The sequence below is a fragment of the Lederbergia lenta NBRC 16444 genome (assembly GCF_001591545.1).
GTDB classification, from domain to species: Bacteria; Bacillota; Bacilli; order Bacillales; family Bacillaceae_C; genus Lederbergia; species Lederbergia lenta.
Genome location: NZ_BCVC01000001.1, coordinates 1902512 through 2133197, shown reverse-complemented (window position 1 = coordinate 2133197; position 230686 = coordinate 1902512). Strand labels below are relative to the sequence as shown.

Here is a 230686-nt window from a genome sequence, read left to right as displayed (position 1 = left end):
CCATTACAAATTCAAAAGACAATTTGCAATTGGGGATCAAGTAGAAGTGTAAAAAAGAAAAGAAACAGAAGGAACATTAGATACTAAAAAACATGCAGGATTTGGAATTTAATCCAACCTGCATGTTTTTTAGTGTGAAAATCCTTAGTTATTATAGATTATATTATCTTTGCTATAATCGCTATTCTCTATTTTACAGCTGATTTAATGTCTTTCAATATTTGTTTAAATGGAACATCCTCGTAAGCGGGATAATTACCAATGATTTCGCCTTGTTTATTCATTAGATAGAAATCTAGACCATGAATGACTGTATCATCATCTCTTGGTTTTTTCACAATCGTTTTAAAGTTTTTTGGTGCATAATCCTCAATCTCTTCTTGAGAATAGCCAGTTAAAAAGTGCCATGTGGAAAAATCAGCATCGAATCCCTCGCCATATGCTTTTAAAACCTCTGGTGAATCGATTTCGGGATCTATGCTAAAAGAAACAAATTGAACATCTTCAAGCCCAGCATCAATAACATCTTGCTGTATCTGGCTCATATGTAGAGTCATCAATGGGCATTCCTTTGGGCAGTATGTGTATACAAAATCTGCTAGCCACACCTTTCCTTCTAGATCTTTAAGTCCGAAGGGTTCCCCATCTTGATTAGTATAATTAAAATCCTCAATTGGAGTACCTCTTTTTTCAGAAGAACAGGCACTTAAGATAAGTACAATAGATAGAAGAATGAATAACGATAGCTTCTTCAACAAACAAACCTCCTAATAAATACAATTGCCCCTATTATAGCCGACGTCTAGCTATTTTAGGGCTTTAACAATGATTGTTCGGAAAATATCCAAATATGAATCCGAGAATGTAATAAAGTTTTCACAATTAAAAAACATAGACATAATTATAAATGTTTGTTAGAGTAATCTAAAAGGTCGTTCTCTTTTGAGAACCACTTTATCATTGACATAACGTATATAAGCTAATTAAATTGTGGTGATATGGGTTTTCTGTTCTTTATATAGTTGATTTGATCTAGTCTACTCCCAAACTAACTTTTTCATACAATAACGAGGTCTATTAGGAGGGAATATAATATGATAGGAAGTAGGATCCGTCACATTCGGTTAGAAAAGGGAATTAGCCTAGCTGACCTTTCAAGGAAGACAGGAATTGTCCAAACATATTTAAGTATTATAGAAAAAAACCTTCAAAGCAACCCAACTCATGAATATACGGTGAAAATTGCCAATGCTTTAGAAGTAGATCATGAATATTTACTTAAGGGCTTAGATAGTAGTTACAATGAGAAGGGAGATATAGTTGAATATCTCATTTATTTTAGAAAATGTATCGTGCAGATGAGCGATAGTCAATTAGAAGAAATGAAGGATTTTCTCGAATTTACAATATGGAAAAGAAATCAGTTAAAACGGGGACTCTAACGGATGTTATAGATAACTTTGTAGGCACTGGTTCTCAAAGTTGTAATAACGCGTATGCCGGATGTGTTATGATCTAATATACGTACCATTGATATCTGTGAGGAGGCTAAATATGTTTGTGCATAAAATTGATAAGGATTTAAATTTGAAATTGATTCAATTAGAAGACTGTGACAGGGTTTTTGAATTAACAAATCAATCTAGAGAATACTTGAGAGAATGGTTGCCTTGGCTTGACACTACAACGAAAGTGGAGGATACAAAGAAGTTTATTCAATTTTGCATGAACAGTTATGCTGAAAATAAGAGCATGAACACGGTAATTTTATTGAAAGGTGATATTGTCGGTGTTGCGGGCTTCAACGAAATTGATTGGTCTAACCGAATCGCCTATATTGGTTATTGGCTAGGTAAGGAATATCAAGGAAACGGGATTATGACCAGGGTAGCAAAGGGGCTTACCGATTTTGCTTTTAATGAATTAAAATTAAATCGTGTGGATATTCGAGCAGCAGTAGAAAACAGGAAAAGTAGGTCGATCCCTGAGAGATTAGGTTTTGTAAATGAAGGTTGTATTAGAGAAGCAGAATGGCTATATGACCATCATGTTAACCATATCGTTTATGGAATGTTGGCTGAAGAATGGAAACGAACTAACGAAGATCTCACTAATTAACTTATAGAACGTTAATTAGTGAGATCTATTTTTAAACCGGAATTTGCTTATAAGTGAGCTCCATCTTTCCTTTAGTTTTATTATCTCCTTTTCTCTCTTAACTCCTATGATACTTCGGTTAACATAAAAGTAAATTAATTCTTCAAGAATAGCTGAAAAAATGAAAATAAAGGTAATGATAAGTGTCCATTTCCACATGTTAAATCCCCTTTCTTCAACAGTTTCCCTCATTTATATGTATTCAAACGAATATAGAATCTTTCATATTTTTTGTTGGAAGAGAAAAGGGGGTAAAACAGACAGTTATAAAATAATACTGGATTGATTGAGATATATAAATAACCAATTAATAGGTAACTACAAGAGGATAGATAGAAAAGTTTATACGAAAAGACAAGGTTTATATTAATAATGTCATTGCTTGTATAGTAGCTAACAGGAGTTTGTAGTATGTGAAAGAAAACGAATTTTAATATTAAAAAGGGGAGCCGTTATCATTAAGCTTAATTAAAAAGTCTTGCCAGCGATTGATCGGGAATAATCAATTACCGGTAAGACGTTTTATAATAATTATCCAAAAAGCTTTTTCGTATTATGCGTTCGTTGTATTTCCGAATTTATCTACTAAACTTTCAGCAATACCACTCGCAATAGGTAATTTAAACCATTCATTATTATATGCTTTGACCATTAGTACTATCCATAAAATAAATCCTAATAATGAAATGAGAGAACTAAGGAGCCAGCCGAAAAACGGGACATAATCTACTACGTAGCCAGCGATTCCGAGCCCCACGAATGTAACTGTCGATTGCATTGCATGAAATTTAACGAAAGGGCTTTTCTTTTCCAATATAGCGAAAATAATGCCGGTAACAAATGTTCCTAAGTAACATAAAAGACCTGCAACATTATTTTCTAAACCCGTTGACGATTTAGTTTGTTGTGGACTTTCTTGTGTATGAATATTATTTTGATCTTCCATATGTTAAAACCTACCTTTCTTTAAATATATAATTTAGACACTTGTTGTTTCCGAGTGTATCAAAATAAACCGTTATTTACCATCTCAATTTATAGAAATAACACTAAATACCTATATGATTTATTGAAAAAAGGTATGAATACCTGGTTCGAAATTCCTGTTTTGTCCAAAGTAATTATTGTTGGAATCAGAGTTTACTGTAATTTTTCTTGGCAAGCTTTATCCGTTTACTGAAATAGAATCATCAATTAACTATCTCTAATCATGGAGAAGAACAACAAAGAATATAGTAGTTTTATCATGACAGAATGTTAGGGGAGAGGCTGATGAAAATATCTAAGCTAAAGCCAGAAGACTTAACAGATAAAGTTAGAACAAATCTCTTATATAACAATATAGACGATGATTTGAAGAAAGGGGACTGTATTTTTGTCTTTGGCAGTAGCAAGGCCGTACAATATCGGTTGCCTAAAGCGCTCCAATTATATAGTGAAGGGAGAGCTAATAAAATATTATTTTCAGGGGGGGTAGCTTGGAACGGGAATTCCTTGCCTGAAGCAATACTATTAAAAAATAAGGCTATGGCGTTCGGCATTCCGGAAAAGGATATATTAGTTGAGACGATTTCCACTAATACGAAGGAAAATATTCTTTCCTCACTCATAATTTTAGATCGACATTTCGAGCTACATAAGGTGAGGAGACTTTTAATCGTAACAGCTAGTTATCATATGCGTAGAACACATCTCACTTTAAAAACTTATATGCCCAGTTGGATAGAATGTACCCTATGCCCAGCGAACGATGAAAACACCAAAAAGGATAATTGGTTTAAAAATCCGTATGGCAGACATAGGGTTATTGACGAATCTAACAAATTGATTAAGTATATTAAGCAAGGTGCAATAGTTGATGATGAAATCTAGTTGTAAGGGAGAGAAACTTTAATGGAAATAGAGGCAGTTTATCGTGATTTGCCTGTATTGGAAACAGAGCGTCTTTTACTTAGAAAAATCACGAGGGAAGATACTGAAGATATCTATAGTTATGGATCGAATGAAGCAGTTTCCAAATATGTAACTTGGAATACGCATGGCTCGATTTCAGATACAAAAATGTATGTTGAATTTGTTTTAAGTTGCTATGAAAATAAAAAAATAGCTCCATGGGGAATAGAGTACAAGGAAACTGGAAGATTAATTGGAACGATCGATTTTGTTTCGTGGCAACCAGATCAACATTGCGCCGAAATAGGATATGCTCTATCAGAAGCATATTGGGGGAATGGATTAGTCACGGAAGCGGCGAAGGAAGTTATTTCATTTGGCTTTCATAACATGGACTTAATTCGTATCCAGGCAAAATGCCTTGTCGGGAATGTTGGCTCACAGCGAGTAATGGAAAAGATAGGAATGTCATTTGAAGGTATTTTAAGAAAGGGAATGTTTGTAAAAGGAATGCATCGAGATATAAAAATATTTTCCATATTAAAAGAAGAGTTTACGGATTCACACTAGAAAAGGAAAATCTCTCATGATATTGCCTTTCTAAGCCTGTTTCATTGGAGGAATAAATATTGTTGTTTGAAATAGAAAGACTTAGCGTCCGCGTATTGGAACGAAACGATGCTGCTTTATTAGCAAAGTGGCTTTCGAATCCAACAGTTTTGCAATATTATGAAGGGCGCGACCATCCATTTGATATAGATAAGGTCAAGAAAGTGTTTTTTGACAAGGAAACAGATGTGAACCGGTGTATCATTGAATTTAAAGGGGTTGCAATTGGCTATATCCAATATTATCAGTTAGATAAAGAAACGCAGCTATTATACGGTTATCCGATTGTAGCCCCCGTAACTATTTACGGAATCGATCAATTTATCGGGGAAGAGAATTATTGGGATCAAGGTATAGGTCAATTGCTCATTCGCTCCATGGTTAAATTTTTAATGAAACATAAACAAGCAAATAAGATTGTGATGGATCCGCAAACATGGAATCTGAGGGCACTTCGCTGCTATGAAAAATGCGGTTTTCGGAAAATTAAACTCTTGTCAAACCATGAGCTGCATGAAGGGAAATATCGCGATTGTTGGTTAATAGAATTTACAAAAGACGCATCGATATCATAGCGGTAAAGTGTTATACATTAGTGAAAAGCATTCTATTTACTTAACTGTGTCATAACAGAATAACAACAGCCTTCTATTGCAATAGAGGGCTGTTGTTATTTTTTATAGTTCAGTACATTTATCGCATTTGGTGCCATAGCATTCATGCTGCTCGGCAATTTTCTCTCCACATTTAGTGCACGTCTTCGGTGGCAAGTTCTTAAAAAATTCAACTACGTTTTGGATCATTATATTCACTCTCCTGTTTTTTGTAGTAGTACTGTTTTTTGTTATTTACATTGTATTATAACAGATGGAAAGGTGTCAACAGTTTATTTGTAAATATCAGAAAAGTGTTTAAGCGTTCGATTCTAAAAAAATGCTAGTTAGTTTAGCTATATATATTTTTTTACTTTAACTAGCGTCTAGCTTAAAATATGAAAAAATAGAGGAAATAAAGTATAGTAAAAGGTGGATAAATGAAGTTGCTGGAGGAGGATTATACATGGAGCTCACAGTAATTGGACATTGGGGTGGCTATCCCAAATCAGGAGAAGCAAGTTCTGGTTATCTTATGGAGCATGATGGATTCAAACTTTTAATGGACTGTGGAAGTGCCGTGTTATCGCAGTTGCAATCGTATATTAAACCAGAAGAGTTAAAGGCAGTTGTGCTATCGCATTATCATCCAGATCATGTCGCTGATATTGGAGTACTTCAGCACGCACTTTTAATTGGGAAATATATAAACAGTACAAACTTTAATTTACCTATATATGGTCATCAGCAGGACGGCCTTGCTTTTGATGCTTTAACTTATAAGAATATAACAACAGGAATTGCTTATGAACAAGGGAAAAACCTACATATTGGTCCTTATACGATTGAATTTCTAAAGACAAAGCATTCAGTCGCATGTTTTGCGATGAGAATTTCAGCAGGTGGGAAAACCCTCGTATATACAGCGGACTCTGCTTATTTTGAAGAATTAACTGATTTTGCGAAGGATGCGAATATTCTTTTGTGCGAATCCAATTTTTACAAAGGAATGGATGCTGCTGTTGCTGGACATATGACAAGTGAAGAAGCGGGTATACTTGCTAGTAAAGCAAATGTAGACAAACTTATTCTTACTCATTTACCACATTTTGGTGATTTGAAGCAACTTGTAATCGAAGCGAAGGAAAATTTCACAGGTAATGTTAGCCTTGCATCACAAGGTTTTAAAATCTCAGTTTGAAAAAGGAGAAGATAATATATGTTATTTATTGATAACCAGGGTATCACGGATCCGCGAATTAATTTAGCTATTGAAGAGTATGCTTTAAAGTATTTAGATATTAATCAGTCTTATTTACTGTTCTATATTAATGAGCCTTCGATTATTATAGGAAAGAATCAAAACACTATTGAAGAAATTAGTACAGATTATGTGGAAAGAAATAAGTTGCATGTAGTGCGTAGACTCTCTGGTGGTGGAGCTGTATATCACGATCTCGGAAATCTTAATTTCAGTTTTATCACAAAAGATGACGGAGAAAGCTTTCTAAACTTCAAAAAGTTTACGGAACCAGTTGTACAGGCATTAGAAAATCTTGGCGTCCATGCAGAAATGAAGGGACGTAATGATATTCTTGTTGGTGAGCGTAAAATTTCAGGGAACGCTCAATTTTCAACTAGAGGAAGAATGTTTAGTCATGGCACACTCATGTTTGATTCCGAAATCGAAAATGTTGTATCTGCTTTAAAAGTGCGAAAAGATAAAATTGAATCTAAAGGGATTAAATCGATAAGGAGTCGCGTAGCGAATATTTCTGAATTTCTAGAAGAAAAAATAACGATAGAAAAATTTAGAGAAATGCTACTACGCAATATATTTGATGGAATAGATCCGATCCCTGAATATAAGCTTACAGATGAAGACTGGAAAAAAATCCATGAACTATCAAAGGAACGATATCAAAACTGGGATTGGAACTACGGTAAATCGCCGAACTTTAATATCCAACATTCACATCGCTTTCCAGTGGGCCATATTGAATTCCGTCTCGATATTCATAAAGGTCAAATTACAAACTGTAAAATATTTGGTGACTTTTTTGGTGTCGGTGATGTAAGTGAGATTGAAGATAAGTTAACAGGAATTCGTTATGAAAGATCTAACATTGCAAAAGCATTAGATGCTGTCAACATTCCACATTACTTTGGAAATGTAACAAAGGATGAAATTGTTGAATTGATTTACTGATCATCAAGAAGGATAGAATAGCTAACCTTAAAAGGGCGCATTCTATCTTTTTTTTTTAAGTCTTAAGCGTTGTTAATGCGAATGAAGATGGGAAATTAAAAATGTTTGGTGAATGTGAATATGATTCTGGAGAAGATATCCCAAAAGAAACGATGACGAAGGAACAAATGAAAGAATTGACAGATCGTTTTCTTACGGACATCTTTCCTGAAACAGTATCTAAGCTTTTTTTATCTTCGATTATTGATTTTGATGTCTTTTTTATGCTGGAGTATTGCCAGAAAGACGAGCTTTTCGGTTTGGATTTACCAAACTCGGGTGTGACTTTCAACGTTTATAATAATGGAATGATTATGGATGTAACAAAAGAAGAAGAAAGTTTTTCTGTAGAATATCCAAAAGAAGTGGTCCCATCAGAAAAAGCGAAACAACGATATCTATCAGGGATAAATGCAGGAAAACTTATCTTACAATATGACGAAGAACTGTTCGTCAATGGTGATGGAAAGTTTAGACTTGTCTATGATTTTAATTCTGTTGCGATAGACGTTAAAATGGATGGGCTAATCACAAATACGGGCGACTTGGATATAGAGCCGCAGTACCATAAAGATATTCCAAGCTTTTTTGCTAAAGCTGTATCTTCCCTTGTATTAGCGGGGGTGGAGGGTATGAAGAAAATTGCAGAAGTAGAAACTGAAGCAGGGTTCGTTGAAGTTTGGAGTCACTTCTCTCTTGAGAAGTTTCGAGAAGATTATGATATGGAAGATTTGATAGATCTTGATTTTGGGATGGATGATATAGTCAAATTCATCATCGATCCTAGTAATGGGAAGTTGAAAAGACTAGTAAAAGGAGGTGAACAGCTGCTTGATCGAATGTATACAGCAGAAGAGGCATATTTGTTCGCTTTGAAAATTCTCTCAAGCCAGTTTAAGGACGCTCACCAGATGTTTAAACTCCACATCTTAGATCCAGAGATAGTAGATTATAATGATGAAGGTGAAGAGCTACCACCATACGCTTATTGTTTCACTTTTGATCGCTTTGAAAATGGTGTGCGAATTGAAAATGCTTATATAGCGATAACCGTAAATGCATCCACGGGAGAGTTACAAGATATCAACACCTCTGATCATACATATATTGATTTTACTGGATTGACTGATGTTATCCCCGACAATTTTGCTTTAGCGAAAAATTTATATGAACAATCATTCACAATGAAATTACAGTGGGTAAAAGAAGTGGATGAAAACGGTAAATCACGATACGATCTCGTTTATATGCCAACATTTAAAGGAGCTGGCGGTCATATACTTTATTACGACGTATATACTCTTGAACCTTGGACGATTGATGTAACGGGACTAGAAGAATATTAAAGGGTATAGCCCACATTTTTACTAACTTGAATAAAATATAATATGAGAAATGGCAAAGTATTTATTTCATAATAATAAGTTATTATATCTTCATGATAGAAGAAAGGGGAGTAATAATGGGTTTTATTAATCTGGAAGTCAAAAATTATATTGCTTTTGTTACTTTAAACCGACCGGAAGTCTTAAATGCATTCAATTATGAAATGCTATCCGATCTTTCTCAAACAGTAGAATCAATAAAAATGGACCCGCAGGTTCGGATTGTTATTTTTCAAGGGGCTGGTGATAAAGCATTCAGTGTTGGTGCCGATTTAAAGGAGCGTCAAACGCTTAATGAAAAAGAAGTGCGGCGTAATGTTTATAAAATTTCTGATGTATTTAATGCTGTTGAACAGTTACCACAGCCTACGATTGCTTTGATGAATGGACATGCTTTTTGCGGAGGGCTGGAGTTGGCATTAGCCTGTGATTTTCGTATAGCATCTAAAGAAGCATTGATAGGGTTGACGGAAACGAGCCTTGCAATAATTCCTGGCGCTGGCGGAACCCAAAGGCTTCCCCGATTAATTGGAGAAACGAAAGCATTGGAATTAATTTTAACAGCGAAAAGGTTGTCAGCAGATGAAGCCGTCACCTATGGAGTTATTGGGAAAGCAGTAGAACATAAACATTTAAAGGAAATGGTACTAGACTTTGCACAAGCGATTCTTGCCAATGCTCCAATCGCCGTCCAACAGGCAAAGTATGCTATCAAAATGGGAATGAACACCGATTTGCAAACAGGTCTAAAAATAGAGCGAAAGGCATATGAGATTACGATTCCTTCAGAAGATAGAGCGGAAGCATTAGCTGCTTTTATAGAAAAAAGAACACCATATTTTAAAGGGAAATAATAAATCAATGCATTCAAATTTGGTATGCTCTAGGGGAAATTCTCTTGCTGAAAAGTTAGGCGAAGCTCATCTTGGAAACTATGTAACATAGCAGACTAGAGGGATTTAGAAATGGAAGCTTTGTTGTTCAACATGAAACATATAGAATTTCGCCAGGGGCTTCAAGAGAGCGTAACTATAGCGATTTGATTATACGCCCGTTACACTGACTTTTGAATTACTCGCAAAAAGTACTGGTTTGATAGTATTTGAAGCAGTATTAATGAGTTTGATTTTATATGCAGGGGTGGCAGAGAATATATGAACCATTTATATATTGAACATTAGCAAATATCATTGTAGCCGTTCTTGGGGTGATTACTATTTTAAGTGTTTATACATGGTTAGTATAAAAGTCTTTCGAGCATTCTACAGATAGAGTGCTTTTGCTTATTTATTTGCTAATTCGGATATAATAGTTCTATTTAGAGCTGTTTTTTTCTACATATAATAAGAGATGGACAGGGGGGATGAGCATTGATTAGAAAATGGGCGCTCAGAGCAATCGTGACTTACGTTTTATTTGGAATCGCTATGTATGCCTATTTATTTTATTTGGCGGATACTTCAATCCCAGAGATGCTGCAAGGAACTAAGGCAGATCCGACAACTTTCCTTAACAGCAGGGAACTAATGTTAAGTGAAGAATATTCACGTATTAGAAATTTAATTTTTTTTCTAGCTACCCCGTATGAATGGCTTTTTTATTATTTAATTTTGATTTTTGGAATATCCTCGGCATTTGAACGTTGGGCAGATAAAACATCGAAACTTTTTGTTGTTAAAATTGCGATTTACTTATTTTGGCTCTCACTAGTATCGTTTATTGTTATGTATCCGCTTAGCTATTTATCTTATATGATTTCGAAGTCATACAATATTTCTACTCAGATTTTTTCGTCGTGGATGAAGGATAAATGGATAGATTTTTGGGTGGACTATGGAATGATGTTCGTTATTATCACTGTATTGTACGCATTGATGAGAAAGTTTAAGAAGCGTTGGTGGCTGGCTGCTTGGTTGTTATCCATCCCATTTTCGATTTTTATGATGTTTATCCAACCAGTGCTCATTGATCCTCTGTACAATGATTTTTATCCATTGAAAGATAAAGAGTTGGAAGCGAAAATATTGGAGATTGCGGATGAGGCGAATATTCCTGCCGAACATGTATATGAAGTGGATATGTCGAGTAAAACAAATTCATTGAATGCTTATGTGACAGGTGTCGGTTCAAATTCGCGGATCGTTTTATGGGATACGACGCTTGAGCGGCTAAGTGATGAGGAAATTCTGTTTATCATGGCACATGAAATGGGGCATTACGTAGAAAAACATATTTACATCGGGATCGCAGGTTATTTGCTGTTAACGCTAGTAGGTCTTTGGATAACAGCTAAAATCATGGAAAGATGGGTTAACAAAAGAGGGAAATTGTGGAAAGTGGAAAAAATGACGAATATAGGCACTTTACCAGTCTTTCTTTTAATTACATCCATCCTTTTATTTGCAGCAAGTCCTCTATCGAATTGGGTGTCTCGCTACCAAGAAACAAGAGCTGATACGTATGCGATAGAAATGACCGGGGATAAAGAAGCTGGTATCCAAACATTTCAAAGTCTAACAAAAGCAGGTTTGAGCCAAGTGAACCCACCCTATTTAGTGAAAATCTTTCGCTATGGACATCCAACAATGCTAGAACGGATTACGTTGATTGAGGAATTTCGGATAGAAGAAAAGTAAAGTTTATAAAAAGAGATAGTGCTAAATTAACTCAATAAAAAACATCCCCCTTCCTATGAAGTGGGATGTGTCATTTTCTAGCTATTTTTAAGAATACTTGATAATTTCTGGGCAAGCTTGTGAAATGATTTTTCATCTTTTTGGTCCAGCGCTTGATCAATCTCTGTGCGAAGTTGCTCTACATGCCTTTTTTGTAGTAGGCCATTTAGAAATTGGTCTATCTTCGATTCAATCTCTCGTGTTTCTTTTTGAATCTGGGTCATCGTATACTCTTTCAGCAACTCTTGATAGGATTTCTTCTTCTCCATCGATGATCACCCCTGACACCTTTTTTTAATTATACATGCCACGAAAGAAAAAATCAATGGAAGAGTGGGGATTTTCATATGAAACATTTTTTGGTGAAAGTTCAGATAATTATAAAAATAAAGGTGACAATCAATGGGTACTATGATATAGTTCTTTGTGAGTGGTTAAATTTACATAAAAGGAGAATGGAAAATGAAAACAGAAAAATTGATTCAAGAATATGAAATCAACGCTCACACTATGATTATTGTACCGAAAGGGCTCACTCATTCAAATGTGTATGAATTAGACGAAGAATATTTAACTCCGTCTGTCCCACTAGAAATTGTTAAAAAGGGATGCCAATACTTCGGTTGTTCATTTGAAGGCAGAAGAAGTGGTACTAAAGAACTAATTAATATATCTATAAAGGCGCCTATTATTGTTGATCCCCATACACCGATTTATTTATTGCCAACTTCATCACCGCTAAAACCTCAATGTATTTGGATAAATCCTGTCCACGTTATTTCTCATGAGAAAAATGATTCTCAATCTATATTTATTACATTCCGTAACAACAAAACCTATGAAGTTCCTATTTCTTTTGCCTCGTTTGACAATCAATTAAGCAGAGCTGCCAGACTTCGTATTAAATACAGTGATAATATTAAAAGAATGGAAAACCAAATAAAGTCAACGACCAAAACATTCTACTTCAAGGCTGCTGAACAACAAAGAAAATATGATTCGAAAGGATGAAAGGAAGCGTCTTCACGCTTCCTTTTCTTTCTGTTCTAACTTGAATTGTTTCAGCAAATAATATTGCATCAGCTCCTCCACTCCGTTCCGCAGTTTTGGATTAAAATAATTATGGTGTTCTTCGTGGCCTTTATATAAAAATATATACATAGTAAAAGCTTCATCTGATTTTAAGCGCTCAACCTGGATGTTGTTTTTATATAAGTAACGTTTTATTTTTGCTAAATCATTTTGAATAACTGCCATCGTTTCCTGTATTAACTCTGAATAAGGTCTTTTAAATTTAAAAGACCCTTTCTCAACAGCAAATAAATCGCGTTTTAAAACGGTAAGGAGCATGGGTAAGTAAATGGCTTGCTCCATCAAATCATAATCATATGTAGGAATTCTTGACATTAATATTTCCTCCTAAACATAAACAGGAACATGAGTTCGTTAAATTATTTTACTAATAAAATATTGGAAAAGCAAGCAGTAAAATGTTGGCATTATCTTAGAATCCAACAATAGTGGTAAAGATATTCCTGTTTCGTGGAATCATTAATGAGAAAGTTGCTTTGATCATACAAGAGGCAGGAGATTTATTGTGAGTGTCGAAGTTTGTAGAGGGTGAAGAAAAGCTATGAGAAGGGGTAGGTAAGATGGAAAAGAAACAAGGGATGAAACCGGAAGATTTGTACCAGTTAAAATCTGTGTCGGAGCCGCAATTGTCTCCATGTGGTATGGGAGCTATTTATACTCAAACCCATATTGATAAAAAGAAAAATGATTATATCTCTAATTTATTTTATATAAGCTTTGATGATAAGAAACCTATACAGTGGACATATGGGGAAGATAGAACTAACTCTCCGGTATGGTCCCCAGATGGAAGTAAGGTCGCATTTGTTTCAACACGTAACGGAAGTCCACAAATTTTTATTCTAACGAAAGTTGGTGGAGAAGCAAAACAAATCACGAACTGTAAAAATGGTGCAACGACCCCAGTATGGTCGCCTTGCGGAAAGAAACTCGCTTTCTCTACAAAAATAGGAAAAGCAGAATCCATTCATGATCAATTTCAAAAAGATAAAGACAAAGAATTAAAGCCGCTAGAAGTTAATAAGATGAAATATAAATCAGATGCAAGTGGTTTTATAAATCCTGAGGAATTTTCACAAATTGCTATTGTTAATCTTGATACAGAAGAAGTAGAGCAAGTTACACAAGGGCAGCTTCATTTTCAACTTGGAACCTGGTCGCCCAACGGCAAATACATTGCCTATATAGCCGATACGTCAGAAGACACGGATTTCTCGTTCGTAAGTGATGTTTATTTGCTTGAAGTAAAAACAAAAGAGACGTATAAGCTTACTGAAAGTACTGGGATGTTTTATCATACTTCTTGGTCACCTAATAGCCGTTATCTCACTTTTGTTGGTAGTGAAAGGGAATATGAGAATGCCACACATGCAAAGCTTTTTATTTACGATTTAGAAAAAAGTATAACAATATGTATGACAAGTGAATTTGATGCACCTGTAGGTGATTTTGTTGTAGGTGATTTTCTTCAAGGGGTTACAGCTCCGAAGGTACAATGGCTAGAAGATAATCATAGTTTTTACTTCCAAGTGACAGATCAAGGGAACACGTCAATTTATTTCGGTAATCTTTCAGGTGAACTGTATCCAGCCATCAATGATAACCAGTACGTATATGGATTTTCTCTCGATCCGAAGAATGATAAAGCAGTTGTTGGAATTAGTAATTCAACAGAGCCAGGTGATCTGTATTTCATACATTTATCGACGGGTGAAAAGGAACGACTAACTAAAGTAAACGAGGAATTTTTGAAAACTAGGGAGTTATCTATTCCAGAAGTAATTGAATTTGAAGGTACGGAAGGTTGGAAAGTACATGGGTGGATGATGAAACCAACCGGATATACAGAAAGAAAAAAATATCCGCTTATTCTGGAGATTCATGGTGGGCCGCATGCCATGTATGCTAATACTTATTTTCATGAATTTCAGATGCTTGCAGCTGAAGGTTTTGCAGTTCTTTATGTGAACCCGCGAGGCAGTCACGGGTATGGCCAACGACACGTGGATGCAGTACGAGGTGATTACGGAGGCGGTGATTATCGGGATTTAATGACCGCAGTTGATTATGTACTTGATGAATTTGAATTTATCGATCATACTCGCCTTGGAGTAACCGGTGGAAGCTACGGTGGATTTATGACCAATTGGATCGTTGGGCATACAAATCGTTTTAAGGCTGCAGTCACACAGCGGTCCATATCCAATTGGATTAGCTTCTATGGGGTAAGTGATATAGGCTATTACTTCACTGACTGGCAAATACTCGCTGATTTGAACAAGATGGAAAAGCTATGGGAACATTCACCACTTAAATATGTGGACCATGTCGAAACACCACTATTGATTTTACACGGTGAAAAAGATTATCGTTGTCCAATTGAGCAGGCAGAGCAATTATTTATTGCTTTGAAACAACGCAAGAAAGAAACAAAATTCGTGCGTTTTCCAGAGTCCAATCATGAATTGTCAAGAAGCGGGAAACCAACACTAAGAATTAACCGACTTGAATATATAAGAGATTGGTTTATGACATATGTTTAACACAAGGGGCGGCCATATGCTGTCCTTTTTTAGATAGCCATAAGATGCAGAAAGAAATAACCTTTCTCAGCTTTATGTGAACGCTAAATAGAAAATGGACCGCTTATGATTGTATCACTCGAAAAAAGGGTAGTATGAATGGTAAGAAGCAACTGAATATTATATAATTAATATATTTTGATATGGTGAATTGAGGAATGTTCATGGATTTTTTTTCAATGAAAGAATGGTTTACAATTGAAAATATGATGGATTTAATTGAGAAATATCGTTCATTTGGTCCGTTACCAAGCATATTATTGCCGATGATAGAAGCTTTCTTACCATTTTTGCCATTGTTTTTAATTGTCATGGCTAGTGCGAATGCGTTCGGTCTTGGGTGGGGTTTCTTATTTTCCTGGATTGGCGCTTCTGTAGGTGCTCTGCTTGTTTTTCTACTTGTTCGTAGATATGGTGAGGCTCGCTTTTTTCGATTTTTACAACGAAAAGAAAAAGTGCAAAGTTTAACGAATTGGGTTGAAAGGCATGGATTTGGTCCGCTATTTCTTTTACTATGTTTTCCTTTTACCCCGTCAGCAATTGTTAATATTGTAGCTGGAATTTCAAGGATTAATATTTATCAATATATGCTTGCTGTCTTGGCGGGAAAAGCAGTGATGATTTTTATTATGAGCTTTATCGGGTATGATATTATATCGTTGATTAAGCAGCCGATCAGGACTGCTATTGCTCTAGGCATTATAGGGATACTGTGGTATGTTGGTAAGCGTATTGAAGGAAAACTGAAGGTGAAAATGGAAAAGCAAGAGAACGATGGATGAAAGTTACCGGTTAACATAATTGGTAGCTTTTTTATATTTTACTCAAGAATGTATGTTCGTATATTATGTGCTATATGTTATAATAAAATAATTAGTATTCTTCTAAAGAAGGAGTTGAAAAGATGTCGTTACGCTTTGTGATCGGTCGATCTGGATCTGGAAAAACAACGATGTTTTTAAATGAAATAAAAGATAGATTAATTGAAGAGCCACAAGGACCACCAGTTCTCTATATTGTGCCTGAACAAATGACATTTTTATCTGAATATCGCTTGATCAATACATCAGGCATGAGTGGAATGATTCGCACACAAGTATTTAGCTTTACTCGTCTTGCTTGGAGGATTTTGCAAGAAACAGGTGGGGCAAGTCGTGCACACTTGTCCAGCACTGGACTGAATATGCTTATTAGGAAAATTATTGAAGATAATAAAGAAGATCTTAAGCTCTTTAAACAGGCAGCAGATAAAGTGGGCTTTATTCAACAAGTGGAAGCCATGTTAACGGAATTTAAGCATTATTGTGTGGAGCCGGAGCAACTTAATTTAAAGCAAAAGGAACTTGCTTTCGGAGTTTCAACTAGGGCGTTAGCTGATAAAATACATGATTTAGAATTAATTTATAGTAAATTTGAAGAAGCGCTATTCGGTAAATATGTTGACTCGAATGATTATTTAAATCTGCTTGCAGAATCAATTGATAAATCTGATTATCTAAAGAACGCTGAAATTTATATCGATGGGTTTCACAGTTTTGCACCTCAGGAATATATGGTAATTGAGCAGTTGATGAAAAAGTGTAGTCGAGTCTCAATCGGACTCGTGCTTGATCGACCATTTAAAAATGGTGTAATGCCAGATGAATTACATTTATTTCGTATGACAGGTGAAACGTATTCTACTTTATATGAGATGGCTCGACAAAACGCGATAACCCTTGAGGATGATCAATTTTTAGCATCATCACTGCGGTTTAAGGATGAAAGTCTATTGCATCTCGAAAGGTATTTTGATAAGCGACCAATTAAGGTATTTCAAGGGAAACCAGCGATGGAAATTCGGATGGCGGCGAATCGCCGAGCTGAAATGGAAGGAACTGCACGAGAAATACGTAGGCTCGTAATGGAAGAGGGGTACAGATATCAAGATATTGCAGTATTGATGCGGAATGGAAGTGACTACAAAGAAACACTGGAAACAGTTTTCCATGATTCTGATATTCCTTATTTCGTGGATCAAAAACGATCGATGCTTAACCACCCGCTAATTGAACTAATTCGTTCTTCACTTGAAGCGATCAGCAGTAATTGGCGATATGAACCAGTTTTCCGCGCTGTGAAAACAGATTTACTTTTCCCTTTTAAAATGAATCCAGAACAGCTGAGAGAGCAAATGGACAGACTTGAAAACTATGTTTTATCCCACGGAATAAAAGGAAGTAAATGGACGGATAAACAGCCATGGCGTTACAGAAGATATCAGGGATTAGAATTAGCTGCTACTGTGCAGACGGACGCGGAGCGCGAAATAGAAGAGGATATAAATGAAGCTAGAAATATCATTGCCCTACCCTTGATGCGTTTATCGAAACGTTTGAGAAAAGCGCAAACTGGCCGAGAACTCTGCGAAGCTGTATATTCCTTACTCGAGGAACTTGATATCCCGAGTAAACTGGAAGAGCGGAGCAATATTGCTGAAGAACGAGGACAATTAGTTGTATCAAGAGAACATGACCAAGCATGGGGCACGGTTATTGAACTATTAGATCAATTTGTTGAAATTCTTGGAGACGAAAGGATTCCTGTGCAAAAATTTATCTCCATTCTCGATTCGGGCTTCGAGGCAATGAAATTTTCTTTGATCCCCCCGGCTATTGACCAAGTCTTCGTTGCTGATCTGGAACTATCGCGTCTTTCTCATATTAAAGCATCTTTTGTTATAGGGTTGAACGATGGTGTAATTCCTGCGAAACAAGCAAATGATGGAGTTTTATCTGATGAGGATCGTGCCGAACTGATCACGGGTGGTCTGGGACTTGCTCCGGGAAGTAAAAAACGTTTACTGGATGAGGATTTTGTCGCCTATAGGGCGATGACTATATCAGCTGAGAAACTATATCTTTCCTGGCCAATCGCTAATGACGAAGGAAAAGCACTACTCGCTTCCCCTTATATAAAGAGAATAAAAGAGATGTTCCCGGAAGTAAGGGAATTTTCAATAGAAAATGAACCTGGAGAGCTAGCACAGGAACAACAACTTGCTTATATTTCACATCCGGATACGGCAATTGCCTATCTGACAACTCAAATGCAGTTAAAAAAGCGAAGTTACCCTATGGCTGATTTTTGGTGGGATGTGTATAACTTTTATATGGAATCTCCTAAGTGGAGAATTAAAACACAGAGGGTCCTTTCCAGTTTGTTCTTTCAAAATGAAACAAAGCACTTAACGGAACGAACGAGTAAAGAGTTATACGGTAATGAAATTTTGGCAAGCGTATCGAGAATGGAACTTTTCCAAAGTTGCGCTTTTTCCCATTTTATTTCGCATGGATTAAAGCTTCGTGAACGTGATATATTCCGATTAGAAGCACCACATATTGGAGATTTATTTCATGGTGCATTGAAATGGATAGCGGAAGAAATTAATAACAGAAACTTAACCTGGGCTAATTTGACAAAGAAAGAGTGTGAATGGTTGGCACAAGAAGCAGTGGCATATCTTGCACCAAGGCTACAAAATCAAATTTTATTAAGCTCCAATCGATACTACTATATTAAAAGAAAGCTAGAACAAGTAATTGGGAGAGCTTCACATGTATTAAGCAGCCATGCTAAATCAAGCGGTTTTTCTCCTATCGGTATTGAACTTGCCTTTGGTCCGCATAAAGAATTGCCACCTTTTGCTTTCACTTTAGAAAATGGTACGAAAATGCAACTACAAGGTAGGATAGACAGAGTAGATAAGGCAGAAGATGAAAACGGAGTATATTTACGGGTGATTGACTATAAATCAAGCGCTAGAGGGCTGGATTTAAACGAAGTATACAATGGACTAGCTTTGCAAATGCTCACATATTTAGACATTATTATTACACATTCTAAAGAATTGGTTGGTGTGGAAGCTTCGCCTGCAGGTGTGCTTTATTTTCATTTGCATAATCCAATGGTAGATAGTAATAAAATAATGACGCTTGATGACATTGAAAAGGAAATTTTAAAGAAATTTAAAATGAAGGGACTGTTAGCTGGTAATCCGGAAATAGTTAAACTAATGGACACCTCCCTAGAGACAGGAAGTTCCCATATTGTAACAGCTAGCATCAATAAAGATGGTAGCCTATCATCTAGATCAAAAGAAAATGCAGCAAGTGAAGAAGATTTTAATGTATTAAAGCGATATGTAAGAAATTTGTACCAAAAATCTGGTAATAGAATTGTTTCAGGGGACGTGAGTATTGATCCGTATAAATTACAAGACCGAACGCCATGCCAGTTTTGTGCGTATCGTTCTGTTTGTCAATTTGATCAGTCATTAGAAGAAAATAATTACCGAAATATTCAACCGCAAAAATCATCTGAGGCATTAGCGAGAATGAGGGAGGAGGTAGGACGATGAAAACAGCTATTCCGAATAAACCTGATCATGTAAGTTGGACAGACGATCAATGGAAAGCGATTATAGCGAAAGATCAAGATATTTTAGTTGCCGCTGCCGCTGGTTCAGGTAAGACTGCGGTTCTCGTGGAACGTATTATTAAAAAGATCTTGTCTGAAGAGGATCCAATGGATGTTGATCAACTACTTGTCGTAACTTTTACAAATGCTTCTGCTGCGGAAATGAGACATCGAATTGGTGAGGCATTGCAAAAAGCAATTGATGTTGAACCGAATTCTACTCATTTAAGGAGGCAGCTTAGTCTACTAAATAGTGCTTCTATTTCGACCCTACATTCATATTGTCTTGAAGTTGTAAGAAAGCATTATTATATGGTTAGTATTGACCCTGGTTTTCGTATAGCTGATCAAACAGAAGCAGATCTTCTACGCGATGAAGTGCTTGATCATCTATTTGAAGAAGAGTATGGCAAAGAAAATAATGAAGCATTTTTCCATTTAGTAGACACTTTTACAAATGATCGAAATGATGAGGCATTACAGGGGCTTATTTTAAAATTATATGATTTCTCACGCTCCCATCCTGATCCTAATTTATGGCTTGAACAGCTTGTTGATATGTACGATGTAACAGAAACAACTGATCTAGAAAGCTTACCATTCATAGGAGCATTGATGTTTGATGTGAACCTTCAATTATCTGGGGCAAAGAAACTTTTGGAAGAAGCGTTAGCTATTGCAAAACAGCCAGCAGGCCCTGCACCAAGAGCAGAGAATTATATAGAAGATCTCCAAGTAATTGAATCGATGGAAAAAGCGGCTGGAAAAGGCTGGGACGAGCTTTATAAAGTGATGAATAGCGGATGGAGTTTTGGTAGGGCGAAAACATGTAGGGGCGAAGAATATGATAAAGAACTGATAAAAGAAGCAGATGAATATCGTAAAGCAGCCAAAAGTATGCTTGAAAAATTGTCTAAAGAGCTTTTTTCTCGATCATCTAGAAGCTTTTTAAAAGATATGCAGGAGATGAAGCCGATTTTTTCAAGCTTAATAGACATAGTAAAATTGTTTGCAAACAATTTTGCTTTAAAAAAGTCGGAAAAAGGTCTTGTCGATTTTTCGGACTTAGAGCATCTATGTCTAGAAATACTTACTGATGAACATTCTAATCAGCAGGAACTAATACCTTCAGAAATAGCACTTAATTACCGAAATCAGTTTAAAGAAGTACTTGTTGATGAATATCAAGATACGAATATGGTACAAGAAACAATACTGCGGCTTGTGTCTAAAGATGGAGAATATGATGGGAATCTATTCATGGTGGGAGACGTCAAGCAGTCGATTTATCGGTTTCGCCTTGCTGAACCAAATTTGTTTCTAAGTAAATATTTGAGGTTTTCTTCAAGTGGCGAAGAAACAGGACTGAGGATTGATTTATCGCGTAACTTTCGGAGTCGAAGTGAAGTATTAAATGCTGTAAATTATATTTTTAAGCAAATAATGGGTACAACTGTTGGGGAAATAGAATACAATCAAGACGCCGAACTTATGAAAGGATCGGGATACCCGGATACGGAGCAATTCCCTGTCGAGGTAGCAATTATTGATCAATGCGATGAATCTAGTGATGTTCAAGGTGGAACGGAAGAAGAAGCTAATAGTGGATTTGACCGAGCTGAACTTGAACAGTCGAAGCTCGAAGCACGTTTTATGGCAAAGAAAATTAGAGATATGATTAATCAACAAAAGCCGATCCTAGATATAAAAACAGGAACAGAGCGACCTATTCGCTATCAAGATATTGTTATTCTAGTACGTTCAATGACTTGGACACCGGATATTATGGAAGAATTTAAGCATGCTGGCATTCCAGTATACGCAAATTTATCTACAGGCTATTTCGAGGCGACAGAGATAGCTATAATGATGTCATTATTAAAAATGATTGATAATCCTGATCAAGATATACCTCTAGCAGCCGTCCTTAGATCTCCGATTGTTGGTTTGACGGAAGAGGAACTTGCACACATTCGCTTACAATCCCATAAAGGCGGATTTTATAAAGCAGTGAAGAGTTTTATTGGATCAACAGAAGCACCAAAATATGAAAGTGCCAGGGAACGTGTAAGTATTTTATTTACCCATCTGCGCGAATGGAGGAATAAAGCGCGGAGTGGAGCATTGTCAGAGTTAATTTGGCAGTTATATAGAGATACAGGTTTCTATGAATTTGTAGGGGGGCTTCCAGGAGGAAAGCAGAGACAGGCGAATTTAAGGGCACTTTATGACCGAGCACAGCAATACGAAGAAACTTCATTTAGAGGGTTATTTCGCTTTCTTAGATTTATAGAGAGAATGAGAGAACGAGGTAATGACCTTGGTTCAGCTCGTGCTCTTGGAGAACAAGAGGATGTAGTCAAAATTATGACCATTCACTCCAGCAAGGGATTAGAATTTCCAGTTGTTTTTGTTGCGGGGATCGCTCGGAAGTTTAATATGATGGACATTAACAGCAGTTATCTATTTGATAAAGATTTTGGTTTTGCTAGTAAATATATCAATGCGCAAAAGCGTATTTCCTATCCATCTCTGCCACAGCTCGCATTAAAGCGTAAGAAGAAAATGGAATTGTTAGCGGAAGAAATGCGGGTACTATATGTTGCTATGACAAGAGCGAAAGAGAAGTTAATCTTGGTAGCTAGTGTGAAAAATGTGGAGAAAGAAAAGAAAAAATGGGCGAAAGCGGCGAAACAGACAAATTGGTTATTAACTGACTATGACCGTGCTAAAGCTGGATCCTATTTAGATTGGCTGGGCATGTCGCTTGCTCGACACCAAGATGCAGAGGAAATGATTGGCGGGATGTTAATGCCATCACCATCGACAATTGCGGAACACCCAGCGCATTGGAATATACAAATTTATCCTCGTAGTGCTTTTGAAAATGAAACGACGCAAGCAGAGTATGTTGATGATGGTTGGCTAGCTGCTGTAAAATCAGGACAGCCTCTATCACATGAATCCATTTACAAAGAAGTTGTATATTCTCGATTAGGTTGGACGTACAGCCACCCCTTGGCCACGCAAAGACTGTCTAAGCAATCTGTTTCCGAATTAAAAAGAATAGCTGAAACGCGAGATGATACAAGTGGTATTCAACTCATTAAGCAGTCAGGACAGCCGCTTTTTGATAGACCGAAATTTATGAGAGAGAACAGAGCGTTGTCACCGGCAGAACGAGGAACTGCAATGCATACAGTTATGCAACATATCCCACTGAATGAGAAACCAACAATAATTGGTGTAGAGCAACTATTGGAGGAACTTACAAGGAAAGAAATCATGACAGCAGAGCAAGCAGAGTCTGTATCGAGTGAACAGATAGTAGGGTTTTTCTTAAATGAGCTCGGGCAAAAAATGCTCGCTGCAAAAAATGTTTCGCGTGAGGTTCCGTTTACATTGGGAGTGCCCGCGCGTGAAGTATACTCAGATTGGGATGGTTTGAATGAAAATGTACTTGTTCAAGGAATCATTGATTGTGTGATAGAAGATAAGGATGGGATTACTCTGGTTGATTTTAAAACAGATGTTATCCAAGGGAAATATCCTCAAGGTTTTTCACAAGCGAAAGATATCCTCGCAGCTCGGTATCACATACAGCTCGGTTTTTATAAACGCGCAATAGAAGAAATATGGCAAAAACCTGTAGTTCATATGTATCTCTACTTTTTTGATGGTGGCGAATATCTGGAAATATAACTAAAATAAATTCAACTACAAGAGGGTTACTGTACATTAGTGTACAGTACCCTCTATTTTTTAATAAAATATATTAAAATTCTCCAAGTATAATAGCAAAGGCCAGAGGTCGAGGTAGTAATTTAAAGTGTTTTTTTTACTTTTAATTATTTCCGATTGTTGGTTGATCGACAAGATTAGAGTCAATGGTAGTGTTTGCGCTAATCCCTCCGATTGCTAATACGAAACCACCAGTGCTGTTAGAGCCGGATCCTGAGGTAGCTTTTGTATTATCTTTTGGAGAAATTACAGCTGTATCACCAAATTGAACTACACCCCCGGCAACATTGAAAATTTGAACCGGACCAATAATAGCAGGCATATAGTGTCATTCCTTTCGTATTGGATGATGATTAGTATGTTGTTCAAGCTGGCGTTGATGCCATACTCTGGATTCCATCACAACATTCTTTGTATTGCCAACTTGGAGGATAGCAGATGCTGAGATACCTTTGACAGCAATTTTCCGTACCTTAATATCCGCTAGCTCATTGTGTTTTTTTATAATTGGTTTAACATAGGGCAAATCTGGTGTAGGAATGATTTCAGAGAAAAGTGGGATTGCATTAAAATCGCCCTCATTCCCATAAAATATTTCCGTTTCTCTGTTGACTGCAACGACATTACTTAAGGAAGATAATTGTACAGAATCACCTACTTCCACTACTGATCCAGATATAAGACTGATAACTTCCATTTTTTCTATGAAAGAGTTTCGTTTGCTCATCCCTTTGGTGAAAGAGGGACAAATGGGCCGATAATTAATGATTCCGGTGGAGTATCAAAAGTAGATGCGAGCTGAATGGAGTCGGCATCTCCGATTAAAAATAAGGAAGAAGTTGTAACTCCGGTGATTTGAACTTCATCTACTGAAAGCTCACGGTTCACGACATTAAGTTCTATCATTTGTCGCTCCTTTCTCATGACTATGGCTTTGAATAATGAATGTTCGAACAGCTTGGTTCATATCCAATGTCATGGTTTGATATAACTTTTCTAATAATTTCTCTTCAGGCAATTGTTTCTCAGCTCGATTATTGAAAAATTGAATATAGTGGTTTGTTCGGGCAGGAAGCTGTTTGCGTATGTCCTCTTGTATCATAACGATATGTTGTGGAGAGAGTTTTGCGCCTATCTGTTCTTCCGTTTCATAGATGAACTTTTTTAAATCTTCTTCAATATACTGATCCAGTCTATTCGCAAGTGTTTCTCTAAAATCTGTGATGGTTTCCTTAGGCGTTGGAGGTGATGAAGGTGGAATAGCTAAATCTTCAATTTGTTTTAAATCGGTAGGATTTAGTCCAATATTAAGTGTGCCTTCTAATGTTTCAACTTTTAGTTGATCAAATTTGTACTCGAGTCTCTCCACAGTAATCCCTGGACTTTCTTTAAGTTGTTTCACTTCTTTCGCTAAATGAGCAAATTCGGATTGTAACTTTATAATTTCTTCTTGTTGTTTGTTTATGCAATCATATAATTGCTGAATATAGTATTGTTGCTCCAATTCATCACCGCCCTTAGGAAATAATTTAAATTAGCTTTTTATTTGTTGTGAGAAGGATACAATCTAGGATATTGTCTAAATTAATAGATTGTTATAAGGGTACAAAACTTGCTTCTCCTAATTCTTCTTCTGTTATTTCATTGCTTAATTGCGTTGTTGTTGGAGCGGGTTCTGTAAATCCTCCAGTATTGTATAAATAAGAAGCAGGTGTGATGATTCCTGATGTCCCGATTTGGAATACTGAAGAGTTAGTAATACCACCAATTTTCACCATGTGAATTTGAATGGTTTGATGTACATTAATAATCAAGGTTTACATCTCCCCTTGTGAACTATTTTCATTTCCTATAGGTTGAAAAGCATAGGTTGATCAACACCATCACTATCATACGTATTTGTTGCCGAGTATTCATTTGTCACTCTAATTTGATCACCGGTATTAAAGGAACCTGCTCCTGCAAAAGTTTTTGAGTTAGATATCGGATTGATTTGAAAAACATCGCCAATATGAAAAACTGCTGAAGACCCCATGGTGATTATCTGAACGGCACCGACAAAACCAGGCAAGGCCGTTCACATCCTTTCGCTGTTAATATAAAGTATTTTAAAATTTTACATGTATTTTCTTTGGTGGATTTTCTATTTTCAATTTTGAAGTACTTCATGTACCCGGCCCTAATCAGCTACTCCCACTTTTCTATTGTATTTTATGAGTATAGTAAGAATTTGTGATAAAAAGGCCTAGAAGTTACAATGAAAGTAAAAGTAAATAAAGGTTATGGCTGTTCGGAGCTAAGTTAAGGGGGAAATAGAGGATGCACAGAACGATGAAGCCGCCCGGCTTTGGAGAAAGAATTCATACGCTTGATGTATTAAGAGGATTTTCACTATTCGGGATTATACTCGTTAATATGATTAGTTTTCATTCGCCGTTTAGTTATTATAATCCTTATGAATGGTTTAAATATGATGATTTAACCGTTTATACATGGATTGATATTTTGGTTCAAGGAAGCTTTTATCCTATTTTTGCTATGATGTTTGGGTATGGAATGGTCATCATGCAAGAAAGATCAGCAATAAAATCTGTATCATTTTGGAAGATAAGTATAAGAAGACTAATTGTTTTATTGTTTTTTGGTATTATTCATGCTTATTTTATTTGGTACGGAGATATTTTAATTACATATGCAATCATGGGCCTATTACTTTTACTTTTTCTGAGACTTTCGGGGCCCATTTTACTAGGTTTAGGCTTTGCCATATATTTACTACCACAAATATTTTTAAGTGCATTATTATTATTGGCATCCTTATTTGACGATGGGACGCTAGCTGACTTTACTGATGTTGTTAGTTTACAACTTTCTGCAGAAGTATATGCAACAGGCACGTTTTGGGAAATTACTGTTCAACGTTTCACGGATTGGTCTACAAATAATGGCTTCGGGGCAATTTTCCTATTTATTTTAATAATATTACCTTTGATGATGATCGGGGCTGGTGCCGCAAAGCTTCATTGGCTACAGCGTGCCAATAAACAAAAAAGAAAATGGTTGATCACATTATTGATTGCTGTACCAATAGGCTTAGCGATTAAAATGTTGCCATTTTATACGATGCCAACAATTAGTATTCAATATGTTCAAGATATGATTGGTGGCCCTATTCTAGGTATTGGTTATATCGCATTCATTATATTAATAATGAACAGCAAAATAGTAGCTAAATTATTAAAGCCAATTGCTTCTGCTGGAAGAATGTCGATTACATTGTATTTAATGCAATCACTAATTGGAACGCTTATTTTCTATAGCTATGGGCTTGGCCTATATGGGCAGGTGTCGATGTCAGCTGCTACATGGCTTGCGGTGGCTATCTATATTACTCAAGTGATCCTGGCAGAAATGTGGTTATCAAAGTTCCGTCAAGGCCCAGTAGAAAAATTATGGCGATTGTTAACTTATGGAAAGGCTACTAAATAATTAGGAGGCGAATGAATTGAAATGGATGAGCTTTATACAAAATGAAGAAGAGAAATATGGAGTTGTTGATGAAACACAAACAAAAGTATGGGATATGATTCAAATTGCGAAGGATAAGCAAGTGAACTGTCCTACGAATATTCAAGAACTAATAGAAGGAGGGGAGGAGTCTTTACAGCTGATTAAAGATTTACTTAATTGGGGAGAATCAAAGGATGCTGAAAAATATTTAATCCCTTTTGAAAAAGTGAATTGGCTATCACCACTTCCAAAGCCGAGAAAAAATATTATGTGTGTAGGTAAAAATTATCGAGATCATGCGATTGAAATGGGGAGTGAGGCAGACATTCCCAAGCATTTGATGGTATTTACGAAAGCACCTACAACTGTTACTAGCCATGATCATGTGATTAACGCTCATGCTGAAATTACTTCGGAACTTGATTATGAAGGTGAGTTAGCGATCATTATCGGAAAAAAAGGGTTGAAAATTTCTAGGGATGAAGCCTTTGATTTTATTTTTGGCTATACTATTTTAAATGACGTTACGGCGAGAGACTTACAAGCTCGCCACAAACAATTTTTTATTGGGAAGAGCTTGGACACATCATGTCCGATAGGTCCTTGGATTGTTCATAAAGACGAACTGAAAAATCCACACAACTTAAACATCAGAACAAAGGTAAACGGAGAAATCAGACAAGAATCTAATACGGAACATTTCATTTTTCCAATCGATGAAATGATCTCCATTTTATCTTCAGGGATGACTTTGGAGCCAGGTGATATTATCGCAACTGGAACACCAGCGGGAGTGGGTAAAGGTTTTAAGCCACCTCGATATCTAAAGAGTGGAGATGACATCGAAATTGAAATCGAAGGAATCGGTAAATTGAACAATATTGTGAAATAAAGGGTTAACGCTCTTGTCAAAAAAAAAATTATGGTAAGATAGATTCATATGAAGAGACAATATTGATTTTACGTCGACTTTTGGAGGAGTGAAAAGATGTTTGAAACTACACACGCTCATATAGCTACATGGGTAATTGGATTATTATTATTTGTTGTAGCGCTTTTCTTACATAAGAGCGGTAATAAAAAAGCAACAAAAATTGTTCACATGGTATTAAGACTATTCTACTTATTAATTATTGCTACAGGCGCTATCTTATTTGCGAAGCATAGTAGTACGGATGCTATGTTATATGGTATGAAGTTTTTAGGTGGCCTTGTAGTTATCGCAATGATGGAAATGATCCTTGTAAAAGTAACAAAAGGAAAAAAGGCTGGAGTTTTTTGGGTGATATTTATTATAGCCCTTATAGCAACATTCTTATTGGGTGTGAAACTACCGATCGGTTGGTCTTGGTTTTAAGTAGAGGCTACTTTCTAAAAGATTGTTGTGTACAAAATAAGTTTTGCAAAAGCAAGCCTTCGGTATAGAAGTTGATTTAGCGAGCTTCCGGAATCGGAAATCAACCTCATTTTGTTAATGGCATTAAATTTTACAAAAACTGCCTAAGTAAAAGATGATAATAATTATAAAGGAAAACCGCCACTGTGCGGTTTTTCTTTTGAAAGTGTTCTAGATTGTATAAGATGTTGGGAGGTAAATGTAAGTGTATAAGAAAGTAGTAAGCCTGACCTTTATCATGACTCTGCTTTTTTCTTCATTTTCGGTAAGTGCTGAAAAAAAAGAAGAGAAGTCATGGGAAGAAAGAGTAATTTATTCACTGATGGTAGACAGGTTCAATAATGGGGACAATGAAAACAATATGGATGTGAACCTTTTAGAACCACTTTCGTATCATGGTGGTGATTTCCAAGGAATCATTGATAAACTTGATTATTTGCAGGATATGGGATTCAATGCGATTCAATTATCTCCTATATTTGATAATGAAGAAGATGGTTATCATGGAGAATGGATTATCGATTATCATAAACCGGAAGAACATTTCGGTACGATAGAGAAATTCCAGGAGTTAGTGGAAGAGGCAGCTAACCGAGGTATGAAGATATTAGTGGAATTTCCAGTACATCAACTTGGGAAAAGTCACCCATGGGTAGCGGATAAGAATAAACAGGAATGGGTGCGGACAAATAATGACGGATTCCCAACACCTGCCCTTGATCGCCCAGAAGTACAAGAATATTTTATTGATGTAGCGAACTGGTGGATAGAGGAAACTGGTTTGGATGGTTTCGTTATGACCAATGTCAATGAAGCTCCTATTGAATTTTTGCAAGCTTTTTCTTCCGATGTTAAATCTGCACATCCTGATACTTTTTTAATGGGTACTACCTCGGAAGCAACCCAGGATGTGAACAAAGCATATTTAGATGCAGGTTTTGATAGCATGACGGATGTGTCGCTCAATCAGCCTTTTAGAAATGCTTTTGCGAAACCAGGTCGATCCTTGCAACCATTATTTGATGTATGGGAACAAAATGAATCTGTTTATGAGCAGCCTGGGCTAATGGCAGCATTTTTAGATAATGCCAATATGGATCGCTACACGAGAGATATGGTAAATGAAAATGAATATCCAGGTGCGCGTTGGAAATTAGCATTTACATATTTGTTCACGCAACCCGAAATCCCGGTCGTTTACTATGCTTCTGAAATCGCAGTAGATGGTGGGGAAGCTCCGGAAAATCAGCAAACGATGAATTTCAGAACAGACCCAGAGTTGATTGAATATATAACGAAAGTTGGCGACATTAGAAAAAGCCAACCCGCATTAACAAAGGGAACTTTCGAAATGTTATATGAAAGAAATGGTATGGCTGTCTTTAAACGTGAATATAAAGACGACACATTAGTCATCGCCATTAATAACACAACGAAAGATCAAAGCGCAGTGATTAAAGCAGAACAGCTGGAGGATGACAAAGAATTAAGAGGGCTATTAAATTCAGATATGGTTCGCAGTGATAATGGAGAATACAAAATAATACTTGAACGTGAATCTACAGAAGTTTATAAAATGGCGGAAAAAAGTAGTTATAATATTCCGTTTATTATTGCGATGATAGGTGTTTTTGTAGTATTCATTATATTTATGTATATTGCATGGAAACGCGGGAAAAAACGTCCAATAAAATAATAAATGAGGGTGACTCTAATTTTTCTGGAGTCACCCTCATTTATTAGTTATATTTAGCCGTTTACTACTTCGCCACCATTAACATGGATTGTTTGTCCTGTAACATAGCTGGAATCTTCGCTGGCGAGATATACATATGCGGATGCAAGTTCTGACGGTTGACCCGGTCGTCCCAACGGAGTATCCGCTCCAAATTTACCTACTTCTTCAGCAGTAAAAGTGGAAGGGATAAGTGGAGTCCATATTGGACCAGGTGCTACAGCATTTACACGGATCCCTTTATTGGCGATAGATTGGGATAGGGATCGTGTAAAGGAAACTATAGCGCCTTTTGTTGATGAATAATCAATTAAATTTGGGCTACCCTTATATGCTGTAATGGAAGCAGTATTAACGATAGAACTTCCTTTTTGTAAATGAGGAAGCACTGCTTTTGTTAAAAAGAAGAAGGAGTAAATATTGGTTCGAAAAGTTTTTTCTAGCTGAGCAGCTGTGATATCTAATAAGCTTTGTTGTGGATGTTGCTCACCAGCATTATTTACAAGGATATCAATTTTACCAAATTCTTTCTTCACTTGTTCTACGGAGTTAATACAATGAGACTCTTGTCCGACATCTCCGCGGATGAGAAGGCATTTTCTTCCTTCTTGTTCCACGAGTTCTTTTGTTGTTTCTGCATCTTTATCTTCTTCTAAATAGAAGATTGCAATATCAGCACCTTCTTTGGCAAAGTAAACAGCAACTGACTTACCGATTCCGCTGTCACCGCCCGTTATAATAGCTACCTTACCAGCTAGTTTGCCACTCCCTTTATAGGAAGCATTTACTGACTCCGGTTCGGGATTCATTTTAGTTTCGACACCTGGTTGATGATCTTGTTCTTGTTTTGGTAATGTTTGTTTTTCCTGCTTACTCATAAAATGCTCACTCCTTCATAATTTCGAAAATGGATACATGTATGATATACCCATTTAAACTACTTTTATGCTAGGGAGATCAATGACCGTTAATCTTACGTTGCGTGTAGATGATTTCTGCTCTAGGCCGGGCGCTATCTTGCCTGTAGTCAAGCGGTTACCTTTAATAATCAATATTTTTTAAATGAATGTGGGTAAATCATCTACACAATGGGAAGTGAATCACCGTTGATTTTCGCTTCAGTATGTCGCTTTCCGGGGGGAGGGGCGTGCAGTGAACTAATCCCTCGCTTCAATTAACTTGGTTTTCTTTTTCACAAAGATTTTTCTCCCCTTCATAAACGTACTTAAATTTTTATTACCTTCTGGGAAATCTGCATAACAAATGAATCACACGAATATTCATTTTTGGCGAAGTCATCATTTGTGATAAATTTAGTTATCTTCTTACGCATTGATTTTAGCTTAATTGTAATCACAGAGAACATCGGGTTGTGAAAGGCGATTACTGCAATTTAAAGGAAAACAAGCAAAGTATATTAATTCCTATAAATAAACGAATGAGGGCAAGAGCAAAAGAAAAAGGCCTAAGCTCGGGGTAATACCCGAGTTTAGACCTTAGAGCTTGTCTAATAAAATGTGTCTAACTTTTGAGGTTCACTACACTTTTTAGCATTTAGAGTGATATCTGCGATCCAGTAATTTTATAACTTATAGATGATCAGTTTTTTTAGAGTATTGATCTTTACCAGCTTTGCGGTTTTTTTCATGAAGAATATTCTTTTCTTCACTTTTTGCCTGGTTGTCTCTTGCTTTCTTATCATTATCAGATGAATTGTATCTCATGAGATATTACCCCTTTCCAATTCGGATAAATGTTAGTATATCCAAATTGGAAAAAAATCATCTTTTTTCATTCAAGAAGAAAAGAGCGATCGTGCCTGGTCCTGCATGGGAGGCAATGACAGAGCCAATTAAATTGATGTAAAATTTGTGCGTACCAAAACGCTCTTCTATCATTTTTTTTACTTCAAGGGCGGTTGTCTCATCATCTCCATGGCTAATGCCGATGGTTTGGTTGTTAAGATCTACCCCACGCTCCTCGATTACATCGAGCATTCTCTTTATTAACTTTTTCTTTCCGCGGATCTTTTCAATGGGAACGAGTTTTCCGCCTTCAACGTGCAGAAGTGGTTTAATATTTAATAATCCACCAAGAAAAGCAGAAGCTTTGGATAGTCGTCCACCCCTAGCTAGGAAGTCAAGGTCTTCCACTGTAAATAAATGTTCCATATGATTACATCTGAAAATAGCATCCTCAATTATCGTTTCTTTGGATGCCCCAGTTTTAATTTGTTCTGCAACTGCTAATACTACTAATCCTACTCCAAGCGATGCACATTTCGAATCGATAATGGTCAAGTCTAAGTTTGGATAAGATTCTTTTACCTGTTCGCGCACCATTACTGCTGTTTGATATGTACCGGACAGTTCTGAAGAAAAGGCGATATATATACCGGAATCACCCGACTTTGCGAGATTTGTAAAGACCTCCTCAAAATGCTGTGGAGAAGTTTGAGAAGTTTTCGGCATTTTACCGGCTCTAATTTTTTCATATATTTCTTTTGGTTGTATCGTTTGCAGATCCTTGTAATTTTTATCATCTACATGTACTTGTAGTGGTAGTAGTTCGACATTATTTTCTTCGAAAAAAGAAATAGGTAAGTCTGATGCACTGTCAGCAAATAGTTTTATTTTCATAAATATCACCTTTCATGATAAGATAGTTTAGGTTCTTTTAGGGTCTCCTCAACAATTCAGAAAATTTATCTATCTATAAGTTTAGCGGCTTTAGTAAAAAAGCACAATGAATCATTTGTTTAATCCTTTTCAAGTTGGGTTATCCAGTGTATATAAGTTTGTAATCGAATGATAAAAAAATACCTCGAAATGGGGGGAGTAATATGGCAAACAAGCAATTCTCTGTATGGGAACATACAAAAATCACGATAGCTGTAATATTTGGAGCTCTATTGAATGCACTTGCACTTAACTACTTTTTAATACCTGCGAATGTTTACGCGAGCGGGCTCACGGGGGCAGCCCAGCTTATATCAAATATATTAGGTGATTTTATATCTATTCATATTTCGATGGGAATTTTATTATTAGTGTTAAATATTCCTGTAGTTATTTTAGGTTGGTTAAAAGTGGGGAGAGCATTTACATTATACAGTTTCATATCTGTAGTATGTATTACAATATTTCTTGAAATAATTCCGATTCAAACTCAAGCAGCAGATATTATGTTGTATGCTGTGTTTGGTGGGGTTATATCTGCGGTTGGAATAGGGATTACTTTGAAAATGGGAGCCTCAACTGGTGGTTTAGATATTATTGCGATGGTCTTATCTCGTATGAATGATAAACCTGTAGGTACTTATTTTTTCATAATAAACGCTATTATAATTGTTTCAGCAGGTGCCATTTATGGATGGGATAAAGCATTGTATACATTGGTTTCTCTTTATGCTTCTACAAGAGTTATTGATGCGATCCATACACGACATCAAAAATTAACGGTAATGATCGTTACGAAGAAAACTTCGGAATTGAAGGAAGCTATTCATGCTAGGATGGTACGAGGTATTACTGTTGTACCAGCAAAAGGTGCTTTTTCTAATGAGCAAAAAGAAATGATGATGATTGTGATTACGCGCTATGAATTATATGAAATAGAGCATATTATTAAAGAAATTGACCCAGGTGCGTTTACAAATATTGTGCAAACTACTGGAGTTTTTGGTGTTTTTCGAAAAGAATAGATGAACCAGACACTTAATTGAATGAATAAGGAAAACGGCGTTGTCACCTATTGTGACAACGCCGTTTTATGACCCAATTGTTTGGGGTTTAAGAAAGTCGGTCAAGTGTGTGCTGAAATTCTTGAAGCTGTCGCTGTTGTGCAAAAGTCGAATTCGCGAATGCCGATGAAACAGCATTTTTCGCTATATCCAATGCTTTTGCTTGATCATGGGGATCACTATTTTCAGAAGCTATTAATTGAGCCTGTTCTACAAAACGCCTTGCTTCCTCAAAAAGTCTATCCCTCATTATTTAAACCTCCAAGCGACGTTTCTTCCATGAAATTCATTTCTTTCTCTTCCTCATCTGCTAAAGTGGAACGGTATGGAAAACGTTCTGCATGCTGTTCTACAGAGTTTTTGCCTTGCTGGATGAAACGTTTTGATTTGCTGCGTTTACCCAAGCTTAACACCGCCTTTATTGGAATTAGAGAGAAACACTTGCTACTTTCAATATGTATTGTTTACAGAATTCGTTTGTTTAATCAGAAAGTCAAAGAGATACATTTTTTGGACTAGAAAATATAGATGAGGTCCTTTTGGTAATTCCAAAATCCTTTCTTTGGAAAAATGCACATGCTAATGCTAAACTTAATAGGTATAATTGGATAGAAAAAGGGAGAGAGCATCGTGATTGAAATACATAAAGAAAATATAAGCGACATTCCACTTTTACATGTAGTTGAAACAGGAAAATACAATGAGATGCTTCCACTCGTTTTTTTTGTACATGGTTTTACTTCAGCTAAAGAGCATAATTTACATTTTGCTTATTTACTAGCTGAAAGAGGTTTTCGTGTAATCTTACCTGAAACGAAATTACATGGTGAAAGAAATACAGGAATTCCGTTTGAAAAGGTAAGCTATAAATTTTGGGATATTGTTATTCAAACGATAGGTGAATTAGCTACAATAAAAGAAGAATATGCAACAAGAAGAATGGTCGATGAAGAAAGAATCGGTCTCGTCGGTACATCGATGGGAGGAATTATAACATTAGGTGCTTTAACACAATATAAATGGATTAAGGCTGCGGTTAGCCTAATGGGAAGCCCAAATTATGAACAATTATCAAGGTCGCAAATTGCGCAACTTAAAGAAGCGAACATCAACATACCTTTTTCAGATGAACAACTCGAGGAAAAGTTTTCCATGTTAAAACCTTTTGATCTAAGTAAACAAGCGGAACTCATTGATGGCAGGCCGATTTTATTCTGGCATGGCATGAAAGACCCAGTAGTTCCATTCAAGCCTACATATGAGTTTTACGAAAGAATAAAAAAAGGAAATGCCGATACATTTAAATTTATTGTAGATGAGAAGGCTGGGCATAAGGTAAGTAGAGAGGCACTTCTTGAAACTGTTGCGTGGTTTGTAGAGCATCTATGAGGGCTACGAAATGTTTTTATTGAAAAGAAAGTCTTTTCAGTGTGAAATCTATGTACGTTTGGTATGATATATATAGAATCGTTATTGAAAGGAGTGCTGATTAATGGATGAAGCGTTAAAAGAAAATTTACTCGGTGCTTTGGAGCAAGTAATTGACCCTGAGCTAGGTGTTGATATAGTAAATCTTGGGCTCGTTTATGACGTAGACCTTAATGAAGCAGGTCAAGCTACGGTAACAATGACTCTGACTTCGATGGGTTGTCCACTTGCAGGAGTTATCGTTGATCAGGTTCAAGCTGCATTGTCTGATATTCCTGAAGTAAAAGAAACGGAAGTAGATATCGTATGGAGTCCAGCATGGTCTAAAGATAAAATGTCACGTTATGCGAAAATAGCTTTAGGCATATCATAATAAGAATTACCTGTTTCATCTTCAATGATTACGGGAAAAATAATAGCGGGATGCTCCTTATGGATGCTTCCGCTATTTTTAATTTTTATGTCTATTTTGGTATTCCTAGGGAGGCACGAAATAATGGATTTAAGTAAAATGACTTCAACCATGCAAGAAGCTTTTGCAGAAGCACAGCAGCTAGCGGTGCGAATGAATCATCCAGAAATCGATATTTCTCATCTCTGGAAAGCCTTAGCGGCAAAAAATGATAGCTTACTAACAAATTTATACGAGCGTTTAGGCATTGCAAGAAGCAGCCTTCAACTAGAAATTGATCAATTATTAGAAAAGAAGCCACAAGTTACCGGAGAAGGAATAAAGGGAGGACAGTATTTAGAGGCAAATTTACAAAGGCTATTAGATTCCGCTGAGAAACAAAAAAAATCGTTTGAAGATGATTATTTATCTGTTGAACACTTTGCATTGGCTTTAATGGAACAAAGAAATCATCCATTAACTTTATTTTTATCAAGGCAAGGGTTAACAAAAGTGCGATTAAAAGAAGAAATTGAAAAGATAAGAGGTGGACAAAGAATCGTGTCACAAAATCCTGAAACAACATATGAAGCATTAAAAAAGTATGGAAGGGATTTAGTAGCTGAAGTAAAATCGGGAAAACTAGATCCGGTTATTGGTCGAGATAATGAAATCAGAAATGTCATTCGAATCTTATCGCGTAAAACTAAAAACAACCCTGTTTTAATTGGAGAGCCAGGAGTCGGTAAAACAGCGATTGTAGAAGGGCTGGCACAGCGTATTTTGAGACGTGATGTACCAGAAGGTCTGAAAGATAAGACTATTTATTCACTGGATATGGGAGCACTTATTGCAGGCGCAAAATTTCGCGGTGAATTTGAAGAGCGTCTTAAAGCTGTTCTTCAAGAAATTAAAAATAGTGAAGGGAAAATATTACTATTTATTGATGAAATACACACAATTGTTGGAGCGGGGAAAACAGAAGGGTCGATGGATGCTGGAAATATGTTGAAGCCGATGCTTGCGCGAGGTGAGTTGCATTGTATTGGTGCGACGACTTTGGATGAGTATAGGCTTAATATTGAAAAGGATCCAGCATTGGAACGTCGTTTTCAAAAGGTACTCGTTCCAGAGCCAACAGTAGAAGATACTGTATCTATTTTGAGAGGCTTAAAAGAACGTTTTGAAATACATCACGGAGTCAATATTCATGACAGAGCAATCGTTGCTGCTGCTACTCTTTCTGACCGTTATATTACTGATCGTTTCTTGCCTGATAAGGCGATTGACCTAATTGATGAGGCATGTGCGAATATACGAGTAGAAATTGATTCGATGCCAAGCGAACTCGATGAAGTAACAAGACGGGTCATGCAGTTGGAAATAGAAGAGGCAGCGTTGCAAAAAGAGGAAGACGAAGCGAGTAAAGAACGTCTTGAAATTCTTCAAAGAGATTTAGCGGATTTAAAAGAAAAATCAAATGAGATGAAAGCAAAATGGCAAGCAGAAAAAGATGAAATCATGCATATTCAAGAAAAACGTGAACAATTAGATAAACTTCGCAGAGAATTAGAAGATGCGGAGAGTGAGTATGATTTAAATAAAGCGGCGGAGCTTCGCCATGGACGCATCCCTGCGGTTGAGAAGGAGTTACAGCTTCTCGATGAAAAACTGGCTACAAAACATGGGGATGAAAATCGATTAGTCAAAGAAGAAGTAACAGAAGATGAGATTGCGGATATTGTATCACGATGGACAGGAATACCAGTCATGAAATTAGTGGAAGGGGAACGTGAAAAGCTATTAAGGCTTGAGAGTATCTTACAAGAGCGGGTAATCGGGCAAGACGAAGCTGTCGAGCTAGTGAGTAATGCTGTTCTTCGAGCTAGAGCAGGAATTAAAGATCCTAATCGCCCAATTGGTTCTTTTATTTTTCTCGGGCCAACTGGTGTCGGGAAAACAGAATTGGCTAAGGCGCTTGCAGAAACTCTCTTTGACAGTGAAGAACATATGATTCGAATTGATATGTCCGAATATATGGAAAAGCATGCTGTCTCCCGGTTGATAGGTGCACCTCCCGGCTATGTCGGCTATGAAGAGGGTGGTCAATTAACAGAAGCAGTGAGACGCAAACCATATTCTGTTATTCTGCTTGATGAAATTGAAAAAGCGCATCCAGAAGTATTTAATATTTTGTTGCAAGTGCTAGATGATGGAAGAATTACAGATTCGCAAGGTAGACGAATTGACTTTAAAAATACAGTGATTATTATGACCTCTAACATTGGTTCTGCACATTTATTAGAACGTGAAAAAGAGGAAGAAATGATTGATGAACAAACGAAAGAACTAGTCCTTGGACAACTACGGGCTTCATTCCGCCCTGAATTTTTGAACAGGATTGATGATATCATTTTATTTAAGCCATTAAGCTTGGCAAATATTACTGGAATTGTTTCGAAATTGGCTGAAGAATTACAAGAAAGACTTAGTTCACAGTATATACAATTAGAAATGACAGACAATGCATTGCAATTTGTCGCAGATGCAGCATATGACCCGGTTTATGGTGCCCGTCCATTGAAAAGATATTTACAGAGCAGGGTTGAAACAGCATTAGCTAAAGAAATTATTGCTGGAAATGTTCATCCTTATAATACAGTTATAGTGGATGCAGTGGGCAATGGATTAAAAATAAGCATAAGAAAATAAATAAACTCGCCGGTAACGGCGAGTTTATGAGTGTTGTTTTTTAGAAGGGTCTACATATAAAGCTGCGGCTGCGAAATAAAGTAAGATGATCACACCGATGGCCAAAATACTAGCTGATTTAAATTCGTAGGGAAGGCCGAGCATTGAATTGGCTACATATGCTAATACATGCGTGAGGATGAATCCCCATACAAGAGTCCAGAAATATTTCATCGAAAAACACCTCGTTTCAAATAAAATATATATAATATGTATAAAATCACATCTTGAATTCAGACTCATTGATCATACCATAATTAGATATATTGTTAAAGAGAAAATTCAAATAGCTATTAGTATAGTGTTAAAGTCCACCTATTCCTGAAAAGTGTAGTTCAGTGTTACCGTTTCATACATAAGATAAATATAGGTGAAATCATAAAGGGGGATAATGGGATGAGATCAGCTGTCGTATTTGGGGCAAGGCAGCAGTATGGATTCGAAGTATGTGCAAAGCTACTTGATTTAGGATGTTATGTTTATGCAGTTGATCATGCAAATTGGCAAACTGAGGAGTGTGAAGATCGTTGGATGCAAATAGGTAGAAATGCACATGTAGAATTAATGCTAATAAATCAACAGCAATCGGTTAAGGATCAACCCAGAGTCATGGAGCAAGCAGAATGCTACATAATACCAATATTAGATTATACGAACCACAAATATGATAGGAGTCATGAGCAACTCCTTCGAATGCTTGATATGTATGTTCCATGGGAAAGTAGTAAAAAATTTATTTTCTTACATGGCTTTAAATCTAATATGAATCATCATACACTTTATAAAAAAGTAGAATCGTTCGTGAGGAATGTGGGGAAGAATAATCACCAAGTAAAAGAGTATTATTTACCTCCTGCAGAAATGCAAGGTTATATCTATTTGCAAACGAATAATAAGCAAGATGTGGAAAAAATAATCTGTGATTCCATAACTGATTTTCCAGATGTTATACTAGAAGACGTAGGAATGTAAGAGATCAGTATACATTATATTTACGCTAATAAACAGGAATTTTTAGTGACATTAATTTATAAGAATGCTATAATTAGTACCAAGTCCTAATATATGATGATAAAAAATGGAATTTAGATAAGGAAGCGGGGATCAGCTACATGAAAGCTGGAATAATTGGCGTAGGAAAATATGCACCAGAAAAGGTGCTCACAAATAAAGATTTAGAAAAAATGGTAGATACTTCTGATGAATGGATTAAAACACGTACAGGTATAGAAGAAAGAAGGATTGCTGCAGATGATATGAATACATCTGATATGGCTTATGCTGCGGCGAAGGAAGCAATTGCAAACGCTGGAATATCGCCAGAAGAAATAGATATGATTCTTGTAGCGACCGTAACACCAGATCAACCATTCCCGACAGTTTCTTGTATGCTACAAGAACGCTTAGGATGTGTGAAAGCATCTGCTATGGATATTAGCGCAGCGTGTGCTGGCTTCATGTATGGCCTTGCTACTGCAAAGCAGTTTATCGAAAGTGGCGCCAATAAGCATGTTTTAATCGTAGGAGTTGAGAAATTATCAACGATTACGGATTGGAATGATCGAAATACAGCTGTATTGTTTGGCGATGGTGCAGGTGCAGTGGTAGTAAGTTCTGTATCAGAGGATCGGGGCATACTATCATTTGAACTTGGTGCAGATGGAACTGGAGGTAAACATCTATATCAAGACGAACATATCATGATGAATGGTCGTGAGGTGTTTAAATTCGCTGTGAGACAAATGGGGGAATCCTCTATTAATGTAATTGAAAAAGCGGGTCTTACTAAAGATGATGTGGACTTCCTGATACCTCACCAAGCAAATATTCGAATTATGGAAGCGGCAAGACAAAGATTAGATTTACCTGAGGAAAAGATGGCGAAAACAGTTAATAAATATGGAAATACTTCGTCTGCCTCTATCCCAATGGCATTATGTGATGAATTAGAATCAGGGAAAATTAAAGACGATGATATAATTGTAATGGTTGGATTTGGTGGTGGTCTTACTTGGGGTGCAATAGCACTAAAGTGGGGCCGTTAATAAAAAAATAGAAGGAACAATGGCTGAGCTTAGGTAAAGAAATTCAGATTACACGAGTTCTTGTAAGCCTTAATCTTCTTGAAGGAAAAAAGGAGATGGATGAGATGAAGAAAAGAGTAGTAGTAACAGGTATAGGTGCTATTTCACCAGTTGGAAATAATGCGGCAACTACTTGGGAAAATGTGTTAGCTGGAAAATCTGGTATAGGACCACTTACAAGATTAGATCCTGAACAATATTCGGCGAAAGTTGCTGCTGAGATAAAAGACTTCGATGTAGAAAAGTATATAGAGAAAAAAGAAGCTAGAAAAATGGACAGGTTTACCCACTATGCAGTGGGAGCAGCACTCATGGCAGTAGAAGATGCTAACTTAAAAATTGATGAGAACAATGCAAACCGGATTGGCGTTTGGATTGGGTCTGGTATCGGCGGAATGGAAACATTTGAGAAGCAATTTGAAACTTTTCAAAAGAGGGGATATCGCCGGGTAAGTCCATTCTTTGTTCCGATGATGATTCCAGATATGGCTGCAGGTCAAGTATCGATTTATTTAGGGGCTAAGGGTGTGAACTCCTGTACTGTTACCGCTTGTGCAACTGGAACAAACTCGATTGGTGATGCATTTAAAGTGATTCAGCGAGGTGATGCGGAAGCGATGATTGCTGGTGGGGCTGAAGCGCCAATCACACAAATGGCAGTTGCTGGTTTCTGCGCTAACACGGCATTGACAACTAATCCAGATCCTCATACAGCGAGTAGACCGTTTGATTTAAATCGTGACGGCTTCGTTATCGGTGAAGGTGCCGGTATTGTCGTGTTAGAAGAGCTAGAACATGCCTTACAACGCGGAGCTAAGATTTATGCAGAAATAGTGGGCTATGGTTCAACTGGGGATGCTCATCATATAACTGCTCCGGCTCCTGGTGGTGAAGGTGGGGCTCGTGCGATGACAATCGCGATTGAGGACGGTGGGCTTAAGCCTGAGGATATTGATTATATTAACGCTCATGGTACAAGCACGCCATATAATGATAAATACGAAACAATGGCAATTAAAGAAGTGTTTGGCAGTCATGCTTACAAACTTGCAGTAAGCTCAACTAAATCTATGACAGGGCATCTTCTAGGTGCTGCTGGCGGTGTTGAAGCGATCTTCTCGGTTCTGGCTATCAAGGACAGCATAATGCCTCCTACAATGAATTATGAAACAGCTGATCCTGACTGTGACTTAGATTATGTTGTGAATGGAGCAAGAAAAGCAGATGTCAAAGCAGTGCTAAGTAACTCACTTGGTTTCGGAGGGCATAATGCCACTATTGCTTTCAAAAAATATGAGTAATGTGTGTGTGACACGGTCTATATAATATAGGCCGTGTTTTTTTATGTTGTATTTGAAACAAAAAAAACTATTATAACCTCACAATCAGAATAATGAATTCTCTTGATACGCAGTGAGGACGGAGGTTCTGAAAAAATTCACTTTGAGATGGTTGCTAATAAGCACTAGTATATACAAAAAGTCGATGCTAAAAAGGAACAATAATGGAACCGCACCATCTAGATTGAGAACAATATGATAAAGGCATGGGAGGTGGGATAATGGCAGTGATTGCTACTAACGAGTGGCTTGAAGCTGAAATAGCAGATCCAGTGAAAATGTGTCAAAGGGCTATGCCAGATGTGTCTGATAGTGAAGACTTTTATCATTATTTAAAACAATTTGGTATATATCAATCTGAAAACAAAGCCAAGGAAACGTTTGAAAAGTTACAAAAGCAAAATGTTTGGGAGAAAGTAGATAAATATTATCAATTGTATCGGAAAAAATGGCAAGGTCCAAAAGTGGATATTTATATTTTTCCATTGAATGAAGCTAATTCCTTTTTCAAACATGGATTAAAAGGGCGGGCAGGAATTTCAATGCCTCATAAAATTTTTTTGTTTTTAACAGAGGCACTAGATGAAAAGTATTGGGAATCACTTTTCATTCATGAATATCATCATGCTGCGAGAATGATCCGAAATAATAAAAGTACGGAAGATTACACACTACTTGATTCCCTTGTATTTGAAGGGTTGGCAGAACAAACTGCATTATTGTATTGTGGTGAAGAATATTCGATGAGTTGGCAAAAGAAATTTACGGAAAGAGAATTGCGATATTATTGGCAGCGATATTATAAGCCAAATTTAACGCTCAAGAAAAAAGATCGAATGCATGATGATCTTTTATTTGGTCGAAAAAGAATTCCACAAATGATGGGTTATGCACAAGGGGTCAATCTCGTGAATGGATACCTTGATAATAACAAGCTTACTGTCACTGAATCACTCCGTATTTCATCGGATCAATTGCTGATTGAAAACAGTTTTATAGATGGAAAGGAATTTAAATGAATGCCCTCAAAGATAGAGGGTATTTTTGGTCTTATAACTTTAATTAATCATATATTTATTAGTAAAGGACAAGCAAACAGGATGTGCAATGAAATGCTGTTTACTTCAATCATATTTTTAATTGGTTTTGGTCTTACTGTTTCTGGGGGAGTAAGTATTATTGCATATTTAAATTTATTAACGACTGGCCATAGTTTTTATGATTTTGCGAGTTTTATTTTTTATCGACCAGAGTGCTATCTTCTGCCAATTGGGATAATTTTAATGGCTGTGGCAATATACAATTCGGACCCAAAATGATAGCTATTAAAAATGAAAGGAATAATTTAACTGTCCTATGCCTATACTGATTGACAAATAGTTATGAAGTGAGGGGTTCAATATGCTATATCTTCATGATGTATGGGTGAATTGGTTTGAAGGAGAAGAAAATGGTTATAATGTTTGCCAATTTCATGAATGGCGCAGGGGTGAGGATGTAATTGAGCTTCTTGATCAAGTGCCGCTTTTATTGATTGAGCCGATTCTTTTTCATTACATCGAAAATAATTTAGCCGAACTGCCGCGTGATTTATTGAATGATGTATTTAAAAAAGCTTATTTAAGAAAAAATCATGAGAGAATACAACTAGAATATTGTTTTGTTATTACAGATGGAAGAGGAATTCTTGCTGTCGATACAATTGGATATTCCATTCCCATCAGAAAAAGCAGACTTATACCTCGGCAGGAGCAGGTCGTTTACGAAATGACAGATAAAAATGAACCAAGTGTCTATAAATTTAAAGAGGAGAATACGGAAAAGGACTATCATATCCTATCACCAGAACCTATGTTAATGTACGGTTTAACTAGGAAAGAGCGTCAACTAAAAAACCTCTTGTTTATGGCGTTGGATCAGTTGTATATCTCGAAAAATACACCGGCAGTTAGGTATTGGTACACGGAATGGAATCCGAATAAGTATGCGGAAATACAGACGATGGAATTTGAAGATGTATGGAATGCCTTGTATGAGGAAACAAAAACTGGTTGGACTGAAAAACATGATACATTGTGTGAGCGCCTTGTAAAAGGTCAGCCCTTTTTTGAAAAATTATGGGATACGGAATGTGATCCAAAAGTAAATTAGTTGTATGCAATATTTTGATAAGCAATAAAAAAAGACGCGGATCCAGACCTATAAGTTTGGATCCGTGTCTCTTTTTTAACGTTTTTTACGACCAAGTCCCATAGCATTCTCCATTTTTTTAAGCATCTTATTCGCTTTGAAAGCGGCCTTTTCCGCTCCTGCATCAAGAATATCATCAAGCTCCTTGGACTCAAGTAAGTTATTGCAACGCTCTTGAATAGGTGCCAAGGCATTTACTACTACTTCAGCCAAGTCTGTTTTAAATTCACCGTATCCTTTACCGTCATAGTAAACTTCAATTTCTTCTATCGTTTTATTATCGAGAATTGAATAAATAGATAGTAAGTTCGAAACACCTGGCTTATTTTCACGATCGTATTTTACAATGCCTTCTGAATCAGTAACAGCGCTTTTAATTTTCTTTTCAATTTGTTTTGGATCATCAAGTAAAGTAATAAAAGCACGTTGATTTGCATCGGATTTACTCATTTTCTTAGTAGGCTCTTGCAATGACATAACCCTTGCACCGATTTTTGGAATTCTTACTTCTGGGATGGTGAAAATATCGTTATATTTATTATTGAATCTTTCAGCCAAATCTCTTGTTAGCTCAAGATGTTGCTTCTGATCTTCGCCAACAGGGACAAGATCAGCACCGTATAGTAAAATGTCAGCTGCCATCAATGGTGGATACGTTAATAATCCAGCTGAAACAGCATCTTTACCGGTAGACTTATCTTTAAATTGAGTCATTCTTTCTAACTCACCAATATATGCAATGCACTGTAACATCCAGCCAGCCTGAGCATGTGCTGGTACTTCTGATTGAATGAACAATGTTGATTTCTCGTGATCGAGTCCGGCAGCAATATATAGTGCCGCCAATGTTCGAATGTTTTTCCTGAGAACAAGCCGATCCTGTGGTACTGTAATCGCATGTTGGTCCACTACACAGAAATAACAATCAAAATCATTCTGTAATTCAACAAATTGTTTAATAGCTCCTACATAATTCCCTAATGTAATAACACCACTAGGCTGAATGCCAGAAAAAATCGTCTTCATCTAAGTTAAAGCCCCCTTAAAATGTAAAAAAGCATCCATCCCCGAATCTAGGGAGGAATGAATTCATTCTAAACACCAATATAAGTGCCTGATAAGGCCGGCTTACATTTACTTTCATCATGGTGCTTCAGTAACCGAATAAATCGTTACAAATATTATACCCGCTACGATTATGACACGCAAGTTAAGGTCATTAGATGGTTTCTATTAGTAAAATTAAATGAAGTAGACGGTAAAATAATTTCAATCTGCTCTATTCCTTGTTAGAATAGAAAAAGACAAGAAGCGCGGAATATGCTGAAAATAAGACAAAAAATGCAAAAGGGAGAGATGATTTTTGAATTTGAAAAAATTGATCGCAACTGCGGGAATCGCGGTGGCGTTAATATGGCAATTACCAACTGGAGCGGCAGCTGAAAAAGAAGATAATAAAAGTAACTTACCTGGAATGAGGAAAATTGCAGTGAAAGTAAATGAGAGTCCAATACAATCCCCACGATTTGTATATGATTCGGGTTTGAATTTTAAATACCCTGATGCGGTGCGCGGAATCTATGTAACAGGTCACTCAGCTGGGGGGAACCGATTCGATGAATTAGTAAAATTAATGGATACAACTGATTTAAATGCAATGGTCATAGATATTAAAGATGATTGGGGAAATATTACATATAAGCTTCCAAAGGATTCTCCATATGCCAATATTGGACAAAACTTTATTAAAGATCCTAAAGCAATGTTAAAAGTGATGGAAGAAAAAGAGATTTATCCGATTGGTAGAATAGTAGTGTTCAAGGATTCCACCTTGCCAAAAGAACGACCAGACTTATCGTTTCTTGATGGCGAAAAGGTATGGGTAAATGGACGAGGAGAATCGTTTGTAAACCCCTTTCTAAAAGAAGTGTGGGATTATAATGTGGATCTCGCAATTGAAGCTGCAAAACTCGGTTTTCAAGAGATCCAATTTGACTATGTGCGGTTTCCAGAAGGTTTTGAGAATCGAGATGATCAATTAGTTTATGATATGGGAGAATATAAAGATATGGACGAAGATAATGTTCAGAAGCGAGTGCATGCTGTTACAGACTTTGTCGAATATGCACGTGAAAAGCTGAAACCATATGGCGTTAAAGTATCTGTAGATATATTTGGTTATACAGCTACACTTCCAGAGGCACCTGGTATTGGACAAAACTTCTCTAAAATTTCCGAAAATGTTGATGTAATTTCTTCGATGATTTATCCTAGCCATTGGACTTCATATTTCGGGATTGCCAAACCAGATTTAGAGCCTTATAAACTAGTTAGAGAATATGCTAAAGTGGAGAACGCGAAACTTGCTGAACTTAAGGATGCACCAATTTCACGTCCTTGGTTGCAAGATTTCACGGCATCCTATCTTGGCAGTGGTAATTATTTAGTCTACGGAAAAGCGGAAGTAGAAGCACAAATTCGGGCTTTATACGACGAAGGGATTACAGAATATTTACTTTGGAATGCAGGTAATAAATATTCACCAAATGTTGATTATACACCGGGGAAAGATTAATTATTATAGCATAAGGGAAAAAGGGAAACATCTGATGTTTCCCTTTTTTGAATGAAAATCTAAAATAAGGACAAAATATCAAAATCAACAAAAGAAATATAAATGGGGGGTTTATCTTATATGCAATAGTGGTAAAATAAGAACATACACTTACTATAACAGTATCCTACTACAAGATGGTAACAGTTCGTGAACATCGCAAAATAACCTATTCATTACGCAGTATTTAGTGTATAATACATAGTATAGATTGTTTCATTTAATTTGTTTAAAAGTGACTAATTCAGTATTACAGCTTAAAACATCGGATCTTTAAAAATAAATTTACTGATGTTCCATCGATTTTAATAAAATAAATAATTAAAATATGAGGAGTGTGAATAGCATTATGGTAACATTGTACACTTCACCTAGTTGCACATCATGCCGGAAAGCCAGAACATGGCTTGAGGAACAAAATATCCCTTACAAGGAAAGAAATATTTTTTCAGAGCCACTCAGTTTAGAAGAAATAAAGGAAATCTTACGGATGACAGAAGATGGAACAGATGAAATTATATCTACTCGTTCTAAAATCTTTCAAAAGCTAAATATTGATTTGGAGTCATTACCACTTCAACAACTGTTCGATCTCATTCAAAAGAATCCAGGATTGCTCAGAAGACCAATTATTATGGACGAGAAGCGCCTGCAAGTCGGTTATAATGAGGATGAAATCAGACGATTCTTACCACGAAAAGTAAGAACGTATCAATTAAGAGAAGCTCAAAAAATGGTAAATTAAACAGAAATGCCTTCATACTTTTATTAATTGTATGAAGGCATTTTACGTAAAAGATAAATTATTAGAAAATTGCCTTGATTTTCAACTAATTATTCGATAAAATGATCGCATCATTAGAAAAGCATAAGCTCCTTGGTTATCGATGTACAAAATAGACCCTATGATGTTGGTCACTCCAAGATAATGGGAACTTGGTAAGTCTGCTGCAAGGCGAACCGATGTGGCTTATCCTAGGGAGAAGTCCTGAAGTCTGCTAGTCGATAGACGTTGCAGCTAGTGATCAGACTCGTTTAGCGATGTAAATAGATGTATCAATATTTGATAATAAAACCTATAAACTGATAGGCAATAGAGGATTTTAAAAATGGTAGTATGTTTTGTTTCCATTTTGGGGTAGCTTATCATAATATAATAGTACAAGGGAAGTCTAGGCATCACATATACTTTTGTCTTGTACGGGATGATGATCCCTTCACCACCCTAATATAGAAGGGAGAGTTGCTTTATGGAAATTGAAAGAATTAATGAAAATACAATAAAGTTTTATATATCCTATATAGATATTGAAGAACGGGGCTTTGACCGAGAAGAAATTTGGTACAACCGGGAGCGTGGCGAAGAGCTATTCTGGGAAATGTTAGATGAGGTTCACCAAGAGGACGAATTTGTTCCAGAAGGTCCGTTGTGGATACAAATTCAGGCGTTGGACAAAGGATTAGAAATTCTCGTAACAAAAGCCCAAATTTCTAAAGACGGTAATAAATTAGAACTTCCAATACCTGAGGATAAGTTAAAGGATTTACCTATAGACGCGAAAATGGAAGAATTCCTTGATCAACAATTTCAAATCAAGAGCTATGATACAACTGTAGACCAGTTTGAATTTATACTTGCATTTAAAGAGTTTGAAGATATTCTTGAACTTGCCAAAACGCAACAGTTAGAAAATGTAGAAACGAAGCTTTATCATTATGAAAGTAAATATTATGTGTATCTACATTTTCCTGAGGAATTATATGATGAAGATAAAATCGAGGATGCTTTAAGCCTTCCGTTGGAATATGGCTTTGAAAGTAATTTTACTATTCATCGTCTTAAGGAATATGGAAAAGAAATTATAGATGAAAATGTTTTTTCTACCATTGAACAATATTTTAATTGAAAACCGATTTCTTCTTTGAAATCGGTTTTTTTTCTTACAGATAATTATAAAAACTTGCTGAAGGAGTGCATAAATTGTTAACGGCTTTAAATGAACTCGGTGATATAATATCACTTGCTGAGTCTTATGAAGAAAAAGCGCTAATGAGAATGCGTAGTAATAAATCCTTTTATTGTCCTCAGTGTATGGAACCCCTAATTATTAAAGCTGGAAACATTCGAGTCACGCATTTTTCTCACAAAAAGAACTCCATGTGTACTACTTCCTTTTCTGATCCTGAAAGTGAGCAACATTTAAAAGGTAAGAAAGATCTCCAGTACTTCTTCTCAAATAAAGGTTTGGAAACGCATCTCGAATATTATCTAAAGGATCTTCGACAAAGGCCAGACTTACTTGTGGCCTACAAAACAAATAAGTATGCAATTGAATTTCAATGCTCTGTCATTTCCCGAAAAATATTAACAAATAGGACAAGCGGCTATATTTCTAAAGGTATTAAGACAATATGGATTTACGGTGGACTACCATATCATAAAAGGTATGGTTCTATATATGAATTGACCGACTTCCATTTTTCTTTAGCGATGGTAAGAAATAATATTGGACTATCCATATTAAGTTATTACCCCAAAAATAAAACATTGTATATACTCGGTGGAATTATCCCGATTACAACGAGAAAAGTTTATGCCACTTTGTATTCCCTCAAGTTAAAGAACCTCACCCTACCTTTCAACATACGTTCTAAGCCCAATAACATAAGTAGTGCAATCTGGTTAAAAGAAAAATATCAATGGATTGCTAATAAAGTTAGGTTTGGAACATTACAAAATGATCTTTTTTTAAAAGCCGTTTATACTGCGGGGGAGAATCCTTTTTTACTACCGACTATATGCGGAATCCCTACAAAGCATATGGAAAATTTCTATTCACATCCGTGCGAATGGCAATTTTATATTTATCAAGATTGCATATTAAAATTAAAAGTAGGGCAAAAGATTTCTTTGAAATATGTAAATCAAAGAGTTAGAAATAGAATTAATCATGGAAATATTTTAATCAGAACATTTCCAATGCAAACCAATACTAATTGGGAAACAACTGTAGAACACTTCTTTATATCTTTAACCGAATTAGAATATTTTTTGAAAATAGGAGAAGACTTATTTGAGTTACTTAAACAAATACCTGTACCAAAAACACAGGAGAAAATTGCTGAATTAGAAGAGTCCATGTACGAGAAGTGGGGGTATAATACGATGGATAATTCGGAATATAACCAAGTTGATTGTTTATTATTTGGAAAGCAGGATTTGTGAAAGAAAAGGAGAATTAGTTATAATATACGAATAAAGTCTCGTCAGCCGAATGAATATATGGAATTACTTGAATGGAGGATGGATATGACAAATAATACAAATGTAAAAACATTACCAGCTAGATCGGAGATCGCAGAGGAATTAACTTGGAAATTAGAGGATATCTTCGCAACAGATGAATTATGGGAAAAAGAATATGAAGGTATAAAAGATAGTTTAAATCAAGCAACCCAATATAGGGGGCAATTACATGAAAGTTCAGATAAATTATTTGAAGTATTGCAATATCAATCTCATGTGTCTGAACGAATGGGTAAGTTATATACATACGCACATATGCGCTATGACCAAGATACAGGGAACGCTCATTATCAGGGGTTAAATGCGCGTGCCGAAAGTTTATATTCGCAAGTTGCAAGTGCATTTTCTTATGTAGTGCCCGAGATATTAGCAATGGATGAAAGGGAAATAGCTCAATTTTTAACAGAGAATAAAGAACTTCAGCTTTATCGTCAAGTGTTAGAGGAAATCAATCTTCAACGTGGTCATGTTTTATCAGCTGAACAAGAAGCGATGCTTGCGGAAGCCTCAGAGGTGCTAAGCTCGTCTAGTACAACATTTGGTATGCTTAATAACGCGGATATGGAGTTTCCAGTAATGAAAGATGAGAATGGCGAAGAAGTTCAAATTTCTCACGGTAATTATATTCGCTTTCTTGAAAGCCAAGATCGCAGAGTACGGAAAGAGGCATTTGAAAAAGTATATGAAACTTATGGGAAATATAAAAATACACTTTCTAGCACATTAGGTGGTGCAGTAAAAAAAGATAACTTTTATGCGAAAACAAGAAATTATTCTTCAGCCAGAGCAGCTGCACTTGCAGCTAACAATATACCAGAGACAGTTTATGATACACTTGTGGAAACAATTAATAAAAACTTACATTTATTGCAGCGTTACGTAAAGTTACGTAAAAAATTACTGGGCGTTGATAAACTTCATATGTATGACCTTTATACGCCATTAATTCAAGATGTAGAAATGGAAATATCATATGATGAAGCGAAGGAATTAATGGTTAATGGATTAGCTCCTTTAGGAGAAGATTATATTCATACGATTAAGGAAGGCTTAGATAATCGTTGGGTAGATGTTGTTGAAAACAAAGGGAAACGAAGCGGTGCATATTCTTCAGGTACATATGGAACAAATCCATATATATTAATGAACTGGCAGGATAATGTAAATAATCTATTTACACTGGCACATGAATTTGGCCATAGTGCTCATAGTTATTACACTAGAAAATCTCAGCCATATCCGTATGGCAACTATTCTATTTTCGTGGCTGAAGTAGCTTCGACATGTAATGAGGCATTATTAGGTGATTATCTGTTGAATGAAACGGAAGACAAGCAAAAGAGATTATATTTAATCAATAATTATTTAGAAGGCTTTAGGGGAACTGTATTTAGACAGACGATGTTTGCTGAGTTTGAACATTTAATCCATCAAAAGGCCCAGCAAGGAGAAGCATTGACTGCCGATCTACTAACGAAAGAATACTATGCATTAAATAAAAAATATTTTGGAGAAGAAGATATTCATATTGATGAAGAAATTGGTCTTGAATGGTCGAGGATTCCCCATTTTTATTATAATTATTATGTGTATCAGTATGCTACGGGCTTTAGTGCAGCAGCGGCACTTTCTAAGCAAATACTTGAAGAAGGGGAGCCTGCTGTAGAACGTTACTTGGACTTCCTAAAAGCTGGAAGCTCTGATTACCCTATTGAAGTGCTGAAAAAAGCTGGAGTCGATATGACTACGGCAGAGCCAATTGAGGCAGCTTGTAAAGTATTTGAAGCAAAGCTAGATGAAATGGAACAATTATTATCAGAGTAAATATTTGTAAGTTATAAAGTAAACGGAAAAAGCCGTCTCCAAATATATGGGAGGCGGCTTTTTAAGATAGAATATATTTTTTGTAGATTAACTTTTAAAAATAGCCATGTCTAGTCCTGACAAACAGATTGGACTAAGGCCATCGGCACTATAAGATGTGCGATTTTAAGGTGGCCGAACAAGATAAAGACTGATTTAAATATCTTTCCATATGCTTGACCCTCTAGATAGAGCATTCTACTGTACTAACGAAACCCTCTAAATTTATTTCTATTATTCATGGTGAATAAGAATCCGAAAAAAGTTAAAAAGAGAAGAGGGGAAGATAAATAGAGGGGGAATAGATTCATTAAACCTAAAATATTTAAACAAAATGAAAAGAAAATAGTAATAATAAAAAACAGAGCAGCAAATCTTTTCAAAATTAACATCCTTTCTTAAATAATCAGTTGTAGAAATTAATTCAGTGTTTGGAATTGATTATTACGTTAATCTTATTATTATGTTTAATAGGTATTAAATATGAAAGGGTGGATAGTTAAAAAAGCTAAAGACGTATGATTAACTGAGGATGTTAATCATACGTCTTTCTATTTACATTGAATTTGCAATATACTTCCAAAATATACCATTTTTAGCGCGAATTTTTTTTACTTTTTGTTGTAGCTGTAATTTTTTCATTTGCCGTTCCATTTGTTTTACAGGCTGATCGTATATAAGTGCAAGATCATTTACTGCGATGATTGGATTTTTTGTTAAAAATAACTCTAATGAAGGCATTTCAGATGGGCTTGGGTATCCTTCCAACATCTCGGTTAGAATTTGCACATATATACTGTAAGAATAAAGGCCAGTTACTTTTAATCCTTCATCTTCAATATTCTCATTGAAAAAAACCAATGAAGGCATTTCAGTAACTTCCATTTCTAAAGAGATTTTTAAATCACATTGAAAAGCCTTTGCTGCGCTTACTGAATAAATATCTCGAATAAATTCTTCCATATCAAGATCCACATACTTAGCACATTGCTGAATGATATTGATATCACTAATATCTGCATTTTCCATGAAGAAAAGCTCTTGTAGTCTATGGATAAATTTTGTTCCTGCTCGTTTTCCTTGCAATTCAGCAGCTTTGATACTAAGTGCTGCTAAATGAGGTGTGAATGTTTCTTGGTCAAAACCTGATGAAACTTGAAGCGGAATTCTTCTATTTCCTGCTTGTTGTTTCAACCGAGGAAAATTAGCAAAATCGAGAGGTCTCTTACTATTTAATGCAGCAAGTTGACCACATAAAACATATTTAAGTGTAAAATAATCTCCGTATTCAAGTTGTAACTTTTTTATCAAAGGTGCAAGTGACCAACAATCAGTACAAAATGGATCGATGAATAAATAAATTTCTAATGGTCTGTTGTTCTCTTGAAATGAATTTTGCATATTAGAAGTATGTTGCTCCATCACTGTTCTTCACCTTTTATTTCGTTAGGTGTATTCACCATATGTTTAGCTGTTAAAGCCAGTCGAGCAAAAAACTGTTCTCTAAACATGTCTTCAAGACCAACTTCATCCATTGCTTGACTCATACATGTAAGCCAAGCTTTTGCACGCTGTGGTGTAATTATATGAGGCAAATGTCGTGCACGCATCATTGGATGACCGTGTTCCTCAGTATAAAGTGGGGGGCCACCCAAATATTGTGTTAAAAATTGTTTTTGCTTTCTAGCAACATCTGATAAATCATCAGGGAAAATAGGTATTAAGTCAGGATGTTTTCCAACCCGGGAATAAAAAGCATCCACGAGCATAGAAAGTGTTTCTGCCCCAATTGCGTCATACGGCGTGGCACGTTTCTCTACCATATGAATCGCTCCTTTATCATGAAATAATAAATTCATTGTAACAAGCGGTTCAATATAACTCAAATAAATCGAACTACATAACTAGCTTATGCAATAGGTGAAAAAAATACCCTGTACATTCTACAGGGTAGGTTAACTATAAAAAGTGCTAGTTACTTTTTGGACATAGGCTTGTGTTTCTTTAAAGGGCGGGATACCACCATATTTGTTTACATTACCCGGCCCTGCATTGTAAGCAGCTAAAGCGAGTTTTAAATCGCCATTATATTGGTCGAGCATATTACGAAGGTATTTACTTCCTCCCATGACATTTTGCTCGGGATCCAATATATTTGTAACACCTAGGCCTTGAGCAGTTCTAGGCATAAGCTGCATTAATCCGGTAGCTCCAGCGTGACTTACGACAGAGGGATTAAAGTTGGATTCGTGTTTAATAATTGATTTAATCAATTTAGCAGGAAGATTATATTTATCTGCCGCTTTATTAATGATTGCTTCAATATTAGAAGCTAATGGTTTCGTTTGACCAGAAATTTCTTTGTTAATTGGAATGTCTATTTTTTCAGCTATTCCTGTGTGATTGACAGGTGGAATTTGAGATTGTAATAAATGGGACATATTGTAAACTGCTCCCAATGAGTTAGCTGTAAAAGCTGAAATTTCTCCAGCTTTATCCGATTCGATCAAGGACTTTTGGAGTAGCTCTTCAAAAGATGATGTTCCGGTATTCTGGGCTGGATTTAAAGAGTGATCAGTAAAACCTCTCAAAGCCTGGATATCAAGCAATGTTTTTAATTGCCCTAATGTATTCATATAAAACCATCCTTTAAGGAAAAATAAATATCTAATCAATGACTTTTGTTGTGCTCATCTTTTTTGCAGAATAAAATCTTTCAATTTTATTATCGGCAGATAGTATAGGAATGTTTAATTCGCTCATCAATTGTTCAAAATTTATTTTTCCTTTAGACCAATCTGCAACTTCATATTCAATTTCAAAATCTTCTTTGTTTAGATAGAAGCTGTGATCAAAAACCAATAATCCATCTTTATATTTTATTTCGGCACGATTAGTTGTTAGAGAACCAAAATACTGAATATCTTCCATGTTGATATTCATTTTAATTAATTCAATCATCACTTCACCATTAGGAATTTGGGAGCTCGTTCTTAATAAACTTGCTTCTTCATTAGATAGATTTTGATTCACTTCTAGAAGACCAATTTTAGCTGGCATTTTTAAAGTAAATTCAAAACTGAGCGGAAGCTCTCTTACTCGCAAAGCAGCACCAGCTTGTTTTAATGAAAAATCCGATGTATCAAAATAATGATTTGTTTGAGTGAAAAATTGATCATTTTTAATTTGAAAGGTTTGTGTGATCAAATGAAAGTCAGTTTCTGAGACAATATTTTTAAATTCAATTTCTATGTTTTTGGTCATTTAAATTATCCTTTCTATATATAGTTTCTTTCTCCTAGTATTACCTTAATATATCAAGAGTTCAACAATATCTTTACATGTTTAGGACGCTAAACTGTATGAACTGCCGCTTTATGCTAAAATAAGGAGGATGAAAAAATTACACCCTCACTAAATAAATAAGAGGTGACCAAAAGTTGAAAAATTGGGACCAATTTCTAACTCCATATAAACAAGCTATTGAAGAATTGAAAATTAAGTTAAAAGGCATGAGAGGCCAATTTGAACAAGAACATGTTCATTCACCGATTGAATTCGTAACTGGTCGGGTAAAACCAATATCGAGTATCTTGGAAAAGGCTTATATAAAAAAGATTCCAATAGAAAATATTGCATCAGAGATTCAAGATATAGCCGGTCTAAGAATGATGTGTCAATTTGTTGATGATATTGATACTGTTGTACAAATGTTAAGAAAAAGAAATGACTTTCAAATTGTTGAGGAAAGAAATTATATTTTTCACAGAAAACCTAGTGGTTATCGCTCGTACCATGTTGTCATCGAATATCCTGTTCAAACTATCCATGGGGAGAAAAAAGTTCTAGCTGAAATTCAAATCCGCACATTAGCGATGAATTTTTGGGCTACGGTAGAACATTCCCTCAACTATAAATACCAAGGTCAATTTCCGGAAGAAATTCAAGCGAGGTTACTAGGCGCTGCAGAGGCAGCCTTTCAATTAGACGAGGAAATGTCGCAGATCAGGGAAGAAATTCAAGAAGCACAAGCGTATTTTTCAAAAAGTAAAAAATCTGATAATAAAAGAGATGAAAAAAATAATTGAATTAGATCTAAATTAGATCAATGAGAAAGGGTGAGAAAATTGAAGTTTGCAATTACATCAAAGGGTGATCCAACTTCTAATGCTCTCAAGCAAAAAATGAGCACTTACTTACAAGATTTTGAACTTGTATATGATGAGGAACAACCGGATATTGTAATTTCAGTTGGTGGAGATGGAACTTTATTATATGCATTTCACCGTTATAGTTCTAGGTTGGATAAAACAGCGTTTGTTGGGGTACATACAGGACATCTTGGATTTTATGCCGATTGGTTGCCTAACGAAATTGAAAAATTAGTTATCGCTATTGCCAAAATGCCATATCAAGTTATAGAATATCCGCTCTTAGATATCATTATCCGCTATCGCCATGGTGGAAAGGAAACAAGATATCTAGGTCTCAATGAATCAACGGTAAAAAGTCTAGTAGGCACACTTGTGATGGATGTGGAAATACGCGATGAACATTTTGAGAGGTTTCGTGGTGATGGTCTATGTGTTTCTACTCCTTCTGGAAGCACAGCCTATAATAAAGCTTTAGGTGGTGCAATTATTCATCCATCTATTCATGCAATCCAGCTCGCTGAAATGGCATCTATAAATAATCGAGTGTTTCGGACAGTCGGTTCACCTTTAATTTTACCTGAGCATCACACATTAACCTTGAAGCCTGTAAAAGCATATGACTTTCACGTGACGATAGATCATTTGACTGTTATGCATCGAGATGTGAAGTCGATTCAATATCGTGTGGCGAAAGAAAAGGTAAGATTTGCGAGATTTAGACCTTTTCCTTTCTGGAAACGAGTAAGCGACTCGTTCATCTCAGATGGTAAATAAAAATGAGAAGATTTTCACTTAAGTGGCAGATAGAAAATGCGGTGATGAAAAAGGATATTAAAAACTTCTTAGCAGAAGAAGGGATTTCAAGAAGAGCTTTAGCAGATATTAAATTCGCTGGAGGAATGATTAAAGTGAATGGTGAGGAGCAAACCGTACGCTATGAGCTCAAGGCATCAGATGTCCTAGAAGTTTCTTTTCCTCCAGAAGAATCGAGTGTTCATCTTAAGGGGGAGCCAATAGAGCTTGCTATCGTTTATGAAGATCGAGACATGGTGGTAGTTAATAAGCCGGCTAATATGAACTCAATCCCATCTAAACAGCATCCGACGGGAAGTATAGCAAATGCGCTCGTTTATTATTATGAACAAACAGGAGTAGAATCGGCAGTCCATATCGTTACAAGACTTGATCGTAATACCTCGGGGTTAATGTTAATAGCCAAACACCGACATGCCCATCATTTATTTAGTTTAATGCAACGTGTTCATACTATTAACAGAACGTATGAATCGTTTGTGGTAGGACAGATGCAAAAGACAGCAGGAACGATAAATGCGCCAATAGGTAGAAAGCCTGGAAGTATTATTGAAAGGGAAGTGAGGCAGGATGGAAAAAAGGCTATTACTCACTTCGAGCTCATCCACCAATATAGTGACTTTGCGCATCTGAAATTACAGTTGGAAACTGGTCGAACACATCAAATTAGAGTACATATGAATGATTTAGGGCATCCATTGCTTGGAGATGACCTATATGGCGGTGATCTAACAACGATAGAGCGACAAGCCCTTCATTGCAGTCAATTACAATTTAAACATCCTTTTACAAAAAAAGAATGCGTGTTTAAATCAACTCTTCCATCCGATATGAAAAGGATGATCTAAATGGAGCGTCCGAGAAGTCACGATAGTTGGCTTTTTGGATGCTCTTTTTTATTTATAAGTCATGTTAACCCCTGCTGTGGATTTCTACTATAATCACATTGCTCTTTTGATACATTTTTGAGTTTATTTAGATAGCTCCAACCCAACCTAAATCAGTTACTGAGGTACACGGTATATAAGAGGTGTCCTTCCTAGTGTTAAATAGCCGTTAATCAAAGTTACTGAATTTACCTTCTATGTAAGGCATCGTGGAGGGAATAGATATGGTCTCCATTTCTGGATATTTGAAACCAGTAAGTTTGCCTCCGAAGACGGCACCAGTATCGATATTGATTGTATTGCCAATTAAACGGGGTTCTTGAACAGGTGTATGGCCATAAACGATAAATGGCTTACCATGATACTTTTGTGCCCAATCTTTACGAACAGGCATCCCGTTTGCATGGGTTTCACCTGAAATATCTCCGTAAAGGACAAAGGTCTTAACTTGTTTATTATATTTGCCTATATAATCTGCTCGGATGCCAGCATGCGCAATGACAAGCTTCCCATCATCAAGTATTTGATAAAGTAGTGAGCCCTCAAATAGCTCAATGAACATTTTTTTATAAAGATTGGCTTTTTTAACAGGAAGTTCTTTTAACTCTGCAACAGTAGTCTCAAGTCCATGTGAAATTTGGACATTTCTACCAATTAAATATCTGTATAATTTATCACAATGATTTCCAGGAACATAATAGGCACAACCTTTTTTCCAAAGCTTCCAAACAATCTCTATCATTCCCAGCGAGTCTGGTCCTCTGTCTGTAACATCACCGACAAAACAGAGGGATCTTTTCGCATCATGAAGAGGTATTCCACTCTCCCATGAATAACCAAGTTTTTGTGTTAGAATTTTAAATTCGCCCAAGCAACCATGCACATCACCAATAATATCTAATTTCATTTTTGATCACCTATTTTAAAGTTTTATATTATAATTATCATGGATATTTCATACATGCATTATGTACGATTAAGCCATTGTTTCATTATGCCCTAATTATGCGACAAATGAATAGAGATTTGATAGGATGTATAAATACAGTAGGTAAGGAGGGACTTCGATGGAATACAAACTTGATGATAACGAAAACTTAGATGATGAAATATTGCTTGAATGTATGGCAGAGAATAAACTGCAAGCTTTTCGCAAAGAATTTATGAAATTACATCCATATGACCAAGCACAATTTTTCTCTAAATTGGAATTAGAAAATCGAATAAAAATATATCATTATCTATCTCCGACTGAATTGGCTACTTTTTTTGAAGTACTTGACATTGATGATGCAGAATACGAGGAAATATTGGCAGCAATGGAGCCGAAATATGCAGCTGACACACTAGCTAATATGTATACTGATAACGCTGTAGACGTCTTAAATACTTTAGGAAAAGATCAAGCTGCAAGTTATTTAACGATAATGGAAAAAGAATCTGCCCATGAAATCAAAGGGTTGCTACATTATGAGGAATCTACCGCAGGAAGTATTATGACAACTGACTTTGTTGCAATTTCGCAAAATCAAACGGTCCGATCTGCGATGTATATTCTAAAATATGAAGCGCAAAAAGCAGAGACTATTTATTATGTTTATGTGCTGGATGATGAAAGTCGGCTTGTTGGGGTTTTATCATTGAGGGATCTAATCATTAATAGCGATGATACGATGATATCAGAAATTATGTACAATAGAATTATTTCGATTTCAGTTGGAGCAGATCAAGAAGACGCAGCAAGACAAATGCGTGATTATGACCTTTTGGCTCTTCCAGTAGTAGATTTTCAAAATCACTTACTAGGTATCATTACCTTTGATGATATTATCGATGTTATTGACGAAGAAGCTTCCGATGACTATTCCAAGTTAGCGGGTGTATCTGATATGGATACGATGGACAAGAGTCCTTTTACTGCCGCGAAAAAACGTCTACCATGGTTGATTATTTTACTGTTCTTAGGAATGTTTACGGCTAGTCTAATTGGTCGTTTTGAAGATACATTAAGTAAAGTATCAATACTAGCTGTGTTTATCCCGCTTATCGCAGGCATGGCTGGTAATTCAGGAACTCAATCTTTGGCTGTCGCAGTTCGTGGGCTGGCGACTGGTGAGCTACAAGAAATGAGCAAGATGAAGCTAATTATGAGAGAAGCAGGAACTGGACTAATTACAGGATCTATTTGTGGCGTACTTGTTTCTGTTGTAGTCTATGTGTGGAAAGGAGAACTATTTCTTGGCTTTCTTGTAGGGATTTCTATTTTGGCTTCCTTATTTGTGGCAACATTAGCGGGCTCACTCGTGCCACTACTAATGGAAAAATTAAAAATTGATCCAGCTGTCGCATCTGGACCATTTATTACAACAATGAATGATATTACATCTATTTTAATTTATTTTGGATTAGCAACGATGTTTATGAGCTATTTAGTACATTAAAGGAAGCGAGGTGAAATCCTCCATGGAATATGAATCATCATTAGTCTCACTGGTTATCGTTTTATTAGTGGCATTTATTACACCACTTTTACTTCATCGTTTTCGGCTCGCATTTATGCCAGTTGTCATTGCTGAAATAATTATGGGATTAATTATTGGAAAGAGTGGTTTAAATATAATTGAGGACGGTATGTGGCTTAACACATTATCAACACTCGGCTTTATCTTCCTCATGTTTTTAAGTGGTGTAGAAATTGATTTTTCTGCCTTTAGAGGGAATAAGAAAAAGATAGTCATGGCGAATGGGAAAAATGAGCCTCATCGTCTGGCAATATCCACGATAATTTTTGCTGCGATATTTGTTTTATCTATTATTCTTTCATTTGGTTTTGTGAAAATAGGCTTAATTGATGATGTTTTTCTTATGACATTAATAATTTCCACTATTTCTCTAGGGGTAGTTGTACCAACATTAAAAGAAGCAAATATTATGAAGACGGGGATAGGACAAATCATTTTATTAATTGCTGTTATAGCTGATTTAGTAACAATGATTTTACTTGCTGTTTTCGTATCAGTTTCTGGAGATGGTGAAGGCAATATGTGGTTGCTTTTAATATTATTCGGTGCAGGTGTACTATTATACTTTGTGGCAAGACGATTTAAAGGCGGCACCTTTTTCGAGATATTATCAGCTGGAACTGTGCAAATTGGTACAAGAGCTATTTTTACATTGATCATTGTATTAGTCGTTTTATCGGAATCAGTTGGAGCAGAGAATATCCTTGGTGCTTTTTTGGCGGGGACCCTCGTTTCGCTGCTAAAGCCTAAACAGGAGATGATCCAACAGCTTGATTCATTCGGATATGGCTTCTTAATTCCAATTTTCTTCGTCATGGTTGGAGTTGATCTAGATTTATGGTCACTTTTAAGTGATAAGAAATTGCTCTTATTAATTCCTTTATTATTAATTGCTTTATTAATATCTAAAGTATTTCCAATCCTGCTTCTAAGGCGTTGGTATGATATGAAAACGGTAATGGCATCAGCATTTCTGCTTACATCTACATTATCACTTGTCATTGCAGCGGCGAAAATTGCAGAAAGAATTGGAGTTATCACACCAGAAATGAGTGGTACCTTTATCCTTGTTGCAATCATTTCCTGTATTATTACACCAATTCTGTTTAAAAAATGGTTTCCGCAAGAACATACACAAGAAAGAAAACAAGAAGTTGCTTTTATCGGTGCAAACCAAATGACCATGCTCGTATATAAAGAACTAAATGCAGCTTTATTTGACCCAACCCTATATCATAAGAAATTAGAAAAGGCTGATTCTCAAATTGTTGATTCAGCTTTTGATATTGTTGAACTCGAGGATTATCAAGAAAGTGAATTAGAAAAAGCGGGAGTATTTGATACTGATATTCTATTCCTATCTACAGGTGATGAGGAACTAAATACAATGCTTGCGATTGCTGGAAAAGAACGGGGCGTTGATCGTGTTATTGCCAGAACAGAAAGCCATGATCTTGGGGAAGCGTTAAAAGAACAGGGAATAGAAGTATTTTCAATGATCTTGTCAACAACATCGTTGATGACTGCTTTAATTGAATCCCCAAGTATTGCCGACATTATGACAAATCAGGAAACAGCTTTATATGAAATTGAAATGTTAAATCCTAGATACAATCATATGACACTTAGGGAATTCCCATTTACAGGTGATGTGATCTTTGTTCGTATTTTTAGAGGCACTGATTCTATTGTTCCACATGGTGATACAGAGTTGCAAATGGATGACCGATTAATTGTTACAGGTACGAAAGAGTATGTAGATGAGCTAATGCGGGAAATGCAGTTTCATATATAGGATGTTTGTGTTGCCTGGAGGAGTTTGTACGTCGCAAAACGGGCGCTTCCGCTTTTCGCTTTACAATTAAGAAAGTTTTCGTGTATGATTAAGACTAGGTACTAATAACAGTTAATAAATAGGGGGATAAGTCATGAATCTTTCTTTAGAAGGAAAGACATTTGTCATAATGGGAGTAGCGAATAAACGAAGCATTGCGTGGGGAATTGCTCGCTCTCTTCATAATGCCGGAGCAAAACTTGTATTTACATATGCAGGTGAGCGTCTGGAGAAAAACGTACGTCAACTAGCTGATAGTTTAGAAGGGGAGAAGTCTTTGGTCCTACCTTGTGATGTGACAGTTGATGAAGATATTGAGAAATGTTTTTCTTTAATTAAAGAAGAAGTAGGCTCTGTTCACGGGATTGCTCATTGTATTGCATTTGCTAATAAGGAAGAGCTTGATGGTGATTATCTTAATGTCACTCGTGATGGTTTTTTGCTTGCGCATAATATTAGTTCGTATTCACTAACAGCTGTGGCAAAGGCAGTACAAAAATTAGAAAGCATGCCTGAAGGTGGTAGTATTGTTACACTGACGTATCTTGGTGGCGAGCGTGTTATCACTAATTATAATGTTATGGGTGTTGCAAAGGCATCTCTAGACGCCAGTGTCATGTATTTGGCAAGTGATCTTGGTAAAGAAGGAATTCGCGTGAATTCTATTTCAGCTGGACCAATTAGAACACTTTCTGCTAAAGGGATTAGCGACTTTAATAGTGTATTAAAAGAAATTGAAGACAAAGCACCTTTACGCAGAACAACGACACCTGAAGAGGTTGGGGATACAGCCCTATTTCTTTTCAGTGATCTTGCCCGTGGGATTACTGGTGAAAACATACATGTTGATTCTGGATATCATATCATTGGAAATTAATATATCGAAGATAAAGAAAACTGTCATTATTAGTGACAGTTTTTTTATTTTCTAGAAGAATTCAGTCAAAGTGTGAAGGTATTGTGCATATGAATAATATGAAAGTCAAAATGACGGGGGTGCTCCTTCATGGAGGATAAAAAGGAAATGAAAAAAGGGGAACCTTTATTATATATCCACCAGCCAGATTTTGTGAAACCAGATTTGAATATGCAGGACATGTACAAAACAGAAGAGAAAGAAGAAGAGGATGAATCAACAAAAAAAGAAAAAGTGAACAGTAATCTAAATGAATCTAACTCTAATCAGCACATTAAACCAGACGATGTAGAATCGCATCAAGAGGAAAAAAATCTTGAAAAAGAAAAAAATGAACAACTAGAGGCTCCTAAATTTCCAATAAAACAAATGCACAAAAAAAATGTTGGTGGTATGAAAAAGGTTAAATCTTTTAGAGAAATGGATATTGAAGAAAAACTACGTTATTTATCTAGTTTTCCAGAGAATCAACCGCCATACCCGTGTGAATTTGTTACTAATAATCAAAGATATCAAGGGATTGTCATTAGTTTAAATAATGAGCAAGCAAGTATAAAAACTTTTTCAGATGCAGTTATAGACATAATGGTTAGTGATGTAAAAGCCATTCGGATTATTAGATGAATATGGGGATGAATCGTTTCATATCTTGTTGTGGCCGTTTTACAATCGAATGATGAGGAATAGGATTTTCACCTATTCCTCGATAATAAAGCATAGACTATTCGCAAATATCCAAATCGCAATCGGCAATACATTGAATAGCACAGAAGCAATGTAGATCTACTGTAATACAGCTATTGCTTGCTGCCCAGCGACGTACAGAACAAAGTGCATCATAGTCAAGTCTGCCATGCTCAAATAATTTAACCACTTCTTTATCTTTGTTTAGTGGGATAAGCACACGTAAAGTGGCACAGCAATTGTCAAAGACATCTTCAACACGGAAAAATACAGAAACACATTTTCCATGGTGACCTTTGAATAAAGCTTTAAACAGTTCTCCATCTTTATTAGTAAGGGTAAATACCCTTGTGTCGGCCCGTTCACGAGAAGGACTGGAAAGATCCCCCAGCGGTTCCGTAAAGCAATTTGTTGTGCAAGTTAAACATTCATCCTCGACAGCTTCATCCTGGATATCTTTAATGGCACGCACTACATTACAAACGCAGCTTAGATTACAGCCGCAATTATTATCATGGTTATGGCTACTTGATTCTTTATTGTGATCAAAATTTTCGATATCTTCATAACCCATAAATTATTCCTCCTTATCTTTTTATCATACATTTACACTAATAACATATTAATGGGAGGGCAAATGAGTTACGGACAGATGCCTCATTTATGGAAAATAGGCGGGTGTGAGGTGAGGGATAATAAAAATAGAGTGGATTGATTTCATTATATTCGGCTTAGCTGTATTTCGTTTAACAAGACTCGTTGTTTATGATCGTATTACGTCTTTTGTTAGAGCACCCTTTATGAAGGAGTATAAAGAAACCTCAGAACAAGGGGAACAGGAGATATATCTTATCCCGAGAGAGCATGGATTACGCGGGTTTATTGGAGAATTACTGAGTTGTTATTGGTGTACAGGAATATGGGCAGCAATGGGTATTTGGTTTCTTTATGATTTCATGCCTAAAGTTGCCGAACCAGTAATTATCATATTGGCAATTGCGGGGATTGCTGCCATTGTTGAAACGATTATTCAATCGAAATATATTGATTGATGATAAAGCGATGTAAAAACACTTTTGTGATAAATAACATAAACTAAGACAGGAGAGTATTAATCAAATAAACAGGAAGTGAAAAGGATGAATAAACCTCCACTAAATCCAAAAACAGCAGGAAAAAAAAGACCAAAGAAAAAAGGATGTGGCTGCGGAAAACCATTAAAAAAGAAATGAAATTTATAATTATTTCAAAAGCAAACTCAGTAGAGTTTGCTTTTTTTATTTTATTTTTCATAAATTCCCCTGTATTAGAGAAAAGTAAGATAAAGGCTAAGTACGAGAGTAGGAGGTATTTATGATTAACAAAATAGTCATAGCATTGTTCACCATGTGTTTACTATTTATTGCTACTGGGTGCACGAATCAAAAAAATAATGAACAGAGTGAGTTATCACTTGTAAAAATAACAAAGCCAGCACCGATTGAATTAAACAAGCGACCTGCGAATAAATCGATCGGCTATCAAGTTAGAAAAGAAATAAATAATATCCCTGAAATTTACGACACTGCGGTAATTGAAGGTGAAAAAGAAGTAATTGTTGTTTACAAAGTTAAGCACCTACACAGATTTAAAATGAGGAAAATTGAAAAAGAGTTAAAAAATACATTGAATGAAAAATATCCTAAAGACTCATTCATTGTGTCAAGTGATTATAAAATATTTTTGGAGGCAATTAGACTGAAAGAAGATTTGGACGATAATAATTTATCCAATAAAGAAGCGGAAAAACGCTATAAAAAAATTATTAAATTAAAAAAGGAACTGAATTAACATGGCTAATAAAAATAAATCAAAAACACCTGAACAAATTCAGTATGAAAAAGTGCAAAAAAAACACGAGTTAAAAAGACCAATCTTAAAAAACTGTATTCGTGCTTTTTTTGTTGGCGGTACCATTTGTCTGATTGGTCAGGCACTCAGTTATTTTTACATTTATTATTTTGACTTTACAGAACAGACAGCTGGTAACCCGACAGTTGCTACTTTGGTGTTTATTGCGATGCTATTAACAGGATTTGGTGTTTATGATAGACTGGGGCAATTCGCTGGAGCGGGAAGTGCTGTGCCAATTACTGGCTTTGGAAACTCCGTCATATCAGCTGCGATAGAACATCGAACAGAAGGGTTTGTAATCGGTGTTGGTGGAAATATGTTTAAACTGGCTGGATCCGTTATCTTATTCGGTGTTTTTTCAGCTTTCGTAGTAGCTTTAATTAAAACAATTTACCTACAATGGGGTGGATTTTAATGTTGCAAGGATGCCAAACATGGACCTTTGAAAATGAGCCAGTAATTTTATCAACGGGCGTTGTTGGTGGCCCATTTGAAAAAAATAGTCGTCTTGCAATGGATTTTGATAAATTTCATGATGATCTTTGGATGGGACAAGATTCGTATGAAAAAGCTCAGAGGGTAATAATGGAAGATGCAGTACAAATTGCTTTGAGAAAAAAAGCATTAACTGAGGATGCAGTTCAATTTTTTCTTGCAGGGGATTTGATTAATCAAATAACCCCGACAACTTTTGCGGCTAGAACGAATCAAATACCGCATATTGGCCTATTTAGCGCATGTGCAGTGTCCGCTCAAGGTTTAGCATTGGCAGCATTGATTATTAATCAAGGATCTGCAAACCATATTTTAACGGGAGCAGCGAGTCATAATGCCTCGGCAGAAAAACAATTTCGCTATCCAACAGAATATGGGGGTCAAAAGCCCCCAACTGCTCAGTGGACTGTTACGGGGGCGGGAGTAGGTCTGGTGGGAACTGGAAAGAGTATAACTGGACCTTACCCAAGAATTACATCGGCAACAATTGGTAAAGTAGTGGATATGGGTTTAAGTGACCCTTTTAATATGGGAGGGGCCATGGCACCAGCGGCGGTAGATACGATACAGCGACATTTCTTTGACTTGAAACGTGATCCGGATTATTACGACTTAATTATTACTGGTGATCTTGCTGAAATTGGGAGGAATACAGCGCTTGAGTTACTAGAGTCAAAAGGATTGAATGTGGAGAAAGAGAAATTTCAGGACTGTGGCCTTCTGCTCTATAAGAAAGATCAAGAGGTATTTGCAGGTGGAAGTGGTCCAGGGTGTTCAGCTACTGTTCTATATGGACATTTATTGAATCAAATGAAAGCTGGAACTTATAAACGAATTTTGATCGTAGCGACAGGCTCTTTATTATCGCCGCTAACATTTCAACAAAAAGAGACGATCCCGTGTATCGCACATGCGGTAGCAATTGAATATAAAGAATAGGAGTTGAGGCAATGCTCCCTATGTTTTTTTGGGCGTTTATTATTGGTGGGCTTATTTGTGTGATCGGTCAGCTAATGTTTGATGTAGCTAAATTAACTCCTGCTCACACATTATGCATTTTGGTAACAGCAGGAGCAGTATTGGCAGGATTTGGGTTATATGAACCATTAATCGATTTTGCCGGTGCTGGAGCAACCGTGCCGATTACAAGTTTTGGAAATTCCTTAGTGGAAGGGGCGATGAATGAAGCCGATAAACATGGACTTGTTGGTGTAATGACAGGTATGTTTGAAGTTACTTCCTCAGGAATTTCAGCAGCTATTGTGTTTGGATTTATTGGAGCTTTATTATTTAAGCCGAAAGGTTAAATGACATATATGTATGTTAATTTCATAATTGCTTAAACCGAGAAGAAAATTCGAATGTTTACACGAAAGTGCACCCAATAATTTGATATTAGAAGGGTGCACTTTATTGATTTGAGCAGAAGGCGGTGCTTCCTGCGGGTTTGTCCCGCTAGGAGCAAAGCGACTGAGGAGGAAGACCGGAAGTTGCCCATTTTTCATCTATCCAAAAATAATGAATGGTACAATTTATTTGCCTAACGGTACCAATAGCCCAGACAGAATTACATCACTTTACATATTTTATGAATATCATGAAAGAAGTGAGGTGAGTATACATGTATGGATTTGGTGGCTGTGGCGGTTATGGAGGTTGCGGATACGGTGGCAACGAAGGAGGCTATGGCGGCGGTAGCACATTTGTGTTAATTGTCGTTTTGTTTATATTATTAATAATTGTTGGTGCTAGTTTTTGCTAATTTAAATTTTTTGAGAGAAAATGGAAAGAGTGAATCCTTTTACTCTTTCCATTTTGGTTACAAAAACATAATGGAAGCTGATGCAAAGCCCAATTCAATTGGGAATCTACAGTCTATTATATAGTGTTGGAAGAGTTCAAAACCAATTAAAGATTAGATATAATATCAGCTTTACATTGTTTCACCAACTGAATAATTTTATTTCTAAAGCTGTCGGTAATTCTATATTCCGGCACACTCACACTGAAAGCTCCTAAAATTTTTCTATTTAATGTAATGCTTGCCCCTACGCAAAATATCTCATCTTGATGTTCACAATTATCGATCGCATAACAAAGTTTTCTTTTTTCGGTAATCTCTTGTTTTCCATTATTACTCTCCCTAATTATTTATATTATAGTTAAATAAGCAATAATTAAGAGTATTCTATAAATTAAAGCAGTTACTATTGTAATCTCTTATACTATTATATATAATAATGGTATTAGTTTCCATTTAATAAACGCAATTTCCAAATAGGAAATTCTTACGGGGGAGAACTTGAAATTGTCAAAATGACAAACTGCGGGGTATTACATTGGTAGAGTAGATTTAAAGGAAGAAGGATTAGTAGGCTAATCATAATAGTGAGCTTAGCAAGAGTGTATCTATGAAGAAATTCCGTGGAACTGAAGTTAATGGATAATTCATTCCAAAAAATAAATCTCCATAGATAGCACAGAAAATAATGATAGCGCTTTATTAAGGGTGTCAATAGGCAAAGGGAGTGATAGAAAGACTTAGTGACTAGGGAAATCTACAGTATTATCGTAGTGAATGAATCCTTTCTTGAACGCCGTGAATTAGGTGTTATTAATATAGGTGCAGCTGGAATCTATCATACTTGTTTGATGAAAAAGAGTACAACATGCAGCTTCAAGATGTTCTATATGTTGGTCGAGGGACGAAGGAGGTATTATTCCGTTCAAAAGATCCAAATAATCCAGCTGAATTTTATTTTAATTCATCTCCAGCTCATCACACATATCCAACGGTTAAACTTGATTTTAAGGAGAGCAAGGGACGCTAAACGAAAGAAAAATCCATCATTATATTCATCCGAATGTTTGTGAGAGCTGTCAACTTCAAATGGGATTAACCATATTGAACCTTGGAAGCGTTTGGAATACAATGCCGGCTCATGAGCATAAACGCCGTAGTGAAGTTTATTTATACTTTGATATGGAGGAAGACACACGTGCATTCCATTTTATGGGGGAGCCAGATAAAACAAGACATCTAGTGCTGAAAAATGAGCAAGCGGTTATTTCGCCAAGCTGGTCTATTCATACCGGTACAGCTACAAGTAACTATACATTTATTTGGGGAATGTGTGGATGATGATATGGATCATGTGAGAATGGAAGATTTAAGATAGTAGTTTTAAAAATGAGTAGAATTACAGGAGGCATATTTGGGAGCAATATTAACTGATCTTTCACTAGATTATTTCTCGTTAGATGGAAAGGTTGCTATTGTTACTGGTGGTAATACAGGATTAGGACAAGCCTACTCTATAGCACTTGCGAAGGCTGGTGCTGATCTTTTTTTTGTTACACATGGTGATAATTGGCGTGAAACAAAAGAATTAATTGCAAAAGAAGGGCGCCGAGTAGAATGATTTCAAAGTGGCTTAGAAAATAGAGAAATGATTAAAGAAATCGTTTTGAACTGTAAAAATGCATATGGAAAAATAGATATTTTAGTTAATATTGCTGGTGCTATTTGGCGTGCTCCGTTGCTTGAATATCGAGATGCAGATTGGGATGCAGTCATAGATATCAATCTAAATGCTGTTTATTTTCTAAGTCAAGAAGTTGCTAAGGTGATGGCTGAGCAAAAAAGTGGGAAAATTATTAACGTTGCCTCTATGTTGTCTTTCCAGGGAGGAAAATTTATACCTCCATATACAGCAAGTAAACATGAAGTAGCAGGAATTACAAAAGCTTTTGCGAATGAATTTCGGAATATGTGGTTCAAATTAACGCAATTGCACCCGGGTATGTGGAGACGAAAAATACAGCACCAATTCGTGCAGATGTAAAATGGAATGCTGACATTATATCACGCATTCCAGCAGGCCATTGGGCTACTCTTACAGATTTGATGGGTGCCGTTGTCTTTTTATCCAGTAAGGCATCTGATTATATGAATGGTCATGTCCTTGCAATTGATGGTGGATGGCTAGCAAGAGGTAATTTGTATCATAATAATAAGATATGGCTCATTTTCTAAATTACATCCCAATAAGCTCAAAACCACCTGGAAATTAAAGCGGTGATCGAATGTTTGAATACAAATAATATAATCTTTATGAGTGAGAAATAATTAGAGGGAGGAAGAAATGAAACACCACCCAGTGTTTCGACAGTTATATATCTTTTATTTTTTTGTTTTTACGATTCATATTGTTAATGTTTTTATTGAGAGTACGCGTTTAAATTATCTTTTGGGCCTGCTGGCAATTTTGATGCTGGTAATATCTATTATTCAGGCATCTAAGTTATTTATCATACTAAGCAGTTCATTTATTTTGATAGGAAGTTTCCTATTTTATACAAGTGGACAATCCATCATTCATCTACCTAGTTTATTAACATCGAATATGTCACTACTTACTCTCTTAGCGATGCTACCATGGATGAGTAGTGTTGTTAGAAGTGGCCGATTCGATCGAAGCTTGAATGTTTTGATGAAAGTGAATGTATCTGATCTTGGTAAGTTATATATAAGGAGCTCGGTAACAACCTTTACATTAGCAACATTTTTAAATTTATCAGCTGCATCTATTTCCCAAGAAGTATTAAAAGAAAATCTGTCACATGTTAATAAAAAACTGCGAGATTCATTCATTAGTATATCAACACTTAGAGGTTTTTCTTTAGCTTTATTATGGAGTCCTTTAGAAATATTGCTAGCAGTATCCATTTTTGCAACTGGAGTTACTTATGTATCCATTTTACCTTGGTTACTTTTGATAGGAGCTATAACATTTATACTTGATACATTGTGGGGCTATTTTCATTTTAAGAAATATACATATAATAAACCTAAAATCCACCACTCGGACAAAGTAAACATAAAAGCATTGACAAGTAAAATTACTCAATTATCCATCGCACTGGTGATATTTCTTACCTTGGTTATTTTATGTGGTAATTTGTTTGCGATTGATTTCATATTAACTGTTACACTTCTTATTTTTCCATTTACCTTCGCTTGGTCACTAATAATGAAGAGAGTACATAGTTATTGGACCATCGGTTGGAATACATGGAGAATGAAAACAAATACTATGCAGAATTTTATTGTATTATTTATATCACTGTCGTTTTTTTCCAATAGTTTAAGCAATGCAACATTTTTAGAACTGATTCAGAAACCAATTTTATATGTTTCCGAATATCCGTTAATTATTTTTTTTGTTATCCAATTAAGCTTTATTTGTATGAGTATGTTTGGTATTCATCCAATTGCAACAATCGGTATCTTAGGAGGCTTAATTACAACATTATTAGATGTGCTTAATCCACTTAGCCTCGCCATTGTGTTAATAACCAGTTCTGTGGCTACATTAACGGTAGGCACATATGGTTTAGTTGTAACGTTGACAGCTATAAATACGGAGCAAAGCCCGTATCGAATCACATTAAATAATTTGCCTTACTCTTTCATTTTCGGTGGCATTGGATCTATTATTGCTTATGTACTTTTATAATGAAAAGGGTGGAATACAATATTAAGCGCTTACAGTAACGGTGTGTACTTAATATAGTATAAGCTACAAAAATTGAGCAACTCTAATTGACAGATTCATATAGTTGAAAAATAAAAAGTTGAGGTGGAATGTAAAAATGAAGCATTTACTAGCGGCTATTGAGTTACTCGAACAAAGTAAAATAGATTTTGATATTACTAATATGAAAGTATACAAAAAATCTTATATCTATCATGATAATGTACATTTAATAATGATAAAAGACAAAGCAAAGAAAGGAATACTAGCCGTTGGAAACGGTCAGCTTTTTGATGATTTAGAAGGAACAGATATTGAAGGTAAAGGGAAGTTTTGTTCATTATCACATGCCAACCGTCTAGTATTGAATCGTTATTTCGATTACACTGTACCTCGAGCTTTCGGTACTAAAATAGCTACAATGGGCCTAGGAGATCGTTTAGGTTTAGCTTCACCGGGACATATAGAGACGGTAAAAGGAAAAAGCGTCAAACCAATTTTAGCCCAACAAAGCATCCGTGAATTAACGCTTACAAATAGAACGATGAATGATATGTTAGACGCAGCTTGTTTTGCTGTTTTCCAAGAAGGGTATAAGGACGGATTTGGCGCAGACGGTGATCATATAAAAGAAGAAAAAGACATTCAATATGCATTATCATTAGGTATTTCGATGTTAACATTGGACTGCTCCGATCAGATACCTAAGGGAATTGAAAAAAAATCAGCAGAACAATTAAGTGTAGACTATGAGAAGTTGCCACGAGCAATAAAAGATCATTATAATGAACAATATTTAAACAAAACATTTGATGTGGATGGTCTGTATATCTCATTTGATGAAAAATTATTAATGGAAAATGTACTCCAATATAATGAAGCACTTAATTACATGGTACATGTATATAACGAATATATTATTACGGAAAAGCGGGAAATAGACTTTGAAATTTCGATAGATGAAACGGAAACAATCACTTCTCCAACTGCACATTTTTTTGTTGCCAATGAATTAAGATTAAAAGGTGTGGAGGTAACGAGCTTAGCGCCTAGATTCTGTGGGGAGTTCCAAAAAGGGATTGATTATATTGGCGATATTGAACAATTTGAATATGAACTAAGCGAACATGCATTGATTGCTGAGCATTTTGGATATAAATTAAGTATCCATTCGGGAAGTGATAAGTTTAAAGTTTTCCCGATCATTGCAAAATATACAAAAGGTATTTTACATGTGAAAACTGCTGGTACAAACTGGCTTGAAGCAATCCGCGTAATCGCTCAAATGAACCCAAATCTATATAGACGGATGCATGTTTTTGCTTTAGAGCACTTTGAAGAGGCTCTAGCATATTATCATGTGACACCAGATTTAGCGGGTATTGCTCCACTTGAAAATGTGCCCGATAGTGAACTAGAAAGCTATATGGATGACGATGCAGCACGTCAGTTATTTCACGTCACATACGGTCTCTTATTAACAGCCAAAGACGAGAGTGATAAAAATATATTTAAGGAAGAGTTCTTCTATACACTCGATAAGCAAGAAGAGGAGTACCGAGCAGCGCTTGTTAAGCATATAGGGAAACATGTAGAGCTTTTAGAATTATAAAGAATAAATGAGAAAAACATCCTTGGTTTTGTATTTAAAGAACTGAGGTTGTTTTAATTTGATTGATGATGAGAAGGAAAAGCAATGTAAATTCTTATCAAAAGATATTCAATTTTTATATAAATTATAATACATTTGCCTTTTCCGAGGGAATGATCATTCTCATTGGACTTTCTTATTCACCATTCAGTTTCCTCTTCATAATATATAAAGATTAAAAGGAGGGACGGCGAGAATGGATAATCAATTTTTTAAAAATATCGAGAAAAAGTCAGGTGTGAATATGAATGATGTTTTTGCACTGGCAAATTCATTACAAAATGCAAACTTCAAAGATGAAAAAACAGTGCGTGGAATTATTAGGAAAGTAGCGCAAATTGCTAATAAACCAGTCTCTAAAGAAATGGAAGATAAAATGGTTAAATCCATCACTAAGGATGGAAGTCAATTAGATATGAATGCAATTACGAAAATGATGAATAAAAATAAATGATTAAAGGCTTGCAGTTACTTTTGCAAGCTTTTTTCTTTGTTTTTTTTAAAAAACTTTAAGAGCAGTAACTATGCATGCTAAAAATGTTGGGCGAAAGCTTACTGTTTAGATTTTAACAGCATATAAACATGATTAATAATCACTTCGATTTTAATGCTATTACAATATTTTCTATATATAAATGATATATCGGGTTTAGTTGGTATGTTTAACAATATCTGTACAAGGGAAATAAGTTGTTAATTGTATTAAGATAGAGAGGGTTTTTCCAAAGATGAAAAATCGTCATTAAGTACAACCAAAATGTGACTTTCAAGGGTGGCTACTAATGCGAAAAACTAATTTAGTTAATAATTTGGATATTTATCGTTCGCATATGTCCTTTATTCTACCTTTAGGGTATGACATTAGTAAAAAAAATGAACTGGTAGAAATATTAAATAAAAATAGTTATAGCTTTTTCCAAATTGATGATTCTTCACGAAATATGGATATTTACGGTGAAAAAATTACTGTAGAGGGAAAAGAATTAGAACAATATTTTCTTCCATATATTGAAGGGAAACTTTTCCCATCCACATTGAAAGAGAATGGATTTCATAGATATACAAAGCCAATCTTGAAGTCCTTTAATTTAAAACTAAGAGATAAGAGCATGTCGTTCCGTATTCAGAGCATAGATGTTATTTTAGCTCCATTCGGTATTGCTTTTATGACCATCAGGGTTCAATTGGAAAGTCAGGAAAATGAATTGTCAAATATTTTAGATTTCATGCATCATTTCAGAGTAGTCGAATCAAAATTGAAGGAGGAACAAGGGGCAATAATCGTTTGTCCTGAAAGTGGGAGTCGCTTAACTGTTAGTGAACTTCTATTTGAACGACTATCCCCTTTTTTAAGAAAGTTTATTTTACATGACGATAAACTGAATGGATATTTTGGTTCACTTCCTTATTTTGAAGACGAAAGGATGTATGCCTCTGCATTTCTATTTAGCAAAGAAGGGTCCCCATTTACTGAGGATCAATTGTATCGTATGGGGACGCTAGATGGGATTTCACCAGATGGAGAAAAATTTATTTCAGCGAACAATCCGGATTATATTCGGCGTTACTTAAATGGAACTTTGCATGATCGATGGGCACCCAATACCTATACTGTAGTAACCGAACATGCCTTTATAACAGCAACAAATATCTCTCCAGAAGATATGTCAAGAGAAGTTAGCCAATTCATGGGAACTCATTATTATAACTTTCTACTTCATTATTTTTACAAAATGATGTTATTGCGATTTGCTTATGAATACAGTGAAATCAATTGGGAAAAAGATGATGAGTATGTAAAATCACTTATCAAGTTGATTACTCTATTTTCATCTTGGTATTTTTTCCAGGAAGTAAGTACACGGTCAGAAGGTAAAGAACTTACGAAGATGTTCAGGGATTCATTCAATATCGACAATCTATTCGATGATGTGAATAATACCCTGCACGAACTATATAAAAGTCAGGAAAATGAAGCGTCAAATAGAATGAACATGCTCCTTTTCTTTCTAACTGTTTTCACAGTGGTATCTGGAATTTATGGTATGAATCTTGTCGTTGAAGACTGGGAATCCCCTTTTACTTTGAATAAAATATTTACATATACATTTCTAGAATGGGTGTCTCTAATTACAGCGGTGGGTGGAATCGGACTTTCTGCTTATTTGATTGTAACGACTTTCGGGAAAATTGCGATAAGTAAATTACGCAAAAATAAAATGAAGTATCCTATGTAATGGGAAGATGAAAAGGCATCTTAAGGTGATAAAATATGGTTGCCCTAAACGAATGCGTGCCAATAAAAGCTACTAATGATCGACTATATAATTCTATTAAATAGTCGACTCTTATCGAAAACCTTATTAAGTTTAAATAAGACCTTTTAGGATACTAAATACCTAATCAATAGAATATAAAAAAGTATTAGTATTGAATCAACAAATTTGAAAATTTATATCAAAAACCTCCTTAATATTGGGAGGTTTTTGAATGTAAACATACTTGAATAAAACGTTCGGCTGTAGTATTTTTATATATACATTGGATAGAGCAGCTTCTCCAAACCAATAAACTAATTACGTAATCATATTATAATAAAAGCAAAATGAATTGTTAAGAAATGACATGAAACCCTAAATATGACCCCGACCAATTAGGGATGATTATCAGAGATCGCTTGTACGAGTTTTTTAAAGTAAAAGATAAAAAGTTTCGTAGCATAGACTTTGTATTTATACATTTGGGAAGAGTATGAAAGTAATAGTATTATATACGGAGACTGAGAGAAATGGTTTAAATCTTTTAGCCGATGTGAAGTAGGAGCGTGGTATGCATGAGGGCAACCCTAAGGGGGAAAATTGTCCATGCTAACGATGCTTATTTTGCATCCTTACATTTGATATAAGGATTTGGCAAGGGGTGACCATGTTCACTTGAGCACATTTCACCCTACGAAATAAATTTTGAAGAGATAGATTATTAACTAATTAGCAGAGTTAGTATGGACATAATCATTTCATTAGATGGAAGGTGATAAGGCGCTTTCTAACTGTTTTTTTTGACTAAAGCTAAGGAAATGATTATTTACGGAACAGCATATAAGTACTACTTTTAAGTGGCAATAATAAAAAATAGGGGGTCGGGAAATTGTGTAAATCAAAGAAGAAAGTGTTTGGTATGGGACTTGCTCTTATACTTGGAATTGGTGTTTTAACTGCTTGCTCAAATGAAAGCGCTTCAAATGGTTCAGCTGACAGTGAGAAGAAAGCGGAGGAGAACTCTAATGAACCAGTTAAGTTTACTATTATGGCTAATTTACACACACCTGAAGTTCCGTCGGATAAAATTGAAAAGCTTTTGGAAGAAAAAACCGGCGCTGATATTACATTTCAATGGACTCCAGATGGAAATTATGAAGAGAAGCTCAGCACTGCTTTTGCCACAAGCACTTTTCCGGAAGCAGTATTTATGAAAAACACCACAACCTTTCTTCAATTTAAAGAAGCAATCCGTGATGGCCAATTCTGGGAAGTAGGGCCTTATTTAGATGAGTTTCCAAATTTGAAAAATTTAAATGAAACGGTATTAAAAAATACAGCTGTTGATGGAAAAATATATACCCTTTATCAAGGGAGACCATTGTCTAGACAGGGGTTGATTTACCGTAAGGACTGGGCGGAAAAGCTAGGAATCTCAGAGCCTACTAATATTGAAGAATTTTATGAAATGGCAAGAGCGTTCACAGAAGATGATCCGGATGGAAATGGCAAAAAAGATACTTTTGGGATTACAGATCGTAGTGATTTAATTTATGGTGCATTTAAAACTGTTTCATCATGGCATGGGGCACCAAACGGTTGGGGAGAAAAGGATGGTCAGTTATTGCCAGAATTTATGTTTGAGGAGTATGTGAATACAATGGATTTCTTTAAAGATTTACGTGATGAGGGTTATATCAACCAAGATTTCCCTGTTACAAGCAAGGAAGATCAACAATCCTTCTTTAAAAACGGTACAGCTGGGATGTATGTTGGATCCATGCCAGATGTCCTAAGTATTTACCGTGATGCAGAAAAAATTAATCCAGATGTTGTTTATGATGTCCAGAATCAAATTAAGGGTCCAGATGGTAAATATGGAATTTGGTCATTACCTGGGTATGGAACAGTGGTCATGTTTCCAAAATCTGCAGTAAAGGATGAAGAACAATTAAAAGGAATCCTTGGGGTCTTCGATCAATTGATGTCACCGGAAATATCGAACTTAGCCTTTTGGGGTATTGAAGGGGAACATTATACTGTCGAGGATGGCAAGGCCTTAGCTAGTGAAAATGCAGAATTAACGGACCGCGAAGTAAAGCCATATCAATCAATAGAAATTGGTGAACCAGCAACTAATGGCAGATATGAAGGACTGTCTTCCTACGATGTCAAAGAAAAAGCGGAAGAATTAATACTAGATAATGAAAACTATTTAATTCATGATCCAACGGTCCCACTCGATTCACCTACTAACATTGAGAGAGGAGAAAGACTTAACCAATCGATAACTGATGCAACATATCAATATATCCTTGGCCAAATTGATAAATCTGGTTTTGAAAAGGTTATTAACGAGTGGAAAAAATCTGGTGGGGACGACATCATTAGGGAATTTAACGAATCTTATAGTGAAACGAAGTAATCTATTAGGATTATTCCTTATGAATGTGTTACCAAAAGCAATTGAATTTAGGGAAAGTGAATTATCATATTTATTAATTATAGCGTTAACCCATATGTGAAAAAATAGTGAGTTAAAGCTGTGTATACTTTTAACTACCTTGTGAACAGCGTACTAAACTTAAACAGGAAAAAGGATAACAGAAGCGAACCTATTAATGAGGTTTGCTTCTGTTATTAAAATGATGTAATCATTTTCTTAGATAAATCATCGTTAATCCCTACAATAAATGGGTTTCGAGCTAATATGGCAAAGTGATTATTTACGAAATAACCGAATATAGGATATGTTGGAGTCAACAAAAAGGTTAAATAAGATATAGGAGATGACAGCTTTGTTTAAAACTAGAAAGAGAATACTTTGTGCTAGTTTAGCGACTTTAATGGGAGTAAGTACCTTAGCATCCTGTTCTTCAGGTGTTAGCAGTTCGGAGAAAAAAAGTAGTGCAAAAGAGTTTACAATTATGACAACGCTACATACACCAGAAGTTCCCTCCGATAAAATTGAAAAACTCATCGAAGAAAAGACGGAAACAGATATTAATATCCAATGGGTGCCAGATGGTAATTATAACGAAAAACTTAATTCAGCATTTGCTACTGGTACATTACCTGAAGCAACTTTTTTAGGGAACACAACAACTTTTCTTCAGTTTAAAGAAGCAATCCGAGATGATCAGTTCTGGGAAATAGGTCCGTTTCTCGATGAATTTCCAAACTTAAAAAATTTAAATGAACAATCATTTAAAAATACTTCTGTTGATGGGAAAATCTATGCGCTATATCAAGGTAGACCAGCTGCGCGATCTGGTTTAATTTTTCGCAAAGACTGGGCAGATCATTTGGGTTTGTCAGCTCCGACAAATATTGATGAATTTTATGAAATGGCAAGAGCTTTTACAGAAGAGGATCCAGATGGCAATGGGAAGAATGACACGTTTGGAATTACGGACAGAAATGATTTAATTTATGGGGCATTTAAAACAGTAGCTTCTTGGCATGGTACGCCAAACAACTGGGGAGAGAAAGATGGTAAAGTAATTCCTGAATTTATGTTTTCAGAGTATATTGATACAATGAAATTTTTTAAAGAATTACGTGATAGAGGCTATATCAATCAAGATTTCCCTGTGACAAGTAAGGATGATCAGCAAGCATTCTTCAAAAATGGAGATGCTGGGATGTATGTTGGTTCCATGGGAGACGTATTTGCTATGAATAATGATGCAATAAATATAAATCCAGATGTAAAGTTTGACGTGCAAAATCAAATTAAAGGTAAAGATGGAAAATATCGAATTTGGTCATTGCCTGGTTATGGATCTGTTCTACTATTCTCTAAATCTGCAGTGAAAACAGAAGAAGAATTAAAGCATATTTTACATTTTTTTGATCAGTTAGCATCTAAGGAAATAGCAAATTTGCTCTTTTGGGGAATTGAAGGCGAACATTATACTATGCAGGATGGGGCTGCATTACAAGATTCAGATGCTAAATTAATTGATCGTGAAGTAAAGCCCTATCAATCGATGGAAATTGGAGAGCCAGCGACGAACGGAAGATACGAAGGAGTAGCAACTTATGATGCAAGAGTAAAAGCAGAAGAATTAATTCGAGATAATGATAATTATCTTATTCAGGATATGAGCATCCCACTAGAATCACCTACTTATATTGAAATTGGTGAGAGGCTGAATCAAATGATTACAGATGCAACATATAAATTTATTCTTGGCCAAATTGACGAAAAGGGATTCGAAAAAATAATCGAAGATTGGGAGGAATCTGGCGGAGATGAAATTATCAAGGAATTTACTGAAGACTTTATAAAGCAAAACGAAAAATAGAAAGATAATGTGCTGTGTAGTAAGAATCTGGAGCTGAATAACCTCCCCGCTACACATACAGCTTTACAAAATATTTCTTATAGAAAGGAAATCAGCTATGAAAATAGAGACTGCAATGGAGCCTGTAGAAGAAATGGTAGATAAATCTGCTATGCGTTCGGAACTCATAAGACGGGTGAAGAAAAACAAGTTACTGTATATTATGATTTTCCCGGGATTATTATATTTCTTCATTTACAAGTATATTCCAATGTACGGACTTGTCATTTCATTTCAAGACTATAAACCATACAAAGGTATTCTGGGAAGTGATTGGGTAGGGTTCGAACATTTTCACCGTTTATTTACTGAACCTGCTTTTTGGATGATCTTCAAAAATACCATTATATTATTTGGGTTGAATATCTTAATATTCTTCCCCATTCCGATCGTTTTAGCATTAATGTTAAACGAGGTAAGGCTTCGTGCATTTCAACGTACAGTACAAACACTTATTTATATACCTCACTTTATGAGTTGGGTCATTATCGTTTCGATTAGTTATGTGTTGCTGACGATGGATGGCGGACTTGTGAATGGAATGTTGGAAACATTCGGACTTCAGAAGATCAATTTTCTATTAAATGAAAGCTGGTTTAGACCGATGTACATTACTCAAGTTATCTGGCGTGAGGCTGGTTGGGGAACTATCATATATTTAGCAGCGATTGCAGCAGTTGATCCTTCTATGTATGAAGCAGCTCGCATGGACGGAGCCAATCGTCTTCAACAAATTTGGCATATTACGATTCCAGCTATTAAAAGTGTTATTGTCGTACTTCTAATCTTGAAAATCGGTGATGTACTAGAACTTGGGTTTGAACATGTATACTTACTCCTAAATGCATCAAACCGCGAAGTTGGAGAAATCTTCGATACCTATGTGTATACAACAGGGTTGAAGCAAGGACAGTATAGTTATAGTACTGCGATAGGTCTCTTTAAAGGACTGATTGGCTTAGTGCTCGTAATAGGCGCGAACAAATTCGCGAAAAAAATAGGCGAAGAGGGAATATATTAATCGGGTTACTATAAGAAGTATATTAAGTAAATGTGAACGGGACTAACATCTTTGGATCTGCATATTACCGCGACGTTATCTAATTTGTAATAAGGGATCTATTTATAGAAAGCGCTTATACATCTAAGGAGGTTGAAAAACAATGGTTGAAGATAAGACACTAGGTAGCCGGATATTTAATTGGACGAATACGATTCTGCTTGTAATTATCGCACTCGTTACTGTGCTTCCGTTCATACATGTTGTAGCAAGTTCTTTTACAACAAGTGCAGAGCTTGCACAAAAGCGCTTTGTCTTATTTCCGACAGAGTTTAGCTTGGCTGCCTATAAATATATTTTCTCAACAGATACCATATTCAAGGCACTGCTCGTATCGATTGGTGTGACATTATTTGGAACGATTTGGAGTATGTTTTTATCTATTTTGACAGCGTACGGGCTTTCACGAAGGGATTTAGTCGGTAGAAAACAAATCATGTTTTTCGTCATCTTTACAATGTTATTTAATGGAGGGATGATTCCCACGTTCCTTATAGTTAAAAATACAGGTTTACTAGATTCACTGGCAGCTTTGGTTATTCCTGTATCAATTAATGTGTTTAATATGATTATTTTACGGAGTTTTTTCCAAGGCCTTCCAGAAGGATTGGTAGAGTCTGCCAAAATAGATGGGTGTAATGATTTTGGTGTTTTATTCCGAATTGTCATTCCTTGTTCGATGCCAGCAATCGCGACGATATCTCTGTTTTATGCCGTCACCTATTGGAACACCTATATGCACGCCATTTTATATATTAATGATGCAGCAAAATGGCCAATTCAGGTATTACTTCGGCAAATCGTCGTACTTGCAAGTGGTTTAAGCTATGACAGTGCCGAATTTACGGATATTCTGCCGCCAGAAATTACAGTGAAGATGGCAGTTATTGTTGTCGCAACAGTCCCAGTACTTATGGTATATCCTTTCTTACAGAAACATTTTACAAAAGGTGCTCTTCTAGGATCTCTTAAAGAATAAGTTTCTTAAAGGAGAGACGTTCATATCGGAGAGATCTCCTGTGTTAGTTATAGAAAGGGTAGGGCTTGATAAGACATCCATTTTACTAAAACAATAAAATGGGTGTCTATCTTGAGGAGCAATGCAATAAGTTCGTTATTACTAGTAAATTACCCCCTTTACCTTTTAATTAGATCATTATTTAAAATGCGGAGAAGTCAGAGCTTTACAGAAAATTGGAGGGCGCATAATGTGGGCAGAACACTCTTTTATAGAAGATTTATATGAAGAAGCAATGAAAACACATGCTAAAACCTATAATGCTGATTGGAAACAAAGATTGAAATTACAATTTCAAGAATCACTTGGACAATTTTCAAGTGTGGAACCTCTACAGACAAAGATACTTGAAGAAATTAAAAAAGATGGTTATACGAGATACAGTATCGAAATAACTACTTTGCCTAATTTAAGAATGCAAATGTATGTATTAATCCCAAATGATAAAGTAAGACAGCCATATCCAGCTGTTCTAGCTTTACATGGTCATGGTTATGGCAACAAAGATATTGTTGGAATCAATGTAGATGGAACTGAACGAGATGGAGAGCCAGGTTATCATCAAGATTTTGCAGTTGAACTAGTTAAAAGAGGCATGGTTGTCGTTGCTCCAGAATTGATTGGCTTTGGTGGAAGACGCTATACACCGAGTTATACTCCCGGAAAAGTGGAGGATAACTCGTGCTATTCCATTGCAAGTCAGCTCCTGTTACTTGGAAAAACAATTGCTGGTCTAAGAATTTTCGAATGTAGAAGAGTGTTAGATTATTTGGAAACACGCGAAGAAGTGGATAGTGGGAAAATTGGTTGTATGGGCATATCTGGTGGTGGTCTAATCGCCGCTTTTACCTCAATACTCGACAATCGGATTTCTGCAATAGTTGTTTCCGGATATACGAATACATTTCAAGGGAGCATCATGGCAAGAAGGCACTGTTTAGATAATTACATACCTAGAATTTTAGAATATGCTGAAATGCCAGAATTAATTGCTTTGCTCGTTCCAAGACCATTGTTTATTGAAGCGGGAAATGAGGATCCACTTTTTCCTAAAAAGCATGTAAAGATTGCTTCAGAAAAGATCATAGATATATATAAAAGTTTTGGAGCGGGAGAATTAGTTACCACTCATTATTTCGAAGGCGGTCATGAAATAAGTGGAGAAAAATCATATGAGTGGTTACTAGAGCAGATATCATAATGATGTTCGAACGCTAGATATGAAATTGGAGGAAAACAATGTTTTGATAGCAGATTTTTTAGTGTTTATCAAGGCATCTGATGAAGGTATTTTTATGAGTACTAAAAGTAATAACTGTGCACGTTAATATAAGGGGGAAAGCTATTGTGCTAATAGGAGCTAAGGGTATGACAACTTTTAAAAATCCAATTATACCGGGATGCTACGCAGATCCTTCGATATGCAGGGTGGATAATGATTACTATTTAATTGCTTCAACATTTGAATATTTCCCAGGCGTTCCTATCTTTCATAGTAAAGATCTCGTTAATTGGCGTCAAATTGGTCATGTACTGGATCGTCCGAGCCAGTTAAATCTTGATGGAACACCAAACTCAAAAGGTATCTATGCTGCAACCATTCGCTACCATAAAGGTATTTTCTATATGATTACGACGTTTGTTGAAAGTGCATCAGGAGAGAGAAGAAACTTTTTTGTTACTACCGAAAATCCAGAAGGTCCATGGTCTGATCCAAATTGGCTAGAAGACTGTCCTGGCATTGATTCCTCTTTGTTTTTTGATGATGATGGCAAGGCTTATGTAACAGCGAATCGAAGGCCACCAAGTGGGCAAGATTATCCGAAGCTATGGAAATTTGGATGCAAGAGCTAGATTTGGGAACAAATCAGCTTATGGGGAAGAAGTTTAGTCTCTGGGATGGGGCATTAAAACAAATACATGCGCAAGAAGCGCCACATATTTATAAGGTAGAAGGGATGTATTATTTAATTATTGCTGAAGGGGGAACGGGATTTACCCACTCTGTGACAATTGCTCGCAGTGAATCAATAACAGGTCCATATGAAGGGTCTAAGACAAATCCAATTTTAACACATAGACATTTAGGTAAAGACTATCCAATCGTCAATGTGGGCCATGCTGATATTGTGGAAACACAAAACGGTGAATGGTGGATGGTATGTCTTGGTTCACGGCCATATGGTGGAGAATATCGTAATTTGGGAAGAGAGTCATTTTTAGTTCCTGTTATTTGGGAAAATGGTTGGCCAGTTGTCAATCCTGGAAAAGGGATTGTAGAAATGGAAGGTGTACGTCCACTTTTGGAGGAAAAAAGATGGCAGGCTGGATCAGCATGTGATCATTTTGATACTGATACTCTAGGGATGCAGTGGAACTTTATTCGAACACCACGAGAGGAATTTTGGTCATTAAAAGAAAGACAGGGACATCTCCGATTATATTTAAAACCTGAAACGATGACAGAAGAAGTAAACCCTAGTTTTATTGGTAGAAGACAGCAACATATTAATTTTGCAGTGAGAACAAAAATGGAATTTCATCCAGATAATGAACAAGAGGTAGTGGGACTTGTTTTATTACAAAATCAAGATTTTCAATACAGAATGGAAATTGTAAAAACGGAAATCAAATTGATTAAAAGAGAATCAGGAAAAGAACATTTGCTTGCTGCGCATGCTTTTAATAATTCTGAAGTCTATTTAAAAGTTGAGACATATGAGCAAAACTATCAATTTTATTACGCGGAAAATGCTGAGCAATGGAAAATGCTATATGAGAATGCAGATGGCCGAATTTTAAGCACAGATGTTGCTGGTGGATTTGTTGGTACATATATAGGAATATTTGCAAGTAGTAATGGTATGCATAGCAAAAATTATGTTGATATTGATTATTTTGAATATAGCGGACTTCCATAAGAGAGAGGCTATCTAATAAGGATTTAGCCTTGAGGATTATGTGATTGTTAGCAGAAGGCGTGCGAGACTCTTATGTGGTTAGCGAGTCAACACGAGGTCTCCTGCAACGAGGATGCTAACAGAATCCCAGGAAACGTCGCCTCCAGCAAAATCAATAGTCAAAGTTAACATAACCTTTAAATAAAAGAATAGGATCACCCAAAAAGTCAGTCGTTACGGCTTTTTGGATGCTCCCATCTTAATTAAAATCCTTGTTTTCTTAGCCAGGTTTCACATGTCATCGTCCATGAGGCAACATCTGGCTCATCCATTGCTAATCCAAGTCCATGGCGTCCGCTTTGAAAGATATGTAATTCAAACGGAATCTTTTTTTCACTTAGTGCATCTGCAAAAACTAAGGCATTTCCAACTGGAACAGACGCGTCATCGGCTGTATGCCACATAAAAACGGGGGGTGTACTTTCTGATATATTATTTTCGCTAGATAAGTATTCTCTTAATGTTTGTTCCGCATGATCTCCGATAAGATTATTCATTGATCCTTCATGAATAAATCTACTAAAAGATATAACTGGATAGCATAGAATCGCTATATTCGGGCGACTACTTTCTTTGTCTATTTTATCTTTAGATCTTCCATTATGGAAATCATAAAGTGTCGCAGCAGTGGAAGCTAAATGTCCGCCAGCAGAGAATCCGAGAATACCAATTCTATTCTTGTTAATATTCCACTCATCTGCACGATAACGTACTAGACTTATCGCTCGCTGTGCATCTATTAGTGGCACTGGGTGTTTATATGGTGCTACGCGATAATGTAGGATAAAAGCTGAAATACCTAAACTATTTAACCATTTAGCTATAGGTTCACCTTCATGATCAGCGCGTCGAACATATCCACCACCGGGGCAAATGACAACCGCAGCATGATTTTCATTTTCGTTCACGATGTAAGGAATAAGGTGAGGCCGATCCTCAGCAGTTTCACCTTTAGCATGTGGAGCTTCTTTTTCCCATAATAATATAGTCATATTTTCCTCCGGAAAGTAATTTTTATCATGTTTTTCGTAAACTGCCATTATATTAAAAGGTCTTTTTTATTTCTCGGTATTTGCCGGGAGTCGTCCCTTCGATTTTTCGGAACGATCGAATAAAGTTTTGTGGATTATTATAATTGAGTCTTTCAGAGATCTCTTTCACAGACATATCTGTTTCTAATAACCATTTCTTTGCACTATTTAATCGATATAGAGATAAATATTCACTGAAAGAAATATTCATTTCTTTACGGAAAACACTGCTTAAATAATTTGGATTGTAATGAAGTCTTGCCGCGATAATGTCAAGTGTGATATCAGTATCAAACTCTTCCTGAATAATGTGAATGATATTGTCGGAAATATTTTTGTATTGAGACTCCGATCGTTTTTCAATCTTATTTATTAGCGGGTTAATAATCATATCTACAAGCCAACCTCGTACCTCTGCAAATGATTTAAGTTCATGGATTTTTTCGAACATGGATCGATTATCTTCTAATTCTAATACGTCAATTCCTAATGTTTGCATTAATTCAATTAAATCATTTAAAAAACGGACAATTGCTATTTGATATTGTAAGTGATTTAAATCTTTTTCGAAAATAGCTGTAAGTAGTTGATCGAGTAAGTCATCAACCTTATCTTTATCACTAATTTTAATCGCATCAAATAATTCATTTTCAATTTGTTTTGGAAAGTAAGTATGGAATGCCTGTCCCCTTTCTAAATTCTCGAAGAAGATCACAGATTCAGTTCCAAATTTCAATGTATACTTAAGTGCTTCTAAACTTTCCTTATATGCATGTTTTGATTTAGAAATATCATTAAAAGGTTCACTAATCCCAATACTGACAGGGATATTCAAATCTTCTTTCACTATTCTCTTAATGGTTTCGGCAATATTATTTAAATAGTAAATATGCTGTTCTTTTGTATCGTGTCTACTCGTAAGTATAGTGATTTGTGCGTTATTTTTAACGATAGGAGTCATGCGATATTGACTAGGGATAAGTTCTTCTATCATTGTATTTATAACAAATAATAAAACGTCTTCTTCTTTACTAGCGAATCCAGTGTTTTCAAGTGTGTCGATTTGTAAAGCGAGTATACTAATCTGTTTAAAATCTTGGTTATAGCCAAATGATTTTAGTTTGCCTGGCAATTCCCCCTTATCTACTTTTCCATCTAATAATCTAAGTATGAAAAATTGCTTTAATTGACTCACTTGGCTTTGAAGTGTTTCTTCGAGATGATCATTTTGTTTAAGCATGTACTGTACTTTGCTCTCAATAATATCAAACTCATTACGTGGTTTCTTGTCTTCTTTCATGGTGAAAGACGGTAGAACCACATCTTGAAGACGTTTGATAGGACGATATATTCTTTTAGAACCAACGAGTACGATGATTAACGATATACTAGCTAAAATAAAGCAAGTGAAAAACGTAAACCAGCCAATCGAACTGGACTGTTTGCTTAAATCACTTAATTTCACGAGAGATAAGTAGGTCCAATTATTATAAATAGATTTTCGGTAAGTAATTTTGTAATCGGTTTCATTTAATTTGGAGTTAAACTGCCCGATATCGGAAGTGGACTCTTCCAATAACTTCAAAATATTAGTGTCATTATATCTTTTACCTATTTCCTTTTTATCAGTGTGACCAATAACAATAGAGTTACTGTCCAATATAATAATTCTTTCTGAATCGCTACTTTGACTTAATATATTTTGAAATGAACATGTTGGAATATTAGCAAATGCAATTCCTGTTTTGTTTGAACTTGTTAATGGGATATTTTTAACAAGGGTTACATCATACTCACAATAGCCACCTGGTAGTTGTTTATACAAAGGTTGTTTGCTCTTTTCAAACATCCATGTAGATTCTATAGCTATCGATGCATATGTACTTTGAATTCCAGTAGCTTGCTCCTCGGATAATCGTTGCAATCCATAATTATTAATGAGCCATCTATGGGGATAGCTTACTAAAACAACATCGGAGATTCGTGTATCAAACGTTTGCTGATGACTTAGTTCTTCCTTGAGTTGGTTATAAAGTTGAAATTGTTCTGTTGTTAACGGTTCTCTGAGCGCTTGTTTTATATGGGAAGAAGTAGCGAAGTGTGTCAAAGAATGATCGACTGTTTTTAAAATTTGTTCTATATTCGTTTGTATTTGATACACGCTTTGTTGTTTTTCATTAGCAACATGTTCTTCTATGAGGTCGGAGGATCTTATGAAAGAAAAAATGCCGACAATTATGACGGGCACAATACTTAAAATACTTATAAAAGTAATCATTTTATAAAAAAAATTAGCTGATTTATGCGCCTTCATTTTTACCTCCACACAACATATTCACGAGAATGATAGACTCGGATTTAGAACAATATGCTCTTAATTATAGCTTTGATTATGATCAATAACAATGTAATCATGATAATCATTTTATGATATCATGTTCAATTTATTAGCAAAAAAACTGATTTTATAAGCTTTTCTTACTAAAAAAATGTTAGATGAAGATGATTATAGATTTAATGAAATAATAAGCTTATATTAATAACGCATTCAATAAAGGCGTTTTCTGGATAAGGCATTTCATTATTTTCGAAAGGATGTTGCATCAATTGAGTAAAATATCTGAAAAATGGTCGCCGTTGTATTGGGCAGAGAAAATAATTGGCTGGAAACTTCTGCGACAGGTTTATTTGTATATGTCATTGCAAAAGCTGTTTCCAAATAAATATGTTGGAGAGGAATACGCAGACAAAGCAAACGAGGCTTTGATGGCTTGATTAAATATAAGATAGTGGAATCTGATACTGGTGAAGTGACTATTAAGGGTATTGTGATTGGTACTTCGAATGATGTGAATGATTATTATATTACACGTAAACGTAGTGAAAATGACCTGCATGGTGCAGGTATTTTCATTATGGCTTGTATGAAAGTAGAAAAATTAACATCAATCTGTGTAGGAGTGAATCAATAATGAATAGAAGATTTGCAGTATGTGGTATAAGTAACCGGGCAATGAGCATGTTTATTCAACCACTTTTAACTGATTTTGCAGCAACAAATCAAGTGGTAAGTTTATTGGATAGTGACTTGCATAGAGTGGATTTATGTTTAGAGAAATTTCCAGAATTAGTAGATGTTCAAAGCTATAAAGACGATCAATTTGATCAAATGATTAATGAAACAAAGCCAGATGTGATCATTGTTGTGAGTAGGGATGATACACATATTGATTATATTTTAAAAGCTTTAGCTAATGATATTGATGTTATTACGGAGAAGCCGATGGTTACTACATCGGAAGATGCTGTCAAAGTTCTTGAAGCAGAAAAGAGTAGCAAAGGAACGGTAACCGTTGCATTCAATTATCGCTATAGCCCTTTTCATCGGAAAATTAAGGAAATGGTCTTAGAAGGAAAAATTGGACGTGTGACTTCAGTTGATTTGAACTGGTATATAGATACTTATCACGGCGCGAGTTATTTTAAACGTTGGAACCGTAATCGTGACCTTTCGGGAGGACTATCTATCCATAAATCTACACATCATTTTGATCTCGTCAATTGGTGGGTAGATCAATATCCTGAGGAAGTATTTGCCTATGGAGCATTGAATTACTACGGGCCGAATGGGGAGTTAAATCCTGATCCTACTACTGATAATCGACATTGCGGAACATGCCAGGTTCAGAACGGTTGCGATTATTATATGAGATGGAACCCACGTACGTTACAGTCATCCGTGAAAGATGACCATTTGAAAATGGGTGAAGACAATGATAAGCAATATACTGGATATCGACCAGATGCATGTATTTTTGACTCTGAGATTGAAATCGAGGATACATATACGGCAACAGTAAAATATAATAAAGGTGCTCTTTTAAGCTATTCTATTAATTTTTCATTACCATTTGAAGGTTATAGATTAGCAATCAATGGAACGAAGGGCAGAATTGAAACTCAGGAATGGCATGCGCCAAGTCGGGTTCCATTCGAAGTACCTGAACAGACAATTGATTATTATCCGCTGTTTGGTTCAAGAGAAGTGATTCATGTAGTACAAACACCCGGAGGTCATGGTGGGGGAGATCCCATCTTACTTAATGATATTTTCTTAGGTGTAGATCCGCGCAGAGATTACGAAATCTTAGCCGGTGCTAAAGCTGGAGCTTACTCCATTGCTGTTGGTGAAGCGGTATGGAAATCAGCAAAAGAGAATCACCCTGTTTCTATAAAAGAGTTATTAAAAATAAAGCAAAAGATATAATACAGCAAAAGTTTTGACAAGGAGGTTCAGTGTGATGAAATTAGGTGGATTTGATGGATTATTCTTTCGAAGTTGTGAAGTTATCTCGAAACTTGCCTATGTTAATGCCCTTTGGTTTTTATTTACTGTCATAGGACTCGGTGTATTTGGGATCGCGCCTGCAACGGTTGCTCTTTTCACTATTAATAGAAAATGGATGTTGGGAGAAACAGATGTACCAATATTCAACACCTATTGGAAAGTATACCGAAAAGAATTTTTAAAATCGAATCTCCTTGGCTTAGCATTAATGATAGTAGGCTTCATTTTATACGTAGATTTAGCTTATCTACCAACAGAAGGGTTTGTATATACCATCATTCGGTATGCAATTATTGCAGTTAGTTTTGTTTTCTTAATTGTTTTGCTATATATTTTCCCTGTTTATGTTCATTTTAATGGAAACTTGAGAAAGTATTTTAAATACGCATTAGTATGCGGACTTTCGTATCCGCACTTTACATTTATGATGATTATCGCGGCCATGCTTTTATATACAGGTTTGAGCTTATTTCCAGGTATCATCCCGTTCTTTAGTTTTTGTATGCTTGCATATATGGTTATGTGGATTGCGCTTCAAGTCTTTAAAAGAGTCGAAAATGCTGTAATTGAAAAGCAACAGAAGGTAGAAGTGGTTAAAGAGAAAATGTAAATATATCAATATTTCCTAGTAAGTGCTACGGACCTTAACGGACAAAAACAGTTTGGCACCGAGCCTTATAGTAGGTATCAGTCAGTTTTAGCTAAATATATTGTTGGTGCACGTGAAAAAGGTAATATGAATGTGTCTCACGGAATAATTGCAATAGCTGTGAAAGGGTAAATTCCAGAGCTAACTTTTTTAAAAATAAGGAAAGGTCACGAAGCTTGGGAGCTTGTCCCCTGGTCTTGCCCATCATTTTGGCAGTACATTCAAAACAGGTAATATCAATGCAAAAATGGGGTTTACGGTAGATAATTTTCATGAAAAGCCTTTTCTGGATGTGGTAGAGAGTGTGAAAGAGTTAGTAGAGGAGGCAGAAAAATTTTAGTGTAATTGTTGGAGTTAAAGCTGGAGTGAATCATCCCATCTATACACCGAAATTAATGAAGCGACTATTGGAACTCGTCGGTTCAAACAATCTGCAAGTGATATTCGCTCCTGTCAATTTATTGACTGGGGAAACCTACAATAGATAGGAAGAAATATTCCAAGAAGCAATGGATCTATTTGGAGATCGGATCGTCATTGTTCATGCAAAAGATTTCATTATTAAAAATGGCAAACTAGTATTTACCGCTGTAGGAAAAGGAATGTTGAATTACGATATTGTAATGAAATTGATTAAAACTAAAAAACCACATATTAATTTCTTAAAGTACAACCGAGCCATACATTGACGATAGCATCGCCTTTCTACGTAAAAAATATGAAAATGCTTGAAAAAAATTGCTTGTAATAAACAAGATTGTTTATGTAGACGGTATCTCCCTGTGGAAAAAATATCACCAGTGAGACTATTATTATATGACATTATAAGCCAATATAGATGACTGGTAGTCATGTAAAGGCTTAGGGAAGTAGTGATATGATGAAAATAGGATTAAAAGAAGTTTTGGCACCAATGACGAGAACAGAACAAGTAAAGTATATATGGCATTATTATCGCTTTCATATTTTGGGTTTGATCGTGGTAATTATCTTTTCTACATTCACCATAAATGGTATTACAAACAAAAAAAATACAGAATTGAATTTTATGATTGTAGCGGAGAAGATTGATCACACAAAAGTGGAAGGATTACTGGAGCAGTTTAATAAAGAGTTGATCATGGAGGAGGATAGAAGTCTCACCGAAATAGGTATGCAGGCTGTCACTTATTCAAAAACGGAAATCGATCCACAAATGCAAGTCGGATTGCAGAAATTGGCTGCCGAACTTGCAGCAGGGGCTGTTGATATTTTGATGGTCGACAAAGGATACTATGAGGAGATGAATGTTGATGGTCAATTATTAGACATCAAGGAATTAAGTGGTATAGAAAATCTTCCCTATGCTAATGATCGAGTGTATGTTTCAGAAGAAGGTAAGGTGACTGGTATAGATTTATCTGCACTCTCATTGTTTCTAGGAGCTACTTTTGATGAAAATATAGTGCTGTGCCTCCCCGCCAATTCGAAAAATGATGAATATATTACTAAATTTTTAAAATATATGATAAACTCTAATTAATAATTCCTGGATGTAATTATTGTAAAATTGAAATAATAGGTTATATGAATAAGCTTTGAATGTAATCTGATTTAATTATGAAACAATCATTAGCCCTCTTCGTCCAGTGTTTTGAGATGTAGTAGCAAATTTGTTACATATTGGTTTTAAATATTTGATAGACGGAGCCTAAACTAAAATTTGAATACGTATATTTTCGATAAATGAGATATTCGGTTTAAATTTTAGAGAAGAGGGTATAGAAACTAAAAGAAGAAATCGGAGGTGAGGGTGTGGGTTATATTTCTATGGTCCCTTTATATCAATATCAGCAATATAATGAGCGTATTGAATCATCGCAAAAAACTCAATACCCAATCTCGGGAGTTGATCAAGTTCAAAAGATCGATATTAGATCTAAGTTTCATAAAACACTTGAGGAAAGAATTCATGAGCAATACAGTGCTCCTGAATTTAATGAAAAGGAAAAGAAACATAGCATTCAAAAAACAGATACACATGCATACTTAATGGCTAAATTAACTGGAAAGGGTAGAGAGTTTAGTGAGTACGCATGATCCTGCTTAATTATTTGATTTTAATTAACGGAATATTTAAATAGTTAAAAAGACTCATGTGTAAAGGCCTACGAAAATAACAAGCAGCCCTTCATTTCGAAGCTAAGGGCTGTTTGTTATTTTTCTTTTTGTATAGCTTTTTAAAAATCCAATTATTTCATTAGAACTATTATATATGCTTTTCCATTGTTTTATGTGGAATGCCTGCATCTAAAAATTCACTTGACACTACAGTGTATCCTAGCTTTTCATAGAATGGGATAGCAGAGATTTGTGCGTTCAGTTTCAGTAAATTCAAAGGGAAACTTTTAGCGTAGCCTTCGATGGCATTCATTATAAGAACACCTGCACCAGACTTTCTTTGGTCTTTAAGAACACAAATACGTTCAATCTTCCCATAATTGTCTACCACCCGAAATCTACCTGCTCCTATAGGAAGACCTTCGTTATATAAAACAAAATGAGCGGCTTCTGCTTCAAGTTCGTCAATTTCTAATTCAGAGGGCACATTTTGTTCCTCCACAAAAACCTTTGTTCTTACGTTGAATGCATCTTGAATCTGTTCATCTGTAACTACTTTTAAAACTTTTAACATTTATTGTGGATCCTTCCCAAGACGAAAAGTTTCATGAACTGTCCATGATTCATTATCTAGCTGGTAAACGAGGTGGAAACGATCCACCAATTCCTCATGGGCGACACCAAGCATTTTCAATGAACCGAACACGTCAGAATGTTCATCGTTTGATAATTTTTGTGCAATAGTGATATGCGGAACAAAAGGATGTTCAGGCGCTCCACCGGGAAGCTCCTTATAAAAGTCTTCGTTCAGCCCCTCAAGCTCAGCGTTTTTTTCAGCTTTAAAATGAATGGTATGGCTGATAGGTTCAAAAGAACTAACTTTTCTAATCTTTAAAATAAAAGGTTCATATTTTTCCGCAATATTATTCAGCTTTTCCGTAAATTGATTTAAGTCGTAATCTGTATCAAAAGCAGCTTTTAATGTTAAATGTGGAGGAATCAATGCATAGTGTGGATCATACCGTTTTCGATAAGAATTAGCTAAATCTTGTAATTTTTTTGATGGGAATATAACGATACCGCATTTCATTTTATTTACCTCCCTATTCTATTGCTTATCTTTTACATATTATAACATGTACTGTCACTATAACAAATATTTGAAAAACTTCATACAGGACTAGATGATTCTCATGAGAACATCTGTTGTAGAGCTCTTTTTACATCAGGTTGCCAATATTTCCAAGAATGTCCTCCAGAAAATTCTTCGTAAAAATGATGAAATCCTTTTTTCTCAAATAAATGATGTAACTCTCGATTTGGTGTTAAAAAGTCTTTCATATCTGAGATTTCCACATTTGATTCTTTGTCACCAATTACGTGATATACATCCAATAAATGAGGAAACTCATGGATATTTACCGCATCTAAAACACTTTTATTCACATATGGAGAATGTAAAATAACTTTTCCAAATACATTTGGATATTTTAAAGCGGCTAATAGTGAAACAGTAGCTGCAAGGCTATCACCCATTAATGCTCGGCTTTTCCCGACTTCATAAGTGGGATATTCCCGATCGATCCAAGGTACAAGCTCATGGGCTAAGAAACGTATATACGCCTGATGTTCCTTGCTTTGAGGATGATACTTATTACGTCTGTCTTTTACACTTTTATAAGGAACGCCAACAGCTATAATATTTTCAATTTCTCCATCATCTATTAACTCGTCCGCATATCTCGCCAGTCTTCCCATTTGAAAATAATCCTTTCCATCTTGGGCAATCACTAATGAATAGTTGAATAAAGGAGAAAATGATGCGGGTAGATACAATAATAGAGTTAAAGTTTCGTTTAACTCTGAACTTTCAAATTCTATCTCTTTTATCGTTCCTTGTGGGATCGACATTAACATTCCTCCTTATTAGTTTAGAAACACATAATACGACATATTATTACAGCAAAACATAAAAGATGCAAAAAAAAGTTATTAAGCCCTTCATTTAGGGTAATATAACTAAAACTCTATCTGAATAAATTATAAGGTATTCTTGTGATTTGTATCACAGAAGCCAGTATTTCTTAAAAATATAAATAATGGAGGGGCAATATGCTTACATTTAAAAATGTTTCCAAGGTTTATCCGGGCGGGAATAAGGCTGTTGACGGAATAAATCTTGAAATTAAACAAGGTGAATTTGTTATGTTCATCGGGCCGAGTGGCTGTGGAAAAACGACGACAATGAAAATGATTAACAGACTAGTGAAACCGACAGAAGGAGCAATATATTTAAATGGGAAAAATATTTTGGAGCAAAATACAGTCCAGCTTCGCCGATCTATTGGTTATGTTATTCAGCAAATTGGATTATTTCCCCATATGACAATTAGAGAAAATATTGCATTAGTGCCAAGGCTCTTGAAATGGCCAGGTACGAAAAGAACCGCTAGGGCCGAAGAATTATTAGAATTAGTAAATATGGACCCGGAGTATCTAGATCGTTATCCATTTGAATTAAGTGGTGGACAGCAACAAAGAATCGGAGTCCTTCGAGCGCTTGCTGCTGACCCACCGCTGATCTTAATGGATGAGCCGTTTGGAGCGGTGGATCCTATTACACGAGATTCATTACAAGCAGAATTTAAACATTTACAAAAGACATTAGGAAAAACAATTGTTTTTGTTACGCATGATATGGATGAAGCAATCAAATTAGCGGATAAAATAGTTATTATGCGAGCCGGAAAAATTGTACAAGTTGGTACACCAGATGATATTTTACATAATCCCGCTGATCAATTTGTTGAAGATTTTATTGGTAAGGAAAGACTGATTCAAGCGAAACAAAATATGCAAACAGTGGGACAAATAATGAATCCTGATCCTGTTACTATTGCAATTAATGCAACGTTATCTGAAGCGCTACAATGGATGAAAAAAAAGAGAGTGGATACATTGCTGGCTGTAAATAATCGCGGAATTTTAAAAGGATTTATAACGGTAGAGATGATTGACCGAATTCGTGACATGAGTAAAATTGTTGTTGAAATTATGGAAAAAGATTTATTTGTTGTCGAACAAGATGCACTTTTACGTGACACAATCCGGAAAATTTTAGTAAGAGGCCTAAAATATATTCCCGTTGTGAACGAGGAACATAAACTAATCGGTTTGATCACAAGAGCAAGTCTTGTTGATGTAGTATATGACTCTATTTGGGGTGCGGAAGAAGAACAACTCATTACTGAGAATCAATAGGGGGGTGAGTATATGGAAAGTCTAATGAATTTTTTCAACTCCAATGGTAACGATCTTCTAATGAAAACATGGGAACATTTATATATCTCTATTGCGGCATTAATATTAGGTATTATCGTCGCAATACCATTGGGTATTTTATTAGCCCGCTTGCCTAAAATCGCGGGATTTGTAATGGGCGTGGCAGGCGTTATTCAAACGTTTCCGAGTTTAGCTATTTTAGCATTTTTTATTCCACTTTTAGGAATTGGAAAAATTCCTGCTATTTTCGCATTGTTCTTATATTCTGTTTTGCCGATTTTAAGAAATACATATACAGGTGTTAAAGGGGTGGACGAGAAATTATTAGAAGCGGGACGGGGAATGGGTATGACTTCACTAGAAAGGATTTTTAATGTAGAGATTCCTTTAGCCATTCCGGTTATTATGGCAGGTGTTAGATTATCCTCAGTCTATTTGATTGGCTGGGCCACGCTAGCTTCTTTTATTGGTGGCGGAGGATTAGGCGATTTTATCTTTGATGGTCTTAATTTATTCCAAACGGATCTAGTTATCGCGGGAGCAGTACCAGTAACGATACTTGCGCTCATAACCGACTTCTTGCTTGGTAGATTAGAGTATAGATCAACTCCGAAAGGCATTAGAAAGCAAAATGAGATGGCGTAGAGGAGAGGAGGAACAATGATGAAAACAGCATTGAAAAATAGTTTACTGTTATTGCTGTCTACATTCCTTTTACTAGGTTGCTCATTACCAGGCTTAAGTGGAAATGCAGACAATACAGTTAGAATTGGGACATTAACAATCTCTGAGTCACATGTTCTTGGTCATATTATTCGCTTGATGATCGAGCATAACACAGATTTAAAAGTGGAAATGATTGAGAATTTAGGTTCATCGATTGTTCAGCATAAAGCTTTAACAGATAATCAAGTAGATATAACGGCAGTGAGATATACTGGGACAGATTTGTCGGGAGTGCTTAAAATGGATCCAGTAAGCGATCCAAATAAAGCGATGGAGATTGTACAGAGAGAATTTGAAGAAAGATTTGATCAAACTTGGTTTGATTCTTACGGATTTTCAAATACGTATGCATTTACTGTTACAAAAGAATTAGCTGATGCAAATCAGTTGAAAACAGTATCGGACGTAAAAAGCATTGCGGATGAAATTAGCTTAGGTGTAGATAATTCATGGCTGAAACGCAAAGGAGACGGCTATCAGGGATTTATTGAAACATATGGATATGAATTTGGCGAAGCTTTTCCAATGCAAACTGGACTCGTTTATCAGGCAGTTAGTAGCGGTAAAATGGATGTCGTACTTGCCTATAGTACGGATGGACGATTAAAAGCATTTGATTTAATCGCTCTTGAAGATGATAAGCATTTTTTTCCTCCATATGAGGGTTCTCCAGTCGCACGAAACGACTTTCTTGCTAAGCATCCAGAGGTTAGGGAAATTTTACAAAAGTTATCTGGAAAAATATCGACTGATTTAATGACTGAATTAAATTATGAAGCAGATGTACAAAAAAAAGAGCCTGCGATCGTTGCTAAAGATTTTTTGGAGAAAAACAATTATTTTGAATGAAGAAATGAGGTGATCCCTTGAATATATTACAAGAATTATCACAGTATTATATCCAAAATTCGTCCTATGTGTGGGCACAGTTTTTTCGACACTTTTTAATGTCTGCGTACGGCGTTGTTTTTGCAGCAATAATCGGAATTCCGTTAGGCATACTAATAGCTCGTTATCATAGACTTAGCAAATTGGTTTTATCGATTACAAATATTATCCAAACTATTCCAGCACTTGCAATGCTTGCAATTCTCATGTTAGCCATGGGGCTTGGTGCAAATACAGTTGTAGCGAGTTTATTTTTATATTCCCTTTTACCAATCATCAAAAATACATATACCGGTATAAGAGGTATTGAGAAACCTATGCTTGAATCGGGATTTGCAATGGGGATGACTAAATTTCAATTAATGTGGATGGTTGAGCTACCATTAGCTATGTCCGTAATTTTAGCGGGATTGAGGACGGCACTTGTTATTTCGATTGGAGTTGCGACTATTGGAGCCTTCATCGGTGGGGGTGGTCTAGGGTCCATTATAATCAGAGGTACAAATGTAACGGACGGCGCGGCGATTATACTAGCAGGAGCAATACCTACAGCAATAATGGCAGTCGCCGCTGATTTAGTAATGGGTTGGCTTGAGAGGCTGCTATCACCGGATCGCAGGGCTAAAAGTAGGAAACAATCCGCTCCAATGAAACGTGATGAGAATTTAGCTTAATACAGATGGGAAGACTATTTTATGTATCTAAAGTAGTCTTTTCTTTAAAATTCAATTGTGTTAAAATTGTGAATGAATTTCTAGCTGATTAAATATGAGGGGGAGAACGAACGAATGAAGAACAAAAGTCTTTTACTAAGTGCGGTGCTCATGCTCGTATTATCTATTGTACTAGCTGCCTGCGGCGGTGATAAGAAAGCCGGAGATAGTGGTAATAAGAATGATAAAAATGGAAGCGATTACGGAATCAAATTTTTAAGTATTGCTACAGGAGGGACAGGTGGGACATACTACCCGCTTGGTGGAAACTTTGCAAATATGATTAAAGATGCAACAGGTGTTGAAGCAAACGCAACTACTTCTGGTGCTTCTGCCGAGAATATGACACTTATTCAAAAAGGTGAAGCAGAAGTGGCTTTTACACAAACGGATATTGCCACATATGCTAATGAAGGCACAATGATGTTTAATGGTAAAAAGGTGGACAATATTAATGGTCTTGGGACGCTTTATCCTGAGACAATTCAAATTGTAACTACAGCAAAGTCTGGTATTAAATCAGTTGCTGATTTGAAAGGAAAAACAGTTTCCGTTGGAGAAGCTGGTTCCGGAACACTTGCAAATGCCGAACAAATTCTTGAAATGTATGATTTAACAGTAGATGATTTGAAAGCGCGTAATCTTTCTTTTGATGATTCTACAACAGGGATTCAAGACGGTACCATTCATGCAGCATTTATTACCGCTGGAACACCAACAGGAGCAGTGGAAGGGTTGGCTGCGACAGAAGATGTCGTCATCGTTCCCCTTGAAAGTGATAAAATTGATGCATTGATCGAAAAGTATCCTTATTATGCAAAGGAAACAATTCCGTCAGGCACTTACGGAGCTGATGCGGATCTTGAAACAGTGGCAGTGCAAGCGATGCTTGTGGTTAGTTCTGAGTTAACAGATGACCTGGTCTATGAAATGACGAAAGCCATTTTCGAGAATACAGATAAAATTGGCCATGCAAAAGGAAAACTAATCAAAGCTGAAAATGCATTGGATGGTATGGCAATTGAGTTACACCCAGGTGCCAAAAAGTATTTTGACGAAAAAGGAATATCCGCAGAATAGAAGATTTATCACATGTATAGCGGGCAGTAATCCTCTACCATCATGCTTGAAATAAAGGAGAATTGGTGGAGGAGAAACTGTCTGTAAATATTTAATTGGTTCTAGGCTGAATAATGCTGGTCATAAAAGCGAAATAAAGGATAAAGTGATTTTATAGCCATTGTTATATTTATCAGTGGGAAGAGTTGGGAAACAATGCTGAAATATAAATATGTAATAATTTTTTCTATTTCATTCATTTTATTATTATGTATAATGTTTATACCTTTTCGTAGTTCTATTGTAATCGAAGATGGAAATACGGGAAAAGTTCTTGCCTATTTTCCTTTACAACAAACAGATAGAATCTTTCACATTAAATATACCCACTCTATTCACCTGACTGATGTGAAAGAAACATATCAAGTTTTAGAAGACGGAACAATCCAACAAAATGAATTAATGTATGAAGATACGGCTATTGGCATGCCATCCAATGCTGAATATGGTGAGACCTTCGAAATAAAGAACGGAAAGTATTATATACGAAATATGGCGCGCGATTTTTCGAATATACATATGAGGACTGCGCAAGTAGTAGGAGAACATCATTTGGAAGTAAATAATAATGATTTTTTGTTTTCCTCCATCGTGGACCCCGGGTCACTGGTTACTATTCGCGAGAGGAAGTTGGCACTGTGGCAGATATGGAAAGGAGTGAATATCATTGGCGGACAAGTATAAACACGAATCATTATCTGTCGAAGAACAACAAAAGTTATTAGAAAAATATGATCCAGAATCAGCCACTAGAAAACTGAGAGGTCCAATTAGTATAGTTGTTTTCTTTGGTTTATTGGCTTTTTCCATTTTTCAATTATACGCATCGATCACACAATCAATTCCACGCCAAATCTTACTATCTATTCATCTAGGTTTTGCTCTATCTCTAATTTTTTTATTGTTCCCAGTGAGCAGGAAATCTAAGAAGAAAAATTCAGTGGCTTGGTATGATTATATTTTTGCATTATTATCAGTCGGAGTTGGTGCCTACTGGCCATTGATGATAGATACAATTGTAAATAGAGTAGGTATATTAACGCCCCTAGACTTAACAGTAGGAACGATTGCTATATTATTAACACTTGAGGCCACTAGGAGAGCTGTAGGTTTACCGATCACAATCATTGCGGCATTGTTTATGGCTTATGCTTATTTCGGTCAGTCGATGCCAGGATTTTTAGGACATCGGGGACTGAATTTTGAAGGCCTCGTGAATACAATGTTCTTTACTTCCCAAGGGATATTAGGAACACCTTTGTACGTTTCAGCAACTTTTATATTTCTATTCTTATTATTTGGTGCCTTTTTAGTGAAAACCGGAGTTGGCCAATATTTTAATGATCTTGCTTTATCATTAGCTGGACGTCGAGTTGGGGGCCCAGCTAAAGTAGCGATCTTTTCAAGCGCTTTGCAAGGGACAATTAGTGGAAGCTCCGTTGCGAATGTTGTAACATCTGGGTCATTTACAATCCCAATGATGAAAAAGTTAGGGTATAGGAAAGAATTTGCTGGTGCTGTAGAAGCAGCTGCTTCTACAGGTGGGCAAATCATGCCACCCGTTATGGGGGCAGCAGCGTTTTTGATGGTTGAATTTATTGGTGGGATTAGTTATTGGGAAATTGCAAAAGCAGCAGCCATTCCAGCTATGCTTTATTTCTCAGGCATTTGGATTATGACTCACTTTGAAGCAAAAAGGATGGGTTTAGAAGGATTGCCGAAAGAACAGCTTCCAAATCGTAAAGAAGTATTATCGAAAATCTATTTATTAATTCCTATTCTATTAGTTATCGTTTTACTAATGAGTGGTGTTAGTGTGATGCGCGCAGCACTATGGTCAATCATCGGCACAATTGTAGTCAGCGCCATACGTAAAGATACTCGTATTGGTTTCAGACAAATGGTTGAAGGCCTCGTTGATGGGGCACGGACAGCTTTATCCGTAGCAGCTGCAACAGCCGCCGCTGGTATCATTGTTGGTGTTGTAACGAAAACAGGGTTAGGCTTAAAACTTGCTAATGGACTTGTTGGTCTTGCGAACGAACAGCTATTACTTACATTATTCTTTACGATGATAACATCGATTGTGTTAGGTATGGGTTCACCGACAACAGCAAATTATGTTATTACGTCGACGATTGCAGCACCTGCGATTATCTTGCTAGGTGTACCTGCATTATCTGCCCACCTTTTCGTTTTTTACTTTGGGATCGTGGCAGATATTACACCACCTGTTGCCTTGGCAGCATTTGCCGCCGCAGGAGTCGCGGGGGGAGAGCCTATTCGAACCGGTGTGAATGCGTCGAAATTGGCTATCGCCGCATTCGTTATTCCATACATGTTTGTTTTGTCTCCAGAGCTCTTGATGATAGATACAACAATACCATATCTGATTTGGGTCGTATTCACCGCATTTACCGGCATGATTGGAATCGGAGCAGGTATTATCGGATTTTGGTATAGGAAATTATATTGGTTTGAACGTATCATCGCTATTATTGCGGGATTACTGCTCATGTATCCTGAAGGAATGTCAGATACAATCGGCATTATTCTATTCACAGTAATGTTAGCTATCCAAATTTTCACGAAAAATAAAGGGAAATTTAAATTAGCTGAAAGTTAAAAAGAAAAGCGAAAGCTCCTGCTCATCGGCGTATAAGCTGTGTCTTAAGAAATTGCGGGTTTAGTGAAGGAGCCCTTTGAGATAAAAGAGACACGGTAAGTCTGTAAGGCGAGCCGATGTTGACTTAGAACAAATCGTGAAGTTGCTAGACGTTGAGCACTATAGCGAGATAAAAAGAATAGCGAAATATAATCCAAAGTTTGACAAAAGGATCTCTTGGTAATTACTAAGAGGTCCTTTTTATAATTCTACTACAAGCTGTATTAAATCCTAACAGATAATTCTACAAATATTTTGAATATAATATGTTAATCTAATAGAAAATTATAACTTATATTTGGAGGAATGATATTGGCGAAATTAATTTATATTATCATCTCCATATTAGGAGGAATGTTGGCGGGAATACAAGCACCGGTTAATGGGGAATTGGGAAAGAAAATTGGAACATTTGAAGGTGCCCTTTTTTCGTTTTTCATTGGCACTCTCTTTTTAACTTTTATTGTCTTATTTTTTGGAAAGGGGCAAATGAGTGGTATTTCTGCTGTTCCAAAATGGCAATTAGTTGGAGGGTTCATAGGTGCTATTTTTGTTATGACAATCATCATAGCTGTTCCACATCTTGGAGTTGCTTTAACCATTTTATCTGCTATTATAGGACAAGTTTTAATAAGTATGGTAATCGACCATTTTGGATTCTTTGGTGTGGAAGTAATTCCTATTAATTGGAATAGGGTCATAGGATTGATATTAATGTTTACTGCACTATTTTTTATTTATCGAGATCGTCTAACAATTTGAGATGTTACACAATGAAAAGCAAACAGAGGGCTTTATTTAACATTGTGTATAATGCAAAAGTTATTATGTAAAAGTAAAATTAATGTAAACTCCAAATGTTTCGTATGAATTGAAAAAGGAGGAATTTTTTCACCCATTTGTTGAAAGCGTTATCTCGGTGTGGAATGTAGAAGTATAATACCCCTAAATGGGAGTAGTAATTGCCCATTTATCCAGCGCAAAAAAGTAAAATTCCTAGCTTTGTAGTCATTTAAAGGGAATTTTTTTAATATCATTCCTAAAGGAGGTTGTCTATTGTGAGTCACGCAAATCAATCTAGAATTTGGTTTGAGGATTTAAGTAAGAACTTTGAGGAAGTAGATCTTGGATTAACAAATCAGGAAGCGATAGAAGAATCAAATCGCTGTCTATATTGCTATGATGCTCCGTGTATTACAGCTTGTCCAACTGGAATTGATATCCCCACCTTTATCAAAAAAATTGCCTCAGGGAATATAAAAGGATCGGCTAAGACAATTATGACGGCTAATCCAGTAGGTGCAAGTTGTGCCCGTGTTTGTCCAACGGAAGAATTATGTGAAGGAGCTTGTGTGCTTAACCACTCCACGAAACCAATTATGATTGGAGATTTACAGCGTTATGCGACAGACTGGGCAATTAAAAATGAACAAGTATTATTCAAACCTGGAAAGAAAAACGGTAAAAAAGTAGCAATTATTGGAGGAGGACCAGCAGGATTATCTGCTGCGCGTGAACTGGGACTATTAGGTTATCATGTTACCATTTTTGAAGCGGAAGAAAAGGCTGGGGGATTAAACACATATGGAATTGTCTCTTTTAGACTGCCGCAAGAAATATCTTATTGGGAAGTAGAACAGGTAGAGAGTTTGGACGTTGAAATCCGCACAAATACTCGGGTTGGAGAAGATATCTTAGTAGATGAAATCATTGAAAACTATGATGTTACCATATTAGCAATTGGCATGTCTAATGTTCCAGATTTAGGTATCTCTGGTGAGGAATTAGAAGGAGTATATGACGCAATCGAGTTTGTGAAGGATACAAAAACAAAGCCAATTACAGACGAGTTTCTTGGAAAGAGGGCGGTTGTAATCGGAGCTGGAAATACTGCAATTGATGGGGCGACTTGCTCGGTTCGCCTTGGGACGGAAAATGTAAAGATACTCTATAGAAGAACGATCGAAGAAATGACAGCTTATGATTTTGAATACGAGTTTGCTAAGCAAGATGGGGTAGAGTTTAGATGGCTTACTGCACCAAAACGGATTATTGGCGATGAAAATGGACACGTCAAGGAAATTGAATGTTTCAAAATGGAATTAGGTGAGGCGGATGAAGATGGGCGACGCCGTCCAGTTCCTGTTGCAGGTTCGGAATTTACGCTAGAAGTAGACGCTGTGATTAAGGCAATTGGTCAATCAAGATATGTAGAGCTCATTGAGCAGTTTGGAATAGTCCATCATGGTGGTGTTGTGAAGGTTGATCAAACAACATATCAAACATCAAATGATAAGGTGTTCGCATGTGGAGATGCAATTTTTGGAAAAGGTCAGGGAGAAGCGATGGTAGTATCAGCTGCACAGCAAGGCAAAGATACTGCGTATGCCATTCATAAGTTATTATTTGGAACGATTTCGGAAATTGCTTAAGAAAAGTATATAAAGGGGGTATAAATAAATGGCAGATTTACGTATTAATTTAGCAGGCATTAAATCACCTAATCCATTTTGGCTAGCTTCTGCTCCTCCAACAAATTCTGGATATCAAGTTCAAAGAGCGTTCGAAGCTGGATGGGGAGGAGCAGTGTGGAAAACTTTAGGAGACCCTATCTTAAATGTATCATCACGTTTTGCTGCAGTTAGCTTTAATGGACAAAAAGTAGCTGGGTTTAACAATATAGAATTGATCACTGACAGACCTCTTGAAGTAAATCTAAAGGAAATTTATGAAACGAAAAAGCGATTTCCAGATCATGCGATTATTGCTTCGCTCATGGTAGAACCAAAGCAAGAGAAATGGCATGAAATTGTAAAAAGAGTGGAAGATGTAGGAGTAGATGGTTTAGAGCTTAATTTCGGTTGTCCTCATGGGATGGCGGAAAGAGGAATGGGTTCTGCATCCGGTCAAGTGCCTGAATTGGTGGAAAAACAAACTTACTGGGCAAAAGAAGCAGCTAAAACGCCAGTAATTGTTAAGCTTACTCCGAATATTACAGATATTACTGTAACGGCAGAATCTGCTGTAAAAGGTGGAGCAGATGCAATTAGCATGATCAATACCATTAATAGTTTAGCAGGTGTCGATATTAATTCATGGGATACAATTCCACATGTTGCTGGAAAGGGTGCTCATGGTGGTTATTGCGGGCCTGCTGTTAAACCAATTGCGTTACACATGGTTGGGGACTGTGCGAGAAATCCAAAAATTAATATCCCTATTTCGGGAATAGGCGGAGTGTCTGATTGGCAATCTGCAGTAGAATTTATGTTAATGGGAGCGACTGGAGTACAAGTGTGTACAGCGGCGATGCATCATGGTTTTAGAATTGTCGAAGATATGATTGATGGGTTAAATAATTATTTAGACGAAAAAGGGATTGCTTCAGCGATGGACATCGTTGGAAAATCGGTCAATAAATATTCTGACTGGGGTGAATTGGATCTCAATTATAACATCGTTGCTCAAATTAATAATGATATTTGTATTAATTGTAATAAATGCCATATTGCATGTGAAGATACGGCACACCAATGTATTGATATGTTTAAAGATGAAAATGGAAACGATATTTTAAAAGTAAGAGAAGAGGATTGTGTTGGTTGTAATTTATGCTCGATTGTCTGTCCGGTGGATGGGGCGATCGACATGATTGAAATACCAAGCGGACTCCCGCCAATGACATGGAATCAACGTCAAACAGCTATCGGTGCTGTTGGTTGCAGTGTAGACGCAGTTAGTAAATAATTCAGATTATCTTCAAAAATAAAAGGAGGAGAAGTATGAAAAAAGTAATAAAAAACGGAATAATTGTTACAGCAGCGGATACGTACAGTGCGGATGTACTCATTGAAAATGGTGTAATCAGTATGATAGGAGAAAATATTTCTACTCAAGACTCCGAAGTTATCGATGCGAACGGATGTTATTTGTTTCCTGGTGGGATAGATCCCCATACCCATTTAGAAATGCCGTTCGGAGGAACAGTCACTAAGGATGATTTCGAAACGGGTACAATCGCAGCAGCCTTTGGCGGTACGACAACAGTCATCGATTTTTGTTTAACAAATAAGGGAGAGCCACTAAAAGATGCCATTGCAACTTGGCATGCAAAAGCGAAAAATAAAGCTGTGATCGATTACGGTTTCCATCTTATGATTGGGGAGGTAAACGATGCAGTATTAGAAGAACTGCCATCTGTCATTGATGATGAAGGTATTACATCATTTAAAGTATTTATGGCGTATAAAAATGTGCTTCAAGCTGATGATGAAACACTCTTCCAGACGCTTATTGCTGCAAAAGAACTTGGTGCACTCGTTATGGTTCATGCTGAAAACGGGGATGTGATCGATTACTTAACTAAGGAAGCTTTAGAACATGGAAATACTGATCCGATCTACCATGCCCTAACAAGACCACCGGAAATAGAAGGCGAGGCAACGGAAAGGGCCGCAATATTTACAGGTCTTGCAAACTCACAGCTTTATGTCGTTCATGTATCATGTGCAGAGGCTGCTAAGAAAATTGCGGAAGCTAGAAGTAAGGGAATTGATATATGGGGAGAAACTTGTCCGCAATATTTATTATTGGATCAATCCTATTTAGAAAGACCTGATTTTCAAGGTGCTAAATATGTCTGGTCTCCACCACTTCGTGAAAAATGGAATCAAAATGTTTTATGGACTGCTCTTAAAACGGGTCAACTTCAAACATTAGGATCTGATCAATGCTCATTCGATTTTAATGGACAAAAAGATCTTGGAAAAGGCGATTTTTCAAAAATCCCAAATGGAGGACCATTTATAGAGGATAGGTTAAGTGTATTTTTCTCAGAAGGAGTAAGAAAAGGAAGAATCACATTAAATCAGTTTGTTGACATTACATCAACAAGAGTTGCTAAATTATTTGGATTATATCCTAAGAAAGGAACAATAGCGGTTGGTGCAGATGCAGACATCGTCGTCTTTGATCCAACAGTGGAAAGAACTATTTCTGCTGAAACACATCATATGGCAGTTGATTATAACGCCTTCGAAGGAATGAAAATCACTGGAGAACCTGTTACTGTTCTGTCACGAGGAGAATTTGTTATCCGCGACAAAAATTTCGTTGGTAATATAGGAATGGGGCGCTATTTGAAACGTGCTAAATACGAGACTAATGCTAAAGAGAAAGAAAAGAAGACATTCACTCATTAAGAATTTCATAAAACATTTTCGTTCATAGGTGGAGGTATAATAAAGAAAATCCTCCCCCTTTATTGCATCTTGATTATTCGGAATGTTTTGCCAATTGGAGAGGGGGAGCAGAAATGAGTAACGAAAAATCGGAAGTTGTTTTAGGGATACATGAATCTCCGCCACCCGGAAAGTTTTTAGTCCTAAGTATACAACATTTATTTGCGATGTTTGGTGCAACGATTCTAGTTCCATACTTAGTGGGGTTAAGTCCTGGGGTTGCTCTTATTTCCAGTGGATTAGGAACACTTGCCTTTCTTTTGATCACAAAAGGTCAAGTTCCAGCGTATGTTGGTTCGTCCTTCGCTTTCATCGTACCAATCATTGCTGCTACAGCAGCAGGAGGACCAGGTGCGGCAATGGTAGGAAGCTTTTTAGCTGGTCTAGTATATGGGGTTGTAGCAATAGTCATTAAAGCTACTGGTCATAAGTGGCTTGTGAGAATTTTGCCACCAGTTGTTGTTGGACCGGTTATTGTCGTTATTGGCTTAAGTTTAGCACCTACTGCTATTGGAATGGCAATGAATAATCCTGAGGGAAATTATAGTTTACTATACTTTTCTGTAGCATTAGTCACGCTTGCGATTGTTGTTCTTAGTTCGATCTTCTTAAAAGGGTTCCTTAACCTAATACCTGTGTTAATAGGTATATTTGGAGGATATCTGTACGCTTCAGCGATCGGGTTAGTGGATTTAACAGGAGTTAAAGCAGCAGGTATTTTGGAAATGCCAGACTTTCTCATTCCTTTTGTAAATTATACGCCTAGTCTATCTTGGAGTATCATCACTTTAATGATACCTGTCTCAATCGTCACATTATCTGAGCATATTGGTCATCAAATGGTCTTAAGTAAAGTTGTTCAAAAAGATTTAATTCAAAGACCAGGTTTGCACCGATCAATTATGGGTGATGGTGTTGCTACAATGCTTGCATCTTTAATAGGCGGTCCACCGAATACCACGTATGGTGAAAACATTGGGGTTTTAGCAATTACTCGAGTATTTAGTGTATTCGTGATAGGTGGCGCAGCTGTTTTAGCGATTGTCTTTGGATTTATCGGTAAAATCACTGCACTTATTAGCTCTATTCCGACTCCAGTTATGGGAGGGATTTCTATCCTTCTATTTGGAATAATCGCGGCATCTGGATTAAGGATGCTAGTTGATAGTAAGGTAGACCTTGGTGATAAAAGAAATCTGATCATTTCCTCAGTAATTCTAGTAATTGGTATTGGAGGAGCAACCTTAAAGTTTACTGAGAACTTCGAAATACATGCCATGGCGCTATCCGCCATATTAGGTGTCTTATTGAATGTTTTTCTTCCAGGTGGAGAGGTTCCGGAGGATGTAGATATTTATGAGACGCAGAAGGAAGATAGTAATAATACCGTTGCTTAATTCATTTTATTTCGCAAAATGAATGAACCCAGATGGAGAATGATCCTCCATTTTAATGCCATAGAGCCCTTCGTGTAAAAACCATTTAGCGGAAAAAGAGGTGTATTCATGAAGCAGAGTGGAAATTATCTAAAGTCTTCAGATTTACTTCCAATTGCACATGGTGATAGAAATATAGGCGCTAAAGGGTTTGCGGTAATTTGGGTAGGAATGGCAGTAGTTTTGGCAGCATTTGCAATTGGCGGTTCGGGAGTACAAAGTTTATCTTTAGGTTGGGTTGTAGTTGCAACGATTATTGGATCTGTTGCGATCGGAATCTTTATGACTATCATCGGCGATATCGGAATAGAGCATGGTCTTTCTTTCCCGGTCTATATGCGAGCTCCATTTGGAACAATAGGTACACATATTCCGTCTTTGGTACGTGGTATTACAGCGGCATGTTGGTTTGGGCTCAACACGTATTTTGGAGCAACTGCAATGAATGGGATATTAAATATACTTTTTGGATTTAATAATTGGTTTATTTGTTTCTTATTATTTGCAGCAGCACAACTAATAAATACAGCCTTAGGAATTAAGGCGATTGAAAGATTTGCAGATTTGGCCGCACCAATTATTATTATCATTTCTTCATGGATGTATGTTTCACTTTCCGATCAAGCCATGGAACAAGGAAGAGAAGTCTGGGGATGGGTGGAAAGCCCTGTTACAGGTGGTGCTGCAATAACCGCTTTTATGGTCGTCATCATGAGTAATATGGGATTTTGGGCAACGTTGGCTGCTGATATGCCTTCTTTATCTAGATTCTTTAAAGCCCCCAAAAATGAACGAAACTGGTTTAAACGAAATAAATCACAAATAGTGGGTAGTATTATCGTCATGCCCATCGTAAATACATTTATGATTATTATCGGGGCAGTTTCATATATTGCTGTATCAAATTTTGATCCTGTTGTTGCACTGCAAGAAGCGGCAAGTGGCTTTGTTCTCGGCATTCTTTTATTAATGATCGTGTTCGCACAATGGTCCACAAATACTTCTGCCAACGTTATCCCTGCCGCCACAATCTTTTCGAATGTAGGAGGGCCAAAAGTGCCATTTTGGGCAGCAGTATTGGTAGCAGGCATTATTGGAATAGTCGTTCAGCCGTGGAGTCTATTTGATATTATTATTCCGGCATTGCTTATTATAGGGGGAATCTTATCTGCGATTGTTGGCATTCTATTTACAGACTATTATGTGCTTCGCAAGAGACGAGTAAATGTACATGAACTGTATGAAAATAATGGCCAATATAAATATATGAATGGATTTAATATGGCAGGAATCATTGCATGGGTGATTGGAGGATTCGCCGCCTATTATTTATCAGCATATTCCTTTATTGTCGGTTTTGTGGCAGGCGCTGTTATCTATTATGTGTTAGCAAAATATTGGTGGTTTAAGAAATATAGGCAGTCTGAAATCGAAGATCCAAATGATGAAAAGTATTTAGGGATTACCGTTGGACGTGATTGGGAGATTAATATAGACCCAAAAGTATCTGCAGGCCCTGAGAATGTAAACACACACTTGTAAAAAGTAAAGGAGAGTGTAATCAATATGTCTGATTATCAAGCATTCTTACAAGAGAGGGATCGAATAGACCTATTAGTACATGAAGGGTATAAAATTAAAAGTATTATTGAAAATTTAAGTGGAGCTTTTGTTGAATTTGAAAAGTATATAGGTGAAAATAACAAAAATGTAAGTGAAACGCTTCATATATCTACCGCGGATGGACGCAAATATTTTTCGTCTCTGTTAATAAAGTAATAAGTAGAAAAGTAAAATTCTATTGTATATAAAAACTGAGTTAATTTCCTAATTTCTTAATTTCTTAATCTGGGCGATATACTAAAATATTACATGAAAGTGCACTCAGGAGGCTTTAACTTCATTGATTGGAGCGGAAATCAACTTTATTAGATTTCCATATGAATGTATCTATTATGAAATTGATTCAAACTGATAAATAAAAAGTATTTATCAGTTTTTTTGTCGATTATCCAGATATATTAGAATAGTATGAAAGGATTTGCGATTACCCTCATAAGCATACGTATTTAGCTTATAATAATAATAACAATTCAAAAATGAATATAAGAGGGTGCATGTAAAGTGAAATCTTATATTACAGTAAAAGATATACTAGGAAGAAAGCATTTTGAAAATGTTGAAGTAATAGCGGGTGTCGATGGGCTAAGCCGTTTGGTAAAATGGGTTCATGTAGTGGAAGTAACTAATATACGCGATCTATTAAATGGAAATGAATTAATTCTATCTACAGGGATTGCTTGGAAGGAAAAAGAAGGGAATTTCGTATATCTACTAGAACAATTAATTGACTCGCAAGCGGCCGGTCTTTGCATTGAAATAGGTACATACACCTCATTGATCCCACAAGAAATGATCGATATTGCAAATGAAGCTCAGTTTCCTATCATTCTATTTCATAAGGAAGTTCCTTTTGTGAAAATAACGCAAGATATTCATGCACTCCTCATCAACCATCAATATGAAATGATTTCAAACCTAGAAAGATACTCTCAAGCATTGAATAAAGAGCTACTGACGTTTGAACATCATCATGAAATCCTCAAATGTATTCAACAGTATTTACAAGTCCAGGTAATTATCGTATTTAGCAATGAAGAAACACAATTTATACCAGAAATAATCGGACATAGGCGAAAGACGCTCTTAAATTTAATAGCAAGAAATAATGATACAATGCCCAACTCTTTAACCCACACATCCCGCTCTATAGCTAAAATACCAATTCATTTACTAGGTGAAAACTATGCTGAACTTATCATAATGTCTGATGAAAGAACTTTAACAGAGTATGACCAACTTATTTTAGATAGAACAGCAACAGCTTTAGCTCAATTTTTATTACGAAACCTTTATGTGGAAGAGAAACGCAGGGTTGAAGAGACTGAATGGCTAAATGGTTGGTTAGAAAACGAAAAAAGTGAAGAGTCTATTAATGAATACCTTGCCTATCATACACCCCATATAAAGCCAAAAGGGGCGCTTGTATGCATATATAAGCTGGACACACTTGCAAAGATGACAAATGTAGATTTAACATATTTCAAATTGTATTTTAGATCGATCTTTGAGCAACAAGGTTTTTCCCTTTTTGCTATTGAAAAAAGAAATACACTTGTTTTTATCCTCATAAATGAAAGGATGGCAGTTCCATGGAAAGAAAGAATAGAAGAAGGCATTCATAGATTAAAAAGCTCTGAATCACCTATGGTAAATCATACATTTAATCAATTAATAGGAATAGGAAAATACGAGAAAAATTTAACAAGTCTTTATAAAAGCTATGAAACGGCTTTAGAAACTATCCGCATTCAGGAGAAACTACCTAATCGATCAGACAGTCACTTTTATGATGATCTCCATATCTTTCGTTTCATATATTTATTAAATCAACAATTAAATTTAAATGAAATTGTCTACGAGTATTTAGAATCAATCATTCACTATGACAAAAAATATAACGGTAAGCTCATGGAAACATTAAAAACATATTTATCCTGTAATGGTTCAAAACAAGAAACAGCAAAAAGATTATTTATTGTTAGACAAACACTGTATCATCGCATTCAAAAGTTAGAAAAATTACTTGGCGAGGATTTTATGCAACCTGAAAAAAGATTAGTAATTGAAATGATGATTTTGTCTCATGAATTTTTAACTTCGTCCAAACAAACGGAAGAATTGGATCTGGAAGCATTTTAAATCAAAGTTAGACAGGGCCAGAATGGCGACGGAGGTACTAGCATTTCTCTCGTTATCATACTTTGTGTTTTTCTAACCATTATGGAAAAGAATAAGAGGTTACCATGCAATATGTGGAACAAATCCATTAAGTTATTTTACAAACTGTCTAATGAAAGTATGATTCACATAAGCGATAATTTATATAAAGCATTTATTAGGAAAGAGGAGGTTGCATATACATGACAGTAATCAATAAAGATACAGCAGTATTAAAAAACTATATTAATGGTGAGTGGGTTGCTGCAATAAGTACGGAAACACTGGACGTACCTAATCCTGCAACTGGTGAAGTATTGGCAAACGTACCAATTTCCACGAAAGAAGATGTAGATCAAGCGGTAAGTGCTGCGAATGAAGCTTTTAAGACTTGGAAAAATGTTCCCGTTCCTAAACGAGCAAGAATATTATATAAATATCATTATCTCTTAACAGAAAATCACGAAAAATTAGCCAAACTAGTAGTACAAGAAAATGGAAAGGCATATAAAGAAGCGTATGGTGAAGTACAAAGAGGAATTGAATGTGTTGAGTTTGCTGCGGGTACCCCTACTTTAATGATGGGTGAGACATTATCGAATATTGCGGAAAATATAGATTCAGAGATGTTCCGTTATCCTCTAGGTGTTATTGGTGGGATTACTCCATTTAACTTTCCAATGATGGTTCCATTGTGGATGTTCCCTTTGGCAATTGCATGCGGGAATACATTCGTGTTAAAGCCTTCCGAACGTACCCCTATGCTTGCTAGTGAGCTTGTTGAGCTATTTTCACAAGCAGGCGCCCCAAAAGGAGTCTTAAATATTGTTCACGGTGCACATGATGTTGTAAATGGACTACTTGATCATGAAGATGTAAAGGCGATTTCTTTTGTTGGCTCCCAACCAGTTGCTAAGTATGTATATGAACGGGCGGCTGCAAAAGGAAAGCGTGTTCAAGCTCTGTCAGGCGCAAAAAACCATCACATCGTTATGCCAGATGCCGATATAGATAAGGCTGTTTCGCATGTAATCAGTTCGGCATATGGAAGTGCGGGGCAACGTTGTATGGCATGTAGTGCAGTAGTTGTCGTAGGTGATAATGACAAATTCGTTAAAGTGCTTAAACAGAAGGCGGATGAATTAATCATTGGAAGTGGACTAGATGATGAAGTTTTATTAACTCCTATAATAAGAGATTCTCATCGCGTGAAAGTATTGAATTATATCAAGACAGGATTGGAAGAAGGCGCGTCTCTTATTCGAGATGGTCGTAAGGAAATGGATGAAATACAAGAAGGGACTTTTTTAGGCTCAACGATATTTGATTATGTGACTCCTGAAATGACGATTGCGAAGGATGAAATTTTTGCACCGGTCCTAAGCTTGTTACGTGCAAATGATTTAGATGAAGGACTTGAATTTATTAGGAAATCACGCTATGGAAATGGCGCAACAATTTATACAAAAGATGCAAAAGCAGTAAGACAATTTAGAGAAGAAGCAGATGCAGGAATGCTGGGAATAAATGTAGGGGTGCCTGCAACGATGGCTTTTTTCCCGTTTTCAGGCTGGAAAGACTCGTTTTATGGGGATCTTCATGTGAATGGAAAAGATGGTGTTAATTTCTTTACTCGTAAGAAGATGATTACATCAAGATTTGACTATTAAATGTGTGAAGGGGTGAAAGGAATGTCCAAAATGAAGCAGGAAGATTATATAACAAAGGACAAAGATTATATTTGGCATTCAATGAAACCGTATAGCCCTGAATCAACAATGATTGCCGAAAAAGCCATGGGGTCTTGGGTAACAGATCATAACGGAAAAAGATATTTAGACGCCATGTCTGGTTTATGGTGTGTCAATGTTGGTTACGGAAGAACAGAACTTGCTGAAGCTGCTTTTGAGCAACTAAAAGAAATGGCTTATTTTCCGCTTAGCCAAAGTCATAAACCAGCGATTAAACTTGGTGAAAAATTGAACGAAATGTTAGAAGATGAATATGTCATCTTCTTTTCTAATAGCGGTTCTGAAGCAAATGAAACTGCGTTTAAGATTGCGAGGCAATATCATCAACAAAAAGGGGAATATGGTCGTTACAAGTTTATATCGAGATATCGGGCTTATCATGGTAATTCAATGGGGGCTCTAGCAGCCACTGGTCAAGCACAACGAAAATATAAATACGAACCATTAGCTCCAGGATTTATACATGTGGCTCCTCCAGATTTATATCGTTCTTCTGATGAACCTGATTGTAAACCTGCAGAATTACAATCCGTACAAGACATAGATCGTGTGATGACATGGGAATTAAGTGAAACGATTGCAGGTGTTATTATGGAACCTATCATTACGGGCGGGGGTGTGATCGTTCCACCTGACGGGTATATGGTTGGTGTGAAAGAGGTATGTGAAAAACATGGCGCATTACTTATTGTTGATGAGGTTATATGTGGATTTGGGCGAACAGGAAAACCTTTTGGTTTCATGAATTATGGAATTAAACCAGACATTATTACGATGGCTAAAGGAATTACAAGTGCCTATTTACCATTGTCTGCAACAGCAGTAAAAAAAGAAATCTATGAAGCATTTAAAGGATCAGAAGAATATGATTATTTGCGTCATGTGAATACATTCGGCGGTAACCCGGCAGCATGTGCCCTTGCATTAAAAAATATAGAGATTATGGAACGTGAGAATCTTTATAATAGATCCAAAGAATTAGGTGATTATTTGAAACACAGCTTATCAACAGCCCTTGAAGAGCATCCATTTGTCGGGAATATTAGAGGGAGAGGGTTGCTGTTAGGAATAGAACTTGTGAAAGACAAAACTTCAAAAGAACCACTTGAAGCAAGTCTAGTAAATAAAGTTATCTCAGCCTGTAAACAAAAAGGATTAATTATCGGGAAGAATGGGGCAACTGTTGCTGGCTTTAATAATGTGTTAACACTCGCTCCTCCCTTAAATATTGAGGAAGAAGATCTAGAATTTATTATCCAAACTTTAACAATGGAATTACATGCTTTATAGAATAATGAAACACTTGTAATCTATACATTTTTAGTAGTAGATTATAAGTGTTTTTCATACATGCAGATATACCCCTTGCATACTCGATTATTCTAGGAGGTTGGTGTTTCATGAGAATTGGTGTTCCAAAAGAAATCAAAAACAACGAAAATCGTGTGGCGATCACGCCTTCTGGGGTGATGGAACTAGTTCAACAAGGTCACCAGGTTTTTATAGAAAAAGGTGCAGGAGAGAGTTCAGGTTTTTTTGATAAGCAATATTTAGATGTAGGGGCAAAAATCTTAGGAGCGCCAGCCGATGTATGGACGTGTGATATGGTAATAAAGGTTAAGGAGCCACTACTGGAAGAATATCAATACTTTTATGATGGATTAATTTTATTTGCCTATTTGCACTTGGCAGCAGATCAACAACTAACGAAAGCTTTGATGAAAAATAATGTAGTTGCGATCGCATATGAAACGGTACAGTTAGCTGACAAATCATTGCCATTACTTACTCCAATGAGCGAGGTGGCAGGAAGAATGGCCACCCAAATTGGTGCTTCCTTCTTAGAAAAGACAAGAGGTGGAAAAGGGATATTATTAGGAGGTGTACCTGGAGTCGGAAGAGGAAAAGTAACGATTATTGGCGGTGGAGTTGTTGGTATGAATGCAGCCAAAATAGCAATAGGGCTAGGGGCGCAAGTATCAATCATTGATGTCAGTCCTACGAGGTTGCGAGAATTAGACGATATATTTGGTAATAGAATCTCTACCCTAATGTCCAACCCATATATGATTAGCCAAGCAATAACAGAATCAGATCTTGTGATTGGAGCTGTGTTAATCCCCGGTGCAAAGGCACCGAAATTAGTAACAGAAGAAATGGTTAGTTTAATGGAGGAGGGTTCAGTTATAGTAGATGTAGCAATTGACCAAGGAGGCATCTTTGAAACAGCTACACATGTAACAACACATGCTGATCCAACATATATCAAACATGGTGTTGTTCACTATGCGGTTGGTAACATGCCTGGGGCAGTTCCGAGAACATCAACGATAGCTCTTACCAATACAACCGTCCCATATATTTTACAAATTGCTAATAAAGGTTATAAAAAAGCTATCAATGAAAATAAATCCCTTTCTAAAGGCCTAAACGTGGTGAATGGAGAAATTGTTTTTGAAGGCGTTGCAAAAGCACATGATTTACCCTATGCCACGGTGGTAAATATATAACATATATATAAGGTTACAATTGTAAATGGATGGAACCGGGTTAAGGGTATTGCAGAGGGTGGTTCATACATCCATCCAAAAGTTAGTGCTAACTCGTGAATGAGCATGGCTGTTAGTCAATAAGATAAGAATGAAAGAAAAACGCTCTAAGCGATAATGCTTAGGGCGTTTCGTGACAAAATACTCTTTATTCATCTACACCGTCTCGGAAATTTCTATTCCAATTTTTATCACCTGTGTGTTCGAAGTCTTGAATCGTACGCTCTAAAACATCAAGCACCCATCGTTTCGTTTCATTGATGGTATCATAGAAAGCCTTTTCTTCAGTTCCGGAAGTCTTTATTCCAGCCAAAGCATTTGACGCCATCAAAAGGCGGTGTTCTTCTGCTTTTTTGTCGTATTCATCAAAAACATGTTTTACAAACTTCGTAAGGTCTTTATGTTCCTTAGTCACTCTTTGTTCAATATCATATAATCTTTTATTCATTCTTATTATCTCCTTTGCTTTCGCCATGATTATACATTGTCTCCAAAATAAAAAGGTTAATTATAATCATACTTCCCTAAATAGCGAATACCATAACTCGTTTTCTCTATAAAAATGTCATTCTTGGAAGTCTATTTATAAGTAAAGACATTGTACCAAATGAAGTTGTACACCAGTTAACGTTGGATCACATTCTTCGTTTGTTTACATATTTTACAAAAAAGAATTATAACCCCCTTCACTATTTTATTGGAAATAACGCAATTTAATTCTTATTTTATTATGGTTAATGGGATATAGCATATAAAGATGAAGAAAAACATTGAACAAGAAAAATATGTGCAAAGCTTCTCAACATAAAAATCTTATATTTATCAAAGAGCATAAATAGGACAGTTATTATTTTTTGGAAAATTATATGTATTTATTGTGCAGATATACTATTTGTTACACAATTACTAAAAAACTTGAATATAGGGGACTTAATGAAAAAGAACATGATTGGAAACCCAATTATATGTAGTAGAGGGGATCACTTATTATTTTAATAGCCACGACAATTGGTTTTTAAAAGACTATCATTTTAAAAATTGAAATGAGCAAGGAAGAGTCAGAATTTATATTCGATCAGGCTAGCTAAGGAGTTCAATAAAAAAACAAAGCACTTCCTTCTGTTTTAAGAAACGGTAGGAAATGCTTTCTTATTTAAAATAAATAACTGATTAATAATCCAGCAGATAGCAAGAATCCAAAAAACGTATTGGTTAGAGCGGTTGCTTTCATCGCTACTCGCAAATATTGCGGTTCGGTATTCCCTTTTAGGAATCCTTGAATTGCTAAGATTGGTTTTTTCACGGTTAGGAAAACAACTAGTGTCCATGGACTTATATAGCCTGTCAAAGCAAGAAATACAATCCATAAATAAGAAATGGCAAATGCAATTGCTAAAACAATAATGCCTTCCCGTTGACCAAGAAGAATCGCCAATGTTTTTCTTCCACCTTTAATATCTTCTTCAATATCACGGATGTTATTAGACATGTTGATGGCACCAACAAGGATCCCAATTGGAATAGAGAGTAACAGGCTTTGAATTGTAATCGTATTTGTTTGAATAAAGAAGGCTATCAATACAAACCCTATCCCCATTAATAAACCAGAGAATAATTCCCCAAAAGGGGTATACGCAATTGGTAGGGGTCCACCAGTATAAAAGTAGCCAACAGCCATTCCAAATAAGCCAATTAGGACTAACCACCAACTACTATTTATACAAATATACACGCCAATAACGGCAGCTAAAATATACAATAAAAATGCTACTGTTAACACACTTTTCGGTTTTAAACCATGCCGTACAATACCTCCACCAATTCCAGTAGAGTCAGCCGTATCCAATCCACGTTTAAAATCATAGTATTCATTAAATAAATTTGTCGCGATTTGCAAAGCTAAACATGCCAACATCATAGCGATAAATAAAAGCCAATCGATCTTTGATTCGTACATTGCCATCACTGTTCCTAAAATTACTGGAGCAAATGTAGCCGTTAGAGTGTGCGGGCGCGTCATTTGCCACATCAATTTTGCAGGACTTAGTTCTTTTTCGGATACCATAAATATTCAATTCCCTTACCTTTATTATAATTTAACAACAAGAGTTGCAATTCAAAAATAAGTTTCTCTAATCCACTTTTTTTATGTTGCCTGTTTCAGTATGAACTATTTTAGTTACTTGATCCATAAAGTCAAAAATAAAATTTAATTCTTCATCGCTGTACTTATCACATAGCTCAGCTATCGATTCCGCCAGTGGTATATGAATGTCTTTAATCTTTTGTTGTTCTTTTTTATTGGAACTAATTAAAATTTTTCTTCGATCGGTGGGGTCATTTTCCCGTCTTACATATCCAGCATCTACTAACCGGTCTATCAGCGTTGTAATTGTTCCAGTTGTTAATCCTTTTTCTTTTGCTAATAAGCTGGGGTGCATTGGGCCATTTTCATTTATAATATCTGCGCATTTTAAATCAGTATGAAAGACTCCAAGAGAATGGGCAACATTTTTCTGGTAAAAAGCCATTCTAGTACCGAATTTTCTTAATAACTCTACAAGCGTTTTGGCTCTTTCATCAGAAAAGGTAGTGAACAATAAATTTCACTCCTAACAGTTTATCACGTTCACGTTCTTCAACCATTATATCATGTTAGAAAAATATTTCATGATTTATCTTGATGATAGAGTTACTTGGTTAGCAAGGTAAATAAGTTTATTGTGTAGAAAGTTACATAATTAGATTGATTGAGGTGTTTTTATAGAGTAATGAAGTTAAATCAATAAATGAGATTCTCATGTGATGATCTTACTAATTGGTTCATTTTTCGATGTATTAAACCAAACGTTGTTAGCTACTGCGCTTGCTTTAAATTTTAATGTTCTATTAATTGCTCATTTGGATTTGGTGGATTTTTATATGTATTTATTATTGCGCTACTGAGGGATAGGGAAGGCTACAGATTATTATTTCTTTAGCAATCGAGTTATATCATTACTATGGTTTTTTTTAGACAGTTTAAATTAAAACAACCAATCAGTTTCGAGTGTTTAAGGATCTAATCTTCGCAATTACTACAATCCTTTGTGTTATCATTTATACTTCTATGACTGGTGCAGAGGAACTCATCCCCGTTTTTATTCAGACAATGTTAGGATATAGTGTACTTGATTCTAGTCTTGCTTTATTACGAGGTGCCATTATGATGGGGACGCCCTATGCCAATTACAAGAGGAATAATTGATAAATATGGAGCACAGCGGTTAGCTATATGGATTTCACTGCTTTTAAATGCGAAGGAACATTTTTAAGTTATTTTATTTTGATTTTCACACATCTTCATTGTCCGAGTTTTAAACTTTTTAAATTTATTTCACCTAAATGAGGAGGACAGTCATTTTTATATAGTAGTTGACAAATATGGTACAACATTGTATATTTATTATTGTCCAGATAGTACATAACTTGATTCCGTAGCTCAGCTGGGAGAGCGCCACCTTGACAGGGTGGAGGTCGTGGGTTCGAGCCCCTCCGGAATCATACCAAGAAGCTTAGAGCCATAATGGTTCTAAGCTTCTTCTATTCTTGTCAGTAATACCTAAATCTCTAATTGTTGACGGTTTGAAAAAAGAAGAATATACGATCCTGTTTTATTGTGTATTTCTTGATGCGAAAATATGATCAATTTTATCAGCGGCAGCCTTATCAGCTGGTTGTAATACTTTACCGTAAGTATCCATTGTGATCCGAATATCTGCATGCCCTAAACGTTCAGATATTATTTTTGCATGGACACCTTGATTGATTAATAGAGTTGCGGAAGTATGTCTACGATCATGTAATCGGATATAACGTATTTTCTTTCTTGTCGTGAAACGTCTCCACCAGGTCGTAGGAGTAGTGGGGTAGTAATGTGTTCCATCGACATTACAAAACAACCAATTATGTTTTTCTTCAACCCAACGATCTTTAGCTAGGTCTCTTTCTTTAGCCAATTCCATATATAGTTGCTTGGTTAATAACATAATAGATTCTGGAACAGTAACGATTCGCTCAGATGCGAACGATTTTGGATCTTTTATAACAGGCTTACCACCTTCGCCACGTACAATTGACTGATCAATTTTAATTTGGTTTTCTTTCCAAAAAATATGATCTAACTCCAGTCCAAGGTTTTCACCTCGTCTAAATCCGCACGCTAATGCTAACGATATAAATACTTGCCAACGTAAAGGTTCAGATTTCATTTCCTTAAAAATATGTTCCACTTCATCTTAATTATATACATTGTCTTTAATTTTCACTTTTTCAACTTTTGGTCTTTTGACAGCAGCGACCGGATTTTCCTTTATTTCTAATAAGATATACCTAGAATTTTTAGATCAACAAATGAGCGATAAGGATCAGTTCCTCATTGATTTACAAAACTCAATAAGTGTAAGTCAAAGTAGTTTGCAATTTCTCGAAACAATAGATCCCCCAATATTCATTATAAAAGAGCATCAGTTGTTACCTAGGTTTTATTTTAGCGTTCATAGGTTCAACGATTATTACAATTGCAGATGCTATATCTGTGACCGGGGTCGCAATTGACATAGAATAGGGCTCAGCGTTAGATAAAAAAGCTGAGCAAGAAAAATGGAACAAGATAAGACAATAAAAGAGATGCAAGATCAAATCAATACATTACAGAAAGATATGAATTCATTAATGAGAATAACCGATTCATTAAGAAAAGAAGTGTTTTTTTTTAGAAAGGAGCTAATTCTAGATATATCCAATAGGAGAGGTCCTTTTTAATTAGGTCTATGAAATAGCCAAAAGAGGTTTAAGAAAAACGTTATGAACAATACTGTTACCAACCCCTCCTTTATATATTTTTGTGTGCAATTAATTAAATGGAAAACTCTTCATTGTGACGAATAGATAAGTAGGAGGGGTTTAACATGAAAGTTAGAATAATAGAGGGCGTAATTGTAACATGGTTGTTATGATTATCTGTACAGGATAATAAGAAAATCGAATGAAAAATAGCATAGCACTGACCTAGATTAAAAACTAAAAGCGACCTATCCATCATGTGGACGGATCGCTATTTTTGCTTGTAATTGGCGGTCTTTTCTTATTCTAATAATCTAACTGCTTTAAGCTCAATAATAAACCATCATCTGTAATCTTTTTAATCTTGAATGAATTTAACTTTCTGTCAATCTTTTTATCCATTTTATCTGCATTACTGAATGAATTTCTTACTGCATCTATTGCATAATTAAGAATTGATAACACACCTGCACTTCCTAATGCCACTCCTATACTTTCGTTCTCTGGAAGATGAGTATCCATAATCTTTCTTACTTCTTTATAATAGTCTCCTTTAATAAGGATATATTCAGATTTCGCCTCTAAACCTGCTAATAACTCAGTTCGATTATGTGCTTCGTAAGCTTCTATACCATTCACTTTGTACATGAAAAATCCACCTTTCAAGTGTCATAATAATCAACTCATAATAATTATACGAATATAAACAAACTAAAGATTCGCTTTTTTCTAATTTTATTTATTCGACTAAACTGCCCCGTTAGTTGAAAAAGATATTTTCTGCTTTTTTATCTCATAAAAATATCCAGATAGGTTTAGGAAAATATATTGCGATAGCCTCCTCTAAATTGAGGAGCTTTTTTTATTTGATAAATAATGCACAGTTTTACCAGTTAGATTGTCCAATCATCACATACCATTTAACAATATATTATTTAATAAGGTCGGCCGACTTTAAAAATATTAAGGGGCGATGAGAATATGTATTTTGAAGATGATTATGTTGGTGGGGAAAGAGAAGACCGACGGAGACGACGAGTAAGGTTGATTTGTGAATGTAGAGAAGTAAGAGGAGAACGTGACGATCATTGTGACCATGATCGTGACCGCAGACGTGATCGTGACTTTGAATGCCGATGTAGAGAACGTAGAGACGATCGCTACTAAGGCATGAGTAAGAAAAAGCCCAGCGCTGACCTAGATTAAAAACTAATAGCGACCTATCCATTTATTTGGACGGGTCGCTTTTTTGGGGTTAAACTTAAAAATACTTCAAATACCTATATACATATGTTTGCAGGTATGTTATATATTTATAAGGAGGTGAAGGAAAGTGGGTGTGAAAGATGCAGATGTCAAAGAGCTAATCGCCCTTATCGGTGTAACAGCCGCGGCTTTCAAAGCGGTAACATCGGGTTTGAAGGATCTACTTGACATTAGAAAAGATAAGAGCAAGCAACAGACACAAAAAGAAAAGCGACGCCCTCGGCAAAAGAAGCGTCGCAAGTAACCAACAGGGAGGGTAAAACCTCCCCTTATTAAAACTATATCACATCCACTAAAAATAATGCTAAAAAAATTCGGTTATACTAATGCAACAATGCTGGTTGTGCTTGCGGCAATGACCTTTACTTGGATTGATTTCAATGAATTAACGACTGCGAACAAGGTATTTTTAGCTGTTTTCGGTTTAATAATTATTACCCACTTAGTACGTATCATCATGATTATCTACAAGAGAAAGGTGGGGGAAAAGTGACTAAAATCGTATTAGAAACTAGGGAAGATGTTGAAAATTTCATAAAAAATGATGTATTAACTACAACTGAGGCTATGGAAGTGTTAGGTGTAAGCAGGGGACGCATGAGCCAATTGATTGAGGCGGGGAAAATAACACCAATTAAAAAACTTTCACGTGTAAGCCTATTTCTTCGATCTGATCTGGAAGAGAAGAAAGAAGAGCTTGAAGAACTTAGAAAGAAATATCGCCCTTATGATGTATAAAATAAAAAGCGCTCTATCCTTATGTGGATGGGGCGCTTTTTTACTTTCTAATCAACTCAAACATATCAATCGTAGTGCGTTGAACTTACCATTAATACTAGGTTTACGCAAACCAAATTTAATCTTCATTTTTGAGCGCTTCCTCACGATCCATTAATAGTTGGCGAAATTCCTCTATATCTTCTAATTCCGCTCTATTACGAATAAAACTTCTTGCCCTGGAGCGATCACTTAAATATTTAGCGCGTTCTTTATTTTTTTCTTGCCACTTTTTATTTGCTTCTGTTTGATTGTTCTTTTTCAAGTCTTTCGCACTCCTTTAACAACCTTCTATTTTTACACTTCAAATAATACCCTTGAACATACAGTCCAAGCAATACAACGAGAGAGACAACCAATAAGATATTTAAAGTTTTCATAATTTCGTGGTATACTTAGGGAAAGGAGAGAGGAGTTAACCTCCTCTTCTCCTTCTTCTGTTTTCTAGCTCTAGCTTCTTGTTTTCCAACTTCTTCTTCCGGTTGTCGAGCCACTTAGAATGAAGTTGCAAGGCAATGAACGCTAGGGCTATTATTTTTCCTAAGCATTCCACTTTTTCACCTCCTTTGTTTCTATATCCCCATCATACTATGCGTAGTATTATAATGCAAGATTTTATTACACAAAATTAAATTTGAAATGATTTACTTATCTAATGATGGAACTGTTTCACAACCTATCATTAAGGTGCTAAAGTATCAGATGATGGAGTACAAGCTTATTGCTACTATAGGAAGAAGTTTCGCACATTTAAGCTCGCTAATGTCCTTTCAGTCGGACCTCTGCGACAAAAGAAGGGTGCATGATGGTTAACAAGCTTACACCTGGCTATAACTTAAGATGGGAGTCCAGCTGCATGATGCTACCCGAGCATGTCTCTGCAATACATCAAATGAAACATGAAAATAAAAAAGCTGCCCGAGAATGACGAGCAGCAATGGCAAGAATTTGCACAGATTATTTCAGATGCGCAAATAAATAATCAGAAGCTTAAAATCACAATCTGGAAAGACGGATTCTTTGAAGATGTAATAGGATGGTTAAACAATGTTAACATGCAATTAAAGAGGAGCCGTCTAGATATCGATGAGTTTGATGTGGAGTATGTTGGTTTTGATGATATAACAAATATAGCGATTGTTGATTAAAGCCCATCTCAATTGAGTTGGGCTTTATTTGTATTTTCGAATCGATAGTTTTAATAAAAGTTCCAACTACAATTACTATAGGGAAAAGAAAAAACAACGTTCTTATTCTATAATTCTATTGTCATCCAAAATTTCTGGTTTATGTATCATGCTTTCTCGTTCAGTGATTTCTCGGATTACTCTGCAAGGGTTGCCAGCCGCAAAGCTATTGCTTGGAATGTCCTTTACAACCACACTACCTGCCCCAATCACGCAATTATCTCCGATTGTTACTCCTGGACAAACAACGACATTTGCTCCAAACCAGCAATCATTACCAATTTTGACAGGTTTTGCATAGCACATATGCTTAGGCACACCGTCTTTATCCATAATTGCGCGGCGTTCATCTGGAAGCATTGGGTGTACAGGTGTAACGATAGTCACATTTGGGCCGAAATTACAATGATCACCAATAACGACCCGTGCATCATCTTGAATGGTTAAATTAAAGTTTGCAAAGAAGTAATCGCCAATTTCTGTATGTTTTCCGTAGTGGACATAAATGGGTCCTTGTAGACGGCCATTCTCTCCAATCCTATGGAAAATATTTGAAATGATCGCTTGTCTTTTTTCAGTTTCATCTTCGAAAGTGCGGTTATATTCTGAACACAGGTTGTGGGATCGGAGCTTTATTGTTTTTAACTCCGGCTCTCCAGGCGAAAAAAGGATTCCATTAAATATTTTTTCTTCTTCTCTCATTTATTCCCTCCTAAGTGGAAATAGCGTAGACGTAACAAGATTTTTCCATTCGCTATTTCCTGTAGTTTCGTTACAAAAGTTTATTCTATAAATTAGTTTAGCTGATGAAGTGATGTTATTCAAGGCAGATTACAGCGGATGCCGCAAACGGAATGACTATGGAAGTTTTTACTTTTTTATGAAATAAGATAATTTTATATTGTGATAATACTAGGTACATTGTTCATTTTTATATTATACTTATAACTGTTGACGTATTGTTGACGCAATTTGCCAATAAGTACTTTTTTCGTTCGGCATTAATCATAAAGCCAATTCAAAAACCCTTATGTAATAAGGATTAAAGCATGTTGTTCGGTCCTGTTCGGTATAGGTTGTCCACCTTGACAGGGTGGAGGAGCCACTCAGGAATCATATCGAAAAACATTGTGGATACGCTGTTTCTAAGAGATTAGAAGCAGCGTATTTTATATGAATTTAATAGATCGTGACCAATTTAGTATTGGTAATAAATAACCCCCTCTCAATCGAGAAGGGGTTTTGAGTATTTAAGTATTAACTATATATTACCAGTTGGGACAGTGTACAATGCAACGATTTCATTACTGATAATTAATCTTTATCTGAAATGAAAATTTTGGATTGCCATGTATGATAAAAATAGATGACAAATGAAAGTGAAAAAATAACTAAAAAGTATTGCCAAGCAGCAATATTTTTATATTCCGAAATACCTGCAACTCTTAGAAGAGGAAGAACGATAAAGCTCATTAATGCATCCATAACGAAATTGGTTACGATAAAAGTCGAAAATTTATGGAAGGTGAGGACGAAAATCCAAAAGGTTCCTACTGAAAATAATCCATATGTGAAACTTACATCATTCATATAACCCCAAGGAACAATATATTCATGAATGGTCCACCATTTATATGTATAGGCGATTTGAAAAATGATAGTCATTAAAAACGCGGTGAATATCGTAACAGGCATATATTTTTTAATTGTTTCCTTTGAAGCAAAAAATAAAGATAACCAAGGTAAAAGAAAAACAATGAATAAAATTATTTTAAGGGTCATGTATAAACACTCCATTACTTTTAATATGATTATCATTATTGTTCGCTTAAAATATGTTTTGATACAAATTAGATAATGAACAAATCAATAATTAAAAAATATAGGAAAAATATCTACTAACCATTCATTTATACCGGAAATACTAATAATAGAACGCTATTATAAAAGTAGCGCCCTTACTGGAAAGATTTATTGTTCATCGTTAAACAAATTATAAGCCATATGTGTTTGAGGGGAAAATGTTCCATGAATTTTGTTATACGTAAAAAAGACCCCATAAATAATGAGGTCTCAAAGATTAAATACTCATACCTTTATCGTTTTGGTGCCCTATATCCGGCTTTTTCAGCTTCTTCTGGAGAGCAGAACCATTGAGCTACATTTGTTGTTCTACTGTAATACGTACTTCCTGGTGTGTGATAGATACCGTTATTACTTCCTTTGATTTGACCTTCACAGTTAGTAGCTACTTCAACTGGAGGATCTGAAGTCGGTTTTGGAGCTGGCGCTGGCTTAGGCGTTGAGGGAGGCGCCGTTTTTGTTTCAGATTTGGATTTTTCGATGGATTTTGTCGCTGGCTCAGTTGATTGTTTTGGCGCGACTATATTTTCCGACTTTTTTTGATTTGATGATGTAGAAGCAGCTGATTTGTTATTTTCGTCTTTTTCTTTATAGCCTTTATCTGTTACATAGTTTTCAATTGACCAAATACCAATAGCTTTTTCCTTTGCTTTATCTTGAGTACTATTAAATTGATCAAGATACTTTGTGTTAGGGGGGAAGACGGCAACCCGAGCTAGTCCTTTTTCTAGCAGCATATTATTAAATAGTTTGTCCCCAATCCATACATAGGCTAGTAGTCTTCCGTATCGATCACGTTCCTCAATACCAACCTCCAATGTTACTTCTTGACCATCTAAAGTTTTCGTTGTAAAGTCAGAGGCTTCAGGACCGAACGGCTGAATTCCCATTTGCGGGTGTTTCGTTTCAGGGGTATCAACTAAAATAAGACGGACTGTTTCCTCTTTACCATCCATAGTAACTTTTATCGTATCTCCATCAACAACTCTTTTGACTTTTGTTTTAATTCCGTTTATGGAATCATCTTTCAATTCAGGTACGTCTATGCTTACTGTTAGTAGAAATTTCTGATCTTCATTAATGAGAGAACCAGTAAGCCATTTTCCATTTTCACCAATTATATTTATGACAGGATCAGGCTGTTCGTCGACTAAAGAAGCCTTAATCAATTGTTTACCTGATTTTAATTCTTCAACAGGGATGGAGTCGGTTGAAAACTTTCCACTCTTAACAGTGACAACTATCTCTGTTCTTTCATTATTTGAACTTTCTAATGCTAACAATAAAATTGTTTCATCAGGAAGATTGGTTTCTCCAATGATTTTTAAATTATCATCATTTATAGAGCTATTTATTTTCATTTTAGGAGTAAATAGCTGTTCACCTTCTGTTTGCTTCTTATCTTGATCAATTTGTTTACCATTGGTTTCAATATCTCCTGCACAAGCAGCCAATAAAAGGCCCATCATTAAAATAAAAGTTAAATAAATGGACCTAGCATATAAAAATCCCTTATTAGTACTGTATTTTCCAAACATTATTCTGTCCCCTTACCATTAATTAAAGTAAATATCCTTATTAAAAAATCCGTACTTTCGATAAAAACACCACCTGGAAATATCGATATCATGGTGAAATTGGTTCGAACTTCCTAGGGGAGATGCAAAAAAATAGCGATCAGCAGATCGCATCATTGTGAAGGTGGATATATTGGATTGCCAAGTTAAAAGTAATTTAACAGTTGCGTACCTTATGTTAGCTAGCCGATTATATCACACATAGTATATGTTTTATTGTACAGCCACCTTAAATTTAATCACATAAAACCTCAGTATTACTCCCATCCTTTCACCTATATTGTTATCGTCAACATAACAAAAATGTTTAATATGAAAAATATAAAAAAGCATTAGCTTGTTAAGAGTGAAACAAAAAGCTCGTCGTTTGATAAATAAAATATTATTAATTCAAAGTATATAATGAATATTTTTAATCAATAATATTTATTAAATTTTTATATTAACTGAATTTGTCATGACAACATCCGATAAGATAAGTATAGAGAATGAAGCGTTTAGACAAATTAGCAACATCCATAAAGGAAATTTTATATAATATGAGTATATTTGTTATGACAACTTATATTGTTGAAGATGATTATGTTAAGGGGGAATATAAAAATGAGGAAATTAAAGTTTACAGTTGCAAAGAAATTATGGCTCGGATTTTCAGCTGTCCTTTTTATGTTGGTAGTTGTAGGCATATTATTATTAATGACTATGTTCCGTATTGATGAAGAATATAAGCATTTACTAAATGATCGTGTTCATAAGGTAAACTTGGTGAATGAATTAATTAGTATTCAAAAAGATGAAGTAAAGACCGTGCAAGACCTTATTATCAATTTAAATAAAAAAGAATTTGATTCGCTAAAAAATATAGATGAAGCTTATTTTATTGTCCATAAAAAGTTGGATGATATTACCCATGATCCTGATACAAAACAGTTAGTTAAGGAAGTCGGCTTAGCTAAAACAATGTATACAACACATATAGAAGAGGCTTTAGCGAAAATGAAAAGTCAGGATAATACAGAGATTAGGAGAGTAGCTAACGAAGCGGAGATATTCAATGATATACTCATGGAAAAGGCATCAAAATTAAAAGATGTACAAGAGAGAAATATGAGAAATGCTCGAGAGAATCTTGATACTGTTGTGTTTGGAGCAACGATATTTACGGTTAGTCTTATCATAGTTGCTACAATAATCAGCCTAGTGATTGCAGCAGCGATTATTAGTCGGAGTATATCTCGACCGGTGCGAAAGATGACGGAAGGGTTAACGCTGATTGCAAATGGAAATTTACATATTGAGGAAATGAATGTGAGAAATAAAGATGAAATTGGTGATATGGCTTTCGCATTTAACAAAATGACGGTAGATTTGCGTTCAGTTATTCAGAGTATGAATGATTCAGCTGTGCAACTTGCTGCTCAATCAGAGCAATTATCGGCTAGTTCGGAAGAAAGCACGGCTTCATCCGAATTAGTTGCTGAGTCGGCAGCTATGCATATGAAAGGTAGTGAACAGCAAATACAAATAGTAGCTCATAACGTTTTGTCTATGACCGAGCTGGCAAAGGGGATTTATCAGATTGGTAAAAGTAATGAAGAAATGCTTCAATCTACTGAGAAGATGAATCTTTTTGTAGATGAAGGAGCAGCTATTGTACGTGTTGTCTCTGATCAAATGAATGATATTCATTCAACAATAACCGAAACAGCCGTTTCTATTAAGGTCATGGCGAACCATTCTACTGATATTCAGCATGTTACATCTATCATTACTGATATTTCAGAGCAAACAAATTTACTTGCTTTAAACGCAGCAATTGAAGCGGCAAGAGCAGGGGAATATGGTAAAGGTTTCGCTGTTGTGGCTAAAGAAGTTCGTAAACTTGCTGAACAGTCGAAACAATCCGCATCAGAAATTGCAAGTATGGTAAAGGTTATTCAGGCAGATGCCAATCGTGCAGTCCATTCAATTAGTAGCGGGAGTGAGAAAATTGATATGGGGCTTCAAGCTTCTGGAAAATCGCGTGAGATTTTCATGAAAATAGAGAAAGCAGTAAATGAAGTAGGCAATACAGTTGCAACTGTATCCGCAGCAATTGAAGAGGTTCAAGCAGTCTCAGAAGAAGTAGCATCAGGCGGAGATGAAATAAAGAAGCTTGCTGAACAGGCAGCACATGGAGCCAAGGAAACGAATGCCGCTACAGAGGAACAATTGGCAGCAACAGAAGAAATATCTTCTAGTAGTCAAGGTTTAGCTACATTAGCAGTGGATTTGCAATCGGAAGTTAGTCGATTTAAGTTATAAAAAACATGAATTTGAGGTAAGATTTCCTCGACTAAATAAAAATTCGATAATAATTTGAGATTATCTACTAAACCCAAATGAATAAAATCCCTCCTGTATCGAATAGCAGGAGGGATTTTTGGTATAAGATTAAGGAGTCATGGTCATTGATAAGTAAAATGAAAAATAATAAAGTTGAAGGAAAAAATAGTAAATTATATTAGTAAAAAAGAAGATGTGAGATTTCCAAACATATAGAATTTTGAAAGTTAAAAGGAGAAGAATGATGCAATACGAGTGGCTTGATAAATATTTAAGAGAATTAGATTCTATTGAACGTATTCAAATTAAAACCAAGGAAAATATTAATGATTTTGATGGTAATGAATTGCTTGTTGAAGCTAAAGGCGCTGTCCCAAGAATGCAGGATTTTTACTTTTTTGACAAGGGGCCCATTTTCATTAATAAACATCATCGTTTTGCAGATATGCCACTTCATGTTCATTCATTTATTGAAATTAACTATGTATATTCAGGTATCTGCCGCCAGATGATAAACGGGAAAGAAGTACTGCTAAAAAAGGGACAAGTTTGTCTACTTGATACAGATGTCCCACATAGCATTTTAGCACTTGGAAGTGATGATATATTAGTGAATATTATCATGAAAAAAGAAACTTTTTCTACAGCTTTTTGGAGTAGGTTTAGCAATAAAGGGCTGGTTTCTGATTTTTTGATGAATGCTATCTCTGAAAATCAGCAACATGATCGGTATATATTGTTCCACTCTCAAGAAAACGAGAATTTACAGTGGATTATTAAGAATATGCTTTATGAGTTTTTTGCTCCTCAAGATCATTCTACTGAAATGATAAATGCATATTTACCGATTATGTTTATTGAATTAATGCGCGTTTATCAACTCGATAAAAATTTTGAAAGTAAAGATAGAGGGAAAACTACAAGTATAGTCGATATTTTGCATTATATTGAAGAAAACTTTCGAAATTGTACATTAAGCTCACTAGCGAATACGTTTAATTTCAATGCCAATTATCTCAGCAATATGTTGAAGGAACAGACAGGAAAATCATTTCTAGAACTTATACAAATGCAGCGAATGGTTCATGCCGCATCACTTTTGAAAAATACGAATAAAAGCATCGATGAGATTGCTAACCATGTCGGTTATGAAAGTACCAGTTTCTTTCACCGTAAGTTCAAAGAGTATTTTAATAGGACTCCAAATCGCTTTCGTAATAATAAAAATTAAACAGTCATTTGATGAATCTCTATCTATTGTTATAGGGATTTTTTAACGTCTAGCTACAGGCGCTAGGTGCTCGAGGTATAAGTTAATCTGACTAAAGATAAAGAGAGACTTTCTTGCTTGTCGCACCTAAAAGAGTGCCTTTTGCTTTTTGTGGCTTACCGAGTTTCTTTATTTCATCTTAATAAGATTCTTCGACTAAAAAAAGATCGCTAAGTTGTGTGGCAACGTCGTCATCCCCAAATCATGTGGCCGCAGTTTGCACGTTTATTCCTTTTTAACCTGTGAAATGGGCACTTTTATCTGTGAATCACTCATTGTTTGCGCATTCATAAAGCGCTTTAATTAAGATAGATAGAATTTGATAGTGAAGAAAGTTAAGGAGGGGTAAATAAAATGAATGCTAATATAGGGGTTTGGCGGCAACGGGTTGGATATGGTTTAGCGGATTTTTCATGTAACTTAGTGTGGCAAATGATAACGCTGTATTTAATGTTTTATTATACAGATGTAATGGGATTGATGGCAGCGCAAGTTGCTCTATTGTTTCTTTTAACAAGGATAGTGGATGGGATTACAGACATTGTCATGGGAGTGATTATCGATAAAACAAATACGAAGTGGGGGAAATCGCGTCCTTATTTTTTATTCGGAGCAATTCCGTTTGCTCTTTTAGGTATCCTAGCATTTTATGTTCCCGATATCGGTCCAACTGGTAAGGTGATTTATGCTTATATTACTTATATGGGGTTATCAATGGCCTACACGATGGTAAATATCCCATTAGCATCTATCTTACCGAATTTAACAAGTGATCCACAGGAAAGAACGATGTTAGCAACTGTCAGAATCATCTTTTCCTTTATTGGAGCAACGGCGGTCAGTGTTTTAACAATGCCAATGGTTAAAGCACTCGGCAGTGGCTCACAGGCGCAAGGATTCTTCTGGACGATGGTAATTTTTGGTGTGATTGCCGCACTTATGTTCTTTGTAACATTTAAAAATGTAGAGGAAAAAATAAAAGTTCAATATGAAAAGGTAACTGTAAAACAAGCATTTTCGACATTGAAAGGAAATAAACCCTATTATATTTTTGCTACGAATATTTTCTTTATGTGGGGCTCCCATTTTTTTCAACAAGGAGCACTTATATATTACGTTACATATAATCTTGGTCGCCCGGATCTTGTTGCCGTAATCGCAGGTATAGGTTCCTTTGTTCCAATCTTTGGTACTTTTCTGACGCCCTTCATCGCTCAGAAAGTGTATAAACGAACACTTTTTATGATTGCAAGTGTGATTAATTTAGTGGGTATTCTGATCATGTTGATCGTTGGTTTAAATGTAAGTGGTTTAATTGTCGGCGCAGTAATTGCAGCATTTGGTTTTGGTTTGCGCCAAAGTATTTATTTCTCTATGCAAGCAGATCCAGTTGATTATGGAGAGTGGAAAACAGGAATTAATGCGGCGGGAGTGCTTTCTGCATTAAATGGTTTCTTGGGTAAAGTGACGATGGCGGTTGCTGGAGCGTTGTTTGGCTTAATGCTCACATTGGGTAATTATATGCCTAATCAGCCCCAGTCTGATTCCGCATTGCTGGCTATTAAGATGGGATACTTAATTATTCCAGCCGTGTTTGTAGTCATATCAATGATTGTAATGAGTTTTTATAACCTCGATAAAGTTTACCCGAAAATTCGAGCTGAGATTAATGCGCGATATGATGAAAAAGAGGAGGCAGTAATTTGAGTAACGCACTACATATTCAAAAAAATGATCATTACGTAACTATATATAATGAAGATTTTATTGAAAAGGCAAATCATTTAAAACCAGAACTATATACTACTATCGTAAAACCTATATCGATTGTAAAAGTGAGAAAAAACTCGGAAGTGATTCACGGATGGGAAGTAGAAACAGAAGCGCCTATTTCCGCACTTAATGAACGCAAGTACAGAAAGGACGAATCATTTATTCTCGATTTTGGAGACCATTACGTTGGGTATATTTCGATGAATATTCGACCGGTTGGCAGCCCACCAGATGCACCACTTCGTTTAAAATTAACGATTGGCGAAATGCCAGTTGAAATGGCCGAACCTTTCGAAGAATACGATGGTTGGCTAAGTAGCTCATGGCTCCAAGAGGAAACGATTTACGTCGATGTACTACCAGGTAAAATAGATTTGCCTAGAAGATATTGCTTTAGGTACATTAAGTTTGAAATATTGGATACATCACCGAAATATCAAGTTATATTCGAAAATGTTGAATGTAAAGCAGTAACATCCGCCAATATAGCAGGGGTTAAGCCACTTCAGCATACGGATGAAATGCTCAAGAGAATTGATAAAGTAAGTATTAAAACACTAGCAGATTGCATGCAGGATGTGTTTGAAGATGGGCCGAAGCGTGATCGTCGTTTATGGCTTGGTGATTTACGTTTGCAGGCGCTTGCAGACTATGAAACTTTCAAAACAAAAGATCTTGTTAAACGTTGTCTCTATCTTTTTGCAGGTGTACCAGATGATAGGGGACAGGTAACTGCGAATGTTTTTACCGCACCATCGCTGATTGCAGATGATACTGTTCTATACGATTATTCTTTATTTTTTGCTGCAACGCTACATGATTACTATTTTGCAACAAAGGATATTACTACATTAAAAGAGTTGTGGCCAACAGCGTATCGCCAAATAGAATTGGCATTAGCACGTCTTGATAATCGTTGTATTGTAAAAGATTCGAGTGATTGGTGGTCATTTATCGATTGGAAGGATGGTTTAAATAAACAAACCCCATCACAAGCAATATTAATTTATACAATGAAACAAGCAATCCGTCTTGCCGAGGTGTTGGCAAGACCGGAAAAGGATTGGTTGGAAATCCAATTAACTAATACCATCGAGGGTGCTATAAAATATTTATGGGATGAGCAGCAGAAATTTTTTATTAGTGGTGATAATCGGCAAGTATCGTGGGCTAGTCAGATTTGGATGGTACTTGCTGATATATTACCGTTTGAGGAGAATAAAGAGCTGATGAATCGTCTCTTGGAAGACAAACCTGAATGTGGATTAGCAACACCATATATGTACCATCATTTAGTTGAGGCGCTTATTTTAGTCGATGAAAAGGAAAAAGCAATATCGATGATGAAATTGTACTGGGGTGGCATGATCGAAGACGGCGCAGATACATTTTGGGAATTATATGACCCGGGAAATAAGAACTTTTCACCTTATGGTAGCGATCTAATTAATAGCTATTGTCATGCATGGAGCTGTACACCAACATACTTAATAAGAAAATATAAATTGTAATCTTTATTAAACATATAGACATGAGATGTAGTTTTATAAGTCGCTAAAATGCTCATTTTAGCATTAGATTAACTCTAGAAAGGAAATAAACGATCAAGGAGCTAGCACAGGATTTAATTAATAAAGAGGTAGTGGTATCCATAAAGTTAATGCAACTATTTTTGGACAGCCTATCATAAAGTATACTTTTAGTTTCTATTCCCTGTTCACCTTTTTAAGCTATCTAATGTAAAAGGGAACTTTTGTTTCTCTTAATGAGGATAAATATGCGTTTCAAAATGAAAAATAGAAAGAGAAAAGTCGCACGTTTTTTAATGCGGCTTTTTATGTTTAGTTAAATACTTAATTCAAGCTAGATCTTAGTATAAATTATTAATATTATGTAAATTCATTTCGAACGTTGCTGTGTCTAAAGTATTGAGAAATAAATTGAATTGGTAAGAAACACAGATATACGCTGCATATTTGTATAAAATACGTAAAATATATAGCGTAAAGGTCCTGAAATAGTGAGCAAGAATAGTTATTTATTCACAATTTTATAGATTTACATATCTTTTACATGATTTTTATGAAACTTCCATATCCCAATTATATGATTAGATTGTACATAAGATAAGGAGGGGAAAAATGAAAACTTCATTGAAAAAGAAAGTGATGTCCATTACAGCTGTTTCAACTATTACGATTGGTATGTTAGTAGGTGCTAATTGGCATTCATCTACAGTGAAAGCGAAACCTCATCAGAACAATGGGAATGTGAAAAATGTAATATTCATGGTTCCTGATGGTTATTCTGCTTCCTATGCAACAAGTTATCGTTGGTATAAAGGTGAAGAATCAGCTATGGATTCTATGTTAGTTGGGATGCACCGTACGTATTCCGCCGATACTGAAGTAACAGATTCGGCAGCTGCTGGCACAGCCATGGCAACCGGAGTGAAAACAAATAATGGAATGATTAGTACTTCTCCAGAAGGAAAAAAATTAAAAACAATTTTACAAGCAGCTGAAGATGCAGGTAAATCATCTGGCCTTGTAGCTACCTCAACAATTACACATGCTACTCCGGCTGTTTTTGCTTCGAATGTTGCATCTCGTGCAGACGAGGCTAATATTGCACCACAGCTTTTAGAAAATGATGTGGACGTCATTCTTGGTGGAGGCAAAAAGTATTTTCCAAATAGCTTACTTAAAAAAGCTGAAAAAGATGGTTATGAAATCGTATCAGAACGAAATGATTTAAAGAAAAAAAATAAAGCGAAAAAAATGATTGGATTATTTGCGGAAGAAGGCATGGCACCGGAATTAGACAGAGATGAAAAAAAGCAGCCAAGCTTAGCGGAAATGACAGATTCAGCGTTGAAAACACTTAATAAAGATAAGGATGGTTTCTTTCTAATGATAGAAGGAAGTCAAATTGATTGGGCTGGCCACGCACATGATGCTGCATGGGCAATGAAAGATTCGCAAGCATTTGAGGAGGCAGTTGAAAAAGCACTCGATTTTGCCAAAAAGGATAAGAAGACGTTGATTGTTATAGCGGGTGATCATGATACTGGTGGAATGTCTGTAGGGGGCTATGGTGAATACGATGCAAAGATAGAGGTTTTACGTGATGTTACTGCAACTGGTGATTTTATGGCTAGCCAAATAAACGCTAATAAAAGTAATATAAAAGAAATCGTTAAGAAGTATACAACTCTTGATTTATCAAATGATGAAATAGAAAAGGTGAAAACAGCTGACAAACCAAGTATAGCGATTAATGAAATTGTTTCTGAACATGCACTTGTAGGTTGGACTAGCACCCAGCATACAGGGGTTGATATTCCTTTATATGCATTTGGACCGAGTGCAGATTTATTTGCAGGATTACATGAAAACACAGACTTACCTGGCTTGATGGCTAAGGCGATGAAAATTAAGTTTAAACAAACAAAATAATAATTATGGCTGTTGAGAAAAAGTCTCAGCAGCCATTTAAATGAACAAAGTTCCGAATTAAAGTTAAGAATCTACAATCTTCCTAACACGTTCGATCCCTTCCCACATATCACCTGGTCCATCATAAATTAATGTAATCGAACCATTATAGTTTGTATCAACTAATAGATCTAAACAAGTGCGAAATTCCTCTATATCTGGTAGACCATCCGAATCGAAATTTGCCTTCGCATGAACGGAATCACTGTAAGGAAGTATAGTGGCCAATTCCTCGTATTTATCATCTCCTTTAAAATTCCCGAAATCTGTAATCATTCGGATAGACGTATCACTATTTTTTAATATTTTGATACAGTTATCAGCCTTGGAAGTAAGGGCACGGAAATTTTCGATCACAATGCGGACTCCACGATCTGTAGCATAAAGTGCAAGCTTATTTAAATTTTGTATGGATCGTTCGAGTGCTTCCGAGTCATCAGGACTGGAGTCTCCAGCAATAACTCTGATGCGTTCTGCCCCAACAGTAGCGGCAATATCAATCCAGTTCTGAATGAATTCAAGGTCTTTTTCTCTACGAATAGGATCATTAGTTGATATATCTCCATAATCTAACAGAAGGGTGTGGAATGTAATATTTGCCCTTTTACATGCGTTGCGCAATTCACTTAAGTATTCCGAGTCCGTGCTTGGAAAATGAAAATGACAAATTTCGATCATATCAAATCCTTTAGAAGCTAATTTTTCAGGTAGGTCTAAAAGCTTTATCGTTTCAGGTTGCGCTTTTATTTCCACTATTTGTTCGTTTTGTTCATCGTCCCAAACAGTCCAACGGAGAGGGCCGAGATTTCGGTGTAAGCTCCAAGTACTGACAGAAAGATTCGGCATAGCATGATCACTCCTTTTAATAGTTCTGAAAAATACAGAACCTTCTCATAATATTTAGTATAGCAGGCTATTACTTTATTTGGTAATCTTTGAATATAATAGTTTGGAAAATTGGAGGAGAACCAAGTGCGGAGTATAAATGAGTGGATTTGGAATATAAATAACTTGAACTTACTTCCTTTTAAAATAATGGAATGGGAGGAATTGAAAGGTGGAACATCTAGTAGCGTATGGAAGCTGTTAGGGGATAACCATCATCAATATGTTTTAAAAAATAACGATTGTGACACGATAAAAGCAGAATCACATTATTTATTCACCTATCAAAGTGTTGAAATTTTACCAAAAGTTGTCTATGTAGATATAAGTAATAATTACTATATTTATACCTACCTGAGCGGGGAAGTAAAGACAGGAATAAGCAATAAGAAAATATTCTTAAAGGAACTAGTAAGTAAACTGATTTCTCATTATACACCTACAAACAATGATGATTGGGGGTGGATACAAGACTTAAGCATTAATTGGCATCAATATCTTGTTGGAGAAATTAATGCGGCAAGAGAAATCATTGGTGCTAGATTGACTGACAAAGATTATGAGTTGGTAAAGAGTCTTGCCCAAAAAGAAAACAGAAGGAATGGTAAGCCTTATCTATTACATGGAGATTGTGGTGTACATAACTTTTTACAAAAGGATAATAGGTTGGTCGCCGTTATCGACCCAATGCCGCTTGCTGGTCCGTTGATTTATGAACTTGTTTTTGCTTTTTGTTCTTCTCCAGAGCAACTTACAATGGAAGTTATTTTTGAAGTAGCGAAAGAGCTTCCAAATTTCCAGAATGATAAAAAACAATTAGTGGAGGAAGTAATTATTGGGTTGTATATTCGAATGCTGAGATGTATCTATCATCATCCACAAGATTTACCGGCTTATTTAAATGCATGGAATTATTGGACAACACTTAGAAATTATTAATAACAGAAATGGGGAAAGTCATGATGGGTATTAAAAAAATAGTTTTTACTGGTGGAGGATCTGCAGGACATGTCACACCAAATATTGCCATCATAGAATCACTGAGTAATGAATGGGATGTACATTATATCGGATCGTTTGCTGGTATAGAAAAAGAAATTATCGAAAAAAATAATATTACCTATTACGGAATTTCAAGTGGAAAGCTTCGTCGTTACATGAGTAAAGAAAATATGTTGGATTTAGGCAGAGTAATAAAAGGAATTTGGCAAGCGAGGCGAATGCTTAAACAAATCAACCCACAGTTAGTGTTCTCTAAAGGAGGTTTTGTGACGGTACCAGTCGTTCTAGCTGCCAAGTCACTTCGCATTCCAGTATTTTTACATGAAAGTGATTTAACACCTGGTTTGGCTAATCGGATTGCGATGAAATTTTCAGATAAAATATTTACATCCTTTGAAGAGGCTGCTTGTCATTTTCCAGAAAAGAAAACTGTAGTTGCTGGATCGCCGATTAGAAAAGCATTATTTCAAGGTAATGCAACTCGTGGGAAAATGTATCTTCGTTTTCATAAACAACGACCTATATTAACAATCATGGGAGGTAGTCTTGGCGCGAAGAAAATAAATGAAACAATACGAGATATGCTTCCGAAACTCACTCCACATTTCCAAGTGGTGCATATATGTGGAAAATCTCAGTTAGACAATAATTATGCAAATATAGAGGGATATCGGCAATTTGAATATGTAACAGAGGAACTACCAGATATATTAGCTGCTACTCATTTAGTGCTGACGAGGGGCGGGTCTAACGCAATATTTGAATTTTTATCTTTACATATTCCAATGTTAATTATTCCGTTACCTAAATCACAAAGCAGGGGAGATCAAATATTAAATGCCATTTCTTTTTGCGAAAAAGGGTATGCTTTAATGTTAGAAGAAGAAAAATTAACGAGTGATATACTTTTTAGACAGTTAATCGAACTTCAAGACCAAAGAGAGAAGATAGTTGATAATATGGAAAAATCACAAGAGAGTAAGGCAGTTAGCATCATAATAGATGCAATCCATACTAGTCAAAAGGCATAAAGAATGATGTCGTTTTATCATCATACTTGAATTATCCTTTTTACGATCTATAGTATAATAGACGAAATAAAATAAAAAGTGATTTTAATGGCGGATGAAAAGTTTGATAGGTTATTAGAAATAATGTTTGAATTTAAAGATAACTGTACCAATTTAAAAATGGGATGTACAAGTTTAAAGATAAATCTTACGAAAGATTTGACGGTTTGGAGGGTAATATTGATTTTTTGGCGATGCGCCAATAGGGGCATGAAAAGGAAATTAATCGAATCAAAAACGGTGGGCTTGGCTAGCCAACTAACACATCAAAAAACTTCCACTATTATCTCCATGAACTTTATCCCTATTGAATGACTCCACATTTAAGCACAAGAGCAAAATTGAAAAACGCCGAAATTACTTTTTCTCTTTCTCTTGTGCTTATTTCATTTGTAAGAATATGGTGGAGAAAATATATTTATAAAAAGGAGTTATAAAACATGAATGTATATTTAATCACTGGTGCGTCTAAAGGTATCGGTTTAGCACTAAGTAAGGAGTTAATGAGTGAAAATAACGTACTCATCTGTGTTGCTCGGACGACAAATGAGGAATTACTACAGCTTGGAAAAGAAAAGGAATGTCATATTGTGTTTTTAGAATATGATTTAGTAAATATAGAGGGGCTAGAGGAGTTAATCAAAACGATGGTTGCCCATTTACCTGCCAATCCACATTCTATTACACTCATTAACAACGCAGGTGTCGTCGATCCGATTGGACGGACAGAAAATAATAAAGCGGAAGGTATAAATAAAAGTATTACCCTTAATTTAACTGCACCAATGGTTTTGAGTTCGGCATTTATTAAACATGTAAAAGATTATCCTATTCAGAAGAAGATAATTAATATTTCTTCAGGAGCCGGACGCAATCCTTATACTGGTTGGAGTAGTTATTGTGCTAGTAAAGCAGGCCTTGACCATTACACAAGAGTCGTTTCACAGGAACAAGATGGTGAAATAAATGGGGTTAAAATTATTTCGATTGCACCAGGGATTATAGACACTGGAATGCAAGAGAAAATTCGAAGTGTTGATGAGAAGGACTTTGAATTGGTGGGCAGGTTTATCGATTATAAGGAGCAAGGTCAACTTAGTTCACCGGAATTCACGGCACAAAAGCTTAAACGAATAATTGAAAGTAAAACATTCAATAAATTGGATCCCATTTTGGATTTGCGGGAATTATAAAAAAGGCGGTGAGATATATTAGTTTCAAAGCGAAAAGAGATCTGTTTTTTTCATATTTTATCTTTGGAGCCTTGTTGCTAATAGGGGTGGCTACTTTATGGACTGCTATTTATGAAGTTTTTTAAGTGGAAGAGACTGATTGGATTTTCGTTTGGTTAATGATCGCTTTATTTATCATATGTGGTGGATGTTTATTTTACGATTTGGTTAGATATTGAATATAAACTCTACAAGGAATGTTTGTTTATACTTGGTGGTCCTATCCGTAGTAAGATCCCTTATGCGAGTATTACAAGTATACACGAAACAGGAAACATTTTCGTTGGCTATCGAATATTATCTTCAAGAGATGTATTGGAAATTCATTATAAAACGGGTTTATTAGGAAGTGTTATTATTTCACCGCATCAAGGAATTACATAAAAGATCTCGATATATGAGTTATTAAAAGCCGCCACTCTCCGGAGTTGCGGATTTTAATAACTTGGATGATTATCATTGTAAAAAATATATTGAGTCTGTTGCTATAACATTCGAACCCTTTATCATTCATATTTCTTACGATAATGAATCAAAGCTAATAGAGGGAAAATAAATTGATAACTGTGATAATGAATGTATAAGCCCCCACCCATTCCTTGCCCAACGGGATAATTTGTTGTCCAATCTTTTTTATCATAAGATTTAAGTAAATAGGTGATACCTGCTTGGATCTCTGGAGTTGGCTTGTCGGAAATCATTATAAGGGAATCTAGTGCCCAAGCTGTTTGGGTTAAGTTGCTGGCACCGAGAGGAATATAAGATTCATTAAGATCACTTTTACAAGATTCTCCCCAACCGCCATCTTTATTTTGGATTTCGTGTAGCCAATTTTTTGCTTTTCCGATCGCTTTTTCTTTTGGAGTTATACCAGAAGCAATGAGGCCAGTAATGGCTGCCCATGTTCCATAAATATAACAAATCCCCCAACGTCCATACCATGAACCATCATTTTCTTGATTTTGCAAAAGCCAATCTACTCCACGTTTTATCACAGGATGAATTTTAGGTATATTTGTGTAGTTGCCTAGAAATTCAAGCGTTCTACCGGTTAGATCCGCACTGCTTGGATCCGTTAATAAAAATCTGCCACCTTCGATTGGAAGCAAATTCAACCATTTTTTATCGACATTCTTTTCAAATGCTGGCCACCCTCCATCATCATTTTGCATGGAAAGAACCCACTGAATACCTTTATCCCATGCATAGCGAAAGCTAAGGTTAGCTGGAACGATTTGTGAAAAGGCCCTTAGTGAAGCTGTTGTATCGTCTACATCCGGATTTATCGTATTAATATTGGAGAAACCCCAACCGCCAGGTAAACCTATTGGATTATGAATCAACCAATCTCCATATTTATATTGTTGCCTTCTTATTAAATATTGATTTGCCTTTGCAACTATTAGATCAGTAGATGAAAGATCTGCTTCTTTCAAAACATAACTAATTAAAGACGTATTCCATACATTTGCAGTTGTGTACTGTACGTGAGTATGGTCATCAATTTTACATTTCATTGTTTTTAAGCCTTTAATAGCATTTATGATAATCTGGTCCTTTTTTGAATAGCCAAGGGATAGCAGGGCAAAAATCATAAGTAAAGTAGAACTAAAATAACTGTAAAAAGTGCCATCTGGCTCTATACGATTAAGCATATATTGTTTTGCACGATGGATAGCAAGGGAATGGATATGTTGGGGCAAGCCTAATAAACTAGTGATTCCCTGTTCAATCGTCGAGAATAATCTTTTTGTTTCACGTGTTTGCTTCCATTTGAAAAAGTCATCTTCTCTTGAAACAAATAGATCGGACAGGTTAGGACTTCTATTTGTTTTTTTACTGTACTTTGTAGCAGATAGAATCATTATTGGTGCAAGATTCGCTCTACCAAATACTGAAAAATCATAGAAGTTTATTGGAAAGGAAGATGGTAAAAGTATCATTTCAACTGGAAGGGGGAAATGGAACGGTGATGAATATTGTCCTGTTAAGGAAAGCATAATTTTTGTAAAAATAAAGGACTTTTCTATTCCCCCATTTTCTATGATAAAGCTTTTAGCTGCTTGCAGTCGATTATTATCCTTGTTCACATAGCCAGAATATAAAAGAGAATAATAGGCCTCAACGGTTGTTGATAAGTTTCCGCTCCCCTCATCATAAAAAAGTTTCCACGCCCCATTGGCTTCCTGTTTGCTCCATATCCTTTCTGTTAATTGTAAAATGAAGTCTTCATCATTTATTTGTAATGTCCTTAATAAAATAATCATATAGGCATCTGTAGAGATTCCCGTATCAAAAGGATAGTCCCATGAACCATTAGCTGTTTGTGCCAATTTAAGATTTTGGACTATTTGTTCTATTGCTTCTTTAGTTTGATGTTCCAATGCTACATCGCCCCTTCTAAAAAGTCATATTTAATCATACATCTTCATGAACAAACAAATATTCCCGGAGGTGACCAGATATATTTTTCAAGAAAAAACAAGGTTGGAAAACACGGTTGCCTGTAGGTTTAATTGAAATCAAATCTGAATTAAAGAAGAGACAACATGCAATCACTCAAAATGAGTCGCGACTATCCAAGAAAGATAAAGAACTTCTTAAACGAATTTCGATGAAAACGAAGCAAATGAATGTTAATAATGTAACCCGCACAAAAGCATACTTAGATTTTTATCTTAACTATCCTGAAATTCACTGGGCATTTCTTGGGCATATGGTTTCTAGAAATGGTGGCTGGAATATGACGGATTTAAGAGGGGATTTGCTTTCGAGACTAATGAATGAAAAAACAGTACAGGACTTTTTTTCCTTTTTGGAACGAGGAAACTGGCTTATTTTTCAGGATGCATATCCGCAGTTTCTATTGTATGCCGAAAGTAAAAGAAAAAACCAAAATTTATTTTATCTATTACCGTTCTTAAACGTTTCCATATTTATGGAAGTGATCTGGAATCACTTTTGGAAAACTAAAGACCGTAATATTCTGACAATTGGTCTGATTATTAATGAACAAAATTATTTAGAACAAAGAATCTTGCAAAATTCTATCTATAAGGAAAAGGTGATCTACACACTTGAGTTTTTTTTGCAAGATTTGCTCTCACTCAATCATATTTTATTTCCACTTGAAGAGAGTGGGAAATTAACATTAATCGGTTTGACACTCCATCATTTTGATTCACTTCACGAACGAATAATCTTAGGTAAAAGATTATATCGTTTACTATTTAAGTCGAGTGGTCAATTAAAAAAAGTTTTACAATGGGCAATTAATCACGCACATACCGGTTCACGGAAAGATTACTGGCAAGACATTTTTAATGATGTGAATGAGGGCGTTCCTGGAATAAGTCTTAAGCGGAGGTTAATTGCTTGTCGGTTACGAAAAGGAGCAAATAGGCTATACAGTCCAAGACTTGAGTATGCGTGGAAAAATGTTCAACATTCTGAGGCCGAAAACAGTGATTGGTTTAGTCATTTAAATGTGATAAATTATTTGCATGAAAACCAAGGGCACGCTAAAGGAGAGATAGTAAATGAATACTGTGAAACGCTTGAGAAGTTGGAGATTGCTACTATTACAAAAAAAGCAATCTTTTTATAATACAGTTTACGCAGCTTTATTTGCAGCTTTATTGGGAACATATCTAGATCTATATTTTGTTGGAAGAAATATGTATGAATTTCCTATCCGCCCTTTCCCAGACGTATTTTCTATTAATATTGCCTTTACTTTACTTATACTTCCCTGTTTCACTATGCTATTTCTTATGGCGATGAGAAAGATGAATCGACGGAATAGATCAGTATTTATCATTTTCCTTAGTCTAATGGTTTTTACTGTTGAAAACAAGATGGAACAATGGGGGTTCTTTTATCATAGTAATGAATGGAAACATTACTATTCTTTCTATGGATATTTCTTGTTTTTTGTTATCATCTGGTCAGTTTATAAAGGGAATGGAACGAACATAATAAAGTAAAATATTGACTTAGATACACAATAGAGGACCCTATGAAGGATCCTCTTACGCATTTTAATCATATTATTTTTTATTTGTTTTTTCAGGATCTTTCTCATTCGTTGCTCTTTGTGGCTCAATATCCATGCCCATCTCTACCTTTAAATCTTGCTCGACAGAATCATTATCTTTTGTTTGCTCTTTTTCACTCATCATATATCCTCCTTTTCTCATCTAATTCTAAGTTACCCCAAAAGGGTTAAATAAAAACAGAATATGTGAACTTATTGTAATGATAGGAAGGATTAGTGATAAAATATAACTTTTCACCTATGGTAAAATATTCATGTTTCATCTATCCTAATTAGGGGGTTGCCAATGTTCATGCAAGATAGTGGAAGGGGATAGCTGGATGCATCAAGAAATACAAGTTGGGGATTTAATACATAAAAATGAGAAAAAGTATTTTGCTCTTGTATTAATAATTAGTATTATCATGTACTTAGTTTTGCTTGTTTCTATTATTGGAATTTTTATTATTATTAGTTTGTTTTTAGTTTCTCTATTTTTTCATGCTGTTATGATAGGACATATTCGAACAAATGCAGTCAAATTAAGCGAGCAGCAATTTCCAGAAATTTATCAAAAGACGAGAGAATTATCTGCCAAAATGGAACTTTCATATACACCAGATATATATGTAGCTGAATCAGGCGGAACGCTTAATGCGTTTGCTACACGTTTTTTTGGAAGAAATATGGTTGTGTTGTATTCGGAAATATTTGAGCTATATAAAAAAGGCGGAGAAGAGGAACTGAACTTTGTTATTGCGCATGAACTTGCACACATAAAACGAAGACATCTCTCGAAAACAATGTTTATTTTACCAGCTATGTGGTTACCAGCAATTGGAGAACTATATTTACGTGCATGTGAATATACATGTGATAGATATGCTACCCATTATGTTGGAAGCACGGAAGCTGCAAAAAATGGCTTAGTAATACTAGCGGTGGGAAAGGAATTGTACAAAGATGTTAATCGTACAGCATTTGTAGATCAGCTGGAATTAGAACGTGGCTTTTTCGTATGGTTAAGTGAAATATTATCATCGCACCCTCCATTGCCAAAAAGAATCCGCGAAATAGGTGTGTTTTTTCAAGATGAAGAATTTATTTCATACAAAAATAAATCTTCGAATAAGGCTTGGATATGGATAACTGCAGGTTTGGTTTCCTTCGTGCTTTTATTTTGGGGTGGCATATATGGGATAGGTAAACTTGTAGCTTATGTCGAGACGATGGAAGCAAATGGTGTATTGGATGAGGATGATAGCTCTGATTATAATACCTCTGATTATGATGAGGAAGAAATAGTAGAAACTCCAGAATTAATTAAAGCAGTTGTAAATAACGATATGGACAAAGTTAAGATGTTAGTGGAAAAAGGTGAAAAGTTAGAAGCGCAGGATTCACAAGGTAATACGGCATTACACTGGGCTGTATTAGCTGGGAATAGAAATTTGGCTTATTATTTATTGAATGCTGGTGCGGATCCGAATCAAGAATCGTTGTATGGTTCTAATTCAGTGATGATCGCTGCAGAGCGAGCAAACACTGAATTGTTAATGTTGTTATTAGATGCTGGTGGAGATCCCAATTCGGCAGACTATGATGGTTGGACACCATTATTTTATGCGGTACAAGGTGGAAGTACAGCAGTGGCGGAACTACTTCTCAAAGCAGGTGCGGATCCACAGGTGAGTGATGTAGAAGATATAACACCACTCATGTATTCGATCCAATATGGCATGGAAGACATGTCGGAAGTATTAAAGAAGTAATATCAATGAGTATATAAGGAGTGGGGAAAAATGGTTACAAATCCAGCAGGTTTTTGGATTAGATTAGGTGCAAATATTTTAGATGGTTTGATTATAGGGGTTCCATTAGCAATTTTAGGTATTCTTATTACTGGAGATATGGAGAACAGCACATTTAGTAGTTCATTAACATTCGCATATACGTTGATATTGCCAGTTGTTTGGTTTGGTTATACTGTTGGTAAAAAGATTTGTGGTATTCGAATCGTGAAAGTGAATGGAGAAAAACTTGGTATTGGCGCCATGCTTCTACGTACATTTGTCGCTGGTATTATTTATGGAATCACTTTCGGAATAGCGGCAATTGTCACTGCTTTTATGATTGGACTTCGTAAAGATAAACGGAGCATTCATGACCTTATTGCAGGTACGTATGTAACACATGAAAAACCTTAAGAATGATCGAATATAGACAAAGGCTACTCATATTTGAGTAGCCTTTGTTCGTTCATAAAAATAAGTTAAATCGATAGTTCTAGTTCAATCCCATAGTGGTCGGAAATAATAGGCTCGTTATTTCCATCAAAAATAATATGGGAGTGTCTTACACCTGCTTGCCAATTCGCAAAAATATAGTCAATTTTTAACCCTGCTTTATTACCGTCCCAGCCAGCGATGTCCCCTTGGATAGTGAACTCGCCTGATTTTTCATGCGCTAGGACATGAGTGTCATATAATCCCTTACTTAATAAATAGTCATACCCTTCATTCTTCTTATTACTAGCAGCATTAAAATCACCGAGCAATAAAAACTTTTCATGTTTTTCAGCTTTTTTTAATAGATTATCAACCTGGCGCGTATAAGATTCCTCTTTATCCTCCCACCAACCAAGGTGACAGGAGTATAAGGAAATCATTTGTTTGTTCAATTGAATAGTAATACCAACAATTTTACGGGATTTCCAAAAATCCAAGGAAGAGGACTCCGTAATATAAAAAGAATCATAATTTACAACAGGATGACGTACGAGAAGGGCGAGGCCTTCTTCGTAAATATCATAACCATAGTGAGTAGCTTCCCAAAAAAGATTAAAATCACTACTACCAAGTTTGGCCAAAGCTTGTTGTAATAGCAAGGCGTAATTGTCTTTCCGAATGGAGTCATAGACGATATCGACTTCACGATGCTGACTAGCTTCTTGTAAGGCAATTGCATCATATCTATTCATATGAATAACACGGGCTAACTCATTTATTTTTTCTAATTGATTATGTTCCTGCCATGCATGGACATTAATGGTTAAGAGTTTCATATGATTATACTCCCAAATGATCTTGGATGTCAGATTTTAAAACATCTGCTTTTGGACCATAAATTGCTTGGACGCCTTGGTCTTTTACTATAAGACCAAGAGCACCATTTTTCTTCCATTCGTCTTGTTCTGCTACTTTTTTCGCGTCTCTAACTGTTACTCGGAGCCTTGTCATACAAGCGTCCACTTCAGCTATATTTTCGCTTCCACCAAGTAAGGCAATAATTTGACCTGCTTGGGAGTTATCGTTTTCATTGTTTGCGGATGCCTTTTGAGTATTTTCATTTTCTTCATCAATGTAATTCCCGTTTCGTCCAGGAGTTGGTAAATTCATTTTTTTAATCATAAAGTTTGCAACCGTAAAATTCAGAGCAAAGAAAACAAGACAGGTAAACGCAAAGTTTATTAAATCTTTACCGAGACCAGCATTTATCATTAAAGGTGTTCTTGTTAATAGTTCTACCATCCCAAACGCATGGACACGTAATTGAATAAAATCAACTACAGCAAATGCAAGACCTGTTAAAATAGCATGCACAACATAGAGTAGTGGAGCAGCAAACATAAACATAAATTCAATTGGTTCCGTAACACCTGTTAAAAATACTGCTAATCCAGCCGATAGGAAGACTGATTTATATTTCTTCTTTTTGCTTGGATCAACATTACGATACATAGCAAAGGCCATACCAATTAGAGAAGCTGTAGATAAAATAACTTGTCCTGCTTTAAATCGTGCTGGCGTCACATTCTCAACAAGTTCACTATAAAGTTTTGTATCACCTTGTATGCTTGCATTATAAAGATCTGTTGCCCATGCTAACCATAGTGGATCTTGTCCAGCAACTACTTGGCCGATATTTTTACCTGTTTGCACAATATATGTGCCGCCTAATTCTGTATAGTTGATTGGAACTGTCAACATATGATGTAAACCGAATGGAAGTATTAATCGCTCCACTGTACCAAAAATAAATGGTGCGATGATTGGAGCTGTGTCTCTTGACGTAGCAATCCACTCTCCAAAGCTGTTCAAACCGCCTTGAATTGGTGGCCAGATGAAAGCAAGAACAATGGAAACGATTATAGATCCAGCCATTACAGTAAATGGGACGAAGCGTTTACCATTAAAGAATCCAAGTGCATCAGGTAATTTATCAAAAGCATAAAAGCGGTTAAATAAACTAGCACCTAAAAATCCTGAGATAATACCAACGAATACACCTAAGTTTAGGGCAGGTGCTCCGAGGACGCTAATAAAGTAATCTTCAACGACCATTTCATTACCTGTTAAAGAACGAACCGTTGCTTCACCATCTAATAACATAGATGAATCTACACCAAAAATAGCTCCGGTAATTCGGTTAATAAAAATAAATGCTAGAAGAGCCGCAAAAGCGCCACCGGCTCTCTCCTTAGCCCAAGAACCACCAATTGCTATAGCGAATAAAATATGTAAGTTACCAATGACTGCCCAACCCATGTCTTCCATAATCCGCGCAATCGTTTGCACCAAAACGACACCGGAAACCATATCTAACGCTTTGCCAAGAGAAATCATTATTCCAGCTACAGGCATAACTGCCACAACGACCATTAGAGCCTTTCCGAACTTTTGCCAAAAATCAAAAGAAAATATAGGTAAACGTTTTAAATTTTTCATTGTGTTTCTCCTCCATAAGGTGATAATTGTTATATATTGATTAATTAAATTAATGCAAGCGATTGCGCACAATTTTCATCATACCGAAAATCTTGAGAAAAAACAACAAATATTTATTAAGAGAAATGTTAAAACATTAATATACTCAATGTGTGTATGAATAAATATACACAGAAATAGCTTTTTATTTATAAAGATAACGGAATTTGCTTGTATTTTCGTTAGGAAAAAGCTATTATACTTATAATGAATACATACAGAGGAGTAATAATGATGAAATTTACTTTTAAAAAATCAATTTTTGCATTAACCGCGGTTTGTGCATTGCTATTATCTGCTTGTGGGACAGGAACAAACAATGATGGTTCTGATAAGAAGAAGGTATTAAATGTCGGTACAGAAGCTACATTTGCACCATTTGAATTTATGGATAAAGGTGAGATGACCGGATTTGACGTGGATTTACTAAATGCTTTAGCAAAAGAGGCTGGGTATGAAGTGAAAATGGAAAACACTGGTTGGGATGCAATGTTTGCTGGATTACAAAGTGAGCAACTTGATATAGGTATTGCCGGGATTACAATGGATGAGGATAGAAAAAAAACGTACGATTTTTCCTCCCCATATTTTGAATCAATTAGTATGATTGTATTTAAAGAGGGAACAGATATTCAAAACGCCGAAGACTTAAAAGGGAAAAAAGTTGGTGTGCAAAACGGAACGACAGGGCAGTTCTCGGCTGAAGCTGTCGTCGGTAAAAACTCATCCGATATTTCTAAATATGAAACAGCTGCACTCATGTTTCAAGCGCTTCAAAGCAAAAATGTGGAAGCTGTCGTAACAGATATCGCAGTGGCATTAGAATATGAAAAAAATAACCCTGATAGTGGCGTTCAAACAGCTGTCGATGAAAACCAATTTAAATCGGAATATTACGGGATTGCTTTTCCAAAAGGCAGTGAATTAAGGGATGAATTTGATCAAGCCTTAGTGACATTATTTGAGAATGGAAAATACGAAGAGATATATAAGAAATGGTTTAATAATGAAGAACCAAATATTGAGGCTTTACAAAACGCAGCAAAATAATCATATGAATTTTCTATTAGATATGGGAAAATAATAGTGTAAGCGGCTGTCCATTTTAGGCTTATGCCTATGGGCGGCCGTTTTTGGTGGGAAAAGTGAAAGGTGGAAATTCCATGGATATACAATTTGATATTATTATTGATTATCTGCCCTTATTTTTAAAAGGGACATTATTAACGCTTGGTTTAGCATTAGCTGGAGTGTTAATAGGTCTTGTTTTTGGTTTATTGATAGGTCTTGGGAAAATGTCAACAAATGCGTTCATTCGCTTTCCGTTTGTCTGGTACGTAAATATATTTCGAGGAACACCGTTTCTAGTGCAAATTTTACTCATTCATTTTGGTGTTGTACCATTATTCATGACTCCAGCAAATCCTATTGTATCAGCAATCATTGCATTGTCTTTAAACTCAGCCGCGTATATTGCAGAGATTTTCCGCGCTGGTATACAATCAATCGATAAAGGACAAATGGAGGCTGCTCGCTCACTGGGTATGAGTCACACCCAAGCGATGAAATTAGTCATTCTACCTCAAGCAGTAAAACGCATGATACCGCCACTTGGCAATGAGTTTATCGTACTGTTGAAAGAAACATCGCTCGCTGCAATCATTGCAGCACCTGAATTAATGTATTGGGGTCGTGCTGCAGGAGGACAATATCTTCGTGTATGGGAACCGTATATTACAGTAGCATTAATTTATCTCGTGTTAACTTTATCATTGACTTATTTAATGGACTATATTGAAAGGAGAATGAAAACTGCATGATCTCCGTTAAAAATTTAAAAAAATCTTTTGGAACAAACGAAGTATTAAAGGATATTTCTGTAGAGGTCAAACCTCAAGAAGTTGTTGTGGTAATTGGGCCATCTGGATCAGGCAAATCGACATTTATTCGTTGCCTTAACCTGCTTGAATCTGTTTCCGGTGGTAATGTAGTTGTAACAGGTAAAGATTTGACAGATAAAAAAACAGATATTAATGAAATTCGGAAAAACGTCGGCATGGTATTTCAACATTTTAATTTATTTCCCCATAAAACTATTCTGGAAAATATTACGATCGCACCTATTAATGTAAAAGCAATGAAAAAGCGAGAGGCTGAGCAAAAAGCATTAGAATTGCTAGCTAAAGTGGGACTTTCTGATAAAGCGTCTGAATATCCAAATTCGCTATCTGGGGGACAAAAACAGCGTGTTGCCATTGCACGTGCACTTGCAATGGAACCCCAAATTATGCTATTTGACGAACCAACTTCAGCGCTGGATCCTGAGATGGTTGGTGAAGTGCTGGAAGTGATAAAGCAACTTGCTAAAGAAGGTATGACAATGATTGTTGTTACACATGAAATGGGTTTTGCACGTGAAGTTGGGGATCGTGTTATTTTTATGGATGACGGCTATATTGTGGAAGAAAATGAGCCAATCGAATTATTCTCTAATCCACAGCATGAACGAACACAAGCTTTTTTAAGTAAAGTATTATAAAAAGTATTTTCTAGATTAATTTTATCTTACGTTGTTGCTAAAATATATTTCATCGTACGGCACCTGGCAGCCTCCTCATTCTATAATTGACGATATTCTATGAGATATAGGAAATCTCAATGATTTCAAAGAGGAAGGCTGTCCTTTGAAGTACGCTCATTATTAAGTGCATTTATTTGAATATTTATATAATAAGTGTCACACTACAAAATAACAACGTTGTTATCAAAGGAGAGTGAAAATGACAAATATCGCATTTATTTTTATGGAGATTATACTACCTGTTTTTATTTTGATTGCAGTAGGTGTGTTACTGCAAATAAAATTTAAACTTGATCTATATACTTTGGCAAAAATAAATATATATTATTTAAGTCCTGCATTAATTTTTAGTAAACTGTATGAAAGTTCATTTTCATTAAAATTATTTTTTGGTGTTATTGCTTTCACTTCAATATTTGTACTTATTCTTTATGTCCTAAGTTATATATTTGGTAAGGTAATGAAGCTAGGGAAAAAGCAAAATATGACATTCTCTCATAGTATTATGTTTTATAACTCTGGAAATTATGGGATACCAGTGAATGACCTTGTTTTTAAACAAGATCCACTAGCGATGTCTATTCAAATTGCTGTGATGGCATTTCAGAATACCTTATTGTTTTCATATGGAGTTTTTGCACTAAATTCCTTAAATACAGGAAAAATAAAAGCCTTATTAGCATACTTTAAAATGCCATTGTTTTATGCAATGTTCTTAGGCATATGTTTTAATTTATTTCATGTAAATTTACCTGTATTTTTAATCACACCTATACATTATGTATCAGATTCACTAATAGCTATTGCATTACTTACGTTAGGTGCGCAAATTGCTAATTTAAAATTGAAATTTACATACGCGCCACTTTATGTAAGTATGGCTACCCGATTATTGATGGGACCGTTCATAGCATTTTTACTATTAAAGTTACTTGGTGTGGAAGGAATGATTGCGCAAGCACTATTAATATCTACGGCGATGCCTACCTCTGTTAATAGTTCAATCATTGCACAGGAATATAATAACGAACCTGAATTTGCTGCTCAGACTGTTGTTGCCTCAACATTTTTTAGTTCATTGACTTTAACTATTGTTATTTATTTAGCGCTGGCCATTTTTTAAGATCAATTTTTGTAGAAATAAAAATAATTCTGTCCCTTCTTGCATTATTAGGCTAATATATATAGTAACAGCTTTAAACTAAATAAATATAGAAGTTTAATAGAAATATGCGCTTGGATGTTTCTATTTTTTTGAATGAAATAAAAGCGCTTTCCTGCATTAGCTTCAAAAACATAATCAATATGATTTAGAAAGTAGTGGACAACATGAAGAAGAGTTTAAAAGAAATTTTAGCACCGATGAGTAAGGCAGAAAAAATGAAGTATATTTGGCATTATTATAGATTCCATATGTTAGGAGCATTACTATTAATAATTATTGTGGCTGTAAGCGTTAATAGTATTAATAACAAGAAAGATACATTGATGAATGTAATGATTGTCGGAGAATTAATAAATACTGAAAAAGTGAGTGAAATAAAACAATCATTAAATGAAGAACTACTTAGTAAAGCTGAACAAGATTCTGCTGAAATTAGTGTCCAAGAAATCACATATTCATTAAATGATATGAATCCGCAAATGCAAGCTGGGCTACAGAAGATGGCTGCAGAACTTTCCGCTGGCTATGTCGATATTTTACTTGTAGAAAAAAGCTTTTTTGATGATATGAATAAAGATGGCCAGTTGCTAGATCTTCAAGATTTATATGGTAATCAACCGTTGCCAATAGGCGAGGAACACAAATACTTTGCTGAAGATAATGGAGTTATAACCGGTATAAACGTTACTGCAATCAAACAGTTTGAAGAAGTAATATTTGATGAAAATATAGTTATGTGTGTACCAGCGAACACGAAAAATGAGGAGTTTATTACTCGTTATTTACAATATGTTTTTAAGAAGTAATAAATTATTCAGGGGGGAAATGATATGCAAATGGGTGGCATCATGGGAGGATTTTATAGAATTTCAGAATGGATATGGAGATTTTTCTATATTAATATTTTATGGATTATGTTTTTAATTCCTGGTTTGCTCATTTTTGGTTTTTTTCCATCAACAGCAGCAATGTTTGCAGTAATGCGCAAATGGGTACAAGGAGAATCGGATATTCCAGTATTCAAAACATTTTGGACATCATATAAAAAAGAGTTTATAAAAAGTAATATATTAGGGCTTATTATTGCCGTTATTGGATACATATTATTTATTGACTTGAAATTTATTCAAGTAAGTACAAACAGTTTTGTTAGTCTACTTCATATTCCATTGATTGCAGTATTTCTTCTATATGGATTAGTTTTATTGTATATTTTCCCAGTATTTGTTCATTATGATATAAAAATGCTTCAAGTGTTTAAAAATTCCTTTCTTATTATGATTATGTTTCCTTTCATTACAATCATGATGGCAGTGGTGAGTTATTTTATTTATTATATTATGTTGAAAATTCCTGGTTTGATACCTATTTTTGGAGGAAGTATTATCGCATATGCCATATCTTGGGGGACTAACATTACCTTTAGACAAATAGAACAAAGAGAAGTAGCTAGATTGGAAAAAGAGAAAGAGCAGAAAGCATCAGATATTGGTGAAACAGTATAAGAGTATGAAGGAATTAGTACATTTTCAATCAAATAAAATTGAAAACGAACCTCACGATAATGTGAAGGTTCGTTTTCTATCTCGTGTTTTTATTAAAAATAGGAGTAATATATGAAGGCATTTATTATCCGCAAATTTAATGATCTAAAGTTAAAAAATAAATTGATGTTATCTTTTGTTGGTGTGATTTTTTTTCCTATTTTAATTGTTGGTATCTTTTTAACACAAGAATTAAGAGAAATCGCTTTAAATGATGCATTAGAAGTGACACAAATGAATGTTGATCGGGTGAAAAAGCGAACGGATGAATTGTTAAAAATACCTATATATATATCGAATAATCTTCAATTTGATTCGCGATTAAGTAATTTAACAAATGAGGAATATGAGACAATATATGATGTAGTAAATGCATATAGCAATTATAATGATTTTCAATATTATGAAGAATTATATCCAATTGTTGATCAAATATATTTTTACATGGATAATCCGACGATGTTAAATAATTGGTCCTTTCTCCCTTTAGATGATATTACAAGAAAAGAAAAATGGTATCAAGCAGCTAACGAAGATAATGGGTTGATAAGATGGTTCTATTTATCTAACCCAACAAAGGGAGGAAATCCTCAATTAAGCTTAGTAAGAAAGATCAATTTCTTAGAATATAAAACTTCAGGTATGCTTGTAATCACAATAGATCAAGCGCAATTAAATTGGATATTAGATCAGGAATCCTCCTTAACTGTTATTGCCGATGAGAACAATTATATTGTGGCTGCTAATAGTGAGAAAATGATAGGTTCGAAAATTGATGGTTTAATTGACTCAACCTTTACTACTGATCAATTGCCTTTAACGCTTGAAAGTGAAGTGAATGGGGAGTCTTCACAAATTATTGCGGATTATCTTTTAACAGAAGCAAGTGGTAATCAGTTAAAAGTTATTTCCGTCGTATCTACAAAGCAAATTGTGAAAGATGCCAATCGCTTAAGCCAATTAGGAGCAACGATTACAGTAATTGCCGTGTTCATGGCTTTTTTATTAATCTCTGCTGTTTCTTGGCTGTTAGCAAAACGGATTTCAAATTTAAGTGGGAAAATCAATAGAGTGGCAGAGGGAGACCTGGAAACTAAATTAATCATTGATGGCAATGACGAAATTGGTCAATTGTCTCAAAAATTTAATTATATGGTGGCTAATATTCGGGCACTGATTGATCAAGTTAAGGAAACAAGCCATCAGAAAAACTTAATTGAGAAACAACAAGATAAAATGAAATTTAAAATGTTGGCAAGCCAGATTAACCCACATTTTTTATTTAATACCCTTGAATCTATCAGAATGAAGGCTCACTTAAAAGGTGAGAAAGAAATCGCAGACATCGTCAAGTTACTTGGTAAGCTAATGCGGAAAAATCTTGAGACAAGTGGTACAAAAGTTAGATTAAAAGAAGAAATGGAAGTAGTCCGCTGCTATTTAGAAATACAAAAATTTAGATTTGAAGATCGACTAACATATGATCTTCAGATAGAAAAAAGTGCGGAGATGGTACTTATTCATCCACTGATTATTCAACCGTTAGTGGAAAATGCTATTATTCACGGCCTTGAGGAAAAAGAAAAAGATGGTAAGGTATTTGTAAAAGCTTTTATGAAAGATGATTTTCTGCATGTTTCAATTGAAGATAACGGCGTGGGCATCCATGCGTATAAAATAAAAAAAATATATGAATCCTTAAAGGAGCAAAGTGAAAAAGACGGTGTGCGAATCGGCTTACGCAATGTTCATCAACGTTTAGTTCTCACATATGGCAATGAGTCGGGGCTGTTCATTTATAGTACGGAAGGTTATGGTACGCAGATCAAATTTAAGATACCTTGGGAGGATAAAAATGTATACAGTGATCATTGTTGATGATGAACCGAGTATTCGTGAAGGATTAAAAACGCTAATACCATGGAACAATTATGGATTTAATGTTATTGCGATCGCGAAAAATGGTATAGAAGGAATTCAATTATATCAACAATTTTCTCCTAACCTAATGATTGTAGACATTAGGATGCCTAAAATGGATGGTTTAACAATGATAAATGAACTTAGAAAAAAGGATATAAATCTTCAGTTTTTAATATTAAGTGGCTTTGCTGATTTTGATTATGCGAAAAGAGCGATAGGGGCAGGAGCTGCGGGGTATTTATTAAAACCCTTAGATGAGGATGAACTGATTGAGTCTATTCAAATGATCCACCGGAAACTAGAAGAGGAAAAAGAATATTCAAGATATGCATTATTTGAAGAAAAACAGAAGACCGAGTATTTCATACAATCACTTATTTCCCCAGATTTTTCTGAGCTAGATCCACAAGTTAAGACTAAGCAATTGGAATTAGGTCTTACTAATGTCCGAATGCAAGTATTATTAATCGATACAAATAAGGTACAAGATAGGAAACTGGAAAGTTGTAAAGAAAGTTTAAGGTCTATGTTTGAGAAGACTCAAAGAGCATTCGTTTTCGAGAAAAATAATCAACTAGGATTATTACTCATCTATAAACCAGGAGTTCCACATTTGCTGTCATCCATATATGATGAAATAAAACTTGGACTTGAAGAAAAACGGTTGATAATAAGTTGTGGAGATATAGTATATAATCTAAAAGCGGTCTACAACTCTTTTGAAAACGCCTCAATACTGATGGAGTATCACTTTTATTTCTCGACAGATGTCATTTTAGAAGCAAAAGAACACAAATTACCATGCCAGACAACAATAGAGGAAAACTCATATTTTTCTCCTGAGGCGTACATAGGTAAATTATTTTATGCATTTGAATTAGTGGATATAATACTTGCTGAGAAAACACTTTTACAACTTTTCGAAGAGTTAAAAAGTCGTTACCTCCCAGAAAAACAAATTAAAGTATATACATTGCAAATTTATTCAGGTTCGTTAAATAAATTACTTGCTGGAAACCATGGATATAAAAGCTTTATCTCTAAACAGTTAGCAAAGGGGGTACAAATTTATGATATGGACTCTTTGCCTGCATTAAAAGCTTTTATGATTGATTCTTGCAAAGAAGTGATCCGATTTTTAGATGATGGCAGTACGGACATTTTAGTCAAAAAAATGACCGATTTCATTCAAAAACAATATGATCAAAATTTGCGGCTAGAATCATTGGCGGAAATATTTAATTATAATAGTGCATATTTGGGCAAGTTATTTCGCAATCATACTGGTTTATATTTTAATACATTTTTAGATCAAGTAAGAATTGAGAAAGGAAAAGAATTATTAATCAAAGGCTATAAAGTATACGAAACAGCCGAGCTAATTGGATATGCAAACGTCGATTATTTCCATAAAAAGTTTCGGCAATATACAGGAATTTCTCCATCACAATATCGAAAACAGATGAAAGACAAGATAACTTAATCGTACCAATACAAATTTTAAGTTCCTTATCGCCAAGCGAAAGGAGCTTTTATTATTATGAGGGGCTAGTGTAAATTTACTCAAAGAAAATGGAAGGATTTTAATTATATAAATATCACAGTGAGGTAATAGCTTATGCTTTTTAATGATCCTTGCAAATAGATTCTTTAATTTGTGTATGAAATTAGTAATAATTTTATATGTATTTTCAATTCAGTATATTCAGTAAAATATAATTAGAGGAGGGGTTAGATGAATATAGCAACAGAGAAAGCGGATACAAGGACTGGAATAAAAAGAAATAATAAAAAGTTTTGGAAAGTGTTTTTTAATCAAAAAGTATTGTATATGATGTCACTCCCCTTTGTTGCTTGGGTTTTTGTTTTTAACTATCTCCCATTGTGGGGATGGACAATGGCTTTTCAAAACTTCCGGCCGGCAAAGTCATTTATTGAACAAGAATGGGTTGGGCTTGATCATTTTATAGCTTTATTAAGTGATGAGCGTTTTTACATGGCTTTCAGAAATACGTTAGCAATGAGTACACTTGGTTTGTTAGTAGGTTTCACTATACCAATTCTATTTGCAGTTTTTTTAAATGAGGTTAGGCATTCATTTTTCAAAAGGACAGTACAAACGATTACTTATTTACCACACTTTGTTTCATGGGTTGTTGTTGCAGGTATTGTCTCAAAAATGTTGTCAATTGATGGTGGTATTATTAATGATCTACTATTAAGGATTGGTATCATTGATCAACCTTTTCAATTTATGGCAAAAGAAACATGGTTCTGGGGCATTGTTACGGTTTCGGATTTATGGAAAGAGATGGGTTGGAATGCAATTATCTTTCTAGCGGCGATTGCTGGTCTCGATCCTCAACTATATGAAGCCGCAAAAGTAGATGGGGCAAGTAGAATGAGGCAAATTTGGCATATCACTTTGCCAGGTATTCGGCCCACTATTTTAGTTGTTCTGATATTAAACATTGGTCACTTGATAAATATTGGATTTGAGAAACAATTTTTATTAGGAAATTCTCTTGTTAACGATTATGCGGAAGTATTAGAATTGTATGCGCTTAACTACGGGATTGGATTAGGCAGATTCTCTTACGGTACCGCAATTGGAATCTTTAACTCGGTAATAAGTATTTTTCTGTTACTACTAGCTAATGGCATATTTAAACGTTATTCGAATCAAAGTGTTATGTAAGGGGGTATCCAAATGGCCGCAGCAACTAAAAGAACGTTGAATAAGTCGAATGCTAAGGATCGGTTATTCGATATCCTTAACTACACATTTTTAATAATCGTTATGATTATCACTTTATATCCCTTTCTAAATGTCTTAGCTATTTCTTTAAATGATTCAACCGATGCAGTAAGGGGGGGGATTTATATCTGGCCCCGCGAATTCACCTTATCTAATTATTTAGAGATAGCAAAATACGAAAACTTAATCACGGGATTTACAAACTCTGTATTGAGAACAGTTATAGGTACAGTAGTCGGTGTTTTTGCCTCGGCAATGGTTGCATTTACATTAAGCCGTACTGATTTTCAAGGTAGACGTTTTGTTTCTACATTTATCGTTCTAACAATGTACTTTTCTGGTGGGTTAATTCCAGGTTACATGCTTATAAGGGATCTCAATCTGATCAATACATTTTGGGTTTATATTTTACCAGGTTTAGTGAATGCATTTAATATTATTATCATTCGCTCTTTTATGGATAGTATTCCATTTTCCTTACAAGAATCCGCGAAAATGGATGGAGCAAATGACTTTACGATATTCTACCGCGTTATTTTACCACTTTGTAAACCAGTATTAGCCACGATTGCTCTATTTGTAGCAGTAGGACAATGGAATAGTTGGTTTGACAATTACCTATATAATAGTATGAATGAAAGTTTAACTACTCTGCAATATGAGTTAATGAAAATATTAGAAAATACTCAAATGGGGAGCGTTGATGCGAATCAGATGGGTAATCAGGAGCAGCTTGCTAAGCAAGTATCGCCGGACTCTATTAAAATGGCTATAACTATGGTTACTGTAATTCCAATAATTGTAGTTTATCCATTCTTGCAAAAATACTTTATTCAAGGTATGACATTGGGAGCAGTAAAGCAGTAACTGCAAAACACGGTAATTAAAGCTTATCTATATATAATAAGTTTTGAAGGGGAGGAAAAAATGAAAATGTTTAAAAAGGTGTCTGGTTTAATTGTATTTGCAATCGTCCTATCAGTAATGGTTGCTTGTCAAGGTAAGAATGAAGGCGCTTCAAAGAATGCGAAAGAAAGCTCATCAGGTACTTCACCTATCGAATTAACAGTGTTTGATGCTGACGCGAACTCTGATTGGGAAAAGATGGAGAGTCCAGTCGGAAAGAAAATAAAAGAGGCAACTGGAGTCACACTTAAGCCAGAATTTGATATAAATGGTGGACAACAAAAGATAGCATTAATGGCTGCTAGTGGAGAATACCCAGACCTCATCGTTCCAAAAGGGGAAGCAAGAACCCTTGTTGATGCTGAAGCATTAATCGATCTTACGGATCTGATTGAAGAACATGCGCCAAATCTAAAAAAAATGTACGGCGAGGATCTAAATCGCCTTAAGTGGAGTAAGGAAGATCCGTCTATATATATTTTAAGTAATGCACCAGTAGATGCAACATATTATACACCTGGTATGGGAGTTGGTATCCAACATGATGTAGTAAAAGACTTAGGGTATCCAGAAATGCGAACTCTCGAAGATTATGAAAAAGCAATAAAAGAATATGTGAAGAAATACCCTGAAATTGATGGGCAAAAAACAATTGGTTTATCTCTTTTAGCTGATGATTGGCGTATTCAACCATCAACGTTAAATAGCGGATTTTGGGCAACTGGTGGCTCAGATGATGGTGAATATTATATTGATCCAGAAACACATGAAGCGACACTACATTATCGTCGCCCAGCCGAAAAAGATTATTTTCGTTGGTTAAATCATATGAATGATGAAGGATTATTAGATAAAGAAAGTTTTGTGCAAAAATATGATCAATATTTAGCTAAGCTTTCTTCAGGAAGAGTACTTAGCATTATGGATCCCGATTGGTCAATTAGTCAAGCACAAAATGCCTTAAGAGACTCTGGAAAGCATGAAAGAATGTATGGCATGTATCCTGTGACATTAAGTGAAGAGTATAAACACCATAACTTTCAAAGTCCTGGATATCAAGTAGGTTGGGGAATCGGAATTACAGTTGATTGTGAAGATCCGGTCCGTGCAATTAAATTTCTTGACTACTTAGCATCTGATGAAGCTCAAGTTATGACAAATTGGGGCATTGAAGGAGAACATTACGAGATCGTTGATGGCAAGCGTGTTATACCAGCAGATGTAATGGAACAACGCGATAATGATAAAGATTTTGCTAAAGAAACAGGGATCGGATATAATTTTCAACGATTTGCACCACGTTATGGTGATGGGGCAATGGATTCAACTGGTCAAACATATACAATTGCTTCACCTGACCAAATTAAAGAATCCTATACAGATACTGAAAAAGAGGTACTTGACGGTTATGGGGTTGAATTTTTCAAAGATTTGTATCCACAAGAAGATGAGTTTGAAGTAAAACCATGGGGTGCGGCATATAACATTCAAATACCTGCGGGTTCTGATCTAGAATTAATCAATCAAAAAGTGCTAGATTTAGCTAAGAAACGTGTTCCGGAGGCAATACTTGCAAAACCAGCAGATTTTGATAAGGTTTGGGACGCGTTTATGGAAGATTTAATTAAAGCAGGAGTGGAGCAAGGAGAAGAAGAATTTACAAAACTTGTTCAAGAAACAGTAGAACTTTGGAGCGAATAAAAAATTAATACTTCTTTGTAAGGGTTCATTTTATAATGGACCTTTTCTTTTTAAGACTTATCAATAACTACTATTATAATAATTTTTGGATCTTTTATTTGTATATGAAACTAAAAATAGTAAGAGGTGTCGAAATGAAAATTGCTGATGGAAATTGGATGATCCAACCAGGCTTAGATTTAATACCGGCTGTACAAATATTTAAAACAACGGTCAAAAAAGATGCTGTTGAGGTTCTTGTAGCACCAAGGGATGTAGAATCGAGGTCAGGTCAACTTGATGTTCCACTTCTAACTATTCGCTTTACATCTCCAATGAAAGATGTTATTACGGTAGAAGCCATCCATCATAAAGGAATCAAACAACGGAAGCCTGAATTTGAAATCTACAAGCAGGTAGATAAGCAACTGGATATACGGGAAGATAGTGAGCAAGTAATATTTAAGAGTGGAAATACGAGTGTAAGAGTTCCAAAGGCTAAAGAATGGAATGCGCAATATTTTTACGAAGAGAAACAACTAACAAAAAGTGACTTTAAAGCGATTGCACATATTACTTCAGATGAGGGAAAATGTTATATCAGAGAGGAATTGAACCTTTCAGTTAATGAACTGATATATGGTCTTGGTGAACGCTTTACTGAGTTTGTCAAAAATGGACAAGTAGTTGATATTTGGAATCGTGATGGTGGGACAAGTACTGAACAAGCTTATAAGAATATTCCTTTTTATTTATCGAATAGAGGATATGGTATTTTTGTTAATCACCCTGAAAAAGTATCTTTTGAAGTTGGTTCAGAAAAAGTAACAAAAGTGCAATTTAGCGTTGAAGGAGAGTCCCTGCAATATTTTATTATAGGTGGTGAGACACTGAAAGACGTGGTGATGAATTATACCACTTTAACTGGAAAGCCAGCATTGCCACCGGCCTGGTCCTATGGTTTATGGCTGACAACATCGTTTACAACAAATTACGATGAGCAAACAGTCAATGAATTTGTCGATGGTATGTTGGAACGCGACATACCGTTAAGTGTTTTCCACTTTGATTGTTTTTGGATGAAAGGTTTAAATTGGACTGATTTCGAGTGGGATTCTGCTACATTCCCTGATCCTGTAGGTATGTTAAAAAGATTGAAGGAAAAAGGTTTAAAGATTTCAATATGGATTAACCCATACATATCACAACAATCTTCATTATTTTCCGAGGCATGCGAAAAAGGTTATTTAATCCATCGACCAAACGGTGATATATGGCAATGGGATAAATGGCAACCAGGTATGGGGATTGTAGATTTCACCAATCCGAAAGCATGTAAATGGTATGCAGATCATTTAAGAAGATTAGTAGATATAGGTGTAGACAGTTTTAAAACAGACTTTGGTGAGAGGATACCTACAGATGTTGTGTATCATAATGGGGAAGATCCACAGAAAATGCATAACTACTACGCACATCTTTATAATAAGTTAGTATTTGAAGTACTGGAGGAAAAATTGGGCAAACATGAAGCGGTTCTTTTTGCACGCTCAGCGACCGCGGGTGGTCAGCAGTTCCCTGTTCATTGGGGGGGCGATTGCCATGCCACATACGAGTCTATGGCGGAGAGCTTAAGAGGAGGACTGTCTCTAGGGCTTTCAGGTTTTGGTTTCTGGAGCCATGATATTGGCGGATTTGAGAATGTGGCAACACCTGATTTATATAAGCGTTGGACAGCTTTTGGTTTACTATCTACACATAGTAGGCTTCATGGAAACCAATCATATCGAGTTCCGTGGTTATTTGATGAAGAAGCGGTGGATGTAACAAGATTTTTCTCTCAATTAAAAAATACATTCATGCCATATATTTATAGCTCTTCCATCCAGTCATCCACCCAGGGATTACCGATGATGCGTGGAATGGTTCTAGAGTATCCGAATGACCCAGCTTGTGGCTACTTAGACAAACAATATATGTTGGGGGATTCATTACTTGTGGCACCAATTTTTAATAAAGATGGAATAGGTTCGTTTTATTTACCTGAAGGCACATGGACGCATCTACTTTCAAATGAAGTATTGGAAGGTGGAAAATGGCAAAGTAAAGAATATAATTATTTTGACCTTCCGTTATTCGCAAAACCGAACTCAATTATTGCGATCGGAACTGAAAAAAAGACGCCGGATTACGATTTTGCGGATCATGTGGAGCTACATGTATTTGCTCTAGGCGAAGGAAAGCAAGCTAGAACAACAGTATACAACACACAAGCCCAAGTAGAGTTAATCGCAATAGTAGAAAAAAATGGAAAAGAGATTACCATTGAAGTGGAAAATTATGCTTCCAAAAAGTGGACATTAATTTTACGCAATTTGTTTACTGCTAATGAAGCGACAGGTGCAAGACTATTTAATAGAGAAGAGGGGTTATCTATTCAACCAGAAGGGAAATCTAGTAAAATCACAATTCTTCTGTAGTATAACTGCATGTCTGTCAAATATAACCCATTTTAAGATAACATTAAAAATACTTTGTGAAAATAAATGTATAGAAGTGCAACACTTTTATAAAAATGATCGTCTATATATACAAAGATAGACTAGTCTCGACTAGTCTTTTAATTATGTAACTTTTGTGATAGGTATGTGGTTTCATTTATGCTTGTTTACAAATGATCAATTAAAACTATAATATAGTTACAATAAGCTTTGAGGAATTTTGATAAGTAATGGGGGCAGGATTATTTGTTAACAGAGAGTGTAAGCAGTAAAGTTCTTAATGGAGTATCAATGATAGATCAACTAAATAATACAATCAAGCCTGATGTTATAATGAAATGCAGTTTGGATGGAATAATACGGGAAGTTTCAGATACAATCAAGTTAGTTTATGGGTATAATGCGAGAGAATTGATTGGAAAATTAAGCTATGATTTTATTCATTCTGATGATATTGGAGAATTTTTAATACCTTTCGCAAAAGGGGATATAGATATTGCTACTTTTACTTATCGAGTGATAGATGCATCTGGTAGTTATATTTGGTCAGAGTCTACTATTTCGGTTTTAAAGGACTCTGCTAATAACAAGCCAATAGAGGTTCTATCAATCACTCGAGATATTACTACGCGAAAAAAAACAATGGATCAATTAATGGAGGCGAAAAATTTATCCGTAATAGGAAAGCTTGCTGCAGGATTAGCCCATGAAATTCGCAACCCACTTACAACAGTGAAAGGCTTTCTCCAATTAATATCTACGGAGAAAGTATTAAAAAAGGAATATGTCGCTTTAATGCTAAGCGAAATGGAAAGAATTGAACAAATAACCCAGGATCTTATGTTACTTAGCAAACCATCCAATTATAAAAAGCAATATTTAAATATTATTAAAATTGTAGAAGATGTAAAGCTATTACTTGAAACAGAAGCATATAAAAATCAGGTCGATATCCATCTCAAAACTTTTAGTAATTCAATAAATGTTCATTGTAACGAAAAGAAAATCAAGCAAGTATTTATTAATTTAATTAAAAATGGAATTGAATCGATGAAAGAAGGAGGAACACTAACTATAAATATTTCATGTGTTGATTCACTTAATAGGGTTGATATTGCTATTATTGATCAAGGGTGCGGCATTCAAGAATCAGAATTAGAGCAAATCGGACAACCATTTTTCACTACGAAACAAACAGGAAATGGGCTAGGGTTAATGATGAGTTCTAAAATTATCCAAGAACATTATGGTCTAATTAAAGTCGATAGCGAAGTAGGGGTAGGTACTACATTTCATGTAGAACTCCCGTGTGGACACTAAGCAATTGATTAGCATATGCAAAAAAAGAAACTGCCAAATTTTGGATTACTAAATTTAGCAGATTTCAAAAAATGACTTTTTTATTCGTCAGTCTGGATGAAGGTTTCTAGTTTTATTTCTACATTACCCGCTAGTGCCCTTGAAATCATACAATTTTTTTCCGCTTTTTCTGCAAGAATGAGCGCCTTTTTCTCATGAGCTTCATTTGTTAACCTTATGTTTGGTCGATGAATGATTTCTTTATACGTAATAATACCACTTACGACTTCTACAATTCCTTCTGACTCAAGTGTAAGGCTAGAAACAGAAATAGACGCACGCTCAAGCATAGCTGCTAAAGTAATAATATAACATGTTCCAGCGGCTCCTAATAACATTTCGTCAGGATTAGTACCAACACCAGGTCCATCCATTTCAGGTGGGATCGATACTTTTGTTTTTAAATTCCCCGCATCAATCGTTCCAACGCTATTTCTGCCACCATTCCAGTCAGCAGTTAATAAAAATGAATGCTTGGCCATCTCTTTTTTCCTCCTACGATAAAGTCATGGTATGATTATAACATCTTTTTATATTAGATTAATTCTACAATAGAAGGGAAGTTATTTGAATGGCGAATGACCCACATATGAAAGAAACTCTGATGCTAATAAAAGAGCTTGTTTCGATCCCTAGTCCATCCGGAAACACCAGGAAAGTAATTGATTTTTGTGAACGATATTTGCAAAATCTTGAGCTGGAGATGAAGCGTAATCGAAAAGGTGGATTGCTCATTACGATACCTGGTAAAAACAAGGAACAACATCGTATGCTGACAGCACATGTTGATACACTAGGTGCCATGGTAAAAGAAATCAAGACTAATGGCAGACTAAAGCTCGATATGATTGGAGGCTTTCGCTGGAATGCGGTGGAAGGTGAGTATTGTGAGATTGAAACGGATGCTGGGAAAACATATTCGGGAACTATTTTAATGAAACAAACTTCCGTTCATGTTTATAAAGATGCTGGGGAAGCAAAAAGAAATGAAAAAAATATAGAAGTACGGATAGACGAAAAAACGAGCAATGAAGAGGAAACTAGAAAACTTGGTATTCAGGTCGGTGATTTTGTTTCTTTTGATCCACGTGTTCAAATAACAAAAAGTGGATTTATTAAATCTCGGCATTTAGATGACAAAGCAAGTACGGCAATTCTCTTATGTATGATTAAACATTTGAAAGAAGAAAATGTGGAACTACCATACACAACTCATTTTTTAATTTCAAATAATGAAGAAATAGGTTATGGCGGTAATTCAAATATCCCACCAGAAACAGTTGAATATTTGGCAGTTGATATGGGGGCATTAGGTGAAGGGCAATCTTCAGATGAATATACGGTTTCTATTTGTGCAAAGGATTCAAGCGGTCCATATCATTATGAATTAAGAAAAAAACTCGTGGATTTAGCCAGGAAAAATAATATTGACTATAAAGTAGATATATATCCCTATTATGGATCAGATGCTTCGGCAGCAATTAAATCAGGGCATGATATTGTGCATGGATTAGTTGGTCCAGGAATTGAGTCATCACATGCTTTGGAAAGAACACATAAATCCTCCCTATGGAATACGGAAAAATTATTATTAGCTTACGTTCAATCCCCTATAACGATTGTGTAATTTATTATCATATTGAAGCTATTTGATCGAAGAAAAATATAAGCGTTGAAATCCATCCCACCAAGGAATATGATAGTAAAAGACTGAATGATGGAAGGAATTATTTTATGGCACATACACTACAGACAGAAGTTGAATCAAGAAGAACCTTTGCAATAATCTCCCACCCTGATGCTGGAAAAACAACGATAACAGAAAAACTATTGTTATTTGGTGGAGCTATTCGGGATGCGGGAACGGTAAAAGGAAAAAAAACGGGTAAGTACGCAACATCAGATTGGATGGAAATTGAAAAACAACGGGGGATTTCCGTTACTTCCTCCGTTATGCAGTTTGATTATAACGACTTTAGTGTAAATATTTTGGATACACCTGGGCATCAGGACTTTAGTGAAGACACATATCGAACATTAATGGCAGTAGATAGTGCCGTTATGATTATCGACTCAGCTAAAGGTATAGAAGAGCAAACACTTAAGCTTTTCAAAGTATGTAGAATGAGGGGTATACCGATCTTTACGTTTATTAATAAACTCGATCGACAAGGTAGGGCACCACTTGAATTACTTGCAGAACTGGAAGAAGTTCTTGGAATTGAATCTTACCCAATGAATTGGCCGATTGGTATGGGAAAAGAATTTTATGGAATATATGATCGATATAACAAGCGTATTGAGCAATTTCGCGTAGAGGAAGACGAACGTTTTCTAGAACTAAATGAGGAAGGAGAAATGATCGGAGACCATCCTTTAAAAGAATCGGATTTGTATACGCAAGCATTAGAAGAGATCATGTTGCTCGATGAAGCCGGAAATGAATTTTCAATTGAAAAAATAAATAATGGTACATTATCTCCGGTATTCTTTGGTAGTGCATTAACAAATTTTGGCGTGCAAACTTTTTTAGAGACCTATTTACAATTTGCACCAGCCCCACAACCGCGACTTACAAACGAAGGAGAAGTGGAACCTGCTTCTGCGAACTTCTCTGGGTTTGTTTTTAAAATCCAAGCAAATATGAACCCAGCACATAGGGATCGGATTGCATTTATTAGAATATGCTCTGGAGCATTCGAACGGGGTATGAATGTAACACTTGCTAGAACAGGCAAACAAATAAAGCTTTCCCAATCCACGCAATTTTTAGCGGACGATCGTAGTACGGTAAATGAGGCTGTAAGTGGAGATATCATAGGGTTGTATGATACGGGAACATATCAAATTGGCGATACAATATATGAAGGGAAAAATAACATCCAATTTGAAAAACTACCCCAGTTTACCCCTGAGTTATTCGTTAAAGTTACAGCTAAGAATGTGATGAAACAAAAAAGTTTTCATAAAGGTGTGCAACAATTAGTACAAGAAGGGGCGATTCAATTATATAAAACATATCGCCTAGAAGATTATATTCTCGGAGCAGTCGGACAGCTCCAATTCGAAGTTTTCGAACATCGCATGAAAAATGAATATAATTCCGATGTCATTATGGAGTCTATTGGCACGAAAATTGCCAGATGGGTTGAAAATGAGAAAATTGATGAATCATTATCTAGTCAGCGTAGTCAACTTGTGAAAGACCGCTATGATCAACCGTTATTCTTATTCGAAAATGAATTTGCGTTACGATGGTTCCAAGATAAAAATCCTGAAATCATGCTTAGTAATCCAATGGATGTAGAGGAATAAAAATTAGAAAAAACACGGCTCATTAGGAGCCGTGTTTTTTCTATAATAAATGAATAGGAGTGTTTTATATAGTAAAATTTGCTTTTTCATATTAGTCCTAGGAAAATATTGCTATAATTATGTAATTAAGTATAAACGTTTATTGATGGAAGGGGTTAAAAAGGTGAATTTAAGTGCTTTTTCTATAAAGAGACCGGTTTTTACAATTGTAACGATGTTTCTAGTTATTATATTAGGCATTGTTTCAGTATTGAAAATACCGTTGAAATTAATTCCTGACATAAATCCCCCCATTGCGGTTGTTGTTACATCTTATCAAGGGGCAAGCCCAACTGAGGTAGTCGAGAAAATTACAAAGCCGCTTGAAGCAAATCTATCCACTTTACCTGGTATTAAAAATGTCCAGTCGATTTCGCAAGAAGGTTCTAATATGGTTTTGTTAGAGTTCTCTTGGACTACAAAAATTGATGATATCCAAAATGATGTTTTGCAACGAATTGATCAAACGCCAATGCCGACCGATGCAGGAAAACCAAGATTTTTAAAATTTGACCCTGCCCAGTTTCCAGTTATTCAATTATCCTTAAAAACGGATGAAAGTGAAGAGAAGCTACGGACTCTCGCAGATAAATTGACAGTAGAATTGACTAAAGTGCAAGGAGTGGCCAGTGTGAATGTCACTGGCACCTTAATAGAAGAAATTAGAGTAAAGATTGATCAAGAAAAGTTAAAAGAAAATGGTCTAGCACAATCAGATATTGTGAATATAATTCAGACTAGTGACGTATCGATGCCTGGTGAAACGGTTCTAACAGAGGGAAAAGAACTAACCACAAGAATTATTAGCACGATTCATTCTGTAGAAGATATTGCTAATCTTGCAGTAACTGTTAATCCTTTAAATGGGAAAAAAGTTTATATTAAAGATATTGCAGTTGTGAACCAGCAAGAGCAACAGTCAAATAGTATTACACGTACGAATGAAAAGCCATCTGTTTTATTAAGTGTATTGCAAGAAGCAGATGCAAATACTGCAAATGTATCAAAAGACTTTCAAAAAGCGATCAACACTTTATTAAAAAAAGAACAGTATAAGGAAATGGAATCAGATATATTATTCGATCAAGGTGATTATATTAAAATCGCCATTAATAATATTGCCAACTCTCTTATTGTAGGCGGATTATTGGCAATGATCGTTCTGTTTTTGTTCTTACGTAATGTAAAAAGTCCTCTTATTATCGGCATAGCAATCCCGTATTCAGTAATTGTCACGTTTGTTTTAATGTATTTTGCCGATTTTGCATTAAATATAATGACGCTTGGTGCATTGGCACTAGGTATTGGAATGCTCGTTGATAATGCAATTGTAGTTATTGAAAATATATACCGTCATCTATCGATAGGAAAAGAGCCAAAACAGGCTGCACGAGACGGGGCAAAAGAGGTGGCAGGAGCCATTACTGCGTCCACCCTAACAACTGTCGCAGTATTTTTACCAGTGGTCTTTATTAGTGGTTTGCTTGGTCAGCTATTCAAGGAGTTTGCATTTACGATTTCATTTAGTTTATTTGCCTCATTATTTGTTGCTTTAACTGTAATTCCTATGTTTGCAAGTAGATTACTTAAACCATCTATTGGTAATTACGAGGCAAGAAGACGTAGATCAAAAGCGATGAATATGTTGGATCGTTCCATTCGATGGTGTTTACGCCACAGAATAATCGTTTTGACTACTTCGTTCATATTATTTGGAGCAGGAGTTTTAGGACTTAGATTAATTGGAACACAATTTTTACCGCCGACAGATGAAGGTTTTTTTAGTATCAAAGTCCAGCTTGAAAATGGTGCTGCACTAACCGAAACGGAAAAAGTAATAAATGTAATAGAGAGAAAATTAAAGGCAGAAAAAGATGTGGACGTTTACGTCAGTTTAATTGGTGCGACTCAGGAGTCTACTTTTCAAGGAAATGGTATGCCGAATTCAGCAGAGGTTTATGTGAAATTAATACCATTAAAAAATCGCAGCCAGTCGCTTTTCACATTTGTAGACAGAATGAAGCCAATACTTGAAAAAGAAATGGAACATGTTAATGAAAAGGCTGAACTCGTATTCAATGTACAAGCAGCTTCAGGAATTGCGCCGCAAACATTAACATTTAACATAAAAGATACGAATAAACACAGACTTGAAGCAAGTGCCGATAAAGTGTATACGACATTATCAAAATTAAATGATGTAACAGAATTATCCACTAGTATCACAGATACAGTAGAAGAAATTCAAATCTCGATAGATCGTGATAAAGCTTTTGGAGCAGGATTAGCTCCTGCCCAGATAGCGACGATAGTAAATGACGTGACTAGGGGAGTTCAAGTAGCACAAATTATCGCTGAAGATTCAGATGTATTTGCAGTTTTCGTTGAATATGATGAGGAAGTAACAAGGGACATCGATAAATTAAAAAAATTATTAATAAAAAAAGCAGATGGTTCATATGTAGAATTAGAAGAAGTGGCCACGATAGAAACCGGGGAAGGACCAGTTCAAATTCAGCGGATTAACCAACAAGATTCTGTTCAATTTACACTTAAATATAGTGAAAATACCAATGTTGGGGATCTTTCTAAAATGGTAGAAACTGAAATAAATGCATTAAAACTTTCGGAGGAAACTGAAATTAATTTTAGCGGTGAAACAGAACTTCTAGAGGAATCAAAAAATGATTTGATAATGGCCTTTGCTTTGGCATTAATCTTAATCTATATTGTGATGGCCGCACAATTCGAATCGTTTAAATATCCATTTGTGATTATGTTTACCGTTCCATTAATGGTTATTGGTGTAACCATTAGTTTGTTGGCCGCACAGATGCCATTAAGTATTCCTGTCTTTATTGGGATTATTATCTTAGCAGGTATTGTTGTGAATAATGCGATCGTACTTGTAGATTATATTAATCAGAAGAAAGAGGCAGGTTTTTCTAGTGTGGATGCTTTAGTTGAATCAGTAAAAGATCGTGTTCGCCCAATTATGATGACTGCATTGACCACTATATTAGGACTTGTACCACTCGCACTTGGAATCGGAGAAGGCACAGAGATGAATCAACCGATGGCGGTCACAGTTATTGGTGGTCTCGTAAGTAGTACACTGCTTACACTATTTATCATCCCAGTTGTGTATAGTTTATTTGATAAAGAAACGAGAAAAATGAACAGTAGAAAAAGCGTTAGTAAGCGAAGATGATCTGATAGTGAAAAATAAATCTTGCTTGATGAGTGGGCTTGTTTTATAATGTAAGAAACATCATATATTTGACTTTATGTCAAAGGGGAGTAGCGTTAGGTAGCCTTAAATGGGGTATACCTAAAACAAAGTCGTCAATTCGTGAGCTAGCTCACCGGCTTTGTTGACATGAATTATGTCTAGCAAGACCTTTGCCTATTAGGCAGAGGTCTTTTTGTTTGACTAAAATCTTGGCTAATGGGGATGTTAACATTTGTATTGGAGGAATTTTAGTGGATGTATCGATGATGTTAGAATATGGGTGGGTATTAATTGTACTCATTGGATTGGAAGGTATTCTTGCTGCTGATAATGCAGTAGTAATGGCAGTAATGGTCAAACATTTGCCAGAGAAACAACAAAAGAAAGCATTATTTTATGGATTATTAGGTGCTTTTATATTTCGATTTGCGGCATTATTTCTAATAACTTTTCTTGTTAACGTTTGGCAAATCCAAGCAATTGGTGCAGCTTATTTAATTTTTCTAGCGGCACATCATTTAATTAAAAAGAGTGGAAAAGATACCGAGAAAGATAAAAAATCACTTAAAAATAGAAAAGGCAGCTCATTCTGGATGACTGTCTTTAAAGTTGAAATAGCTGATATTGCGTTTGCAATAGACTCGATGCTTGCGGCAGTTGCTTTGGCGGTTACACTAAAGCCTACCGGATGGTTTCACGTTGGAGGAATTGATGGAGGACAATTTATTGTAATGCTCCTTGGCGGTTTAATCGGTGTCGTTATTATGAGGTTTGCAGCAACTAGTTTTGTAAAGCTATTAGCAAAGTATCCTACACTTGAAACTGCAGCATTCTTAATTGTTGGATGGGTGGGTGTAAAATTAAGTGTCTTTACGCTAGCACATCCAAATGTTTCTATTTTAGATGAACATTTTCCTGAATCACTGGCATGGAAAATGACTTTCTGGGTTGTCCTCATAGGCATTGCTGTAGGAGGATATGTAATCTCAATTAAAAAATCAGTTCAAACCAAAGAATAAAATTCTTGTACAAACTTGGAAAACATAAAGGGTTGTCCCATATCTATTGGGGCAACCCTTTTCTTCCTTATTCTTGCTTGCCTGAAAGCTGATGTTGCGCTTGTTTTACAAGTCTTTTAGTAATTTCTCCTCCTACAGAGCCATTGCTTCTTGCTACTGTATCGGAACCAAGAGTTACACCAAACTCTTGCGCTATTTCATATTTCACTTGATCTAAATATTGATCAATTCCTGGAACAAGTAATTTATTACTTTGTCTACCCATTTTGTCTCACCTTTTCATATTTATTTTCTTGCGTATTTTTAATATGGATCTTATGTATCAAAAATATAGCTGGTAAATCAAGCCTGAATTGACTTCGAAACGCAATGATATTAATATTAGTTATTAACTTTGAAATAATTCTTTTCATTAGGCATTTTTTTCATTAAGATAGAAGAATACTGATTATGACGGGAGAAAAATTTAATGATGATACGTTCTCAAAAATATAAATTGAGCAGGCTTACGCCATTTCGTATCCTTGTTTCTTATTATGTTTTTACTGTGGCACTTGCCGCTTTCCTATTAAGTCTTCCTTTTGCCAGAAAAGAAGAAGCTGATTGGTCATTCATGGATGCTATTTTCACTGCTGCTAGCGCCATAAGTGTCACCGGCTTGAGTACCATTAGTATTCCAGATACGTTCACGGTGTCAGGCATATTTTTACTCATGCTTATATTACAAATCGGTGGAATAGGCATTATGACGATCAGCACATTTTTTTGGTTACTACTTGGGAAAAAAATTGGCTTAAAACAAAGGCAGCTAATTAAAACGGACCAAAATCAATTATACCTTTCGGGATTAGTTGAATTATTAAAACAAATATTATATTTAATCTTACTGATTGAACTGGTAGGGGCACTTATCCTTGGAACATATTATTTGAATTACTTTCCAACATGGCAGGAAGCTTTTCTACAAGGTTTGTTTGCTTCTGTCAGTGCGACAACGAATGCGGGATTTGATATTACTGGGGAATCTTTAATACCATTTGCATCTGATTATTTCGTTCAATTTGTTACCATGATACTCATTGTGCTTGGGGCAATAGGATTTCCAGTATGGATAGAAGTAAAAAGATTTCTTTTACATAAAAATGAAAAGCAAAGATTCCGTTTTACTTTATTTACGAAAATTACGACAGCTACTTATTTTTTATTGCTTGTAATAGGTACAGTAATTATCTTTGCATTAGAATTTAATGATTATTTTGCAGATAAGGCATGGCATGAATCCTTTTTCTATGCGTTATTTCAATCGACAACGATGAGGAGCGCTGGGCTTTTAACGCTAGATATCAATCAATTATCAATGCCAACTATTCTATTTATGTCTGCACTTATGTTTATCGGTGCTTCACCTAGTTCTGTAGGTGGAGGTATTAGAACGACAACTTTTGCATTGAATATCCTTTTTCTTTATCATTTTGCTAAGGGTAATAAAACAATTAAGGTATTTAAACGGGAAATTCATCATGAGGATGTATTAAAATCGTTGGTTGTATTAATGCTTGCAGTTATTTTATGGGGTACATCCATATTTATTTTAGCAGTTACGGAAGACGCAAGTCTTATTGCAATCATATTTGAAGTGTCATCTGCATTTGGAACTTGTGGTGCTTCGATGGGAATTACAGCTGACTTATCCTATTTTGGTAAATCACTACTTATATTATTAATGTTTATCGGGAGAATCGGAATTTTATCCTTTTTATTAACGCTTGGAGGTAATAAAAAAGCACCTGATTATCATTATCCCAAAGAAAGAGTAATCATTGGATAAGGTAGAAAAGTTGTTAAATTATGCAGAAAACTGTTTAATTTACATAGTAAATGTTTTTTAGTCAAAATATTGGAGGGGTAGAAAAATGAGTGGAAAAATTAGAATTGGAATTATTGGCTACGGAAATCTTGGCAGAGGGGTAGAATCTGCTATTATGCAAAACGAAGATTTAGAATTAGTTGCGGTATTTTCTCGACGTGACCCTTCAACTGTCACTTTACTCGACGATCGTGTAAAAGTAGTGTCTATAAGTGAAACACTTAATTATAAAAGTGAAATTGATGTGATGATTCTTTGCGGAGGATCGGCTACAGACTTACCAGAACAAGGACCTGAGTTTGCTGCTCATTTCAATACAATTGACAGCTTTGATACACATGCGAAAATCCCTGATTACTTTGCTGTGATGGATGAGGTAGCTAAATCTAGTGGAAAAACGAGCATTATATCTGTAGGCTGGGATCCAGGTATGTTTTCGATGAATCGCCTGTTAGGTGAAGCAATCTTGCCTGTAGGAGAAACTTATACATTTTGGGGTAAAGGATTAAGTCAAGGTCATTCAGACGCTGTTCGAAGAGTGGATGGGGTTAAAGCAGGTGTTCAGTACACATTACCAATGGAAGAAGCGGTAAACCGAGTGAGAAACGGTGAAAATCCAGAACTTTCAACGAAAGAAAAACATCTTAGACAATGTTATATCGTTCCAGAGGCTGACGCTGATTTAGGAGAAATTGAGCAGACAATTAAAACAATGCCTCATTATTTTGCCGATTATCAAACTGAAGTGCATTTCATTACGGAAGAAGAGTTAGTAGCAAATCATTCAAAAATGATGCATGGTGGTTTTGTTATTAGAAGTGGAGAAACTGGCAATGGTAATAATCAAATTGTCGAATATTCCTTAAAGTTGGATAGTAACCCGGAGTATACAGCTAGCGTTTTAACTGCATATGCGAGAGCAGCATACAAAATGAATAAAGAAGGAAGTGCAGGAGCTAAAACAGCATTTGATGTACCTATCGGCCTTCTATCACCTAAATCACCTGCACAATTAAGAAAAGAATTATTATAACAAAAAGTCGGCATTAATTGCCGACTTTTTTCTGTATTTCCTTATTATTAAAGCAGAAGATAACAGATTTTCCGTCTTCTGGTCTGAAGTAAATTAAGCCTAATGAAGGCTTTTCAATAATTTCTCCGTGATCGATATAAGACTTAATATCAAAAGGGAATGCTTCTATTAAAGTATGCTTATAGAGTTCTTTTTCATTTAAAGCAAGTTTATAAAAATCATCACTAGCAATCATCATTGGCTTAGTAATGAGACCAGAATAGACCTCTGATTTCTGTTTACGCTCCAGCTCATCAGACCACCATGCTTTTCTTGGTTTGTAGCGGTGATTTAGTAAATAATCATATTTCATTAATCCTACAGCAATCTCTCTGTTCGGAATATTATTTTCTGATAAAAACTGTTCAAGGCGTTTGTATAAGTCTTCAAGTTGATGGCCGATTCTCGACCATCCCTGCTCGTCCCAAAACGTTCCGAATGTTTGGAAGAAATCGAAAGGTGTATCAAAGCTATTATGGGCTAAATACTCAACGGAATGATCCATTCGATGATCATTCCAATATTTTTCTAGAACGTCTTCCACTTGTTTTATTCGAACGATATCATTGAAATCGATCACATTGTTTCCTAGAATTTCATAGGGGGCATGGTCCATATACGTGTAACCATATTCCTTTGCCTGAATTCTTAGGCCTGTTCCCCGTAACATTTTTAAAAAACCTAGCTGTAATTCCTCAGGGCCAAGCGCAAATACATCATTGAATGTTTGACGGAAGGAATGATAGTTTTCTTCTGGAAGACCGGCAATTAAGTCTAAATGCTGGTCAATTTTTCCCCCTTCTTTAACCATTGTTACAGTTCTGGAAAGTTTCTCGAAACTTTGTCTTCTTTTTACTAATTCATTTGTTAAATCATTTGTTGATTGCACACCTATCTCAAAACGGAATAGTCCAGGAGGTGCTTCTTTATTTAGAAACTCGATTACCTCGGGTCGCATAATATCGCCAGTAATTTCAAATTGAAAGACTGTACCCGGTTTATGCTCAACAATTAAAAATTGAAACATTTCCATTGCATAACTACGGCTAATATTAAATGTACGATCAACAAATTTTATTGTCTTTGCACCGTGCTCCATTAAATATCTAATATCATCTTTGATTTTATCGCGATTAAAATATCTTACCCCAACCTCAATGGAAGAGAGACAAAATTGACAACTAAAAGGACAACCTCTACTTGTCTCAATATAAGTAATCCGTTTCGATAGATTTGGTTTGTCTTCTTCAAATCGAAAAGGGGATGGAAGTTCACGCAAATCAATTTTATTGCGAACCAGATTAATTTTAGGTTTATTATCAAGCATATAGCCAATGCCGTGCACATTTTCAATTTTCATATCTCCTGAAATTTCATCTAGAAGTTGCTTGAATGTTTCCTCGCCTTCGCCTATAACGATATAGTCAATTTGCGGGATCCTCTCCAACCAATAAATAACATCATAAGAAACTTCAGGTCCTCCTAATATTATCTTAAGTTTAGGCATTATTTTTCTTAAGTTTTCAATTACTTTTATTGTTTCTTCGATATTCCAAATATAACAACTAAATCCAATGACATCAGGTTTTTTTGTAAACAGATCTGTCACGATATTCATTGTGGGATCGTTAATCGTATATTCCGCCAAATCAATATCATGGAAGGGTTGTGCATATGATTTCAAATAGCGGATAGCCAAATTTGTGTGGATATATTTGGCGTTCAGTGTACTTGCAATAATTTTCATGAATAATGCTGACTCCTTTTCAACTTATACTGATATTAATATTACCGAACTTGAATCAAAATCACAATATATGAGAAAAATGTAAAAAAACAAAGTTAATGAAGGGCTATTAACATAAGTAGCGATTAGATAATAATTAAGTAGAAATGTGGAAAGGTCCATTTACAAACTGCCTGCAAGATGTGCCAGTTTTAGCCGAGAACACTTTTTAATATGAGATAAAGAAATATACAATGAAGCCATAAAAGGCGAAAGAAGTTCGGTAGGGGAAGGGATAAGGGAAGGTTGGCATTTGACCTTCTCTTCTTGTGATATGGATTTATGACCGCCTGTAGTTTGACATAAAAGGAGAACCAATGTTGATTTATCATAGGAATAAGCATGAAATTTACTAGTCGTTGTGTGCTTCTATAGGTTGAGGCTAGCCATGGATAACGTTTTTTTATTAAGTGACTCTACAAAGACTCATACTATCTTTACTGGTTAGAAAAAACAGCCTTTCATTATGAAAGGCTGGGAAAGCGTGCTATTCATTTTGGGTTTTCTGTTTGAGAGTATGTGTGTTTTCTTTAAAATGAGCCATAGTTGTTTTCCATTTTGATAACTTCAGCTCTATAAATGGTTGTGCAACTGCTGTAATAAATTTACTCGATAGAAGGATTGTAAGTCCAAAAGTAACAATGATCATAATGAAAATGGTTTGTGTATTATTAAAGTAATCTTCCATACTACTTCCTCTAAATGTACGAACAATAAATCCATGAAGTAAGTAAACATATAACGTGTTTTTCCCCCATTTAGTGAAGAAAAACTTTCGGCGCGGTACAAAGGAGAAGAAACTCCCGACCATTATTAGGTTTATCGCATAAATTAAAACTCTTTTGGTGAGACCGAGGGCTGAGACACTTTCTAATTGACTATAAGGTTTTGAACCTAATAACCACTTTTCGTTTAATTCTGGAAAATACATTATCCCAATAGAGATAATAATAATCGTTGCTGCTGCTATCAGCTTTGTTTGATATGATCTGATGATATTGAAATGTTTAGCGTTTAAATAGTAGCCTGCTAAAAAAAACGGAAAAAAAACGAAGGTTCTTGATAAACTTAAAAAATTTGAAATCCAGTCGACGTATCCGACAGCAAGCCCGATACCGAATGCGGCAAGTATAGCATATGTTGGCTTGAATTTGTTGAATACAATCAGCAAAATATTCCAACAAAAAAGACTAATTAAGAACCAAAGAGACCAATGTGGATTAAGTATATCTAATTCAAAATTTGTTTTATTAAATAAAAAGTAATAAAAAATAGAATACACTAATTGAAAAATAATATAAGGAAGAATCAACTTTTTGGTGATCTTTCCAATATACCCTTTTTCATATATGCCTTTTGCAAAATAGCCTGATACAAGAATAAAAGCAGGCATGTGAAACGTGTAAATTAGAATATAAATATTGTATATGATCGTATCTGATTTAATGTAAGATTGAATCAAGTGTCCAAATACTACTAAAAAAATAAGAATAAATTTTGCATTATCAAAATAATAATCTCTTTTGGTCATTCTTCTCCACCAACTTCACTTTGTGATTATATATCATTTTACCCGAAGAAATGGAGAGCAAACATTAAGATTATGTAACGGTTAGTTAACATAAATTTTTCATAGATTGACTAGTTTCAGCATAATTTTGTAACAAATTTAATGCGGAAAATGTCTAATTTTGCGAATCTGTTTACAATTGAAAATAGACTTGAGATAATAGCAAAGTTGAATTAAAAAGCTAGATAACTGGAGGAGAAAGAGAAATGCTTGATCGTAGTAAGGAACAAAAGCATACTTTGATGCTTATTCAGAAGAAACGTGAAGAAATGTGTTTATATGGCAAGAAATATGGCCTTTGTGCAACGGAAACCATAAACAGCAGTCAAGATTTAGATGAGCTGTTAAATGAATATTATCGTTTATATCAAAGTCAAGAAGACATCAAGAATAATTATACTCCCCATAAGATAAGCTGGATTATTTACCAGAAGCAAGAACAATACTCTACTCAATAAAAATAATAATTTCTTCAACATCAAGATGCAATTCCACATGAAAAATCCGCAGTAAGATAGTTTTATGGTTTTCAACAATCCAACCGCTTATAGGACTACAATAGTTAATTACGGGTAAACTGTTCTAAACGAAGTGATGGAGGGGTTTACTTATGAGTAATCAACTGAAAATATTAGAAAATAAAGTAGCGATTATTACTGGCGCAGCTTCTGGGATTGGAAAAGCTACCGCTTTACGTTTGGCAAACTCAGGAGCTGCAATAGGATTGATTGACTTAAAGGAGGAGAAAGCAGAATCAGTAAAAGCAGAAATTGTGAAACGTGGGGGAAAAGCCCTCATCGTAGATGTAGATTTAAAAGATCCTGAACGCGTCAAACAAGGTATTGATAAGGTAGTACAAGAGTTTGGACGACTAGATATCGTATTTGCAAACGCGGGAATTAACGGAGTTGTTACAACAATAGAAGATTTTTCACCTGAAGATTGGGACACCACATTGGAAACAAATTTGAAAAGCACCTTTCTAACAGTGAAATATTCCATTCCTCATTTAAAAGATAATGGAGGGAGTATTATCATTACTAGCTCAGTCAATGGTAATCGTAAATTTTCAGGGACTGGTATGTCGGCATATAGCAGCTCTAAAGCTGCTCAAATGGCATTTGGCAAGATGGCTGCATTGGAGCTCTCAACCTATAAAATCCGCGTCAATATCATTTGTCCCGGCGCCATTAATACCAATATAGGAGAAAATACACATCCAAATAAAAGTAAATTAAAAAAAGTACAAATCCCAGTAGAATATCCTCAAGGAAGTCACCCATTAGAAGATAAACCAGGAAATCCTGAGCAAGTTGCTTCTCTCGTCCATTTTTTAGCTTCTGATGAATCTAATCATATAAGTGGGTCAGAGATATATGTGGATGGAGCTGAAACCCTATTATAAACTAACGTTGTTTATGATGCCCAATATAGGGGCCGTCATAAACAGCGTTTTTTTCGTATTTGTATTCTATTATCATTAATTTTTGATAAAATGAAGATAGCAATTAGTATTGTAAAAGGAATTGATAAAGTGGACAAAGAAATGGAATCTTCATTGAAGTTATTTATTGTTCTTTCACGAGCTTATAGGTCTGTGAATGAATCTGTAAATATGCATATTCAGCAATCTGGATTAAACCCAACTGAATTTGCAGTGATGGAATTATTGTATCATAAAGGAAAACAGCCACTTCAACAAATAGGCGGGAAAATATTGCTAGCTAGTGGTAGCATTACGTACGTGGTTGATAAGCTTGAACAGAAAAGTTTTGTGAAAAGAACAGGAAGCCCTGTTGATCGCCGGGTAATTTATGCAGAGATTACACAGAAGGGTAGAGATTATATTGAAGATTTCTTTCCAGAACATGCAAAGCGAATACACAACTTGATTTCTACATTAGATGAAGATGAACAAAAACAAGCCATCGATCTGTTAAAAAAATTAGGCTTGTCTATTAAAAAAATGTAAAAACAAGGGGTGTGAAGTGTGAATGCAAACATTTAAAGATTATACTTATGTGCGACCAGATCTTGAAAAAGTGAAAAGCAATTTTATTGATGTACTAGAACAATTTAAACAGGCAAAGAATGTGGAAGAACAAAGTATAGCGATGAATAAAATTAATCAAATACGCAATGATTTAGGAACAATGTTTAATCTAGGTTATATTAGACATACGATAGATACAACGGATACATTTTATGAACAAGAAAATGACTATCTAGATGAAATCGCTCCAGAAGTGGATGGGTTGGTATCTCAATATTATGAGGCACTTGTTCATTCGCCATTTCGAACAGAGCTGGAAAGTAAATGGGGAACGCAATTATTTGCATTAGCTGAAGCAGAATTGAAAACATTCTCCCCCAGTATTATCTCACTTCTGCAAAAAGAGAATAAGCTTTCGTCTGAGTATACTAAATTAGTAGCATCTGCCAAAATTATGTTTGAGGGTGAAGAGAGGACATTGTCTCAATTACAGCCTTTTACTGAATCACAAGACAGAAGTATGAGGCAGAAAGCTAGTGAAACAAAATTTAACTTTTTTAAAGATAATAGCGGTAAATTTGATAAAATCTATGATCAATTGGTCAAAGTCCGAACAGAAATTGCCACTACACTAGGCTTTGAAAATTTTGTAGAGCTTGCTTATTATCGAATGGCAAGAACAGATTACGATGCATCAATGGTGAAAAAATTCCGTGATCAAGTAAAAGATCATATTGTACCACTTGCAACAAAGTTATATGACCGCCAGCAAGAACGAATCAAGGTTGAATCATTGAAATATTATGATGAAGAATTTCAATTCACTTCTGGAAATGCTATACCAAAAGGGTCACCTGAATGGATTATTGAAAATGGAGCTAAAATGTACCATGAGTTATCAGAAGAAACAGGAACTTTCTTCGATTTTATGACGGAAAAAGAATTATTGGATCTCGTTGCCAATAAAGGAAAAGCCGGAGGTGGCTATTGCACGTATATAGAAAATTATGAGTCTCCGTTTATTTTCTCTAACTTCAATGGCACTTCAGGAGATATTGATGTATTAACGCATGAAGCAGGCCATGCATTCCAAGTATATTCAAGCAGGCACTATAACATACCTGAATATGTTTGGCCAACATACGAAGCGTGTGAAATACATTCCATGAGTATGGAGTTTTTTACATGGCCATGGATGGACTTATTTTTCCAAGAGGATACAGACAAATATAAGTTCTCTCATTTGAGCAGCGCACTACTCTTTCTACCATATGGAGTAGCTGTGGATGAATTTCAACATATTATTTATGAGAATCCTCGGTTGACTCCAACGGAAAGAAAGCAGGTATGGAGCGAACTAGAAAAAAAATATTTGCCTCACCGAGATTATGATGGTAATGATTATTTGGAAGCAGGCGGTTTTTGGCAAAGGCAAGCACATATTTATAACTCACCTTTTTATTATATTGATTACACGCTTGCTCAAATTTGCGCATTCCAATTTTGGAAAAGGTCACAAGAAAATCAAGAGGCGACTTGGAAAGACTATGTACATCTATGTAAGCTAGGAGGTAGTTATTCATTTACAAAACTTGTTAATGAAGCTAATTTGATTTCTCCGTTTGAAGATGGTTGCGTAGAATCTGTTGTTACTAGTATTCAAGAGTGGTTAGATAGTATAGACGATAAGAATATGTAATATAAAAATTGTCCCACTAGAAAACAACATTCAATCTTAATACGGTCTAATGTAAAAAATGCATGTCCCCTAGTTTTAAGGGGAATAAGCCTTTTATATTGTATAAACCTTAAGTTGAATGAAAGGATAATCCGTTTTGTTAAATTAATGTATGGTTGATTTATCTTTTGTTCTTCCTTTATACTAAGATTTTTGTTTTTGAAGAATTCTTTGTATATATCCTAACAAGGAGCCGTATACCAGCTGACTATGGAAAGTATAGGCATTGGTATGAATCCCGCAGTGTAGTTAACAAGAGGAGGATTACCAACCACTACTGGAAAGCGAATGTATACGATGTTACGGATAGTGAGCAAAGAACTATTTAGAAGCAGCCTATTATTTTGAGTATAAAAAATGATAAACACTGTCTGTTTTAAGAAGGTATGATCAATAGAGACGAAAGATAAAAAAAAGAAGACGACCTAGAGTCGTCTTCTTTGATGTAATTACTTAGATTTTTGAAGAACGTAAATTTATCGTAGCCGCTTTAATGTACAGTGTTTCTTATACTTGTACAGAAGTGGTTATTGATTCGACCGTGATAATTGCAATATTATCATCGTGCAATATTGCGCTCAGTTGTTTTTCTTCTGGATGATCTAAAATATAATCAGCGATTTGATCTTCTAATTTTTCTTGAATCACTCTGCGAAGCGGACGTGCGCCGAATTCTGGGCGGTAGCCAAGTTCAACTAATTTAACTTTTACTTCTTCTGCTATTTCTAACTCTAAACCGTGTTCTTTAACATTTTCTTTTAACTCGTCCAAAAGCAACTCTACTATCGATAGTAGTTGGTTCTGTTTAAGGCTATTAAATTCGATAATGTTATCAAAACGATTTAGAAATTCCGGTTTGAAAAATGAACCAAGTGAAGCAAGTATGTCCGTTTCTTTTAATGCATTACTTTTTTCGAACCCGACTTGTATCTCTTTTACACCTGTTCCAGCATTACTTGTCATGATGATAACAGTATCTGTAAAACTTACTGTTCTACCTTGGCTATCTGTTAGACGCCCATCTTCAAGAATTTGCAGAAACATATGCTGTACATCGGGATGTGCTTTTTCAATTTCATCGAGCAAGATAATACTGTATGGATTACGACGTATTTGCTCAGTTAATTGACCTGCTTCATCATGACCAACATATCCTGGAGGAGCACCAATTAATTTAGATACACTATGCTTTTCCATATATTCACTCATATCTAGACGAATTAAGGAAGAATGAGAACCGAATAATTCCTCCGCTAATGTTTTAGCCAGCTCTGTTTTTCCAACGCCCGTAGGCCCAACAAATAGAAAAGATCCAATTGGACGGTTTTTCGATTTTAAACCAGCTCTGCTTCGTCTAATTGCCTTCGCCACTTTTTTCACTGCTTCATCTTGACCAATTACTTTTGTTGCTAAATTAGCCTCTATATTCTTCATTTTTTTCTGCTCATCACTTTGCAATTTACCAACTGGGATACCTGTTTTGGTCTCCAAAATTTCATGAATATGCTCCACCTTAACAGCTAATGGAACAATGTCAGTTTCTTCGTTCAATGATTTTTCTAGTTTCATTTCTTCATCTCTAAGTGTAGCAGCTTTTTCATAGTCTTCTGTTGCTAATACTTTATTCTTTTCCTTTTGTATTTCAGCTAAACGTTGTTGAATAGAAGCTTTATCGTTTTCATTTATAGTTAAATTTAGTTTAGAACCTGCTTCATCCATAAGATCAATTGCCTTATCTGGAAGATGACGGTCTTGAATATAGCGGTTAGAAAGTTCCACACATGCTCGTATAACTTCTTCACTGTAGGACACTTGATGGAAAGCTTCATATTTATCCTTTAGTCCCAATAAGATTTCTACAGCTTTTTCTAAAGTTGGTTCACCAACATGTATGGGTTGGAAGCGTCTTTCTAATGCAGCGTCTTTTTCAATTTGGCGATATTCTTTTAAAGTTGTAGCACCAATTACTTGTAATTCTCCTCGAGCTAATGCCGGTTTTAAGATATTCCCCGCATCCATAGAACCCTCAGCAGAACCTGCTCCAACTAGAAGATGTATTTCATCAATAAATAGAAGAATATTTTTACGTGATTGCAACTCTGAAATCAGTTGTTTCATTCTTTCTTCAAACTGTCCACGAATACCTGTATTAGCAACAAGTGAAGCGACATCTAATAAATAAACTTGCTTATTCTTTAATTTAGCAGGTACATTGCCATCAATAATTTTTCCTGCTAATCCTTCAGCGATTGCTGTTTTACCTACTCCAGGCTCACCAATTAGCACAGGATTGTTTTTGTTGCGCCTATTAAGTATCTCAATCAATCTATCAACTTCATGGTCACGACCAATAACTGGATCTATTAAACCGGCTTTAGCTGCATTATTTAGGTTCCTGCCGAACTGATCGAGAATGCCATCATGTTTGTTAGGTCCTGGTTGTGCAGACTTAGTAGGATTATCAGAGAATGGATTTTCACCTATTTGTTTAAACATATCTGTAAAGTTATTTGTACTATCGAAAGGAGAGCCATTCATGGAGGCTCCGAGCTTTTTCTTTTCTTCATTAAAACAAGTTGAACATAATGGTAAGGTTTGTTTACTTCCATTTATATTTAAATGTAATTGTATGTTTGCTTGGTTATTATTGCATTTTGAACATATCATTAATAATCAATCCTCCAATAAGTATTGACTTGACCATTATTGACCAATGGGGCGAAAGAACACTGACCAACTTTGATCATAATCTCATTATACACTGACCTTTTTTGACTTTCAACATTTTTGTTTACTTTTTTGGATTTTCTTACAAGCATGTACATACGATGAAGGAGAGGGAGAGAAAGAATTGCTGGAAGGAGGTGGGAATTTGAAGATTTGGACAGGGGCTTTCCAAATAGCTGCTGTATATGTGGGAACGGTTATAGGTGCAGGCTTTGCGACAGGAAAAGAAATTGTAGAGTTTTTTACACGTTTCGGTTTACATGGGTTTTTATCTATTTTAATTGCGGGTTATTTGTTTGTATTTCTGGGCTCGAAGATCATGACGAAAGCAATTGATATTCAAGCCAATTCATTTGAAGAATTTAATAAATATTTGTATGGAGATAAATTATCAAAAATCATGAATACTTTTACGATAGTAATGCTTTTAGGAATATGTGCAGTCATGATGGCAGGTGCAGATGCGCTTTTTCATGAACAACTTGGATATCCAAAATCGATAGGGGCAATTTTAACCGGAGTTTTAGCAATTCTTGTAATGGCAATCGGAGCAAAGGGGCTATTTGCGGTGAATTCATTCGTTGTGCCGATTTTAGTATTGTTTTCATTTATATTGATGCTAAAGTCTGTTCCTACTACTTCTGGATATTTCGAAATTTTTACCGCGGTACCTGCGACTCCGAAACCGTTTCAATCTATTATCGCTGCATTGTCATACGCAGCATTAAATCTTGCACTGGCTCAAGCTGTGCTTGTACCAATTGCAGTAGAAATAAACAATAAGGCTACAGTAAGACTTGGAGGAATGTTAGGAGGGCTATTGCTTACGTTTGTCTTAATAACGAGTCACATGACATTATTGACGCTTCAAAATTTTACAGCGTTTGATATTCCAATGGCAGTCGTTGTCAGATATGCTGCAAGTGGTCTGTATTTTATATATGTTGTAGTCATTTATGGGGAGATTTTTACATCTGTAATCGGAAATATGTATGGACTAGAACGGCAGATCAGAAAATATATCCCTATTCATAGTATTTATATATTTGGCGGAATTTTGCTTGTGGTATATGTTATTGGATTAATTGATTACGGTGTTTTACTAAGCATTTTATATCCACTCTTTGGATATGTGAGTCTTATTTTCTTACTTATATTAGCGTTAAAACCAACTAAAAGAATATAAAAAATGCAGCCTCCATTTCCTGAGAAATTGGGCTGCATTCTTTCTATTATTTTGCCTGAATGGTTTCAGCCATTTTAAAAAACGGATCTTCAAGATCTTCTTTTAATTTAGTGAAAATAGTTAATTTTAGCACCCAATCATCCTGTTTAATGAGATATGCTGAAACCTTTTCTTCAGCGTTCTCTGATTCGTATGCACTAGCGTTCTTTAACCAATCATATTTATCATTAGTATTCACTTCATTTACAGTCTTACTAACGGCAGAGAGCTGCTCCTTCACTGTATTTATAGCATCATCCATATTTGTTTCACTTGGCAGTAACTCGATGCGCATAAAGTGACTATCATTTTCAGTGAAATATAGCACATCCTTATGTGGTTCTTCACCTGTTAATTCATAAGCTGGTAGAACATACATGGAGTAATCTTGAATATCACTTTCAGTTAAATGAGCGGTTTCTTCTATTTCTTTCCCATTCATTCCTTTATAAATGAGGTTTTTTTCCATTAAACGGATTCCTTTTGCGTCATCTGTCTCATTGGGTGTTTCTTCACTTTTTTTCATATGATCATTTTTATCTTCTTCGTTTTGTTCATTATTTTCAGTAGTAGGATTATCACTTTGATCTACTTGTCCGTTTGTATTGTCAGAGTTTGATCCACATCCCGTTAATAATACGAACAATATAAAGGTCCACGAAAGCAAGGGTACTAATTTTTTCATTATATTTCCTCCTAGCAAAGAAGTTTGTGATATGTTAGACGTTTTTATATAAAATAAGTTACATCATCTAGTAAAAGAGGAAAGTTGTTTATCCAAGTGGCCAGATAATTAATAGTAATAAATCAAATATGAGATGAGAGATAATGATAAGAGGCATACTGCGTTTCCAAACATAAAGACTACCCCAAACAATTCCACTGATGAATGCAGCAATAATAAGGATAGTGAATCCGGATAAAATATATGCGGCTGCATTTAATGTGGCTGCAATAAGTATTGCTACTTTTATATCCATATATCGCGTCAGTCTTTTTTGGACAAATCCTCTCCAGAAAATCTCTTCTCCAGGAATAATTATAAAAAATAATACGAGATAGTGCCAAATCCATTTAAATGAAAAGAGAGAATAAACTTTAGTGATCTGTTTATCAAATGAACCGGGGAGGAGTGAAAATAACCAATCGCCTGCGAAAAATAAAATGTAAAGAGAAATTCCAGATAATAAACCAAAAATAAAATATTTTTGTGAAGATGCTTCATCTTCCATTTTTTCGCTTAAAATAGCGATACTAATTAAAAACAACATTGTAGCGGTATATAAATACCAAAATACCCCATTATTATCAAAAGAAACATAGATTAGTATGTATGCTAATAAAATACCGCCAATTAATTTATAGTCTGTAAAACTTTTTTTCATATTCGATTCCTTTCCAGTTAAAAAAATTATCAGAGAAAAAAGCAAGCGGTAGGCCTGCCTTTATGCATTAATCGATTGTTTAATTATTTTATAGTTTTTATGATTAACAACTGTTTTTTCTTCCATTTCTAATTCATGAAAATTTTCCATATGCGTCAAATTAACAATGACAGAGTTTTCATTTACTTTTTCGACGACACCCTGAAGGCCATCTTTAAACTCAATTAAGTTTCCTAATTCCGCAATTTTCAAAAACAATCTCTCCCTTGTTTTTTGATCAAGGCGCTTCCGCTCTTCTAACTGTCTAACTCTGAGATACAGGTGATGTCCTAGTGCCACCGAAGCCAGAGAAGGTGGCTTTAGGTGACCCAGCAGCCACTGAATAGCAAACATCCGTATTCTTCTTACGTTAAGTGTTCACCTTGCAGGCTCACCGTGTTTCCTTTATCGTAACAAATAGATCGTCAACAAAAAAGTCATAACAACTTGTGTCAACATTGGCGTACCCGCATCTGCGAGCGTAGTATGTACGTGGCAAAACGGGTGCTTCTGCTTTTCTTAATAGTTTGCACTATTTTGTATTAAAGTGCAAGATGAATTAGCTTCATAATTATCGTTAGACAATGATTATATTATTCATATAGAATATTTGGGGAATCTAGGAGTTTATATGAATAGGATTTGAGGTGATTGGATTGGAACTTGAAGAGGCGAAGGAAATTATTGAACAATTACGTTCAAAAGTGATTCAGCAAGTAGAAATAAAAAAAGAAGATTTTTTAACATTCCGACAAGTGCTCATTGAACAAGAAGATTATAAGAATTTTCATGGTATTGCCAAACATGGTGGAAATATTATTTATGAATATTTGGATGCACCTAGAGTATAAATAGATAGATATAGTAAAGTAGGAATGCAATAAATTGGTAAAATTATGCCGGAAATCGGTGTCGAAAATAATTTATCCTATTTTTGTAGCACTTTGATTGACGAAACGGAGAAAATTAGCTACTTTTGAATGGAGAGATTTTTTTATTTTATCTCAGATAAAAAAAGGAGACGATTACGATGACAGAAAAACAATTTACAGTAACTGCTGATACGGGGATTCATGCAAGACCAGCAACATTGCTTGTTCAGACTGCAAGCAGATTCTCTTCAGACATTCAGTTAGAATATAAAGACAAGAAAGTAAACTTGAAATCAATTATGGGTGTTATGTCACTGGGGATTGGTAAAGGAGCTTCCATTGCTATTTCTGCAGATGGAAACGACGAAGAAGAAGCATTAGCGAGCATACAAGAATTATTTACCAAAGAAGGACTTGCTGAATAATGTCAACAATTTTAAAAGGTATCGCTGCATCACATGGAATAGCCATCGGGAAAGCATATCGCTTAGTAGAACCAGATCTCTCCGTGCAAAAAACCTCTATTTCTAACCCAAGTGAAGAAATTGCTCGTTTTCATTCAAGTGTAGAGGAAGCAAAAAGCGAACTTCAAGTTATTCGCGATAATGCTGCAAGAGATTTAGGGGAAGACAAAGCTGCGATCTTTGATGCGCATATTCTAGTTTTGGGCGATCCCGAACTTTTATCTTCTATTGAAGATAAAATGAAAACCGATTTAGTTAATGCAGAATTTGCACTAAAAGAAACAACAGATATGTTTATTACCATGTTTGAACAAATGGATAATGAATATATGAAAGAACGTGCTGCCGATATTAAAGATGTTACGAAAAGAGTATTAGCTCATTTACTTGGAGTGAAAATACCTAATCCAGGTACGATTGCTGAAGAAGTAATTATCGTAGCAGAAGATCTAACACCATCTGATACGGCACAGTTAAATAAAGAGTTCGTGCAAGGTTTTACTACGGATATAGGTGGCCGTACTTCCCATTCTGCAATTATGGCTCGTTCTATGGAAATTCCTGCGGTGGTGGGGTCGAATAATGCTACAGAAGCCATCCAAAATGGTGATTTAATCATTGTTGATGGAGTTAATGGTGATGTACATATTAATCCTACACCTGAAGTCGTAAATGAGTACAAGCAAGAAGCAAAGAACATTGAAATTCAAAAAGCTGAATGGGCTTTGCTTAAGAACGAACCTACATTTACCAAAGATGGAAAACAAGTGGAGCTAGCGGCAAATATTGGGACACCACAAGATGTAGAGGGTGTACTTCATAATGGTGGAGAAGCTGTTGGACTTTATAGAACTGAATTCCTTTATATGGAGAGAGAACAACTTCCTACAGAAGATGAACAATTTGAAGCATATAAACAAGTTTTAGAGAGCATGGATGGAAAAGCAGTTGTAGTGCGTACTTTAGATATCGGTGGAGACAAACATCTGCCATATTTACAATTACCAGAAGAGATGAACCCATTCCTTGGTTTACGTGCGATCCGTTTATGTTTTGAAGAACAAGAGGTTTTCCGTACTCAGCTACGTGCACTTCTTCGAGCTAGCATGTTTGGAAATTTAAAAATTATGTTTCCTATGATCGCTACGCTAGATGAATTTCGTTCTGCTAAAGCAATATTGTTGGAAGAACGAGAAAAACTTCAAAATGAAGGTATTAATGTAGCAGAAGATATTGAAATTGGTATAATGGTTGAAATCCCATCTACTGCAGTTTTAGCGGATCAATTCGCTAAAGAAGTTGACTTTTTCAGTATTGGGACGAACGATTTAATCCAATATACGATGGCAGCAGACAGAATGAATGAACGAGTTTCATATCTATATCAACCTTATAATCCTGCCATTTTAAGATTAGTTAAAATGGTTATCGACGCAGCTCATAAAGAAGGTAAGTGGGCAGGAATGTGTGGAGAAATGGCTGGCGATGAAATTGCGATTCCACTTCTTCTAGGTTTAGGTTTAGATGAATTTTCAATGAGTGCTTCATCGATTCTAAGAGCAAGAAGCCAAATTAAACAACTTGATTATGATCAAATGGGGCTAATGGCTGAAGAAGCTCTTCAGAAGAGTACTACGGAAGAAGTAATGGAATTAGTAAACAAAGTAACGAAGATGTAATCAAATTGTAATTTTATATAGGAGTATAATATTGTAAAGGGTGGTATAGAATAGTAATCATGATTGACATGACTACTCGTAGTCATTTCATTCTCATTTTTCCCCCTTTTTTGCCGCTTGACTTTGTGTCTTGCGGCTTTTTTTATTTTTGCAATTATAATTGGATAAGCTATTAAGATACCCTTCATTTACAATGAATTAGTTATATGAAATGTTATAATATGTTTATGTTTGTTGTGAATAATCTGTAATTAAAAGTGATACATAAGAAAATGGTTGGTAGAAAGGAAGGGATAAAAAATGAAAAAAAAGATTGGTTTTATAGGTTTAGGTGTAATGGGAAAAGGGATGGTACGAAATTTATTAAAAGCTGGGCATGTAGTTTATGTTTACAGCCGAACAAAGCAAAAAGCAGAAGATATTATTGCTGAAGGAGCAAAGTGGAAGGAAACACCTAAAGAAGTTGCTATATCTGCCGAAATAATAATTACGATGGTCGGTTATCCGCATGATGTAGAAGCGGTATATTTTGGAGATGACGGACTTATTGCCGGTGCCGATAAAGAAACGATTACTATTGATATGACCACATCTACTCCAACCTTAGCAAAGAAAATATATGCAAAAGCAAAACAATGTGGATTTAAAGCTTTGGATGCTCCAGTATCAGGCGGAGACATTGGTGCGAAAAATGGAACGCTCTCCATTATGGTGGGGGGAGAGCAGGAAGCCTATGACGCAGTATACCCCGTTCTCAGTATTATGGGTGAAAATATTGTGTATCAAGGGGAGGCGGGAGCAGGACAGCATACAAAGATGTGCAATCAAATAGCGATTGCGTCTAATATGATAGGTGTAACGGAAGCAATCGTTTATGCCAAAAAGTCTGGTTTGAACCCAGAGAATGTTTTAAAATCTATTAGTCAAGGTGCAGCGGGTAGCTGGTCTATGTCAAATTTAATTCCCCGTGTATTAAAAGAAGACTATAGTCCAGGGTTCTTTATTAAGCATTTTATTAAAGACATGGGCATTGCTTTGGATGAAGCACAAAATATGAATCTAGATCTTCCAGGTCTAAAGCTTGCAAAAGAAATGTATGATACCTTAGCAGCAGAAGGAGAAGAAGATCGAGGGACTCAAGCATTAATTAAGTATTGGAAATAGAGAGGAAGATAGATAAGTGACTAATGAAGCAGGAATATTATTAGAAAGTGGTACTAACGAACTTGAAATTATTGAATTTGAGGTAAATAATAATAAATTTGGAATCAATGTACTTAAGGTAAGGGAAATTATCCAACCAGTACCGCTTACGCCAATTCCACATGCTCATCCTAATGTCTTAGGAATCATTCAGCTTCGTGGCGAAGTTCTTCCGGTTATCAGTATGGAAAAAGCTTTGAATATGTACCCTACAAATGAGGAAAGCAAAGAAAACGAAAAGTTTATAGTAGCTGAATTTAATCAGCAAAAGGTAGTTTTCCAAGTTCATCATGTTACACAGATACATCGGATTTCATGGGAACAAATTGAAAAACCTTCTAATCTCTATTCTGTCGATAGCTCTCATATTATTGGAGTGATTAAGCGTGAAACAGAGATGTTACTGCTTATAGACTTTGAAAAAATAGTTGTTGATATTAATCCTGAGGCAGGAATCCATGTGGCGAAAATTAAAAGCTTAGGCGTTAGAGAACGATCATTGAAGCGTATTATCGCTGCTGAAGATTCACCACTATTAAGAAAGCTCATACATGAAACATTGCATGCTGCTGGTTATGAGCAGGTGGAGTTTTTTGAAAATGGACAAGATGCGTTGGACTATTTACAAGCAATCAGTAAAAGTGGAAAAAATGTGTACGACGAAGTACAACTAGTTATAACTGATATCGAAATGCCACAAATGGATGGACACCATTTTGCAAAAAGAATACAAGAAAACGAGAAACTATCGAAACTACCGGTTATTATTTTTTCATCATTAATTACTGATGATCTTCGTCATAAGGGGGAAACAGTCGGAGCGGTTGAACAAGTTTCTAAACCAGAAATAAACGAATTGGTATTAAAGATCGATCAACACATTTTATAATAAAACGATCGAAAGAGCGGATTAGCTGAATGAAATGAGTTTGAAAATGAAAATCGGATTCCTATATCCTAGGAATCCGATTTATTATATTAGTTGAAAAAACTGTCACCCAATTTTTTGAAAACAGGTTTTTGAGGTCTGGGTGGTAGGTTATTGTTAGTTTCCTTTATTCCAGTATATTCCTGGAGTAACCTTTTCGCCATATTTAAGGACATTCGAGATTTCGGGTTGCGGAATTGTTGATCAAGATGGCCGAGGTGCGGTAAATTAGTAAAATCCTCTTTGGTTGGTGGAATATGAAAAGTATATTCACCACATTTTACAATTACATCTGATTGCTGTTGACTGAATTTTGGATTTCGGGAAAAATGAAGACCAGTTTTTATGGCTTTTTTTTCTAAAATCATTTTTTTTAGTGCTGCTTTTTTTAAACCATATAGAAACTTTGGGTCAAGTGCAGTTTTTGCGTGGCGATTTACAGCAAATATAGCTTGTGAGAGGTTAGTAATTGTAGGATCAAGAGCATTATTATTTATCGTTCGTGAATTCATGAAAAGACACCTTTCTAAATGGAGTTAATAACTGAATTATTAATATTATAGCACTAGAAACATTTTTTTGAAAGCAGAACTGCGTAATAACGCTGATATGTACAGAAAATATATAAAGTAGTTTTATGATATATTGATTGTAAGTGTGTAAAGTAACATATAAAAAATAATAGATTTAAATAATTACCATTAGTTGCTGTTTTTCCGAAGGTAATTTCAGTTTATTTTAAAGGGAGAATATATATTAACAATATTTACCTTTAAAGATTTGATCACTTCTTGTAAAACAGTCAGTAGCAGTGTATATTTACAATAATAACATTTAGATGATTATGGCAATAATCATTAGAGTAATTTCATGAAAAAGGGGAGGTCGCAATGCAAGGAAATTATAAGTTAGAAATCATTTATCTTCCTTCAAAGTATGGCATGGTAAAAGTATATGTATACGGATTTAAAACTTTTGGCGCTTGGGGGCAGGCTTTTGCAACCTTAGATGATCTATCTGTGAATGTAAAAGGGTATAATCGAAAAAAAACCATTGTTCGTGCTTTAACAGCATTGAATAAATCAATGCTAAATATGAAAGAAGAATAACTTGAAGCAGGCATTGCTTGCTTTAAATCTTATTGCTTAAACCAGATTTTGAATGGCTGTTCATTCAGTTGATTAGGAGGGGTCTAATGAATGGGAAAACAGTAATAATAACTGGTGGTTCAAGTGGAATGGGCATGTATATGGCAAAGAAATTTGCGAATTCGGGAATGAATGTGGTAATTACCGGTAGAAATGAACAGCGACTATACGATGCTAAAAAACAAATAATGGAAAATGGCTCCAATGTTAAAACTATCTCGATGGATGTTCGAAAACCGGAAGATGTGAGCAAGATGTTACAACAAACACTTGCTAATTTTGATTCTGTTGACTATCTAGTAAACAATGCTGCCGGAAATTTTATTGTACCGGCGGAAAAGTTATCAATAAATGGGTGGAATTCAGTGATTGATATCGTACTTAATGGAACTTTTTATTGTAGTAGAGAAATTGGGGCGTATTGGATTGAAAATAATATTAAAGGTAGCATTATAAATATGGTAGCCACATATGCTTGGGATGCAGGAGCAGGCGTCGTTCATTCAGCAGCTGCAAAAGCTGGCGTACTTTCAATGACTAGAACGCTAGCAGTAGAGTGGGGGAGGAAATATGGCATTCGTGTAAATGCAATTGCACCTGGTCCAATTGAGCGAACTGGAGGTTCAGAAAAGCTTTGGGAATCTGGTGATGCTGCAATTCGTACTTTGAAGAGCGTGCCCCTTGGACGGCTTGGTGAACCCGAAGAAATAGCGGAGTTAGCATATTTTATGTTTAGTGAAAAAGCTGCTTATATGAATGGTGAATGTATAACTTTAGATGGTGGTCAATGGTTGAATCAGTTCCCATTTTGAATGTCAAGAAAATAAATGCTATATTTTTATATAAATTCATTTAATATTCATGAAAAAGCTATCTTTAAAAAATAGATAGCTTTTTTAGATGATGAAATTTGCTTTGTGTATATAATTTCTTTTATAATTGTTTTGTCTTTCAAAAGAAAGGGGCTTAAAAATGTCACAATTAATTAGTATTATCCAACGATTACAAACAATGCAAAATGCAGTAGAGCAGGAGGATATTCCACAGAGGTTTTTTGAAGTGAATGGTAGAGTGCTATGTCAGGTAAAATATTTCGCACCTTCTAATACTTATGAGGTAGAGGAATACGATAAAGATAATAATAAACAGAAATACCAATTTGATGACATAGATATCGCAGCGATCGAAATTTTTGATATTGTTCAAGAGGAAAAAACTGCAAACTAAAATGTTATCTCTAAATTCTTTTAGTGAGTGAAATGCGGAATTGTTTGAGGAATGATTATTTCTTTTCTAAAATGTGGTAAAATGAAAAGGAACGATTAAAAAGAGATGAGGGAGTTTACCAATGATTTCCTTACAAAGTCATGAATTTATGAATCCAAAAATCAGCGACTATATCATTTCTTCGGAAAAGGTTGCCCATGTGCAAATGGGGAATAGTTTGGAACATGCTTTACTTGTATTAACAAAAAGTGGTTATTCAGCAATACCTGTACTTGACGCTCGTTTTCGAATACACGGTTTAATTAGTTCATCGATGATTACAGAATCAATTTTGGGTTTGGAACGGATTGAATTTGAAAAGCTAGGCGAGAAAAAAGTAGAAGATGTGATGGCTGTCACGTATCCACAAGTACATTTGGATGATCGCTTTGAAAAAGCCCTTGATTTATTGATCGATCATGCTTTTTTGTGTGTAGTTGATAAAGAAGGTTACTTCGAAGGGATTTTTACAAGAAGCGCGTTATTAAAAGAACTTAGAACATATATTCATAAAATAAATGAACTTTAAAGAGCGGCTCCCAAATTTATATTGGGGGCCGATGTTTTTTTTGTATAGTAAAATATAGTTTGTAGGAGGTCTCTATGTCATTACCGGATTTCCAAATGCTTGTCATCCTTGCTGAAGAATCCAATATGAGAAAAGCGGCAGAAAGATTGTTTGTTTCCCAACCTGCACTTTCGCAAAGGCTACAAAATATGGAGAAAACATGGGGTACAAAGTTATTTATTAGAACTCAAAAAGGTCTACTACTTACTCCAGCTGGAGAGATCATAGTTTCATACGCAAATGAAATGCTTGATAAACAAGAAAAAGTACAAGAAGAAATTCAGAAATTAGGATCGCAAGTTCATGGTACTTTAAAAATTGCCTGTGCTTCTATTGTTGGTCAAAACTGGTTACCTAAAGTATTAAAACAATTCGTAAATACGTACCCGACTGTTAAAATTTCTTTAATTACAGGTTGGAGCAGTGAGATTTTGAAAAGTCTCTACGAGGGAGAGGTACATATTGGCATTATAAGAGGAACTACTGATTGGAAAGGGTCTAAATTTCATTTGTTTGAAGATAGTTTATACCTTGTGGACCGAGAAATTAGGGATGTAGGCGAAGTATTGAAAACAGACCGTCCTTTTATTCAATTCAAAAGCGACTCTAACTATTATCAAGAAATTCAGAATTGGTGGCATAGGCAATTTCAAACAGTGCCAAAACGAACGATTGTTGTCGATCAAATCGAAACATGTAAGCAAATGACGTATAATGGGATCGGCTATGCTATATTACCGGCGATTACTTTTAGTGGTGCTGAAAAAGATGTATATAAAATACCGCTGTTGGATGAATATAATCAAGCAATTAAAAGAGATACATGGTTGCTAGGCTATGAAACAGCTTTTGAACTACCGCAAGTAAAGGCATTCCTAGACATCGTTCAAGAGTATGTTGGAAATTAGAAGAAGTAATACAATGGCTTTGGCGTTGCATACAAAAAAATCAATATAGCGAGATCAAAGATTTTAATATTATAGAAATAATGCATGGATTTTTTTATTTACGGTGATAATAATAAAAATATAAATAAGCAGATATTTACTTCTAATTTAAATTAATTCGGAGACTTACAATCAATTTATCTAAACTGTATTCATTTAACTATTATTAATTGTTTTTACGGAAGTTTTTTTAGCTAAAACGTATGATAGGTAAACAAGCATTGCCTTTGAAATGGATGCTGTAATGGCAGGTAAGTCTCGAAGAATACATGAAAAACGATAACTGGACAGTGCTATTATTCCACTCATTGGATTTCACATTTGTATGTCCTACTGAAATTATTGCAATGCCAGACAGATAGGATGAATTTGGGGATTTGGACACAGAAGTGAACGGTGCATTTACAGATACGATACACACTCACTTAGCTTGTATGCGTACAGATCGCAAAACGGTCTTGGTAATTTAAACTTTCGTTAGCTATTGTTACGGACGGTGCAGTTGCTCATGATTAGGGTGTGTTATTGAAGATGTTCATAATCTGGGGTGAAATGATGTATTCAGTTGTTAACCATAACAATATTGGACATGAGGTAGAGGGAACACTGTTGTGTACTTCAAGCTTTGCACATAGGCGGGTTGCCGGCGAAATGGAGGCACAGGTGTCATTTTATAAATTTATCTAGTAGGAGCAAGGCTTAGATATCTGTACATATATGGTAGGTTCATTTTTAGGGTCTAAAAGATCTAAAGAGGGGTGTATCTGTTAATGAAACTATGTGAACCAATGCCGGAGTTAACAGCCCCTACAGAATGGCTTAATGGCCAAGTAACAAAAGAAGAACTAATTGGAGCGATGCCAACTTTATTTCATTTTTGGTCCATTAGTTGTCATCTTTGTAAAGAAGCAATGCCTCAAGTAAATCAAATTCGTGACGAATATAAAGGTAAATTGAATGTTATTGCTGTTCATATGCCACGTTCAGAGAATGATCTTGATTTAGAAGAAATAAAGAAAGTTGCAGCGGAACATAATATAGACCACCCGATTTTTGTAGATAACGAGTCGACATTCGCACTTGCATTGGAAAATCAATATGTACCTGCTTATTATGTTTTTGATAAAGAAGGCAAGTTGCGACACTTCCAAGCAGGTGGTGGCGGCATGGAGATGCTTGAAAAGGGAGTAAATCGGGTACAAGAAGAATCTGAGCAAGTGTAGTAAAAACATCAGTAACTTCCGATCTACATTCATATTTTTTGAAAGACACCCATATAATTGCAGGGTGTCTTTTGTTGTTAGAGTTACTTATTGAAGAAAATCTTGTCTTGGTAAATGCGCTAGGTATAACAGAGTATTTCTAGTGTTTTAAGAATTGAAAAATAATTGGTAAAAATAAGAACTAATACTGGAAATGTATTTCGGAAGTCGATATATTAATTAATACGACAAAAAGTCGTTAGGGGAGGAGATTGTATGGAAACATTTTCAAAGTTAAAGAAGTACTATTGGCCATACAAAAAACATTTCTTCACATCGATGTTCTTTTTGTTGTTTGTGACAGCGATTACAGTAGTTTATCCTGTTATCTTACAACTGACGATTGATGAAGTAGTGTTGAAAGGTCAATTTGCTTGGATTCCTTTATTAGCCTTTGGATTTATTGGGATTATGATTTTTAAAGGGGTGGCTACTTTTATCCAGCAATACACTGGAGATTTGTTTGGAATTAAGTCTGTTTACAGTATGAGAAATGCTTTGTATGAAAAACTGCAATATCTGCCATTTAGATACTATGACAATGCTAAAACTGGAGATTTAATGTCACGGTTAACAGCGGATGTAGAATCGTTTAGATTTTTCTTATCATTCGGATTTTCGGAATTGTTTAGGTTTGTTTTGATGTTAACAGTAAGTTTCAGTATGATGTTTTATTATTCAGTTCCACTTACATTTGCAACGATGATTTCTTTACCATTTTTATTCGTTTCAGTGTATAAATTTGATAGGGCAGTACATCCAGCATTTCGAGGTGTACGGAAATCATTTGGTAAATTGAATACTAATGTCCAAGAGAATTTGTCAGGTATAAACACGGTGAAATCCTTATCACGTGAAGAATTCCAAACTGGGAAGTTCAATCATTCGAACGCAGATTATAAAGACCAAATGATATTTACCTCCAATATTTGGGCTAAGTATTTTCCTTTAATGGAGCTATTAGGTAATGTTTGTGTTTTAGCTTTGCTTTCATATGGTGGATATCTAGTAATTAATAGTTCGTTGACTCCTGGAGAACTTGTAGCTTTTTATAGTTTAGTTGGTTACATTTTATTTCCCATCATGAACTTAGGGTTCACAATTAATATGTTTTCTCAATCGAAGGCGTCAGGTGAACGTTTATTAGAAATCTTGGAAGCGAAAGAGGAAATATTTGATACAGACAATGCGATTAATCCACCACGCTTACAGGGAGATGTTGAATTTAAGCATGTAACTCTGCGCTATGCTGGTGATGATAACGAGGCACTGAAAGATGTTAGTTTTAAAGCCGAACCTGGTAAAATAATTGGCCTAATTGGTGCGACTGGTTCAGGGAAAACAAGTATTACACAGTTGATAACCCGTTTTTATGAGCCAGTTTCTGGTGAAGTATTAATTGATGGAAAAAATGTAAAAGATTATTCATTGAAAGCCCTGAGAAGTAATATCGGGTTCGTACATCAAGAAAGCTTTTTATTCTCATCAACGATTAAAGCGAATATTGCCTATGGAAAGCCTGACGCAACGATGGAGCAAATTATTGATTCCGCCAAAAGAGCAGATGCTCACGAATTTATTATGGAGCTTGAAGAGGGCTATGACACAATTTTAGGTGAGAGAGGATTAGGTTTATCTGGTGGTCAGAAACAAAGAATTTCTATCGCTAGATCTATATGTCTGGACCCTAGTATTCTTATTTTGGATGATGCCACGAGTGCTGTAGATATGGAGACAGAATTTAAAATACAAGAAGCACTTCGTAATGTGATGAAGGGAAGAACAACATTTATTATTGCGCATCGTATTTCTTCTTTAAAGCATGCGGATGAAATTTTGGTGCTCGAAGAAGGAAAAGTTGTTGAAAGAGGAACACACGCACATTTACTTAATAATAAAGGACCATATGAGCGTATTTTTAATATCCAATTTCAAGACCGTGAAACAATATTACAAGGTCAGAGAGGGTGAGGAGTGAAAATGTCAAAGTCAAAAAAAATAAATCCACAGATGTTAGAACGTTTTCGATATTCGACAGAGCAAGTTATTGAAAAACCATTTAATTGGAAGCAAATGTCCCGTCTCATAGGCTATTTAAAACCATATTCAAAGAATCTCCTGCCAGCTTCGATTATAACGGTATTAATCACGACTGCGGTTAGGTTAATCATTCCAATATTAATCGGTGTTTATGCTTTGGATAAGGCAATAAATGAAAGAAAAGATTTTAATATGCTAATGATTGTTGTTGGCATTATTGCTGGATTATTTATACTCTCTTATATCGCAAATATATTTCGAATAAAATGGAGTTATGAGTTAGGGCAAGGGGTCATTTATGATTTAAGGAAACATATTTTTACACATGTGCAAGGTTTGTCGCATCGATTTTTTGATCAACGGTCGGCTGGATCCATTCTTGTTCGAATAATGAACGATACTAATTCACTTCAAGAATTGTTCACGAATGGTGTAATCAATATTTTTATGGATATTCTCATGCTTCTGGGTGTAATTGTTATTTTATTTACGTTAAGCCCGCAGCTTACATTGGCAGTGCTAGTTATTTTACCATTGATGTTTTTCATTTCAACAACATTAAGGAAAAATATACGTAGAGCTTGGCAAAGTATGAGATTAAAGCAATCTAAATTAAACTCGCATTTGAATGAAAGTATACAAGGGATTAGGGTAACGCAGAGTTATACACAAGAAGAAGAGAATATCGCATTTTTTGATGGAGTAAATCATGAAAACTATGAAGCTTGGAGGATTGCTTCAAAAAAGAGTGCGATGTTCCGTCCACTTGTGGAAGTGACAAATGCTATAGGTTCAGCTGTTCTCATTTGGTTTGGAGCACATTTAATTCAAGCAGATAGCCTAACATTGGGAGAGTTTGTATCCTATGCTTTTTATCTAGGAATGTTTTGGGAGCCTATCTCAAGGTTAGGTCAAGTATATAATCAATTATTGATGGGGATGGCTTCGTCAGAGCGTATATTTGAATATTTAGATGAAAGACCAATTGTTCATGAGAGAAAAGATGCGATTGAATTAAAAAATATCGCAGGTGAAATACAATTTGACCAAGTTGAATTTTCCTACGATGATAAACGAAAGGCATTAAAAGGAATTTCATTTGAAATGAAGCCTGGTCAAACATTTGCTTTAGTAGGGCACACTGGATCCGGTAAATCAACGATTGCTAATTTGATTACTCGTTTTTATGATCCAACAGGAGGGTCTGTAAAAATTGATGGTCTAGATTTGCGAGAGGTTTCTTTGCAAAGTGTACGCCAGCAAATTAGCGTCGTTCTCCAAGAAACATTTATCTTTTCCGGTACAATTATGGAAAATATTCGCTTTGGTAGACCATCAGCAACGGATGATGAAGTAATAGCTGCCGCTCGCGCGATCGGAGCCAATAAATTTATTGATAAATTGCCGTATGGGTTTGAAACGGAAGTGGAGGAGCGTGGCAATATATTATCAGTCGGTGAACGGCAGTTATTATCTTTTGCCCGCGCACTTTTAGCAGATCCTAAAATTATTATATTGGACGAAGCAACTGCAAGCATCGATACAGAAACGGAAGTCCAAATTCAGCATGCGTTAAAGACACTACTAAATGGCAGGACTTCTATTATTATTGCCCATCGCCTTTCCACGATTAGAGATGCTGACAAAATTTTTGTTCTTGAAAGAGGGCATATTATTGAAGAAGGAAATCATGATCAGCTTATGGATGAAAAAGGTGAATATTATCGTCTTATAAAAGCGCAATTTAAAGTGATGGAAGCAATATAGTAAAGAAGAGGGGTGCCTGTACTCATGCACATCCTCTTCTTTATCTTTTACTTATTGTATTTATTTCAGACGATATTAAACTTAAACTACATAAAAATAAACGAAGGGATTACATACAATGCTTCCTTTATCATTATTTAATTTCTTTTATTATTGGACGATTTCATTAATCAATGCCTTTTTACCATTGTTTTTTCAATTTAAAGGAATGGACCCTACTAAGATTGGATTACTGTTGGCAGTTGGTCCTTTTATTGCAATTTTTGCCCAACCACTTTGGGGGTTTATTTCTGATAGACGCCAAACAGCGAAGAACATTATATTATTATTGCTCATCCTTTCCTTTATAACAAGTACAGGTATCTTTTTTGGCACAACTATAATAATTTTGGTGATAGCCATGTTAGTATTCCACTTTTTTATGTCGCCAGTTCAGCCTCTTCTTGAAAGCATGTCGACAGCATATGCACAAGAAAAAGGTGTTAGTTACGGTTCGATTCGTATTTGGGGATCTATCGGTTTTGCTATTGCCTCCATCACTATTGGTTATTTGATCGGGGAAGTAGGAATTCAATATTTATGGTTTGTTTATGCAACATTAATTATTCTAGCATTTATTATTGCAACTAGACTAAAAGATTCGCAAGTAAAGAGGCTACCAATCACTACAATTGCAATAAAAAGTACTTTCAAAAATCCAAAGTATTTGTTTTTTTTGATTGCGGCATTATTTATCGGTACAACGACTAGAATGAACGATGGAATGCTAGGCCTATATTTAAAGAATCTCGGTGCATCTGAAGGTCAAATTGGTTTGGCTTGGATGGCATCCTCCTTAAGTGAAGTACCTGTAATTGGTTTGATGTATTTTTTAATGAAAAGAATACCATTATTAGTTTTGATTGGTATGTCGGGGTGTTTCTATTCACTTCGTTGGTTTTTATATGCAAATCTTACCGACCCGACGATGCTTGTGCTATCACAAACAATGCATAGTATTACATTTGCTATATTCATGGTTGCTAGCCTGCAGTATGTCGCAGCAATTGTTCCAAGAGAAATGCTAGCCACTGGGCAGACAATATATTTTGCTACATATGCTGGGCTTGGTGCCATTATTGGTAATTCGGCAGGTGGATATTATATGGATCTTTACGGGGCAGCGTTTATTTATAAGGGAGCATCAGTATTTGCGCTTATTGGTACTTGTATCTGTTTTATTATGTATATGAAAAGTCAAAAAAACAAAGAAAGCAAACAAATAGAAAGCAAACAAATATTAGAAGTTTGATTCTTTCATCTAAGCTAACCGATGCCTTAAATATCTAAGCATTCATTTTATTTGAAGCCATAACCCTATCTAGCAACGATAAAACAATCCTTCGTTTAGTTGTAAAAAAGACAGGGTAATTTCATAGTAGTATAGGAATGGAGGAATTAATATGGAGAATAGATATATAGTTGGCACATATGAAACTGAACAGGATGCAATTGATGCAATTGGGAGATTAAAGAACGAGGGTTTTCGCTCCGAAGATATATCAATTATTAGTAAAAATCGTGATAATACGGATTATATAACGGAAGAAACAGATACACATGTAGTAGAGGGTACGGCAACTGGTGTGGCAACAGGAGGTCTTCTCGGTGGTCTAGGAGGTGTTTTAACTGGTCTTGGAGCATTAACAATACCTGGGCTTGGAGCTATTGTGGCTGCAGGTCCGATTATTGCGGGCCTGACAGGGGCTGCGGCAGGAGCGGGAATAGGTGGACTTGCTGGAGCATTGATTGGTATGGGAATACCAGAGGATGAAGCGGAGCTTTATAATGAATATGTAAATGAAGGGAAGATTCTTGTGATAGTTGACCGCCGTACTAAAGATTCCATCTTGTAATAATTAGAGGAAAAACCACTTCTTTCTGAAAGGAGTGGTTTTTTCTCATGACAAAGAACAATTAACTATCATTATACGCTCCTATGTGGGCATGTTATAATCAAGTATTATGAGAGTGATCTATTTATTGAAAGCAGGGGATTTATAATGGAAGCTGGAACAGTTGTGAACTTAAGCGTGGTTCGTAAAGCGCCATTTGGTTATTTTTTATCAGATGGTGAGAAGGATGTATTATTGCACGAGACAGAGGCTTCAAGTGAAGTTAGTCTTGATCAAGAATTAGAGGTGTTTCTCTACCAAGATCATGAAGGTCGTCTTAGTGCAACATCCATCATCCCAAATGTTCAAGTAGGAAAGTATGATTGGGTAGAAGTCGTAGGGGTAAAGAAAAATCTTGGAGTATTTGTTGATATTGGTTTAAAAAAAGATATTCTAGTTTCAATGGATGATTTGCCTGAATTAGATCACTTATGGCCAAATGTTGGAGACAGGCTATATTGTACTTTAAAATTGGATAATAAAGAAAGACTCTTCGGTAAATTGGGGACAGAGGACGTAATGAGAGACCTGTCTATTCCCGCTGAACGTAATCAATTTAATAAGAATATAACTGGTACTGTGTATCGTCTGTTGCTTGCAGGTTCATTTATCATAACGGCCGAAGGATATATGGGCTTTATTCATGAATCAGAGCGTGTGTCAGAGCCTAGGCTGGGACAGCAAATAGAGGGGCGCATTATTGATGTGAAAGAAGATGGGTCAGTAAATGTATCATTATTCCCAAGAAGTTATGAGCAAATGGATATAGATGCGGAAAAGGTTTATAACTATGTAGTTGGTCGTGGCGGATCGATGCCATACAGTGATAAGAGTCTTCCTGAAGAGATTAAACAAAGGTTTGATATGAGTAAAGGCGCTTTTAAAAGAGCGCTAGGAAAGCTTATGAAGGATGGGAAGATTACCCAACGTGAAGGTTGGACACATATAAAAGAAAAATAATAGGGACTAAAAAACAAAGGACATCTGTTTTTTTAGTCCTTTGTTTTTTATAGATGAATGTCACAATTACAAAATTATTATATGTGTGATTGGCTGATAGATTATTTATAGAGTAAAAGTTCTCTAATCATCTTTGATTACTAGTACGTGATGTGTTAATGGAACCCATTACCTAGACTAATTTACTTATAAACCAAGAGGCGATAGTAAAATAGGTAATCAATGAAAAAATATCATTAACTGTTGTAATAAGCGGACCCGAGGCCACAGCGGGATCTAGTTTGAATTTATATAGGATCAGTGGGATAATTGTGCCTGCTAATGTTCCTAGTATCAACGTTAAGAAGAGTGAAGATCCAACGACTAATCCTAAATAAAAGTTTCCTTGCCAAATGAACGCAATAAGGGAAATAAGTATCCCGCAAGTCACTCCGATAATTAGACTAACTTTGAATTCACGGAAGACTAATTTAAAAACTGTTCTTACATCTATTTCTTGTTCAGCTAGTCCTCGAATAACAACTGCCAATGATTGTGTTCCTGTATTCCCAGTCATACCAGCAATTAGTGGCATGAAAAAAGCTAAGGCAACAACTTGGTTTAAAGTTGATTCGAATTTTGCAATGATGCTACCGGAAAGAAGACCGATAAACAATAATATAATTAACCAAGGTAATCTGCGAACAGCAGCCTTAAAAGGTTTTGTATCAAAGTCAATTTCTTTACTGGTTGCAGAAAGTTTAGTGTAGTCATCACTTGCTTCGTGAATGATTATATCCACCATATCATCAAAAGTAATAATTCCGACAAGCTTATCTTCCTCATTTACAACTGGTAATGCTGTAAAATCATATTTACTCAGGAGTCGAGCGATTTCTGCCCTCTTCGTATAAACAGAAACACAGATTACTTGCTCAAACATGATGTTAGCTAATGTTTCATTCATATCTGTGAGGATTAAATCTCTATAAGACACCATGCCAGTTAAATTCCCCAGCTCATCTACTACATATAAATGGTTTATGCTCTCTGAGTAGAGAGCTAGTGATTTAATCTTCTCGACCGCCTCTGCGACAGTGAAAGAAGACCGAATAGAGACATAATTATTCGTCATTAAACTGCCTGCGGAATCAGCTGGATAATCAATCATTTTCTTTATATAGCTCGCATACTGATCATCCATTTCACCTAGGAAATTTTCTAATTGTATTTTAGGAAACTTTCTTAAGAGGGCAGTGAGAAAGGAAGAATCTAATAATGACAATATTTTATTTGCTCTTGTAGGACCAATTTTACTTATCAATTCTAGTTGATGTGTTACATTTAGCTTTTGGATAATACTGGCTAATGTAGAATCCTCTAAATAATGTAAAACAGCTGCGCGATGGCGCTCAGGTAGACTTTGGAAAATGATTGCCATATCATAAGGCTTTTTATTCAAGAAGCAGTTGTTTATTTCATCAAATTGTTCATTTTTTATTTTTTCTATAATATTTAAAGCTTCCTCTTCTTCCCTTTTCTTTGTGATCAATAAACTCCACTGTCCTTTCACTATGTAAATCCCTTTATATTTATAAACCCCTTTTTGATGAGGTTCAAACGTATGTTGTGCTTTCTTAAAGGGATCTTCCTGAACAGGCCTCGGTCTTAGGTCGTAGATAAAAATCAAGCTAAGGCTGGTTTCAGTGGTTTATGTAATCCTTTAAAGTAAAGACATAAGGAAATGAAAGGAGGAAAACAAAATGAAAAAGTTTCTATGGATTACAGCTGCTGTGATTTTAGCAATCATTGCGCTATCGAGCATCGGACCTATTATTGGATTGGCAATTAGCTTGCTCATTGTATATTTTTCATTAAAACAATTTATGGCTACTGACTCCACTGTGATGAAGGTGATTTGGGCTGTGATTGGATTAATTGGAATTTCTGGTTTATTAAGTAGTCTTCCTGCCTTGGTAGGTATCGTAGCAGTTTATATTCTTTACGCAGGTTATAAAAAGTGGAAGCAGACAGATATTGTTCAGCCAGTTGAAACGGAAGATCCATTCGTTGGATTTGATCGCCAATGGAAAGAACTTGAAAACAAAAAAGTATAAGGAGAGGAAAATAATGACAAATATATTTGAGAAAATTAAAGAATCTATAGCAACAGAATTTAGTGAAGTATCAACAATTAAGGAAGCACAAAATCCAATTACGCTACTTAATAAATATGTTCGTGAAAGTGAAGCAGAGGTAGAGAAGGCTGGTAAATTAATCGAAAGACAAAGAATGCTGAAAGATGAGTTTTATAAAGAATTAAGGATTGCCCAATCACTCACCGACAAACGTAAAGAGCAAGTAAATTTGGCTACAGAAGCGAATGCCCATGATTTGGCGGAAACAGCTCTTCGTTATCAAGTACAGGCGGAACAGCAAGTAGAGCGTCTAACGCAATCTTATGAAACAGCTCTAAAACAATTAGGTGACTTAGAACAAAAACATGAAGAAATGAAATTTAAAGTGAAAGATATGCATATTAAAAGGTTAGAATTAATGGGCAGAGAAAATATCCTTTCCATGAAAGAGAAAATGAATAAGGTACTTGATGAATCTGAGTTCGGTAATGCAGCCGAAAAATTTGAAAATATAGAATCTACCTTGAAACAAAAAGAAGCAAATGTGGATAATGAATATGAAATCACAGTCTTTGATGCAAAAATTCAAAAACTCGCAAAAGAGTTGAATAATGTCGAAAAACAAAAAAACTCCATCGAAAACGTGGTACAATAACTATTGTTTGAAGAAGGGCGTTCATTCGCCTTTCTTTATCTAGCTTTGACGATATGTTGTACACCCTCTAGCGTGGATCATGTATCGCTAGATGAGAGCTTTTACTTAACTCTACAGTTGTAAATATCCTAAAAGGAGGGGGAGAATTGGATGAAAAAGATGAGCAAAACGAGTCTAATTGGCTGGTTCATGTTAATAATGGCTGTTGGAATGGGTCTGGAACTTTTCTTTAATTTACGGATATTCATCCCTCTTCTAGTTGGGATATTCCTCATTTATTCAAGTATAAGAACTGGAAAAAAAGGAAGGAAAAATGTCTATCTAATTATCGGTATCTCTTTAATAGCGATAGCAATTTTATCTTCAACCTTTTTCAAGTTTTTTATAATTGCTGCAGTTATTTATATCCTCATACAATATTCAAAAAATAAAAAAGAACCACAAAAGATAATTGTGGAGACAATGGCACCTGACCCCAAACCTAGCTATAGAAAGAGAACTCCGTTTATAACTAATAGATTTACTGGAAATAAGAGAATCGTAAATGAAGTATTCGAATGGGATGATATTAATATCCAGTGTGGATTTGGTGATACAGTTATCGATCTTGGAATGACTATGTTGCCACCAGGTGAAAGTGTAGTCGTAATCAGAAGCTTAGTAGGAGATATTCAACTACTTGTTCCATTTGATGTAAATATCCATATAAACCATTCGACAATTAGCGGTAAATTAAGGATATTTAATGAGGAATCAGAACATTTTAATTCGAACATTATTTATTATCCTGATGGTGGGGAAGAGGCTTTACGAACGGTAAAGATCATTACAAATGTGATGGTCGGTAACGTTGAGGTGAAGCGGATATGAGAACGCAAAAAACCTTTTCTATCTACTTTGCTTCTGCAACAGTAACAGCGTCTCTATTTGTAGGTATTGTATTACTCTTAAGTATTGATGCCAATTGGTACGACGCGTTATTACAAAAAAAGGTATTTCTTATTCCGAGTGGCATTTTTATTTTGGTTACAAGTATTCTATTCGGAGCTGTAACTGGTTGGATTATTGGAACCGCAGTTCATCATAAAAACGAGGAAATTGCAGCAAGTCTGTTGGAGATAGAACAAGGTAATTATCTTTTTGATAATGAAAGTGCGAAGTATAAGGATGGCTTTATCTGGGAAAAGATTGCTAACATTTCTCTGCGCTTAAAAGAACAAGCGCAAACTCACCAAAAGCTAGCTAGCGAGAGAGTTGATTGGAATAATCAATTAAAGGAAGAACTGCTAACGAAAGAAAGAAACAGGTTAGCTAGAGAACTACATGATTCTGTCAGCCAACAATTATTTGCTGCTACGATGCTACTTTCTGCAATTAATCAAAACCCTGACCCCGCAAGTGATACAGCAATAAAACAACGTAAATTGGTAGAAGGAGTAATAAATGAAGCACAATCAGAAATGAGAGCATTACTTTTGCATTTACGACCTATTCAGCTTGAAGGTAAAAGCTTGAAAACAGGGATGGAAGAAATCTTGTCCGAACTAACTTCTAAATTACCAATGGAAGTAGTGTGGAATATTCAAGACATAAAATTAGATAAAGGTGTCGAGGATCACTTATTTAGAATTTTACAAGAAGCTGTTTCAAATACATTACGTCATGCTAAAGCAAATAGATTGGAAGTTGTTTTAAAATATATGAACCGAATGGTATTTTTGAAAATCGCTGATAATGGGAAGGGCTTTAAAATGGATAGCACTAAAACCAGCTCTTATGGACTAATAAATATGAAAGAACGAGCTTCTGAAATTGGCGGGAATGTAAAAATAGTAAGCATTATTGGAAAGGGTTCAAGCATTGAAGTAAAAGTGCCAATTTTAATGCAAAAGGATGAGGAAAATGATTAAAGTATTATTAGTAGATGATCATGAAATGGTTAGAATCGGAGTCTCGGCGTACCTATCTTTGCAGACAGATATAGAAGTTATTGGCGAAGCAGAAAATGGTTTGCTGGGGGTAGAGCAAGCTTTATCTTTACGTCCAGATATTATCCTGATGGATCTGGTGATGGATGTGATGGATGGGGTGGAAGCTACGAAAGCTATTATAGAAAAATGGCCTGAAGCCAGAATTATTATTGTAACGAGTTTTCTGGATGATGATAAGGTATACCCCGCGCTTGAAGCAGGTGCAGTGAGTTACATCCTAAAAACTTCTAATGCGAATGAAATAGCTGAAGCAATTAGAACAACATCTAAAGGCCAATCTGTTTTAGAACCGGAAGTAACAGGGAAAATGATGGCAAGAATGCAAAGTAGTAAAAATCCTTTACGGCATGAAAGTCTGACAAATAGGGAACATGAAATATTATTATTGATGACTGAGGGGAAAACAAATCAAGAAATTGCTGACCAGCTTTTTATTGGGTTGAAAACAGTAAAAACGCATGTAAGCAATATTTTGGGAAAGCTTGAGGTTCATGACAGGACACAAGCAGTTATATATGCATTCCAAAATAAGCTTGTTAATAAGTGATTTATATATCACAAATGACCTTACGAAAAAAATATTCGTTAGGTTTTTTTTATGAAGAGAAGAAAAGAAAAGTATATTAGAAGCACCGTCCTGAAGTGGAATTCAACGGTTATTCCCCCTTACATTGAGTCTGGATAATTTACTCATTTAATATAATATAGGTGGAAATACGTGACTGCAGATGAGGAAGCGTCCTTCTGGGAAGGTAATTAACTTTTTCAGTTTCATATATCATGTTCCTTGATTCGTACTGTAAAAAGCATGAGTATTTGAATGATTATGTGTTAAAATATGTTCATTAGTTAAGATGGAGGAATAAGCTTGAAAAAACAATTTGCAGTTATTGGTCTTGGGCGCTTTGGCGGTAGTATTTGCCGTGAATTAATGGAAAATGGAATGGAAGTACTTGCCATGGATAAAGATGAAGATAGAGTAAATGAATTTGCCTCGATTGCGACACAAGCAGTTATTGCTGATACAACCGATGAAAGTGTGTTAAAAAGCTTAGGAGTTCGAAACTTTGATCATGTAATTGTTGCGATTGGCGATGATATTCAATCTAGTATATTGACAACGTTAATCTTAAAAGAAGTTGGAGTAAATCATATTACAGTAAAAGCACAAAATGACTATCATGAAAAGGTTTTAAGAAAAATCGGCGCTGACCATGTGGTTCATCCCGAAAGAGATATGGGCAAAAGAATTGCTCATTATATCGTATCAAATAATGTGCTAGATTACCTAGAATTATCTGACGAGTATAGTATAGTCGAAATAAAAGTGAATGACCGTCTAGCTGGACGCACATTGCTGGAGTTAGATGTAAGGGCAAGGTATGGAATCAATATCGTTGCCATAAAAAGAGGAACAGAAATCAATGTATCTCCAGCCGCTGAAGACCCTTTTTGTAAAGACGATATTTTAATTGTTATAGGTGCGGATTCAGATATCAATCGTTTTGAAAAAAAAAGTGATGGAATAAATAGGAGTAATGTAACGCAATAACTAATGCCTTATAAATTTTTATAATTGAAGGGAATGTTCTGTTAGTTACATAAAAAGGGTAAGTGCTTTTCTTAAAGCATCTTACCCTTTTTTCTATGTCTAATCTTTGTCTTTTTAAACTTCCATTATGATCGGCAGGATCATTGGTCTGCGCTTTGTTTTTTCGTAAAGAAATGGTGTTAATGTATCTGTAATTTCAGTTTTGATCTCTGACCATTGCGTCGTTTTTCGATCCATGATTTTATTCAAATGTTTGCCGATCATTTTTTGTGCTTCATGAATTAAGTCTCCAGACTCTCTCATATAGACGAAGCCACGAGAAATGATGTCAGGTCCCGCAGATATCTTATGCTTTTCCATATCAATGGAAACAACGACGATAACAAGCCCTTCTTCGGATAGAATTCTCCGGTCGCGTAAAACGATATTACCGATATCGCCAATGCCCTTTCCATCAATATATATAGAACCTGATGGAATTTTTCCTGCAACATTAGCTGTATTATTTGTTAATGCAAGGACTTCGCCATTATCCATTATGAAACAATTTTCTTCTGGTACATCACATTCAATTGCTAGTTTTGCATGCATTTTTTGCATACGATACTCCCCGTGAATTGGCATGAAAAACTTCGGCTTCATTAATCGAAGCATTAGTTTTTGCTCTTGTTGACCACCATGACCTGAAGTATGGATGTTATTTAAAGAACCAGCAATGACATCTGCGCCTGCACGATAAAGTAAATTGATCGTACGGTTCACGCTAGTTGTATTTCCAGGGATTGGAGAAGATGAAAAAACAACTGTATCTCCAGGTTGGATTTGTATTTGTCTGTGTGTACCATTAGCAATTCTTGATAAGGCTGCCATAGGTTCACCTTGGCTTCCTGTACATAGAATGGTTACTTTGTTAGCTGGAATGCGATTAAGTTGCTGAGTACTTATAAACGTATCTTTTGGAGCGTTTATATAACCAAGATCTTGTCCAATTTCAATTGCTGTATCCATACTTCGACCGAAAACAGCGACTTTTCTGCCGTTTATTACCGCAGCATCAATAACTTGTTGTAGTCGATGGATATTCGATGCAAAAGTAGCAAATATAACCCTGCCTTCTACTTTGCGAAAAATATCATCTATACTGTCTCCAACGCGTCTTTCTGACATAGTAAAGTGTGGAACCTCAGCATTTGTACTATCCGAAAGAAGGCAAAGTACCCCTTCTTTACCGATCTCAGCCATTTTCGTTAAGTTTGCTGGTTCACCGACTGGTGTAAAATCAAATTTAAAATCACCCGTATGGACAATATTCCCTGGTGGTGTTTTAACAACTACACCGTAAGAATCAGGAATACTATGTGTTGTACGGAAAAACGATACGGATGTCTTTCGGAATTTAATGACATCATCTTCTTGAATTTCATATAATTTTGTTTGACGTAAAAGTCCATGCTCTTCCAATTTATTTCTAATCAATCCGAGGGCAAGTTTACCCGCGTAAATAGGGATATTCACTTGACGTAGTAAATAAGGAATCCCACCAATGTGATCCTCATGTCCATGAGTAATAACTAACCCTTTAATATTATCTACATTTTTAACTAAAAAAGAATAATCGGGGATGACATAGTCTATTCCGAGTAACTCATCTTCTGGAAATTTAATCCCCGCATCGATTAATATTATTTCATCTTGAAATTGTACACCGTATGTGTTCTTGCCAATTTCACCCAAACCGCCAAGGGCAAAAACTGCTGTTTGATCATTTTTAACAAATTTCATGACTTAATTAATCTCCTGCAAGGAAAAATCCTCGGATTTTTTTTCATATTCCAAATACGCACCTTCTAAAAGTTGGACATATTCAATATTAATTGGGCGGTCTTTCAGAATATGGCGAACAGCACGTTCATTTTCTGCATCAATATAAAATGTTTTTGTGTTTTCTCGTACCGGAATTTCTGTTTCAATCTCTTGATAATACACTTTAAAAATCATAGTATTCTCTCCTTTGATATGAATTGTTAACCTTAATAATGTGATTTTTTATAGTAAGGAATAACTTTATCTTATTTTTTCATTCACATAATCCGTGTTAAATTAAGTAAGATACATAAAGAATAAGCCCTCCAACAAACAGAGGGGCCTGAATGAAAGCAATTGATTATTAAGCAATTGTTTTTTTTCTAAGCAAATCGTTCCACTGTTTTAAAAGCTTCTTACGTAGCTTTTTTAACATGGTGGATCACTCCTTATATTCTATTTTACCCGATCCTTGTCTAAAGTAAAAGCATCTTGGCATTAGAATGCTCTTTTTTGTGCATATTTTTTGTTTGTATTATATGCTGTTAGGAGATTATTAATCAGAAATCCATGTTTAAGTGACTGTTAAATCATGGAATCTACCCAAATCTATAAATTATAAAAAATGAGGAGTAAGATATAATGAAGAAAATTGTTTTTTTTGATATTGATGGAACATTGCTTGATCACGATAAAAAATTGCCAGCAGCGGTTAAAGATGCTGTCTTGACGCTACAAAAAAATGGAATCTACACAGCGATTGCTACAGGACGTGGGCCGTTTATGATCTCTTATTTACTTAAGGAATTAAATATTAAGTCTTATGTAACTTTTAATGGACAGTATGTAGTATCTGGAAATGAAGTGTTATATAAAAATCCATTTAAAAGTGAGGATTTGAAAAAGTTAGCGGTAGAATCGAAAAAGTATAATCATTCATTGGTTTACATGAATGAAAATACGTTAAAGGCGAATACGGAATTTGATCAAAGAATAGCGGATGCTATGAAAAGTTTAGAAATGCCACATCCCGAGCTTGATCCAAACTTTTATGAAGATAATGATATATATCAAACACTTTTATTTGCTGAGGAAAGTGAATCTGAGTATTTGGAAGACTTTGAGGGGAAACACACATTTATCCGCTGGCATGAGGAAGCATTAGATGTTGTTCCGAAAGGTGGATCCAAGGCAGAAGGAATAAAAAAAATGATTGAAGCGCTTGGATTCAAAATGGAAAATGTCTATGCATTCGGCGATGGGTTGAATGATATAGAAATGTTGAAAACAGTAGGTACTGGTGTTGCAATGGGGAATGCGCATGAAGTTGTCAAAACATATGCAGATTTTGTAACGACAGATGTAGATGATGATGGAATTGTTAATGGGTTAAGAGCAGTTGGTTTGCTCTCGGATTCATTTGAAATTATAAAGAATTAAAAAGAATCCGGGGGAGACCCGGATTCTTTTTATCTGTCTATAGGCATAGCATCTTCTGGAGCATAAAAGGGATCTTGCTTATTGATATGGTCGTAAAACATAATTCCGTTTAAATGATCCAATTCATGTTGGAAAACGATGGCAGGTAACCCGCGTAATCTAAGTTTTATTTCTGATCCATGTTTATCGAACGCCTTGATCGTTACTCGCGAGTATCTTAGAACGTACCCCGGAACATTTCGATCGACAGATAGACAACCTTCGCCAGCAGTCAAATAAGATTTCTCTACGGAATGGCTGATGATTTTCGGATTTATAAGACCATAATGATATTCTTTTCCGTTGTCGTCTTCTAGACGTACCGCGATCATTCTTTTAGAAATATTGATTTGTGGAGCAGCAAGACCTACTCCAGGACGTAAATTATACTTTTCGCTCAAATCATCATCTTGGCTGTTCTTTAAATATTCTTCCATTCTATTCAGAATTTCTATGTCTTCTTGTGAAGGCGGTAATTGAACTTCTTGGGCTACTTCTCTTAATACTTCATGACCTTCTCTGACAATATCTTTCATTAGAATCATATCAGATCCTCCTGTTTCTGCGTTCTTCATAAAAAATAGTGTACCAAATGGAGGCAGAAATGTAAAAGCAGAATATGTGCATTATTGTACAAAGGGGAGGATTGTAGATTGTTGTAAAAAATTGCATATCCCGTTATAGTAAGTAGGGAAATAGTTAGGAGGATTATGATGAAAAAGGTATTAACAAGTACTTTTATATTACTTATTGCGGTATTTGTCGCAGCATGCTCTGCACCCGAAGAGAATATTTATCAAACTTTGGAAGATACTGTGGCAAAAGAGAGTAATTTCGAGAAACAACAAGAACCACTCGCGAAATTGGAAACAGCTGAAAAGGCTATATTTGATGAAATAATGGAGTTAGGTATGAAAGATTTTGAGAAGATTTCTCAAATGGCTGATGAAGGATTGGCTAATTTGGATAAGAGAGAGGATCATTTAAATAAAGAAAAAGAATCGATTAATTCATCAAAAAAAGAATTTGATAAGCTAGATGGAGAAATTGCGAAATTAAAAGAGAAAAATTTAAAAAAACAAGCAGAACAACTTCAAGATTTAATGAAAAAAAGGTATGAAAATTATGAAGAACTATATTCAACATACATAAAAGGAATCGAGGAAGATCGTAAAACTTATGAAATGATAAAAGATAAAGAATTAAAAATTGAGGATTTGCAAAAGCAAATAGAGAATACAAACAAAGTGTATGAAAAAGTATTTGAAGCTAACAGTAAGTTTAATGAGCAAACAGAAAAGTTTAATGAAGCGAAAGCTAAGTTTTACAAAGAAGCAGGAATTAACACGAAAGAAGTAGAATAAATAAAAAAGACAGGAAAATAAACTCTATTTCCTGTCTTTTTTGTCGAAATACATGTTTGGCGCTAATGTATAACAGCTTAAAGAGAAATAATTATCTGTTATATAGATCGTATAGGATTATTAGTACAGTTTGATATGCGTAACTTGTATAATATTCAATTGTTTCGTAAACCTAAGCTTATTCATTGACGGAGTCAGGTACATCATGTAAGATTAGTTTGTGATTGGAAAAACGTTGTATTATATAAGCGAAGAAAAATATTAGTACAGATTCTTTCTTGATATAAAGGAAAATTTTGTTGTTTTTCTTCAGGCGAATTGTGGAAAACCTATTATAGTATTTCTTTTGTTCGCATTTCGATTGCTTTTTATTGCAATGAATTTTCCTTCAAAGGCAATCAAAAATAATGTAAGTAAATAAATTGAAATAGAGAGGACAGGTGGGTTCAATGGCTTCGAATGCAAAGAAAGTTCAATTCGATGCGGTAAAAACGCTCGAAAATATCGAAAGTCAGTTTGAAATGGTTCAAGTTTTGAATGAAAAAGGGGAAATCGTCAATAAGTCCGCTGTTCCCGAAATGACGGATGAGCAATTAGAAGAACTAATGCGCCGTATGGTCTATACAAGAATTCTTGATCAACGTAGCATTTCTCTAAACCGTCAAGGCCGCTTGGGCTTTTATGCTCCAACAGCTGGGCAGGAAGCTTCACAAATTGCTTCTCAATTTGCACTTGAAAAAGATGATTTTATTCTTCCGGGATATAGAGATGTTCCGCAAATTGTATGGCACGGTCTACCACTTTATCAAGCGTTTTTGTGGTCGCGTGGACACTTCATGGGAATGCAATTACCTGAAGGCGTGAATGTTATCCCACCACAAATCATCATTGGAGCACAAATTATTCAAACAGCTGGGGTTGCTCTAGGGTTTAAAAAACGTAATAAAAAAGCAGTCGCTGTTACATACACTGGCGACGGAGGATCTTCACAAGGTGATTTCTACGAAGGTATTAACTTCGCTGGATCATATGGAGCACCTGCTATATTTATTGTCCAAAATAACCAATTTGCTATTTCTACTCCTCGTGATAAACAGACAGCTGGTGCAACAATTGCGCAAAAATCAGTAGCTGCGGGAATCCCAGGCGTTCTTGTAGATGGCATGGATCCATTAGCAGTTTATGCAGTTGTAAAAGAAGCTCGTGAACGTGCCATTAATGGTGGTGGTCCAACGTTAATTGAAACAATGTGCTACCGTTATGGTCCACATACAATGGCAGGGGATGACCCAACTCGCTATCGTACGACTGACGAAGACAGTGAATGGGAAAAGAAAGATCCACTTGTACGTTTCCGTCTGTATCTTGAGAAAAAAGGTATCTGGAACGAAGAGAAAGAAAATGAAGTAATTGAACAAGCGAAAGAAGATATAAAAGAAGCAATTAAAAAAGCGGATGAAGCTCCAAAACAAAAAGTGACTGATTTAATGTCAAATATGTTTGAAACATTACCAGTAAACTTACAGGAGCAATATGAAATTTATACAGAGAAGGAGTCGAAATAAGCCATGGCTCAAATGACTATGATTCAAGCTATTACAGACGCGCTTCGTACAGAATTGCGCAATGATGAAAATGTTCTAGTTTTCGGTGAGGACGTAGGAGTTAATGGCGGAGTTTTCCGCGCTACGGAAGGTTTGCATAAAGAGTTTGGTGAAGATCGCGTATTTGATACTCCGCTTGCGGAATCAGGTATTGGAGGTCTTGCGATTGGTCTAACTACTCAAGGGTTCCGTCCTGTTCCTGAAATCCAATTCTTTGGTTTCGTATTTGAGGTAATGGACTCTATTAGTGGACAAATGGCGCGTTGGAGATTCCGTACAGGGAATACATTTAATGCACCAATTACAATTCGCTCACCATTTGGTGGAGGAGTTTTCACTCCTGAGATGCACGCAGACAGCCTAGAAGGGCTTATGGCACAAACACCAGGATTGAAAGTTGTTATTCCATCTACTCCATATGATGCAAAAGGATTATTAATCTCGTCCATTCGCGACAATGACCCAGTTGTTTTCCTTGAGCATATGAAATTGTATCGTTCTTTCCGTCAAGAAGTTCCGGAAGAAGAGTATACTATTCCACTTGGTAAAGCAGATGTTAAACGGGAAGGTACTGATTTGACGATCATCACTTATGGTGCAATGGTACATGATTCTATTAAAGCAGCTGAAGAACTTGAAAAAGAAGGACATTCTGTTGAAGTTATTGATCTGCGTACAATTAGCCCGCTTGATATCGAAACAATCATTGCATCTGTCGAAAAAACGAACCGTGCAATCGTTGTTCAAGAAGCACAAAAACAAGCAGGAATTGCAGCAAATGTCGTTGCTGAAATCAATGATCGTGCAATCCTTAGCCTCGAGGCACCTGTATTGCGAGTAACTGCACCAGATACTGTTTATCCATTTGCTCAAGCAGAGCCTGTATGGTTACCAAACCATAAAGATATTATGGAAACTGCAAAAAAAGTGCTTGAATTTTAATTGAATGTTAGATAATAGGATTAATTAAGTAATTTCAGGAGGGTGAATAATTTGTCATTCCAATTTAAAATGCCGGATATCGGTGAAGGAATCCATGAAGGTGATATTGTTAAGTGGTTTATTAAACCAGGTGACAAGATCGAAGAGGACGATATTCTTTGTGAAGTTCAAAATGACAAAGCAGTCGTTGAATTACCATCTCCAGTAGCTGGTACAGTTGAAAAGGTACATGTTGAAGAAGGGACAACTGCTACAGTTGGGGATGTGCTTATCACATTTGATGCTCCAGGATATGAGCATCTTCAAGGTGATGACGAAGGCGAAGCTGAGACAGAAGCTAATGTTCAAGCGACAGCTGAAGCTGGACAAGATATTAAAAAAGAAGAAGTAAAACAAGAATCTCAAGCTGGAACTACTGGCGCTGGAGCACAACCTGCTACTGAAGAAGATTCAAATAAATTAATTGTTGCAATGCCATCAGTTCGTAAATATGCACGTGAAAAAGGCGTAAATATTCGCTCTGTATCAGGCTCTGGCAAAAACGGCCGTATTCTTCGTGAAGATATTGACGCTTTCCTTAACGGTGGTCAAGAGACTACTAAAGAGGAAACAGTTCAAACATCTCAAGCTGAAACTAAGGTTGCTTCACCAGTTGTTCCTGAAGGTGAATACCCAGAAACACGCGAGAAAATGAGCGGTATCCGTAAAGCAATTGCAAAAGCGATGGTGAATTCGAAACATACAGCACCACACGTAACGCTTATGGATGAAGTGGAAGTTTCTGCACTTGTTGCGCACCGTAAAAAGTTCAAAGAAGTAGCGGCAGAAAAAGATATTAAGTTAACATTCCTTCCGTATATCGTGAAGGCACTTGTTAGTGCTATGCGTGAGTATCCAATCCTTAATACTTCTATTGATGATGCAACAGATGAAATTGTTCAAAAGCATTATTACAATATCGGAATTGCAGCAGATACGGATAAAGGCTTATTAGTACCTGTTGTTAAGAATGCAGATACAAAATCTGTCTTTGCAGTTTCTCAAGAAATTAATGAGCTTGGAGCTAAAGCGCGTGACGGTAAGCTTGCACCAAATGAAATGAAAGGTGCGTCATGTACTATTTCAAATATTGGTTCAGCGGGTGGCCAATGGTTTACTCCTGTAATTAACCATCCAGAAGTAGCTATCTTAGGTGTTGGACGTATCGCAGAAAAACCAGTAGTTAAAAATGGTGAAATTGTAGCTGCTCCTGTGTTAGCATTATCATTGAGCTTTGATCACCGTGCTATCGATGGTGCGAGTGCTCAAATGGCGCTTAACCAAATTAAGCGATTATTGAATGACCCTGAACTATTATTAATGGAGGCGTAAAACATGGTAGTAGGAGATTTCCCGATTGAAACAGATACTATTGTAATTGGTGCCGGCCCTGGCGGATATGTTGCTGCAATTCGTGCAGCCCAACTTGGTCAAAAAGTAACAATTGTAGAAAAAGCAACTTTAGGTGGCGTTTGCTTAAACGTTGGTTGTATACCTTCAAAAGCATTGATTTCTGCATCACAACGTTATGAATCAGCATTGAATTCTGCTGATTTCGGAATTACTACTGAAAAAGTATCAGTAGACTTTTCGAAAGTCCAAGCTTGGAAAGCTGGAGTTGTTAAGAAATTAACTGGTGGAGTAGAAGGTCTATTAAAAGGTAATAAAGTAGACATCGTACAAGGTGAAGCATACTTTGTTGATGAAAATCATCTTAAAGTGATGGATGAAAATTCATCACAGACGTATACATTTAAACATGCAATCATTGCTACTGGTTCTCGTCCAATTGAGCTTCCGAGCTTCAAGTATTCAAAACGTGTGCTTGATTCAACAGGAGCATTAAACTTGGAAGAAATTCCAGGGAAGCTAGTTGTTATCGGTGGAGGATACGTTGGTACTGAACTTGGAACTGCATATGCTAACCTCGGCTCAGAAGTAACAATTCTTGAAGGTACTGATGATATTCTTGGTGGATTCGAGAAACAAATGACAGCTCTTGTTAAAAAGAATTTGAAAAAGAAAAACACTGAAATTGTTACTAATGCAATGGCTAAAGGTGTGGAAGAAACGGAAAGTGGCGTCAAAGTTACTTACGAAGCAAAAGGCGAAGAAAAAACAGTAGAAGCTGATTATGTATTAGTTACTGTTGGCCGTAAACCTAATACGGATGAACTTGGTCTTGAGCAAGTAGGAATAAAAATGACGGACCGTGGTGTAATTGAAGTAGATGCGCAATGCAGAACAAATGTAAATAATATCTTTGCGATCGGCGATATTGTACCTGGACCTCCATTGGCGCATAAAGCTTCTTATGAAGGGAAAATTGCTGCAGAAGTAATTTCTGGCCAAACATCCGAAGTGGATTATCTAGGAATTCCAGCAGTTGTATTCTCTGAACCAGAACTTGCGACAGTTGGTTATACAGAAAAACAAGCTAAAGATGAAGGATTAGACATTAGTGCATCTAAATTCCCATTTGCGGCGAACGGACGTGCTTTAGCACTTAATAATACAGATGGATTTGTTAAGCTTATCACTCGCAAGGAAGACGGCCTTGTAGTAGGTGCTCAAATTGCGGGAGCTAGCGCTTCGGATATGATTTCCGAGCTTGGATTAGCTATTGAAGCAGGCATGACTGTTGAAGATATTGCTATGACAATTCACGCACATCCAACACTTGGTGAGATTACAATGGAAGCAGCAGAAGTTGCTTTAGGTACACCAATTCACATTATGTAAAATAAGTATAAAAACACCCTTTTCATCTGAAAGGGGTGTTTTTATTGATCTTCCGTTTTAGCGGCTATATTATAGCCTGCCATCTTCTCCCCTCAAAATACAATTATTCATTCTCTTCTTGATGCCTAATATTTATTTTATTTATTAAAAGGATATTATCGATATGAGTTCTTCTTCTCATGTAATATTGCCTGATAATACCAAACGCGGTGTATAAGTATGGTTTAAAATAAGTTTGATGCCTTGAGGACACAATTTGCAGCCGCTTATCGGTTATTTCTACTTTTTTGATGTTTAGGTTTAAATTTTTAGCAAATGATGTTTATGTTTGAACTTAACGTGCATATTATCAGTAATAGAGTATTCTGGAAGAATGCGGGTGATACGATTTGCTGATGAAGAAATATGTTGCGCTGATTCTACAGCTAATTATATGGAGTGGGTATACCTTAGCTGAATGGCTATCTGGAAAAGATCATCTGGTATCAAAAATTGTCTTATTCGTTGTATTTTTTTATTTAGCATTTTTATTAGCGAGAATACTTTTAAAATCAAATAAAATTACGTTATGGATTACTATTTTCAGCTTAACAACTTATGGAATGATCAATATGGTTTTATACTTTGTTTATGGGGGAATATAACTCTATAAATCTAAAGAACTGTTTCATCATTTTATGGACCGGTTTTTGGACAAGGTTATAAGTAGAAGTTATACTAATTAGAAGAAAGCTAGAACGTTTTAGTAGTATAAATAGCGAAAGGAGAAAAGCATGAAGAAATTTATCATCATGTTAGCTGTCATTTTTATTTTATCCGCATGCGGCAGCCAACCAACAACAGTGGATAAGAGTGAGGATGAGCCGAAGCAAGAAACTGCTAATAATCAGTCTGAGCAATCAAATGATAAGCAGGAGATAGAGAAGACCGATAAGGAAGAAAAGCCTGAAACAACAGAAGAAAATGAGAAGGTTGAAACAAAGCCTACTTATAGAATGAATGAAAACACATTTGCATTAGAACCAATAACAGATGCTAATCCAAAAGTGGCACTTATAACAATTGATGATGCTCCCGATAAGTATGCTCTGGAGATGGCGAAAACATTAAAAGCATTAGATGCACCAGCGATATTTTTCGTGAATGGCCATTTTATTCATTCGGAAGAGAAAGAAGAAATAATTAAACAAATTCATGAGCTCGGTTTTACGATTGGCAATCATACATATTCGCACGCGGATCTAAAAACACTTTCTATTGAAGAGCAAAATGAGGAAATTATGTCAGTTAGCGATAAGGTAGAAGAAATAATTGGTGAACGTCCTAAATTCTTTCGGGCTCCTTTTGGTAGTAATACCGATGAAAGTCGCCAGCTTGCTTCAGAAGAAAAGATGTTATTAATGAATTGGACCTACGGATATGATTGGGAATCACAATATATGACGAAAGATGCGCTAGCAGATATTATGGTAAATACAGACCTATTACAAGATGGAGCAAATTTACTAATGCATGATAGAGAATGGACAAATGCTGCTCTTGAACAAATCGTAAATGGTCTACGAGAAAAAGGATATGAATTACTCGATCCTGCTTTAATAGAGACCCCTTCACAAGGGTAAATGGTAGCATGGCATATCTCTGTAATTAGGAGATATGCCATTTGTATGTATAATTAAATAGCAATAACTTTTTTTGCATGCATGAAAAAGAAATTGCAGGGTATAAAATATAAATAAGTATCAAATGAATTTTAAATGAATTATTAAAGTAAATAAAGGAAAAGGGGGATTACAATTGGACTACCAATATCCATTTTCATATGATTGGTCTACTGAAGAGGTCATTGATGTAGTGCATTTCTTTCAGGCGATAGAACTAGCATATGAAAAAGGAATTCGTAAAACTGATTTATTATCTGCCTATCGCAGGTTTAAAGAAATAGTACCCGGAAAAGCAGATGAAAAGAAATATTGCAACGAGTTTGAAGAAGTAAGTGGATATTCATCTTACCGAACTATTCAAGAATTAAAAAACGATAATTTGGAAACGATAATAAAAATGTAAAATACATGGTAGAGGTATTTGAATCGTAGCCATTATCATTACATACGAAGTAAGTTTATGAGACGATTGAAACGGGTAATAATTAATTAATCGCTCCTCAAAAGTTGAAAGACCGCTCATCAATATGCAATCCGTATTCTTATTTAAAGCTTAACAGGTTGCATAGGTAAACACACAATTTTGTTACCGGCATTATCCGGTTAACATACAATATATCAAGCAATTAACGAAAGCTGAATTTCCATCCAAATTAATTTCGGAAGGGGTGTTTCATCATGAAACAAGTAATGAACGCTTATCGAAAAAAAAGCTTGGATAAACAGAGACTTGCAGTTCTTCGCTTAGAACTAAACTACGAGCTAGCCGTTTTATTTGAAGCAATACAAGAAGAGAATGAGGAAGTTAAATCTAAAACAAAGCGAAAACTAGAGAGAATCCGTCAAGAACTAGTAAAATTGGAAGGATTATGATTGTTAAAATCACTGTGAATGAAGCAAACTTCCTGTCTGGAAATCTGGCATGGAAGTTTGTTTTTTATTATGCGAATGTATTAGCACTAAAAAGTTACTTTATAATAAGTATGGCCACTTGAATTATAGTCAAATTATCTCTAAGCTAAATGAATAACTATTGGACGAAATGTGGAGGCTTAATATGACGAACTGGAGCGAAATAGATAAATTAACAAGAGTTTGGTTAAAAGAATCAAGAAAAAATATTATTCAGTCATTTGCAACGATTTTAGAAATCCAAACAAAAGCTAATGTTAATGATCTCGTTACAAATATCGATAAAGAAACAGAACAATTTTTTATCGAGAATATTAGGGCGAATTTTCCTAAGCATCGGATTATGGGGGAAGAAGGTTTTGGAGATAAGTTCACGGATTTAAATGGGGTTGTTTGGATAATTGATCCAATAGATGGGACAATGAATTTTGTTCATCAACAGAGAAATTTTTTTATTTCTATCGGGATATATGATAATGGCATCGGGATATTAGGCTATCTATACGATGTGGTCCATGATGAACTGTATTTTGCGAAAGCAGGCGAAGGGGCATATTGCAACGGAAAAAAACTACCTCTACTTAGTGAGGGATTGGTAGAAAATGCAATCGTTGGATTTAATGCTCAATGGTTAGTATCAAATAATTATATGGATCCTAAAAAACTTTTTCCGCTTATAAGAGATGTACGAGGTACGCGTTCTTATGGTTCGGCTGCTTTGGAAATTGCTTATGTCGCTACCGGTCGCCTTGATTCTTATATTAGTATGAGGCTAGCTCCATGGGATTTTGCTGCCGGGAAAATTATCGTGGAGGAATTAGGAGGAATTGTAACTAATCTGCAAGGTGAACGTGTAAATTTACTTGAAACGGGTAGCATATTAGTTTCAAAACCAGGGTTACATGAGAACATTATGCAGAGATACTTAAAGGAGCAGTAGTTCAAAATGAAATAAAAGGTGACAACATGAGGTTTCACCTTTTATTTCCAAATTAAAGCTTTCCTGTCTCACGCATTTTTTTCTTAATAATAAACCCTAAGCCCATTATACCAATCAAAAGTATAATAGAAATTAGCACACCTAATAAGCTTTTTGCACCGATTGAAAATCCTATTCCAATAATCGAAAAAGCTCCTAAGGTGGAAAGTAGTAGTAAATTCCATTGAATGCCCTTCATTTTTATTCGCCTCCATACTACTCTATTATACAAAATAAATATATTTTTTCAAAAGTGTGTGGTATAATAATTCAGTTAATCCAATTAACAAACGGTTTAAATGAAACAAAATATAAATATGGTGCTGTTTGATTTTCATATTAATCAGATTGGCATCTTCCATTTGAGCAAAAGAATTGTGTTTTTTTAAAATAGGCAGGAGGAACAATTTTGAATATAAGAGAAGACATCAGGAATATTGCAATTATTGCCCACGTTGACCATGGTAAAACTACACTAGTTGACCAATTATTAAAGCAATCCGGTACTTTTCGTACCAATGAACAAGTAGCCGAGAGAGCAATGGATTCCGATGATATAGAAAGAGAACGCGGTATAACTATTTTGGCGAAAAATACTGCCATTCAATATAAAGAAACAAAAATCAATATACTGGATACTCCTGGTCACGCAGACTTTGGTGGCGAAGTAGAACGTATTTTGAAAATGGTAGATGGTGTAATACTTGTTGTTGACGCGTATGAAGGCTGTATGCCACAAACGAGATTCGTGCTTAAAAAGGCATTGGAGCAAAATTTAACTCCAATTGTTGTTGTGAATAAAATTGATCGTGATTTTGCTCGTCCGCAGGAAGTTGTTGACGAAGTTTTAGAGCTGTTTATTGAGTTAGATGCAAATGATGATCAGTTAGAATTCCCTGTTATCTACGCATCAGGTATTAATGGAACTGCAAGCCTTGATCCAGACCAACAAGATGAAAATATGCAAGTTCTTTATGATGCAATCATTGAGCATATCCCAGCACCGATAGATAATAAAGAGGAACCATTACAATTTCAAGTTTCACTATTAGACTATAGTGATTACGTAGGAAGAATTGGTATTGGGCGAGTATTCAGAGGGACAATCAAAGTTGGCCAGCAAGTTGCGATGCTAAAGCAAGATGGAAAAGTGAAAAACTTCCGTGTATCTAAATTATCTGGCTTCCTAGGTCTGAAACGTGTAGAGATTACTGAAGCATATGCAGGAGACTTGATTGCAGTCTCTGGCATGGAAGATATCGATGTAGGTGATACTATTTGTCCTGTTGAACATCAAGAGCCATTACCTGCTTTACGAATTGATGAACCAACTCTCCAAATGACTTTTCTTGTTAATAATAGTCCTTTTGCAGGGCGAGAAGGAAAATTCATTACATCTAGAAAAATTGAAGAGCGACTTAAAAGTCAATTGGAAACAGATGTAAGTCTGAGGGTTGAAGACACGGATTCACCTGACGCGTGGACGGTTTCCGGGCGTGGGGAACTTCACTTATCAATCTTGATTGAGAATATGCGAAGAGAAGGCTTTGAATTACAAGTATCCAAACCGCAAGTTATTATTAAGGAAATTGATGGTGTTAAATGCGAACCGATTGAAAGAGTGCAAATTGATATCCCAGAAGAACATACTGGTGGGGTAATCGAATCAATGGGTTCTCGAAAAGGCGAAATGTTAGATATGATCAATAATGGAAATGGACAAGTACGCTTAGTTTTCCATATTCCTGCACGCGGTTTAATTGGTTATACAACAGAGTTTATGACATTAACTAGAGGATATGGTATTTTAAATCATACTTTCGAAAGTTACGAACCAATGCAACAAGGCCAGGTTGGTGGTAGAAGACAAGGTGTTATCGTCTCCATGGAAACTGGAAAATCAACTACTTACGGCATCATGCATGTTGAAGATCGTGGAACAATATTTGTTGAGCCTGGTACGGAAATATATGAAGGTATGATTGTTGGAGAACATACAAGAGAAAATGATATAACGGTTAATATTACAAAAACAAAACAAATTACTAATATTCGTTCAGCTAATAAAGATCAAACATCCGTTATTAAAAAGCCTAGAATTTTATCGCTGGAAGAAGCATTAGAATATTTGAATGACGATGAGTATTGTGAAGTAACACCAGAATCTATAAGGATGCGTAAGAAAATATTGAATAAAAATGAACGAGAAAAGTCTATTAAAAAGAAAAAGACTGTGTAATAGAACAATAACAATATTCGTTTCGCTTTAAAATATGATATGATTTATACGGTCCCTGAAAAGGGGGCCGGTTTTTTATCTTCTTAGATTTCTTAGTTATATGCTAGTAAGAGTATAGTTCTCTCATTTCATAGAAATGGGCCAGCAAATTAGTTAACATACAGGTATCTTGTTAACTCGTTATTAGAAATTTGAAAGGAGTAAGTATAGCATTCATGATGAATAATATGTTTGTTTTAGCACTTACTAGTGCAGATCAAAGGGCGATTGATAAGTTTTCCCCCACATTACGTTTTTTTTATAACTTAACTAACAGCCCGGCATTAGCAAATTGGTTACTTTGGATTACCCTTACAGGGTTGGCAGTCCTAGTATATAAATTAGGTTTCGCTAAAAAGCTTCCACTCGGAAAATCAATTGTTATTTATCTGTTTTTAATCATAGGCTGCTTATTCTTAACTTTCTTGGCGATATTTTTACCAATCGCAGAAGGACTTATGGTTGCTGCATTAATATTAATTATTTACAAAGTTCGATTAAACCGAGAGAAAAAAGCTGGAAGAATATAACTTAGAAAAGTAGAAGATGCGCGTTTAGGGACAACAGGTGTGGGTAGGTATAAGTTCAATGGCTAGGTCTCTCGAGTATCGTACAAACGGTTTAGTGATGATCCATTACATACGCACTAGTCTCTAATATTTTTTTCGACAATCTACAAAAAAACAAACGCTACGGTATTTGTAGCGTTTGTTTTTTTAATTTAAATATATTAACTATGATAGTTAAAACTCATTCAATTCTGTTTTGTACGTGTATAGTTGAAATGAGCTATTGGCCAATCTTGCTTGTGTGTTCACTTTTATGCGATCATGACATATGTCACACATGTAAGTGTGTATAGGATGGTTACGTAGTTTTTTTGCTAACGGTGAGTCAGTATCAATAGTTGATTGCTGATCACAGATGACACATTGTACTTTCATGATAAACACCTCGGCTGAATGCAACTCATTCATTTTCTACATAGTATATCATGAAATAATCGTTAACAATATAATTTTATTCACTGGAATGCTCTTGTTGTTCCTTATCTAACTGTTGGCGATTATGTGGGTTCATTTCTTTTTTTGGTTTCTTTAAGGCATCTTCTGGATTTTTACCACTTTCATTAGGGGGAACATCAGGCATTAATCTTCCAGCTATGTCAGACAATTCATTCATAATTCCTTCTATAGGCTTTCCGTTTCTCGTATCCTCGCCAACTTCTTTTAAACGTGCATAAAGATCAGGATCTGCAATAACCATAGCATTTGCGCCATGTGGATCATGTTTTAAGCTTTCGACTACTGAATATTTGACACTACCAACTTTTGATCTTTCCAAATCAGCATCCACATCTATACCTACCATCGCAAAGTCACCAATAACAACTGCTGTTGCATTATTTACATTTGGGATGCTAGCGACTAGGTTTACAAGATGATCTGCTTTTTCTTCATCGGATAAATTTTTATTATCGTTTAAATTAATATGACTATCTTTTACAGATACACCTTGGGGCAAAACTTCATTTTGCTGGATATTAGGTTCAGCGTTATTTTGAGTGCAAGCTGACAAAATAAATAATAACATAATGATCAAACTAAATTTACGCATGATGAGACCTCCAGTTTATATTCTCTTTACATCTTTCCTACTTT

General features: G+C 35.6%; 221 protein-coding genes, 1 tRNA gene, 4 pseudogenes and 1 riboswitch (1 of these 227 only partly in view). Of the genes and pseudogenes, 164 read left to right on the top strand and 62 right to left on the bottom strand.

Annotated features, from left to right (window positions below):
• Positions 1–52: the final stretch of a YhgE/Pip domain-containing protein gene (locus BLE01S_RS10115; RefSeq protein ID WP_066140651.1), read on the top strand. The gene continues 2192 nt to the left of window position 1, outside the view; the window shows 52 of its 2244 coding nt (coding positions 2193–2244); the start codon falls outside the window, past its left edge; the stop codon is at positions 50–52.
• 136 nt (positions 53–188) lie between these two features.
• Here the strand turns inward: BLE01S_RS10115 and BLE01S_RS10110 are convergent, their stop codons facing one another.
• Complete coding sequence (locus tag BLE01S_RS10110; RefSeq protein ID WP_066140648.1) at positions 189–755, bottom strand: SCO family protein; 567 nt, start codon at positions 753–755, stop codon at positions 189–191.
• Between the two features lie 339 nt (positions 756–1094).
• Between BLE01S_RS10110 and BLE01S_RS10105 the strand changes: the two genes are divergently transcribed.
• Positions 1095–1442: a helix-turn-helix domain-containing protein gene (locus BLE01S_RS10105; protein ID WP_066140645.1), complete on the top strand. Its 348-nt coding sequence runs from the start codon at positions 1095–1097 to the stop codon at positions 1440–1442.
• Between the two features lie 112 nt (positions 1443–1554).
• Positions 1555–2118, top strand: coding sequence for a GNAT family N-acetyltransferase (locus tag BLE01S_RS10100; protein ID WP_066140642.1), 564 nt, complete (start codon positions 1555–1557; stop codon positions 2116–2118).
• Between the two features lie 592 nt (positions 2119–2710).
• Here BLE01S_RS10100 and BLE01S_RS10090 read toward each other — a convergent pair.
• Positions 2711–3103, bottom strand: a complete 393-nt coding sequence (locus BLE01S_RS10090; RefSeq protein ID WP_066140634.1) for a DUF4870 domain-containing protein — start codon at positions 3101–3103, stop codon at positions 2711–2713.
• A gap of 326 nt (positions 3104–3429) precedes the next feature.
• Here BLE01S_RS10090 and BLE01S_RS10085 point away from each other — a divergent pair, with 326 nt between their 5' ends.
• Genes BLE01S_RS10085 through BLE01S_RS10075 form a run of 3 tightly spaced genes read left to right on the top strand, consistent with a single transcriptional unit; the run spans position 3430 to position 5234 of the window.
• Positions 3430–4029, top strand: a complete 600-nt coding sequence (locus BLE01S_RS10085) for a YdcF family protein (protein ID WP_066140631.1) — start codon at positions 3430–3432, stop codon at positions 4027–4029.
• A 21-nt stretch (positions 4030–4050) separates the two neighbouring features.
• Positions 4051–4620, top strand: coding sequence for a GNAT family N-acetyltransferase (locus tag BLE01S_RS10080; protein WP_066140628.1), 570 nt, complete (start codon positions 4051–4053; stop codon positions 4618–4620).
• Positions 4621–4679: 59 nt separating this feature from the next.
• On the top strand, positions 4680–5234 hold the full coding sequence (locus BLE01S_RS10075) for a GNAT family N-acetyltransferase (RefSeq protein WP_082788648.1): 555 nt from the start codon (positions 4680–4682) through the stop codon (positions 5232–5234).
• Positions 5235–5336: 102 nt separating this feature from the next.
• Here BLE01S_RS10075 and yhfH read toward each other — a convergent pair whose 3' ends face one another.
• Positions 5337–5462 (bottom strand): protein YhfH, encoded by a 126-nt coding sequence (gene yhfH, locus BLE01S_RS20465; RefSeq protein WP_082788647.1) that lies wholly within the window; start codon positions 5460–5462, stop codon positions 5337–5339.
• 256 nt (positions 5463–5718) lie between these two features.
• On the opposite strand from yhfH, the gene BLE01S_RS10070 reads away from it, so the two are divergent.
• The 5 genes from BLE01S_RS10070 to BLE01S_RS10050 all read left to right on the top strand — a co-directional run bounded on the left by BLE01S_RS10070 (position 5719) and on the right by BLE01S_RS10050 (position 11521).
• Positions 5719–6453: an MBL fold metallo-hydrolase gene (locus tag BLE01S_RS10070; RefSeq protein ID WP_066140621.1), complete on the top strand. Its 735-nt coding sequence runs from the start codon at positions 5719–5721 to the stop codon at positions 6451–6453.
• Between the two features lie 18 nt (positions 6454–6471).
• Positions 6472–7461, top strand: coding sequence for a lipoate--protein ligase (gene lplA / locus BLE01S_RS10065; protein ID WP_066140618.1), 990 nt, complete (start codon positions 6472–6474; stop codon positions 7459–7461).
• Positions 7462–7562: 101 nt separating this feature from the next.
• Entirely contained in the window at positions 7563–8846 is a 1284-nt protein-coding gene (locus BLE01S_RS10060) for a hypothetical protein (protein WP_066140615.1), read from the top strand.
• Positions 8847–8962: 116 nt separating this feature from the next.
• On the top strand, positions 8963–9739 hold the full coding sequence (locus BLE01S_RS10055; RefSeq protein WP_066140612.1) for an enoyl-CoA hydratase-related protein: 777 nt from the start codon (positions 8963–8965) through the stop codon (positions 9737–9739).
• 516 nt (positions 9740–10255) lie between these two features.
• Entirely contained in the window at positions 10256–11521 is a 1266-nt protein-coding gene (locus tag BLE01S_RS10050) for a M48 family metallopeptidase (RefSeq protein WP_231955835.1), read from the top strand.
• A 77-nt stretch (positions 11522–11598) separates the two neighbouring features.
• On the opposite strand, the gene BLE01S_RS10045 is transcribed toward BLE01S_RS10050, so the two are convergent.
• Positions 11599–11829 carry an IDEAL domain-containing protein gene (locus tag BLE01S_RS10045; protein ID WP_066140609.1) on the bottom strand — a complete coding sequence of 77 codons (231 nt, stop codon included), beginning with the start codon at positions 11827–11829 and terminating at the stop codon, positions 11599–11601.
• Positions 11830–12022: 193 nt separating this feature from the next.
• Between BLE01S_RS10045 and BLE01S_RS10040 the strand changes: the two genes are divergently transcribed.
• Positions 12023–12571 carry a competence protein ComK gene (locus BLE01S_RS10040; protein WP_082788646.1) on the top strand — a complete coding sequence of 183 codons (549 nt, stop codon included), beginning with the start codon at positions 12023–12025 and terminating at the stop codon, positions 12569–12571.
• Between the two features lie 12 nt (positions 12572–12583).
• Here the strand turns inward: BLE01S_RS10040 and BLE01S_RS10035 are convergent, their stop codons facing one another.
• Positions 12584–12967: a YhjD family protein gene (locus BLE01S_RS10035; RefSeq protein WP_066140606.1), complete on the bottom strand. Its 384-nt coding sequence runs from the start codon at positions 12965–12967 to the stop codon at positions 12584–12586.
• 245 nt (positions 12968–13212) lie between these two features.
• Between BLE01S_RS10035 and BLE01S_RS10030 the strand changes: the two genes are divergently transcribed.
• The 4 genes from BLE01S_RS10030 (at position 13213) to addA (ending at position 23394) form a co-directional block, all read left to right on the top strand.
• The gene (locus tag BLE01S_RS10030; RefSeq protein WP_066140603.1) at positions 13213–15195 is read left to right on the top strand and encodes a S9 family peptidase; all 1983 of its coding nucleotides are present in this window, start codon (positions 13213–13215) and stop codon (positions 15193–15195) included.
• A 203-nt stretch (positions 15196–15398) separates the two neighbouring features.
• Complete coding sequence (locus BLE01S_RS10025; protein ID WP_066141097.1) at positions 15399–16016, top strand: TVP38/TMEM64 family protein; 618 nt, start codon at positions 15399–15401, stop codon at positions 16014–16016.
• 122 nt (positions 16017–16138) lie between these two features.
• Positions 16139–19633: a helicase-exonuclease AddAB subunit AddB gene (addB, locus tag BLE01S_RS10020; RefSeq protein WP_066140600.1), complete on the top strand. Its 3495-nt coding sequence runs from the start codon at positions 16139–16141 to the stop codon at positions 19631–19633.
• The gene (addA, locus tag BLE01S_RS10015; protein WP_066140597.1) at positions 19630–23394 is read left to right on the top strand and encodes a helicase-exonuclease AddAB subunit AddA; all 3765 of its coding nucleotides are present in this window, start codon (positions 19630–19632) and stop codon (positions 23392–23394) included. The genes addB and addA overlap by 4 nt, the downstream gene beginning before the upstream one ends.
• Before the next feature lie 142 nt (positions 23395–23536).
• Here the strand turns inward: addA and BLE01S_RS10010 are convergent, their stop codons facing one another.
• The 6 genes from BLE01S_RS10010 to BLE01S_RS09985 form a co-directional block, all read right to left on the bottom strand.
• Positions 23537–23755: a spore germination protein gene (locus BLE01S_RS10010; RefSeq protein ID WP_066140594.1), complete on the bottom strand. Its 219-nt coding sequence runs from the start codon at positions 23753–23755 to the stop codon at positions 23537–23539.
• Between the two features lie 6 nt (positions 23756–23761).
• Entirely contained in the window at positions 23762–24160 is a 399-nt protein-coding gene (locus BLE01S_RS10005) for a spore germination protein GerPE (protein WP_082788645.1), read from the bottom strand.
• Positions 24157–24336, bottom strand: coding sequence for a spore germination protein GerPD (locus BLE01S_RS10000; RefSeq protein ID WP_111703666.1), 180 nt, complete (start codon positions 24334–24336; stop codon positions 24157–24159). Before BLE01S_RS10000 ends, BLE01S_RS10005 begins: the two co-directional genes overlap by 4 nt.
• Positions 24326–24937: a spore germination protein GerPC gene (gene gerPC, locus BLE01S_RS09995; protein WP_066140585.1), complete on the bottom strand. Its 612-nt coding sequence runs from the start codon at positions 24935–24937 to the stop codon at positions 24326–24328. The genes BLE01S_RS10000 and gerPC overlap by 11 nt, the downstream gene beginning before the upstream one ends.
• Positions 24938–25028: 91 nt before the next feature.
• Entirely contained in the window at positions 25029–25247 is a 219-nt protein-coding gene (locus tag BLE01S_RS09990) for a spore germination protein GerPB (protein ID WP_066140582.1), read from the bottom strand.
• Between the two features lie 35 nt (positions 25248–25282).
• Complete coding sequence (locus tag BLE01S_RS09985; RefSeq protein WP_066140579.1) at positions 25283–25504, bottom strand: spore germination protein; 222 nt, start codon at positions 25502–25504, stop codon at positions 25283–25285.
• A 248-nt stretch (positions 25505–25752) separates the two neighbouring features.
• Here BLE01S_RS09985 and BLE01S_RS09980 point away from each other — a divergent pair, with 248 nt between their 5' ends.
• From BLE01S_RS09980 to BLE01S_RS09965, 4 genes are all read left to right on the top strand, one after another.
• Positions 25753–26922 (top strand): DUF418 domain-containing protein, encoded by a 1170-nt coding sequence (locus tag BLE01S_RS09980; protein ID WP_066140576.1) that lies wholly within the window; start codon positions 25753–25755, stop codon positions 26920–26922.
• Positions 26923–26938: 16 nt separating this feature from the next.
• Positions 26939–27835: a fumarylacetoacetate hydrolase family protein gene (locus BLE01S_RS09975; protein WP_066140573.1), complete on the top strand. Its 897-nt coding sequence runs from the start codon at positions 26939–26941 to the stop codon at positions 27833–27835.
• A 96-nt stretch (positions 27836–27931) separates the two neighbouring features.
• Entirely contained in the window at positions 27932–28300 is a 369-nt protein-coding gene (locus BLE01S_RS09970; RefSeq protein WP_066140569.1) for a YisL family protein, read from the top strand.
• 244 nt (positions 28301–28544) lie between these two features.
• Positions 28545–30035, top strand: coding sequence for an alpha-amylase family glycosyl hydrolase (locus BLE01S_RS09965; RefSeq protein ID WP_231955834.1), 1491 nt, complete (start codon positions 28545–28547; stop codon positions 30033–30035).
• A 53-nt stretch (positions 30036–30088) separates the two neighbouring features.
• Here the strand turns inward: BLE01S_RS09965 and BLE01S_RS09960 are convergent, their stop codons facing one another.
• The 3 genes from BLE01S_RS09960 to BLE01S_RS09955 form a co-directional block, all read right to left on the bottom strand.
• Complete coding sequence (locus BLE01S_RS09960) at positions 30089–30952, bottom strand: SDR family oxidoreductase (RefSeq protein WP_066140565.1); 864 nt, start codon at positions 30950–30952, stop codon at positions 30089–30091.
• Between the two features lie 711 nt (positions 30953–31663).
• The gene (locus tag BLE01S_RS20460; RefSeq protein WP_082788644.1) at positions 31664–31798 is read right to left on the bottom strand and encodes a DUF3941 domain-containing protein; all 135 of its coding nucleotides are present in this window, start codon (positions 31796–31798) and stop codon (positions 31664–31666) included.
• Positions 31799–31855: 57 nt separating this feature from the next.
• Positions 31856–32713 carry a DegV family protein gene (locus BLE01S_RS09955; protein ID WP_066140562.1) on the bottom strand — a complete coding sequence of 286 codons (858 nt, stop codon included), beginning with the start codon at positions 32711–32713 and terminating at the stop codon, positions 31856–31858.
• Positions 32714–32916: 203 nt separating this feature from the next.
• Between BLE01S_RS09955 and BLE01S_RS09950 the strand changes: the two genes are divergently transcribed.
• Complete coding sequence (locus tag BLE01S_RS09950; protein ID WP_066140558.1) at positions 32917–33777, top strand: YitT family protein; 861 nt, start codon at positions 32917–32919, stop codon at positions 33775–33777.
• Between the two features lie 88 nt (positions 33778–33865).
• Here the strand turns inward: BLE01S_RS09950 and BLE01S_RS09945 are convergent, their stop codons facing one another.
• On the bottom strand, positions 33866–34066 hold the full coding sequence (locus BLE01S_RS09945; protein ID WP_066140555.1) for a DUF3813 domain-containing protein: 201 nt from the start codon (positions 34064–34066) through the stop codon (positions 33866–33868).
• The gene (locus BLE01S_RS09940) at positions 34056–34220 is read right to left on the bottom strand and encodes a competence protein (protein WP_066140552.1); all 165 of its coding nucleotides are present in this window, start codon (positions 34218–34220) and stop codon (positions 34056–34058) included. The genes BLE01S_RS09945 and BLE01S_RS09940 overlap by 11 nt, the downstream gene beginning before the upstream one ends.
• Positions 34221–34446: 226 nt before the next feature.
• Between BLE01S_RS09940 and yjfP the strand changes: the two genes are divergently transcribed.
• The 3 genes from yjfP (at position 34447) to clpB (ending at position 38347) form a co-directional block, all read left to right on the top strand.
• Entirely contained in the window at positions 34447–35205 is a 759-nt protein-coding gene (gene yjfP, locus BLE01S_RS09935; RefSeq protein ID WP_066140549.1) for an esterase, read from the top strand.
• A 103-nt stretch (positions 35206–35308) separates the two neighbouring features.
• Complete coding sequence (locus BLE01S_RS09930) at positions 35309–35617, top strand: metal-sulfur cluster assembly factor (RefSeq protein ID WP_066140545.1); 309 nt, start codon at positions 35309–35311, stop codon at positions 35615–35617.
• Positions 35618–35740: 123 nt separating this feature from the next.
• Positions 35741–38347, top strand: a complete 2607-nt coding sequence (gene clpB, locus BLE01S_RS09925; RefSeq protein ID WP_066140542.1) for an ATP-dependent chaperone ClpB — start codon at positions 35741–35743, stop codon at positions 38345–38347.
• Positions 38348–38371: 24 nt separating this feature from the next.
• On the opposite strand, the gene BLE01S_RS09920 is transcribed toward clpB, so the two are convergent.
• A complete protein-coding gene (locus tag BLE01S_RS09920) occupies positions 38372–38560 on the bottom strand; it encodes a YjzD family protein (RefSeq protein WP_066140539.1) in 189 nt (62 codons plus the stop codon).
• A gap of 222 nt (positions 38561–38782) precedes the next feature.
• On the opposite strand from BLE01S_RS09920, the gene BLE01S_RS09915 reads away from it, so the two are divergent.
• From BLE01S_RS09915 to BLE01S_RS09890, 6 genes are all read left to right on the top strand, one after another.
• Complete coding sequence (locus tag BLE01S_RS09915) at positions 38783–39358, top strand: hypothetical protein (protein WP_066140537.1); 576 nt, start codon at positions 38783–38785, stop codon at positions 39356–39358.
• A 140-nt stretch (positions 39359–39498) separates the two neighbouring features.
• Positions 39499–40431: a beta-ketoacyl-ACP synthase III gene (locus BLE01S_RS09910; protein WP_066140534.1), complete on the top strand. Its 933-nt coding sequence runs from the start codon at positions 39499–39501 to the stop codon at positions 40429–40431.
• Positions 40432–40535: 104 nt separating this feature from the next.
• Positions 40536–41771, top strand: a complete 1236-nt coding sequence (gene fabF / locus BLE01S_RS09905; RefSeq protein WP_066140531.1) for a beta-ketoacyl-ACP synthase II — start codon at positions 40536–40538, stop codon at positions 41769–41771.
• Between the two features lie 260 nt (positions 41772–42031).
• Entirely contained in the window at positions 42032–42829 is a 798-nt protein-coding gene (locus BLE01S_RS09900; RefSeq protein WP_066140527.1) for a DUF2268 domain-containing putative Zn-dependent protease, read from the top strand.
• A gap of 93 nt (positions 42830–42922) precedes the next feature.
• Positions 42923–43129 (top strand): YuzI family membrane protein, encoded by a 207-nt coding sequence (locus tag BLE01S_RS09895; RefSeq protein WP_066141091.1) that lies wholly within the window; start codon positions 42923–42925, stop codon positions 43127–43129.
• A gap of 82 nt (positions 43130–43211) precedes the next feature.
• Positions 43212–43961, top strand: a complete 750-nt coding sequence (locus tag BLE01S_RS09890; protein ID WP_066140525.1) for a YjbA family protein — start codon at positions 43212–43214, stop codon at positions 43959–43961.
• 75 nt (positions 43962–44036) lie between these two features.
• Here the strand turns inward: BLE01S_RS09890 and trpS are convergent, their stop codons facing one another.
• Positions 44037–45026 carry a tryptophan--tRNA ligase gene (gene trpS / locus BLE01S_RS09885; protein ID WP_066140522.1) on the bottom strand — a complete coding sequence of 330 codons (990 nt, stop codon included), beginning with the start codon at positions 45024–45026 and terminating at the stop codon, positions 44037–44039.
• A 337-nt stretch (positions 45027–45363) separates the two neighbouring features.
• On the opposite strand from trpS, the gene BLE01S_RS09880 reads away from it, so the two are divergent.
• The 5 genes from BLE01S_RS09880 (at position 45364) to pepF (ending at position 51745) form a co-directional block, all read left to right on the top strand.
• On the top strand, positions 45364–46575 hold the full coding sequence (locus tag BLE01S_RS09880) for a putative glycoside hydrolase (RefSeq protein WP_066140519.1): 1212 nt from the start codon (positions 45364–45366) through the stop codon (positions 46573–46575).
• A gap of 388 nt (positions 46576–46963) precedes the next feature.
• The gene (gene spxA / locus BLE01S_RS09875; RefSeq protein WP_066140516.1) at positions 46964–47359 is read left to right on the top strand and encodes a transcriptional regulator SpxA; all 396 of its coding nucleotides are present in this window, start codon (positions 46964–46966) and stop codon (positions 47357–47359) included.
• A gap of 505 nt (positions 47360–47864) precedes the next feature.
• Positions 47865–48521 (top strand): adaptor protein MecA, encoded by a 657-nt coding sequence (mecA, locus tag BLE01S_RS09870; RefSeq protein WP_066140513.1) that lies wholly within the window; start codon positions 47865–47867, stop codon positions 48519–48521.
• A 74-nt stretch (positions 48522–48595) separates the two neighbouring features.
• Positions 48596–49840: a competence protein CoiA gene (locus tag BLE01S_RS09865; RefSeq protein WP_066140510.1), complete on the top strand. Its 1245-nt coding sequence runs from the start codon at positions 48596–48598 to the stop codon at positions 49838–49840.
• 84 nt (positions 49841–49924) lie between these two features.
• Positions 49925–51745 (top strand): oligoendopeptidase F, encoded by a 1821-nt coding sequence (gene pepF, locus BLE01S_RS09860; RefSeq protein WP_066140507.1) that lies wholly within the window; start codon positions 49925–49927, stop codon positions 51743–51745.
• 245 nt (positions 51746–51990) lie between these two features.
• On the opposite strand, the gene BLE01S_RS21530 is transcribed toward pepF, so the two are convergent.
• From BLE01S_RS21530 to BLE01S_RS09840, 5 genes are all read right to left on the bottom strand, one after another.
• Positions 51991–52176: a hypothetical protein gene (locus tag BLE01S_RS21530; RefSeq protein WP_082788640.1), complete on the bottom strand. Its 186-nt coding sequence runs from the start codon at positions 52174–52176 to the stop codon at positions 51991–51993.
• Between the two features lie 163 nt (positions 52177–52339).
• The gene (locus BLE01S_RS09855; protein ID WP_066140504.1) at positions 52340–53206 is read right to left on the bottom strand and encodes a ClpXP adapter SpxH family protein; all 867 of its coding nucleotides are present in this window, start codon (positions 53204–53206) and stop codon (positions 52340–52342) included.
• A complete protein-coding gene (locus BLE01S_RS09850; RefSeq protein ID WP_066140500.1) occupies positions 53206–53607 on the bottom strand; it encodes a globin domain-containing protein in 402 nt (133 codons plus the stop codon). The genes BLE01S_RS09855 and BLE01S_RS09850 overlap by 1 nt, the downstream gene beginning before the upstream one ends.
• Before the next feature lie 132 nt (positions 53608–53739).
• Positions 53740–54420, bottom strand: coding sequence for a lytic transglycosylase domain-containing protein (locus BLE01S_RS09845; protein WP_066140497.1), 681 nt, complete (start codon positions 54418–54420; stop codon positions 53740–53742).
• Between the two features lie 31 nt (positions 54421–54451).
• A complete protein-coding gene (locus BLE01S_RS09840) occupies positions 54452–55048 on the bottom strand; it encodes a CYTH domain-containing protein (protein ID WP_066140495.1) in 597 nt (198 codons plus the stop codon).
• A gap of 176 nt (positions 55049–55224) precedes the next feature.
• On the opposite strand from BLE01S_RS09840, the gene yjbM reads away from it, so the two are divergent.
• From yjbM to BLE01S_RS09825, 3 genes are read left to right on the top strand one after another with little or no spacing between them, the layout of a single operon-like run.
• The gene (yjbM, locus tag BLE01S_RS09835) at positions 55225–55872 is read left to right on the top strand and encodes a GTP diphosphokinase (protein WP_066140493.1); all 648 of its coding nucleotides are present in this window, start codon (positions 55225–55227) and stop codon (positions 55870–55872) included.
• A gap of 39 nt (positions 55873–55911) precedes the next feature.
• Positions 55912–56712 (top strand): NAD kinase, encoded by an 801-nt coding sequence (locus BLE01S_RS09830; RefSeq protein WP_066140490.1) that lies wholly within the window; start codon positions 55912–55914, stop codon positions 56710–56712.
• A gap of 2 nt (positions 56713–56714) precedes the next feature.
• Positions 56715–57599 carry an RluA family pseudouridine synthase gene (locus tag BLE01S_RS09825; RefSeq protein WP_066140489.1) on the top strand — a complete coding sequence of 295 codons (885 nt, stop codon included), beginning with the start codon at positions 56715–56717 and terminating at the stop codon, positions 57597–57599.
• A gap of 208 nt (positions 57600–57807) precedes the next feature.
• Here the strand turns inward: BLE01S_RS09825 and prpE are convergent, their stop codons facing one another.
• On the bottom strand, positions 57808–58545 hold the full coding sequence (prpE, locus tag BLE01S_RS09820; RefSeq protein ID WP_066140485.1) for a bis(5'-nucleosyl)-tetraphosphatase PrpE: 738 nt from the start codon (positions 58543–58545) through the stop codon (positions 57808–57810).
• A gap of 160 nt (positions 58546–58705) precedes the next feature.
• On the opposite strand from prpE, the gene mgtE (BLE01S_RS09815) reads away from it, so the two are divergent.
• From mgtE (BLE01S_RS09815) to BLE01S_RS09800, 4 genes are all read left to right on the top strand, one after another.
• A complete protein-coding gene (gene mgtE / locus BLE01S_RS09815) occupies positions 58706–60079 on the top strand; it encodes a magnesium transporter (RefSeq protein ID WP_066140482.1) in 1374 nt (457 codons plus the stop codon).
• 22 nt (positions 60080–60101) lie between these two features.
• Positions 60102–61955, top strand: coding sequence for a monovalent cation:proton antiporter family protein (locus tag BLE01S_RS09810; RefSeq protein ID WP_066140480.1), 1854 nt, complete (start codon positions 60102–60104; stop codon positions 61953–61955).
• Between the two features lie 133 nt (positions 61956–62088).
• Positions 62089–62871 carry an enoyl-ACP reductase FabI gene (gene fabI / locus BLE01S_RS09805; protein WP_066140478.1) on the top strand — a complete coding sequence of 261 codons (783 nt, stop codon included), beginning with the start codon at positions 62089–62091 and terminating at the stop codon, positions 62869–62871.
• 129 nt (positions 62872–63000) lie between these two features.
• The gene (locus BLE01S_RS09800) at positions 63001–63534 is read left to right on the top strand and encodes a CotO family spore coat protein (protein ID WP_066140476.1); all 534 of its coding nucleotides are present in this window, start codon (positions 63001–63003) and stop codon (positions 63532–63534) included.
• Positions 63535–63631: 97 nt separating this feature from the next.
• Here BLE01S_RS09800 and BLE01S_RS09795 read toward each other — a convergent pair whose 3' ends face one another.
• On the bottom strand, positions 63632–64168 hold the full coding sequence (locus BLE01S_RS09795; protein ID WP_066140473.1) for a CotY/CotZ family spore coat protein: 537 nt from the start codon (positions 64166–64168) through the stop codon (positions 63632–63634).
• 118 nt (positions 64169–64286) lie between these two features.
• Here BLE01S_RS09795 and BLE01S_RS09790 point away from each other — a divergent pair, with 118 nt between their 5' ends.
• The 6 genes from BLE01S_RS09790 to BLE01S_RS20450 all read left to right on the top strand — a co-directional run bounded on the left by BLE01S_RS09790 (position 64287) and on the right by BLE01S_RS20450 (position 67744).
• Positions 64287–64646, top strand: a complete 360-nt coding sequence (locus BLE01S_RS09790) for a DUF1360 domain-containing protein (RefSeq protein WP_338034369.1) — start codon at positions 64287–64289, stop codon at positions 64644–64646.
• 301 nt (positions 64647–64947) lie between these two features.
• Positions 64948–65424, top strand: a complete 477-nt coding sequence (locus BLE01S_RS09785; protein ID WP_066140469.1) for a sporulation protein — start codon at positions 64948–64950, stop codon at positions 65422–65424.
• Position 65425: 1 nt separating this feature from the next.
• On the top strand, positions 65426–65902 hold the full coding sequence (gene spoVAC, locus BLE01S_RS09780) for a stage V sporulation protein AC (protein WP_066140467.1): 477 nt from the start codon (positions 65426–65428) through the stop codon (positions 65900–65902).
• Positions 65902–66921 carry a stage V sporulation protein AD gene (gene spoVAD, locus BLE01S_RS09775; protein ID WP_066140463.1) on the top strand — a complete coding sequence of 340 codons (1020 nt, stop codon included), beginning with the start codon at positions 65902–65904 and terminating at the stop codon, positions 66919–66921. The genes spoVAC and spoVAD overlap by 1 nt, the downstream gene beginning before the upstream one ends.
• Before the next feature lie 11 nt (positions 66922–66932).
• On the top strand, positions 66933–67289 hold the full coding sequence (spoVAE, locus tag BLE01S_RS09770; RefSeq protein WP_066140462.1) for a stage V sporulation protein AE: 357 nt from the start codon (positions 66933–66935) through the stop codon (positions 67287–67289).
• A gap of 314 nt (positions 67290–67603) precedes the next feature.
• Positions 67604–67744 (top strand): YjcZ family sporulation protein, encoded by a 141-nt coding sequence (locus tag BLE01S_RS20450; RefSeq protein WP_082788639.1) that lies wholly within the window; start codon positions 67604–67606, stop codon positions 67742–67744.
• Between the two features lie 146 nt (positions 67745–67890).
• Here BLE01S_RS20450 and BLE01S_RS21395 read toward each other — a convergent pair whose 3' ends face one another.
• Positions 67891–68100, bottom strand: coding sequence for an IclR family transcriptional regulator domain-containing protein (locus BLE01S_RS21395; RefSeq protein WP_369691405.1), 210 nt, complete (start codon positions 68098–68100; stop codon positions 67891–67893).
• A 468-nt stretch (positions 68101–68568) separates the two neighbouring features.
• Here BLE01S_RS21395 and kduI point away from each other — a divergent pair.
• From kduI to BLE01S_RS09710, 13 genes and pseudogenes are all read left to right on the top strand, one after another.
• Positions 68569–69161 (top strand): annotated as a pseudogene (gene kduI, locus BLE01S_RS09765) (5-dehydro-4-deoxy-D-glucuronate isomerase); the annotation flags it as partial.
• 36 nt (positions 69162–69197) lie between these two features.
• A complete protein-coding gene (locus tag BLE01S_RS21390; RefSeq protein ID WP_338034319.1) occupies positions 69198–69404 on the top strand; it encodes a hypothetical protein in 207 nt (68 codons plus the stop codon).
• 27 nt (positions 69405–69431) lie between these two features.
• A pseudogene (locus tag BLE01S_RS09760) lies at positions 69432–70018 on the top strand (SDR family oxidoreductase).
• A gap of 109 nt (positions 70019–70127) precedes the next feature.
• The gene (locus BLE01S_RS09755) at positions 70128–71501 is read left to right on the top strand and encodes a hypothetical protein (RefSeq protein WP_066140460.1); all 1374 of its coding nucleotides are present in this window, start codon (positions 70128–70130) and stop codon (positions 71499–71501) included.
• Between the two features lie 136 nt (positions 71502–71637).
• Complete coding sequence (locus BLE01S_RS09750) at positions 71638–73131, top strand: tagaturonate epimerase family protein (protein ID WP_066140457.1); 1494 nt, start codon at positions 71638–71640, stop codon at positions 73129–73131.
• A gap of 235 nt (positions 73132–73366) precedes the next feature.
• A complete protein-coding gene (gene spoVIF, locus BLE01S_RS09745; RefSeq protein ID WP_066140454.1) occupies positions 73367–73624 on the top strand; it encodes a sporulation-specific transcription regulator SpoVIF in 258 nt (85 codons plus the stop codon).
• Between the two features lie 328 nt (positions 73625–73952).
• Entirely contained in the window at positions 73953–75407 is a 1455-nt protein-coding gene (locus BLE01S_RS09740) for a hypothetical protein (RefSeq protein WP_066140451.1), read from the top strand.
• A gap of 940 nt (positions 75408–76347) precedes the next feature.
• The gene (locus tag BLE01S_RS09735) at positions 76348–77853 is read left to right on the top strand and encodes an extracellular solute-binding protein (RefSeq protein WP_066141088.1); all 1506 of its coding nucleotides are present in this window, start codon (positions 76348–76350) and stop codon (positions 77851–77853) included.
• 421 nt (positions 77854–78274) lie between these two features.
• Positions 78275–79738, top strand: a complete 1464-nt coding sequence (locus tag BLE01S_RS09730; protein ID WP_231955950.1) for an extracellular solute-binding protein — start codon at positions 78275–78277, stop codon at positions 79736–79738.
• A gap of 133 nt (positions 79739–79871) precedes the next feature.
• On the top strand, positions 79872–80798 hold the full coding sequence (locus BLE01S_RS09725; RefSeq protein ID WP_411825155.1) for an ABC transporter permease: 927 nt from the start codon (positions 79872–79874) through the stop codon (positions 80796–80798).
• A 142-nt stretch (positions 80799–80940) separates the two neighbouring features.
• Entirely contained in the window at positions 80941–81816 is an 876-nt protein-coding gene (locus tag BLE01S_RS09720) for a carbohydrate ABC transporter permease (protein ID WP_066140436.1), read from the top strand.
• Between the two features lie 229 nt (positions 81817–82045).
• Positions 82046–83056, top strand: a complete 1011-nt coding sequence (locus tag BLE01S_RS09715; RefSeq protein WP_231955833.1) for an alpha/beta hydrolase family protein — start codon at positions 82046–82048, stop codon at positions 83054–83056.
• A 167-nt stretch (positions 83057–83223) separates the two neighbouring features.
• Positions 83224–84776: pseudogene (locus BLE01S_RS09710) on the top strand (glycoside hydrolase family 43 protein).
• Between the two features lie 242 nt (positions 84777–85018).
• On the opposite strand, the gene BLE01S_RS09705 reads toward BLE01S_RS09710, so the two are convergent.
• Positions 85019–85807: an alpha/beta hydrolase gene (locus BLE01S_RS09705; RefSeq protein WP_066140433.1), complete on the bottom strand. Its 789-nt coding sequence runs from the start codon at positions 85805–85807 to the stop codon at positions 85019–85021.
• 52 nt (positions 85808–85859) lie between these two features.
• A complete protein-coding gene (locus BLE01S_RS09700; RefSeq protein WP_066140430.1) occupies positions 85860–88160 on the bottom strand; it encodes a helix-turn-helix domain-containing protein in 2301 nt (766 codons plus the stop codon).
• Positions 88161–88453: 293 nt separating this feature from the next.
• On the opposite strand from BLE01S_RS09700, the gene BLE01S_RS20805 reads away from it, so the two are divergent.
• From BLE01S_RS20805 to BLE01S_RS09670, 7 genes are all read left to right on the top strand, one after another.
• Entirely contained in the window at positions 88454–88621 is a 168-nt protein-coding gene (locus BLE01S_RS20805; RefSeq protein ID WP_157419493.1) for a hypothetical protein, read from the top strand.
• Entirely contained in the window at positions 88618–88818 is a 201-nt protein-coding gene (locus BLE01S_RS09695; RefSeq protein ID WP_066140427.1) for a glycoside hydrolase family 88 protein, read from the top strand. The genes BLE01S_RS20805 and BLE01S_RS09695 overlap by 4 nt, the downstream gene beginning before the upstream one ends.
• On the top strand, positions 88818–90113 hold the full coding sequence (locus BLE01S_RS09690) for a Gfo/Idh/MocA family protein (protein WP_066140424.1): 1296 nt from the start codon (positions 88818–88820) through the stop codon (positions 90111–90113). The genes BLE01S_RS09695 and BLE01S_RS09690 overlap by 1 nt, the downstream gene beginning before the upstream one ends.
• A gap of 34 nt (positions 90114–90147) precedes the next feature.
• A complete protein-coding gene (locus BLE01S_RS09685; protein ID WP_066140422.1) occupies positions 90148–90804 on the top strand; it encodes a YesL family protein in 657 nt (218 codons plus the stop codon).
• 223 nt (positions 90805–91027) lie between these two features.
• Complete coding sequence (locus BLE01S_RS20800) at positions 91028–91183, top strand: hypothetical protein (protein ID WP_157419492.1); 156 nt, start codon at positions 91028–91030, stop codon at positions 91181–91183.
• A 537-nt stretch (positions 91184–91720) separates the two neighbouring features.
• A complete protein-coding gene (locus BLE01S_RS09675) occupies positions 91721–92365 on the top strand; it encodes a hypothetical protein (RefSeq protein WP_066140418.1) in 645 nt (214 codons plus the stop codon).
• Between the two features lie 272 nt (positions 92366–92637).
• Positions 92638–92922 (top strand): hypothetical protein, encoded by a 285-nt coding sequence (locus BLE01S_RS09670; protein WP_066140415.1) that lies wholly within the window; start codon positions 92638–92640, stop codon positions 92920–92922.
• Between the two features lie 169 nt (positions 92923–93091).
• Here the strand turns inward: BLE01S_RS09670 and BLE01S_RS09665 are convergent, their stop codons facing one another.
• The 3 genes from BLE01S_RS09665 to BLE01S_RS09655 all read right to left on the bottom strand — a co-directional run bounded on the left by BLE01S_RS09665 (position 93092) and on the right by BLE01S_RS09655 (position 94854).
• Complete coding sequence (locus BLE01S_RS09665) at positions 93092–93517, bottom strand: GNAT family N-acetyltransferase (protein ID WP_066140412.1); 426 nt, start codon at positions 93515–93517, stop codon at positions 93092–93094.
• Positions 93518–94033, bottom strand: a complete 516-nt coding sequence (locus BLE01S_RS09660) for a YjcG family protein (protein ID WP_066140409.1) — start codon at positions 94031–94033, stop codon at positions 93518–93520.
• A 101-nt stretch (positions 94034–94134) separates the two neighbouring features.
• Positions 94135–94854 carry an alpha/beta hydrolase gene (locus BLE01S_RS09655; protein WP_082788636.1) on the bottom strand — a complete coding sequence of 240 codons (720 nt, stop codon included), beginning with the start codon at positions 94852–94854 and terminating at the stop codon, positions 94135–94137.
• Positions 94855–95055: 201 nt separating this feature from the next.
• Between BLE01S_RS09655 and BLE01S_RS09650 the strand changes: the two genes are divergently transcribed.
• From BLE01S_RS09650 to ald, 18 genes are all read left to right on the top strand, one after another.
• A complete protein-coding gene (locus BLE01S_RS09650; RefSeq protein ID WP_066140402.1) occupies positions 95056–96204 on the top strand; it encodes a betaine/proline/choline family ABC transporter ATP-binding protein in 1149 nt (382 codons plus the stop codon).
• A 12-nt stretch (positions 96205–96216) separates the two neighbouring features.
• On the top strand, positions 96217–96870 hold the full coding sequence (locus tag BLE01S_RS09645) for an ABC transporter permease (RefSeq protein ID WP_066140400.1): 654 nt from the start codon (positions 96217–96219) through the stop codon (positions 96868–96870).
• A gap of 15 nt (positions 96871–96885) precedes the next feature.
• The gene (locus BLE01S_RS09640; protein WP_197713558.1) at positions 96886–97800 is read left to right on the top strand and encodes an osmoprotectant ABC transporter substrate-binding protein; all 915 of its coding nucleotides are present in this window, start codon (positions 96886–96888) and stop codon (positions 97798–97800) included.
• A 17-nt stretch (positions 97801–97817) separates the two neighbouring features.
• Positions 97818–98513 (top strand): ABC transporter permease, encoded by a 696-nt coding sequence (locus BLE01S_RS09635; RefSeq protein ID WP_066140394.1) that lies wholly within the window; start codon positions 97818–97820, stop codon positions 98511–98513.
• Positions 98514–98627: 114 nt separating this feature from the next.
• Positions 98628–99632 (top strand): TAXI family TRAP transporter solute-binding subunit, encoded by a 1005-nt coding sequence (locus BLE01S_RS09630; RefSeq protein ID WP_066140391.1) that lies wholly within the window; start codon positions 98628–98630, stop codon positions 99630–99632.
• 195 nt (positions 99633–99827) lie between these two features.
• Positions 99828–100355: a DUF1850 domain-containing protein gene (locus tag BLE01S_RS09625; protein ID WP_066140389.1), complete on the top strand. Its 528-nt coding sequence runs from the start codon at positions 99828–99830 to the stop codon at positions 100353–100355.
• Positions 100339–102297 (top strand): TRAP transporter permease, encoded by a 1959-nt coding sequence (locus BLE01S_RS09620; protein WP_066140387.1) that lies wholly within the window; start codon positions 100339–100341, stop codon positions 102295–102297. The genes BLE01S_RS09625 and BLE01S_RS09620 overlap by 17 nt, the downstream gene beginning before the upstream one ends.
• Before the next feature lie 351 nt (positions 102298–102648).
• Positions 102649–103098, top strand: coding sequence for a DMT family transporter (locus BLE01S_RS09615; RefSeq protein ID WP_231955832.1), 450 nt, complete (start codon positions 102649–102651; stop codon positions 103096–103098).
• A 296-nt stretch (positions 103099–103394) separates the two neighbouring features.
• Entirely contained in the window at positions 103395–104768 is a 1374-nt protein-coding gene (locus BLE01S_RS09610; RefSeq protein WP_082788635.1) for an NAD(P)-dependent oxidoreductase, read from the top strand.
• Positions 104769–104796: 28 nt separating this feature from the next.
• On the top strand, positions 104797–106083 hold the full coding sequence (preA, locus tag BLE01S_RS09605) for an NAD-dependent dihydropyrimidine dehydrogenase subunit PreA (protein WP_066140381.1): 1287 nt from the start codon (positions 104797–104799) through the stop codon (positions 106081–106083).
• A 35-nt stretch (positions 106084–106118) separates the two neighbouring features.
• Positions 106119–107537: a dihydropyrimidinase gene (hydA, locus tag BLE01S_RS09600; RefSeq protein WP_066140378.1), complete on the top strand. Its 1419-nt coding sequence runs from the start codon at positions 106119–106121 to the stop codon at positions 107535–107537.
• A gap of 113 nt (positions 107538–107650) precedes the next feature.
• Complete coding sequence (locus BLE01S_RS09595; RefSeq protein ID WP_066140375.1) at positions 107651–108973, top strand: solute carrier family 23 protein; 1323 nt, start codon at positions 107651–107653, stop codon at positions 108971–108973.
• A gap of 108 nt (positions 108974–109081) precedes the next feature.
• Positions 109082–110554 carry an NCS1 family transporter gene (locus tag BLE01S_RS09590; protein ID WP_066140372.1) on the top strand — a complete coding sequence of 491 codons (1473 nt, stop codon included), beginning with the start codon at positions 109082–109084 and terminating at the stop codon, positions 110552–110554.
• 24 nt (positions 110555–110578) lie between these two features.
• The gene (locus BLE01S_RS09585; protein ID WP_066140367.1) at positions 110579–110791 is read left to right on the top strand and encodes a hypothetical protein; all 213 of its coding nucleotides are present in this window, start codon (positions 110579–110581) and stop codon (positions 110789–110791) included.
• A 345-nt stretch (positions 110792–111136) separates the two neighbouring features.
• Positions 111137–112774: a PucR family transcriptional regulator gene (locus BLE01S_RS09580; RefSeq protein ID WP_066140364.1), complete on the top strand. Its 1638-nt coding sequence runs from the start codon at positions 111137–111139 to the stop codon at positions 112772–112774.
• A 221-nt stretch (positions 112775–112995) separates the two neighbouring features.
• Positions 112996–114462, top strand: coding sequence for a CoA-acylating methylmalonate-semialdehyde dehydrogenase (locus BLE01S_RS09575; RefSeq protein ID WP_066140359.1), 1467 nt, complete (start codon positions 112996–112998; stop codon positions 114460–114462).
• Between the two features lie 21 nt (positions 114463–114483).
• A complete protein-coding gene (locus BLE01S_RS09570; protein WP_066140354.1) occupies positions 114484–115833 on the top strand; it encodes an aspartate aminotransferase family protein in 1350 nt (449 codons plus the stop codon).
• Positions 115834–115943: 110 nt separating this feature from the next.
• Positions 115944–117053 (top strand): alanine dehydrogenase, encoded by a 1110-nt coding sequence (gene ald, locus BLE01S_RS09565; RefSeq protein ID WP_066140351.1) that lies wholly within the window; start codon positions 115944–115946, stop codon positions 117051–117053.
• Positions 117054–117240: 187 nt separating this feature from the next.
• Here ald and BLE01S_RS09560 read toward each other — a convergent pair whose 3' ends face one another.
• The 3 genes from BLE01S_RS09560 to BLE01S_RS09550 all read right to left on the bottom strand — a co-directional run bounded on the left by BLE01S_RS09560 (position 117241) and on the right by BLE01S_RS09550 (position 119692).
• Positions 117241–117540 (bottom strand): hypothetical protein, encoded by a 300-nt coding sequence (locus tag BLE01S_RS09560; protein ID WP_066140348.1) that lies wholly within the window; start codon positions 117538–117540, stop codon positions 117241–117243.
• Positions 117541–118245: 705 nt separating this feature from the next.
• A complete protein-coding gene (locus tag BLE01S_RS09555; protein WP_066140346.1) occupies positions 118246–119157 on the bottom strand; it encodes a 1,4-dihydroxy-2-naphthoate polyprenyltransferase in 912 nt (303 codons plus the stop codon).
• A gap of 67 nt (positions 119158–119224) precedes the next feature.
• Positions 119225–119692: a MarR family transcriptional regulator gene (locus tag BLE01S_RS09550; protein ID WP_066140343.1), complete on the bottom strand. Its 468-nt coding sequence runs from the start codon at positions 119690–119692 to the stop codon at positions 119225–119227.
• 202 nt (positions 119693–119894) lie between these two features.
• Between BLE01S_RS09550 and BLE01S_RS20795 the strand changes: the two genes are divergently transcribed.
• Both BLE01S_RS20795 and BLE01S_RS09545 read left to right on the top strand, forming a co-directional pair.
• Positions 119895–120038: a hypothetical protein gene (locus BLE01S_RS20795; RefSeq protein ID WP_157419491.1), complete on the top strand. Its 144-nt coding sequence runs from the start codon at positions 119895–119897 to the stop codon at positions 120036–120038.
• Positions 120039–120562: 524 nt separating this feature from the next.
• Positions 120563–120635, top strand: a tRNA-Val gene (locus BLE01S_RS09545).
• 110 nt (positions 120636–120745) lie between these two features.
• Here BLE01S_RS09545 and BLE01S_RS09540 read toward each other — a convergent pair.
• Complete coding sequence (locus tag BLE01S_RS09540) at positions 120746–121363, bottom strand: site-specific integrase (protein ID WP_066140341.1); 618 nt, start codon at positions 121361–121363, stop codon at positions 120746–120748.
• Positions 121364–122222: 859 nt separating this feature from the next.
• Entirely contained in the window at positions 122223–122564 is a 342-nt protein-coding gene (locus BLE01S_RS09535; protein ID WP_066140338.1) for a hypothetical protein, read from the bottom strand.
• Positions 122565–122897: 333 nt separating this feature from the next.
• Between BLE01S_RS09535 and BLE01S_RS20790 the strand changes: the two genes are divergently transcribed.
• The 3 genes from BLE01S_RS20790 (at position 122898) to BLE01S_RS09530 (ending at position 123920) form a co-directional block, all read left to right on the top strand.
• Positions 122898–123083: a hypothetical protein gene (locus BLE01S_RS20790; RefSeq protein WP_145981933.1), complete on the top strand. Its 186-nt coding sequence runs from the start codon at positions 122898–122900 to the stop codon at positions 123081–123083.
• 166 nt (positions 123084–123249) lie between these two features.
• Positions 123250–123426 (top strand): hypothetical protein, encoded by a 177-nt coding sequence (locus BLE01S_RS20785; protein WP_157419490.1) that lies wholly within the window; start codon positions 123250–123252, stop codon positions 123424–123426.
• Positions 123427–123671: 245 nt separating this feature from the next.
• Complete coding sequence (locus BLE01S_RS09530; protein WP_231955831.1) at positions 123672–123920, top strand: helix-turn-helix domain-containing protein; 249 nt, start codon at positions 123672–123674, stop codon at positions 123918–123920.
• Positions 123921–124038: 118 nt separating this feature from the next.
• Here the strand turns inward: BLE01S_RS09530 and BLE01S_RS09525 are convergent, their stop codons facing one another.
• Both BLE01S_RS09525 and BLE01S_RS20985 read right to left on the bottom strand, forming a co-directional pair.
• Positions 124039–124224 (bottom strand): hypothetical protein, encoded by a 186-nt coding sequence (locus BLE01S_RS09525; protein ID WP_066140335.1) that lies wholly within the window; start codon positions 124222–124224, stop codon positions 124039–124041.
• A gap of 150 nt (positions 124225–124374) precedes the next feature.
• On the bottom strand, positions 124375–124512 hold the full coding sequence (locus BLE01S_RS20985) for a hypothetical protein (RefSeq protein ID WP_169800023.1): 138 nt from the start codon (positions 124510–124512) through the stop codon (positions 124375–124377).
• A 346-nt stretch (positions 124513–124858) separates the two neighbouring features.
• Here BLE01S_RS20985 and BLE01S_RS09520 point away from each other — a divergent pair, with 346 nt between their 5' ends.
• Entirely contained in the window at positions 124859–125107 is a 249-nt protein-coding gene (locus BLE01S_RS09520; protein ID WP_066140332.1) for a YolD-like family protein, read from the top strand.
• Between the two features lie 102 nt (positions 125108–125209).
• On the opposite strand, the gene BLE01S_RS09515 is transcribed toward BLE01S_RS09520, so the two are convergent.
• The 3 genes from BLE01S_RS09515 to BLE01S_RS21135 form a co-directional block, all read right to left on the bottom strand.
• On the bottom strand, positions 125210–125848 hold the full coding sequence (locus BLE01S_RS09515) for a sugar O-acetyltransferase (protein WP_066140328.1): 639 nt from the start codon (positions 125846–125848) through the stop codon (positions 125210–125212).
• A gap of 612 nt (positions 125849–126460) precedes the next feature.
• Positions 126461–126928, bottom strand: a complete 468-nt coding sequence (locus BLE01S_RS09510) for a hypothetical protein (protein ID WP_066140325.1) — start codon at positions 126926–126928, stop codon at positions 126461–126463.
• 314 nt (positions 126929–127242) lie between these two features.
• A complete protein-coding gene (locus BLE01S_RS21135) occupies positions 127243–128547 on the bottom strand; it encodes a thermonuclease family protein (RefSeq protein ID WP_066140322.1) in 1305 nt (434 codons plus the stop codon).
• A gap of 642 nt (positions 128548–129189) precedes the next feature.
• Here BLE01S_RS21135 and BLE01S_RS09500 point away from each other — a divergent pair.
• The 5 genes from BLE01S_RS09500 to BLE01S_RS09480 all read left to right on the top strand — a co-directional run bounded on the left by BLE01S_RS09500 (position 129190) and on the right by BLE01S_RS09480 (position 137412).
• Positions 129190–130890: a methyl-accepting chemotaxis protein gene (locus tag BLE01S_RS09500; RefSeq protein WP_066140317.1), complete on the top strand. Its 1701-nt coding sequence runs from the start codon at positions 129190–129192 to the stop codon at positions 130888–130890.
• A gap of 265 nt (positions 130891–131155) precedes the next feature.
• Positions 131156–132142: an AraC family transcriptional regulator gene (locus tag BLE01S_RS09495; protein WP_066140314.1), complete on the top strand. Its 987-nt coding sequence runs from the start codon at positions 131156–131158 to the stop codon at positions 132140–132142.
• Positions 132143–132535: 393 nt separating this feature from the next.
• Positions 132536–133888 (top strand): glycoside-pentoside-hexuronide (GPH):cation symporter, encoded by a 1353-nt coding sequence (locus tag BLE01S_RS09490; protein WP_066140311.1) that lies wholly within the window; start codon positions 132536–132538, stop codon positions 133886–133888.
• On the top strand, positions 133885–135465 hold the full coding sequence (locus BLE01S_RS09485; RefSeq protein ID WP_066140306.1) for an alpha-L-rhamnosidase-related protein: 1581 nt from the start codon (positions 133885–133887) through the stop codon (positions 135463–135465). The genes BLE01S_RS09490 and BLE01S_RS09485 overlap by 4 nt, the downstream gene beginning before the upstream one ends.
• A gap of 630 nt (positions 135466–136095) precedes the next feature.
• Positions 136096–137412, top strand: a complete 1317-nt coding sequence (locus tag BLE01S_RS09480; RefSeq protein WP_066140303.1) for an alkaline phosphatase — start codon at positions 136096–136098, stop codon at positions 137410–137412.
• 63 nt (positions 137413–137475) lie between these two features.
• Here BLE01S_RS09480 and BLE01S_RS09475 read toward each other — a convergent pair whose 3' ends face one another.
• A complete protein-coding gene (locus BLE01S_RS09475; RefSeq protein ID WP_066140300.1) occupies positions 137476–138297 on the bottom strand; it encodes a sugar phosphate isomerase/epimerase family protein in 822 nt (273 codons plus the stop codon).
• A 126-nt stretch (positions 138298–138423) separates the two neighbouring features.
• Between BLE01S_RS09475 and BLE01S_RS09470 the strand changes: the two genes are divergently transcribed.
• From BLE01S_RS09470 to BLE01S_RS21385, 4 genes are all read left to right on the top strand, one after another.
• Positions 138424–139275 carry a phosphotransferase gene (locus tag BLE01S_RS09470; protein WP_066140297.1) on the top strand — a complete coding sequence of 284 codons (852 nt, stop codon included), beginning with the start codon at positions 138424–138426 and terminating at the stop codon, positions 139273–139275.
• 23 nt (positions 139276–139298) lie between these two features.
• Positions 139299–140369 (top strand): undecaprenyldiphospho-muramoylpentapeptide beta-N-acetylglucosaminyltransferase, encoded by a 1071-nt coding sequence (gene murG / locus BLE01S_RS09465; protein ID WP_066140294.1) that lies wholly within the window; start codon positions 139299–139301, stop codon positions 140367–140369.
• A gap of 479 nt (positions 140370–140848) precedes the next feature.
• Positions 140849–141601, top strand: coding sequence for a (S)-benzoin forming benzil reductase (locus BLE01S_RS09455; RefSeq protein WP_066140287.1), 753 nt, complete (start codon positions 140849–140851; stop codon positions 141599–141601).
• 180 nt (positions 141602–141781) lie between these two features.
• Positions 141782–142024 (top strand): PH domain-containing protein, encoded by a 243-nt coding sequence (locus tag BLE01S_RS21385; RefSeq protein ID WP_066140285.1) that lies wholly within the window; start codon positions 141782–141784, stop codon positions 142022–142024.
• Between the two features lie 122 nt (positions 142025–142146).
• Here the strand turns inward: BLE01S_RS21385 and shc are convergent, their stop codons facing one another.
• Positions 142147–144024, bottom strand: coding sequence for a squalene--hopene cyclase (shc, locus tag BLE01S_RS09445; RefSeq protein WP_066140282.1), 1878 nt, complete (start codon positions 144022–144024; stop codon positions 142147–142149).
• Between the two features lie 80 nt (positions 144025–144104).
• On the opposite strand from shc, the gene BLE01S_RS09440 reads away from it, so the two are divergent.
• Positions 144105–145247 carry a DUF2515 family protein gene (locus tag BLE01S_RS09440; RefSeq protein ID WP_066140277.1) on the top strand — a complete coding sequence of 381 codons (1143 nt, stop codon included), beginning with the start codon at positions 144105–144107 and terminating at the stop codon, positions 145245–145247.
• Positions 145180–145626: a CBO0543 family protein gene (locus BLE01S_RS21345; protein ID WP_145981931.1), complete on the top strand. Its 447-nt coding sequence runs from the start codon at positions 145180–145182 to the stop codon at positions 145624–145626. Before BLE01S_RS09440 ends, BLE01S_RS21345 begins: the two co-directional genes overlap by 68 nt.
• A 63-nt stretch (positions 145627–145689) precedes the next feature.
• Here BLE01S_RS21345 and BLE01S_RS20780 read toward each other — a convergent pair whose 3' ends face one another.
• The gene (locus tag BLE01S_RS20780; protein ID WP_111703498.1) at positions 145690–145818 is read right to left on the bottom strand and encodes a 3-methyladenine DNA glycosylase; all 129 of its coding nucleotides are present in this window, start codon (positions 145816–145818) and stop codon (positions 145690–145692) included.
• Positions 145819–146017: 199 nt separating this feature from the next.
• On the opposite strand from BLE01S_RS20780, the gene BLE01S_RS09430 reads away from it, so the two are divergent.
• Together BLE01S_RS09430 and BLE01S_RS09425 are read left to right on the top strand one after the other, a co-directional pair.
• Positions 146018–147448: a M48 family metallopeptidase gene (locus BLE01S_RS09430; RefSeq protein ID WP_066140269.1), complete on the top strand. Its 1431-nt coding sequence runs from the start codon at positions 146018–146020 to the stop codon at positions 147446–147448.
• A gap of 30 nt (positions 147449–147478) precedes the next feature.
• Complete coding sequence (locus BLE01S_RS09425) at positions 147479–147883, top strand: RDD family protein (RefSeq protein WP_066140265.1); 405 nt, start codon at positions 147479–147481, stop codon at positions 147881–147883.
• Between the two features lie 65 nt (positions 147884–147948).
• On the opposite strand, the gene BLE01S_RS09420 is transcribed toward BLE01S_RS09425, so the two are convergent.
• Positions 147949–148740: an endonuclease/exonuclease/phosphatase family protein gene (locus BLE01S_RS09420; RefSeq protein ID WP_066140262.1), complete on the bottom strand. Its 792-nt coding sequence runs from the start codon at positions 148738–148740 to the stop codon at positions 147949–147951.
• Positions 148741–148744: 4 nt separating this feature from the next.
• Positions 148745–150403, bottom strand: a complete 1659-nt coding sequence (locus BLE01S_RS09415; protein ID WP_066140259.1) for a PTS transporter subunit IIBC — start codon at positions 150401–150403, stop codon at positions 148745–148747.
• Between the two features lie 273 nt (positions 150404–150676).
• On the opposite strand from BLE01S_RS09415, the gene BLE01S_RS09410 reads away from it, so the two are divergent.
• From BLE01S_RS09410 to BLE01S_RS09350, 13 genes are all read left to right on the top strand, one after another.
• Complete coding sequence (locus BLE01S_RS09410) at positions 150677–151492, top strand: basic amino acid ABC transporter substrate-binding protein (RefSeq protein WP_174521718.1); 816 nt, start codon at positions 150677–150679, stop codon at positions 151490–151492.
• A 113-nt stretch (positions 151493–151605) separates the two neighbouring features.
• Positions 151606–152262 carry an amino acid ABC transporter permease gene (locus BLE01S_RS09405; protein WP_066140252.1) on the top strand — a complete coding sequence of 219 codons (657 nt, stop codon included), beginning with the start codon at positions 151606–151608 and terminating at the stop codon, positions 152260–152262.
• Positions 152259–152981 carry an amino acid ABC transporter ATP-binding protein gene (locus tag BLE01S_RS09400; RefSeq protein ID WP_066140249.1) on the top strand — a complete coding sequence of 241 codons (723 nt, stop codon included), beginning with the start codon at positions 152259–152261 and terminating at the stop codon, positions 152979–152981. The genes BLE01S_RS09405 and BLE01S_RS09400 overlap by 4 nt, the downstream gene beginning before the upstream one ends.
• Positions 152982–153222: 241 nt before the next feature.
• Complete coding sequence (locus BLE01S_RS09395; protein ID WP_066140246.1) at positions 153223–154146, top strand: AEC family transporter; 924 nt, start codon at positions 153223–153225, stop codon at positions 154144–154146.
• A gap of 206 nt (positions 154147–154352) precedes the next feature.
• Positions 154353–154994: a hypothetical protein gene (locus tag BLE01S_RS09390; RefSeq protein WP_066140243.1), complete on the top strand. Its 642-nt coding sequence runs from the start codon at positions 154353–154355 to the stop codon at positions 154992–154994.
• A gap of 24 nt (positions 154995–155018) precedes the next feature.
• A complete protein-coding gene (locus BLE01S_RS09385; protein WP_066140240.1) occupies positions 155019–155693 on the top strand; it encodes a YesL family protein in 675 nt (224 codons plus the stop codon).
• A gap of 111 nt (positions 155694–155804) precedes the next feature.
• A complete protein-coding gene (locus BLE01S_RS09380) occupies positions 155805–157610 on the top strand; it encodes a cache domain-containing sensor histidine kinase (protein ID WP_066140237.1) in 1806 nt (601 codons plus the stop codon).
• Complete coding sequence (locus BLE01S_RS09375; RefSeq protein ID WP_066140235.1) at positions 157588–159138, top strand: response regulator transcription factor; 1551 nt, start codon at positions 157588–157590, stop codon at positions 159136–159138. The genes BLE01S_RS09380 and BLE01S_RS09375 overlap by 23 nt, the downstream gene beginning before the upstream one ends.
• 252 nt (positions 159139–159390) lie before the next feature.
• Positions 159391–160353 carry an ABC transporter permease gene (locus tag BLE01S_RS09370; RefSeq protein WP_066140232.1) on the top strand — a complete coding sequence of 321 codons (963 nt, stop codon included), beginning with the start codon at positions 159391–159393 and terminating at the stop codon, positions 160351–160353.
• Positions 160354–160365: 12 nt separating this feature from the next.
• Positions 160366–161280: a carbohydrate ABC transporter permease gene (locus BLE01S_RS09365; RefSeq protein ID WP_066140229.1), complete on the top strand. Its 915-nt coding sequence runs from the start codon at positions 160366–160368 to the stop codon at positions 161278–161280.
• 60 nt (positions 161281–161340) lie between these two features.
• Entirely contained in the window at positions 161341–163020 is a 1680-nt protein-coding gene (locus BLE01S_RS09360; protein WP_066140225.1) for an ABC transporter substrate-binding protein, read from the top strand.
• Between the two features lie 134 nt (positions 163021–163154).
• Positions 163155–165479, top strand: coding sequence for an alpha-xylosidase (gene yicI / locus BLE01S_RS09355; protein ID WP_066140222.1), 2325 nt, complete (start codon positions 163155–163157; stop codon positions 165477–165479).
• A 267-nt stretch (positions 165480–165746) separates the two neighbouring features.
• Positions 165747–166820, top strand: a complete 1074-nt coding sequence (locus BLE01S_RS09350; RefSeq protein WP_066140219.1) for an ATP-binding protein — start codon at positions 165747–165749, stop codon at positions 166818–166820.
• Positions 166821–166900: 80 nt separating this feature from the next.
• On the opposite strand, the gene BLE01S_RS09345 is transcribed toward BLE01S_RS09350, so the two are convergent.
• Positions 166901–167341, bottom strand: a complete 441-nt coding sequence (locus BLE01S_RS09345; protein ID WP_066140217.1) for an OsmC family protein — start codon at positions 167339–167341, stop codon at positions 166901–166903.
• Positions 167342–167430: 89 nt separating this feature from the next.
• Between BLE01S_RS09345 and BLE01S_RS09340 the strand changes: the two genes are divergently transcribed.
• The 4 genes from BLE01S_RS09340 to BLE01S_RS09325 all read left to right on the top strand — a co-directional run bounded on the left by BLE01S_RS09340 (position 167431) and on the right by BLE01S_RS09325 (position 174464).
• Positions 167431–168486 (top strand): M42 family metallopeptidase, encoded by a 1056-nt coding sequence (locus BLE01S_RS09340; protein WP_066140215.1) that lies wholly within the window; start codon positions 167431–167433, stop codon positions 168484–168486.
• 107 nt (positions 168487–168593) lie between these two features.
• Entirely contained in the window at positions 168594–170174 is a 1581-nt protein-coding gene (locus BLE01S_RS09335; protein ID WP_066140213.1) for a peptide chain release factor 3, read from the top strand.
• A gap of 163 nt (positions 170175–170337) precedes the next feature.
• On the top strand, positions 170338–173424 hold the full coding sequence (locus BLE01S_RS09330) for an efflux RND transporter permease subunit (protein WP_066140212.1): 3087 nt from the start codon (positions 170338–170340) through the stop codon (positions 173422–173424).
• 72 nt (positions 173425–173496) lie between these two features.
• Positions 173497–173605: riboswitch (yybP-ykoY riboswitch) on the top strand.
• Positions 173606–173696: 91 nt separating this feature from the next.
• Complete coding sequence (locus tag BLE01S_RS09325) at positions 173697–174464, top strand: TerC family protein (protein ID WP_066140210.1); 768 nt, start codon at positions 173697–173699, stop codon at positions 174462–174464.
• Positions 174465–174531: 67 nt separating this feature from the next.
• Here BLE01S_RS09325 and BLE01S_RS09320 read toward each other — a convergent pair whose 3' ends face one another.
• On the bottom strand, positions 174532–174729 hold the full coding sequence (locus tag BLE01S_RS09320) for an alpha/beta-type small acid-soluble spore protein (RefSeq protein ID WP_066140203.1): 198 nt from the start codon (positions 174727–174729) through the stop codon (positions 174532–174534).
• A 204-nt stretch (positions 174730–174933) separates the two neighbouring features.
• Here BLE01S_RS09320 and BLE01S_RS09315 point away from each other — a divergent pair, with 204 nt between their 5' ends.
• Positions 174934–176292, top strand: a complete 1359-nt coding sequence (locus tag BLE01S_RS09315) for a TrkH family potassium uptake protein (RefSeq protein ID WP_157419489.1) — start codon at positions 174934–174936, stop codon at positions 176290–176292.
• Between the two features lie 85 nt (positions 176293–176377).
• Positions 176378–177364, top strand: coding sequence for a diaminopimelate dehydrogenase (locus tag BLE01S_RS09310; protein ID WP_066140201.1), 987 nt, complete (start codon positions 176378–176380; stop codon positions 177362–177364).
• A 13-nt stretch (positions 177365–177377) separates the two neighbouring features.
• Here BLE01S_RS09310 and BLE01S_RS09305 read toward each other — a convergent pair whose 3' ends face one another.
• Both BLE01S_RS09305 and BLE01S_RS09300 read right to left on the bottom strand, forming a co-directional pair.
• The gene (locus BLE01S_RS09305; RefSeq protein WP_066140199.1) at positions 177378–179150 is read right to left on the bottom strand and encodes a B12-binding domain-containing radical SAM protein; all 1773 of its coding nucleotides are present in this window, start codon (positions 179148–179150) and stop codon (positions 177378–177380) included.
• A 526-nt stretch (positions 179151–179676) separates the two neighbouring features.
• The gene (locus tag BLE01S_RS09300) at positions 179677–180720 is read right to left on the bottom strand and encodes an acyltransferase family protein (protein ID WP_066140197.1); all 1044 of its coding nucleotides are present in this window, start codon (positions 180718–180720) and stop codon (positions 179677–179679) included.
• Positions 180721–180965: 245 nt separating this feature from the next.
• Here BLE01S_RS09300 and BLE01S_RS09295 point away from each other — a divergent pair, with 245 nt between their 5' ends.
• The 4 genes from BLE01S_RS09295 (at position 180966) to BLE01S_RS09280 (ending at position 184451) form a co-directional block, all read left to right on the top strand.
• Positions 180966–181217 carry an aspartyl-phosphate phosphatase Spo0E family protein gene (locus BLE01S_RS09295; protein ID WP_066140194.1) on the top strand — a complete coding sequence of 84 codons (252 nt, stop codon included), beginning with the start codon at positions 180966–180968 and terminating at the stop codon, positions 181215–181217.
• Positions 181218–181369: 152 nt separating this feature from the next.
• Positions 181370–182164, top strand: a complete 795-nt coding sequence (locus BLE01S_RS09290; RefSeq protein ID WP_066140189.1) for an SDR family oxidoreductase — start codon at positions 181370–181372, stop codon at positions 182162–182164.
• Between the two features lie 90 nt (positions 182165–182254).
• Positions 182255–182731 (top strand): MarR family winged helix-turn-helix transcriptional regulator, encoded by a 477-nt coding sequence (locus BLE01S_RS09285; RefSeq protein WP_066140188.1) that lies wholly within the window; start codon positions 182255–182257, stop codon positions 182729–182731.
• Positions 182732–182753: 22 nt separating this feature from the next.
• Positions 182754–184451: a M3 family oligoendopeptidase gene (locus BLE01S_RS09280; RefSeq protein WP_066140185.1), complete on the top strand. Its 1698-nt coding sequence runs from the start codon at positions 182754–182756 to the stop codon at positions 184449–184451.
• 546 nt (positions 184452–184997) lie between these two features.
• Here BLE01S_RS09280 and BLE01S_RS09275 read toward each other — a convergent pair.
• Positions 184998–187157, bottom strand: a complete 2160-nt coding sequence (locus BLE01S_RS09275; protein ID WP_066140183.1) for an ATP-dependent Clp protease ATP-binding subunit — start codon at positions 187155–187157, stop codon at positions 184998–185000.
• A 205-nt stretch (positions 187158–187362) separates the two neighbouring features.
• Here BLE01S_RS09275 and BLE01S_RS09270 point away from each other — a divergent pair, with 205 nt between their 5' ends.
• Complete coding sequence (locus tag BLE01S_RS09270; protein ID WP_066140180.1) at positions 187363–188403, top strand: YkvI family membrane protein; 1041 nt, start codon at positions 187363–187365, stop codon at positions 188401–188403.
• 46 nt (positions 188404–188449) lie between these two features.
• Here the strand turns inward: BLE01S_RS09270 and BLE01S_RS09265 are convergent, their stop codons facing one another.
• The 3 genes from BLE01S_RS09265 to BLE01S_RS09255 form a co-directional block, all read right to left on the bottom strand.
• Complete coding sequence (locus BLE01S_RS09265) at positions 188450–189127, bottom strand: DUF8580 domain-containing lipoprotein (protein WP_066140177.1); 678 nt, start codon at positions 189125–189127, stop codon at positions 188450–188452.
• 88 nt (positions 189128–189215) lie between these two features.
• Positions 189216–189827: a CPBP family intramembrane glutamic endopeptidase gene (locus BLE01S_RS09260; RefSeq protein WP_066140176.1), complete on the bottom strand. Its 612-nt coding sequence runs from the start codon at positions 189825–189827 to the stop codon at positions 189216–189218.
• 60 nt (positions 189828–189887) lie between these two features.
• Positions 189888–190079 carry a YkvS family protein gene (locus BLE01S_RS09255; protein ID WP_066140174.1) on the bottom strand — a complete coding sequence of 64 codons (192 nt, stop codon included), beginning with the start codon at positions 190077–190079 and terminating at the stop codon, positions 189888–189890.
• Positions 190080–190522: 443 nt separating this feature from the next.
• On the opposite strand from BLE01S_RS09255, the gene ykzS reads away from it, so the two are divergent.
• The 5 genes from ykzS (at position 190523) to BLE01S_RS09230 (ending at position 194973) form a co-directional block, all read left to right on the top strand.
• Entirely contained in the window at positions 190523–190717 is a 195-nt protein-coding gene (gene ykzS / locus BLE01S_RS09250; protein ID WP_066140171.1) for a protein YkzS, read from the top strand.
• A gap of 179 nt (positions 190718–190896) precedes the next feature.
• A complete protein-coding gene (locus tag BLE01S_RS09245; protein ID WP_066140170.1) occupies positions 190897–191163 on the top strand; it encodes a phosphocarrier protein HPr in 267 nt (88 codons plus the stop codon).
• Entirely contained in the window at positions 191163–192881 is a 1719-nt protein-coding gene (gene ptsP, locus BLE01S_RS09240) for a phosphoenolpyruvate--protein phosphotransferase (RefSeq protein ID WP_066140168.1), read from the top strand. Before BLE01S_RS09245 ends, ptsP begins: the two co-directional genes overlap by 1 nt.
• 300 nt (positions 192882–193181) lie before the next feature.
• Positions 193182–194045, top strand: coding sequence for an NAD(P)-dependent oxidoreductase (locus BLE01S_RS09235; protein ID WP_066140164.1), 864 nt, complete (start codon positions 193182–193184; stop codon positions 194043–194045).
• 16 nt (positions 194046–194061) lie between these two features.
• Positions 194062–194973: a chemotaxis protein gene (locus BLE01S_RS09230; protein ID WP_066140162.1), complete on the top strand. Its 912-nt coding sequence runs from the start codon at positions 194062–194064 to the stop codon at positions 194971–194973.
• 89 nt (positions 194974–195062) lie between these two features.
• On the opposite strand, the gene BLE01S_RS09225 is transcribed toward BLE01S_RS09230, so the two are convergent.
• The gene (locus tag BLE01S_RS09225; protein WP_066140158.1) at positions 195063–195524 is read right to left on the bottom strand and encodes a YkyB family protein; all 462 of its coding nucleotides are present in this window, start codon (positions 195522–195524) and stop codon (positions 195063–195065) included.
• A 378-nt stretch (positions 195525–195902) separates the two neighbouring features.
• Here BLE01S_RS09225 and BLE01S_RS09220 point away from each other — a divergent pair, with 378 nt between their 5' ends.
• The 12 genes and pseudogenes from BLE01S_RS09220 (at position 195903) to BLE01S_RS09170 (ending at position 206904) form a co-directional block, all read left to right on the top strand.
• On the top strand, positions 195903–196121 hold the full coding sequence (locus tag BLE01S_RS09220; RefSeq protein ID WP_066140154.1) for a hypothetical protein: 219 nt from the start codon (positions 195903–195905) through the stop codon (positions 196119–196121).
• A gap of 86 nt (positions 196122–196207) precedes the next feature.
• Complete coding sequence (gene fadH, locus BLE01S_RS09215; protein WP_066140153.1) at positions 196208–196972, top strand: 2,4-dienoyl-CoA reductase; 765 nt, start codon at positions 196208–196210, stop codon at positions 196970–196972.
• Positions 196973–197132: 160 nt separating this feature from the next.
• A complete protein-coding gene (locus BLE01S_RS09210) occupies positions 197133–197387 on the top strand; it encodes a DUF1797 family protein (protein ID WP_066140150.1) in 255 nt (84 codons plus the stop codon).
• A gap of 121 nt (positions 197388–197508) precedes the next feature.
• The gene (gene cbpB / locus BLE01S_RS09205; protein ID WP_066140148.1) at positions 197509–197955 is read left to right on the top strand and encodes a cyclic-di-AMP-binding protein CbpB; all 447 of its coding nucleotides are present in this window, start codon (positions 197509–197511) and stop codon (positions 197953–197955) included.
• A gap of 74 nt (positions 197956–198029) precedes the next feature.
• Positions 198030–198902: a transcriptional regulator CcpC gene (gene ccpC, locus BLE01S_RS09200; RefSeq protein WP_066140145.1), complete on the top strand. Its 873-nt coding sequence runs from the start codon at positions 198030–198032 to the stop codon at positions 198900–198902.
• A gap of 242 nt (positions 198903–199144) precedes the next feature.
• Positions 199145–199644, top strand: a pseudogene (locus tag BLE01S_RS21130) (redoxin domain-containing protein).
• 67 nt (positions 199645–199711) lie between these two features.
• Positions 199712–200164: a TlpA disulfide reductase family protein gene (locus tag BLE01S_RS09195; RefSeq protein ID WP_066140141.1), complete on the top strand. Its 453-nt coding sequence runs from the start codon at positions 199712–199714 to the stop codon at positions 200162–200164.
• A 255-nt stretch (positions 200165–200419) separates the two neighbouring features.
• On the top strand, positions 200420–202174 hold the full coding sequence (locus tag BLE01S_RS09190; RefSeq protein ID WP_066140139.1) for an ABC transporter ATP-binding protein: 1755 nt from the start codon (positions 200420–200422) through the stop codon (positions 202172–202174).
• A 9-nt stretch (positions 202175–202183) separates the two neighbouring features.
• Complete coding sequence (locus tag BLE01S_RS09185; protein WP_066140137.1) at positions 202184–204010, top strand: ABC transporter ATP-binding protein; 1827 nt, start codon at positions 202184–202186, stop codon at positions 204008–204010.
• A gap of 118 nt (positions 204011–204128) precedes the next feature.
• Positions 204129–205301 carry an MFS transporter gene (locus BLE01S_RS09180; protein ID WP_066140134.1) on the top strand — a complete coding sequence of 391 codons (1173 nt, stop codon included), beginning with the start codon at positions 204129–204131 and terminating at the stop codon, positions 205299–205301.
• Between the two features lie 151 nt (positions 205302–205452).
• Positions 205453–205905 carry a general stress protein gene (locus tag BLE01S_RS09175; RefSeq protein WP_066140131.1) on the top strand — a complete coding sequence of 151 codons (453 nt, stop codon included), beginning with the start codon at positions 205453–205455 and terminating at the stop codon, positions 205903–205905.
• 147 nt (positions 205906–206052) lie between these two features.
• Entirely contained in the window at positions 206053–206904 is an 852-nt protein-coding gene (locus tag BLE01S_RS09170) for a CvfB family protein (protein ID WP_066140128.1), read from the top strand.
• 172 nt (positions 206905–207076) lie between these two features.
• Here the strand turns inward: BLE01S_RS09170 and mgtE (BLE01S_RS09165) are convergent, their stop codons facing one another.
• Positions 207077–208456 (bottom strand): magnesium transporter, encoded by a 1380-nt coding sequence (gene mgtE, locus BLE01S_RS09165; RefSeq protein WP_231955828.1) that lies wholly within the window; start codon positions 208454–208456, stop codon positions 207077–207079.
• Positions 208457–208646: 190 nt separating this feature from the next.
• Between mgtE (BLE01S_RS09165) and BLE01S_RS09160 the strand changes: the two genes are divergently transcribed.
• The 6 genes from BLE01S_RS09160 to BLE01S_RS09135 all read left to right on the top strand — a co-directional run bounded on the left by BLE01S_RS09160 (position 208647) and on the right by BLE01S_RS09135 (position 213219).
• Positions 208647–209000: a lmo0954 family membrane protein gene (locus tag BLE01S_RS09160; protein WP_066140126.1), complete on the top strand. Its 354-nt coding sequence runs from the start codon at positions 208647–208649 to the stop codon at positions 208998–209000.
• Positions 209001–209013: 13 nt separating this feature from the next.
• On the top strand, positions 209014–209676 hold the full coding sequence (locus tag BLE01S_RS09155; RefSeq protein WP_066140123.1) for a PspA/IM30 family protein: 663 nt from the start codon (positions 209014–209016) through the stop codon (positions 209674–209676).
• Positions 209677–209826: 150 nt separating this feature from the next.
• Positions 209827–210546 (top strand): cell wall-active antibiotics response protein LiaF, encoded by a 720-nt coding sequence (gene liaF, locus BLE01S_RS09150; RefSeq protein ID WP_066140118.1) that lies wholly within the window; start codon positions 209827–209829, stop codon positions 210544–210546.
• On the top strand, positions 210543–211586 hold the full coding sequence (locus tag BLE01S_RS09145; protein WP_066140115.1) for a sensor histidine kinase: 1044 nt from the start codon (positions 210543–210545) through the stop codon (positions 211584–211586). The genes liaF and BLE01S_RS09145 overlap by 4 nt, the downstream gene beginning before the upstream one ends.
• Positions 211579–212214 (top strand): response regulator transcription factor, encoded by a 636-nt coding sequence (locus BLE01S_RS09140; RefSeq protein WP_066140112.1) that lies wholly within the window; start codon positions 211579–211581, stop codon positions 212212–212214. The genes BLE01S_RS09145 and BLE01S_RS09140 overlap by 8 nt, the downstream gene beginning before the upstream one ends.
• A gap of 321 nt (positions 212215–212535) precedes the next feature.
• The gene (locus BLE01S_RS09135) at positions 212536–213219 is read left to right on the top strand and encodes a potassium channel family protein (RefSeq protein ID WP_066140109.1); all 684 of its coding nucleotides are present in this window, start codon (positions 212536–212538) and stop codon (positions 213217–213219) included.
• 114 nt (positions 213220–213333) lie between these two features.
• Here the strand turns inward: BLE01S_RS09135 and rnjA are convergent, their stop codons facing one another.
• Both rnjA and BLE01S_RS09125 read right to left on the bottom strand, forming a co-directional pair.
• Positions 213334–215001, bottom strand: coding sequence for a ribonuclease J1 (gene rnjA / locus BLE01S_RS09130; protein WP_066140106.1), 1668 nt, complete (start codon positions 214999–215001; stop codon positions 213334–213336).
• 3 nt (positions 215002–215004) lie between these two features.
• Entirely contained in the window at positions 215005–215217 is a 213-nt protein-coding gene (locus BLE01S_RS09125) for a DNA-dependent RNA polymerase subunit epsilon (protein WP_066140104.1), read from the bottom strand.
• Between the two features lie 444 nt (positions 215218–215661).
• On the opposite strand from BLE01S_RS09125, the gene BLE01S_RS09120 reads away from it, so the two are divergent.
• Positions 215662–216462 carry a Cof-type HAD-IIB family hydrolase gene (locus tag BLE01S_RS09120; RefSeq protein WP_174521717.1) on the top strand — a complete coding sequence of 267 codons (801 nt, stop codon included), beginning with the start codon at positions 215662–215664 and terminating at the stop codon, positions 216460–216462.
• 29 nt (positions 216463–216491) lie between these two features.
• On the opposite strand, the gene def is transcribed toward BLE01S_RS09120, so the two are convergent.
• Entirely contained in the window at positions 216492–217046 is a 555-nt protein-coding gene (gene def / locus BLE01S_RS09115) for a peptide deformylase (protein ID WP_066140098.1), read from the bottom strand.
• 168 nt (positions 217047–217214) lie between these two features.
• Here def and BLE01S_RS09110 point away from each other — a divergent pair, with 168 nt between their 5' ends.
• The 9 genes from BLE01S_RS09110 to BLE01S_RS09065 all read left to right on the top strand — a co-directional run bounded on the left by BLE01S_RS09110 (position 217215) and on the right by BLE01S_RS09065 (position 226708).
• Entirely contained in the window at positions 217215–217865 is a 651-nt protein-coding gene (locus BLE01S_RS09110; protein ID WP_066140096.1) for a YkyA family protein, read from the top strand.
• A 449-nt stretch (positions 217866–218314) separates the two neighbouring features.
• Positions 218315–219430 carry a pyruvate dehydrogenase (acetyl-transferring) E1 component subunit alpha gene (pdhA, locus tag BLE01S_RS09105; RefSeq protein ID WP_066140093.1) on the top strand — a complete coding sequence of 372 codons (1116 nt, stop codon included), beginning with the start codon at positions 218315–218317 and terminating at the stop codon, positions 219428–219430.
• 3 nt (positions 219431–219433) lie between these two features.
• Positions 219434–220411, top strand: coding sequence for an alpha-ketoacid dehydrogenase subunit beta (locus BLE01S_RS09100; RefSeq protein WP_066140090.1), 978 nt, complete (start codon positions 219434–219436; stop codon positions 220409–220411).
• A 51-nt stretch (positions 220412–220462) separates the two neighbouring features.
• Positions 220463–221782: a dihydrolipoamide acetyltransferase family protein gene (locus BLE01S_RS09095; RefSeq protein WP_066140087.1), complete on the top strand. Its 1320-nt coding sequence runs from the start codon at positions 220463–220465 to the stop codon at positions 221780–221782.
• A 3-nt stretch (positions 221783–221785) separates the two neighbouring features.
• Positions 221786–223192, top strand: a complete 1407-nt coding sequence (gene lpdA, locus BLE01S_RS09090; protein WP_066140085.1) for a dihydrolipoyl dehydrogenase — start codon at positions 221786–221788, stop codon at positions 223190–223192.
• A 773-nt stretch (positions 223193–223965) separates the two neighbouring features.
• A complete protein-coding gene (locus tag BLE01S_RS09080) occupies positions 223966–224814 on the top strand; it encodes a polysaccharide deacetylase family protein (protein ID WP_066140079.1) in 849 nt (282 codons plus the stop codon).
• Positions 224815–224989: 175 nt separating this feature from the next.
• Positions 224990–225259, top strand: coding sequence for a UPF0223 family protein (locus BLE01S_RS09075; RefSeq protein ID WP_066140075.1), 270 nt, complete (start codon positions 224990–224992; stop codon positions 225257–225259).
• A gap of 275 nt (positions 225260–225534) precedes the next feature.
• Positions 225535–225729 (top strand): YkzI domain-containing protein, encoded by a 195-nt coding sequence (locus tag BLE01S_RS09070; protein ID WP_066140071.1) that lies wholly within the window; start codon positions 225535–225537, stop codon positions 225727–225729.
• 184 nt (positions 225730–225913) lie between these two features.
• Complete coding sequence (locus BLE01S_RS09065) at positions 225914–226708, top strand: inositol monophosphatase family protein (RefSeq protein ID WP_066140068.1); 795 nt, start codon at positions 225914–225916, stop codon at positions 226706–226708.
• 52 nt (positions 226709–226760) lie between these two features.
• Here the strand turns inward: BLE01S_RS09065 and BLE01S_RS09060 are convergent, their stop codons facing one another.
• Entirely contained in the window at positions 226761–226946 is a 186-nt protein-coding gene (locus tag BLE01S_RS09060) for a DUF5325 family protein (protein ID WP_066140065.1), read from the bottom strand.
• Between the two features lie 210 nt (positions 226947–227156).
• Here BLE01S_RS09060 and typA point away from each other — a divergent pair, with 210 nt between their 5' ends.
• Together typA and BLE01S_RS09050 are read left to right on the top strand one after the other, a co-directional pair.
• Entirely contained in the window at positions 227157–228986 is a 1830-nt protein-coding gene (typA, locus tag BLE01S_RS09055; protein WP_066140062.1) for a translational GTPase TypA, read from the top strand.
• Positions 228987–229213: 227 nt separating this feature from the next.
• Positions 229214–229555: a YlaH-like family protein gene (locus BLE01S_RS09050; RefSeq protein WP_066141074.1), complete on the top strand. Its 342-nt coding sequence runs from the start codon at positions 229214–229216 to the stop codon at positions 229553–229555.
• A gap of 213 nt (positions 229556–229768) precedes the next feature.
• Here BLE01S_RS09050 and BLE01S_RS20430 read toward each other — a convergent pair whose 3' ends face one another.
• Positions 229769–229969 (bottom strand): YlaI family protein, encoded by a 201-nt coding sequence (locus BLE01S_RS20430; protein ID WP_082788630.1) that lies wholly within the window; start codon positions 229967–229969, stop codon positions 229769–229771.
• Positions 229970–230045: 76 nt separating this feature from the next.
• On the bottom strand, positions 230046–230642 hold the full coding sequence (locus tag BLE01S_RS09045; RefSeq protein WP_066140058.1) for a YhcN/YlaJ family sporulation lipoprotein: 597 nt from the start codon (positions 230640–230642) through the stop codon (positions 230046–230048).
• Positions 230643–230686: the final 44 nt, after the last annotated feature.

What these genes read in the sequence shown, in the direction of transcription:
- BLE01S_RS10105 (WP_066140645.1), top strand. Translation starts at nt 1,095, where the DNA reads ATGATAGGAAGTAGGATCCGTCACATTCGGTTAGAAAAGGGAATTAGC.
- BLE01S_RS10100 (WP_066140642.1), top strand. Translation starts at nt 1,555, where the DNA reads ATGTTTGTGCATAAAATTGATAAGGATTTAAATTTGAAATTGATTCAA.
- BLE01S_RS10090 (WP_066140634.1), bottom strand. Translation starts at nt 3,103, where the DNA reads ATGGAAGATCAAAATAATATTCATACACAAGAAAGTCCACAACAAACT.
- BLE01S_RS10085 (WP_066140631.1), top strand. Translation starts at nt 3,430, where the DNA reads ATGAAAATATCTAAGCTAAAGCCAGAAGACTTAACAGATAAAGTTAGA.
- BLE01S_RS10080 (WP_066140628.1), top strand. Translation starts at nt 4,051, where the DNA reads ATGGAAATAGAGGCAGTTTATCGTGATTTGCCTGTATTGGAAACAGAG.
- yhfH (WP_082788647.1), bottom strand. Translation starts at nt 5,462, where the DNA reads ATGATCCAAAACGTAGTTGAATTTTTTAAGAACTTGCCACCGAAGACG.
- BLE01S_RS10070 (WP_066140621.1), top strand. Translation starts at nt 5,719, where the DNA reads ATGGAGCTCACAGTAATTGGACATTGGGGTGGCTATCCCAAATCAGGA.
- lplA (WP_066140618.1), top strand. Translation starts at nt 6,472, where the DNA reads ATGTTATTTATTGATAACCAGGGTATCACGGATCCGCGAATTAATTTA.
- BLE01S_RS10060 (WP_066140615.1), top strand. Translation starts at nt 7,563, where the DNA reads ATGTTTGGTGAATGTGAATATGATTCTGGAGAAGATATCCCAAAAGAA.
- BLE01S_RS10055 (WP_066140612.1), top strand. Translation starts at nt 8,963, where the DNA reads ATGGGTTTTATTAATCTGGAAGTCAAAAATTATATTGCTTTTGTTACT.
- BLE01S_RS10045 (WP_066140609.1), bottom strand. Translation starts at nt 11,829, where the DNA reads ATGGAGAAGAAGAAATCCTATCAAGAGTTGCTGAAAGAGTATACGATG.
- BLE01S_RS10040 (WP_082788646.1), top strand. Translation starts at nt 12,023, where the DNA reads ATGAAAACAGAAAAATTGATTCAAGAATATGAAATCAACGCTCACACT.
- BLE01S_RS10035 (WP_066140606.1), bottom strand. Translation starts at nt 12,967, where the DNA reads ATGTCAAGAATTCCTACATATGATTATGATTTGATGGAGCAAGCCATT.
- BLE01S_RS10030 (WP_066140603.1), top strand. Translation starts at nt 13,213, where the DNA reads ATGGAAAAGAAACAAGGGATGAAACCGGAAGATTTGTACCAGTTAAAA.
- BLE01S_RS10025 (WP_066141097.1), top strand. Translation starts at nt 15,399, where the DNA reads ATGGATTTTTTTTCAATGAAAGAATGGTTTACAATTGAAAATATGATG.
- addB (WP_066140600.1), top strand. Translation starts at nt 16,139, where the DNA reads ATGTCGTTACGCTTTGTGATCGGTCGATCTGGATCTGGAAAAACAACG.
- addA (WP_066140597.1), top strand. Translation starts at nt 19,630, where the DNA reads ATGAAAACAGCTATTCCGAATAAACCTGATCATGTAAGTTGGACAGAC.
- BLE01S_RS10010 (WP_066140594.1), bottom strand. Translation starts at nt 23,755, where the DNA reads ATGCCTGCTATTATTGGTCCGGTTCAAATTTTCAATGTTGCCGGGGGT.
- BLE01S_RS10005 (WP_082788645.1), bottom strand. Translation starts at nt 24,160, where the DNA reads ATGAGCAAACGAAACTCTTTCATAGAAAAAATGGAAGTTATCAGTCTT.
- BLE01S_RS09980 (WP_066140576.1), top strand. Translation starts at nt 25,753, where the DNA reads ATGCACAGAACGATGAAGCCGCCCGGCTTTGGAGAAAGAATTCATACG.
- BLE01S_RS09970 (WP_066140569.1), top strand. Translation starts at nt 27,932, where the DNA reads ATGTTTGAAACTACACACGCTCATATAGCTACATGGGTAATTGGATTA.
- BLE01S_RS09960 (WP_066140565.1), bottom strand. Translation starts at nt 30,952, where the DNA reads ATGAGTAAGCAGGAAAAACAAACATTACCAAAACAAGAACAAGATCAT.
- BLE01S_RS20460 (WP_082788644.1), bottom strand. Translation starts at nt 31,798, where the DNA reads ATGAGATACAATTCATCTGATAATGATAAGAAAGCAAGAGACAACCAG.
- BLE01S_RS09955 (WP_066140562.1), bottom strand. Translation starts at nt 32,713, where the DNA reads ATGAAAATAAAACTATTTGCTGACAGTGCATCAGACTTACCTATTTCT.
- BLE01S_RS09950 (WP_066140558.1), top strand. Translation starts at nt 32,917, where the DNA reads ATGGCAAACAAGCAATTCTCTGTATGGGAACATACAAAAATCACGATA.
- BLE01S_RS09945 (WP_066140555.1), bottom strand. Translation starts at nt 34,066, where the DNA reads ATGAGGGATAGACTTTTTGAGGAAGCAAGGCGTTTTGTAGAACAGGCT.
- BLE01S_RS09930 (WP_066140545.1), top strand. Translation starts at nt 35,309, where the DNA reads ATGGATGAAGCGTTAAAAGAAAATTTACTCGGTGCTTTGGAGCAAGTA.
- clpB (WP_066140542.1), top strand. Translation starts at nt 35,741, where the DNA reads ATGGATTTAAGTAAAATGACTTCAACCATGCAAGAAGCTTTTGCAGAA.
- BLE01S_RS09920 (WP_066140539.1), bottom strand. Translation starts at nt 38,560, where the DNA reads ATGAAATATTTCTGGACTCTTGTATGGGGATTCATCCTCACGCATGTA.
- BLE01S_RS09915 (WP_066140537.1), top strand. Translation starts at nt 38,783, where the DNA reads ATGAGATCAGCTGTCGTATTTGGGGCAAGGCAGCAGTATGGATTCGAA.
- BLE01S_RS09910 (WP_066140534.1), top strand. Translation starts at nt 39,499, where the DNA reads ATGAAAGCTGGAATAATTGGCGTAGGAAAATATGCACCAGAAAAGGTG.
- fabF (WP_066140531.1), top strand. Translation starts at nt 40,536, where the DNA reads ATGAAGAAAAGAGTAGTAGTAACAGGTATAGGTGCTATTTCACCAGTT.
- BLE01S_RS09900 (WP_066140527.1), top strand. Translation starts at nt 42,032, where the DNA reads ATGGCAGTGATTGCTACTAACGAGTGGCTTGAAGCTGAAATAGCAGAT.
- BLE01S_RS09895 (WP_066141091.1), top strand. Translation starts at nt 42,923, where the DNA reads ATGCTGTTTACTTCAATCATATTTTTAATTGGTTTTGGTCTTACTGTT.
- BLE01S_RS09890 (WP_066140525.1), top strand. Translation starts at nt 43,212, where the DNA reads ATGCTATATCTTCATGATGTATGGGTGAATTGGTTTGAAGGAGAAGAA.
- trpS (WP_066140522.1), bottom strand. Translation starts at nt 45,026, where the DNA reads ATGAAGACGATTTTTTCTGGCATTCAGCCTAGTGGTGTTATTACATTA.
- spxA (WP_066140516.1), top strand. Translation starts at nt 46,964, where the DNA reads ATGGTAACATTGTACACTTCACCTAGTTGCACATCATGCCGGAAAGCC.
- mecA (WP_066140513.1), top strand. Translation starts at nt 47,865, where the DNA reads ATGGAAATTGAAAGAATTAATGAAAATACAATAAAGTTTTATATATCC.
- pepF (WP_066140507.1), top strand. Translation starts at nt 49,925, where the DNA reads ATGACAAATAATACAAATGTAAAAACATTACCAGCTAGATCGGAGATC.
- BLE01S_RS21530 (WP_082788640.1), bottom strand. Translation starts at nt 52,176, where the DNA reads ATGTTAATTTTGAAAAGATTTGCTGCTCTGTTTTTTATTATTACTATT.
- BLE01S_RS09855 (WP_066140504.1), bottom strand. Translation starts at nt 53,206, where the DNA reads ATGGAGCAACATACTTCTAATATGCAAAATTCATTTCAAGAGAACAAC.
- BLE01S_RS09850 (WP_066140500.1), bottom strand. Translation starts at nt 53,607, where the DNA reads ATGGTAGAGAAACGTGCCACGCCGTATGACGCAATTGGGGCAGAAACA.
- BLE01S_RS09845 (WP_066140497.1), bottom strand. Translation starts at nt 54,420, where the DNA reads ATGAATACATTAGGGCAATTAAAAACATTGCTTGATATCCAGGCTTTG.
- BLE01S_RS09840 (WP_066140495.1), bottom strand. Translation starts at nt 55,048, where the DNA reads ATGACCAAAAACATAGAAATTGAATTTAAAAATATTGTCTCAGAAACT.
- BLE01S_RS09825 (WP_066140489.1), top strand. Translation starts at nt 56,715, where the DNA reads ATGAGAAGATTTTCACTTAAGTGGCAGATAGAAAATGCGGTGATGAAA.
- prpE (WP_066140485.1), bottom strand. Translation starts at nt 58,545, where the DNA reads ATGAAATTAGATATTATTGGTGATGTGCATGGTTGCTTGGGCGAATTT.
- mgtE (WP_066140482.1), top strand. Translation starts at nt 58,706, where the DNA reads ATGGAATACAAACTTGATGATAACGAAAACTTAGATGATGAAATATTG.
- BLE01S_RS09810 (WP_066140480.1), top strand. Translation starts at nt 60,102, where the DNA reads ATGGAATATGAATCATCATTAGTCTCACTGGTTATCGTTTTATTAGTG.
- fabI (WP_066140478.1), top strand. Translation starts at nt 62,089, where the DNA reads ATGAATCTTTCTTTAGAAGGAAAGACATTTGTCATAATGGGAGTAGCG.
- BLE01S_RS09800 (WP_066140476.1), top strand. Translation starts at nt 63,001, where the DNA reads ATGGAGGATAAAAAGGAAATGAAAAAAGGGGAACCTTTATTATATATC.
- BLE01S_RS09795 (WP_066140473.1), bottom strand. Translation starts at nt 64,168, where the DNA reads ATGGGTTATGAAGATATCGAAAATTTTGATCACAATAAAGAATCAAGT.
- BLE01S_RS09785 (WP_066140469.1), top strand. Translation starts at nt 64,948, where the DNA reads ATGATTAACAAAATAGTCATAGCATTGTTCACCATGTGTTTACTATTT.
- spoVAC (WP_066140467.1), top strand. Translation starts at nt 65,426, where the DNA reads ATGGCTAATAAAAATAAATCAAAAACACCTGAACAAATTCAGTATGAA.
- spoVAD (WP_066140463.1), top strand. Translation starts at nt 65,902, where the DNA reads ATGTTGCAAGGATGCCAAACATGGACCTTTGAAAATGAGCCAGTAATT.
- spoVAE (WP_066140462.1), top strand. Translation starts at nt 66,933, where the DNA reads ATGCTCCCTATGTTTTTTTGGGCGTTTATTATTGGTGGGCTTATTTGT.
- BLE01S_RS20450 (WP_082788639.1), top strand. Translation starts at nt 67,604, where the DNA reads ATGTATGGATTTGGTGGCTGTGGCGGTTATGGAGGTTGCGGATACGGT.
- BLE01S_RS09755 (WP_066140460.1), top strand. Translation starts at nt 70,128, where the DNA reads ATGAAACACCACCCAGTGTTTCGACAGTTATATATCTTTTATTTTTTT.
- BLE01S_RS09750 (WP_066140457.1), top strand. Translation starts at nt 71,638, where the DNA reads ATGAAGCATTTACTAGCGGCTATTGAGTTACTCGAACAAAGTAAAATA.
- spoVIF (WP_066140454.1), top strand. Translation starts at nt 73,367, where the DNA reads ATGGATAATCAATTTTTTAAAAATATCGAGAAAAAGTCAGGTGTGAAT.
- BLE01S_RS09740 (WP_066140451.1), top strand. Translation starts at nt 73,953, where the DNA reads ATGCGAAAAACTAATTTAGTTAATAATTTGGATATTTATCGTTCGCAT.
- BLE01S_RS09735 (WP_066141088.1), top strand. Translation starts at nt 76,348, where the DNA reads ATGGGACTTGCTCTTATACTTGGAATTGGTGTTTTAACTGCTTGCTCA.
- BLE01S_RS09730 (WP_231955950.1), top strand. Translation starts at nt 78,275, where the DNA reads ATGGGAGTAAGTACCTTAGCATCCTGTTCTTCAGGTGTTAGCAGTTCG.
- BLE01S_RS09725 (WP_411825155.1), top strand. Translation starts at nt 79,872, where the DNA reads ATGGTAGATAAATCTGCTATGCGTTCGGAACTCATAAGACGGGTGAAG.
- BLE01S_RS09720 (WP_066140436.1), top strand. Translation starts at nt 80,941, where the DNA reads ATGGTTGAAGATAAGACACTAGGTAGCCGGATATTTAATTGGACGAAT.
- BLE01S_RS09715 (WP_231955833.1), top strand. Translation starts at nt 82,046, where the DNA reads ATGTGGGCAGAACACTCTTTTATAGAAGATTTATATGAAGAAGCAATG.
- BLE01S_RS09705 (WP_066140433.1), bottom strand. Translation starts at nt 85,807, where the DNA reads ATGACTATATTATTATGGGAAAAAGAAGCTCCACATGCTAAAGGTGAA.
- BLE01S_RS09700 (WP_066140430.1), bottom strand. Translation starts at nt 88,160, where the DNA reads ATGAAGGCGCATAAATCAGCTAATTTTTTTTATAAAATGATTACTTTT.
- BLE01S_RS09690 (WP_066140424.1), top strand. Translation starts at nt 88,818, where the DNA reads ATGAATAGAAGATTTGCAGTATGTGGTATAAGTAACCGGGCAATGAGC.
- BLE01S_RS09685 (WP_066140422.1), top strand. Translation starts at nt 90,148, where the DNA reads ATGAAATTAGGTGGATTTGATGGATTATTCTTTCGAAGTTGTGAAGTT.
- BLE01S_RS09675 (WP_066140418.1), top strand. Translation starts at nt 91,721, where the DNA reads ATGATGAAAATAGGATTAAAAGAAGTTTTGGCACCAATGACGAGAACA.
- BLE01S_RS09665 (WP_066140412.1), bottom strand. Translation starts at nt 93,517, where the DNA reads ATGTTAAAAGTTTTAAAAGTAGTTACAGATGAACAGATTCAAGATGCA.
- BLE01S_RS09660 (WP_066140409.1), bottom strand. Translation starts at nt 94,033, where the DNA reads ATGAAATGCGGTATCGTTATATTCCCATCAAAAAAATTACAAGATTTA.
- BLE01S_RS09655 (WP_082788636.1), bottom strand. Translation starts at nt 94,854, where the DNA reads ATGTCGATCCCACAAGGAACGATAAAAGAGATAGAATTTGAAAGTTCA.
- BLE01S_RS09650 (WP_066140402.1), top strand. Translation starts at nt 95,056, where the DNA reads ATGCTTACATTTAAAAATGTTTCCAAGGTTTATCCGGGCGGGAATAAG.
- BLE01S_RS09645 (WP_066140400.1), top strand. Translation starts at nt 96,217, where the DNA reads ATGGAAAGTCTAATGAATTTTTTCAACTCCAATGGTAACGATCTTCTA.
- BLE01S_RS09640 (WP_197713558.1), top strand. Translation starts at nt 96,886, where the DNA reads ATGATGAAAACAGCATTGAAAAATAGTTTACTGTTATTGCTGTCTACA.
- BLE01S_RS09630 (WP_066140391.1), top strand. Translation starts at nt 98,628, where the DNA reads ATGAAGAACAAAAGTCTTTTACTAAGTGCGGTGCTCATGCTCGTATTA.
- BLE01S_RS09625 (WP_066140389.1), top strand. Translation starts at nt 99,828, where the DNA reads ATGCTGAAATATAAATATGTAATAATTTTTTCTATTTCATTCATTTTA.
- preA (WP_066140381.1), top strand. Translation starts at nt 104,797, where the DNA reads ATGGCAGATTTACGTATTAATTTAGCAGGCATTAAATCACCTAATCCA.
- hydA (WP_066140378.1), top strand. Translation starts at nt 106,119, where the DNA reads ATGAAAAAAGTAATAAAAAACGGAATAATTGTTACAGCAGCGGATACG.
- BLE01S_RS09595 (WP_066140375.1), top strand. Translation starts at nt 107,651, where the DNA reads ATGAGTAACGAAAAATCGGAAGTTGTTTTAGGGATACATGAATCTCCG.
- BLE01S_RS09590 (WP_066140372.1), top strand. Translation starts at nt 109,082, where the DNA reads ATGAAGCAGAGTGGAAATTATCTAAAGTCTTCAGATTTACTTCCAATT.
- BLE01S_RS09585 (WP_066140367.1), top strand. Translation starts at nt 110,579, where the DNA reads ATGTCTGATTATCAAGCATTCTTACAAGAGAGGGATCGAATAGACCTA.
- BLE01S_RS09575 (WP_066140359.1), top strand. Translation starts at nt 112,996, where the DNA reads ATGACAGTAATCAATAAAGATACAGCAGTATTAAAAAACTATATTAAT.
- BLE01S_RS09570 (WP_066140354.1), top strand. Translation starts at nt 114,484, where the DNA reads ATGTCCAAAATGAAGCAGGAAGATTATATAACAAAGGACAAAGATTAT.
- ald (WP_066140351.1), top strand. Translation starts at nt 115,944, where the DNA reads ATGAGAATTGGTGTTCCAAAAGAAATCAAAAACAACGAAAATCGTGTG.
- BLE01S_RS09560 (WP_066140348.1), bottom strand. Translation starts at nt 117,540, where the DNA reads ATGAATAAAAGATTATATGATATTGAACAAAGAGTGACTAAGGAACAT.
- BLE01S_RS09555 (WP_066140346.1), bottom strand. Translation starts at nt 119,157, where the DNA reads ATGGTATCCGAAAAAGAACTAAGTCCTGCAAAATTGATGTGGCAAATG.
- BLE01S_RS09535 (WP_066140338.1), bottom strand. Translation starts at nt 122,564, where the DNA reads ATGTACAAAGTGAATGGTATAGAAGCTTACGAAGCACATAATCGAACT.
- BLE01S_RS20790 (WP_145981933.1), top strand. Translation starts at nt 122,898, where the DNA reads ATGTATTTTGAAGATGATTATGTTGGTGGGGAAAGAGAAGACCGACGG.
- BLE01S_RS09520 (WP_066140332.1), top strand. Translation starts at nt 124,859, where the DNA reads ATGAAAATAAAAAAGCTGCCCGAGAATGACGAGCAGCAATGGCAAGAA.
- BLE01S_RS09515 (WP_066140328.1), bottom strand. Translation starts at nt 125,848, where the DNA reads ATGAGAGAAGAAGAAAAAATATTTAATGGAATCCTTTTTTCGCCTGGA.
- BLE01S_RS09510 (WP_066140325.1), bottom strand. Translation starts at nt 126,928, where the DNA reads ATGACCCTTAAAATAATTTTATTCATTGTTTTTCTTTTACCTTGGTTA.
- BLE01S_RS21135 (WP_066140322.1), bottom strand. Translation starts at nt 128,547, where the DNA reads ATGTTTGGAAAATACAGTACTAATAAGGGATTTTTATATGCTAGGTCC.
- BLE01S_RS09500 (WP_066140317.1), top strand. Translation starts at nt 129,190, where the DNA reads ATGAGGAAATTAAAGTTTACAGTTGCAAAGAAATTATGGCTCGGATTT.
- BLE01S_RS09495 (WP_066140314.1), top strand. Translation starts at nt 131,156, where the DNA reads ATGCAATACGAGTGGCTTGATAAATATTTAAGAGAATTAGATTCTATT.
- BLE01S_RS09490 (WP_066140311.1), top strand. Translation starts at nt 132,536, where the DNA reads ATGAATGCTAATATAGGGGTTTGGCGGCAACGGGTTGGATATGGTTTA.
- BLE01S_RS09480 (WP_066140303.1), top strand. Translation starts at nt 136,096, where the DNA reads ATGAAAACTTCATTGAAAAAGAAAGTGATGTCCATTACAGCTGTTTCA.
- BLE01S_RS09475 (WP_066140300.1), bottom strand. Translation starts at nt 138,297, where the DNA reads ATGCCGAATCTTTCTGTCAGTACTTGGAGCTTACACCGAAATCTCGGC.
- murG (WP_066140294.1), top strand. Translation starts at nt 139,299, where the DNA reads ATGGGTATTAAAAAAATAGTTTTTACTGGTGGAGGATCTGCAGGACAT.
- BLE01S_RS09455 (WP_066140287.1), top strand. Translation starts at nt 140,849, where the DNA reads ATGAATGTATATTTAATCACTGGTGCGTCTAAAGGTATCGGTTTAGCA.
- BLE01S_RS21345 (WP_145981931.1), top strand. Translation starts at nt 145,180, where the DNA reads ATGAATACTGTGAAACGCTTGAGAAGTTGGAGATTGCTACTATTACAA.
- BLE01S_RS20780 (WP_111703498.1), bottom strand. Translation starts at nt 145,818, where the DNA reads ATGAGTGAAAAAGAGCAAACAAAAGATAATGATTCTGTCGAGCAAGAT.
- BLE01S_RS09430 (WP_066140269.1), top strand. Translation starts at nt 146,018, where the DNA reads ATGCATCAAGAAATACAAGTTGGGGATTTAATACATAAAAATGAGAAA.
- BLE01S_RS09425 (WP_066140265.1), top strand. Translation starts at nt 147,479, where the DNA reads ATGGTTACAAATCCAGCAGGTTTTTGGATTAGATTAGGTGCAAATATT.
- BLE01S_RS09420 (WP_066140262.1), bottom strand. Translation starts at nt 148,740, where the DNA reads ATGAAACTCTTAACCATTAATGTCCATGCATGGCAGGAACATAATCAA.
- BLE01S_RS09415 (WP_066140259.1), bottom strand. Translation starts at nt 150,403, where the DNA reads ATGAAAAATTTAAAACGTTTACCTATATTTTCTTTTGATTTTTGGCAA.
- BLE01S_RS09410 (WP_174521718.1), top strand. Translation starts at nt 150,677, where the DNA reads ATGAAATTTACTTTTAAAAAATCAATTTTTGCATTAACCGCGGTTTGT.
- BLE01S_RS09405 (WP_066140252.1), top strand. Translation starts at nt 151,606, where the DNA reads ATGGATATACAATTTGATATTATTATTGATTATCTGCCCTTATTTTTA.
- BLE01S_RS09400 (WP_066140249.1), top strand. Translation starts at nt 152,259, where the DNA reads ATGATCTCCGTTAAAAATTTAAAAAAATCTTTTGGAACAAACGAAGTA.
- BLE01S_RS09395 (WP_066140246.1), top strand. Translation starts at nt 153,223, where the DNA reads ATGACAAATATCGCATTTATTTTTATGGAGATTATACTACCTGTTTTT.
- BLE01S_RS09390 (WP_066140243.1), top strand. Translation starts at nt 154,353, where the DNA reads ATGAAGAAGAGTTTAAAAGAAATTTTAGCACCGATGAGTAAGGCAGAA.
- BLE01S_RS09385 (WP_066140240.1), top strand. Translation starts at nt 155,019, where the DNA reads ATGCAAATGGGTGGCATCATGGGAGGATTTTATAGAATTTCAGAATGG.
- BLE01S_RS09380 (WP_066140237.1), top strand. Translation starts at nt 155,805, where the DNA reads ATGAAGGCATTTATTATCCGCAAATTTAATGATCTAAAGTTAAAAAAT.
- BLE01S_RS09375 (WP_066140235.1), top strand. Translation starts at nt 157,588, where the DNA reads ATGTATACAGTGATCATTGTTGATGATGAACCGAGTATTCGTGAAGGA.
- BLE01S_RS09370 (WP_066140232.1), top strand. Translation starts at nt 159,391, where the DNA reads ATGAATATAGCAACAGAGAAAGCGGATACAAGGACTGGAATAAAAAGA.
- BLE01S_RS09365 (WP_066140229.1), top strand. Translation starts at nt 160,366, where the DNA reads ATGGCCGCAGCAACTAAAAGAACGTTGAATAAGTCGAATGCTAAGGAT.
- BLE01S_RS09360 (WP_066140225.1), top strand. Translation starts at nt 161,341, where the DNA reads ATGAAAATGTTTAAAAAGGTGTCTGGTTTAATTGTATTTGCAATCGTC.
- yicI (WP_066140222.1), top strand. Translation starts at nt 163,155, where the DNA reads ATGAAAATTGCTGATGGAAATTGGATGATCCAACCAGGCTTAGATTTA.
- BLE01S_RS09345 (WP_066140217.1), bottom strand. Translation starts at nt 167,341, where the DNA reads ATGGCCAAGCATTCATTTTTATTAACTGCTGACTGGAATGGTGGCAGA.
- BLE01S_RS09340 (WP_066140215.1), top strand. Translation starts at nt 167,431, where the DNA reads ATGGCGAATGACCCACATATGAAAGAAACTCTGATGCTAATAAAAGAG.
- BLE01S_RS09335 (WP_066140213.1), top strand. Translation starts at nt 168,594, where the DNA reads ATGGCACATACACTACAGACAGAAGTTGAATCAAGAAGAACCTTTGCA.
- BLE01S_RS09320 (WP_066140203.1), bottom strand. Translation starts at nt 174,729, where the DNA reads ATGGGTAGACAAAGTAATAAATTACTTGTTCCAGGAATTGATCAATAT.
- BLE01S_RS09315 (WP_157419489.1), top strand. Translation starts at nt 174,934, where the DNA reads ATGATGATACGTTCTCAAAAATATAAATTGAGCAGGCTTACGCCATTT.
- BLE01S_RS09310 (WP_066140201.1), top strand. Translation starts at nt 176,378, where the DNA reads ATGAGTGGAAAAATTAGAATTGGAATTATTGGCTACGGAAATCTTGGC.
- BLE01S_RS09305 (WP_066140199.1), bottom strand. Translation starts at nt 179,150, where the DNA reads ATGAAAATTATTGCAAGTACACTGAACGCCAAATATATCCACACAAAT.
- BLE01S_RS09300 (WP_066140197.1), bottom strand. Translation starts at nt 180,720, where the DNA reads ATGACCAAAAGAGATTATTATTTTGATAATGCAAAATTTATTCTTATT.
- BLE01S_RS09295 (WP_066140194.1), top strand. Translation starts at nt 180,966, where the DNA reads ATGCTTGATCGTAGTAAGGAACAAAAGCATACTTTGATGCTTATTCAG.
- BLE01S_RS09290 (WP_066140189.1), top strand. Translation starts at nt 181,370, where the DNA reads ATGAGTAATCAACTGAAAATATTAGAAAATAAAGTAGCGATTATTACT.
- BLE01S_RS09285 (WP_066140188.1), top strand. Translation starts at nt 182,255, where the DNA reads ATGAAGATAGCAATTAGTATTGTAAAAGGAATTGATAAAGTGGACAAA.
- BLE01S_RS09280 (WP_066140185.1), top strand. Translation starts at nt 182,754, where the DNA reads ATGCAAACATTTAAAGATTATACTTATGTGCGACCAGATCTTGAAAAA.
- BLE01S_RS09275 (WP_066140183.1), bottom strand. Translation starts at nt 187,157, where the DNA reads ATGATATGTTCAAAATGCAATAATAACCAAGCAAACATACAATTACAT.
- BLE01S_RS09265 (WP_066140177.1), bottom strand. Translation starts at nt 189,127, where the DNA reads ATGAAAAAATTAGTACCCTTGCTTTCGTGGACCTTTATATTGTTCGTA.
- BLE01S_RS09260 (WP_066140176.1), bottom strand. Translation starts at nt 189,827, where the DNA reads ATGAAAAAAAGTTTTACAGACTATAAATTAATTGGCGGTATTTTATTA.
- BLE01S_RS09245 (WP_066140170.1), top strand. Translation starts at nt 190,897, where the DNA reads ATGACAGAAAAACAATTTACAGTAACTGCTGATACGGGGATTCATGCA.
- ptsP (WP_066140168.1), top strand. Translation starts at nt 191,163, where the DNA reads ATGTCAACAATTTTAAAAGGTATCGCTGCATCACATGGAATAGCCATC.
- BLE01S_RS09235 (WP_066140164.1), top strand. Translation starts at nt 193,182, where the DNA reads ATGAAAAAAAAGATTGGTTTTATAGGTTTAGGTGTAATGGGAAAAGGG.
- BLE01S_RS09225 (WP_066140158.1), bottom strand. Translation starts at nt 195,524, where the DNA reads ATGAATTCACGAACGATAAATAATAATGCTCTTGATCCTACAATTACT.
- BLE01S_RS09220 (WP_066140154.1), top strand. Translation starts at nt 195,903, where the DNA reads ATGCAAGGAAATTATAAGTTAGAAATCATTTATCTTCCTTCAAAGTAT.
- fadH (WP_066140153.1), top strand. Translation starts at nt 196,208, where the DNA reads ATGAATGGGAAAACAGTAATAATAACTGGTGGTTCAAGTGGAATGGGC.
- BLE01S_RS09210 (WP_066140150.1), top strand. Translation starts at nt 197,133, where the DNA reads ATGTCACAATTAATTAGTATTATCCAACGATTACAAACAATGCAAAAT.
- cbpB (WP_066140148.1), top strand. Translation starts at nt 197,509, where the DNA reads ATGATTTCCTTACAAAGTCATGAATTTATGAATCCAAAAATCAGCGAC.
- ccpC (WP_066140145.1), top strand. Translation starts at nt 198,030, where the DNA reads ATGTCATTACCGGATTTCCAAATGCTTGTCATCCTTGCTGAAGAATCC.
- BLE01S_RS09195 (WP_066140141.1), top strand. Translation starts at nt 199,712, where the DNA reads ATGAAACTATGTGAACCAATGCCGGAGTTAACAGCCCCTACAGAATGG.
- BLE01S_RS09190 (WP_066140139.1), top strand. Translation starts at nt 200,420, where the DNA reads ATGGAAACATTTTCAAAGTTAAAGAAGTACTATTGGCCATACAAAAAA.
- BLE01S_RS09185 (WP_066140137.1), top strand. Translation starts at nt 202,184, where the DNA reads ATGTCAAAGTCAAAAAAAATAAATCCACAGATGTTAGAACGTTTTCGA.
- BLE01S_RS09180 (WP_066140134.1), top strand. Translation starts at nt 204,129, where the DNA reads ATGCTTCCTTTATCATTATTTAATTTCTTTTATTATTGGACGATTTCA.
- BLE01S_RS09175 (WP_066140131.1), top strand. Translation starts at nt 205,453, where the DNA reads ATGGAGAATAGATATATAGTTGGCACATATGAAACTGAACAGGATGCA.
- BLE01S_RS09170 (WP_066140128.1), top strand. Translation starts at nt 206,053, where the DNA reads ATGGAAGCTGGAACAGTTGTGAACTTAAGCGTGGTTCGTAAAGCGCCA.
- BLE01S_RS09160 (WP_066140126.1), top strand. Translation starts at nt 208,647, where the DNA reads ATGAAAAAGTTTCTATGGATTACAGCTGCTGTGATTTTAGCAATCATT.
- BLE01S_RS09155 (WP_066140123.1), top strand. Translation starts at nt 209,014, where the DNA reads ATGACAAATATATTTGAGAAAATTAAAGAATCTATAGCAACAGAATTT.
- liaF (WP_066140118.1), top strand. Translation starts at nt 209,827, where the DNA reads ATGAAAAAGATGAGCAAAACGAGTCTAATTGGCTGGTTCATGTTAATA.
- BLE01S_RS09145 (WP_066140115.1), top strand. Translation starts at nt 210,543, where the DNA reads ATGAGAACGCAAAAAACCTTTTCTATCTACTTTGCTTCTGCAACAGTA.
- BLE01S_RS09140 (WP_066140112.1), top strand. Translation starts at nt 211,579, where the DNA reads ATGATTAAAGTATTATTAGTAGATGATCATGAAATGGTTAGAATCGGA.
- rnjA (WP_066140106.1), bottom strand. Translation starts at nt 215,001, where the DNA reads ATGAAATTTGTTAAAAATGATCAAACAGCAGTTTTTGCCCTTGGCGGT.
- BLE01S_RS09125 (WP_066140104.1), bottom strand. Translation starts at nt 215,217, where the DNA reads ATGATTTTTAAAGTGTATTATCAAGAGATTGAAACAGAAATTCCGGTA.
- def (WP_066140098.1), bottom strand. Translation starts at nt 217,046, where the DNA reads ATGATTCTAATGAAAGATATTGTCAGAGAAGGTCATGAAGTATTAAGA.
- BLE01S_RS09110 (WP_066140096.1), top strand. Translation starts at nt 217,215, where the DNA reads ATGAAAAAGGTATTAACAAGTACTTTTATATTACTTATTGCGGTATTT.
- pdhA (WP_066140093.1), top strand. Translation starts at nt 218,315, where the DNA reads ATGGCTTCGAATGCAAAGAAAGTTCAATTCGATGCGGTAAAAACGCTC.
- BLE01S_RS09100 (WP_066140090.1), top strand. Translation starts at nt 219,434, where the DNA reads ATGGCTCAAATGACTATGATTCAAGCTATTACAGACGCGCTTCGTACA.
- lpdA (WP_066140085.1), top strand. Translation starts at nt 221,786, where the DNA reads ATGGTAGTAGGAGATTTCCCGATTGAAACAGATACTATTGTAATTGGT.
- BLE01S_RS09080 (WP_066140079.1), top strand. Translation starts at nt 223,966, where the DNA reads ATGAAGAAATTTATCATCATGTTAGCTGTCATTTTTATTTTATCCGCA.
- BLE01S_RS09070 (WP_066140071.1), top strand. Translation starts at nt 225,535, where the DNA reads ATGAAACAAGTAATGAACGCTTATCGAAAAAAAAGCTTGGATAAACAG.
- BLE01S_RS09065 (WP_066140068.1), top strand. Translation starts at nt 225,914, where the DNA reads ATGACGAACTGGAGCGAAATAGATAAATTAACAAGAGTTTGGTTAAAA.
- BLE01S_RS09060 (WP_066140065.1), bottom strand. Translation starts at nt 226,946, where the DNA reads ATGAAGGGCATTCAATGGAATTTACTACTACTTTCCACCTTAGGAGCT.
- BLE01S_RS09050 (WP_066141074.1), top strand. Translation starts at nt 229,214, where the DNA reads ATGTTTGTTTTAGCACTTACTAGTGCAGATCAAAGGGCGATTGATAAG.
- BLE01S_RS20430 (WP_082788630.1), bottom strand. Translation starts at nt 229,969, where the DNA reads ATGAAAGTACAATGTGTCATCTGTGATCAGCAATCAACTATTGATACT.
- BLE01S_RS09045 (WP_066140058.1), bottom strand. Translation starts at nt 230,642, where the DNA reads ATGCGTAAATTTAGTTTGATCATTATGTTATTATTTATTTTGTCAGCT.